We start from the raw sequence: 225,917 nt of genomic DNA on the forward strand, positions 1-225,917 counted from the left end.
GTGCGATGGCCATTCGGCCATGCGCACCGTCAGTCAGCGCGGGAAAGGTGAGGCTTTTCGGGAGTCAGTCCTTGATCAGGAAACGCGCCCGGTTCTTGCCGAGCCAGGCCGGCGCACGGCCGCGGCCACTCCAGGTTTCGCCGGTCTTCGGATTGAGATACTTCGGCGGCAGCGGACGCTTGGCCTTGACAGGCGCGGCCGTGGAACGGAAGCCGAGTTCCTCCGGCGTAATGTCGAATTCCTCGATCTTCGCGCGGATCGACGCGATGGCGTCGGTAATCGCCTTTTCGCGTTCCTTATCGATCTTCTGCTGAAGCTTTTCGAGTTGCGCTGTCAGTTGCCTGTAGGTCGCCATATGGATGGAGTTCCCTGAGTGTTATTTATGAAAAATAGGTGACTCGAAGCAAATAGAAAAGGCCCCGGCGCGATCGGGAAACTCCTCGGCCTGAGAAAACGGGATCAATAACCGCTTTTCTTCTTGCATGCGAAGAGAAGGCTCCTTACGCCGCCGTCGACCGACTGCTGCAGCACGTCGAATTCGCCATTGCAGGTGGCGCGTGCGTTGTCCGTGCAATTGCTCCACGAATCGCCGCTCGTGCATTGCACCAGCGTGGTCGGACGCCCATCCGAAGTAAACAGCGGGGCACTTCCGCCGCAACCCCCGAGCGCCGCCATGAGAGCCATCGCCCCGGCCTGTCGCATCAGCGCTCCAGGCCGTCGACAGACCGACGCAAGCATGTGTTTCATTGTTCTTTCCGTCAACCTTTTTTTAAATGTCGCGAGTATGCCATGTCATTCCGCACACACGTCAATTCGGCACCCGGTCGGGCCGCGCGCGCGTCTTGTACGGCACCGACCGGTGCGGATCGTCGGTGATGCGAACGAAAACCTGCTCGACGTCGGGCAGTGCCTCCAGCTCCCGCTGCAGCGCCGCACGATCGAACGACGCGCTCGCGCATCCTTCCACGTAGATGAACCGCCGCTGCACGGTGATCCACAGACTCGTGCCGCCCAGGCTTGCCGAGCCGGCGAAGTGCGCCTTCGCCGCGTCCGCGATCGGCGCGTCGTACATATACGAGTTCGGCTTCGTGCAGCGATGCGCGAGCCAGCAGGTCGTGCCGCGCTCGGCGCGGTAATGCGCGTCGTCCGCCATCTCCGCCTTGGTCATCCACGGCCCGAGCGGCACCGGGCATCCGGCGACGTCCTGCGACAGCGCGACGAACGGATCGTTGTACCAGTTGCGCCGCGCGGCCTGCTCGCCGGCCGCGTCCTGTTGCGCACGCGCGGATGCCGCCAGCACGGACGCCGCCAGCGTCACGGCCAGCCACCGCGCGATGCAGGTTCGCTTCATTGCCGCCTCCTCGTTCGGGCCGCGCCGGCACGCGCGGCACTACCAGTCGATGCCCAGCGCCGCCAGCTTCTTGTAGAACGTCGCGCGCCCGATGCCGACACGCGCGGCCGCGTCCACCACCCTGCCGTTGCAGGCGGCGAGCGCATCGGTCAGGAACTGGCGCTCCCAAGCGGCCAGCGCGTCGGCATACGAGACGGACGGCGCCGCGCCCGCGTCCGGCTCAGCCGGCGGCAACGCGGCCGCGCCCGGCGCGTGCGGCATGCCGTCGGGCTGCGCACGCGCGGGCCCGAGGAACGGCGCAAGCGCGCGCGCATCGATCACCGAACGATCGGACAGCATCAGCGCGCGCTCGAGCGTATTGCGCAGCTCGCGCACGTTGCCCGGCCACGGATACGCGCACAGCATCCGCAGCGCATCGTCGGTCAGTTCGCAGTGCGCAGCGCGCCCGTGCTGCGCGGCAAGCTCCTCGAGCGTCGCATAGACGAGCGCCGCGATGTCGGACGCACGCTCGCGCAGCGGCGGCGCATGAATCGTCAGCACATTGAGCCGGTAATAGAGATCGGCGCGGAAGCGGCCGGCGGCGACGAGCGCCGGCAGGTCGGCCGAGGTCGCCGCGATGATCCGCACGTCGGCGCGCACGATGCGGTTCGAGCCGACCGGTTCGAATTCCTTGTCCTGCAGCACGCGCAGCAGCTTGCCCTGCAGCGGCAGCGGCATGTCGCCGATCTCGTCGAGAAACAGCGTGCCGCGATCGGCCAGCTCGAACTTGCCGACACGCCCCTTGCGATCGGCGCCCGTGTACGCGCCGGGGGCCGCGCCGAAGAACTCGGTTTCGAGCAGCGTGTCGGGAATCGCGGCGACGTTCACGGTCACGAGCGGCTGGAGCGCGCGCGCGGACGCCGCATGGATCGCATGCGCGAGCAGCTCCTTGCCGGTGCCGGTCTCGCCGAGCAGCAACACCGGCGAATCGACCTGCGCGGCGCGGCGCGCCTGGCGCTTGGTCTCGAGGCTCGCCGCGCTGGTGCCGACGAAGCTCGCGAACGTGTACTTCGCGCGGCGCGCCTGCGCGAGCGAGCGCTGCGTCGCGATCAACTGCTGCTGCAGCTGCACGTAGCGGGAAAAGATCGGCGTCAGGGTCTTCAGCTGGTCGAACAGCGCGAAGCCGATCGCGCCGACCGTCTCGCCCGCCTCGTTCTTCAGCGGCAGGCGGGTCACGACGAGCGGCTCGCGGCCCGTCTCCATGATGTCGAGCAGGATCGGCTGCCCGGTCGACACGACCTCGCGCATCAGGCTGTGCGGAATCACGGCCTCGCAGTCGAGCCCGACCGCCTGCTGCGGATCGGCGAAACCGAAACGCGCCGCATAGCGCTCGTTCATCCATACGATGCGCGCGTCGTGATCGACGATCAGCGTGCCGGCGCTCGAATCCTCGAACGTCCTGAACAGCGATTCGGCGGCGCGCCGCAGCACGTCGCCGTAATCGACGGGCAAGCGCGCCCAGTCGTTCATCATCGTGTCGTCGTCTCCACGTATTTTTGTTGTCGAATGTCTCCGGAACGAGACGGATTATCTCATTCTGGAGACATCCCGCAATGCCTTGTCGGATCGCATTCCGTACGGTTTCCGGGGTCGTCCGTGCGGCCAACCTGTCTCCAGATCAAGACGATTTATGTAGAATCGCCTGAAGATTGGCCGGCGCGGGCCCGCCGGCCACCTCCGGATCCGCGTCCGGCGGCGCACGGCGGCCGGTGGCACGAAACCTGCACGAACCTGAGCCGGTCCACTGCGGCGGCTCGCCGCACGACCGAACAACAACCAAAGCCATTAGGAGACTCTCTTGTCTTTCGTGATCGTCCTCGCCGCGTTGGCGTTCCTGATGTTCGCCGCGTATCGCGGCTACAGCGTGATCCTGTTCGCGCCGATCGCCGCGCTCGGCGCGGTGCTCATGACCGATCCGGCCGCCGTCGCGCCGGTGTTCTCCGGCATCTTCATGGAGAAGATGGTCGGCTTCGTCAAACTGTATTTCCCGGTGTTCATGCTCGGTGCGGTGTTCGGCAAGGTGATCGAACTGTCCGGCTTCTCCGAGTCGATCGTCCACGCGGCGATCCGCTACATCGGCCGCTCGCGCGCGAATGCGGTGATCGTCGCGGTGTGCGCGCTGCTCACCTATGGCGGCGTGTCGCTGTTCGTCGTCGTGTTCGCGGTGTATCCGTTCGCGGCCGAACTCTACCGCCAGAGCAACATTCCGAAGCGGCTGATGCCCGGCGCGATCGCGCTCGGCGCGTTCTCGTTCACGATGGATTCGCTGCCCGGCACGCCGCAGATCCAGAACATCATCCCGACCACGTTCTTCAAGACGACCGCCTGGGCCGCCCCGGCACTCGGCACGATCGGTTCGGTGTTCATCATCGTCGTCGGCCTGTCGTATCTCGAATGGCGCCGCCGCGTCGCGATGGCGAAGGGCGAAGGCTACGGCACGTCGCTCGTCAACGAGCCGGAGCGCGTCGTGACCGATTCGCTGCCGAACCCTGTTCTCGCGATCCTGCCGCTGATCCTCGTCGGCGTGTCGAACTTCGCGCTCACGAAGCTGATTCCCGTCTGGTACGGCAGCACGTCGTACACGGTCACGCCCGACGTGCTGCCCGGCGTGCATACGCCGGTCACGACGTCGATCAAGACCGTCGTCGCGATCTGGTCGGTCGAGGCCGCGCTGCTGCTCGGCATCCTGCTCGTGATCGCCACGTCGTTCCGGCGCGTCAGCGAGCGCTTCGCGGCCGGCTCGAAAGCGGCGGTCGGCGGTGCGCTGCTCGCCGCGATGAACACCGCGTCGGAGTATGGCTTCGGCGGCGTGATCGCCGCGCTGCCGGGCTTCCTCGTCGTCGGCGATGCGCTGAAGAGCATTCCGAACCCGCTCGTCAACGCGGCCGTGTCGGTCAGCTCGCTCGCCGGCATCACCGGCTCGGCGTCCGGCGGCATGAGCATTGCGCTCGCCGCGATGTCGGACCTGTTCGTCAAGGGCGCGCAGGCGGCGAACATCCCGCTGGACGTGCTGCACCGGGTCGTCGCGATGGCGAGCGGCGGCATGGACACGCTGCCGCACAACGGCGCGGTGATCACGCTGCTCGCGGTCACGGGCCTCACGCACCGCGAGTCGTACCGCGACATCTTCGCGGTGACGCTCATCAAGACGCTGGCGGTGTTCTTCGTGATCGCGGTGTACTACGCGACGGGGCTCGTGTAAGCGCGACACCGCAACGCGCAGCCCTCCATCGCGCGAGGGCCGCTTCCCCGGGGCAGGCAAACCGATGCGTTTGGCCTGCCCCGTTCTTCATTCGGCGCGGAGACTGCCGGTGCGTGCGCCGTCGATCCCGGAAACCGGGCTACCTGCTCAACGCGGCTCGACCGCCGCCTTCGCGTACGACTCGCGCTCGATCTCCAGTATTTCCGCACACAGCTGCAAATGGGTTCCGGACGGCGCGCGGCAGCATTGCGCCAATACCGACAGCAACTGTTCCGACAGCGCACGCTTCACGTCGGCGGACCGTCCGCCGAGAATCGCGAGCTTCGCGTGGGCGAACGCGCGCGGCGCGTGCGCGGTGCCGACGGCGAACGTGTCGAAGCACGATGCGCGGCTCTTGATGTCGAGTTCGTCGAAATGGCCGGATGCGGCGAGCGCCTCGTTGAGCGCGACGAGCGTCGCGCGGGCGTCGAATCCGTCGAGGTTGCCGGAATATTCAAGCGTCAGATGGGGCATGGCGTCGTAGTGATGAGTGAAGTCGCCGCGCGCCGGAGCATCGATGCCGGGCCGGCGCGCGGAAGACGCCCATAGTACCTGCTGATGCGCCGCCGCCGCGCGCCGGCGGCGCATCCTTTCCGCTAGGTCTTCACCGGCTGGAGCAGCCGCTCGCACGCGGCCGCCTGCGGATCACCGGCCGGCAGCTTCCCGCACACATCGTCGAATTGCTTCACGACGGTCCGGACCGACGCATCGTGCGCGCCGCCGTTGCGCCAGCGCGTCAGTTGCGTGACCACCTTCGTCAGCGCCCGCAGGTTCGCACCGTAGAACGCGTCGCGGGTCTGCCCGGCCTGCGCCAGCACGCTGCCCGCGATCCCTTCGATCCGCGCCGCATCGTCCGGCCCGAGCTCGACCGCGTTCGCGAAATAGGTCGCGCCCCAGCGCAGCCGCGTCGCGGTGCCCGTCGCGCTCTCGTACGCCTTGCGGTACCAGTCGAGCGCCGCGGCCTTGTCGCCGCGCGCCTTTGCATTCGCCGCGAGCCCGGACATGAAGTAATACGGCGTTGCCGAATGCCCCAGTTCGGCCTTCAGCAACGTGTCGGACGCATCGAGCAGCCCGGCATCGGTCAGCGTATCGGCCGCCTCGCTGACGAGCGCCTGGCGCTCGTACACATTCGCCGCGCCCTGGATCGCCGCGGCCGTGCGCTGGCGCACCGCGCCGACGAGCGCCGGCGCATCGAGCGGCGTGCCCTTGCGGGCATCGCCGCGCGCAAGCAGCACGCGGCCGTGCAGCGCCATCAGGCGATCGATCGACGACAGCGTGCGATCGTCCGACAGCCGTGCGAGCGCCGCGTCATACGCATCGCGCAACTGCACGCGCCGGGCCGCATCCGTGCCGAGATACGCGACGACGCCCGCGGGCGCCGCGATCAGCACGTCGGCGTCGGCACGCGAGGTCGCGGCATCGCGCAGCACCGTGCGCAACGCATCGGCGCCGGCCGCCTTGTCGAGCGCACCGGCCTGCGCGGGCTCTCCGTTCGCGGCGACCACCACCGATTTCAGCTCGAGCCGCAGCGCATCGCCCTTCGCACCGGCGGCCTGCGCGCGTCGCGCGAGCGTCTGCAGTGTCTCGGCGACGCGGTCGCCGGGCACCGGCAGCGCGCCGTCGGTATCCCACGAATAGTCGGCCAGCATGCGCCACTCGTCGCGCGTCACCGTCGTGCCGCCGGACGCATCGCCCTTCAGCGCGTTCGCGAGCGTCTGCCGCACCGGATGCGCGGCGTTCATGCCGAGCGACAGCGCGCGCATGTAGCGGTCGAGATCGGCCTCGCCCGGCAGCCGCGTGACCTCGGTGCCGTCCGGGCGGAACAGGATCATCGTCGGATAGCCGCGCACCTTGAAGCGCTCGCCGAGCTTCTGCGCGCTCTCGGTGTCACCGTCGAGATACACCGGCACGAAGAACGACGAGCGCGAGCGGAATGCCTGCTGGCTGAACACCGTCGACTTCACCTGGTTGCAAGACGGGCACCACACCGCGCCCCAGTAGAGCAGCAGCGGTTTGCCGGTCCGTTTCGCCAGCGCGAACGCGGCGTCGACGTCGCCTTGCTGCCAGGCGATGCCGGGCGGCACATGCACGGGCTCGCGCGGCGTCTCGGCCGCGAATGCCGCGCTTGCCGCCGCAAGCAGCCATGCGGCGGTCAGGGTCCGGATAGAGGTTTGCATCGATGCGGTCTCCATGGATCGTTAAGGCCGCGCAACGCACGCTGCATGCGCCGCGGCCGTGAAACGCGAATCGCGCGCACGCAGCGCACGGCTCGCCGCAAACATTTGCGAATGCGTCCGGACAGCGAAATACGCGCCGTTTTCGCTCGACACCGTTCGCGGCACTCGCGAACGCGCGCGTATTCCGGCCGGCATTCGGCCAATCGTAGAACGATACGGATCGTGCATCCAGATGAAAACGAATCAATTTTCAATTGGATATGAAATGGAATTTCCTGACGCATTTCCACCCCGCCCCGCATTGCGCGACAACGCGATCGAATCTGGAACAATTACCGATTTTCATCCGCTTTTTATTGCCATTCAGGCCGAATTTCCGCGTTGCGCGCCGACCTGCGCACGAATTGGAAATTTGCAATATTCGCATTCACCGAAGCGTGTATAGTTGCGCCGTCGAAAATTCGCGCGCGCTTCTCCCGCCGGAATCGTTCCGGCCATGTCTGTCCATTCGCCGTATTCGCGTGCGCTTTAAAAAATCACCGAATCCAGGGCCAGGACTGTCATGACGCAGCCAGAGATCATCATTTCCACCGACGCGGTCGAACCCGGGCTGCGCAATGATTTCTGGCGCGAGGTCACGCTGCCCGTATTTGAAACGACACCGCTCGGCGACGGCGCGAACGCCACGCTGGCGGGCACCATCCAGAGCCGGCCGGTCGGCGGCCTGCTGATGGGCGAGACGACCTTCAACGCGCAGCAATACCGGCGCGACCGGCGCGTGATTGCGCAGGGCGGACTCGATGACTACGTGATCCAGGTCATCACCGCCGGATCGCTGCGCGGCATGTTCGGCCTGCGCAATGTCGCGGTCGAGCCCGGCGACATCTGCGTGATGGATCTCACGCGGACCTTCGACAGCCGCGTCGAGGCCGGCGCGACGCTGACGACGGCCGTGCCGCGCAAAGCGCTGGAGCGTGCGCTGGGGCGGCACGACCTGCACGGCGTCGTGCTGAAGGCCGGCCGGCCGCTGACGCAGCTGCTCGTCGATTTCCTGCACGGCTTGATGGCGGCATCGGCACGCCTGTCGGCGCGCGAATCGTTTGCCGCGCAGGACGCGATGACCGCGCTGCTGGCCGCGGGCCTCGCCGGAGAAGACGTCGCGGCGCGCGAAACCGCATCGGTGCTGGCGGACGTGCTGCGCGAGCGCATCATGGAATTCATCGACGCGAACCTGACGCGGCCGGAACTGAATCCCGACCTGCTGATGCGCCGGTTCCGGATCTCGCGCGCCCATCTGTACCGGACCTTCGCCGACGACGGCGGCGTGAGCCGCGTCATTCGCAACAAGCGCCTCGATGCGGCTTACGTCGCGCTGCGGCATCCGCGCGGCCGCGAACGGTCGATTGCGGAAATCGCCGCCGAATGCGGATTCACCAGCAACGCGCAGTTCCTGCGCGCATTCCGCGCGCACTTCGGCGTCACGCCCAGCGACGCGAAGCGGGCGCGCATGGAATCGGTATCAGCGCGCAGCGGCATGCTCACGTTGCACGATCATTTCGCGAGCTATCACGCGACGCCGGACGCCGCTTCGCGGGCATCGGCCTGAATCGCACCGACGCGGCGCCGTCATGCCGGCATCCGGCGGCGTGACGCCCCATGTAAAACGATTGCCGTGCGGATTTGGGACGTCACCCGGGTAAAAACGAGACAATTAGAGTCCTGCTGTTATTCAACTGAACCGGAAAGAATGCAACAATTTCGCACCGGATACACCCCGTGTTCGGTAATATTTGTGCCATTCTTGAGCCACCTCCGTGTGGCTTCTTTTTTTCCGTGTCCATTAGCCGCGTTTCCCCGAATCGCGTACGCCCCGGCGCCGTTCGCCTCACTCGCGCCTGCAATCCCGGCCGCCCGGCACGGCATGGCGCGCGAAGTGAATGTGCAGGCTCGACAGGTCATGGCCGGCCGCGAAGTGCGCCCGATGCTCGGTGCGGATCTCGCGCGCCGTGACGCCGAAGCGCTGACGCATCGCGCGCACCAGCATGTCGCTGCTCGAGAAGCCGTAGCGGAACGCGACTTCCTTGATCGTCTGCCCGGTCGAGCGCGGATCGACGAGCGCCCGATACGCAAGATCGAGACGCCGGTCGCGAATGAACCGTGCGACGCCGCCGTCCGCCTCGAACACCCGGTACAGGTGCGCGCGCGAAATGCGGAAATGCGCGATCAGCGCGTCGGGGCCCAGGTTGCGATCGGTGACATGCTGCGCGATGTACTGCACGATCCGCGTGCGCAGCGCGGCGCCATGCGCGCCGGGCCGCTTGCCGGCAGGCGACTCCGCCCCGGAGAGCGCGGCCGCGAGCAACGCCATCATCGCGTCCTGCACGGCGACGGACTGCGCCTGCGACACCTGCTCGTTCAGCGCATACATGCCCACCAGGTAATCGGCGAGCAAGCCCGTGATCGCCCGTTTCGCGCTCAGCACGACGCCGTGCAGGTCGCGCCCGCCCGACGCCTTCTCGAGCCCTTCGCGCGGCACGAAGACGGCGACGGCCTCGCCCGCATCCACGCGGCCGACCATCGGCTGGCCGAGATCGATGATGTAGATGTCGCCCGGCCCCGCGTGCACGTCGACGCCGTTGAAGTTGCCGGCGAACGAGCCCGAGCGCACCAGTTGCACGAGGTACTGGTCGAACCCGCTTTGCTGGATGGTCCGGCGATCGCGCCGGTATTGCTGCGCATTGAACGACGTCCGCCACATCAGCAGCTCGCCGAGCATCCGCGATGCCAGCGTGCCGGCCAGCCGCGCGTCCGCGTGCCCGGCGATCGGCGCCGTATCGACGATGGGCCGCGTGACCTGGCGCCAGTATTCGTCGCGCAGCGCCGGCTCGACACTGTCGGTCGATAAGAAGACTTCCCCGGAAGCCATGATCCCCTCGCATTCTTGATGGCTGTTGCGATGCTTGTTCTGATCATTCGTGAGCCGCGCCGTCGTCGACAGGCCAGCTTGCATGCGTCGCGCCCGGTTACCGCTGCCCTCCGCGAGACGATCCGCGGCGGGATTGTGCAGGCAAACCGGTGTCGATGCCCACTCGAAAGTCATGTCTGGATACGACATGCCCGGGTGGGCATGTCGTATCGTCGAGCCGCGCACTCAACGCAAGTGCGGCGTCACGAAACGGCTTGCGTCAGAACTGGTAGCCCGCGCCGACGACCGCGCCGAAGTCCGAGCGGGTGTTGCCCGTGACGGACGCCTTGACGACCCACTTGTCGTTCTGCGTCACGTACGAGTAACCCGCCGCGAAACCTTGCTGGCCGCGGTAGTTCGCCGTTGCCGCCGACACCATCGAACGCCCCGGCCCGGTCGGTTGCGGAAGGCCGGCAACCGCCAATGCCGACGCCACGCCGCCGAACATGTCCTTCTTGACGGTGTTCAGGTCGTTGTAAACCTGGCCGACGCGTTGATCCGTGTAGCTGCGCGCTGCCGCGACGTTGTCGTTCAACTGCTGCACGTTCACCGCATCGGTCGGCGCGGTGCCGGCCGCGACGTTGGTGACCTGCCGCTCGCTGCCCTTCGCGCCGACCGAGAACGAGTTGTCGCGATCCGCCACCGAGCCCTGGCCGACCGCGACGGCGTTCTTGCCGGTCGCGGTTGCCGTCGACCCGAACGAGCCCGCCTCCGCGCGCGTGATCCAGGTCGTATTCGCATCGGTGGCAGCCGCCCGAATCGCCTGATTGGCCGACACGTCCCGCAGCGCGCTGTTGAGCTGGCCGACGTTCACCGCGTCGTTGCTGTTGACGCCCGCCCCGACACCGGTCAGCACGCGATTCCCGCCGGCGCTGTTGGCGATGTTCACCGACGTGCCGCCCGTCCCCGCGCCGACCGTGATCTGGCCGTTCGGGTCCTGCTGCTGCACCAGGCCCGCCTTGCCGTTGGTCACGTTGGTCACGTTCTCCTGCAGGTTCGTGATGTCGGTCGTGTTCTTCGCGACCTGCTGGTTCGTCGCGTAGAGCTGCGAGCCGTTCACGGCGTCCGTGCTGGCTGCGCTGAGCGTGCCGGCCTGCACGTTGGTGATCTTCGTGCCGCCCGCGCCGCCGCCGAGCGTGATGATGCTCTTCGAGCTGTCGTCGTAGGTCACGGCCATCGCGCCGAGCTGGTTGATGCCGGACTGCACCGCCTTCAGCTGCTTCACGTTCACCGCGTCGGTATCGTCCACGCCGGCCGCCAGGTTCTTCAGCACGACCGGCGACGCCGCGTCGCCGCCGACGAGCGACACGGAATTCAGACGGCTGCCGTTCGCGTCCACGTCGTATTTCACGACGTTCTTCACGGCTTCACCGGCCTGGTTCGACACGTTCGTGATCTGCTGCTGGAGGTCGGACTTCACGCCGAACAGCTGGCCGCCGTTCACCGCGTCCTTGCTGCCTGCGGCCACGTTGCCGTCCGCGACGCCGGTGATCTTCGTGGCCACGCCGTCGCGCGCCGCGTTGTAGGCACCGGCGGCCGGATCGAATTGCAGCGCGTCACGCTGCAGGCCCGAGATGATCGTCGTGTTGTTGGCGATGTTCGTTTCCGCGTTGCCGAGGCGCGTTTCGTGGTTCTGGATCGTCGTCGCGTTGCTCGTCACGCGGCCGTCGAGATTGCCGAGCGCATCACCGACGTTGTTGAATGACGTGCCGCCGATGTCGTACTTCGGCGCATTGATCGAACCGTTCGTGTTCGCCGACGCGCCGCCGCCGAGCGCGGCCGCCGCGCTGTCGGTCGCATAGCGCAGTTGCGAGCCGTTCACCGCGTCGAGGCTGCCGGCCTGGACCCCGCCCTCCGCGACGTTCGTCACGCGCACCGGCGCGCCGCCGTTGCCGGCGCCGAGCGACACCTGGCGCTTGCTGCTGTCGTCGTACAGCACCGCGTTCGTCGCGCCGTTGTTCACGCCCGACGACACCGAGTCCTTCAGCTGCTTGACGTTCACCGCGTCGGTGTCGGCCTGGCCGGCCTTCACGTTGGCGATCGTCTGCGGCGAGGCCGTGCCGTGGCTCGCGTCGTACGCGCCGATGCCCGCGTTCCATTGCAGCGCGTCCTGCTTGAGCGCCGCGATGTCGGTCGTGTTCTGGCCGATGTTCGTCGTGTTCGTCGTCACGCGCTGGTCGACGTTGGTGATCTTGTCGCCCTGCACGTCGATTTGCGATTGCAGGCCGCCCGCCGCCTTCGACAGCTGGCCGACGTTCACCGCGTCGTTCGCGCTCACGCCGTCGGCGACGTTCGACAGCGCAACCGGCGCATGACCCGCGCCGCCGAGCGTCACCGAATTCTTGCCCGCCGCGTCGTACTTCACGTTCAGCTTGTCCGCGGCCTGAAGGTTCGACACGTTCGCGTTCGTGACCGACAGATTGCTCGTCAGCGACGACACGTTCGCCGTCAGATTGTCGACGCGCGACGTTTGCGTGGCGACGTTCCGGTTGGTCGCATACAGCTGCGCGCCGTTGACTGCTTGCGTGCTGTTCGCCGACAGGTCGCCCGCCGCAACGTTGTTGATCGTCACCGGGCCCGATGCGCCGCCGACCAGCGAGACGGAATTCGTGCGATTGCCCTGTGCATCCGTGTCGTACTGCACCGCGTTCTTCGTCACGCCGCCGATGTTGCCGTTGATCTGGTCCTGCACCGACTTCAGCTGCGCGCCGTTGATCGCGTCCGTGCTCGTTGCGGAAACGTCGCCCGCCGCCACGTTCGTGATCTTCTGCGCGCTGCCCGAGTTATGCGACGCGTCGTACGCACCGGCCGACTTCGACCATTGCAGCGCGTCCTGCTGCAGCGCGCCGATGTGGGTCGTGTTCTGCGTGACGCGGCCGTCGATCGACGTGATCGCGTCGCCTTGCTGCTTCACGTTCTGGTTCGTCGCGAACAGTTGCGAGCCGTTGACGGCGTCGGTCGAATCCGCCGCCAGCGCACCGGCCTTGACGTTCGTGAGCGTCGTGCCGTTCGCGCCGGCCAGCGTCACCGAGTCGAAGCCTTGTGCACCGTCGTACTTCACGTTGCGCGTGTCCGCCTGCTGCAGCGCCGTGATGTTCTGCGTGTGGGTCGTGACGATGTTGTTCGTCGTGTCGATCTGCGATTGCAGGCCGCCCGTCGCCTTCGACAGTTGACCGACGTTCACGGCATCGTTTTTCGCGACGCCGTCTGCGACGTTCGACAACGTGACCGGCGCGACCGCGTTCGCACCGCCGAGCGTCACCGAGTTTTTCGCCGTCGTATCGTATTTCACCGACAGCGCATCGGAGGCCTGCAGGTTCGAAATGTCGGTCGTGTTCTGCACGACGCCACCCTCGACCTTCGTCACCCGGCCATCGATGTTCGTGATGGCCGCCGCGTTCGTGCCGACTTGCTGGTTCGTTGCATACAGCTGCGAGCCATTGACGGCGTCGGTCGAATCCGCCGCCAGCGCACCGGCCTTGACGTTCGTGAGCGTCGTGCCGTTCGCGCCGGCCAGCGTCACCGAGTCGAAGCCTTGCGCACCGTCGTACTTCACGTTGCGCGTGTCCGCCTGCTGCAGCGCCGTGATGTTCTGCGTGTGGGTCGTGACGATGTTGTTCGTCGTGTCGATCTGCGATTGCAGGCCGCCCGTCGCCTTCGACAGTTGACCGACGTTCACGGCATCGTTTTTCGCGACGCCGTCTGCGACGTTCGCCAGCGCAACCGGTGCGCTCGCATTCGTACCGCCGAGCGTGACGCGCGTGTGAGCATCGCCGTCGTATTGCACCGCGTTTTTCGTGGCGCTGCCGATCTGGTTCGTGATCGACGTGCTCAGCTGGCTGATCTGGTTGTTGACCGTGTTCGTCACGTTCGACAGGCCGGTATTCAGCTGGCCGACGTTCGCCGCGTCCGTGTTTTGCACGCCGGCCGCGACGCCGCTGATCGTCGTGCCGTTCTTGCCGTCGAGCGCAATCGCCGCGTGCGAATCGTCCGTGAACTTCACGGCGTTCTTCGTCTTCGCGTCGATCGTCTGGTTCAGCGTGTTCGTCGCGTTCGTGATCGACGTGCTCAGCGTATTGTTGACGTTCGTCACGCGCGCGTCGACGTTGCCGATCGACGTGCTCAGGCCGCTGTTCACGTTTTTCAGTTGCTGCACGTTGACGGCGTCGGTGTCGGCCGCGCCCGCTGCAACGTTCTTCAGCTGGCGTTCCTTGCCGGTCGAACCGAACGACACCGCACCGCCCACCGGCGCAGCCGTGCCGCCGAACACCGGCGTGCCGCCGTTGTTCGCGCCGATGCTGTTCGAACCGATCGCGAGCTGATCGTCGCCGCTCGTCACCGCGCCCGCGCCGATCGCGACCGCGCGCTTGCCGGCCGCGCGGGTTTGCGTCTTGCTGTCGAAAGTTGCGCCGCCCGATACGCCGTCGGTCCCGCCGCCTTTTGCCGAGCCGATCGCCACCGCTTGGGAATCGACGGCATAGGCGGAGTGGCCAAGCGCGATCGAACGATCGCCGTGCGCGTCGGCAACGTTGCCGAGTGCGGTTGCGTAGTCACCGACCGCCGCCGATTGACGGCCGATCGCGACTGCGCTGTTGCCCGCCGCCATCGCGCTCGGCGCGATCGCGATGGCCGAATTGTTCAGCGCGCGCGCGTTGACGCCGACCGCGACCGAACCGCCCGTGCCGTCTCCGCTCGCATTCCTGTTCGCGTTCGCGCCGTCGCCGAGGGCGATGCCGGTGCAGTTCGCGCTGCCGCCGTTTTGCGCCCATCCCGGCTGGCTGCTGTTGTACGTGCCGGAATTGTCCGGATTGCCGCGATCCACGAAATTCGCGTCGCCGCAGCCAGTCGCATGCGCGGCACCCGCCCCCATGATGCCGATACCCGCAAACATCGCCGTCACAAGCATCGAAATTTGCTTCTTCTCCATTCTGCGTTTCCTCTTTTCAAGTTGTGTTGCATTGAACAGAAATCAGTACTGCGAATCGTCTTGAACTCTTGAACTGCACGACGGCGATCGCGGATCGCCTGGCGCGAGAAAATTCGCCGGAATGTCCGGGCGCGACGACGCATCCGCGCGACTGCGCAGACGATCGCCGGCCCACGGGCCGATTGCCGTGTTGTCAGCGCCGCTTGCGCGGCCTTACGGATTCACATTCGAGGGAGTCGCCAGGCGATGACGAAATGCTGGCAACGTCGCGGCACGACCGGCTATTTCACCGGACCGCTGCGTTACGTGAAGTCGTTCACACAAACGACGGATTCGGGTTCCGGCGCGGCTGAAACCGCGTTGACGACCTGCGCCACCCCGATGGCTTGCGGTCGAGCGCCGGATACGGACAGGATATTCCGCGGCATTTTGATGCTTTCCCGTAGCAAATTGGCTCTGTTTTCGCGAGCACGGCCCACGGGGTCGATTGCGATTGCAATCGCCCGCTCGATGCGAACCGGCTCCGAATTATTTAGGGATCGAACCAGCCGGATGATCGGCCTGGCGTCGTCACCAACGTTCCATGCGATTCATGACGCTTGGTCGTTCCCGGAGCCCACCCGCTTCGTGGATTTGCCGGAATTAAATCCGCTTACCCCGTCAAAAATCTGGAGCGGATTATATCCATCAATTTCGAGAAAAACCCTTCAGAAACCGCCAACTTGTGCCGATAAATTGTAAATCATCGTCAATTTAGCCGCTAATTTCGGCTATTTTCAGAAAAATCTTTCATTAGACAAATACGGGATAAATGATGCAATATCTCGTTATTCGATTTGTCTCATTTGATGCTTCAAAACGTCTCATTTAGCGTATTAAGCAAAAAATGTGATTTGAAAATTCGATTCAATCGAAAACAACTGCTTTCGAGCGCGCGTGGATACGCAGTACCCGCTCCGATTGAAGCCGGCACCGCGCAGCAGAAAAAGGTGGGGGAAGGAGAAAGGCGGGGGATCAGGTCAGGGGCGATTCGATCGCGTACCGTCAGACGGCCGGGTCGTGTGCCTGAGCCGCGCCATGTGGCAAGCACTGACGTACTCGCCGTCGCGCAGCGCGAAGTCCGGCGAGGTTCCCTCGATCCGGAATCCGTGCTTCTCGTACAGTGCGATCGCAGGCTGGTTGTCGGCGAACACCGTCAATTCGATCCGCGTGACGTTCAGCCAGTTTTCCGCCAGGTCGATCGCGGCGGCAAGCAGCCGGCTGCCGATGCCACGCCCGTGATGCGAGGCCTTGACCATCATCCCGAACCCCGCGACGTGGCTGCGGCGCGGATTCTGTTCCGGATGAAGCCCGAGGTGGCCGACCACTTCGCCGTCGAGTTCGGCGACGAGGCTGAAGCCCCGCTCGCGAGCCGCCTCGAGGCGCTTCTGCCATTTCTCCAGCGACGGAAACGGCGCCTGCAGCGTGTTCCTGTATACGTCGGGGTGCGCGACGATCTGCCGAATCGCGTCGATGTCGTGCGTCTCGCTGTGTCGGATCGTGATGTTATTCATATCGTGGCGAAGTGGCATGCGGACGCGCCCGCGTCGGGCGTCGCCCGGCATGCGAGGGAAAAACGTCGAGATTATCCGAATTGGCCGATCCGGACAGGGGCGCGCGCGGCCATTTCTGACGCAGTGCGTCATCGGCTGCGGGCAACACCTCGGCAGGCCGTCCGGGCCGCCCGGCCGGCGCCCAACCATCAGACGGATCGCCGGTACCGCCCTCATTTCGCAGCGCACGAAAATGTCCGTGTTTGACGCCGGTTCGCGTTAAACTCCGTCAAGCTGTTTGCTAAAACGACATCTTCGCCTTAATGGCACATACGACACGAGGATAGGTTCGATGCGCACTTCCGGCTCATCCGGGGCAATGACCCTGCTCACCGAACACGACCCGGCCGACGGCCGCGAACTGCGTTCGTTGCGACTCGAGGCGACGGGCGACGGCAAAAGCGTGCTGCTGATCGAAATCGACGAGCGTAAGCCCGGCATTCATCGCGAGATCCGCTACGAGATCACGCCCGCCGAGCTGATCGCCGCAATCCGCTCGCACGGCGCCGAACTGCCCGGCGAGAACCACGGCGCGGCGTCGCTCGCGCGCAGCTCCTCCTGATCCCGTCCGACCGGTGAGCCGCGCACGCCGCGCCGGCTCACCCTCGCATCCACGTCCCGCCGCTGTCTTGAAAATGGCCGATAATCGGCCCATCCAGCGCTTTCCGCGCGTTCCCCTTTTCGGACAGCCGTCATGCTCCGTGACCTCGTCGCCCAGTACGGGCCGCTTCTCGTCTTCGCCAACGTGCTGGCCGCCGCGGTCGGGTTGCCCGTGCCGGCGATGCCGACGCTCGTGCTGTTCGGCGCGATGGCGATGCTGCATCCGGAGATGATCGGCTCGCAGCTCGTCACGGTGCTCGCGCTGTCGGTGCTCGGCGCGCTGATCGGCGATACGGTCTGGTACGTCGCCGGGCGCCGCTACGGCGGCACGACGCTTAAGACGATCTGCCGACTGTCGCTATCGCGCGACAGTTGCGTGCGGAAAACCGAGCGGTTCTTCGGCCGCTACGGCGTGCGCGTGCTCGCCGTCGCGCGCTTCATTCCGGGGTTGTCGCTCGTGTCGGTGCCGATGGCGGGCGCGCTCGGCACGCGCTACCGAACGTTCGCCGGCTACGATGCGCTCGGCGCCGCGCTGTGGACGATCTGCGGGCTGCTCGTGGGGCTCGTGTTCTACCGGCAGATCGACTGGCTGTTCGCCGGCGCGAGCCGGCTCGGCCATGCGGTGCTGTTCGTGATCGCCGTGCTGCTCGGCATGTATGCGGCCGTGCGCTGGATGCGCCGCCGCGCGCTGATCCGCCAGCTCGCGAATGCGCGGATCGGCGTCGACGAGCTCGAAGCGCTGCTGCGCGACCCGATCGCGCCGGTGATCCTCGACGTGCGTTCCGAAGAACACCGCAAGCTCGACCCGTTCGCGATTCCCGGCGCGCAGTTCGCCGACGATCGTCACGTCGGCGACATCGTTGCGCGCTACCCGCTCACGCAGAAGTTCGTCGTGTACTGCTCGTGCCCGAACGAGGTGTCGGCCGCGCTGATGGCGAAGCGCCTGACCGACGCGGGCTTCCCCCATGCGCTCGCGCTGCGCGGCGGCCTCGACGCGTGGCGCGACACGGGCCGCCAGCTGACGTCGCTCGCCGGCGACACGCCCGCCGCGAACGACCCGGTCGGCGGGCTGCACAAGCCGGCCTGAGCGCCGGCTTCGCGCTGCGCGCCGCAACCGGCGCGCGCCGCTTCGTCGAACCTTCCGCTCAGAACGCCTTCACCGGCACGTTCACGACCAGACGGTATTCGCGGTTCGTCGCATCCGAAGAGTGCGTCGAGCCGACGTGCCACATCGCGATGAAGGTAACCTTCGTGTCCTTCAGCTTGCCGCTCTGGAACGTGTACGACGGGATGAAGCCGAACTCGTGGTGACGGCCCTGCACCGGCGCGCCGTTGACCCAGTAGATGCTCGACTTGGTCGGATCCTGCGACGCCATCTTGCCGCCGTCCGCCCCCCAGCCCGTCACGCCCCACACCATCGCCTTGAAGCCCGGCAGGCCCGCGTCCTTGCCGTAGAACGTGTAGCGCAGCTGCAGCGACTTTTCGTGCGGCGCGTTGTAGTCGACGTCCATCGAGTTCGCGAGGAAGATGCCGTTCGTCTCGTTCAGGTAGTCGAAGAACTGGTCGCCGAGCACCTCCTGGTAGCCGAGCAGCAGCTCGTGCGGGCCGTGCTGCGCGGCCAGCGACAGGCTGTACGCGTTGCTGTTGATCTCGCCCTGGCGCTTGTCGCCCGTGTCGTGCGTCGAGTAGATGTTCGCGAAGCCCGTCCACTTGACCGTCTTCGGGCTGCCGATGCTGTGCTTGATCGACGCGTAGTACTGGCGCCACACGTCGTCCGCCTGGTTCGCGTACAGCGCGACCTCGCCGTCCGGCGAGTAGTCCCACGTGCCGCCGGCGTAGGTCAGCCGGTCGATGCGCGTGCCGCCGTACTGGCTCGTCAGGTTGGTCAGCGTCGTGTGGCCGCGCGCGTCGGTCTTCGTGAAGCTGCCCGCCTCGAGCATCACGTTCTTGAATTCGTTGCTGACGAGCGTCGCGCCGAGGAACGTCGGCGGCAGTGCACGGTTGTCGTGCTGTTCCATGAACGGGTTGTCGACGGCCTGCAGACCGTACTTGACCACCGTGTTCGAGATCCGCGCCTTCACGTCGTAGATGCCCGGATACGCCCACGCGAGCTGGTTCGAGCCGCCGCCGCCCTTCGCGATGTGCACCATGTTGCCGCCGCCCTTGCCGCCGTCGAGCTTCAACGCCGCATACACCGATGCATCGACGCCGAAGCCGATCAGGCCTTGCGTGAAGCCCGACTCGTAGTTCGCCATCGCGCCCTGGACCCACGCATGGCGGTGCGGCCCGCCCTTGTTGTCGAGCACGTCCGCGTAGTTGCGGAACAGGAAGTTCAGATGGCTGTCGGCGATGAAGCCGTTCGACTTCGACTGCGCCGACGGCTCGTCCGGCGGCGTGACGGCCTGCGTGGCCTCGGCGTTGATGATCGCGTTCGGCGTCGAGGCCTGCGCGACCGTCGCACCCGGTGCGGCTTGCGCCACCGTCAGCGGCGCGGGAGCCGCGTCGTCCGCGTAAGCCATGCCCGTCAGCGAGACGCCGGCCAGTGCCGGGAGTCCCCACGCAAGCAGCATCTTCGATGTCGTTCCGATCGTCCTGTATTTAGTCATCGTGGTTCTCTTCTTGTGTTGATGTCGTCTGCGCCGGTCGCGATCCGCTCCCGGTCCCACCCCGGCGCGCCCGGCTAAGGACGCGCCTGTACCCGCGGCGCGAAGATCTTTCGCGCCGCACCTGCCCCTGTCGACCTGCCTGCTTGTTTATCCGGGTATGTCAGCCCGCGCCCGCGCGGATGCACGCGACGCGCGCGGGCGAGCCGTGCCGCACTTCCGGCCGCGGGATGTCCTGCGCGCACGCGTCGATCGCCTCCGGGCAGCGCGTGCGGAACGCGCAGCCCGACGGCGGATTGAGCGGCGACGGCATCTCGCCCGCCAGCAGCATCGGCCGCCGCGCGCGCTCGCGCGCCGGCTCCGGCGTCGGCGCCGCGTCGAGCAGCGCGCGCGTATACGGGTGCTGCGGCGCGCCGTACACGTCGTGCCGCGCGCCGAACTCCATCACGCGGCCGAGGTACATCACCAGCACGCGCTGGCTGATCGCCTTCACCACCGCGAGATCGTGCGCGACGAACAGATAGGACAACGACAGTTCGCGCTGCAGGTCGCGCAGCAGGTTGACGATCTGCGCCTGGATCGACACGTCGAGCGCCGACACCGGTTCGTCGCAGATCACGAGCTTCGGCTCGCCGATCAGCGCGCGCGCAATACCGACGCGCTGGCACTGCCCGCCGGAAAATTCATGGGGATAGCGCAGCAGATGATGCGCATTGAGGCCCACCCGCTCGAGCATCGACACCACGCGGCGCCGCACCTCGGTGCGGCCGATGCCCGGCTGATGCGTGACGAGCGGCTCGGCGACGATCTGCTCGATCGTCATGCGCGGGTCGAGCGACGCGAGCGGATCCTGGAAGATCATCTGCACTTCGCGCCGCATCGCGGTGCCGCGCAAATGGTTCGGCGCGACCGTCTGGCCGCGCCAGCTCACGCTGCCGGCCGTCATCGGCACGAGGCCGATCAGCGCGCGCGCGAGCGTCGACTTGCCGCAGCCGGATTCGCCGACGAGCCCGACCGTCTCGCCGCGCTTCACGTCGAACGACACGCCGTCGACCGCGCGCAGCGTTCCCTTCGGCGACCACGGATAGCCGCCGAGCGGCACGCGGAAATGTACTTTCAGATCCTGGACGGACAGCAGCGCGTCCGCCGATCCGCGTTGCGCCAGATCGATGTCGCTCATCGCAGCCCTCCGGTCAGTTCCGCCACCGGCCGGTGGCATGCACGCACCGCGCCGCCGGCGCCGTACGCTTCGAGCGCGGGACGCGCGTTGCCGCAGCGGCCCTCCGCATACGCGCAGCGTTTCGCGAACGCGCAGCCGGCGGGCGCGGTGCCCGGCATCGGCGGGTTGCCCGGAATCGCGACGAGCGGCGCATCGACGGCGTCGGTCAGGCGCGGCAGCGCGTTGAGCAGGCCGATCGTGTACGGATGCGACGGCGCCGCGAAGATCGAATCGGCCGGCGCGTATTCGACGGTGCGGCCCGCATACATGACCATCACGTCGTCGGCGAGGCCTGCGACCACGCCCATGTCGTGCGTGATCAGCACGATCGCGGTGCCGCGCTCGCGGTTCAGCTCGCGCAGCAGGTCGATGATCTGCGCCTGCACGGTCACGTCGAGCGCGGTGGTCGGCTCGTCGGCGATCAGGATTTCCGGCTCGGACAGCAGCGCCATCGCGATCATCACGCGCTGCCGCATGCCGCCCGAGAACTCGTGCGGATACATGCGGATGCGGCGGGCTGCGTCGGGAATGCGCACCGATTCGAGCGCCTCGATCGCGCGCCTGGTCGCCTCCTTGCGCGACAGCTTGCGATGCAGCTGCAGCGTTTCGGTCATCTGCCGCTCGATCGTCAGGAACGGGTTGAGCGACGTCATCGGATCCTGGAAGATCATCGCGATCCGGTCGCCGCGCACCGCGTTCAGCGCGCGCGTATTCATCGCGAGCAGGTTCTCGCCGCGATAGCGCGCCTCGCCGCTCGTCGTGCCGTTGCCGGCGAGCAGGCCGAGCAGCGCCATCACGGTCTGGCTCTTGCCCGAGCCCGATTCGCCGACGATGCCGAGCGTCTTGCCGGCTTCGAGGGAGAACGACACGCCGCTCACGGCGTCGATCGGCGGCGCATCCTTGCGCGTGAAGCGCACGCCGAGATTGTCGACTTCGAGTAGTGCAGTCATGTCAGCCTCCGCCGGGCCGCTACGCACTTCGATGGAAGCGCCTGGGGGAGACGGGGGGGCTGCGCCCCCCCGAGCGAACGAAGCGAGTGTGGGAGTCGTTTCATCTCAGCGATCCTTCGGGTCGAGCGCGTCACGCAGGCCGTCGCCGACGAAGTTCACGCAGTAGAGCGTCACGCACAGCATGACGGCCGGGGCCAGCAGCAGCCACGGCATCGATTCGAGTTTCTGCGCGCCGTCCTGGATCAGCACGCCCCAGCTCGTCATCGGCTCCTGCACGCCGAGGCCGAGGAACGACAGCACCGATTCGGTCAGCACGATGTTCGGCACCGACACGGTCGCGTACACGACGACCACGCCGAGCAGGTTCGGCACGACGTGGCGCAGCACGATCGACGCCGGCGACACGCCGATCGCGCGTGCCGCATCGACGAATTCGCGGTTGCGCAGCGACAGCGTCTGGCCGCGCACGACGCGCGCCATGTCGATCCACGAAAACGCGCTGATGGTCAGCACGACGAGCATGAACGAGCGGCCGAACAGGGTCATCATCAGGATCGCGATCAGCAGGTACGGGATCGCGTACATCATGTCGACGATGCGCATCATCACGGCGTCCACGCGGCCGCCCGCGAAGCCCGCGGTCGCGCCCCACGCGACGCCGAACAGGCCCGACACGAGCGTGCCGAGCAGGCCGACCTCGATCGACACGCGGCCGCCGATCAGCGTGCGCACGAGCAGGTCGCGGCCGAGCTCGTCGGTGCCGAACCAGTGCTGGTTCGCCCAGGTCGGCGCGAGGCTGATCGAGCCCCAGTCGCTGGCGGACGGATCGGCCGCGAGCAGCCACGGGCCGGCGAAGCACGCGAGCGTGATCAGCACGAGCAGCACGAGGCTCAGCACCGCCGCGCGGTTATGCAGGAAACGGGAGAGGGCCAGCGCGAGCGGCGAGCGCGAGCGCGGCGGCGCGTCGGCCTGCGCGGGCAGGCTGACGACGGGAGTAGTCGGAGTCATCGCTGTGCCTCGCTCAATAACGGATCCGCGGATCGAGCCACGCATACGCGAGGTCGACCAGCAGGTTGAACAGCACCGCGCAGACGGTCGTCAGCACGACGAGGCCGAGCACCAGCGTGTAGTCGCGGTTGATCGCGCCGTTCACGACGAGCTGCCCGAGCCCCGGCAGCGCGAACACCGATTCGGTGACGACCGCCGCCGTGATCGACGTGATGCAGACCGTGCCGAACAGCGACACGACCGGCATCAGCGCGGGCTTGAGCGCGTGGCGCAGCACGATCGTCGAGCCCGGCAGGCCCTTCGCGCGCGCGGTGCGGATGAAGTTGCTCGACAGCGTCTCGATCATCGAGCCGCGCATCACGCGGGCGAGCAGCGACACGTTGATGAAGGTGAGCAGCACGATCGGCAGCAGCCGGTACTGCCAGCCACCGTCGCCCCAGCCGCCCGCCGGCAGCCAGCCGTTGCCGGCCGACGTCTTCAGCAGGATCGCGAAGATCCACACGAGCACCGGGCCGAGCACGAACGGCGGCACGACGTTGCCGAAGTTGCCGAGCAGCATCACGAAGCGGTCGACGATGCTGTCGCGGCGCACCGCCGCGACGGTGCCGAGCAGCACGCCGAGCCCGATCGAGATCGGAATCGAGATGCCGCCCACGCCGATGCTCACCGGCAGCGCCTTCTTCACGAGATCGTTCACCGACCAGTCGACATAGCGGAACGACGGGCCGAGATCGCCGTGCACCAGCGCGTCCAGGTAGAGCAGGTACTGCTTCCACAGCGGCTCGTCGAGGTGGTACTTCGCGTTCAGGTTCGCGAGCGTCGCGGCGGACAACTGCTTTTCCGTATCGAACGGTCCGCCCGGCGTGAAATGCAGCAGCAGGTAGCAGACGGTGACGACCGCGAGGATCGTCGGCACCGCCCACAACGTGCGTCTCAAAGCGTAGGCCAGCATGATCGCTCCGCTCAGTGCTTGATCAGGTACATGTCCTGCGAAGCACGCATGTCGATCACGTTCTTCAGCGAGTAGCCGCCGACGTAAGGCTTGACAAGGCGGTCGGCCGAGTACTGGAACAGCGGCACCATCGGCGTGTCGTTCAGCGCGAGGTCGTGCGCCTGCGTGAGCAGCGCGGCGCGCGCCTTGTCGTCGAGCTTCTGGTTGCCTTCGTCGACGAGCGCGTCGGCCTGCTTGTTGCAGTAGCCGACGGTGTTCTGCGAGCTGCCGCAGCGCAGCAGGTCGAAGAACGTCATCGCGTCGTTGTAGTCGGCGAACCAGCCGTCGCGCGCGATCTGCACCTTGCCGTCATGCCGGTCCTTCATCAGCACCTTGAACTCGACGTTCTCGAGCTTCGTGTCGACGCCGAGCTTCGTGCGCCATTCCGACGCGGTGAACAGCGCGACCTTCTTGTGCAGGTCGTTGGTGTTGTACGTCAGCGTGAACGACAGCGGCTTCGCGTCCGAGTAGCCGGCCTGCTTCAGCAGGTTCTTCGCGTAGTCGACGCGCTTGGCCATCGGCCACGACGCCCATTCCGGCGTGAACGACTGCACGCCCTTCGTGCCGTTCGGCATCAGCCCGTACATCGGCTTCTCGCCGGCCTGCGTGAGCTTCGTGGTCAGCACGTCGCGATCGACGACCATCGACAGGGCCTGGCGCACGCGCTTGTCCTTCAGCGCCGGATCGCTGTTGTTCAGGTAGTAGTAGTACGTCGCGAGCTGCAGGCCCTGGCGCAGTTCGCCGCCGAACTGCTTGCTGACCTGCTGGAAGATGCCCGACGGAATCGAGTAGCTGTAGTCGATCTGGCCGGCCTGGTACATGCGCATCGCCGTTTCGTCGCTCTCGATCGGCAGGTACGTCACCTTGTTGATCACGACCTTCGGCGCGTTCCAGTACTTCGCGTCCTTCGTGATCACGATGCGGTTGTTCGGCTGCCAGTCGACGAGCTGGTACGCGCCGTTGCTGACGATGTTGCCCGGGCGCGTCCATGCGTCGCCGAACTTCGCCACCGTGTCCTTGTTCACCGGCGCGAGCGGCGCCATCGCGGTCAGTTCCGGGAAGAACGCGACCGGCACGTCGGTCGACACCTCGAGCGTGTACGGATCGACCGCGCGCACGCCGAGCGTCGACGGCGCGGCCTTGCCGGCGATGATCTGCTTCGAGCTCTTCACGAACTCGACGAGGATCGTGTACTTCGAGCCCGTCTTCGGATCGACGAGGCGCTGCCACGCATAGACGAAATCGGCCGCGGTCACCGGCTGGCCGTTGCTCCACTTCGCATCGCGGCGCAGCTTGAAGAGCCACGTTTGCGGCGTCTTGCGCTCCCACGACTGCGCGACGCCCGGCACGACCTGGCCGGCCGCGTCGATGCGCGCGAGCCCTTCGAACAGGTCGAGGCCGATCGTGTTGCCCGTCCACGACTCGATGTGCGCGGGATCGAGCGATTCGACTTCGGCGGGCACCTGACGCGTCAGGTCCTGCTGCGCGGCGAGCGCGACGTTCGACGGGACGGTAACGGCGGATGCGGTTTGCGTCGACAGGGCGAGCGCGGCCAGCACGGCCGACATGGCATGCAAGGATTTCATCGTGACAGTTCAGTGTGGTTGTGCGGTGCGTGTGGCGCGGCGGGACGCCGCGGTTACGCGAGGAACGCTGCAGAACGCAGCGATCGGGGAGGCCCGTGAATCTCGTATCTCATCTTAGTATTCCTTACGTTCCTTTCGACAGATAATCCGTCGCTGGAACGAAGGAATATCCGTGCGTTAGAACAGCCTCGGCGTACCGACCCAGACCACCACCGACTCCACCTTCGCGGTGTTGACCCAGCTGTGCGGGACCGTCGACTGATAGTGCGCGCTGTCGCCGGCCGACAGGACGAATGTCTTGCCTTCCAGTGTCAGCGACACTTCCCCTTCGATCACATACAGGAATTCCTCTCCTGCATGCGTCGTCACTTCAGACCGCTTCTGACCGGGCGGCATCCGCACGAGGATCGCCTCGAGCTGACGCCCTTCGGTCACGTTCGTCAGCCGCGCGAACAGGTTGGCCGAATCGGCAAACCCGAAGAAGCGCAGCTGCTCGCCGCGGCACACCGAGCGCTCCTCGCTCGGCGTGTCGACGAAATACTGCACCGTCACGCCGAGCGCCTGCGCGATGCCGGCCAACGACGTCAGCGATGGCGACGCGAGTCCGCGCTCGACTTGCGACAGAAACGGTTTCGAAATACCCGCGGCTGTCGCCGTTTCATCGAGCGTGCGTTTCAGTCGTTGTCGCAACGCGCGGATCTTGCTGCCCAGGGCGGCGGCAGCGTCGGCGGGCCGTGTGTTTTCAGTGGGGGGAACCATAGCAGGCCGAAAAGGGGTCGTCAAAAAATGTTTGATGGAAAATAACTAAGTTAGATCGATATAGCTTAGTCTTCGGGTTTACGGACATCCTGGGCGTTGCGCGTATAGGGCTAAACACCCCCCGGCCGAGGCCGGGAAACGCGCTATCTTGCCAGACTCGCCGCCTCCACAGGCAAGCTGCACGCGGCTCTCCGGGATTCTTCGGAGTCGCTTGACAAGAGCTTACAAAGACATGAAGAGACGAATGTTCCTGAAAGCTCCTGACACATCAGGGATTTCCCGGTGTGGCACGGACCTGACGCGTCGACCCTGTAAACGTTACCAGTCGCGCGCCGGCCGCGGCCCTTCGCCGCCCGGCGCGCGCGACGCCTGACCCCGGCAAGGGCCAGCCCGCCCGACTGCCGCCGCCGCCTTCGCGCGCCTACCCGGCCAATGCGTACAGGCGCCAGACCGACCCTCGGCGACGCGTGATCCGCGCCGCCCGCACTCACCGAGATTGATCATGCATTCACCTGTTTCACAAACCCGATCGTTTACGACGGTCTTCCTCATCGAGATGTGGGAGCGCTTCGGCTACTACGGGATGGCCGCGCTCCTCGTCCTCTTCATGGTCGACAAGCTCGGCTTCACCGACAGCCACGCGAACCTGACCTGGGGCGCGTTTACCGCGCTCGTCTACGCGTCGCCGTCGATCGGCGGCTGGATCGGCGACAAGGTGCTCGGCGCGCGCCGCACGATGATCATCGGCGCGGCCGTGCTGTGCGCCGGCTACCTGATGCTCGCGGTGCCGAACGACCAGCTCGTCTACATGTACACGTCGCTCGGCGTGATCGTGGTCGGCAACGGCCTGTTCAAGGCGAACGCCGCGAACCTCGTGCGCCGCATCTACGAAGGCGACGACGCGCGCATCGACAGCGCGTTCACGATCTACTACATGGCGGTCAACATCGGCTCGACCGTGTCGATGCTCGCGACGCCGTGGATCAAGGACCACTGGGGCTGGCACACCGCGTTCGCGGTCTGCTGCGGCGGCATGCTGCTCGCGATCCTCAACTTCGTGCTGATGCACCGCACGCTCGCGCACATCGGCTCGCAGCCCGACGACGAGCCGATCCGCTGGAAGCGCCTCGGTGCGGTCGCGGCCGGCGGCGCGGCGCTCGCGCTCGTCACGCTGTACGTGCTGCAGCACAAGCAGCTGGCGGTCGCGAGCGTGTGGACCGCGGCGTTCGCGATCCTTGCGATCTTCGCGTACATGATCGCGAAGTCGGAGCGCTCGGAGCGCGCCGGCCTGATCGCGGCGCTCGTGCTGATCGGCCAGGTGATCCTGTTCTTCATCTTCTACGTGCAGATGTCGACGTCGCTCACGCTGTTCGCGCTGCGCAACGTCGATCCGCGCTTCATCGTGTTCGGCACGACGCTGTTCACGTGGAGCGCCGCGCAGTTCCAGGCGCTCAACCCGATCTGGATCATGCTGCTGAGCCCGCTGCTCGTGCTCGTCTACAACCAGATCTCGAAGCGCGGCCACGATTTCCCGGTCGCCGCGAAATACGCGCTCGGCTTCGCCGTGGTCGCGCTCGGCTACCTCGTGTTCACGATCAGCGGCCGCTACGCGGTGGACGGCCGCGTGTCGTCGTGGTTCATGGTGTGGGGCTACGGCCTCTACTCGCTCGGCGAGCTGCTGGTGAGCGGCCTCGGCCTCGCGATGATCGCCCGCTACGTGCCGGCACGCATGAGCGGCTTCATGATGGGCGCGTACTTCGTCGCGACCGGCGTGTCGCAGTACCTGGGCAGCGTGGTCGCGAACTTCGCGCAGATGCCGTCGCACGACCTGCCGGCGACCGAATCGCTGCCGCTCTACCTGTCGCTGTTCGAGAAGCTCGGCTGGCTCGCGGCGATCGGCATGCTGCTCGCGCTGCTGCTGCTGCCGATGATGAACCGCCTGTCGCGCCAGCATCAGCGCTGCGTGGAAGAGCGCCGCGAAGAGGCGGCGCAGGCGCCGGTGGCCGCCGCGGCTCAGTAATATCCCTTGGCGTGCGGCATGCACGCCACATTCTCCTGCCGCGCGCGGATGCGCGTCCTACACTGGATTCAGGGAGCGCATCCGACGAGACGCGCGACAGGCAGGAGAAACAGATGAAAAGCAAGACGACGCGGCTCTTGAGGGTGCTGTCGGATATCCGGCATGCGCAGCGCTGCCGGGGGCTGCGCGCCGCGAAGGCGGCCGCCGAGGCGGACGCGGTGCTCGCGGAACGGGCCGACGACGCCGACGACGAGCACAGCGAAGCGGACACGGACGACGCGCCGCACCCGCCCCGCTCCCGTATCGGCTCACCTCACTAGGCGCGCACCCGCGCCGCACGGGCCGGGATTTCCGCGACGCCCTGCGCCCGCGACACCGCGCGGCTCAGGCAGCCGCACTGCGCCTTCGCGCCATCCACATTCCCGCACTCGCCAGCGCCATCATCAGGCCGAGCGCGCATGCGTCCGCGGCCAGCCCGACGCCGACCGCGTGCGGCAGGCGCGCGCCCTGCGCCGCCGGATGCAGCAGCGAAGCGTGCGCGACGCTCAGCGCGCGGGCAGCCGCCGCATCAGCATCGCGCTGTGCCACGCGGTGAGCGCGACCGCGACCCAGATCGGCCCGTAGGTCGCGAGCTTCGCGACGGTGAGCGTCTCGCCGAGCAGCAGCAGCGACACGGCGACGAGCAGCACCGGCTCGACGTAGCCGAGGATGCCGAACAGCACCATCGGCAGCATCCGGCTCGCCTTCAGGTAGCTCGCGAGCGCGAGCGTGCTGAGCGCGCCGAGCCCCGGCAGCAGCACCGCCCACAGCACCGGGCGGCTCGCCACCGGCGTCGCGCTCGCGGCGACCGTCACGAACGCGACCGGGCACAGCAGCGCCACCTCGAGCGCGAACGCGGCCAGCGAATCGGCGTTGATCCGGCGGCGCAGCACGAAATACGGCGGATAGCCGAGCGCGACGACGAGCGTCGGCCACGCGAACGCGCGCGTCGCCCACACCTCGTGCGCGACGCCGAGCGCGGCGCACGCGATCGCCGCCCATTGCAGCGGATCGAGCCGCTCGCGATAGTAGAAGCGGCCGACGAGCACCATCGTCAGCGGCAGCAGGAAATAGCCGAGCGACACTTCGAGCATCCGCCCGTGCAGCGGCGCCCACAGGAACAGCCACAGCTGCAGGCCGAGCAGCGCGGCGCTCGCGGGCAGCGCGATCCACAGGCGCCAGTCGCGCACGAGCCGCCCGAGCAGCGCGACGAACACGGGCCAGCGGCCGCGCAGCGCGATCAGCGCGAGCGCGCCCGGCGCGGTCCACAGGATCCGCCACGCGAAGATGTCGAGCCCCGTGAGCGGCGCGAGCAGCTTCGCATATGCGGACAGCAGCGCGAACAGCATCGACGCCGCCACCGACAGCGCGATGCCGCGCCCGGCCTCCGGATACCCCGTCATCGCGCGCTCACTGCTGCTGGAAGCGTTCGTAGCGCTTGTCGGTATGCCGTTCCTCGAACGTCACTTCGGTCACGCGCGCCGCCGGCGGCCCGTGCCGCAGCCACGCGAGCATCCGGTCGATCTGCGGGCCGGGACCCTGGATCATCGCCTCGACGCTGCCGTCCTCGAGGTTCGACACCCAGCCGCGCAGCTTCAGCGCGTGCGCCTCGCGCACCGTCGCATGGCGGAACCCGACGCCCTGCACGACGCCGCGCACCCGTACGTAGTAGGTCTCGATCCGTTCGTCATGTTCGTCGCGGCTCATCGTCGTCGCCCTCCAGTTGCTTCCGGTTGCATCCAAGCCCGGCATTGTAGTCGGGTCGGCGGCGGGCTGTCAGTGCCGGCGGGCGCGCCGCCCCGCCGTCGCCGCGCGCGCCGAACACGTACAATCTCGCACGACGCACAACTGCCGCGCGGCCCGCGCGCGGCCACAAGGACTTGCATGACTGATACCTCCCGCGATCTCGTTCTGGTCACCGGCGCATCCGGTTTCGTCGGCTCGGCCGTCGCGCGCATCGCGCAGCAGAAGGGCTATGCGGTGCGCGTGCTCGTGCGCCCGACCAGCCCGCGCACGAACGTCGCGGGCCTCGACGCCGAGATCGTCACCGGCGACATGCGCGACGAGGCGTCGATGCGCACCGCGCTGCGCGGCGTGCGCTACCTGCTGCACGTCGCGGCCGACTACCGCCTGTGGGCGCCCGACCCGCTCGAGATCGAGCGCGCGAACCTCGAGGGCGCGGTCGCGACGATGCGCGCGGCGCGCGCCGAGGGCGTCGAGCGGATCGTCTACACGAGCAGCGTCGCGACGCTGAAGGTCACGAGCGCCGGCCACGCGGCCGACGAGAACGCGCCGCTCACGCCCGAGCAGGCGATCGGCGTGTACAAGCGCAGCAAGGTGCTCGCCGAGCGCGCGGTCGAGCGGATGATCGCCGACGAAGGGCTGCCCGCGGTGATCGTCAACCCGTCGACGCCGATCGGCCCGCGCGACGTGAAGCCGACGCCCACCGGCCGCATCATCGTCGAGGCGGCGCTCGGCAAGATGCCCGCGTTCGTCGACACGGGCCTGAACCTCGTGCACGTCGACGACGTCGCGCACGGCCACTTCCTCGCGCTCGAGCACGGCCGGATCGGCGAGCGCTACATCCTCGGCGGCGAGAACCTGCCGCTGCAGCAGATGCTGGCCGACATCGCGCAGATGACGGGCCGCAAGGCGCCGACGCTCGCGCTGCCGCGCTGGCCGCTCTATCCGCTCGCGCTCGGCGCGGAAGCGGTCGCGAAGTTCACGAAGAAGGAGCCGTTCGTCACCGTGGATGCGCTGCGGATGTCGAAGAACAAGATGTACTTCACGTCCGCGAAGGCGGAGCGCGAACTCGGCTACCGCGCCCGGCCGTATCGCGACGGGCTGCGCGACGCGCTCGACTGGTTCCGCTCGGCGGGCTACCTGAAGTGACGTGACGCGGGCGGGAGGCGGCGGAACGCTGCGCTGCCGACGCCCGCGCGTTGTTCCCGCGCCACGTGCTGCGCCGCGTGCGTCGCCCCCCTTTTCCCCCGAAATTCAGGCGCGGCGCCCTCACAGGCGCGCGCGCCCAGACGCTGTGCCTGCACTTTGTTACACGTCGCGCGCGGACCGGCATCGGCGCAGCGGGTAAAATCGCGGGTCTTACGTAGAGAAAGCACGCATGAACCTGAACGATCAGATCGATGCGCTCATCGCCGGCGTCGATCAGCTCCTCCATGATCACCGCGCCGCCCAGCAGGCGGCACGCAGCGCCGACGCGTTCGCGCGCGCAGCCGCGGCCGAGGCTGAAACGGCCGCCCAACGTCATGCCGCAGCCGAGACCGAAGCGCAGGCTGCCGCCCAGCGCCATGCGCAGGCCGCCGCCGAGGCCGAAGCCGCGCTGAAGCGCCACACCGAAGCCACCGCCGAGGCGCAAGCCGCCGCGCAGCGCCACACCGAGGCCGCCGCGCAGGCCGACGCCGCCGTGCAGCGTCACGCGGAAGCGACCGCGCTGACGGAAGCCCTCGCGCAGCGCCACGCGGATGCCGAAGCCGCATCGCAACGCCATGCGGCCGCGATCGCCGAGGCCGAGGCCGCCGCGCAACGCCACCACGCCGCCGCCACCGAGGCGGACGCCGCCGCGCAGCGCCATGCCGCCGCGACCGCGGAAGCCGAAGCGGCCGCGCAGCGTCACGCAGCCGCGATCGCCGAAGCGCAAGCCGCGTCGCAGCGCCACGCCGACGCAGCCGCGCAGGCAGAGGCCGTCGCGCAGCGCCATGCCGAAGCCGTCGCCGAAGCCGAGGCCGCCGCGCAACGCCATGCCGAAGCAACCGCGCAGGCGGAGGCCATCACGCTGCGCCACACCCAGGCCGTCGCCGAAGCCGAAGCCGCCGCGCAACGCCACGCGGAAGCAACCGCGCAGGCGGAGGCCGTCACGCAGCGCCACACCGAAGCGATCGCGCAGGCCCAGGCCGCCGCGCAGCGCCACGCCGAGGCCACCGCGCAAGCCGAAGCGATCACGCAGCGCCACACCGAGGCACTCGCGGAAGCGGAAGCCGCCGCGCAGCGTCATGAGAAGGCCATCGCCGACGCCGAGGCGCTCGTCGAAGCCGTCGTCAACGGTGCGGTGTCGGTGGATACCGTGGAAGCCGGCGAAACGGTGGAAACGGTGGAAGCCGTCGAAGCGGTGGAAGCCGTCGAAGCCGTGGAAGCCGCGAACGCGCCGGAAGCCGTCGCCGCGCCGGCCGCTCACGGCCCCGCAGCAACCGAAGCAGCAGCCGAAACCGCAGCAGCAGCCGCGCAGCCGGAATCCGCGCCGGCGGCCGAGGTAGCGGCCGACGCGCCCGCCGTGCCCGCCGCATCAGCGAACAAACCGACGCTGCACGTCGCGCGCCCGTCGCAGAACGAGATCACGCTGACCGTCAACGGCGAATCGATCACGCTCCAGCCCGAGCAACTGGGCCAGCTGATCGAGGAACTCGCGCACGCGCGCGCGTCGATGGAGCCGGAGCCGCCGCCGGGCATCCCGGCCGGCTGGCGCTTCGTGTCGACGAAGAATCCGATGATGGCGGTGCAGAAGCAGGCAAACGGCGACCGCTTGCTGGTCGCGCGCCACACCGGCTACGGCTGGGTGCCGTTCACGTTCTCGCCGGACGTGGTGATCCAGATGTACATGATGCTCACCCAGCGATAAGCGCGGGGCTGGGCCATCGAGGGGCGGCATTGCGCCGCCCCTTTTTGTTTCCGGCCGGCCCGCGTCGCGGCCCCGGCCCGAATGCTCAGCGGTCGACCGGCGCCTGCACGCGCGCCTTCCACTGCCCGCCCTTGCCGCGCCAATAGCGCCACGCGGACGCGAAGGTCGCGCCCACATAGAACGCCGCGATGAGCGGCAGCGCGGGCGCCCACCACGGCGAGCGCCGGTAGTAGCGCAGCATCGGCGCATACGCGGTGCACATCGACGCCCACGCGAGCCACGCCGGCCATGCGCGCGCGCCGTACGCGAGCGCCGCGACGGGCGGCACCAGATAGATGATCGTCATGCCGAGCAGCGTGCCGGCCAGCAGCACCGGCGAATAGTGGAGCTGCGTGAACGCGGTGCGCGCGATCATGTTCCAGATGTCGCGCCAGCTGTCGTACGGGCGCAGCGACACGCTGCGATCGGCGAGGTCGAGCCGGATCGGGTGGCGGCCGTCGCCGCGATGCTTGATCTGCGCGGCGAGGCTGCAGTCGTCGATCAGCGCGTTGCGGATCGACTCGATGCCGCCGGCCTCCTCGAGCGCCGTGCGCTTCACGAGCATGCAGCCGCCCGCCGCGCCGGCCGTCTTGTTGCGCGGATTGTTGATCCACGAGAACGGGTAGAGCTTCGCGAAGAAGAACACGAACGCCGGGATCAGCGCCTTTTCCCAGAACGAATCGCAGCGCAGCCGCACCATCAGCGACACCAGGTCGCGCTGCTCGGCCTGCGCGCGCGTGACGAGCTGGGCGACGGCATCCGGCGGATGGCCGATGTCGGCGTCGGTCAGCAGCAGGTAGTCGGCCGGCAGGCCGAGCGTGCGCACCGCCGCAATTCCCTGCGACTGCGCCCACACCTTGCCCGACCAGCCCGCCGGCAGCGGCTTCGCGGCGAGCACGGTCAGGCGGTCGGCGCGGTTGATCGCGAGCGCCGCCGCGCGGGCCGCGTCGGCGGTGCCGTCGTCGCTGTGGTCGTCGACGATGATCAAGTGAAATGGGCCGTCGTATGCCTGTTCGAGCAGCGACGTCGCCGCGCGGGCGATCACGTCGGCTTCGTTGCGGGCCGGCACGACCGCGACGACGGCCGGCCAGCCGGCCTCCGCCGCCGCGCCGCGGGCTTCAGGCGGCAGCGGCCGCGCCGGCTGCGCGCGCCAGAAGCCGCCGCGCGCGGCCAGCAGGACGATCCAGATCACGAGCGACAGGCAGGACAGCAGGAAAGCGATCACCAGCATCATCGGCACGCCCCCCGTCGTGCGCCGCCCAGGCAGGCGCGCCGGCCGGCGGCGGCGGGCGCCGAAACGGCAATCGGGGTCGGATTGAAAACGCCGGGAACGGCGCGGAACGGGTCGTGGGAATCGACGGTCATCGCGAGGCCTTGAAAAATGCTCGACGTCAGGCAACCGCAAGGTTGCCGGCGAAACCGCCTAGTTTACTGGGTTCCGCGCGCGCGGGCGCCGACGCGCCCGTCCCGCGATTGCAACACGATTGAAACGGCACCGAAGCAAGGACTGGCCGATAGGGTTAAAATGCGCGATTAATTCGGGGTGCCGGGTCGTTCCTTCCTGCATTCATAACATCAAGTCGGGGCGATCGAGCTGGCATGCCGGCTCCCTCGAACCCCGCGTCTGTCGTCGGAGTTCGCTCAATATGCGAGTCATCCTTGCCCAGCCCCGCGGCTTTTGTGCGGGGGTTGTCCGTGCGATCGAGATTGTCGATCGCGCGCTGCAACAGCACGGCGCGCCGGTTTATGTGCGTCATGAGATTGTCCATAACCGGCACGTCGTCGAAAATCTGCGTAATAAAGGGGCGCGATTCGTTGAGGAACTCGACGAGGTGCCCCACGGCGCTGTCGCGATCTTCAGCGCGCACGGTGTCGCCCAGACGGTCGAGCGCGACGCGCAAGCGCGCGGGCTCGACGTGCTCGACGCCACCTGCCCGCTCGTCACGAAAGTGCACGTGCAGGGCCGCCAGTACGTCGCGGCGGGCCGCCGGCTGATCCTGATCGGCCATGCGGGCCATCCGGAAGTCGAGGGCACGATCGGCCAGATTCCGGGCGAGGTGACGCTCGTCCAGAGCGAGGCCGAGGTCGACACGCTGACGCTGCCGGTCGATACGCCGGTGGCCTACGTCACGCAGACGACGCTGTCGGTCGACGACACGCGCGGCATCATCGAGGCGTTGCAGCGCCGGTTCACCGACATCGTCGGGCCGGACACGCGCGACATCTGCTATGCGACGCAGAACCGCCAGGCGGCGGTGCGCGAGCTGAGCGCGGAGGTCGACGTGCTGCTCGTCGTCGGCGCGACCAACAGTTCGAACTCGAACCGCCTGCGCGAGATCGGCACCGAAAGCGGTGTGCCGAGCTACCTCGTCGCCGACGGCTCGGAAGTGAAGGCCGAATGGTTCGCGAACGCAACCACCGTCGGGCTGACCGCCGGGGCGTCCGCGCCCGAGGAGATGGTCGAAGATGTAATCGGCGCGCTGCGCGCGCTGGGGCCCGTCGAGGTCACGACGATGGCGGGCCGTGAGGAAAAAGTCGAATTCAAGCTGCCGGCGAAGCTCACGCAAGCTGTCGCCCGCGAAGTTTAAGGAGGACAACTCTTGTCTATTCCGCTGCTCCAACAAGCCCGTGTCGGCGCATACATCATGCGCCAGCACCTGTCCGGCAACAAACGCTATCCGCTCGCGCTGATGCTCGAGCCGCTGTTCCGCTGCAACCTCGCGTGCAACGGCTGCGGCAAGATCGACTATCCGGATCCGATCCTGAACCAGCGCCTGTCCGTCGAGGAATGCCTCGAGGCCGTCGACGAGTGCGGCGCGCCGATCGTGTCGATCGCCGGCGGCGAGCCGCTGCTCCACAAGGAGATGCCGGAAATCGTCAAGGGCATCATGAAGCGCAAGCGCTTCGTGTACCTCTGCACGAACGCGCTGCTGATGGAAAAGAAGATGGACGACTACGAGCCGAGCCCGTACTTCGTCTGGTCGGTCCACCTCGACGGCGACAAGGAGATGCACGATCACTCCGTGTCGCAGGACGGCGTCTATGACAAGGCCGTCGCGGCGATCAAGGAAGCGAAGCGCCGCGGCTTCCGCGTGAACATCAACTGCACGCTGTTCAACGATGCGATCCCCGAGCGCGTCGCGAAGTTCTTCGATACGCTCAAGCCGATCGGCGTCGACGGCATCACGGTGTCGCCGGGCTACGCATACGAGCGCGCACCGGATCAGCAGCACTTCCTGAACCGCGACAAGACGAAGAACCTGTTCCGCGAGATCCTGAAGCGCGGCGAAGGCGGCAAGCGCTGGTCGTTCAGCCAGTCGTCGCTGTTCCTCGACTTCCTGGCCGGCAACCAGACCTACAAGTGCACGCCGTGGGGCAACCCGGCGCGCACGGTGTTCGGCTGGCAGAAGCCGTGCTACCTGGTCGGCGAAGGTTACGTGAAGACCTTCAAGGAACTGATGGAAGACACGAACTGGGACAACTACGGCGTCGGCAACTACGAGAAGTGCGCGGACTGCATGGTCCACTGCGGCTTCGAGGCGACCGCCGTGCTCGACACGATCGCGCATCCGCTGAAGGCGTTCTCGGTGAACCGCAAGGGCATCAAGACCGACGGCCCGTTCGCGCCGGACATTCCGATCGACAAGCAGCGCCCGGCCGAGTACGTGTTCTCGCGCCACGTCGAGATCAAGCTCGATGAAATCCAGCGCGCCGGCAAGGGCAAGCTGCAAAAGCCGGCGAAGCCGGCCGCGGCGGCTTAAGCCCGCGACACGACGCGATGCGCACGGCGGCCCCCGCCGCGCGCATCGGCCCCGCCAGCGGGCCATGTGAAAAGGGTGCGACGGAACGAATCCGTCGCACCCTTTTCTCTTTTGCGGCGTCGGGCGCTCAGGCCGCTGCCATCGCGATGCCGCCTGCTTCGTGCTCGCGCATCCTCGCGACGGCCAGCGCCAGCGGCGCGCGCACGCCGCTCGCCGCGAACGCGCAGACATGGCGCCACAGGTCGGCAAGCCGCACGCGCGGCAGCGTCGCGACGCAGGTGTCGTGTGCGGTCAGCACCCGTTCGAGCGCCGCGCATTCGTCGTCGCGCAGCGCCCACGCCGCGCCGTCGGCCGCGCGTTGCGCACAGGCATCGAGCACGCGTTCGGCCTCGAGGCACAGCTCGACGCTCGCGGCCTGCTTGCGGACATCGTCGAGCGACACGAACAGCAGATACACGCTCGTGCGCAGGCGCAGCAGCAGTTCCTCGTGTCCGCAATTGCCGCGCAGCGCGACGAGCGCCATGTGGCATTTCAGCGAAATGTCGCGCACGTGCGCAGGTGGCAACGGCAGCAGCCATTCGCGGGTCAGCGGCCGGCGACCTTTGGTCTTCTTCGCAGGCTTCATCATTCAGGCTCGGCAGGAAGGTAGGCGGCCCGCGCGGCGCGCGGGCGCGGTGAGCGTCGCGCCATGCCGACGCGGCGCGGGCATGCGCATCAGAACGTGTTCTCGCCCTTCAGGTAGTACGCGGTCTTCACGAAGAACGCCTTGACCGGGTGTCCGCCCTGCGCGTCGCTTGCCGCCTGTGCTTGCATCGCGGCCTTCTCCTCGCGCGACCGGTCGGGCACCGGCGCATAGACACGCGCGAGCGCACGCTGCATCGCGAGCGGATAGTTCTGGTTGCCCTCGGTCGTCGCGCGATAGCCGACGCGCGTGAGTTGCGTGAGCTGCGCATCGGTCTCTGCGCGCGCCGCCGACCAGCTTTGCGGCGCGGCGCTCGCGGGCCACGTTGCGCCGGACGACTGCGCGAAACCAACGGCCGGCAGCGCAGCGAGCGCGGCGGACAGGGCAAGAGTGGGAACGAGGGATTTCATGGCGGCCTCCAGATGGTTGTTTCAGCAACGATCTGCATCAGCAGATTGCGTCGATACGTCGATGCGTCGATACGTCGATGCGTCGATGCGTCGATGCGTCGATGCGTCGAACCCATCGTAGACCGCATGCGATTCCGCTTGAATAGCCGGATCGGCAATTCAACTTTTCGGCTTTCGCAAAACCTCTCGCCATGCGCTGGCCGATCCGATTCGCGAAACGCGAATTTCGCCGCTCGATCAAATACCTGCTGCAATGCGCGACCAGCGCGTGCGAGCCGCCCAAACAAGCCTTTCGTTTTTGGAAATGCGTTGTTGACCGATACGAACGATACGCATGACGCACGCTCACCACCGGTAGCTGATATCCCCCGTCACGCTCAGGCGCGGCCCGTAGAAGCACCCGCCCGCCGAGAAGCACGACGACACGTAGGTCCGGTCGAACAGGTTGTTCACGTGCGCGGCCACGCGCCAGCCCTTCAACGCGGCGCGCTCGACGCCGAGATCGTATGACAGGGCGAGATCGACGAGCGTGACGGCCGGCACGTCGAACGTGTTGACGTTGTCGCCCGCGCTGCGCCCGATGTAGCGCACGCCGCCGCCGATGCTCAGCCCGCGCAGCCCTTGCCACGCGACATCGTAGTTCAGCCACAGCGACGCGAGATGGCGCGGCACCGCCGCCACGCGCTTGCCGACGACGGCCGGATTCGAATCGGCGCGCACGGTCGTGTCGAGATACGTATACGCGGCGATCACGTCGATGCGCTTGCCGAGCCGCGCGCGCCCTTCGAGCTCGATGCCGCGCGAACGCACCTCGCCCGACTGCACGTTGAAGAACGGATGCTCGGGATCGACGCTCAGCACGTTGCGCTGACGGATATCGAACGCGGCAATCGACGCCATCTGCTGCTGGTCCGGCGACTGGTAGCGCACGCCGGCCTCGACCTGGTCCGCCTTGGTGGGCATGAACGGCTGGCCGCCGAAGCGCGTGCCGAGCGTGGGTTCGAACGACGTCGAATAGCTCGCATATGGCGCGAAGCCGCTGTCGAACAGGTAGACCGCGCCCGCGCGCCACGTGAACGCGCGCTCGCTCTGCCGCGCCGACGCGCCGCTCAGCCGGTCGTCGGTCACCGTGCGCGCCCATTCCTCACGGCCGCCGAGCGTGAGCACCCAGCGATCCCAGCGGATCTGGTCCTGCAGGTAGACGCCGATCCGGTCCGGCGTCTGACGCGTCTGCTGCGCGAGCGGCGGCACCGTGAACGGCTGCCCGTAGTCCGGATGCCGCGTGTCGAGCGGCGGCGCCGCGCCGAACCCGGACGAACTCATCGTCGCGACCGCGTGCTCGTACGACAGCCCGGCGAGCACCGTGTGCTCGACCGGCCCGGTCGGCACGCGCACCTCCGCCTGGTTGTCGAGCGCGACGTGATTCACGTGCTCGCGCGACCACGACAACGAACGGTTCAGCACGCCCGGCGCGACGTACGGCGCGTTGAAGTTCACGGCCGCGCCCTTGAAGTCGACGTCGAGGTGCGTATAGCGCAGGTTCTGCCGCACCTTCCACGCCGGATTGAAGCGATGCTCGAACGCGTAACCGATCATCGCCTGCTTGCGGTCGTAGGTATCGAAATCGGGCAACCCCGGGAAGAACTGCGTCGGGATTTGCCCGGTCGGGCCCGGCCATCGCGTGCCGAGCGCCGGCAGCCAGCCGGCGAAGCCGTTGTACGGGTCGCGCTGATAGGACGTCAGCAGCGTCAGGCTCGTGTCGGCGTTCGGCCGCCACGTCAGCGACGGCGCGATCACGACGCGCTGCTGCTTCGAATAGTCCGTCTGCTCGTCCGCGCGCCGCGCGAGGCCGTCGATCCGATATGCCCACTGGCCATCCTGCGTGAGCGGCCCGCTGAAATCGAAGGCGACCTGTGCGCGATCGCGGTTGCCGGCCTGCACGGCCAGCAGCCGCTGCGCGTCGCGCGTCGGCCGCTTGCTGACCATGTCGACGATGCCGCCCGGGCTCGCCTGTCCGTACAGCACCGACGCAGGGCCGCGCAGCACGTCGACGCGCTCGAGCGTCGACGGATCGACCAAGCTGGCCGCCCAGTTCACGCCTTTCGGCAACGGCAGGCCATCGAGCATCTGCGGATTGATCGCCGCCGCCGCGAAGCCGCCGAACCCGCGCAGGAACACGCTCTCGAGCACGCCGCCGAGCCGCGAATCCGCATACGCGCCGGGCGTATAGCGCAGGCTGTCGCCGACGCTGTGCACGTCCTGCTGGTCCATCTGCGCGCGCGTGACGACCGACAGCCCCTGCGGCACCTCGACCAGCGGCGTGTCGGTCTTGGTGCCGGCGCGCGACACGTCGGCGGCAATCCCGTTTAGCGGGCCGATGCCGGTTTCGCGCCGGCCGTCGACCGCGATCGGCTTGAGCAGTTGCGCATCGGCGGCATCGGCCGCGCCCTGCGAGAAGGCGACGGCCGGTGCGGCGGCGGCGCACGCGAATGCCGCCGCCCCGTTCCGGATCCGCCGAAGCGCCGCGCGCGGCAGGATGAATCCCGGCCGCGCGCAGCGGCCGACGTGTCGTTGAACCATATGAGCAACCCGGAAACCAGCGATGAGCAGTGCAAAAGGGATGGGCCGCCAGGCCAGGGAAGGCCGCGCGCACCACGGCGGCCCAACCGATTCGAGAATGGGAATCATTCCTCTCGCGCGACGGGCGGTAAATGCCGCCGCCCGCAATCGTCCAATGCATCAAACGCACGCGTGCCGAGCCGCGCGCGAACGCTCGGCGCGCGGCGATGTTGCCGTCAGAATCCGCGCATTCCGTGAACTTGCCGCGCGTTGCGTCTATTCATGCAGGATTAACAATTTGTCACGATTGGATGTCGTTATTCTGAATGCCTAAATGAATGGTCGGATGATAGGATAGCGTCAATCCCAAGTTTCAAGTGACATACCTATGTCAAGCCTGCCCCCGGCCACACGACACTCCCTCGTCGATTCCGCGATCGAGATCCTCAAATCCAACATCACTTCCGGGATCTGGCGCGTCGGCCACCGGATCCCCACCGAACTCGATCTAGCCAAGCAACTGGCGGTGGGCCGCAATACGGTGCGCGAGGCGGTGCGCACGCTCGCGTATTCGGGCGTGCTCGAAGTGCGCCAGGGTGACGGCACCTACGTGCGGCGCAACGTCGATCCCGCGGAAACGATGCGCGACGTCGACCGCGCCGCGCGCGGCGACCATCTCGAACTGCAGTGCATGCTGGAAACGGAATGCGCGCGCTACGCGGCGCGCCGGCGCACCGACGAGGATCTCGCGATCCTGCACGCGTTGCTGAAGGCGCGCGGCGAGCGCGAAACGTGGGGCGACGTGAAGACGTTCGTCGAGCGCGACCGCGCGTTCCACATCGCCGTGGCCACGGCCTCGCACAATCATGCGCTCGAAGCGCTATACCGCTACTTCTCCGGCTCGATTCTCGCGAACGTCGAGGACGTGCTCGTCGAACTCGACGAGGCGGACATTCCCGAACCGGACATGAAGGCGCACCAGGCGGTGCTCGATGCGATCGAGCAGCGCGACGAGAACAAGGCGGTGCGCGCGACCCTCGCGATCCTCAAGCCGCAGATGACCTGGCTCGAAACGCGCGACCCGCTCGGCCGCTGAAGTCAGGGGCCGGGGCGGCGCATCGCACGCGCCGCCCCGGTAACGACACCATCATCCACCAACGCTACGCGGCGAGCGCCTCGATCACGTCGATCTGCCCGTCCGACGCATGCCGGATACCGGCCGGCCGCCAGCCGGCCGCGTCGAGCAGCGCGTGGTACTCGTCACGCGTGCGTTCGCGGCCGCTGCCCCAGCACATCATGTGGATGTCGTAGAGCTTCGCGTGGTGCGCGACGTCCGGCCCCGGCACGACGCGCTCGATCACGAACACGCGCGCGCCGTCCCGCGCGCCTTGCCGCGCGCGCTTCAGGATCGCGACGCATTCGTCGTCGTTCCAGTCGTGCAGGATCAGCTTCAGCAGATAGACGTCGGCAGCCGGCACCGCGTCGAACATGTTGCCGCCGACCTGCCGGCAGCGCGCGCTCACGCCCATGCGCGCGGCCCACGATTCGTTCTCGCCGCCGATCACTTCCGGCAGGTCGAACACGATGCCCGACAGTGCCGGGAACTGCGCGAGCAGGCTGCACAGCATGTGCCCCTGGCCGCCGCCGATGTCGCACACTTCGGCGCCCGGCGCGAACGCCGCATCGCGCAGCGCATCGACGACGCGTTCGGACTGCACCGTCGAGAAGCTCGACATCGCGCGCTTGAAGTCGGTCCGGTAGCGCACGTGATCCTTCGCGTAGTCGAACGCCATCGCGCCGAACTCGCGCACGAAGCCGTTCTGCCGGCCGTCGCGCACCATGTCCGGCAAGTGCGCCCAGATCGCGTAGTGCTCCGGGCCCTCCTGCAGCAGCACGAAATCGCGCAGCGTGCCCGGCGCGTCCGCGTGCAGCAGCGCGCCCGACGCGCTCGCGCGGAAGCCGCGCTGCGCGTCCTCGTCGAGCAGGCCGATCGACGCGAGCGCGCGCAACAGCCGGTACAGCAGCGGCGCGTCGACGTTCAGCGTCGCGGCGAGCGCGGCCGCCGGCACGTGCGCGTGCGCAGTCACCGCATCGAACACGCCGAGCCGCGTGCCCGCATACAGGATCCGGCTGCGCCAGCGGCCGAACAGCGTATCCACTATTACCTTTGCTGCCTGTTCCATGAATGCCCTCCTGATGCGTGGCGGATCGCGCGGGTGCGCCCGCTGCCCGGCGCGATGCGTGGCGCGCCGCACGATCGCCGTCGCGATGACGCAAGATTATTGTTCGTGCAGGAACTCGCGGATCGGATAGCCGACGTGGCGCTGCGCGTCGAGCGTATAGCCGAGGATGCGATCGCCGCGCTTGAGCTCCGTGATGTTGTGCACGCTGCCTTCCGGCCCGAGCACGCGCACGTGCCAGTCGTCCTGCGCGATGATGTTGATCGCGCGATTCGCGGCGTTCTTCGCCTCGATCAGCAGCAGCGGACGCGTCTCGACCTTCGCGCGCCCGACCACGACGCGCCGCGCCTTGCCCTTCACGTTGACGGCGAGAATCTCCGCGCCCGATTCGAGCTCCGCGAGATAGCGCGTGCGGTTGTCCGGCGCGACGACGTACGAGTGCAGCGCGGCCGCGTTCACGCGGAACGGGCGCGTCGGCATGTACGGCAGCGGGTGCGTCTCGCTGCTGATCAGGATCATCCCGGTCGAGTACGAGCCGACCAGGATGCCCTCGTCCTGCTCGAACCGCGAGCACGTATCGACGCACACGCGCTCGCCCGGCCCGAGGTGCGTGAGCCCGACGATCTCGATCTCCTCGAGCTGCAGATCCTCCACCGTGTCGCTGCAGATCGACACGAGCTGCGTCGCCTGCCCGACCTGCGTCGGCGTCAGCAGCACGCCTTCGGGGCCGCGCTGCAGCACGTTCAGCGTGACTTCCGCATCCTCGAGATCGGCGACGATCGTGATCAGCCCGCCGCTCGCGCGATCGGCGGCCGCGAGCAGGATCTCGAGCGGAATCTTGCTCGGGTCCTGCAGGAATTCGACGAGCAGCCAGGGCGTCGCCGTCGCCAGCTCGCACGCGCGCGTGAGCGACGCCTCGCCCGTCACTTCGATGAACACGCCGACCTCGACGCTCGCCGGCAGCGCGAAATCGACCGGCAAGCCGTCCTTCACGAGCACGATCTGCACGTGCTCGAGCAGCTCGGTGTCGACGGGCGGCCGCTCGACGACCGCCACCTTGCATGCGCTCGGCGGCAGCCGCCGCGCCTGCTCCAGATCCTTCACGACGAACGCGGACACGCCGACGTGCAATGCTTCTTCGGTGATTTCGTCCGCAAGTTCGCCGACTTTGCGAAGGTCAATCCAGGAAAGCTTCTTCAAGGCCAATCTCCTGCGAGTGGGAATACAACCGGGTTAATGACGGGGTGAAGCAACTTGACGATCGACGGCCACGACCAGCCGCGACGCGCGCGGCTGCATCCGGCAGTCGATCCAGCCGATGCCCGGCTCGACGCCGGCGAGCCGGCGGCCGGGGGCGAGCTCCGACAGCGCGACGCGCGCGCCGTCGTCGGCCGTGAGCAGCACGGGGCGATCGGCGCGCATCACGACGCTCGCGCGCGCGCCGGACGCGCTGCGCGCATGCAGCGCGACGAGCGGCGCCGCTTCGATCCGCACGCGGCCGACCACGACGGTGCGCAGCGCGCCGCCCGCGCCGACCGTCAGGATCCGCTCGCCGGAGCGCAGCAGCGCGAGCTTGCGCGTGCGTGCGCCGCCGCAGGACACGAACGACTCGGCCGAGCCCGCGCTGATCGCGAACGCGAGCGGCTGCGCGACGTCGTGCGGGCCGTCGGCGGCCTTGACGAGCAGCATGCTCGTCGCGGTCGCGCCGACCAGCACCGATTCGTCGTCGCCGAGCCGCGAGCAGCCGTCAACGATCGCGTGCGGGCCGGTGCCGAGCGGCTCGACGCTCAGTACCTCGAACTGTTCGATCGCCAACGATTCGAGCGGACGGGACGCGCCGCACGCGGCCAGCACGTCGCGCAGCGCGCTCGCGTCGCGCGGCGCGAACGCGATGTCGACCGGCGCGTGTTCGTACTTGCGCGCGAGATACGCGGCGGCATGCGGCTCGGCCAGCGACACGACGATCCGGCACGCGCGCGCGCCGGCATCGGCGAGGAAGCGTTCGAGCGGCACCGTCGTCGCGAGCGCGTAGTCGATCACGACGAACGCGTGACGCCGGATTGCGTCGCGCGCCGCGTCGAAATCGCGTGCGCCGTCGATCCGCACGCGGCGGCCCGCGAGCGGCGCGGCCGCGTCGTCGACCAGCTGCACGGCGCCGGCACGCGACACCACCGCGCGCGCGGGTGCGTCGGTCACGCTCGCGCTCGCTTCGTCCAGCACGAAACGGCGCACGCCGCTGCGCGCCGCGTCGGCCGCGACGGCGCCCGCCTGCGCGCCGAGCGCGCGCAGGTCGATCCATGGATACGCATTCATGGGAATCCTTCGTTGTCAGGGAAGCCCGGCATGCAGGCCGGATATGCGCCGGATGGCGGCCGGGTGCGGCCCGGCTCAGGCCACGAGATGCGCGGCTTGCCGCTCGACGCCGTGCACCGCGTCGGACAAGCGGCGGATCAGCGGCGCGACCTTCGGCGCGGTGAACACGTTGCGCCCGGCCGCGATGCCCATCGCGCCGGCCTTCATCACGCGCGTGGTGAACGCGACGAATTCGTCTTCCGGCAGCTTCGCGCCGCCCGCGACCAGCACCGGCAGCGACGAGCCGGCGATGATGTCGGCCATGCTCGCGGGGTCGCCGCTGTACGGCAGCTTGACGATGTCCGCGCCGAGATCGGCGGCGACGTTCGCCGCATGCTGGATCAGCTCGGCCTGCGGACGATCGCCGAGGCCCGGGCCGCGCGGATAGATCATCGCGAGCAGCGGCATCGACCAGCGCGCGCATTCGGCCGCGATGCGGCTCAGGTCGAGCAGCTGCTGCGTTTCCGTCTTCGAGCCGAGATTCACGTGCACGCTGACCGCGTCCGCGCCGCAGGCGAGCGCATCCTCGACGCTCGCGAACAGCGTCTTTGCGTTCGCATCGTCCGCATAGCGAGTGCTGCCGTTCAGGTGCACGACGAGCGCGAGATCGTTCAGCACGTCCGGCGACAGGAAGCGCGCGCGCCCCTTGTGGACGACGATCGCATCGCCGCCGTGCGCGGCGACGTCGCCGACGATGTCCCGCAATTGCTGCGGGTTCGCGATCGGGCCGTCGGCCAGCGAGTGGTCGAGCGGCACCATCAGACACTTGCCCGACGCGGCATGTACGACCCGCCGCATTCTGAGCGCCTTGCCAGAAACCGAAAGAAGAGAGTTCATCCGTGACTCCTCGCCAGATATGGAGAGGCCGGCTCGTCCGACTTCAGCCTGCCCTCGGGATGCCCGCTTGCGGGCGGAACTGAGCAACGCTTGCAGCAACGCTTGCATCGTGTAAGACTTGCATACGTCCAATCATCCTATGATTGGATCATCCTTGCAAGCAGATTGCGAGCGATCTTGTTTCCGATGAAACGGGGACGCAACAAATCGCGGCACCGCTTCCCCTTTGCAGACAACGGCAGCACATCAACCTGTGAGGTGTCTATGAAGTTCGGCGTGTCCTTCCTGCCCGATACCGGTCCGACCGATCGTTCCGCGGCCGACTACTACGCGGAGGCGCTGAGGCTCAGCGCGCTGGCCGATCGGCTCGGCTACGCCTACGTGAAGATGACCGAGCACTACCTGAAGCCGTACGGCGGCTACAGCCCGTCGCCGCTGATGTTCCTGGCCGCGGCGGCCGCGCAGACGCAGTCGATCCGGCTGATGACGGGCGGCATCCAGGCGTCGTTCCACCACCCGATCCAGCTCGCGGCCGAGGCCGCGCAGCTCGACGCGATTTCGAACGGCCGGCTCGAGCTCGGCTTCGCGCGCGCGTTCCTGCCGTACGAATTCGACGCGTTCGGCATCGACCTCGATTCGAGCAAGGCGCGCTTCCAGCAGACGATCGACGCCACCGTGCGGCTGCTGAAGGAGGAATCCGCGAGCGAGGACACGCCGTTCTTCCGCTACCGCGATGCGCATTCGCTGCCGCGCCCGACGCAGCAGCCGAGCCCGCCCGTGTGGGTCGCGGCGCTGCTCACGCCGTCGAGCTTCGAATGGATCGGCGAGCGCGGCTTCAACCTGCTGATGGCCGCGCCGCCGCGCCGCGCCGCGCTGTCGAAGACGCAGGAGATGGTCGCGCTGTATCGCGACACGTTCGAGCGGCATCACGGCCACACGGGCCGCAAGCCGCAGGTCGCGATCAGCATCCCGCTGATGATCGGCACCAGCGACGCGCACGCGCTGCAGCTCGCGGAGCCGCGGCTGCGCCATCACTGGCGCTACTTCGCCGATGCCGCGAAATCGTGGGAGCAGGTGCAGTCGTCCGCGTACCAGGGCTACAACGAGGCGATGAAGAACAAGATGAGCGGAATGGACACGGCCGACCTCGACGCGACCGCGGTGCTCGGCACGCCCGACACCGTGCGCGAGCGAATCCGCGCGCTCGAGGCGGACCTCGGCCTCGACGTGATCCTGTGGCACATCGACTACGGCGCGCAGCCGTTCGACCTGATGCGCAACAACCTCGAGGTGTTCGCCCGCGACGTGCTGCCGCGCCTGTGACGCCGCATCGATCAATCCAGGACGAGAGGCGAACCCGCTCATGACCACCACCACTTCACTCAGCGCGATCGTCGTCGGCGCGGGGCTCGGCGGGCTGGCCGCCGCGCTCGCGCTGCGCCGCGCCGGCCATCGCGTGACCGTGCTCGAACAGAGCAAGGCGTTCCGCGAAGTCGGCGCGGGCCTGCAGGTCGTGCCGAACGCGACCCGCGCGCTGCGCGCGCTCGGCGTGCTCGACCAGCGGCGGCTCGCGGCCGTCGCGCCCACCGCCACGATCCGCCGCCGCTGGCAGGACGGCAGCCTGCTCGGCACGTTCCCGCTCGGCGCGGGCGTCGAGGCGGCCTTCAACGCGCCTTACTGGAACGCGCACCGCGCCGACCTGCATGCGGTGCTGCTCGACGCCGCGCGCGATCCCGCCGGCGCGGGCCGGCCGGTCGACGTGCGCGGCGGCGTCGCGGTGCGCGGCCTCGACGCGCATGGCCCCGACGGCGCGACCGTGTTCGATGCGCACGGCGCGCGCTGGCGCGCCGATCTCGTCGTCGCGGCGGACGGCATCCATTCGATGCTGCGCCAGGCGCTGCTCGGCGACGACGCGCCGCACTACAGCGGCGACGACGCGTATCGCGCGCTGATTCCCGCCGCTGCGATCGACCCGCGCTCGAACGTGTTCGAGATCGTCGCGGAACCGCAGGTGACGATCTGGCTCGGCCCCGGCCGGCACGCGATCCATTACTGGGTGCGCGACCGCACGCTGCTGAACCTCGTCGTGATCGTGCCGGGCGACGGCAGCACGCGCGAATCGTGGAGCAGCAAGGGCGACCGCGCGACGCTCGAAGCGGAGCTCGACGGGTGGGACCCGCGGCTCGTCGGCCTGATCCGCTGCGCGTCGGACCTGAGCCGCTGGTCGCTGCACGATCGCCAGCCGCTCGCGCGCTGGGCGTGGGACAGCGTGTGCCTGCTCGGCGACGCGTGCCATCCGATGCTGCCGTACCAGTCGCAGGGCGCCGCGCAGGCGCTCGAGGACGCGGTCGTGCTCGGCCGCTGCGTGACGGGCCTCGCGTCGAAGGACGCGCTCGGCGATGCGCTGCGCGAGTACCAGCGGCTGCGCATCGATCGCAGTGCGCGCATCCAGCTCGCGTCCGCCGGCAACGGCGGCGTGTTCCACCTGCCCGACGGCCCCGAGCAGCGCGCGCGCGACGCCGAGCTGAAGTCGCGCCGCGCCGATTTCAAGTCGTACGACTGGACCTGGGCCGACGCGTACCAGATGTGACGCTTCGCCCCGGCGCCGCGCGGCAGCAGGCGCGGCGCCGGGGTCTCTCGCGATGGAACCGCATCATGCCGAATACCGTGGAACTTGCGCAGCAACTGAAACGGGCGATGCGCGGCGTCGCCGCGCCCGTGACGATCGTGACGACGGGCGGCGGCCCGGCCGGCGCGCCGTGCGCGATGACGGCCAGCTCGTTTACGTCGGTGTCGCTCGATCCGCCGACGGTGCTCGTCTGCATCAACCGGCAGGCCAGCATCCACGCATCGATCACCGGCCGCCGGCGCTTCTGCGTCAACGCGCTGCAGAGCTGCCACGCGCCGCTCGCGCTCGCGTGCAGCGTGTCCGGTTCCGACGCGCGCTTCGCGCACGGCGCGTGGCGCATCGACGCCGCGACGGGCCTGCCGTACCTGGAGAACGCGCAGACGTCGTTCTTCTGCGACACGCTCGAACAGTTCGAGGTGGGCTCGCATTCGATCCTGGTCGGCGAAGTGACGCGCGTCGCGATGTCGGACGACATCAACCCGCTGATGTACGTGAACGGTGCGTTCGCCGGCATTCGCGCGCTGGCGCCCGACGCGGCGCGTACGCCGTCGCATGCCGGCGCGCACGAATGAGCGCGCCGCCGCGCGTGTCGCATGCACCCGTGCGCCGCGCATGATGCGGCGCGCAATCGATGCGTGCGCCGCACTGACGCCAGGCGGTCGTGTCGCGCACTACCATTGCGCGGCATGCACTTGGAGAACTCGATGGCACCCGACCTGAATCTGCTGATTTCACTGGACGCGCTGCTCGAGGAAGGCAGCGTCGTCGGCGCGGCGCGGCGCATGAACCTCAGCCCGCCCGCGATGAGCCGCACGCTCGCGCGCATTCGCGAGACGGTCGGCGATCCGATCTTCGTGCAGGCCGGCCGCAAGATGGTGCCGACGCCGCGCGCGCTCGCGCTGCGCGGCGTCGTGCGCGAGGCGGTCGAGCGCGCGTCGCAGCTGCTCGCGCCGAGCGCCGAAGTCGACCTGCGCACGCTCGACAAGCAGTTCAGCGTGCGCGCGAACGACATCTTCGTCGGCATGCACAGCAGCCAGCTCCTCGAGGAAATGGCGCGCTGCATGCCGCGCGCGATGATGCGCTTCATGCCCGAGGAAGACGACCTCGACGACGACGCGCTGCGCAGCGGCAGCATCGACCTGTTCATCAGCGCGTCGCGCCGCCTGGGGCCGGAGATCCGCGTGCAGCCGCTGTTTACGACGACGTTCGTCGGGCTCGCGCGCAACCGTCACCCGATCTTCAACGACGACATCACGCCCGAGCGGTTCGCGCGCTGGCCGCACATCGGCGTGTCGCGGCGCGGCAAGACGTCCGGGCCGATCGACGCCGCGCTGGCCGAACGCGGGCTGCAGCGGCACGTGCTGCTCGTCGTGCCGACGCCGTACGCGGCGGTGTTCGCGCTGCAGGAGTCGGACCTGATCCTGCCGCTGCCCGAGCATCTCGCGCGCGGCGCCGTGCGGGCGGGGCTCGGCGTGCGTACCTTCGAGCTGCCGGTGCCGCTCGAAACCGTGCTGATCACGCAGGCGTGGCATCCGCGCTTCCAGAGCGACCCCGCGCATCAATGGCTGCGCCGGGTCGTGCGCGGGCTGTGCACGGGCCCGTCCGCGTTGCAGCCGGCGCAGGCATGACGCGCGCCCGATGCGTGCGCCGCACGCACGCATCGAATGCAAAGACATCACTGTTCTGAACGCAGGCGGCAACCGTAGACTGCCTCCGTCCTTCATCGTGGAGTGCCGGCAGTGCGTGACGCAGCAGACCAGACGGCGGCCGTTTCAATGTCGCCTGCGCGCCTGGGCCGGGCGGCGGCCGCCCTGCTCGCGCGCCTCGACATCTTCACGCCGCGCGGCGCGTATGTCGCGCGCTCGATCGCCGCCGCGGCGCTCGCGCTCGGCGTCGCCTACCTGCTGGAGCTGGAGACGCCGTACTCGGCCGCGTCCACCGTGCTGCTCGTGATCAACCCCGTGCAGGGCGCGGTGATCGGCAAGGGCGTGTGGCGCGTGGTCGGCACGCTCGCCGGGATGCTCGTCGCATTCGTGCTGATGGGCTGCTTCGCGCAGCAGCCGGTGCTGTTCATCCTCGGCTTCGGCTTCTGGCTCGGCCTGTGCGTCGCCGGCATGACGCTGCTGCGGCACTTCCGCGCGTCGGGCACGGTAGTGGCCGGCTATACGATCGGCCTCGCGACCTACGGCGCGATGCAGCGCCCCGCGCTGACCTTCGAGCACGTGGTCGGACGCGGCTCGACGGTCGTGATCGGCGTGCTGTGCCTGAGCCTCGTGTCGATGCTGTTCGCGACGCGCGATGTGCGCGCGCGGCTCGAAGCGCTGGTCGCGCGGCTCGCCGCCGCCGCCGCGCGCGCGATCGCGCGCCAGCGCGGCGGCATCGCGGCCGCGCCCGGCGACGACCAGCGGCTCGCGCTGCTGGCCGGCGTCTACGGCATCGACGATCTGCTCGCGCTCGGCAAGGCCGAATCGGAAGACCTCGCGCAGCGCGCGCGCGCGGTGCGGCACGGGATGGCGTCGCTGTTCGGCGCGCTCGCGGGCGGCACGCCGCCGCTGCCCGCCGACAGCCCCGGCGCCCGCGCGATCGCACTGCTGCAGCCGCGCCTCGAAGCCGCGTGGCAGGCCGCCGCCGACGCGCTCGAAAGCGGCCCGGGCGGCACCGTGCGCGCGCACGCGCTGCTCGGCGACGCGCGCCGGCACTTCAAGGCGGCGCTCGATGCGATCGCGCTCGACGATCCGCGCGACGAAGCGGCGCGCCTGATCGCGGGCGAGCGCCTGCTCGAACAGATCGACGACTTCCGCGCCGCGCTCGAAGGCCTTGCCGAGCTGCAGCGGCCACGGCCGCGCCACCGGCCCGCGCCGGTGCGCTTTCATCGCGACGTGCGCTCGGCCGTGGAGAACGGCGTGCGCTCGATGTGCGCGATCGTGATCACCGGCGCGTTCTGGATCGCGACCGCGTGGAACCAGGGCGACATGATGCTGCTCGTGGTCGCGCCGTACTGCGCGCTGCTCGCGACGGCCGGCAACCCGGCCGCCGGCGCGAAGGCGTTCATCCAGGGCACGGTCGCGGCGGTGCCCGCCGCGTTCGTCTGCGCGTTCGGCATCCTGCCGCGCATCGACGGCTTCCCGCTGCTCGTCGTCACGCTCGCGCTGTTCTGGCTGCCCGGCATCTACGCGACGAGCGTGCCGAAGACGGCGCTCGCGGGCCTTGCGTACCTCGTCGCGTTCAACACGCTGAACGCGGCGACCAATCCGTTCCGGCCCGACCTCGGCCTGTTCCTCAACCAGTCGGTCGCGTGGGTGCTCGCGACGTTCATCACGCTGCTCACGTTCCAGCTGATCCTGCCGCGCAACCTCGCCGCCGACACCGCACGGCTGCGCCGCACGATCCGCGACGACGCGCTCGCGCTGCTCGCAGGCCAGCGGCCGGCGGCGCCCGCGTGGCAGCAACGCCAGCAGCACCGGATCGCACAGCTCGGCGCACTGCTCGCGAGCCAGCCGGCCGCGATGATGCAGGCCACCGTCGAAGGCCTCGCCGCGCTGCACGTCGGCAAGGAGCTGCTGCGGATCCGCCGCTTCGTCGCGCACGACGGCCTGCCCGACGCGGCGCGGCAGTGCGCGCGCACCGCGCTCGCACGGCTCGCCGGCCGCGCGGCGCAGCCCGGGCGCGCGGCGTTGCATGCGCGCCGGGCCGCACGCGCGCTCGCCCGCCTCGCGGCCGCCCAGCCCGGCCGCGACGCCGAGCTGAAACGGCTGATGGCCGCGTTCGCCGACGTGTACGTGCTGCTGCATACGCACGCCGCGTATTTCACCCCCGCTCCGGAGGCCCTTCGCCGTGCTCAGTGAATTCGCCGTGGCGGGCATCTACCTGCCGCCGTTCTTCGTGTATGCGTGCGCAACCGTGCCGCTCTACATGGCCGTGCGCGCCGCGCTCGCCCGCGCGGGCCTGCTGCGCCGGGTCTGGCACCCGGCGCTGTTCGAGTTCGCGGTGTCGCTCGTGCTCGTCTCCGCGCTGATCCTTTTTCTTTAGCTCTTCGAATCGCGTCATGTCGCTCAAACCCCTGACCCGCTCCCTGCTGACGCTCGCCACCGTCGGCCTCGCGATCGCGCTGGTCGCCGCGCTGTGGCGCGCGTACGTGCTCGCCCCCTGGACCCGCGACGGCCGCGTCAGCGCGCACGTCGTGCGCATCGCGCCGGAAGTGTCGGGCACCGTGATCGACGTCGCGGTGGTCGACAACCAGCGTGTGTCGAAAGGCGACGTGCTGTACCGGATCGACCCGCAGCGCTTCGCGCTCGCGGTCGAGCAGGCCGAGGCGCAGGTCGCGTCGACCGCCGAGACGGTGCGCCAGAAGCAGGACGAGGCGCGCCGCCGCACCGGCCTCGACGAACTCGTGCCGAAGGAGGACATCCAGCGCTCGGGCCGCGCGGTGTCGATCGCGCAGGCCGACTACCGGAAGGCGCTGGCCGCGCTCGACGTCGCGAAGCTCGACCTCGCGCGCGCGACGCTGCGCGCGCCGGTCGACGGCTACGTCACGCAATTGCGCTTGCGGCACGGCGACTACGCGGTCGCGGGCCGGCCCGATATCTCGGTGCTCGATGCGCACAGCTTCTGGATCACCGGTTACTTCGAGGAGACCAAGCTGCGCCGCATCGCGTCGGGCGCGCCCGCGCAAATCAAGCTGATGGGCTTCGATCCGCTGCTGCGCGGCCACGTGACGAGCATCGGCCGCGGCATCGCCGACGAGAACGGCGCGCTCGACGAAACCGGCCTGCCGACCGTCAACCCGAACTTCACCTGGGTGCGGCTCGCGCAGCGCATTCCGGTGCGCATCGAGCTCGATCACGTGCCGGCGGGCGTGCTGCTCGCGGCCGGCATGACGTGCAGCGTCGAGATCGGCGAGCCGGGCCGCGCAACGACGCCGCGCGGCCGGCTCGCGTCGTGGCTGCATGCGTGGATGTGAGGCGGCTTCGATGCGACGTTTCTCCTTCCGCCCGCAACGTTTATCCGCCGCGCTCGGTTCCGCCGCGTGCGCGGCCGCCCTCACCGCGTGCACGATGGTCGGCCCCGACTATCGGCCGCCGCAGCCCGTGCATCCGCCCGGCTGGATCGAGCGCGGCGACGCCGCCGTACAGGCCGATCCCGCGCAATTGCAGGACTGGTGGCGCGGGTTCGGCGATCCGCTGCTCGACCGCCTGGTCGCGCAGGCGATCGACGGCAACCAGGATCTCGCGATCGCGCGCCAGCGGCTGCTGCAGGCGCGCGCCGAGCGCGACCAGGTGGCGAGCCGGCTCGGCCCGACCGTCTCGGCGGGCGGCACCGCGAACGCGCTGCGCTCGTCGCGCGCGCTCGACTGGCCGCCGGGCATCGGCCAGTCGCGCACCTACCGGCTCGGCGTCGACGCATCGTGGGAACTCGACATCTTCGGCGGCACGCGGCGCGCGATCGAATCCGCGGACGCGCAGGTCGACGCGATCGACGACGATCGTCACGCGATCCTCGTGAGCCTGCTCGCCGAGCTCGCCTCCGATTACGCGGCACTGCGCGCGACGCAGGCGCGGCTGCGGATCGCGACCGACAACGTCGCGAGCCTCGACGCGACGCGGCGGCTGACCGAGCGCTCGGAGCGGCACGGCCTCGGCACATCGTTCGAGGTCGCGCAGGCGCACGCGGAGCTCGAACTCGCGCAGGCCGCGCTGCCGCCGCTGCAGGCGAACGCCGCGCAGCTCATGCATGCGATCGGCGTGCTGACGGGCGGCTTTCCGGGCACGCTGCGCGATGCGCTGGCCGCGCCCGGCGCGACCTTGCCCGTCGCGCCGCAATTGCCGGTCACGCTGCCGTCGGACGTGATCCGCGAGCGGCCCGACATCCGCGCGGCCGAGCGGCGCTTCGCGGCCGCCACCGCGCAGATCGGCGTCGCGCGCGCCGAGCAGTTCCCGCATTTCGCGATTCCGCTGAGCGTCGGTACCACCGCGAGCCTCGTGCAGGACCTGTTCACGAGCGCGAGCGTCGCATGGTCGGTCGCGCTCGAAGGCACGCAGCTGCTGTACGACGGCGGCCGTGCGCAAGCCGGCGTCAGCGCCGCGCGGGCCGCGGCCGAAGCAGCGCGGCTCGCGTACGAGCAGCGCATCCGCGTCGCGTTTCGCGAAGTCGAGGACGCGCTGACCGACATCTACGCGGAGCGCGACCGGCAGACGGCGCTCGTCGCGGCGGTCGGCAGCAGCCAGGACGCGCAGTCGCGCGCGACGCGGCTCTACCGCAACGGCCTCAGCGAATACCTGTCGGTGCTGATCGCGCAGCGCGCGACCTACCGCGCCCGCGACGCGCTCGCGCTCAGCCAGCTCGCGCAGGTGCAGGGCGTAATCGCGCTGTACAAGGCGCTCGGCGCCGGCTGGCGCCACGATGCGCCGGTCGCGCCGGTCGCGCAGGCCGACGGCCCGCCACCGCCGCCGGCGCGGTGATGCGCATCGCGCCGGCCTTCCTTTCGTCACGCTTCACCGGAGCATTGCCATGACACTCGATCCGCAGGCATTCATCGTCCACGACATCAGCCGGTTTCCGTTCTGCGTGTTTCGCGCACAGGCCGCGACGCCCGGCTACGCGCCGCAGTGGGAGAAGGAGATCGACGCGCTGATGCGCGACGGCGCGCCGTTCGTCGTCGTGTACGTGTCGCTCGACGCCGACGAGACGCACGAGGACCGCAAGCATCGCGCGGTCTGGCTCAAGCAGAACAAGGCGGCGCTGGGCGCGGTGTGCAAGGCGTTGATCAGCGTCGAGCCCGATCCCGAGCGGCGCGCGTGGGTCGCCGCGCAGGGCGAGACGGCCGTGAAGGCGTTCGGGATTCCGCATGAAGCGGTGGCGTCGCTCGACGAAGCCGTCGCGCTCGCCGCGCGGTTGACCGGCACGGGCGACGCGGCGCCGCAGGCTCGCCCCGCATGATGCGCGCGGCCGCCCTGCGCGCGGACGCGGCGACGCCCGGCCACCGGCGGCGGCGCGAACGGACGCCCGCCGTGCGCCGCCGGCACCTGCCCGCGGCAGCCATGCGCCGGCGCATGCCCGCCGCGCGCGCGACGTTCATCATCTTCGCGCCGCAATCGTGGATGCACTGACGCGCCGGCGTCGGCGCAGCCGCGATGCATGACATGCGTCACTGCAGGCCGCGCCGCGCGGCGCGATAATGGCGCTCCGGCCGTCGCCGACGCGACGGCGCACCTCGTCATCGTCCAGCATGCAAGCACACGCCACTCCCCTCGACGTCGCCGCCATCGACAGCTGGCACGCGCACGTCTACTTCGACGCCGCGAGCCGCGATGCGGCCTGGGCATTCCGGCAGATCGTCGAGCAGCGGTTCGGCGCGATCATCGAACTCGGCCGCTTCCACGAGCGCCTGGTCGGGCCGCATCCGGCGTGGTCGTACCAGATCGCGTTCGATGCGAGCCGCTTCGACGAGATCGTGCCGTGGCTCGTGCTGAACCACGGCGCGCTCGACCTGTTCCTGCATCCGAACACCGGCGACGACCTGCGCGATCATCGCGATTCGGCGGTGTGGATCGGGAAGTCGTATGAATTGAACCTGGCGGCGCTGGCTGGCTGACGCTCGGACCGCGGTGAAACGTCGTCGAGCGGCCGCCCGCGTCACGCGACATACAGCGCAACGCTGACGAACTGGCACAGGCTGCCCGCCAGCACGAACAGGTGCCAGATGCCGTGCCCGTGGCGGATGCGCTCGTCGTTGATGAAGAAATAGATGCCGGCGCTGTAGATGATGCCACCCGCCACGAGCCACGCGGTGCCCACGGGCGGCAGCGCATGGATCAACGGGCCGACGGCAACGAGCGCAAGCCAGCCCATCAGCACGTACAGCGTCATCGACACGACGCGGGTGCGCCGCCCGAGCGTGAGTTCCTGCGCGATGCCGAACGCGGCGAGCCCCCAGCTCACGCCGAACAGCGACCAGCCCCACGGCCCGCGCAACGTGACGAGCGTGAACGGCGTGTAGCTGCCGGCAATCAGCAGGTAGATCGCCGAATGGTCGCACTTCTGCAGAATGGCTTTCAGGCGCGGATTGCGCACGCTGTGGTAAAGCGTCGAGATCGCGTAGAGCACGCAGAGCATCGCGCCATAGACGCTGAAACTCACCACCTTGTAAGCGTCGCCCGCGAGCGCCCCCCTCGTCACCAGGGTTGCCAGCCCCACCACCGACAGCACCGCGCCGACGAGATGGGTAATGCTGTTGAAACGCTCTCCGGCATGCACGACGTCGTCCTCCTGCGCGGGTTCATCGGGGCCAATAGTTCATATGATAGCGGCAGGAAAACGATGCCGAGCAGCGGGCAGATCAAGCGATCGAGATCCACGCGCAGGCGATCAACCGCCGGGACGGCAAGCTGCCGACCTACATGTCGCCGCAGACGCCGCTGCCGTTCCTCGGATTGTCCGCGCAAGGCGGCACGTCGAAGTAAGCACGCACGGCCGTCGCAATGAAAAAAAACGCCATGACTCGCGTCATGGCGTTTTTGCATCGACCGGGCGCTTCAGGCCGTCAACAGCACTTCCCGGCCCCCGACCCATACCTTGCATTCTGACGTTCGCGGAAAAACGCCTCGTACGTCATCGGTTCGCGGTCCGGATGGGTCTCGCGCATGTGCGCGACGTAGGTGTCGTAGTCGGGCACGCCGACCATCAGCCGCAACGCCTGCCCGAGGTAGCGGCCCGCGCTGCGCAGATCACTGCCGAGATCGGAAAACATCGCGGCGTCTCCTTAGCGTCCGCTGCCGAGCGCCTGCGCGGCCGGAATCGCCTCGTACGGCGTCTCGCGCACGGTCGGCTTCGCCTCGCGGCGGGCGCGCTGGATCGCGAGCACGCCGTACACCGCGATGCTGATCACCACGAAGATGAACAGCCCGGCCAGCGCCGCGTCGATGTAGTCGTTGAAGATGATCCGCTTCATCTGCGCGATCGACTTCGCCGGCGCGAGCACCTTGCCTTCGTCCACGGCCGCTTGCAGCTTCGCCGCGTGCGCGAGGAAGCTCACCTTCGGGTTCGCGTCGAACACCTTCTGCCAGCCGGCCGTCAGCGTGCAGATCAGCAGCCATGCCGTCGGCACGAGCGTGACCCATGCATAGCGCTCGCGCTTCATCTTGAACAGCACCACGGTGCCGAGCACCAGCGCGATCGCCGCGAGCATCTGGTTCGAGATGCCGAACAGCGGCCACAGCGTGTTGATGCCGCCGAGCGGATCGACGACGCCCTGGTACAGGAAGTAACCCCACGCGGCCACGCACAGCGCGGTGGCGACCAGGTTCGCCGGCAGCGACTCGGTGCGCTTGAGCGCCGGGTGGAACGTGCCGAGCAGGTCCTGCAGCATGAAGCGGCCCGCGCGCGTGCCCGCATCGACGGCCGTCAGGATGAACAGCGCCTCGAACAGGATCGCGAAGTGATACCAGAACGCCATCATCGCCTCGCCGCCGATCACCTGGTGCAGGATGTGCGCCATGCCGACCGCCAACGTCGGCGCGCCGCCCGCACGCGCGATGATCGTCGTCTCGCCGACGGCCTTCGCGGTTTGCGTCAGCATGTCCGGCGTCAGCATGAAGCCCCACTGCGTGACGGTGTTCGCGACCGCTTCCGGCGTGGTGCCGAGCACGGCGGCCGGCGCGTTCATCGCGAAGTAGATGCCCGGCTCGATCACGCACGCGGCCACCAGCGCCATGATCGCGACGAACGATTCCATCAGCATCGCGCCGTAGCCGATGAAGCGCGCGTTGGTTTCGTTATCGAGCAGCTTCGGCGTCGTGCCCGACGAGATCAGCGCGTGGAAGCCCGACACCGCGCCGCACGCGATCGTGATGAACAGGAACGGGAACAGGTTGCCCGACCACACGGGGCCCGTGCCGTCGACGAACTTCGTCAGCGCGGGCATCTTCAGTTCCGGCGCGACGATCAGGATGCCGATCGCGAGGCCGAGGATCGTGCCGATTTTCAGGAACGTCGACAGGTAGTCGCGCGGCGCGAGCAGCAGCCACACCGGCAGCACCGATGCGACGAAGCCGTAGCCGATCAGGATCCATGTGAGCTGCGTGCCGCTGAACGTGAACCACGCAGCGAGCGTCGGCGACGCGCTGACGTTCTGGCCGAACGCGATCGCCGCCATCAGCCCGACGAAGCCGATGATCGACACTTCGCCGATGCGGCCCGGGCGGATGTAGCGCGTGTAGACGCCCATGAACAGCGCGATCGGAATCGTCGCGGCGACGGTGAACGTGCCCCACGGCGAGTTGGTCAGCGCCTTCACGACGATCAGCGCGAGCACCGCGAGGATGATCACCATGATCAGGAACGCGCCGAACAGCGCGATCACACCGGGCACGGTGCCGAGCTCCATCTTGACGAGATCGCCGAGCGAGCGGCCGTCGCGGCGCGTCGAGATGAACAGCACCATGAAATCCTGCACCGCGCCGGCGAACACGACGCCCGCGAGGATCCACAGCATGCCGGGCGTGTAGCCCATTTGCGCGGCGAGCACCGGCCCGACGAGCGGCCCGGCGCCGGCGATCGCGGCGAAGTGATGGCCGAACAGCACGTACTTGTTGGTCGGCACGTAGTCGAGGCCGTCGTTGTGGCGCACGGCCGGCGTCATCCGTAGCCCGTCGAGCTGCATGACCTTGCTGGCGATGAAACGGCTGTAGAAGCGATATGCGATCAGATATACGCAGACGGCGGCGATCACGATCCAGAGGGCGCTGACGCGCTCGCCATGCGCGAGTGCGATCGTGCCGAATGCGAACGCGCCCAATAGCGCGACCGCAATCCAGATCAGGGTGCTGGAAGCCCGATTCATGTTGTCTCCTTTGTCGACCGGAGTTGGCGCTTTAGCGCTTACTCCGGTCCCATGCTTTGCGGTCGACCGGAGCCGGTGCATCCGCACTTACTCCGGTCCCGTGCTTGGCGGTTGACCGGAGTCGGCACATCAGCGCTTGCTGCGGTCCCACGCGACGAGGTTTAGTTGTCGACATCGCGCGGCTGGTCGACCGCGCGCCCAACGCGGCATTGCGCCGCGCACCGGCCTCGCAAAGGCAGATGTGGTGGGTTCGTAGTATTCGGGTTCGGGGCCGGGCTTACAAGCGGATAACTACGTATGCGGGGCTACGTAGAATTACGTAGAGCGGTGTAAATGCGGCGTGGCTGACGGCGCTCGGCGACAATGGCACCGACGAGCAACGACCGAATGCATGAGCCGAGCGTCATCGACGGCCGACGCCACCCAACCTGGAAGACCATGTCACGACTCACGCCGGACCGAGGCGCCGCCATGCCCATCCCGTTTCACAAGATGCACGCGAACGGCGACGACTTCGCGATCGTCGACCTGCGCGGCCAGGCCGACATCGTCGATCGAAATCTCGCCCGCGCGATGGGCGACCGGCATCGCGGGATCGGCTTCAACCAGCTTGCCGTGATGACGGACTGCGACGATGCCGCCGCCCGCGTCACCTTCTGGAACCCGGATGGTTCGACGCTCGACGCGTGCGGCAGCGCGACGCGAGGCGTCGCCTGGCGCGTGCTGCGCGAGACCGGTGCGGCGTCCGCCGTGCTCAGGACCGCGCGCGGGCTGCTGACGTGCTCGGCGGCAGCGAACGGGCTGATCACGGTCGACATGGGCCAGCCGCTCGTCGACTGGCGGCAGGTGCCGCTCGCCTGCGAGGCGGACACGCTGGCGCTCCCGCTGCCCGGCGCGCCGGCCGCATGCAACATGGGCAATCCGCATTGCACGTTCTTCGTCGACGACGTGCGCGCGACCGACGTGGCGGCGCTCGGGCCGGCCATCGAATCGCATCCGCTGTTTCCGCTGAAGACCAACGTTCACTTCGTGCAGGTGATCGATCCGGCGCGGATCCGTCTTCGCATCTGGGAGCGCGGCGGCGGCGTGCCGCTCGGCTCGGGATCGTGTTCGTGCGGCGCCGTGGTCAACGGCATCCGGCGCGGCCTGTTACGTGCGAGCGTCGCGGTCGAATGCGACGGCGGGGTCGTGACGGTCGGCTGGGACGGTCACGCGGGCGTGTTGCTGACGGGGCCGGTTGAAGCCGTCTACAGCGGCGTCTGGTCCGCCGAACCCGCGAGCGGTTTCAGGGAATAGAACCTAGAATTGAGCCATGCGCCGGCGCGCCCGGCGCGAAACCGCTTCGTCTTCCCCTTTCATCGAATGCAGCGGCCATGAACACTCACGATGCGTGCTTCATCCGCCCCGCGCTGGGCGCACTTTGCGTGGCTTCGCTGGCGGCGCTGTCCGCGTGCGGCGGCGAAGCCTGCTTCGGCTTCAATGACGGGTGCTTCAACCGGAACGGCCCCACGCAGACCGTCACCCTGTCGGGCACGGCCGCCACGGGCCCCGCGCTCGCCAGCGCGACGCTCGCCGTCAACTGCGCGCAGGGTTCGGGGTCCACGCTGACCGACGGCGGCGGACACTACAGCCTGACGCTCAACGCGACGCTGCCCTGCACGATCACCGCGACGTCCGGCGGCACGACGCTGCATTCGGTCGCGTTCGCCGGCGGCACCTTCAATACGACGCCGGAAACCGAGCTGATGCTCGTCTACCTCGCCGCGCAGCTCGGCACGAGCACGGCCCGCGTGATCGCGGACCTGCCGAACAACGCGCACTTCCAGCAGGTGCTGGAGAACCAGTCCAACGTGCAGGCCGCGCAGGCGGCGGTCGTCGCGAACCTGCAGCAGCGCTACGCGCTCACGCTGGCGGTGCCGGCGTTCCTGACGACGCCGTTCGTGGTCGGCCAGCCGGGCGTCGACAGCGACCTCGTCGCGCTCGCGGCGGCCGGCGCGATCGACGCCAACGGCATGCCCGCCCCGGCCGCCGTGTCGCTGCTGGCGCAGGCCGGCGCCGCCCATCCGTTGTGAGCGGCGCGGCCCGAGACGAAGCGCGCTACGGCTGAGCGCGGCGCCGCATGAGGCCGCAGCCGCGTCGCGTCAGGCCTGCGTCGAGACCAGGCCGCCCGTCGCGGCGCCCGACTTGCTGCGCATCAGTTCCGCCATCTTCGTGACCGCGGCTTGCAGCGCGGCGGATATCTGGCCGGCCTGCGAATTCAGCGCCTGCATTTCGGCCTGGGCCGCGGGGTCCTTCTGCGCGCGCTGCGACACCTGCTCGATCTGCTTTTGCAGCTCCGCGAGCTGCCGCTGCAGCTTCTCGATCAGCTCCTTCAGCACCTTGGCCGCCGGGTCTTCGCCCGACGCGCCCGGTCCGCCCACCTTTTCCCCGCTGTCGGCCTGGCCGGCCTTGTCCGTCTTGCCGGCCTTGTCCGTCTTGCCGGCCTTGTCCGCCGCCGCGGCCGAACCGTCGGCGGACGCGGGACGCGCGGCGTTCGCCGCCGTGCCGGCGGCGGCCGGCTGACTGGCCGATGCACCGGCGGTCTGGTTCGCCGTGGCTTGCGTCGTATTCGCGGCCAGCGAAGCATCGATCTGCATGATTTCTCCCGTAAATTTCGTGAACGAATGGTGATAGCGGAACGCGAGATTCCCTACAGTCTTATTACGGCATTCTTCACACAAAACTTGAAGCGTGCCCTGCGGATCGACGCCGGACTGCGCCGCGCACATGGACCTGTACGACGGCGAAGCGGTGAAGACGGCCATCGACAAGCCCGCACCGTTGTTCACGACCAGCCCATAAGCAGCACGAAACATACTGCGACGGCCGCAGCCCGAACCGTTGCCGCGGCCTGTTCGCGTTCGCGCGGCGTGCTTCGATGGGGAAAGGTGAGAGGATTCGGGAGTGCGAAGACGGTGCGTCGCGATGCGGTCGACAGCTCACGTTACGTGGCACATCGCTCGCGGCGGCCCTGCGGGATTTCGCGCGGCATGGACCGGCGAGGGTATGGCGCGAAGAATAAGCGGCCCGGTGCATCGCGCACCGGGCTCCCGCGTCACACGCGGATCAATGCTTTTCTTCGATCTGCTTCGGCTTCGGCGGCGACGGCACCTTCGCATACTGGAACGCCGGCGTCGCTTTCAGCGCGTCCTTCGTCGCGCCCGGCAGATAGATGTTGCCGCTACGCACGTCGAGCGACGCGATCGGCACCGCGACGTCGTGCGCCGCAACACCGAGGAAGCCGCCCGCCGACACGATCGCCGCCGACACCGAGCCGTCCGGTGCGACGATCAGGTCGCGAATCGTGCCGACCTTCTGGTTCTGGTCGTTGTACACGGGCTTGCCGAGCACGCTCTTCTTCACGCTCCAGCCTTCGAGCAGCGCCTGCGATTGTTCGACGGTGACGCTGAGCGGCTGCGCGCCCGCGATCTGCGCATGCGCGCTGATGCTCGACGCCAGGATGGCGGCTGCGACGAGGGTCTTGTGGAAAGTCATGCTGATGAACTCCGGTTCGTTTGTGTTTGGTTCCGGGAGCGAAGCGGCGCGCGCTTCGTCGAGGGCAGCAGCGGCCGGCCGCGCCGCCGCTGCGTGTGCGCGACGCGAGCCGGACTGGCCTCGGGGTGTCGCGCGACACTGGCGCCATGTTAGCGCCGCTCGCGCGGCGCTGCATCGGACACCATGCCGCAGCGGCACCGCGCGACGCACGAACCGGGCTGCGTTCAGCTTTCCTCGAGCAGCTTGCGGGATGCGAACAGTTCGGCATCGCTACGGATGCCGAGCTTGCGAAACGCCGACTGCTTCTGCGCGCTGATCGTCTTGCGGCTGCGGGAGAATTTCGACGCGATGTCGGACACGGACATGCCCGCGAGATAGCAGCGCAGCACCTCGTGCTCGCGCGGGCTGAGCCGCAGGTCGGCGGACAGGCCCGCATCGGCCGGCGCGGCGGCGTCGCCGTTCGCGGGCTTCGGCTCCGCCACGCGCGGGTCGGGCGTCTCGCTCGACGTGATCCGCTCGGCCAGTTCGGTGCTGATGTACGGGCGGCCGTTCGCGACGACGCGGATCGCATGCGCGAGCTCGCCCAGGTCCTCGCTCTTGCCGACGAAGCCGAGCGCGCCCGCGCGCATCGTCATGTTGACGGTCGCGGGCGTATCGCTGCTCGACATCATCAGGATCCTGCACGCCGGAAAGCGCGTGTTGACCAGCTTGACGAGATTAAGCCCGTCGATCTCGTCGGGCCCCAGCGTGTAGTCGAGCAGCACGACATCCGCGCGATTCGCTTCGAGCCAGCGGATCAGGTCGCGCGACTTTGCAAAGCTCGCCGCCACCGTGATGCCGGGCCTGTCGTTCAGATAACTGGTGATCCCGAGCTGGACGACGGCATGGTCGTCCAGGATCACGACGCGGATCGGCTGGTGCTCTGGCCTCATTGCTAACCCTTTGTTTATCGTGGTGCGGCTGTCGATGGTCGATTCCCGTTCTTGTCGCCGCACGCCATCAACGCTGCTGATTATCGGGATTAGCTTACCGGCTTTCTGGCTAATTTTTAACCCCACCGGCTAAATGCGGCGGGCGGCCGCGTTCGTCGGCGTCGCCGTTCCGCGTTGCATTGCGTGGCTTCACATGGCATCGTGTCGCGCTTACGCAACGTGCGACCGATAACACGGTGGAAGGACGCAAGCATGACGAGTTCGAAGCGTTGCGCCGTCCTGATCGGCATGATCGTCGGGTTGATGCCGGCGATCGACTGGGCAGCCGGCGCGCCCGAATTCACGCCGGAGGAAAAGGCGTGGATCGCCGAGCACCCCGTGGTGCGAACCCGCGCCGATCCGAACTGGCGGCCGTTCGAATTTCGCGAACACGGCAAGGCCGTCGGCGTCGTGCCGTCGTTTCTCGACGCCGTCTCGCGAATCAGCGGGCTGCGCTTCGAATACGTCGACGGCATATCGTGGCGCGGCTCGCCCGACGCACTGGCGTCCGGCAGGATCGACGTCGTCCCCGACGTGACGTGGCGCAGCAGGTTCGACGCACCGTGGCTCCGTCACCTCGACATCGCGTCCGATGCGGCGAAGCACGACGATTGGGCCTGGTCCCGTGACCACATCATCGTCAGCCGGCCCTACTTCGTCGGCACGGTTTTCGTCGTGGCGCCGGAGCACCCGAACCTGCTCGTCGACGCCCAGAACCTCGCCGGCCGACGCGTCGCGATCAAGGGCGGCGGCGCGCTGGAAGCCGCGATCCGCCACGGCGACATACCCGTGACCCTGCTGACCTACGACGACGAGAGCCAGGCGCTCGCGGCCGTCGCGAACGGCGAGGCCGATGCCGCCGTGGGCACCGACATGTCGATCCTGCCGCTGATGCGCAGGCAATTCCACGACAAGCTGTTCGTGGCGGGTGGTTTGCCGGACGGCCAGTATGCGCTGGCGATGGCGACGCGCCGCGACATGCCGGTGCTCGCGTCGATACTCGAGAAGTCGCTCGCGGCAATCCCTGCGCGCGAGGTCGATGAGATCACGCGTCAATGGATCGAGACGGCCGACTACGGCAAACCGTCGCTGCGCTCGATCCTCTACTACCGGCGCTGGCAGGTCACGGCGGCCGGAGCAGGCCTGCTCGCGCTGGCGGCGATCGCATTCGTTTCGTGGCGCTCGCGCGTCGCGGCGGTGCGCAGCGAGCGCGACAAGGCGATGTTCCTCGCATTCATCAGCCACGAGATCCGCACGCCGATGCACACGATCCTGTCGTCGGTGGAGCTGCTGCAGCGCTCGAACCTGGCGCCCAGGCAGGCGAGCCGCGCCGACGCGGCGATGGCCGCGTCGGAATCGCTGCTGACGCTGCTCGACGACATCCTCGAATACTCGCGCCTCGAATCGCACAACGTGACGCTCGCGCCCGAGCCGACGCATGTCCAGCCCTGGGTGCGGCGCAGCGCCGACATGGTGCGCTGGCGGGTCGACGAGAAGAAGCTGAGCTTCGCGCTCGAACTCGCGTGCCCACCCGACCTGTGCGTGCTGATCGACCCGGTGCGCACGCGGCAGATCGTGCTGAACCTGCTCGTCAACGCGATCAAGTTCACGTCGGCCGGCTCGGTTGCACTGCGCGTCGATTATCTCGAAGGCAAACCGGGCCGCGCCGGCTCGCTCGTGATCGAAGTTCGCGATACCGGAATCGGCATTCCGCCCGAACGCCAGCGCACCATCTTCGAGCCGTACCAGCGCGTCGAGCAGTCGCAAAACCGCCGCGTGAGCGGCAGCGGATTGGGGCTGTCGATCTGCCGCGAACTGGTCGGCCTGATGAAAGGCGTGGTGACCGTCAGCAGCAGCCCGGACAAGGGCACGATCTTCACGGTGCTCCTGCCGGTGCAACGCGCCGCGCAGGCGCCGGCGCCCCAACCGTCGCTGCCCGCGCAGGTGCCGGAGCCTGTCGAAGCCGACACCTCGCAGCCGAGCGCGAACGGCCCGACGATCCTGATCGTCGACGACCACGCAGCGGTTCAGCATGCGATCCAGCATCAACTCGACGCGCTCGCGTGCAACTCGGCCATTGCCGACACCGGCGAACAGGCGCTCGCGCTGTTCGAGCACACGGCGTTCGACATGGTGCTGCTGGATTGCGATCTGCCCGACATCGACGGCTACACGGTCGCGCGGCGCATGCGCGATGGCGAGCGACTGCGAAAGGGGGCGCGCACGCCCATCATCGCCATCTCGGCGTCGACGGGCGATGCGCATCGCGAGCGGTGTTTCGACAGCGGGATGGATGGCGTGCTCGGCAAACCGCTGCGGCTCGACGCGCTGCGCCAGATGATCGACCTGTGGTGTCCGGCCCGTGACGACGACGATACAGCGCGGCCGACGCAGGGCGCGCAACCGGCGCAATCCGACTTCCGCGCGATCTACCGGCAAAGCGTCGATGCCGATCTGGCGGCGCTCGGCGAGGCGTTGTCGAACGGCGATGTCGATCGCGCGCGTCACGCGGCGCACCGGATCAAGGGCGCCGCCGCGGTGGCCGGCCATACGACGACGAGTGAACTGGCGGCCGAGCTCGAGCGCCGGCTGCAGTTCGCGTCGGGCGCAATCTCACCCGGCATCGGCATGCTCGGCGACGAACTGCTGCGCCTGCATCGCGCCGACACGGCCGGGCCCGGCACGCCGCGATCCTAGCGATCGTTCGACGTATCCGCCGTGCCGTCCGCCGTCGTATACGTCGGGCACCATCGCACGACCGCCTGCCGGAGCGCTTCGAACCTCAGCGGCTTGCCGAGCACGCCGTCCATCCCGCTTTCCAGGCAACGCACCCGGTGCGCATCGCCGGACACCGCCGATATCGCGATGATCGGAACACGTCCCGCCTTCCGCGTGGCTTCTTCCTGCCGGATCATCCGCGCGAGCGCATAACCGTCGATATCGGGCAGATTGCAATCCAGCAGCACCATATCGACCTGCTCATGCGCGAGTTGCCGCAACGCCTGCTCGCCCGAGCCGGCGACGAGGCCGGCGCAGCCGAGTTCGTCGCATTGGTGCCGCAATGCGGCCTGCACGGCCTCGTGATCGTCGACGATCAGGATGCGCGGCGCGTCGCGGCGCGCGTGCGGCACTGCCGTACAGGCCGACGCGGGCGCCGTGGCGGCGCGCCGCGCTGGCGGCGCGGCCTCCGCCGCGGTCACCGGCAGTTGCACGGTAAACACCGTTTCGACATGCGGCGTGCTGTCGACCGTGATCGTGCCATGCATCAACTCGACGAGTTCGCGGCAGATCGCGAGCCCCAGCCCGCTGCCGCCCGCCCCCTGTCGCGAACGACAGTCCGCCTGCCAGTACGCGTCGAAGAGGTGCCTGAAGCGGTCGGGCGCGATGCCGACGCCGGTGTCGCGCACCTCGATGAGCAGCGTACCGTTTCGTCCCTGGGGAGCGGCGAAAAAATGGACACGCAGTGTGACGGCCCCGGCCGCCGTGAAATTGATCGCATTGACGAGCAGGTTCAGCACGATCTGGCGCACGCGCACGGGATCGATCACGACACGCGTCCCCCGCGGGCCCGCGACGTCGAGCGTCAGCGCGAGCGCCTTTCGTTCGGCCCGCCAGCGCACCATGTCGACGGTCTGCCGGGCCCATGACTCGAGCTCGACCGCGTGCGGCGACAGCGTGACCTTGCGCGACTCGAGGCGCGAGTGCTCGAGGATGTCGTCGAGCAGTGTCAGCAGCGTATCGGACGCGAACGCGGCCGCCTCCGCCCGCTCGGCCTGCTGCCCGGACAGCCCCGAGCGCTGCAGGAATTCGAGCGACGACAGGATCGTCTGCATCGGCGTGCGGATCTCGTGGCTGACGAACGCGAGAAACATCGCCTTCTCGCGCCTGCTGCGGATGGCGGCCGCGCGGGATTTCCACGACAGGTACGTGAGCATCGCGCACGTCACCAGCGTCACGACGATCGCGAGCACCACCGGCGCACGATAGTGCAGGATCGAGCGGATCGTCGGCTTGCCGTAGTCGCCCAGTTCCACCCAATCCCGTGTAATCGCGGCCGTCTCCTTCACGGGGATCGCCGCCAGCGACTTGTCGATGATCGACGCGAGAATCGGCAGGTCGGTGCGCGTGAGCATCGCCAGCGATACCGGGCGGTCGGCCAGCATGCCCGACATGTAGAGCTGGCCGAAAAACTGCCGGCGGACGATCGGCAGGATCGTGACGTCCACGCCGAGCGCGGCGTCGGCTTCGCCGTTGGCGACCGCGGCGAGCGCGAGCGCCTCGGTGTCGTACGTCAGCACGTCGAGCGGCACGCCGCTGTGCCGCGTGAAGTATTCGACCGCGCCGCGCCCCTTGATCGCGACGCGCCGGCCCTTGAGCCGCTGCAGGCTGAAGATCATCGCGGAATTGTTGCGCGTCACGGCGGTCAGCCGCCCGACGAGGTACGGCGAACTGATCAGCGCACCGGCGCCGATGCGCTCCGGGGCCAGTTCGCGCCATACGCCCGGCAGCAGGTCGACCTTGCCGCTGGCGAGCGCCGCGTATGCATGCCCCCACTCCGTGCCCGGCACGGTCTCGAACGTGAGCCCGGTCATCTTCGAAATCGCGCTCAGATAGCCCGCGACGAGCCCGCCGTGCTGGCGATTGCGCATGTACTCGATCGGATACCAGTTCGCCTCGACCGCGATGTGCACGACCGGGTGCGCCTTGATCCACCGCAGTTCCTCGTCGGTGAAGACCGGCTTCCAGCAGACGGTCGCGGCGCTCGCACCCAGCGACGCGCCGAGCAGCACGGCCACCAGTGCCCGACCAAGCCTGACCCGGATCGGGCCATGCGCCGAGAACCTTGCTTCCATGATCGATTTCACGGGCTGCCGCGCGCTACAGGCTCGCCGACGACGGCGTAAACGTGATCGTCAGCTTGTTGCTGTATTTGCCCGGACGCTTGAAGGCCGACTGGACTTCCGGCGTGACCAGCGTCAGCGGCGTCGGCGTGCAGATGACCGGCACCGAAATGCCCGGCAGCGATACCGAGCGGCCCGTGCTGTTGTTCACGCCCTGAAGCCGCACGGTCTCGCCGTTCGGCAGCGCGATCTTCTTGCCCGCATACGTGAGGCTCGCGTTGTAGTCGATGCGCGATGCGTAGGCGCCGCTCTTGTCCTTGTCGAGCAGCACCGAATAGCTGCCTTTGTCGCGCCGGTCGATCGACAGGCCGTCGCTCGCCGACACGTCGAACCACGTACTCTGCGCGTTGTAGCCGTCGTACAGGCACATGTCGACGTTCGACGTGCCCGACATCCGGCTGCCGTTCGGCAGCATCTTCAGCTTGAGGTCGACCGTGGGCGTCGCGCTCGTGAATTCCGGCAGATAGACCTGGATGTTGTTCTTGTCGATGACATCCAGCTTGATTGACGCCACGAAAGTGGCGATCTTCGGGTTGGTTCCCCCGACGTCCCATTGCCTCAGGTTCAGCCGCAGATTCGCCTTCCAGGTTCCGCCCGACGGGAGATTCTTCAGCTCCGTGGCGGGGATCTTGACGAAGAGATTTCGCCCATCCCAGCCTACGGTGCTGCAATTTGCCACGGTAGCGGACTGCGCCATCTCGATTGGCGTTCGCCCGGCCGATAAGCCTTCCGAAATGGCGTTGCCGTCGCAATCGAGGTGGCGACTGTATGCACTTTCTCCTTGAAGATTCAGCACGGCCGTGGCGCCGGTCTTTTCCTCCTTGAACGAAAGCGGGATCTTGGTCGAATTGCCCGACGCGATCCATACCGGCTCGGTCGGGCACGCACCTGTCGTCGTGGAGGTGGCCGATTCGCACGTCCACGAATTTCGCCCCCATTTCTTGAAATCCGCCGTGTCATAGCCGCCCGACGCGCTGTTGAATACCATGACGTCCGCCGTCGGCGCGCCACGATCCAGCGTGGCTTCCACGGTATCGTTGCGGTTGGCCGGCTGCTGGGAGGCCGCCGACGCATCAAGCGCGATCGCGCTCAACGCGACCGCCAGGACGATTGCCCGACGGCGAATTCGACTGATCTGAAGCATATGAATGGCTTTTCCTTGTGTACTCGAAATGACGAGCGGCACCTCGCGGCGCCCGTGCGTGCGCGTCATTGCGCCGTCTTGGTCACGTCCGTCGCCTGCTGCCGCATCGACATCACGTACCGCTGCTGCAGCAGTTTCTGCACGCGCGCGTGCTTGCGCAGCGCCTCCGGCAGCGCGTCCGGCCCGGCCACGTCGCAACGCACCTTGCCGACCACCATGAGCACGTCCTGCCGGCGCTTGACGTGCAGCGGGCAACGCATCAGCGACGGGCCATCCACGACGAACAGTTCGCTTTCCTTGTTGTCCAGCTCGGCAATGAAGCCGCCTTCGGCGTCGAGCGACGGCATCGAGCCGTTGAGGATCACGCTGTCCGACAGCGGCATGCCGCTCGCTGTGAAAGCCTGCCCGACATAGGTGTACGTCACCTTCGCATCGACGTTGCGCAGCGCGAGCTGCCCCGGCACCATGAACAGCGTGTGCTTGCCGAGCCCCTCGGTCACGCTCGTCGCGCCCACGGACGCGCGCGCGCCCGCGTCGCTCACTTCGGTCGTCACTGGCGTGAACGCGGTGACCGGCAGCAGCGCGCGCTGTCCGAATCCGACCTTGATCCGCGTGCTCGATGCGCTGCTCACCTCGGCTGCCATGCCGCTTGCATCGTCGCGCTTGCCGACCCGCACCGCGAAGCCCGCGAGCGGATCCGACTGCGACGCGGACGCACCGAGGAACACGCCCTGCCGGGCCAGCGCGAACGACGACGAGTAACTCGCCGTCACCGACGGATTGTTGCCGCCGCTGTCGCGGCTGTAGCTGTTCGCCACCGACGTGGTGACGTCACCGTAGCGCCCGTTCCAGCGGCCCTGCACGGTGCCCGTCAGGCTGTCGGTGCCGTAGCCCGACAACCCGAGCGCGAGTTCCCGGTAGGTGTCGCCCTGCCAGTTCCAGTTGCGGTCGAGCGTGTAGTTCGTCGTCGTGCTGCTGCGATCGGTGCGGACGTCGACGCCCGCCGACGTGTAGGCGGACGCGTGCCCGGCGCGCACCGCGGGTTCGGCCATCGACAGCGTCACGCCGACGTAGCCGCCATACTCGTTGCCGGCGCCAACGTCGGCGCTGCGATTGGCGTACGCGCCGACGCGCAGGTTCGCGCTGACCTTGCGCCACGTCACGGAGCGCGACAGCGACACCTGAAACGCGCGCGACACCTGGTCGCGCTGACGCGCGACGGGCGGCGCCCAGGGGCGGTCGGGCGCGTTGTCGCGCCAGTCCCGCGAGCGGCCGACGCTCTTGTTGTACGTGTACCCGAGCATCGCCGACCAGTTCCCGATCGGGAACGACACGGTCGCGTTCAGCATGTCGTAGCAGCCGATGTCGCGATACGACACCGCCGGAGCGCTGCACGCGCCACCGCGCATCTGGTAGCGATAGACGCTCCACGACACGCCGTCGGCGAACGAGATCTGTTGCGTATTGCCGCGAGAACCGTCGTTGCCGATGAAAAACGCCCCGCCGGCAGACAGCACGCCCAGCGGAAATGCATGGCGCCATTCGAGCGCCGTCTCGTTGAAGACATGCCGGCCCACGCTCGCGACGCCGCTCGTCAGCGCCATCTCGCGCAACAGCGGAATGCGCACGCCGGCCGCCGCGGCCACCCCGTCCGGCGCGCCCTGGTCGGCCGCGCGGCCGGCCTGCGCGAACCATTGCCGCGTGCGCGAATTGACGCCGCCGCCTGTCTTCGTGAACGGCGTCGTCTGCGTGCGCACCTGGACGCCGTTCTCGAAAATGCGCAGCAACAGCGGATACGTGCCTTCGGGAAAGTGCGACGTATCGAGCGAATTGACGCCGGCCTTCATGTAGAACGTGCCCAGCAGCTCGCTGCCGCGATACGCGTCGATACGCGAATCGCGCGGCAACAGCAGCGTGACCGGCGTGCCTTGCGTCGCGACCTCTGGATTCACATAGGCCAGCGTCGTGCCGACGCGCACGCCATCGAGCGTGCCGACCGGCAGCATCGAGAACCCGAAGTTGCCGCCGAGCGCGCTCGCGAGGTTGCGGTTGTCCATGCGGCCGGCCTGCGCGTAATGCTGCGAGCCGATGTCGTGGCGGTAATAGAGGTCCTGAAGCTGGACGTGGCTGTCCGCTGCCCGCGAATAGCTCGTGTGGGTAAAGCTCCAGTTACCGCCGATGAAGCTGCTCGGCGTGATGCCGAGTGCGCCCGTGCCCGACACGGCCAGGCTCTTGTAGCCTCGGCCGCCCGACAGGTTGATCGTCTGCTGGTGGATCAGCGCGTTTTCCGTCATCGACGACGGCTCGCGAAAACGCTGGTCGCGCTTCTCCGTGCTCAACCAGTCGTGCGACAGGAACAGCTCGATGCTGCCTTCGCTTTCATCGTAGATCACGGCCGCGCTGTCGGTCTCGACATACCCGCAGCCGTTCACGCCAGCCTGCCCGGCGCAGGCAAGGTTGCCGTTGCGCGCCATCGGCTTCGACAGCGCGTCGCCGATCGCCGACACGTCCGCCGCCGGATCGATTTGCTCGGCGAGCGCCCGCAGCAGGCGCGCGGGATCCTCGAAACGCACGGCTTCCGGCGTCACGAAGACGCGAAACAACCCGAGCGACTTGCCGAGAAACGTGATGTCGACACGTTCGTCGTGCCCCGCCACGATGTCCTCGAAACCCGGCGGTACGGCCGAAGCGGCGTGTGCGACGGACGCGAGATCCATCACACACACGGCGCTCAGGCACGCGACGACGGTCTTCTTGAGATCGAATGGAATCATGCGGGAACGGAAGAAGTGACACGAAAAAGCCGGGCGCGCCCTTCAAGGCGCGCCCGTCGATGCAGCGGTGGGCGTTAGCTGCCCGATGCCGCGCTCTGCGTGACGATCACGCTGACGAGACCTTGATAGCTGCCGGCAGCCGTGATGGCTCCAGCCGTCTTCTGTGCGATCGACAGCGGCAGCACGTTCGAGCCCTGCGCCAGTTCGCCGGTGAAGATCTCAGACGCCTTCAGCGTCGTCGCCGTGGTGCTCAGCGCGGTGGTGCCCAGCTTGACCGCCAGCGGAATCTCCTTGGCGCCCGGGCTCGTCTGGTTCTTCAGCGCCGGCTCGGCCGCAAGGCGGACCTGCAGATCCTTCGCCTTGTCGTTCGTGAAGATCTTCGTGTTCACTTCAGTCGCCTGGAGACCCGAGCCCGGCAGATACTGCATCTGCATGGTCGTCGGCAGCGCCGAGCCGTCGGCCGACAGCATCTCGAGCGTCGTGTCGACGTTGGCGGTGACGGTGATGTCCTTCTGCACGGCGTACGCCGACATCGACATCAGGGCCGCGGCAGCGATCGGAACGTATTTCAGCATCGTTAATCCTTCTGGTTGGTTGAGACAAAGGTGTGACCCGATCGGGTCTCGTTATGCGCGCTCGGCGCGTTCATCGCGGCGGTGGAATGCGCGGGCACGACCTTCTGCTGCACATCCGCCATTCCCTCCACTCGATATCGAATCCGCACGTAACGCGCGGGAGTCAGGCCCTCCAGCTTGAATGGCTGGTCCGGGTAGACACTGCGTTCAAATTTCATCCACCGGCATGACGACTCGTCCCGCTCGGACTCGCATGCGCCGGCCTCGAGCAAGCCGATCCGGACGTTGCCGGTGTTGGTCAGCGTGCCGTCCGACACGTCGAGATCGGCCATGGCCGCTTTCGGCAGCACACGGACGAGCGGCGCCCAGACGAGGCTGAACTTGACCTGGCCGGCTACGCCGTCCTTCGCGCCGGGTTCGTCGTCGGACGGCGGCGCCGCGGGCTGCAGGTAGACGCGATAGAGCACCTCCTTTTGCGGCGCGCTCAGCGGAATCACGCGCACGAGGCGCGTGCCGCCGGCCGGCAACGCGAACTTGGCCGGAGAGATCACGACCGCGTCGTCGCCGGAGCGCATGCCGCTCTCCTCGCGCTCGTGATCCGTCGCCGGGTCGATCACGCGCTTCACGATCGCCCTCACGTATTGCGTCGCTTCGGATTTCGAGTAGACGCGCAGCTGCGCGGCCGATTCGCGGCCGGAGCCGATCGAGACGGCCATCGGATAGACGATCATGTTCGCGTGGACGATCGGCGAGACGAGAGACAGCGCGATGGCGGCAAGCAACGTCATCCCCGGATGGTTGTTTTTTGGCAAGACGATTTGCATGACTTATTAATCAGAAATCCAATTCACATATCGATGGGCAACCCGGCCCACGTTCAAGCCGTGTTCCGGCGATCCTCCGAATGAACGGCGGGGATGCCCGAAAAGGCTCGGTCGGCTATACCGGCAATACCGCTCGATGCAGTTTCTGGAGAACGCCTTCATAGGCGGCCACCCGTTCATTCAGGCGACGGCGGAAGCGCTCGGCAATGGTTGCGAATCGGGTGCCGCGAGTGGCACACCGACTATTGCGACGCAACGCGGAAATAGGATTCTGTCCTATTGATGGGAGGTGAAATATAAGACTTGGCCTAAAAATGGCGACTTCTGCGTCGATCCGTCACGCTACTGTCGGCAAAGGCCCGAACGCCCGTCAGTCACGACACGATGCAGTCGCCGAAACGCATGCACATCGTGCAGAGTGCAAGGCCGTGCGGCATGTGGCGCGAAATCTCGTGCGGATTAGTAGGACGCGTCCTGTAGTTGTGTGTATTGTCGCTCGGCATCGGCCGCGCGCGACGCAGCCGTTGTTTCAAGTATTGCCGGCCGGAGATGTCCGGCATTTCGCCCGGGAAGCGAATGGGGACGAGCCAGCGCCGACCGGCGGTCGAGTCCGACCATCGGCCAGGGCGCGAGCGTCAGGGGTCTTGCCGCAAGAGAAAGCGGCAACCTGTCGTTCGGCAACGGGCCCGGCCTCCCGGCCCCGCCGCCATCGGGTTACGCGTTGCGCGAATACACCCGTCGATGCCGCACCGCCTCCGCGAGCACGTCGAGCACCGGCTCCGTCTGCGTCCAGCTCAGGCACGCATCGGTGATCGACACGCCGTACTTCAGCGGCACGCCCGGCTTGAGGTCCTGGCGGCCCGCCTCGAGATGGCTCTCGACCATCACGCCGACGATCCGGTGCTCGCCTTGCGACAGCTGCCGCGCGAGATCCTGCGCAACATCGATCTGCCGCTCGTGCGATTTGTTCGAGTTCGCGTGCGAGCAGTCGACCATCACCTGCTCGCGCAAGCCGGCCGCGCGCAGCACCGCGCAGCTCGCCTCGACGTGCGCGGCGTCGTAGTTCGGGCCGGTCTTGCCGCCGCGCAGGATCACGTGCGCGTCGTCGTTGCCGCGCGTCTCGAAGATCGCGGCCATGCCCATCTTCGTCATCCCCATGAACGCGTGGCTCGCGCGCGCGGCGACGATCGCGTCGGAGGCAACCTGCACGCCGCCGTCGGTGCCGTTCTTGAAGCCGATCGGGCAGCTCAGGCCCGACGCGAGCTGCCGGTGGCTCTGGCTCTCGGTCGTGCGCGCGCCGATCGCGCCCCATGCGATCAGGTCGGCGATGTACTGCGGGCTCAGCAGGTCGAGGAATTCGGTCGCGGCCGGCAGGCCGAGCGCGTTGACGTCCAGCAGCAGTTGCCGCGCGGCGCGCAGCCCCTCGTTGATGCGGAAGCTGCCGTCGAGCCGCGGATCGTTGATGTAGCCTTTCCAGCCCACCGTCGTGCGCGGCTTCTCGAAATAGACGCGCATCGTGATCAGCAGGTCGTCCTTCAGCGCGTCGGCGGCGGCCTTCAGGCGGTGCGCGTACTCGATCGCCTGGCCGTGATCGTGAATCGAGCACGGGCCGACGACGATCAGCAGCCGGTCGTCGCGGCCATGCAGGATGTCGCCGATCGCCTTGCGGGTGTCCTCGACGAGCGTCTGCGTGGCGAGCGGCACCGGCAGTTCGTCCTGCAGCAGCGCCGGGGAAATCAGCGGGCGCACGGCGCCGATGCGGACGTCGTCGATGCGCGTGGTGTCTTGCGTCGCGTCGGCGACGCCTACCTCGCGATCGTGTGAGGGATTGTCGAGGTTCTGCATGGAAATTCTCCGGGGGGACGTCTTGGAATGGTCAGCAGCCTCGATTATGGCACTCGGGCGGGGCGGCAGCGATCGCGGGCGGGGCGGCGGAAGGGCGCAGCGCAGAGACGGCGGCGGGGGCGGAATGCGGGACGGGCGATCCACCCGGGATCGCCCGTCAGCCTGTCGAATACACAAACAAGACAGCGCGCGATGAATCACGCGTTGGCGACCATTGCCGCGTCTAGTGCTGCGTCTCCGGCGCCAGCGAATTGCTCGGCAGGAGCGCAACCAGCGCGCAGTTGCTCGGCGCCGCCTTCTCGCCGAAGCGGTCGTAGAGCCACGGCAGCATCCCGGCCACCCACGGCACGATGGCCCCGGCGTGTTCAAGCGGATACTCGGTGTACACCACCGGCACGCCGCTCGCGCAGAACTTCTGCGCCAGCGCGCGCACGTCGTAGGCCAGCATCACGCCGTCGCCCACCTGGCTGCTGAACGTGCCGTCCAGCACGCCAGCCGTTCCCTGGCCGATAAACATCGGGATCGTCGGCGACGCGGCCAGCCCGGCATTCACCTTGTTCGCATACGTCACATACGCCGGAATGCTGTTGATGTCGTTCGCGTATTGCGGCTTGAACAGCGTTCCCCAATGCAATCCCGAGTACCGCGGCAGGATGTAGGCCAGCGACTGGTTCTGAATGTCCTTGAATACGGCGACGCCGGTGTCGCTGAGATAAGGCGTCAGGTCGAAGTCGTAGCCGCGCGACAGCCCGGCGAGCGCAGCCGCGGCGACGCCGCCCCAGACGATGCTGCCGTTGACGTAGCGCAGGTTGTGGGCGGGGTCGACCAGCACGCCCCCTTCCGCCGCGCCGACGAGTTGCCGGTTGACGTCCGGCGCGTAGCTCGGCGCCAGTTGCGCGGCCCAGTTCGTCGCGATCGCGCCGCCGGAATAGCCGATCATCGCCACCTTGCTGGACGGGGCCAGCCCGGTCGACGGCGTATTGAGCGCCGCGCGAATCGAATCGAGGGTCGTCATGCCGTATTCGGGACCGGCGGCGAAATCCGCCGCCTGGCCTTCCGTATCGGGCACGATGATGTTGTAGCCGAGCAGCAGCAGCGTCGACAGCGGGATGGATTCCGCGCTGTAGAGCAGGGTCCCCGCGTTGATGACCTTCGTGATGTCCCGATCCCCGGCGATCACCCGCGACGGCTCGTCGTAAGGGTTCAACGAATCGTAGGCCGACTGGTACGAGATGGCGCGGCCGTTGCCGGCCGGGCTGCGGATGACCGACGTCACGTTGACGACGGGCTGGTTGCGCGCGTTGTTGGTGCGATACAGCAATTGCTGCGCGGTCAGCGCGGTCGGGATGCCGGCCACGTGATAGGTGACGTTTCGCGTCTTGAGCACCGTGCCCGGCGGAATCGATGCAAGCGGCGTGGTGCCGGTATAGGTGTAGAACGAATCGGGCTCGGTCGGCGCGCCGGCGCTGGCCGGCGGTGCGGCAACGGCCAGCAGCATGGACACGGCGGCCGCAACAGTCATCAAACGTCTGGAGGACATCGGAGGTCGTCCTTGTGTGAGTTCGTTCGCGATGCGTCGTTTTAGTAGGAGTGCAAACCGGATCGATTGAAGCACAACAGGCGCGCGGCGGAGGGCGTTTTCGGTTGTTTGAAGGGAAACGTCTAAATACCGGGGCAATGATTCGAGTCGACAGGTCGGCGAAACGACGGCCGGCATCAAACGCCTTTTTGAAACGATCCCGGGTGTCTCACGACTCGCGAGGCCATGCGAACGCCCTGGCCGTTCGGCCGACTGCCCACGCGCGGCCGAAGTGCCGTACGATCACGGCTGCCCGGTACCGCGGCGCGCCGTCGTTCGATGCGGTCGCGCGGGTGCCCGCCGACCCATCCGACATGCCACGATGACCGTATCCGAACTGCTCCGCGCCATCCGCCAGCCCTATGCCGACCTGCTCGCGAAAGCGGCCGCGCAACCGGCCGCTTACGTCGAACCGGCCTACCGGCAGGCCGACGGCACGCTTGCCACCGAAGGGCCGCTGGCGCTGCCGTGCCGGGCCGACATCATTCCGACCGAAGGCGAATCGGCGGGCCGGCCCGTGATGATCGATTCGGTCACGCAACTGGAATTCGAGCCGTTCGCGTTCGAGCTCGATACGGCTGCCGTGTCGATCCGCCCGTTCGTGTGGGACTGGGCCGCGATCGAAGCCGACGGCCTCGACGAACGCGCGGCGATCGACGCATTCAAGGCCTGGTTCTTCGCGTGGTTCGACGCCGACGACGAAAACGCGCCGGGCGAGGACGGCCTGCACGGCATCGTCCACTACCTGTCCGAACCGGCGTGCACCGAACAGGGGTGGCGCGTCAACGCGGATCTCGGTTCGGCGCCCGAGACGGCCGTCGAGGATCTGCTGTTCCGGCTCGTCGATGCGGGCGCGACGCGGATCGTCGTCGCATGAAACTACCGGTTCCGATTGCGCTGCTGTTCGCGCTCCACGCAGGCGTCGCGGATGCCGCGCCGCGCATCGTCTACCAGGGCACGCTGCAAGGCGCCGGCGAAGTCGTGATGGAACTCGACAGCCGGCCGGCGGCGGACGGCACGATTTCGGGTCGCTATTTCTACGCGCAGTACGGCATCGACATCCCGCTGCAAGGCAAGCCCGCACAGCTCGTCGAGCCGCTTGCACGCAGGGATTTGCCGGACGACGCGCGCGCCGCGTCGAGATACGGCGATCACGCCGGCTTCGACCATGCCGCGGCAACCTGGCGCGGCACGCAGGACAACGGGGGTTATCGCGGCCGCTGGACCGACGCGCGCTCCGGCAAGACGCGCGCCTTCGCATTGCGCCGTGTCGCCGAATACGATCCCGACGCGGTGGCGCCCGGCGCCGTCGAAGCCGTCACCGATCTCATCGCGGGCGGCGTCGGCAGCGGCATCGCGCGCGGCGCGGAGATCGACATGAAGCACGCGCCTTACGCGGCGCTGAAGCTCGCCGGCCACGCGCAACCTGCCGGCCCCGAAATCGGCGACGGTGCGGTCGGCTACCGGATGTGGCGCGACCCGCGCACGCAGTTCATGTATCCGCGGCTCAGCCGCCATCCCGATCCGGCCGTGATGACGCGGGTCAACCGCCTGCTGGCGCAGCGGCACGGGCAGATGAACCTCGCCGCACTCGAATGCGCGTCGACGCGCTACACCGATGACGGGCCGGCGGCCGGCACGCTCGGCGGATATGACGACGAGCACGTGACGGTTACGTGGCTGTCACCTGCGGTACTCGGCATTGTGGAATCGGGCAGTACCTTTTGCGGCGGCGCGCACCCGGACAATCACTACGACCCCGTGACGTTCGACCTGCTGCACGGCACGTATCTCGACTGGAATCGCGTCATCGACGCTTCATCGCCGGGCGGGGACAGCGTGCCGGAAACGAGCCCTGCGCTGGTGCGCTTCATCACGCGGCTGCGTGACGAAGCCAAGCCGGGCATGCAGCCGACGAACGGCGAAGGCGATTCGATGTCGTGCGCCGACGTGTTCCCCGGCTATCTCGCGTTCGAGTTCGATGCGCCCGGCAAGCTGTCGTTCAGCGTGTCCGGCATCGGGCACGCGATGGGCGCCTGCCTCGGGCCGCAGCTCGATGCGCCGTTTGCAGCGCTGACGCCGATCCTGAAACCGGGCGGATCGCGCTATCTCGTGCCGGGCGTCAAGCTGCCATAAAGCGTCGCCGGCACGGTGTCAGGAAGCGCCGCCCGGCGGATCGACTTCGATCCCCAGTTCCGCCGCCATCCGCTCGACGAGCGACTGCAACCGCGCGACTTCGTCCGCGAGGCGCTTCTGCTCGGCCTTCAGCGCCTCGAACTCGGACGGCGGCACCGAATCGGCCCCGCCCGCCTCCTGCGCCGCGAAGTCGCTCACGCTCACCTCGCCGCACATCAGGTGCGTCCAGCGGTTCTCCCGCGCGCCGGCCGCACGCGGCAGCTTCACGACGAGCGAAGGCTCGCGCGTCGCCAGCTCCTCCAGGAACGCCTCGACCGACGAGATATCCGCGAAGCCATGCAGGCGCGCGGTGTTCAGGCGCAGTTCGGCGGCCGTCTGCGGGCCGCGCAGCAGCAGGATCGTCAGCAGCGCGACGGCCTGGCTCGGAATGCCGAGCACGCGGTTCACGTTGTGTTCGAAGCGCGGCACGCGGCTGCTGCTGCCTTCCATCACGAGGCTCAGATGCTTCAGCCCGTCGATCGCGGTCGTCACCTCGGCTTCGGTCACGTTCATCACCGGTGCGCGCGCGGTCTTCTGGTTGCAGCCGGCGGTGAGCGCATTCAGCGACAGCGGGTACGTGTCCGGCACCGCGTGCTGTTTCTCGACCAGCACGCCGAGAATGCGCGCTTCGAGCTGCGTCAGCTCGCGCAAGGGGCGGGGCGTAGGGGTATCCGGAGTGGTGTTCATGGTGGCGTCGCGGCGTGCTGCGGGTGAAAGGGAAGCGGATCGCCGCCCGGCAGCGCGCCGGGCGGGCGAGCCATATGATAGCCGGTGCCGCGCCGCCGGGGCGTGCGGTCGCATGTCGCGTTACGTCGGCGCCTCGGCGGCCGGCCGGTACCCGACGCGTAATGACCACGCGAAGCCTGCGATGCGCCGTATTCGTCCCAATCGCTGCAGCCGCCCAGCCGCCGCAGTCGCTGCAGGCGCCGCAGTCACCGCAGTCGCCGCAGTCGCCGCAGGCGCCGCAGTCGCCGCAGTCGCCGCAGTCGCCGCAGCCGCCGCAGTCGCCGCAGTCGCCGCAGTCACCGCAGCCGCCGCAGCCGCCGCAGCCGCCGCAGTCACCGCAGCCGCAATCGCAATCGCAATCGCAATCGCAGCCGCAATCGCAATCGCAATCGCAATCGCGGCGATTATTGCGCGCGTCGTGTCTTTCGCGATCCCGGCATGCGCAGGATTCGCCGCAGTCGCCGCGTTTGTTTCACCTGTCGAATTTGCCGCACCTGTCGAGCGCACAGTTCTGCCAGCTTGGAAGCGCCGCGCACGGTGACTACACTCTGTGCGCACGTTGATCATTCGCCACCTGACAGGAGAACGTTATGCCAGACAAGCAGTCCGTCGCACCGGAAAGCACCGCATTGCGCGTCGCACTGTGGCGGGCCATGCACACGGAGGTCGATGCGCCGCCGTACGTGCTCGAGGACGACATCGGCCTGCAATTGATCGCGCCGGACGACGACTGGCGCGATCGTCCCGACATGCACCCGCAGGGCACGCGCGGCTTTCGCGCATCGGTGATCGGCCGTGCGCGCTTCATCGAGGATCTGGTCGCCGAGCGCGCCGAACATGGCGTCGCGCAGTACGTGCTGCTCGGCGCGGGGCTCGACACCTTTGCGCAGCGCCGGCCGGGCCTCGCGTCGAGCCTGCAGGTGTTCGAGGCGGACCAGCCGGGCCCGCAGGCCTGGAAGCGGCAGCGCCTGATCTCGCTCGGCTTCGGCGTGCCGGATTGGCTGCATCTCGTGCCGGTCGATTTCGAGGCCAGCGATTCGTGGTTCGACAAGCTGGTGGCGGCGGGTTTCGCGACCGACCGGCCGGCGGTCGTCGCGTCCACCGGCGTGACGATGTACCTTAGCCTCGACGCGATCAAGGCGACGCTGCGGCAGATCGCATCGCTCGCGCGCGGCACGACGCTCGCGATGACGTTCCTGCTGCCCGTCGAACTCGTCGAGCCGGAGGATCGTCCGGTGTATCAGGCCGTCATCGATCGCGCGCGCGAAGCCGGCACGCCGTTCGTGAGCCTCTTCAGCCCGGAACAATTCGTCGCGCTCGCGCGCGAAGCGGGTTTCCGCGACGCGCATTGCGTGATGCCGGCCGATCTCGAGCAGCGCTATTTCAACGGACGAAGCGACGCGTTCCGGCCGATCGACGGCGAAGTGTTCCTCGTCGCGACCGTCTAAGCCGCGCGCCGGCGCCCGCGTTTGCGCGCGGCGGGCGCCGGCGCTACGATACGGCATCGCCGGGATCGTCACGACGCGTCGCGGCAGCCGCTTGCGGCGGCCCGCCGCCGCGATCGATCGTCCATCACGCCATCGCCGCCCGCACCGCCTTCCGCGCCGTGGCGCACCCTGCCTCGTTCAACCCCCATCCGCTTTTCATCGACATGGCCAATTCGTCCGCTTCTCCCACGACCGTTCGCGCAATCGTCACCGGCCACACGCGCGGCCTCGGCGCCGCGCTCGCCGCGCAACTGCTGCAGCGGGGCATCGCCGTGCTCGGGTTGTCGCGCAGCCGCCATCCGTCGCTCGGCTCGCCGGCCGGCGAGCGCTTCGCCGAAGTCGAGCTCGACCTGTCGAACCCGGCGCAACTCGAAGCCTGGCTCGCCGGCGACGCACTGGGCCGCTTCGTCGACGGCGCGTCCACGGTGCTGCTGTTCAACAACGCGGGCACCGTCGAGCCGATCGGCCCGCTCGATGCGCAGGATCCGGCCGCAATCGCGCGCGCGGTCGGCCTGAACGTCGCGACGCCGCTGATGCTGTCGAGCGCGCTCGCGAAGCTCGGCGCCGACACCACCGAGCGCCGCATCGTGCACCTGTCAAGCGGCGCGGCGCGCAACGCGTACGCGGGCTGGAGCATCTACTGCGCGACCAAGGCCGCGCTCGATCATCACGCGCGCGCCGTCGCGCTCGACGGCACGCGCGGGCTGCGCATCTGCAGCGTCGCGCCCGGCGTCGTGGATACGGGCATGCAGGCGACGATCCGCGCGACCGGCACGGAGCACTTCCCGATGCGCGAGAAGTTCGAGCAGCTGAAATCGAGCGGGGCGCTCGCGACGCCGGAAGCGGCCGCGCGGCAGCTGATCGACTACGCGCTGAGCGATGCGTTCGGCAGCGCGCCGACGGCGGACGTGCGGGAGCTGGCGGCCGGATAAGCCGCGCGCAGCCGCCCATCACCCTTCGAGCCGCTTCGTCCAGTCTTCGACCGTTCGTTCCGTGCGGCGCCGCTCGAGCATCTTGCGCCAGCCGGGCGGCAGCGTCTCGATGCCGCACAGCGCGTCGAGCGCCGCCATGTCGAGCGTGCGCCGGTACAACACGTCGAGCACCGCCGACAGCGGCCATTCCGGATGGGGCCGCGCGTGCAGCGCCAGCACCGCGCCCGGCTCCACCCACCCTTCCTCCAGCACGCGGTAATACCATCCGGTCCGTCCGCTTTGCTGCACGAGCGCGGCCATCCGCGGATGCTCGAAACGCGCATTGAGCTTCCAGCAGGGTTGCCGGGACTGCGATAGCTGAAGCACGGCGCCGCCCAACGTGAAGACGTCGCCGATGCAGACGTCGCGCTCGGTCATGCCCGACGTCGACAGGTTCTCGCCGAATGCCCCCGGTTGCGCGAGCACGTCGCGCGCGCCGATCTGCGTGGACCACCACGCATAATGGTCGAACGCGTAGTGATGGACCGCCTTGTCGGCGCCGCCATGATGCCGGCGGTCCGCCTGCTCGTCGCCCGCGAAGCCGAGCGCGCCCAGCCACAGGCGCGCCGGGGCAGGCCGCTTGGCGATCGCGCTCGCGTGGGGCGTACCGGCCAGCGGCCGGCACGCCCCGACGAGCACGGCCCCGATGCCCGCCCCGATCGCCGGATGCACGTCGCGGCTCACGCCGGCAGCGCAGCGAGCAGGCGCGCGAGTTCGCGCGTCCTGTCCTCGCCAAGCGGCAGCAGCGGCTTTCTCGGTTCGCCGGCGTCGAAGCCGCGCAGGCGCAATCCGGCCTTGACGGTAACCGGCAGGCCGCCGCTGACGACGAATTGCAGCAGCGGCAACTGCGCGTGGAAGACCTCCCGCGCCTGCGCCAGGTTGCCCGCCCGAACGGCCTCCACCAGCGCAAGCGGCAGGCGCGCGTTCAGGTTCGGCGCGGCCGTGCACCACCCGGCCGCGCCTGCCGCCAGTGCGGCGAGCGCCATCGGGTTGCTGCCGTTGTAGAACGGAATCGCCCCGTCGCTCAATTGCGCAAGGCGGTGCATCCGCATGATGTCGCCCGTGCTCTCCTTGACCATCGTGACGTTGTCGACGGTGCGGCAGATCGTGGCGATCAGCTCGGGCGACATGTCGACGCCGCTCGTCGCCGGGTTGTTGTAGAGCATGACCGGAATGCCGATCGCCTCGCCGATCGCGCGATAGTGGCCGACGATCTCGTCGTTGCTCAGTTTCCAGTACGACACCGGCAGCACCATCACCGCATCGGCGCCGGCCTGCTCGGCAAAGCGGGCGCGGCGCACCGCGCCTGCGGTGGTCAGGTCGGAGATGCCGACGACCGTCGGCACACGTTTGCGAACCGCACGAATCGACGCGTCGGCGACTGCGTCCCATTCGGCGTCGGACAGGTACGCGCTCTCGCCCGTGCTGCCGAGCGGCGCGATGCCGTGAACGCCATCGGCGATCAGACGCTCGATCAGCGCTTCAAGCGCTTTCAGGTCGACGCCGCCGTCGGCGGAAAAAGGGGTAACCGGGTAGGCAATGATGCCTTGCAGAAGGGTTGACACGATTTGCACTCCAGAATTAAAAACCAATGCGGATCGCTTGCAGCGACGGTTCAGGCGACGCAATCGGGATGCGTGCGAAGCGCGCGGCGGGCGTAATAGTCGAACGTCACGGCATCGCGCTTCGGCTTCGAGATCCAGTCGTGCGCTTCCCGCGCCAGCGCCGGCGGAACCGGCCGAATCGTGCCGGCCGACATCGCGAGCAATTGCAGCTTCGCGGCCCGTTCGATCAGCAACGCGAGCACGCAGGCTTCCTCGATCGTCGTGCCGACCACGAGCTGGCCGTGGTGCGACAGCAGAATCGACCGCTTGTCGCCGAGCGCCTTCGAAATGATTTCGCCTTCCTCGTTGCCGACGGGCACGCCGGGCCAGTCTTTCAGGAACGCGCAATCGTCGTAGAGCGGGCACGTATCCATGTGCGATACGACGAGCGGCTGCTCGAGCATCGACAGCGCCGCGACATGCGTCGGATGCGTATGGATGATGCAGTTCACGTCGGGGCGCTGGCGATAGATCCACGTATGAAACCGGTTGGCCGGGTTCGGAATGCCCTCGCCGTCGACGACCTCGAGATCCTCGTTCACCCGCAGCAGGTTCGCGGCCGATATCTCGTCGAAACCGAGCCCCAGCCGCTGCGTATAGTAGGTGCCGGCTTCATCCGCGCGGCAGGTGATCTGTCCGGCCAGGCCGGAATCGTGCCCCGCGTCGAACAGGATCCGGCACGTGAGCGCAAGCTTCTGCCGCACGGTCCAGCCGCTCTCGCCAATCTCGTTCTCGAGACGCCGCTCGGCGAGCGCAACGAGCGCCGCCTTCGGCAACTGCAATGTTTCTGCCATATGGCCTCCTCAATCGAAACGACGTGCGCCGTCATGCGCATCCGTTTGCGCGTTGCGTTTCGCGCATGCGCCCGGCGACACTGAGTCGATTATATGACACATTGTGTCATGCGTTACAATCGGTTTTTTAAAAGAAACCTGTGCCCATGACGATTCGCCTGAAGCTGTTGAGGAAGCAAAAGGGCTGGACGCTCGATGTGCTGGCCGATGAGACCGGCCTCACCAAGAGCTATCTGTCGAAGGTCGAGCGCGGCTTGAGCGTGCCGTCGATCGCCGTTGCGCTGAAGCTGTCGAAGGCGTTGAACGTCGATGTCGAGCAACTGTTCTCGGAACGCCACAATCGCGAGCTGATCACGGTGACGCGCGCGGACGAGCGCGCCGCGCCGGGCGGCAGGTCCGCCGGGCATGCGCACGCGTTCGAAAGCATCGCGGCCGGCGTCGCGCCGAAGAAGATGCTGCCGTTCATCGTCCGTCCGCCTCACGAATTCGCCGCGTCGACGTCCCGCGAGCACGACGGCGAGGAATTCCTGTTCGTGCACAAGGGGCGTGTCGAGATCGAGTTCCCGAACGAGACGCTGCAGCTCAAGGTGGGCGACTCGGTCTACTTCAATGCGCTGATTCCGCACCGCACGCGAAGCCTCGGCGCAACGCAGGCGGAGATTCTGGTCATCGTGAGTCACGAAGACTAGAATCGTCGCTTCTCCCGCCCAAGGACTCCCGATGGTCAAGAAGGCCGCCGCGCCGTTCCAGCAAATCAAGTCGCGCGTGCGCCGGAACATTGCGTCCGGCGACTGGCATCCGGGGGACCGCATCCCGTCCGAGCTCGAACTCGCCGCGCAGTTCGGCGTCGCGCGCATGACGGTGAACCGCGCGCTGCGCGAGCTGACCGACGAAGGGGCGCTTAAGCGCATCGCGGGCGTCGGCACCTTCGTCGCCGAGGAAAAGCCGCAGTCGAACCTGCTGATGATCGCGCATATCCGCGACGAGATCCGCGCGCGCGGCCATGAATACCGCTGCCGCGTGCTCAGCCGCGCGCGCGAGCCCGCGTCGTTCGACGTCGCGGCCGCGTTCGGCGTGCCGGTCAACGCGCCGGTGTTCCATGTGATCTGCGTGCACGAGGAAAACGGCCGGCCGATCCAGCTCGAGGATCGCTACGTGAACCCCGCCGCCGCGCCCGGCTTCATCGACCAGGATTTCGAGCACGAGCCGCCGTCCGAGTACCTGTACAACAACGTGTCGCACTACGAACTGGAGATCGAGCATGTGGTCGACGCGTCGCTGCCGACGCAGGAACAGGCGCAGCTGCTCGACATGCGCACCGGCGAGCCGTGCCTGACGCTCACGCGCCGCACCTGGACCGACGGCCTGCCCGTCACGCTCGTGCACTTCCTGCACCCGGGCAATCGCTACCGGCTCGGCTCGCGCTTCAAGCCGGGCGCGGGGCACAAGCAGGCCTGATCGGCCTCCCCGCGCGCGCCGTTCGGCCCGTGCGACAAAACGGCGCCTGCTCCGGCTCGGAACAGGCGCCGCTGCGTTTGCGCACCGCGCCGGCGGATCAGATCGCCGCCACCTGCCCCGCGTCGCGCGACCACACCACCGGGAACAGCGGATGCGCCATCGGCGCGCCGTCCGCGAGCGTGTCCGCGAGCCCGGGGAAATCCGGCGACGTCTTCCAGCGCCGCGGCGCATGGCGGATGTCGTCGCCGATGAAGCGGATCGAGAACGCGCGCCGGCGGTTCTGCGTGCCGCCCGACGCATGCAGCGTGAGCATCCGGAAGCACACCATGTCGCCCGGCTCCAGCGCCCAGTGGCGCAGCGGGAACGCGGCGCGATCCGCTTCGATGTCGGGCAGGTCCGCGAGGCTGCCTTCCGGAAACCACTTCGCCTCCTTGTCCATGAACGTGCGCGGCATCAGCCACGGCCCGCGGTGCGAACCGGCGACGAATTCCAGCGTCGATTCGAGCGGCACCGGGTCGACCGGAATCCACATGCTGACGTTGTCGTCGCCTTCGATGTTGTAGTACGGCTGATCCTGGTGCCACGGCGTGCGCTGCCGCGTGCCGGGCTCCTTGACGAGCAGGTGGTCGTGATGCAGCCGCACGGTGTCGCCGCCCATCAGCGCCGCCGCGACGGATGGCGCCGGCGAGCGCGCGATGAAATCGCGGTACGCGTCGTTGTGCTGCCAGTTGCAGAAATCCTCGAAGAACCAGCCGGGATCGTCGGGCCGGCTCGCGACCTTGGCGCGCGCGCTCGGGCGCGCGAGGTTGTCGTCGATGCCGGCCTTGAGCGTCGCAATCTCGTCCGGCGAAAAGATGCCCTTGATGCAAACCGCGCCGTCCGTGCGGAACGCGTCGATCAGCTCGGGCGTGACCGCGTGCGCGACGCGGTCTCGAATACTCGTGGTCATGGCTTGCCTGTCGGTCGGGTGAATCACGGATGGGTTGAAGGGGCGCATCGCGGCCGCTGTCACGGTTTCGCGCCGTAGATGTCGAAGTCGAAATACTTCGCGGCGATCTTCTGGTACGTGCCGTTCGCGCGAATCGCGACGATCGCCGCGTCGAGGCGCTGCTTCAGCTCGGCGTCGCCCTTGCGCAGCCCCATCGCAACGCCGTAGCCGGTGATGCGCACGTCCGTCACGTCAGAGCCCGCGAACGCGAAGCCCTTGCCGCGCGGCGTCTTTAGGAACGAATAGCCGGCCTGCGTCTTGTCCTGGAAGGTCGCGTCGAGGCGGCCGTTCACCAGATCCTGATACACCTGGTCCTGGTTCTGGTACGACACGATCGTCACGCCCTTCGGTGCCCATTCGGCCTTCGCATACGCCTCCTGCGTCGTGCCCTGGTCGATGCCGACCCGCTTGCCGGCGAGCGACGCCGCACTCGGCAGCAGCTTCGAGCCGGCCGGCGCGACCAGCGCGGCCGGCGACGCGTACAGCTTGCCGGTGAAATCGATCTGCTTGAGCCGCTCGTCGGTGGCCGTCATCGCGGACATGATCACGTCGAACTTGCGCGCGCGCAGCGCGGGAATGATGCCGTCGAAGCCCTGCTCGACCCACACGCATTTCGCGCGCAGCTGCTCGCAGATCGCATTGCGCAGGTCGATGTCGAAGCCGGCCAGCGAACCGTCCGGCTGCTTCGACTCGAACGGCGGATAGGTGGGATCGATGCCCCAGCGGATCGTCGCCGCGTCCTGGGCGAACGACATGAGCGGCGCGAACGCCAGCGCGGTGACGAGAAGCCTTGCGGTCCGGTTCATGGCAGATCCTCCTGAATCTCGACGCAGCGGGCGGCCGCCCGGGCGTCCGGTTGAAGCGGCGCGACGGCGGGCCGGCGCGGGGCGCGAACGACGGGGACTTCGGTGGAACTGCGATGCAGTCTAGACTGCTCAATTTTCGGGCGCAAGCGGCGAATTTACGTTCTGCTCGGCCAGTGAACGGAGCTTTGTTCACGAGATGACTCGATTGCAGCCTATACAGCAAACGACAGATGTGCAGCACCTTCTGCCCACGGCATGCTAAAAGTCGTCGCACGCATTGGAAAACGAAATACTCCACTTCACTGAAGTGCAAAAAATGAATAGACCCCTGTTCGACCTCGACCTGCTGCGGGCGATCGTGATGGTCGCCGATTGCGGCAGCTTCACGACCGCGTCCGCGCGGCTCCACTCGACGCAGTCGACGGTCAGCCAGAAGGTCCGGCGGCTGGAGGAGATCGCGGGGCACCGGCTGCTCGACCGCGGCACGCGCGACGTGCGGCCGACCGACGCGGGCGTCACGCTGCTCAGCTACGCGCGCCGGATGCTCGCGCTCAACGACGAGTTGCTCGAGGCGCTGTCGGGCGCGACCGTCGCGGTGACGATCCGGCTCGGCGTGCCGGACGATTTCGCGGCGGGCCGCACGACGCATGCGCTCGCCGCGTTCAAGCGCCAGCATCCGCAGGTGAAGCTGGAAGTGACCTGCGGGCTGAGCCGCGACGTCAGCGCCGCGTACGACCGCGGCGATCTCGATCTCGTGCTGATCAAGCAGCGACGCGACAGCCGCGAAGCGGTCGCGCGCTGGCCCGAGAAACTGAAATGGATCGACAGCGCGAAGCATCCGTCGATCGACCTCGACCCGGTGCCGATCGTCACGTTTCCGCCGCGCGGGCTGTATCGCGACGACATGATCAAGGCGATCGAGGAACGCGGCCGCCGCTGGCGGATCAGCTTCTCGACGTCGAGCCTGAGCGGCATCCAGGCCGCGGTCGCCGACGGGCTCGGCATCAGCGTGCTGCCCGCGCGCGCGGTCACGGCCGAACACGTCGTGCTGACCGCGAAGCAGGGCTTCGCGCCGATCGAGAACATGGACATCGCGATCCTGCATCGGCCCACCGCCGACCCGATGGTCGTCGAGCTGACCAAGGCGCTCGCCGCGATGCTGGAGCGCGAGCGGCGCTAGGTGTGGAGAGTCAATAGGTCGTTTCGCGGCGTGGGGACTCGGGACACGGGAGGTTGGCAGCCGATGCCGTGGTGAGGCGGTGCCAGTTGTAGAAGTGAATCCATGCAGGCAAGACCGCGCGAAGCGCCGCCTCATCGCGCGAACCGCAGCCCCGGCGTGAACTGCGCGCCCGCGTCGCTTTCTCCGCGCCGCACGACCCGGCGCTCCGCCGGCACGCTCGCGTCCGCCGCCGCCGCCGCCGCCGCTGCCGCTGCCGCGTTCGGCGCGCGCAGCGCAACGAACGTCGCGTCGCAGCCCGCTGCAAGCCCGTAGCGTTCCTGGCCGATCACGCGCGGCCAATCCAATGTTGCGGTGCCGCGCATCCGATTTCGCGATGCGATCGCCGCCCCCCGGACATGCCCGGAAATTCTTGCCGATGTGCCGCCCCGCGCGCCGCCGGCCGTCCAGGATTTACACGGCAACAGACTTTACACGTTGTTACCCGGCCGCCCCGGACGCCCATGCGGCCATTCCTTATACTCACGCCGAGTTCGCCACCCCGTCCGACGATCCCCACGGCGAACACGTTGCCGATGCAGGAAACCTCATGAAGCGCATGCCCTCCACGAAGACCATTCTGTTCGCCTCGCTCGTCGCCGTGGCGGCGCTCCCGCTCACGGCCTGCGTCGCACCGGGCTACGGCCCGTACGGCGCGCAGGGCTATCCGCAGCAGCAATACGCGACGCCCGGCTACGCGCAGCCGGCCTATTCGCAGCCGGGCTACGTGCAGCAGCAGCCCGCGTATCCGAACCAGGCGCCGTCGCCGTACGACTCGCAATACGGCAACCAGTACGGGAACAACCAATACGGGAACCAGAACCAGTACGGCAGCCAATACGGCACGCAGTACGGCACCATCGCGAACATCCGCCCGGTGAGCAGCGCGGTCGCGCCGGCGGGCATCGCCGGCACCGTGGTCGGTGCGCTGATCGGCGGCGTGCTCGGCAACCAGATCGGCGGTGGCCGGGGCCGCGACGCGGCAACCGTGATCGGCGCGCTCGGCGGCGCCGTCGCCGGCAACCAGATCGGCCAGCAGATGGGCGCGCAGCAGGCGCCGAGCGGCTACCGGATCGACGTGCAGGTCAACGACGGTTCGACGCGCTCGTTCGACGTGCCGACGCCGGGCGACCTGCGCCCGGGCGAGCGCGTGCGGATCGACGGCAACCAGCTGTCGCGGTATTGATCGCACGCCGGCGCCGCGCACGGCAGCGCGTGACCGGCGCCTGCGCGCGGCATGACCGCGCAGCGCACCACCCTCACGCGCGCTCGGCCTCGAGCGCGATCTGCGTGGACTGCGCGGCCGACTGCAGGCTCACTGAACGCCGGTAGATCACCGTCAGCACGGCGATCGTCACCGCACCGACGATCAGCGAGCCGCGCGTCTCCGGGTCGATGCCCAGCATCACGAACACGAACCCGACGAACCCGAGGCACACCCACGACGTGACGCGCGCATACGGCATGCGGAAGCGCGTCGTCACGCCGCGCGCGGCCATCACGCGGCGAAACCGCATGTGCGTCAGCACGATCATCGCCCACGTGACGAGCACCTCGAACGACAGCAGCGACATCAGCCAGCCGAACACGCGCGCGGGCACCACGTAGTTCAGCAGCACCCCCACCGACATGCACGCGATGGTCAGCGCGACCGCGCGCGACGGCGAGCCGCTCGCGCTCAGCCGCGCGAACGGCGCGGGCGCGAGACCGTTATCCGCGAGGCTCACGAGCATGCGCGCGGCGCTGAACACGACGCAGTTGAAGCTCGACAGCGCGGCCGTCACCACCACGAAGTTGACGATGCCCGCCGCCTGCCGCAGCCCGAGCGCCTCGAAGGTCGTCACGAACGGGCTGCCGTGCGCGCCGAGCCCGGTCCACGGATAGAGCGCCATGATGATGAACATCGCGCCGACGTAGAAGATCAGGATTCGCCACAGCACCGCGTTGATCGCGCGCGGGATCACCTTCTTCGGCTCGCGCGCCTCGCCGGCGGTGAGGCCGATCATCTCGACGCCCGCGAACGAATACGCAATGATCGGCAGCGCGCTCACGAGCCCGAGCACGCCATGCGGGAACACGCCGCCGTGCCGCCACAGGTTCGACAGGCCGACCGGCACGCCCTGGTGGCCGATCCCCGTGAACACGATCAGCGCGCCGCCCGCGATCATCAGCAGGATCGTCGCGACCTTGATCAGCGCGAACCAGAACTCGAGCTCGCCGTATGCTTTCACGTTGAGCATGTTGAAGCCGGCGATCGCGGCGATCGACGACACGACCCAGATCCATTGCGGCACGTCGGGAAACCAGAAGCCCATGTAGATGCCGACCGCGGTGGTCTCCGCGACGCCCACGCCGACCATCAGCAGCCAGTAGTTCCAGCCGACCAGGTAGCCCGCGAACGGCCCGAGGTATTCGAATGCGTACGCGCCGAACGAGCCCGCCACCGGCTGGTGCACGGCCATCTCGCCGAGCGCGCGCATGATCAGGAAGATCATCCCGCCGCCGATCAGGTAGGCCACCAGCACGCCCGGCCCGGCCGCCTTGATCGCGGACGCCGAGCCGAGGAACAGGCCGACGCCGAGCGCCATGCCGAGGGCCATGAACGAAATCTGGCGCGCGCTGAGGTCGCGCCGCATCGTGTTCTGTTGCATGTTGTCTCCAAACGTTGATCGTCACGGCCCGCCGGTTGGGTCGGCCGCTGGACAGGCGGCCCGGATCGTGTCCGGGGCGCGCCCTGCTGCATTGCGCGGCGCCGGGGTCAGCGGCCGCGCAGGAAACGCTCGACCCGGAACGGCGCCGGATCGACGAACGGGGGCGTGCCCATCATCAGGTCGGCCACCAGCCGGCCCGTCACCGGGCCGAGCGTGAAGCCGTGATGCGCATGACCGAAGGCAAACCACAAATCTCGATGGCGCGGCGCCGCGCCGATCACCGGCAGCATGTCCGGCGTGCACGGCCGGCGGCCGAGCCACGGCACGCCGTCGACGCGCGCGCCGAGCGGAAACAGCCGGCGCGCGACCGGCTCGACGGCCGCGAGCTGGGCCGGCGTCGCGGGCGTGTCGCGCAGGCCGAGTTCGGCGCCCGTCGTCAGGCGGATGCCGCGCGTCATCGGCGCGATCAGGAAACCGCTGTCCGCGTCGAGCACCGGCCGGTTCAGGCGCGCGCCCGGCTGCGCCGCGTAGTGCATGTGATAGCCGCGCTTGACCGCGAGCGGCAGCCGGTAGCCGAGCCGCTCGCACAGCAGGTCCGACCATGGGCCGAGCGCGACGACCGCCGCGTGCGCGTCGAGCGGGCCCTCGGCGGTGTCGACGCGCCAGCCGTGGCCCGGGTCGGGCGCGAGCGTCAGCGCGTCGCCGGTCACGATGCGCCCGCCGAGCCGCTCGAAGTGCCGCGCGTACGCGGTGACGAGCGCGTGCGGGTCGCGGATCGAATCGGAGCCCGTGTAGCGCAGCGCACCGATCAGTTCCTTGCTCAGGAACGGCTCCGCGTCGCGCAGGCCCGCGGCGTCGAGCGCGTCGAAGGTCACGCCGTATTCGGCGCGCCAGCGTTCGGCGTTGCGGGTTTCCGCATCGCGGGTCGCCGCGCGGCGGAACACCTTGAGCCAGCCGCCGTCGCGCAGCAGCACGCCCGCGCCCGCCGCGTCGATCAGCGCGCGGTGTTCGGTCACGCAGTGCTCGATGAGCGGCGCGTATGCGCGCGCGATGGCGGCGTGGCGCGCGGGGTGCGAATTGCGCCAGTAGCGATACAGGAACGGCGCGAGCTTCGGCATCGCCGCGGCGTGATAACGGACGTCGGGCGAGCGGTTGCACGCGTACTTGAGCAGCGTGCCGAAGCCGCGCGGAAACGCGTACGGGTACACGCCCTCGCGCTGGATCAGCCCGGCATTGCCGAACGAGGTTTCGTTGCCGGGCGCCTTGCGGTCGACGAGCGCGACCGACAGGCCGCGCTGCTGCAGGTGGACGGCAACGGACACGCCGATCATGCCGCCGCCGAGGACGAGCGTATCGAACTTCATCGGAAGGAACTCCTCGAGGCGCGTGGCGCCGGGCTCAGGCGAGCGCGGTCACGGCGATTTCGACGTCGAGGCCCGGCTTCATCAGCAGCGCCTGCACGCACGCGCGGGTCGGCGCGTGGCCGGCCGGCACCCACGCGTCCCACACCGCATTGAACGCATCGAAGTGCGCGGCGTCGCTGAGCCACACGTTCGCGGTGACGACGCGCGTCTTGTCGACGCCGGCCGCCGCGAGCAGCGCGTCGATGCGCGCGAGCACTTCGCCCGCCTGCACCGCGATCGACGCGCCGGCCGAGTCGGGCACCTGGCCGGCGAGATGGACGAAGCCGTTCGCGATCACGACCTGGCTCATGCGCGCGTTGGTCTGCAGACGCTGGATTTCACTGGACATCGAGGGCACCTTCGAGAAGCCGGCCGCGGCGGGCCGGCGGGATGACGGGGCACAGGGTGGCGGCGCGCGGCACCGGTTGCCGCAGAGATTCGCGCCGCCCGATGCTAGAGTGGCCGTCACGCCCACCCCGGCGATTTCGACGAAAATTATCATATACGAGAAAATTACATCTCGCATACGATAAAACCCGTAGCTACGCTGCACGCGCATCACGCCGAGTTTCCGATGTCCAAAGCCACCGCCCCCGTTCCGCCGGCGCCCGACGCCGAACCGCCGCGCCTCGATCACCGGACGGTCGGCGCGCGGCTGCGCGACGCGCGCAAATCGCGCGGCCTGACGCTCGCGCAGCTTTCCGAGCGCTCGGGCATCGCGGTATCGACGATCTCGAAGGCCGAGCGCGGCGACATCGCGCTCACCTACGACAAGTTCGCGGCGCTCACGCATGCGCTCGCGCTCGACTTCGACGCGATGTTCGGCCGCGCGGCGCCGGCCGGCGCGATGCAGCCGAGTTTCACGCCGGCCGGCCAGCAGGTGGTGTACGACACGCCGAACTACGCGTACGGGATGCTCGCGAACGACCTGACCGGCAAGCGGATGGTGCCCGTGCGCGGGCGCATTCACGCGCGCAAGCTGTCCGACTTCGCCGACTACATCCGGCACAGCGGCGAGGAGTTCGTGTTCGTGCTGAGCGGCGAGCTGGAGCTGCGCTTCGAGAACGGCCAGTCGTTCCGGCTCTCGGCCGGCGACAGCCTGTATTTCGACAGCTCGGTCGGGCACGTGTACCTGAGCCTCGGCGACACCGATGCCGAGGTGCTCGCGTGCTGCGTGGACGGCGAGGCCGAGCGGCCGCACGACGCGATCTGACGCGGGCGCGGCGTTGCGTGATCGTCGCGTCATCGCCGAGCCATCGCCGAGCCATCGCCGAGTCATCGCCGAGTCGTCGCCGAGCCATTGCCGAGCCATCGCCGAGCCATCGCCAAGTCATCGCCGAGTCGTCGCCGAGCCATCGCCAAGTCATCGCCGAGTCGTGGCCGAGCCATCGCCAAGTCATCGCCAAGCCATCGCCGAGCCATCGCCGAGTCATCGCCGAGCCATCGCCGAGCCATCGCCGAGTCATCGCCGAGCCATCACCGAGCCATCGCCGAGCCATCGCCGAGTCATCGCCGAGTCGTCGCCGCATCCTCGCGGCGGCTTCGATCGGCCATGCATGCGTTGCCGATTCCGTCTAGCATGGGCATGCCCTGCGGCGCGCCGCAGATTCCGACGATCCCCTGCCCCACGACCCGCATGATCACGATCCGCCTGCTCGACACCGCCGACGCCATCCTGTTCCAGTCCCTGCGCCTCCTTGCGGTCGCCACGTCGCCGACCTCGTTCCTGCCGACACGCGACGAAGAAGCCGCCCTGCCGATCGAGGAACGGGCCGCCCGCCTGCGCCCGACGCCCGCGCAGGCCGTGTTCGGCGCGTTCGACGGCGACGCGCTCGTCGGCATCACCGGCGTGCGCCGCGATGCGCGCGCGAAGGTCGCGCACAAGGCGACGATCTGGGGCGTGTTCGTCGATCCCGCCTATCGCGGGCGCGGCATCGCGCAGTCGCTGCTCGACGGCGCGACCGAACACGCGGCGCAGGCATGGCAGTGCCGCCAGCTGATGCTGTGCGTGAACGAAACCAACGCGACGGCCGAGCGGCTGTATGCGTCGCAAGGCTTCGTCCGGTTCGGCACGGAGCCGCGCTCGCTGTTCGTGGATGGCCGCTTCTACGACGAGCATCACATGGTGAAGACGCTGGCCTGATGCGTCGATACGGTCCTGCCTTCTCGCGTCGCAAGCCTCGCGCGCGCCGCTAGCGCCGGTCGGTGATCGTCGTGTTGACCGCCTGCCCGGCGATCACGACGTTCGACAGCACCATCCCGCTCACGTTGTACGCATAGACGGGCCCCGGCGACGTCGCCGTCGGCGTGCCCGACGCAACCGGCGTGCCGAAATCGCAGTCGCGGATCGTCACGCCGGCGATCGGCTGGACGGCCGGCGCGGGTGGCGCGGGTGGCGCGGGTGGCGCGGGTGGCGTGGTCGGCGTGGTCGGCGTGTTCGGCGTGGTCGGCGTGTTCGGCGTGTTCGGCGTGTTCGGCGTGTTCGGCGTGTTCGGCGTGGTCGGCGTGGTCGGCGTGGTCGGCGTGGTCGGCGTGGTCGGCGTGGTCGGCGCGGGCGGCGCGGGCGGCGCGGGCGGCGCGGGCGGCGCGGGCGGCGCGGGCGGCGCGGGCGGCGCGGGCGGCGCACCGTTGTAGTCGAACGCGACCGGCCCCTGCGCGACGATCGCCTGGAAGCACGACGCACTCACGCCGTTCAGCGTCACGTTGCTCGCCTTCAGGCCCGAGATCGTCACGTTCTGCACGAGCGGCGGGCGGGTGCGCACCGCGTCGTTCGCGGGCTGGTAATCGCAATCGAACGTGACGATGCCGCCCTGCGCGGCGGACGGGTTGCCGGCCGCCGCCGTCGCGACGCCCAGCGGCACGCTCGCGTTGATCGGGCTGCCCGCGAGTAGCGCGCTGCCGTAGCCGCCGCCCTTCAGGTTCACGCCGTTCGGCAGCGTCACGCCCTTCACGTGGAAATCCTTCACGTAGCCGCCGCGGTTCATGTTGGTCTTCACGCGGATCGCGATGTTCAGCGGATTGGTCTGCCAGTTCGCGTTCAGCATCGACAGGTTGGTCGCGTAGATCTGCTCGACGCCGCCGCCCATCTCGCTGCCGAGCGTGATGCCACCGTGGCCGCTGTTCATCGTGCAGTTGCGGATCAGGTGGCGCTTCGCGGGGCCGTATTCCGTGTCGCGATCCTTGCCCGACTTGATCGCGATACAGTCGTCGCCGGTGTTGAACGTGCAGCCCTCGCACAGCACGTCGGTGCAGGCGTCCGGATCGAAGCCGTCGTTGTTCGGGCCGATGCTGTCGGCCGTCACGCCGCGGATCACGACGTTGCGGCACGCGGCCGGATGGTGCTGCCAGAACGGCGTGTTCTGCGTCTGGTAGTTTTCCATCAGCACGTTCGTGCAGCCGATGAACTCGACCATGCACGGCCGCAGGTAATGGCCGAGCCCGAAGATGCGCTGCTCGACCGGCACGCCCGCCTCGGACAGCGCGGGCAGGTAGTTCTGGTCCTGCCGCCACGGCGTGACGGGCGACGTCAGCAGCGCGTACAGCGCATCGGGAATCGCCGGCGCGACGATGCGCAAGTCGACGTTGTTCGGGTTCGCCAGCGCCTGGCTCGGCACCGACGCGCCCGCGCCATATGCGCCCGACGAACCCTTGAAGGTCCACCAGCAGATGCTGCCGTTGCCGCTGCCGGAAAACGGCGTCATCGCCTGCCCGTTCAGCACCGACGTCGGGCCTTCGCCGGTCAGCGCGATGTTCGTCGCGTGGCGCGCGTAGACGGGCGCGCCGTAGTTCAGGCAGTCGTTCGCCTGCCAGCGGCTGTAGTACAGGCGGCCGTTCGCGCCGCAGTCGACGGGGCCGTCCTTCGCGTAGTCGGCCGGGTTCGGGCTGAAGTAGATCGTGCAGTTCGCGCCCAGGTGAAAATTCACGTCGCTCTGCAGCACGATCGGCCCCGCGCAATACCAGTTGCCGGGCGGCACGACCACGCGGCCGCCGCCTTCGCGATGGCACGCATCGATCGCCGCGAGGAATGCCGGGCGTGAATCGAATGCGCCGGATGCAACCGTCCGCTCCGAGCCGGGGCTCACCGGCGATTTCGCGGTGTTCGTGTATGGCGACGCCTGCGGGACCGTCGCGCAGGGGCGCGCGCCATAGCGTGTCACGTCGAAGTCGCGGCCATGGAACGCAAGCCGCGACACGTGCGCGAGCGACGCGGCGATGCGCGCGGCCGCGCCGTGCTCGCCCCAGATCGGATCGACCGCCGACATGCTCGACATGCTGCCTCCGGCAAACGCCCGGGTCGCCGCGAACGGCCCGCCGAGCACCGCGCCACCGGCCAGCGCGCCGGTCCAGCCGATGAACGCGCGACGCGACAACCGCGTGGACGGTTGGAACCGGGCGGATGAAGACGAACGGCGGCGGGCGGCGGCCATGGGCACTCCTCCAGTGTATTGGGCGATCGACGCGCCCGGGTGGCGCGCCTTATTCATATGTCGTCGTATCACATATGGCAATCTAGCCACCGCTGGAGCTTCTTCCGAATCTGTCGTTTAACCTTCTTTAATCTGGAAATCATCCGCTTATGTGTGCGCACACTCACATAGCGCGTCTGCGGCATCGACATACGTTGTCGTATGTTTATGCGCAAAAACTTTACGTCAGGCGGATACGCGGTCGAGCCCGAATCGACCACGCTCCCGGAATATGACAAGCTCGCGAAGGCGTCAATCCGACCAACCTGCCAGAGGAGTTCCAATTGCCTTCCCGCCACGGAGTCGACCTCACCCGCGCCCGCGCGTTGTTCGACCGCGAGCGCCGCGCGTTCACCGAAGCGATGCCGAAGTCCCGCGCGCTGTCCACCGAAGCGGCCGAGCATCTGCTGTTCGGCGTGCCGTTGCACTGGATGCAGGACTGGTCGACCCCGTTTTCGCTGTACGTGAAAGAGGCGCGCGGCGCGACGTTCACCGACGTCGACGGCCATCGCTACGTCGATTTCTGTCTCGGCGATACCGGCGCGATGTTCGGCCATGCGCCCGAGCCCGTCGCGCGTGCGCTCGCGCGGCAGGCGACGCGCGGCTACACCACGATGCTGCCGAGCGAGGACGCGGCGTGGGTCGCGCGCGAGCTTGCGCGCCGCTTCGCGCTGCCGGTCTGGCAGTTCGCGCTGAGCGCGAGCGACGCGAACCGCTTCGTGCTGCGCTGGGCGCGCGCGGCCACCGGCCGCAACACGATCGTCGTGTTCAACGGCTGCTATCACGGCACGGTCGACGATGTGTTCGTCGATCTCGTCGACGGCCGCCCCGTGCAGCGCGACAGCCTGCTCGGGCAGGCGCATGACCTGCTCGCGAACACGCGCGTGGTCGAGTTCAACGACCTGGCTGCGCTCGAGGCCGCGCTGCAGCAAGGCGACGTCGCGTGCGTGCTCGCCGAGCCCGCCATGACGAACATCGGCATGGTGCTGCCCGACCCCGGCTTCTGGCAGGCAGCGCGCGCGCTGACGCGCCGCTACGGCACGCTGCTCGTGATCGACGAGACGCACACGATCAGCAGCGGCCCGGGCGGCTATGCGGTCGCGCACGGGCTCGACCCCGACGCGCTGGTGGTCGGCAAGCCGATCGCCGGCGGCGTGCCATGCGCGGTCTACGGTTTCAGCGCGGCATTCGCGGAACGCGCGAAGCAGGCGAAGCTGAATGCGCCGCCCGGGCACTCGGGCATCGGCACGACGCTCACCGCGAACATGCTGGCGATGCACGCGATGCGCGCCACGCTGGAGGAAGTCGCGACCGACGCGGCGTATGCGCACATGTTCGAACTCGCCGCGCGGCTTGCGTCAGGGCTCGAACGGGCGATCGCGCAGCACCGGCTGCCGTGGTGCGTGACGCGCATCGGCGCGCGCACGGAATTCCAGTTCGCGCCGGCGCCGCCGCGCAACGGCACGCTCGCCGGGCAGCAGCTCGACAGCGAGCTCGAGCACATCGTGCATCTGTACCTGCTGAATCGCGGCGTGCTGATCACGCCATTCCACAACATGATGCTCGTATGCCCGGACACCACGGCGCAGGACGTCGACCGGCTGGTCACGCAGTTCGATGCGTGTCTTGGCGAACTGGTGTGAGGGCGGGCGAACAGGACCGCACAAAGACGGCGCAACGACATCGGCATCGAGCCCGCCAATGCGCCGCCAACGGATATCGCCGTTGCCAAGCCGTCAATCCAGACACGGTTTGCTGTCGGGCATCCATGCGTCGCTGATGTCGAAGGTGCATCGCGCGCGCGGCGCCGCGAACGCGGACACGCTGCGCCGGGCCGAATCGCTCGGCGAGCACGAGGCGATCATGCAGGCGCTCGCCGATCCGTCGCATGCGGCGCTGCCGCAGGTGCTGCGCAACCATTCGGAGAACACCGCGCGCGAAGTGCTTGCGATTCTCGAGCGCGCGCGTGGCGCGGACGCAGCGGGCAAGCGGCAGCCGGCCGACGCGTGACGGTGGCGCGCCTGGCACAGATGCAGCGCTACGCCGCCGGCAACGCGAGCCGCGCGATCTCCGCGAAATACCGCGCGCCGGTCGACAGGATCTCGTCGTTGAAATCGTAGGTCGCGTTGTGCAGCGGCACGCCGCCCGGCGCCGACGCTTCGCCGTTGCCGATGAAGATGAAGTTGCCCGGCACGACCTGCAGGAACGCGCCGAAATCCTCCGAGATCATCATCGGCTGGACGCTCGGGTCCACGCTTTCCGCTCCGGCGACGTTTGCAGCGGCCCGCACCGCGAGATCGACGTACTCCGGCGAATTCACCGTCGGCGCGAACTCGTGCGTGTACTCGAACGTGCAGTCCGCGCCGTGCGCGCGGCAGATGCCCTCGCTGATCTCGCGCATCCGCGTTTCCAGCAGCACCTGCACGTCGCGCGCATAGCTGCGCGTGTCACCCTTGATCGTCACCGTCGACGGAATCACGTTGCGCAGCCCGTCGGTGATGAACTCCGTGCACGAGATCACGGCCTGCAGCCCCGGGTCGAGATTGCGCGACACGATCGTCTGCAGCGCGAGCACGACCTGCGATGCGATCACGATCGGGTCGACGCCCATCTGCGGCCGCGCCGCATGCGTGCCGCGCCCGTTGATCCGGATCACGAAGTTGTCCTCGCTCGCCATGATGCCGCCCGCGCGCGTCGCGAACGTGCCCGCGCGCATGCCCGGCATGTTGTGCGCGCCGAAGATCGCGTCCACCGGAAAGCGCTCGAACAGGCCGTCGGCCATCATCGCCTTCGCGCCGCGGCCGTGTTCCTCGGCCGGCTGGAAAATGAAACGCACGGTGCCGTCGAAATCCTTGCGCTCGGCCAGCAACTGCGCCGCGCCGAGCACCATCGACATGTGGCCGTCGTGGCCGCATGCGTGCATCTTGCCGGGCGTGTGCGACGCATGCGCGCGGCCCGGCGCGCGCTCGGCGATGTTCAGCGCGTCCATGTCCGCGCGCACGCCGATCGCGCGCGTGCCCGCACCGACCGTCAGGTTCGCGACGAGCCCCGTTCCGCCGATGCCGCGATGCACGTCGAGCCCGAGCGTCGTCAGAATGTTCGCGACGTAATCGGACGTCTTCACTTCCTCGAAACCCGTTTCCGGATGCTGATGCAGGTGGTGTCGCCACGCCTTCAACTTGCCTTGCAGCGTACTTTCCATGTCGCGCTCCTCGTCGATCGGCATCGTCATTGCACGGCGTGCGCCGTGCGTTGCAGCCAGTCGCGCTGGCGGGCCAGCACCGCGTCGGCCGGCTCGCCGGCGCAGCGTTCGTAGACGGACGGCGCCGTCGCGCCCTCCGTGTTGATCGCGAGCACCCGCGCGTTCGCATCGAGCCCCGCCGCGCGCGCGGCGTCGCGATCGCGCATCAGCACGGCGAGCCCCGCGACGCCGGCCGCGCCCGATTCGCCGGCCACGAGCGGCACGTCGCGATCGCTGCCGGCCGCGAGCCGGCGCATCGCCTGCACCGCATCGTCGTCGTCGATCAGCATGAAGTGGTCGATGCACGGCTCGAGGAAATCCCACGCGAGCGGCGACGCCTCGCCGCACGCGAGCCCCGCCATCACCGAATCGACCGAGCCGGTCGCCTTCGTCGCGCGGCCCGCGAGCGCGCTCTGGTACAGGCAATCGGCCTGGCGCGGTTCGACGACGACGAAATGCGGCCGCCGCGCGCCGTCGCGCTCCCACAGATAGCTCGCGACGCCGGCGGCCAGCCCGCCCACGCCGCCTTGCAGGAACACATGCGTGAACGGCGGCTCGCCGTCCGCGCACGCCGCCTGCGCGACGGCCTCGGCCGCGATCACGCCGTACCCCTGCATCACGTCGCGCGGAATCGCCTCGTAGCCGTCGTACGACGTATCCGACACCACATGCCAGCCGTTCGCCTGCGCGAGCGCCGCGGCATGCAGCACGGATTCGTCGTAGTTGCCCGAGATCCGCACGATCTGCGCGCCCTGCGCGGCGATCGCGCGCTCGCGTTCCACGCCGACGTGCGCGTGCAGCACGATCACGCAGCGGCAGCCGATCGCGCGTGCGGCGGCGGCGAGCGCCTTGCCGTGATTGCCGTCGGTCGCGCTGATCACGGTCAGGCCCGCGAGCAGCGCTGCGTGGCGGCCTTCGAGCAGGTCTTTCGGGTCGAGGGTGTGCGACCGCCAGAGCCGCATCACCAGGCGCATCAGCGCAATCGGCGCGCCCAGCGCCTTGAAGCTGCCGAGCGGCGAGCGGCATGACTCGTCCTTCACCGCGAGCCGCGCGATGCCGAGCTGCGCGGCGGCGTCGGGCAGCTCGCGCAGCGGCGTCGGCGCGCGGCTGAGGAGGGGCCAGTGCGACAGCCACGCGCGGCTTTCGTCGGCCGATGCGATGTTCAGCACGCGCTTCAGCGCCTCGGGATAAGGGGCGCGCGATGCCCGGGGGTTGGCGATCAGCATGGGAGGTGGGCTCCGAAGGGACGGCGTCGGAAGGGGGCCGTCGGTGGGTTCGCATCGGGAAGGCGCCGCTTGCGCCCGCCCTCGATGAGCAAAATAATATTGCGCGGGGCGATCAACAAATTCTCCAAGTTGGCCGCCGTCACGCAAAAATTTCTCATTCTTTCGAGGTTCCACGCGCCAACATGACTACCCCACTCGATGCGTTCGATCGCAAGCTGCTGATGGAAGTCCAGCGCAACGCGCAAACGCCCCAGAACGAACTCGGCGCACGCGTGAACCTGTCGACCGCCGCGGTGAACCGGCGGCTGCGCCGTCTTGCCGACGACGGCGTGATCGATCGATATACGGCCGTCGTCGCGCCGGAGAAGGCCGGGTATGCGCTGACGATCGTCGTCAACGTCGAGGTGGAGAGCGAGCAGATCGATCTGCTCGATGCGATGAAGCGGACTTTCGAACAGTGTCCGCAGGTGCAGCAGTGCTATTACGTCACGGGGGAGTGGGATTTCGTGCTGATCCTCGTCGTGCGGGATATGGATCAGTACAACGCGCTCACGCGGCAGTTGTTCTTTGCGAACAACAATGTGAAGCGGTTCAAGACGCTCGTGAGCATGAGCCGGGTGAAGGTGGGGTTGGGGGTGCCGGTGGAGCTTGGCGAGTAAGGCGCGGTGAACCGCGGCGAGTGGATTTGACTGGCGGCGGTTGCTGCGCGAATTTCGATGGCGCGGCTTACAATTTCAGCCGACAACCATCCAATGGGAGCGAATCATGCCTGCTGACAAATTCGGCCGTTACTTGATCAGCGACACCTATCGGGAGCAGGTGAGCGCGGCCGTGAAGAAAGCCATTCGCAACCTTGAAGAACACGGCATCGCACCCGTTTATGTTGCCCGTAAGCCGAAGGACACCGAGGCAAACGCGGAATCGGGCGACGCTGCCAAGAACGCGACCGAGACCAAGCGATAAAACGCGACCGCCGCATGAGTAACCTGCGGCGGAGTTTCATGACCCGTTCGAACGACTGGGTCGCTACCCGGCAATACGCCGCCGGGTAGCGACAGGTGCCGCGATGCGATCACCCATCGGCACATCTCGTCCGCGCGAAGACCGCTCTGGCCTGGCGTCAACTACAACTAAAACTCCCCGCCGAATTCACCGCCCCCGCCCCGTTGTAACGCGCGACCTTCGGAAACGGACACAGCGGCCGCGTGCGCCCCGCGCCCCACGAAACCGGCACTTCCGCATTCGGCACCGCATTCGCCGCATCGCGCGCGGTGGCGACCACCGCTTCAGGCGGCTGCCCCTGTTCGACCCACGCGACCAGCGGCGTCAACATATCGAACTGATCCGCCGTCGGCCCACCCGAGCAATGGTTCATCCCCGGCACCGGATAGAACCGCGCGAAATCCGACGCATCGCCGCCATTCGCCTGCGCGAGCCGCACATACCAGTCACGCGTGTCGCTGAACGAAAACACCGGATCCCCCGTGCCGTGATAAACGAGCAGCTTCGCACCGCGCGACTTCAGCGCCGCGAGATTCGTCTCGTCGGGCGGCGTCATGAACGACCACGCGGATTCCGTGTACACGCCGTTCGTCGCGAAGATCGCCGGCGCGTCGTTGTCCATGTCGAAACCGAGCGCGAAGCCCGGCAGGTTCGCGAGCGTCGCGGCAGACTTCGGCGGCGTCATGAACGTGAACGCCATCGCGGCCGGGTCGAGCGTGATCGAATTCGACTGCTTCCAGCCCGCCCAGCCGCTGCCGGCAATGCCCGGATCGTACGGAAAGCTCGCATACAGCGCCGTGCCCGCGCTGTTGCGCGCCCCCGCGAACACGTTCGCGAGTGCCGTCTTCTGCGCGCTCGTCAAACACGCGCCGGTGCGCGCGCCGTTCGCGCAGGTCGGAATATCCGCGTCGATGCTGAAATGCGCCTGGCATGCGGCGACGTCCTGCACCATCCCGTCGGCTGCGCCATCGAGCGCATCGCACTTCTCCACGATCTTCGCGCCGACGAACCGCCGCTCCGCATCGGTGAAGCCGCTGCGAAGATCCGGCAGCCCGTTCGCGCCGGTCGCCGACGCGATCTTCGCGAACTGCTGCGCGCCGTACATCTCGCCGATCGCCGCCTTCGGCAGATGCACGCCCGGATCGCCCGCGATGATCCCGTCGTAGTCGGCCGCGTTGCGCGCCGCCGTGACCATCGCGTGCCGCCCGCCGTTCGAGCAGCCGCCGAAGTAGCTGCGGTCCGGCGCCTTGCCGTACGCGAGGCGGATCACCTGCTTCGCCATCGGCGTCAGCGCGTCGACGGCCGCGTAGCCGTAGTCGCGGCGCGCCTGCGGATCGAGACCGAACAGCGGGTTCTGCGCGGCGCTGTGCCCCGAATCCGAGCTGATCACCGCGAAGCCCTGGTTCAGCGCGTTCGTCAGCGGCCCGCCGCCGCCGATCTCGCCGGTCGCCTTCACCACGTTGCCGTCGAGCCCGCCGTTCGCCTGGTAGAAGAAGCGGCCATTCCACGCCTTCGGCAAGCGCATCTCGAAGCCGATCGCATAGGTGTTGCCGTCCACCGCGCTCACGCGCTCGTTCATCTTCCCCGCGATCACGCAATGCTCGGCGATCGGCTTGCCCGCCACCGTCAGCGCGCCCGCGGCCGCGGTCGTCACCGACGTGAACGACGTGTTCGCATACGCCAGCTTCGCGGCAAGCGCGTCGCAGGTCTGCGCCATCGCGGCGGGCGTCGCGGTAGTCATGTGAGCCGGCGACGCCGTGACCGAATCGTCGCCGCCGCAGCCGGCAAGCAATGCAGCGGACAGCGGCGCAATACAGAGGAATACAGATTTTCGAATCATGAATGGTGTCTCCCGTTCGCCGTGCCGGCAGTTCAGAACATGTGCTTGACGCCGACCATCGCGCCGAGCTGCCCCATGCCCGCGCCCGGCGTCGTGCCGGGGCCGCCGCCGCTCACTGCGTAGCGTGCGTGCGCGCTGTTCCACAGGTACGCGCTCTGCGCATAGACCGACGTGCGCTTGGTCAGCAGATAGGTCGCGCGCAGCGTCGCCATCGTCGCGCGCGTGTCGTGCGCGCGGTTGACGATCCGGTAGCCCTCGCCGTCGACGACGACATCCGGCCTGACCGCATACGACGCGCCGACGAAGAACAGGTCGGAATGCGCACCCGGCGAGGCCGGCGAGCCGGTCGACACGCGCCGCCCGATCCAGCCTGCGCCGAACCGCGCGCCCGCCGCCTGCGCGTACGCGCTGACGTGCACGCGTGCGTCCTTGCCCGCGCTGCTCGTGAATGCGGCCGGCGCGACGCCGTCGAAGAAGTTCGCGGCCGCGCCGGCGCCGCCGCGCTGCTCCTCGTAGGACGCCGCCGCGCCGAAATACGCGCTGTCGTACTTGAGCATCGCCGACCAGTTGCGGCATTCGGCGGCCTTGCCGGGCACCTGCCCCGCACACGTGCCCTGCCCCGGCGAGTTGCCGGTGCCCGCGCCGTCCCGGCCGAACGAATAAGCGGCGCCGAGCGTCACGCCGCGATAGGTGCCGATGTAGGTCACCGCGTTGTCCGCGCGGCCGTTCGGCACGTACGCATCGAGCGAGCCGAGCCCGTAGATGTCCGGGCCGATGATGTCCGCACCCTGCAGCGCGAGGTAGGTCATCGTGTACTGGCGGCCGAACGCGAGCGTGCCGAAGCCGCCCTTCAGCCCGACGAACGCCTGCCGTCCGAACAGCCGCCCGCCCTGCCCGAGATCGCCGCCGCGCACATTGAAGCCGCTTTCCAGCGTGAACACCGCCTGGTAGCCACCGCCGAGATCCTCGGCGCCGCGCAGCCCCCAGCGCGACGGCAGTTCGCCCGTCACGGCCGGCATGCGCACCACGTGATCGCCGGCGGCGTTCGCGTGCGACACGTATTCGATGCCCGTGTCGATGATGCCGTAGAGCGTCACGCTCGATTGCGCGTGCGCGCCCGGCGCGGCGAGGGCGCAGCATGCGCCGGCGGCCAGCAGGCCGCGCGTTGTCGTCGATTTCATGTTGAGGTGTCTCCAGACCTTGAGTAATCGCGCGCTCTGACGGCGCGCATGAAAAAATCGAACATCAGTCGCCCGCCCGCGGCCGCCGGATCAACAGCAGCGCGGCCGCGGCGGCCACCAGCGTGACGGGGATGCTCGCGCCGATCACGACCGACGCGCTGCGGCCCATCGCGAGCAGCTGCGCGGCGGCGAGCGGCCCCACGACGGAGCCGAGCCGGCCGACGGCCACCGCCGTGCCGACGCCGGTGCCGCGCATCGCGGTCGGGTAGTAGATCGCGGCGAGCGCGTACAGCACCGACTGGCCGCCGATCACGAACATGCCGGCCGCGAATGCGGCCGCCGCGAGCGACGCGAAGCCCGGCGCGGCCGCGAGCGCGGCGAGCGACAGCACGATCCCCGCGTACATGCCGCCGACCACGCGCTGCGCGCGCATCCGGTCCAGCGCCGCGCCGATGCCGAGCGCGCCGAGCCCGCCGCCGACGTTGAAGCAGATCTGCACGAGGCCGACATGCGCGCGGTCGAGCCCGCGCGCCGCCATCAGCGACGGCAGCCAGTTCAGCAGGAAATACAGGACGATCAGCGTGCAGAAGTAGCTGATCCACAGTGCGAGCGTGGAGAGCGTGCGGCCGCCGCCGAACAGCGTGTGCGCGACGCTCGCGCGGGCCGCGCCGGTGCCGGCGACGTCGAGGTACGCGCGCGATTCGGGCAGCATGCCGATCAGCAGCGGCACGAGCAGCAGCGGCCCCGCGCCGCCGACGTAGAAGATGTGGCGCCACTCGGTGTCGCCCGCGAGCAGCACGCCGATCAGCGACGCGACCACGCCGCCGAACGGAATCCCGCAATACATCGCGGCCACCGCGCTGCTGCGCGCACGCGGCTCGACCGCCTCGGACGACAACGCGATCAGGTTCGGCATCGCGCCGCCGAGCCCGATGCCGGTCAGCACGCGCACGGCCACCAGCATCGCGAAGCTCGACACCTGCGCGGTGGCGATCGACAGCAGCCCGAACAGCACGACCGATGCGATCAGCACGCGCTTGCGGCCGAACCGGTCGGCAAGGCGCCCGCCGAGCATCGCGCCGGGCAGCAGGCCGAACGTGCCCGCGCTGAACGCGAGCCCCATTTGCGACACCGTGAGCCCGAACTCGCGCGCCATGCGCGGCGCGGCGACGCCGACCGATTGCAGGTCGAGCCCTTCGAGCAGGGCGATCGCGAAGCACAGCGCGAGCGTGGTCGCGACGGCCGGCTTCTCGGCAACATAGGTGTTCATCTCGTCTCCTCTTCCGTCGACCGGCGTTTGCGCCGATCCCGCGCGAGCGCCGCCGGCCAGTGGCGAACGAACGCGCTGTCTCCTGGTTGAACGGCAGCTTTTATCAGGCTGCCTGATTCTCTGGCCGTAAAAAAGGCCGGCCGGTATGTCTGCCGGCCGGCCGACGCTTATGCGTGGATCACGTCGGGATCGGGGCGTGCCGGATCATGGAGCGCGTCGATCGCCGCCGCGCGATGCTGCTGCACGGCCGCCTGGTTCAGCGAGCCCTTGTCGGTCACTTCGCCGAGGTCCAGCGACGGCGGCGTCTCCATCACGCGAATGTGCGCAACGAACGTCGAGCTGCCCGTCGCGCCGCGATTGAGCCGTGCGAGCCAGTCGGCGAACGCCGCCCGCACCGCCGGCGCACGCAGCACGTCCGCCGCCGGCGCGTCGCGATCGAGCCCGGCCAGCACGCGGCAGGCGTCGAGACGCGGAAACACCAGCATGCCGATGTCGTCGCGGTTGAGCCCGGTCACGACCACATCCTGCACGTACGGCGCGCCGCTCGACACCGCCTGCGCGCGCAGCGGCCCGACGCTGACGAACGTGCCGGTGCTCAGCTTGAAATCCTCGGTCAGCCGCCCGTCGAACTGCAGGCCGAATTCCGGCCGCGCCGGGTCAGCGAATACCGCCGCGTCGCCGCTGCGGTAATAGCCTTCGTCGTCGAACACGTCGCGCGGGTCGACGTCCGCGTGCCAGTAGCCGCGCATCACGTTCGGCCCCTTGAAGCGCAGCTCGAGCTTGCCGCCGCACGGCGCGAGCTTCACGTCGCAGCCGGGCGCGGGCAGGCCGATGTAGCCCGAGCGCATCAGCGGGCCGGTCGTGAACAGGCATGACGGCGACGTTTCCGTCATCCCGAGGCCCGCCATGATCCGGATGCGCTCGCCGCAATGCGCTTCGGTCACGCGGTCGAGCCGGTCCCACGCGGCTTGCGAGAGCCCCGCGCCGCCGAAGAAATACAGCTTCACGCGCGAGAAGAACGTGTCGCGCAGCGCGGCGTCGCGTTCGAGCGCGGCGGTCAGTTCTTCCCAGCCCTTCGGCACGTTGAAGTAGATCGTCGGCGCGATCTCGCGCAGGTTGCGCACGGTCTCGTCGAAACGGCCCGGCACCGGGCGGCCGTCGTCGAGATACAGCGTGCCGCCGTTGTACAGCGCGATGCCGAGGTTGTGGCTGCCGCCGAACGTGTGATTCCACGGCAGCCAGTCGACCAGCACCGGCGGCTCGCGCGTCAGCTCCGGCATCGTCTGGCGCAGCATCTGCTGGTTGCTGCACAGCATCCGGTGCGTGGTCGGCACGGCCTTCGGCCGCTTCGTCGAACCGGACGTGAACAGGATCTTCGCGATATGGTCCGGGCCGATCGTCTCGTGGATCAGGTCGATCGTGCGCGGCGCGGTGCCGAGCAGGCGTTCGAACGGCACGGCGTCGCGCGTGTGCGCCGCACCAGCCGCACCGCCCTGCGCGACGATCAGCGTCGCATCGGCCGGCAGCGCCGCATCGAGCGCGCGCGCGAACGCGCCGGCATCGGCGACGAACACCGCGCCCGGCCGCAGCACGCCGAGCGTGTGGCGCAGCTTGCCGTAGTCGGTCGACACGAGCGAATACGCGGGTGAAATCGGCGCGTACGGCACGCCGGCGAGCATCGCCGCGAACATCAGCTGCAGGTGTTCGAGATCGTTGCCGGACAACACCGCGAGCGGCCGCTCGGCCGACAGCCCGAGATCGGCGAGGCCCTGCCCGAGCGCACGGGCGCGCTCGAGCATCTGCGCGTAGGTGATCTCGATCCAGCGGCCGTCTTCGCCGCGGCGCGCGGCGAGCACGCGGTCCGGATGCGCCTGTGCGCCGCGCACGAGGCAGTCGGTCAGGCGGTCGGGATACGCGCCGAGCGCTTCCCGCGCGTGCAGCCGCCAGGTGCCGTCGGCGTCGCGGCGGATCTCGGCGTCGCCCTGCGCGACCGCCACCGCGCGATAGCGCGCGCCACCGGCGTGACGATCCGTGTCCGTGACGGGCGAGGTCATCGATGCGTTCATCGTGTTCCTCTCAGATCGGGTAGTGACGCGGCGCGGTCTGCACGGTGACCCAGCGCAGCTCGGTGAATTCGCCGATCGACGCGCGGCTGCCGAAGCGGCCGTAGCCGCTCGCCTTCACGCCGCCGAACGGCATCTGCGCCTCGTCGTGCACGGTCGGGCCGTTGATGTGGCAGATCCCCGATTCGATCCGCCGCGCCGCCGCCATCGCGCGCGCAATGTCGCGGCTGAACACGCTCGCCGCGAGGCCGAACTCGCTGTCGTTCGCGAGCGCGACGGCATCGTCGTCGCTGTCCGCGCTCAGGATCGCGACGACCGGCGCGAACGATTCCTCGCGGTACAGCCGCATGTCGGGCGTCACGCCGTCGACGATCGCGGGCTGCATCACCGCGCCGTCGACCCGGCAGCCGAGCGGCAGGCGCGCGCCGTGCAGCCGCGCGTCCTCGACGAGCGACGCGGCGCGTGCGGCCGCGGCCGCGTCGACCATCGTGCCGAGCGCATGGCCCGCGCGCGGATCGCCGGCGACGAGCGTGCGCGCCTTCGCGGCAAGCCGTTCGACGAGCGCATCGGCGATCGATCGCGCGGCGATCACGCGCTCGGTCGACATGCAGATCTGCCCCTGGTTGAAGAACGCACCGAATGCGATCGCGTCGACCGCGGCGTCGAGATCCGCATCGTCGAGCACGAGCACCGGCGCCTTGCCGCCGAGTTCGAGCAGCACCGGTTTCAGGTGCGCGGCAGCATGGCGCGCGATGATGCGCCCGACGTGCGTCGAACCGGTGAAATTGATCCGCTTCACGTGCGGGTGCGCGATCAGCCGTTCGACGAGCGCGGGTGCGTCGGCCGCCGCGTGCGTGACGACGTTGACGACGCCCGCGCCGAGCCCCGCGTCGTGCAGCACCGCGCCGATCAGCGCATGCACGCCCGGGCATGCTTCGGACGCCTTCAGCACGACCGTGTTGCCGCACGCGAGCGGCATCGCAAGCGCACGCGTGCCGAGGATCACCGGCGCGTTCCACGGCGCGATGCCGAGCACGACGCCGCACGGCACGCGCATCGCGAGCGCGAGATTGCCGGGCACGTCGGACGGGATGATGTCGCCGTCGATCTGCGTGGTCATCGCGGCCGCCTCGCGCAGCATGTTCGCCGCGAGGGTCACGTTGAAGCCGATCCAGCCCGGCGTCGCGCCGGTTTCCGCGACGCCCGCCGCGACGAATGCGTCGATGCGCGCGTCCATCAGGTCGGCCGCCTTCAGCAGCCGGCGGCGGCGTTCGGTCGGCGCAAGCGCGGCCCACGCGGGGAACGCGCGGTGCGCGGCGTCGACCGCCGCGTCGACGTCGGCGTTGCCCGCGGCCGGCGCGCGCGACGCGAGCGCGCCCGTCGCCGGGTTGAGCCGGTCGAAGGTCCGGCCGTCGTGCGCCGCGCACCACTCGCCGCCGATCAGCATTTGTCTGTCGGTCATCGTTGTCTCCAGTCCCATGCCTCCATGGCAGTATCGGTCAGCGCTTGTAGGCCTGCAGGCCGGGCTTGATCGACTTGTCGTCGAGGAACTGCTTCAGCCCCTGTTCGCGGCCCCGCTCCGAATCACGCAATTGCGCCTGGTCGAGCTTCGCGTACAGGTAATCCTCGCACTGTTCCCACGTCAGTTCGCGCGAGCGCTTGAAGCCGTGCTTCGCGGCGCGCAGCACGACCGGGTTCTTGTCGATCAGGCGCGCGGCGAGCGCGATCGTCGCGTCGCGCAGCTCGGCGAGCGGCACGCTGCGGTTGACCAGGCCCATCTCCGCCGCGTCGACGCCGGTGAACGTGTCGCCCGTCATGATGTAGTGCAGCGCGCGGCGATGCCCGACGGTATCCGCCATCGCCTTGCTGACGAGGTTGCCGGGCGGGATGCCCCAGTTGATCTCCGACAGGCCGAACACCGCCTCGTCGGCCGCGATCGCCAGATCGCACGCGACGAGCGGCGAGAAGCCGCCGCCGAAGCACCAGCCGTTCACCATCGCGATGGTCGGCTTGCCGTACATCCGCAGGCGCCGCCACTGCCATTCCGACGCGTCGCGCCGCACTTTCTCCTGCAGCGCGTCCGGGCCACCGTCGATTTCCCGGAAGTATTCCTTCAGATCCATGCCGGCCGTCCACGCGGCGCCCGCGCCGGTCAGCACGAGCACCTTCGCGTCGTCGTCGAACTCGATCGCGTCGAGCACCTGCAGCATCTCCCGGTTGAGCGTCGGGCTCATCGCGTTGCGCTTTTCCGGACGGTTCAGCGTCACCCACGCGATGCCTGCCTCAACGTTGACCTCGACGGTCTGCCAGCGATTGTCGTACTTGCTCATATGTGTTCCTGTCGTTCGTTCCAGTGCCGATTCGGTGCGCAGCGCCCTTGCTGCGAACGGCTTCATTTAATATCAGGCTACCTGATATTGCAAGCGACAAAAACGCCGGTGTAAACCCGTATCGGCCGGCCTGCTACGGGCCTCCGTTTCGGGGGGACGACCGGCGGTTTGCTGGGGGTGGCGTCAGCCGCGCAGGTTGCGGGCGAACAGTTCGAGCGCGCGCTGCACGTGCGCGGCGTCGTCGGCGGGGAGTTCGCCGAGCATGCGGCTTTCGAGCGGGCGCAGCACGGTCTCGCACTCGCGCAGCATCGCCGCGCCTTCGCCGGTGAGCGTCAGCAGGATCACGCGGCCGTGCGACGGATCGGCTTCGCGCGTGACGAAGCCGCGGCTCGCCATCACGCTCATCACTTCGTTCGCCGATTGCGGCGTGATGAACGAACGCTCGGCGAGCTGCGCGTTCGACGACGCGCCGCGCGCCTCCAGCACCGACAGCGCCGTGTATTGCGCGAGCGTGATGCCGAGCGGCGCGAGCGCGTCGGTCATGTGTCGGCGCAGCAGCCGGTCGAGGCTGCCGATCACATAGGTCAGGCGCTGCGGCGAGCGGGCTTTGGGCTTGTCGCTCGCGGCGCGGGTGGCGTTCTTCGCGTTCTTCGAAATCGCGGGCTTGGTCGGTGCGGTGCTCATAAAGCGGGCAGGAGGGAATTGCGGGCCATCTTACCAGCACGCATGCAGCACGCGCATTCAGCCGCGCACCGCCCGCCCGAATGCGAACCTCGCCGTCGGCAAACCCGCGTACCGCGTCCGCGCGACGAACACGCCGCCTGCGTGCGCATCGTCGCTCAACCCGACACGCGCGCTCGTCACGTACAGCCGCCCTTCGCCATCGAGCGCCGCACAGCTCGGCTGCGCCGTCGGCACGGCGACGCGCTCCGTCTCGACGCCATCCGGCCCGTACCGCACCACCCGCCCACCGCCCCACTGCGCGTTCCACAGCCCGCCGTCACGATCGACCGCCGAGCCGTCCGGGTCCCCGTCCGCATCGGTCAGACGCGCGAACGACCGCACGTTCGCGACCTCACCGCCCGCGCGGTAATCGCACACGAAAATCTCGCGCACCAGCGAATCGCAGAAGTACATCTTCGAACCGTCCGGCGAGAACGCGATGCTGTTCGCGATCGCCGCGCGCGGCAACGCGAGCCGTTCGAGCGTGAGGTCCGCATTGAGCCGGTAAAACCCGCCCACCGCGCGCGGCGGGTCGCCGCCTTCGTCCTTCATCCCGAACACGAACGCGCCATGCGGATCGCAGCGCCCGTCGTTCAACCGGGTCGGCAGCTCGGGCTCGACATCGGCGATCCGCGTGAACGCACCGCTGCGCAGGTCGAAGAACGCGAGATGCGTCGCGAGCCCGACGAGCAGCACGCCGGGGTCGTGCGTCAGCGCGAAGCACGCCAGCCGTTCCGGCATCGGCCAGTGCGTGAGGTCCGAGCCGTCCGCGCGGCATCGCCAAAGCCGCGCGCCTTCGATGTCCGTCCAGTACAGCGCGTGCGTCGCATCGCACCAGGTCGCGCCTTCGCCGAGCGTGTTGCGGCTGTCGGCCAGCAGCGTCGCCGACGCGGCCGGATGAGTCTGTTGCATGCCGTCTCCCGATATCCGTCGTATTCGCGGGCGGCCGCGCTTTCGTCAGATCTTCATCGCGCGCCGCTGATTGCGACGATACTGGTCGAACAGCACCGCGAGCAACAGAATCCCGCCGCGTATCAGATATTGGTAAAACGTCGGCACGTTCAGCAGGCTCATCGCATCCTGCACCGCGCCCATGATCAGCACGCCGACGAGCACGCCGGAGATCGTCGCGACGCCGCCCGTCAGCGACACGCCGCCGAGCACGCACGCGGAGATCACGCCGAGCTCGAGGCCGACCGACGTCTTCGGGTCGCCGAGGCTCATCCGCGACGCGAGCATCACGCCGGCGAAACCGGTCACGAGCCCCTGCAGCACGAACACCGTGATCTTGATGCGCATCACCGGCAGCCCCGCGAGCAGCGCCGCCTCGCCGTTGCCGCCGACGGCCAGCACGTTCTTGCCGAACACCGTCTTGCGCAGCAGGAAGCCGAACACGACGAAGCCGACGAGGTTGCTCCAGATCGGATACGAGATGCCGAGAAACGCGCCCGAGCCGAGTTCGAAGAAGCGCTCCTCGGAGATCATCACCGCGTCGCCGTTCGACGTGATGAACGCGAGCCCGCGCACGACCTCCATCATCGCGAGCGTGACGATCAGCGAATTGATCCGCCAGCGCGCGATCAGCACACCGTTGACGAGCCCGACCGCGCCGCCCGCGAGCACGCCGGCCAGCGTGCCGAGCAGCACGCTGTGCGTCGCGGTGATCAGCGTCGACGCGACGACGCCCGAGAACGCGACGATCGACGCGACCGACAGGTCCACCTCACCGAGCGCGAGCACGAACATCATCGTCACCGCGATCGAGCCGATCAGCGTGACGGACAGCAGCAGGCCCTGAATGTTGCGGGGCGTGAGGAAATCCGGCACGGTCAGCGACAGCGTCGCGAACAGCACGACGAACACCATCACGATGCCGGAGCGGTTGATCAGTTGCCACGCGCCGCTGCGCGCGCGGGCCGCCGGCGCGACGGCGTCCGGGGACGAGGAAGTGCGTTGAGATTGCATGGTATCGCTCATGTCGTGTGCGTCATTCCTGTGTCAACAGCAAGCCCTAGCGCGGCAGCGCGAGCCTGATCAGCGCATCGGGGCTCGCCTGCGCCTTCGTCATGCAGCCCGCGATCCGTCCTTCCTTCATCACGATGATCCGGTCCGCCACGCCGATCACCTCGGCGAGATCGCTCGACACGAGGATCACCGTGCGGCCCGCTTCCGCGAGTTCGTAGAACAGGTTGTAGATTTCCGCGCGCGCCCCCACGTCGATGCCGCGCGTCGGCTCGTCCATCAGGAACACGTCGATGCGTTCGGCGAGCCAGCGCGCGAGCACCACCTTCTGCTGGTTGCCGCCCGACAGCGCGCCGATCGGCGTGTCGCCGTCGCGGGTCTTGATCGCGAGCCGCTCGATGTAGCGCTGCGCGAGTTCGCGCTCGCGCCGCGGCGCGAGCAGCATCCGCGCGGGGCTGAAATGCCGGCGCGCGCTGATGTTCAGGTTGTCGGCCACCGACGCGATCGCGACGATGCCTTCCTGCTTGCGGTCTTCCGGGCACAGCGCGATGCCCGCGCGCACCGCGTCGCGCGGGCTCGCGAACGCGACGCGCCGCCCGTTCAGCTCGACGTGGCCCGCGCTCGGCCGCGCCGCGCCGTACAGCAGCTTCATCAACTCCGAGCGCCCCGCGCCGACCAGCCCGAAGAAGCCGACGATCTCGCCGCGGCACACGCTGAACGACACGGGCTCGGACAGCCCGGGCCCGGCCAGCCCTTTCGCCTCGATCAGCACGTCGCCGGCCGCGCGCGGCCGGTAGCCGTACACGTCCGCGATCGGGCGGCCGACCATGCAGCCGATCAGCCGGTTGCGGTCGAGATCGGCGACCGTTTCGAAGGTCTCGATGCGGCGGCCGTCGCGAAACACAGTCACGCGGTCGCACAATTCGTAGACCTCCTCCATCCGGTGCGTGACGTAGATGATCGCGCGGCCATCCGCGCGCAGCGCGTGGATGATGCGGAACAGCTGCGCGGTCTCGCGCGCGGACAGCGAACTGGTCGGCTCGTCGAACGCGATCACGCGCGCGTCGCGCATCAGCGCCTTGCCGATCTCGATCATCTGCCGCTGCCCGATCGACAGGTGCTTGACCGGCGTGTCCGGGTCGAGCCGCTCGCCGAGCCGTTCGAGTTCGCGCATCGCGCGCGCCGCCAGCGTGCGCGCGTCGACCACGCCGAGCCGGTTCGGCAGCTGCCCGAGCATCAGGTTTTCCGCGACCGTCAGCTCGGGCACCAGGTGCAGCTCCTGATAGATGATCGCGATGCCCGCCTCCAGCGCCGCGCGCGTCGACGCGAAGCGCTGCGCGACGCCGTTCAGCGCCAGCGTGCCGGCCTGCGGCTGGTTCACGCCGGACAGCACCTTCAGCAGCGTCGACTTGCCCGCGCCGTTCTCGCCCATCAGCCCGTGCACTTCGCCCGCGCGCACCGCCAGCGACACCGCGTCGAGCGCGCGCACGCCCGGGAAGCTCACGGTGATGCCGTCGAGCGCGAGCAGCGCGTCGGCCGCGCGCCCCGGCGCCGCGGCGGCGTCCGTCTGCATGATCGTGTCGGTCGTCATCGCACCCTCGCCGGCCGTCGTCAGATGCCCAGCTCGGCGCGCACGGCCTGCCAGTTGCCGCGCGTCATCAGCTTGCCGCTCGTCTGCGTGTCGGCGGGCGGCACCTTGCCGTTGCGGATCCAGTCGACGAGGTTCTGCGCGCTGTCCTTGCCGTGGTTCGTCGAGCTGACCGCGATCGTGCCGTAGAAGCCGGTCGGCTCCTTCTTCTGGAATTCGGCGAACGCCTCGCCCGCGCCGTTGATGCCGACGCCGATCACGTCCGCGGACGGGATGTGCAGCTGCTCGGTCGCGCGCACCGCGCCGAGCACGGTCTCCTCGTTCAGCGCGAAGATCACCCACTTCTTCACGTTCGGATGCCGCGCGAGCACCGGCGCGGCGGCGCTGAAGCCGCCTTCGTCGTCGGTCGTCTTCTGCGGCGCGTCGAAGATGTTCTCCTTGCGGAAGCCGTTCGCGAGCAGCGCCTGCGTCGCGCCGTCGGTGCGCAGCTTCGCGGTCGGCAGCTCGTAGTTGGTCACGCGCAGCGCGCCGACTTCCTCCGGCTTCCAGCCGCGCTGCTTCATCTCGTCGGCGATCGCCTGGCCGACCTGGCCGCCGATCTTGGTCGCCGACATCCCGAGGTGCGGGACGTTCGCGAGCGGCTTGCCGGACGAATCGACGAGCTGGTCGTCGACGGTCACGAACTTCATGTTGTAGCGCTTCGCGCGCGCGGCGATCGCGGGCCCGAGCCGCACGTCGGGCGCGCAGATCACGAAGCCCTGCACGCCCTGCGCGCCGAGGTTGTCGATCGCGGCGAGCGTCTTCTCGCCGTCGGGCGTGCCGATCTTCACGACCGAGAAGCCCTGCTTCTGGCCCAGCGTGCCGGCCGCGCTCTGCTCGTTGATGAACCACGCCTGCTCGGGCATCTTGACGAGAAAGCCGATCTTCAGCGGCGCATCGGCGCGGACCGCGCCCGGCATGCCGAGCGGCGCGAGGCACAGCGCCGCGAGCGTGGCGCGCAGGGTCAGTCGACGGATCGTGCGGGTCGTGCGGGTCATGTCGTGTCTCCTTGTGTCAGGCCGTGGTCGACCGTGGTGTGTATATGTGTGCGAACGCGTGCCGTGCTGACGGCGATGCGGCGCGGTGCGGATGCGTCAGCGGCCGAATGCGTCCGTCTCGACGCGGCGGCCGAACAGGAACGCGTCGGCGACGAGGCGCAGCGGCCGCGCGTCGACGTCGCTTTCGCGGCCGGCGATCAGTTCGTGAAAGCGCGCGTACAGCGCCGGGTACTCGCGCTGCGGCGGCAATGCGACCGGCTCGCCCGCGATCGACAGCTGCGCGCCGCCGCCGCTGATCGCCAGCACGCCGTCGGCCGTATCGACCGCGATCTCCCATTGCTCGAGCGGCCCGTGACGCCAGTCGAATTCGGCGCGCACCGGCACGCCGCCGGTATCGACGCAATCGAGCTCGGCCGCGATCGGCGTCTGCACGTCGCGCGGCACGAACAGGCGCGCGGACGCGAGCACCAGTTCGCGCGGCAGGATCTGCGTGACGATCGACAGCGCGTTGATGCCCGGATCGAACACGCCGAGGCCGCCGGGCTCCCAGATCCATTGCTGGCCCGGATGCCAGCGCCGCACGTCCTCTTTCCAGCGCACCTGCACCGCGCGGATCGTGCGCGTCGCGAGCCACGCGCGCGCCGGCTCGACCGCGCTCGCATAGCGCGAATGCCAGGTCGCGAACAACGTGCAGCCGCGCGCATGCGCGAGCGCCTGCAACGCCGCCACTTCGCCGAGCGTCGCGCCCGGCGGCTTCTCGAGCATCACGTGCTTGCCCGCTTCGAGCGCGGCGCGCGCCTGCGCGTAGCGCACCTGCGGCGGCGCGCACAGCGAGACCGCATCGAGGCCGGGCTCGGCGGCGAGCAGCGCGTCGAGGTTCGGGTAGTTCCGCACGCCGTCGAGTTCCGCATGACGGCTCGCGCACGCGGCCAGCGCGAAGCCCGGCTCGGCGGCGATCGCGGGCAGATGCTGGTCGCGGGCGATCTTGCCGATGCCGACGATGCCCAGCGAATAGACGGAATCCATCGTGCGCTCCTTGTACGTGATCGGTCAGCGCGCCCAGCGCAGCACCAGCGGATCGAGCCGGCGCGCGAGCGCGACCAGCTCGGCGCGCGTGGCCGGATGCAGTTCGGGCAGCGGATGGCGCGGCCGCTCGCACGCGATCACGCCGCCTTCGCGCATCAGCGCCTTCGCGGCGAGCAGCCCCGCCTGGCGGTTCTCGTGATTGATCAGCGGCAGCCACTGCGCGTAGCGCGCATAAGCGTCGTCGATGCGCCCTTCGCGGTGCGCGACGAGGATCGGCCGCAGGCCGTCCGGATACGCGCCGCCCGTCATCGCGCCGGTCGCGCCCGCGTTCAGGTCGGCCAGCAGCGTGATCGCCTCCTCGCCGTCCCACGGCCCCTCGACCGCGTCGCCGCCGAGCCGGATCAGCTCGCGCAGCTTGCTCGCCGCGCCCGGCGTCTCGATCTTGAAGTACGCGACCTGCTCGATCTCGCGCGCCATCCGCGCGAGGAACGGCGCGGCGAGCACGGTGCCGCTCGCCGGCGCGTCCTGGATCATGATCGGGATGTCGAGCGCGTCCGACACGCGCGCGTAGAAGTCGAAGATCTGCGGCTCGGGCACGCGGAACGTCGCGCCGTGATACGGCGGCATCACCATCACCATCGACGCGCCGAGATCCTGCGCGCGGCGGCTGCGCGCCGCGCAGACGTCCGTGCCGTAGTGCGACGTCGTCACGATCACCGGCACGCGGCCGGCGACGTGCTCGAGGATCGTGCGCGTGAGCACGTCGCGCTCGTCGTCGGCGAGCGCGAACTGCTCGGAGAAGTTCGCGAGGATGCACAGCCCGTCCGAGCCCGCGTCGATCATGAAATCGACCGCGCGCTTCTGGCTCGCGAGATCGAGCGCGCCGGTGTCGGTGAACGTCGTCGGCACGACGGGGAAAATGCCGCGATAACGCGGCGAACGGCTGGATGTCATGGTTCGGATCCTGATCGGGTCGGCGCGCGTCAATGCGAATGGCCCGGCACCGCCGCGCCGCGCTGGCCGACCAGGAAATCGAGGTCGCAGCCTTCGTCGGCCTGCAGCACGTGATCGATGTACAGGCGCGCATAGCCGCCCTTGCCGAGCTGCCCGGCGACGCCCGGTGCGGCGGCCGGATCGACGTCCGACAGCCGGCGCTGCAGCTCGTCGTCGCCGATGTCCAGGTGCAGCGTGCCCGCGTCGCAGTCGAGCTCGATCCAGTCGCCGGTGCGCACCGCCGCGAGCGGGCCGCCCGCGGCCGCCTCCGGCGCGACGTGCAGCACGACCGTGCCGTACGCGGTGCCGCTCATCCGCGCGTCGGAAATCCGCACCATGTCCTTCACGCCCTGCCGCAGCAGCTTCGGCGGCAGCCCCATGTTGCCGACCTCGGCCATCCCCGGATAACCGCGCGGCCCGCAGTTCTTCAGCACCAGCACCGAGTTCGCGTCGACGTCGAGCGCTTCGTCGTCGATCGTGGCCTTGTAGTGGTCGAAGTTCTCGAACACCACCGCGCGGCCGCGATGCTTCAGCAGTTCGGGGCTCGCCGCCGACGGCTTGAGCACCGCGCCGCGCGGCGCGAGATTGCCGCGCAGGATGCGGATCCCGCCGTCCGCGAGCAGCGGCCGGTCGAGCGGGCGGATCACCTCGTCGTCGTGGTTCGGCGCGTTGCGCACGTTCTCCCACAGCGACTTGCCGTTCACGGTCAGCGCATCCGGATGCGGCAGCAGCCCGCCTTCGCCGAGCCGGCGCAGCACCGCGGGCAGGCCGCCCGCGTAATAGAACGCCTCCATCAGGAAGCGGCCCGACGGCTGCAAGTCGACGATCGTCGGCGTGTCGCGGCCGATGCGCATCCAGTCCTCGAGCTCGAGCGGCACGCCGATGCGCCCCGCGATCGCCTTCAGGTGGATCACCGCGTTGGTCGAGCCGCCGATCGCCGCGTTCGTGCGGATCGCGTTCTCGAACGCGGCGCGCGTGAGCACCTTCGACAGCGTCAAGCCTTCGAGCGCCATCTCGACGATGCGGATGCCCGACATGTGCGCGAGCACGTAGCGGCGCGAGTCGACGGCCGGAATCGCCGCGTTGTGCGGCAGCGTGACGCCGAGCGCCTCGGCGAGGCACGCCATCGTCGACGCGGTGCCCATCGTGTTGCAGGTGCCGGCCGAGCGCGACATGCCCGCTTCCGCGGACAGGAAATGATGCAGGTCGATCTCGCCGGCCTTCAGCGCCTCGTGCAGCTTCCACACCGCGGTGCCGGAGCCGATGTCCTTGCCGTCGAGCTTGCCGTTCAGCATCGGCCCGCCGGACACGACGATCGCCGGCACGTCGCAGCTCGCCGCGCCCATCAGCAGCGCGGGCGTGGTCTTGTCGCAGCCGGCGAGCAGCACGACCGCGTCGATCGGGTTGCCGCGGATCGCCTCCTCGACGTCCATCGACGCGAGATTGCGCGTCAGCATCGCCGACGGCCGCAGGTTCGATTCGCCGTTCGAGAACACCGGGAACTCGACCGGAAAGCCGCCCGCCTCGTGGATGCCGCGCTTCACGTGCTCCGCCAGCTTGCGGAAGTGCGCGTTGCACGGCGTGAGCTCCGACCACGTATTGCAGATGCCGACGATCGGCCGGCCGTCGAATTCGTGATCGGGGATGCCCTGGTTCTTCATCCAGCTCCGGTACATGAAGCCGTTCTTGTCCATCGTGCCGAACCATTGGGCGGAGCGCAGCCTGGGTTTTGTCGCCGACATCGCGGAGTCCTGTGAGAGACGAGATATCGGCGCAGTCTAGGAAGAATTTTGATAACTCGCTAATGACGTTTTAGGCGATTACGATATCGATTCCGATATCGATATAAACCCGTACGATGCCCGAAGCCAGCCCGTGGGGAATCCGCACCCGCCTGAAGACGCGCCAGCTGCTGCTGGTCGTCGCGCTCGCCGACGAAGGCAGTATCCACCGCGCGGCGGCCGCGCTGAACATGACGCAGCCGGCTGCGTCGAAGCTGCTGCGCGAGCTCGAGGACACGATCGGCGCGGTGCTGTTCGAACGCCTGCCGCGCGGGATGCGGCCGACGCTGTACGGCGACGCGCTGATCCGCCACGCGCGCGCGGCGCTCGGCAGCCTCGACCAGGCGCGCGAGGAACTGGCCGCGCTGAAGGCCGGGCGGCTCGGCCACGTCGCGCTCGGCGCGATCACGTCGCCGGGCCTGCGCGTGGTGCCGCCGGCGGTTGCCGCCGTCAAGGGGACGCATGCGGGCGTCCACATCTCCGTCGAGATCGACACGAGCAACGTGCTGCTCGAACGGCTCGCGCAGGACAAGCTCGACATCGTGCTCGGCCGGCTGTCCGCTGAACACGACAAGCTGCACCTGCGCTACGAGCCGCTGACCGGCGAACCGGTCGCCGCGGTCGTGCGGCCCGGGCATCCGCTGCTCGCGCACGCACCGCTCGCGCTCGCCGACGTGCAGCGCGCCGCGTGGGTCGTGCCGCCGGCCGGCAGCGTGCTGCGCCACCGCTTCGAGCTGATGTTCCAGCGCGCGAGCCTCGCGCCGCCGTCGAACGTCGTCGAAACCGCCGCGCTGCTGTTCATCACGCGCGTGCTGGAGCAGAGCGACATGATCGCGGTGCTCGCGGCCGACGTCGCGCGCTACTACGCAGGGCACGGCATCGTCGCGCTGCTGCCGCTGGAGATGGATTGCCGGATGGACGACTTCGGGCTCATCACGCGCACCGACCGGCTGTATTCGCCGGCGGCGTCGGTGATGGTCGATGCGATCCGGGTGGCGGCGCGGGAGGTTTACGGCGTGGTGCTGTGACGTTTTGCCGGCACGCGCCGGTGACGCGTGCCTTTGCATCCGCCAACATTTCAATTATTATCGAAATATGGAAACGAATTCTGTCGTCCGCGCCCTCGGCGCCCTGGCCCAGGAATCCCGGCTCGCGGTCTTTCGGCTTCTGGTGGAAGCGGGCCCCGACGGGTTGCCCGCAGGCCAGATCGCCGAACGCCTGGGCATTGCCCCGTCGTCGCTGTCCTTTCACATGAAGGAACTGACCCACGCGAACCTCGTCACGGTCGAGCAACGCGGGCGCTACATGATCTACTCCGCCAACTACGCGGCCATGAACGACCTGCTCGGCTACCTGACCGAAAACTGCTGCGGCGGCCAACCCTGCATGCCGGCCGATGCGGGCAGTTGCAAGCCCTCGAAGGCACGCGCGTCATGATGCACCCGCGCGCCCCCATCCCCGTCGCCCCACTGCGAAGCCATCGCCCATGACCACCCACGTCCTGATCCTCTGCACCCACAACTCGGCGCGCAGCGTGCTCGCGGAAGGCATGCTCAACCACTGGGCCGCGAAGCTCGGCAAGGATGTGCGCGCGTACAGCGCAGGCAGCGCGCCGAGCGGGCGGCTCAATCCGTTCGCGCTGGAGGCGCTGACGCGCGTGGGCATCGACGTCGACGGTTATCGCAGCAAGAGCTGGGATGAGTTCGTCGGCGACGGCGCGCCTGAAATGCGCATCGTCATCACGGTGTGCGACAGCGCGGCGGCGGAAACCTGCCCGTACTGGCCCGGCAGCCCGGTCAAGGTGCACTGGGGCTACGTCGACCCGTCAAACGCGCCGGGTGGCGACGAAGGCAAGCGCGCCGCGTTCGAACTCACCCGCCAGGCGATCGGCTATCGGATGCTGCAACTGCTGGCGCTTCCGCTCGATCGCCTCGACAACGCCGAGCTTCAGAAGGCCCTCACCAACATTTCGGAAAGCTGATCGTCTGCATCGCGTCACGCCGATCCCTCGTCACCGAGCCGCCCCATGAACACCTCGAACGTCGCCCCGCCGGGAAACGCCGTTGCAAAGCCCGCCATCAACTTCTTCGAACGCTACCTGTCCGTCTGGGTGGCGCTGTGCATCGTCGCCGGCATCGCGCTCGGCCAGGCGCTGCCCGGCCTGTTCCAGCAGATCGGCCGGATGGAATACGCGCAGGTCAACCTCCCGGTCGGGTTGCTGATCTGGGTGATGATCATCCCGATGCTCGTGAAGGTCGATTTCGGCGCGTTGCATGAAGTGCGCCAGCACGTCAAAGGGATCGGCGTCACGCTGGTCGTGAACTGGCTCGTCAAGCCGTTCTCGATGGCGTTTCTCGGCTGGCTGTTCATCAAGCAGATCTTCGCGCCGATGCTGCCCGCCGATCAGCTCGACAGCTATATCGCGGGCCTGATCCTGCTGGCCGCCGCGCCGTGCACGGCGATGGTGTTCGTCTGGAGCCGGCTGACGGGCGGCGATCCGCTGTTCACGCTGTCGCAGGTGGCGCTGAACGACAGCATCATGGTGATCGCATTCGCGCCGCTGGTCGGCCTGCTGCTGGGCATCTCCGCGATCACGGTGCCGTGGGCGACGCTGCTCACGTCGGTGCTGCTCTACATCGTCATTCCGGTGATCCTCGCGCAGATCTGGCGCAAGCTGCTGCTCGCGAAAGGACAGGCGGCGTTCGATGCCGCGATGGCGAAGATCGGCCCCTGGTCCATCGCCGCGCTGCTCGCCACGCTCGTGCTGCTGTTCGCGTTCCAGGGCGAAGCGATCCTGAAGCAGCCGCTGGTGATCGCGCTGCTCGCGGTGCCGATCCTGATCCAGGTGTTCTTCAACTCGGCGCTCGCGTACTGGCTCAACCGCGCCGTCGGCGAGAAGCACGACATCGCGTGCCCGTCGGCGCTCATTGGCGCATCCAATTTCTTCGAGCTGGCGGTCGCGGCCGCGATCAGCCTGTTCGGCTTTCATTCCGGCGCGGCGCTGGCCACCGTCGTCGGCGTGCTGATCGAGGTGCCGGTGATGCTGCTGGTGGTGCGCATCGTCAACCGGTCCAAGGGCTGGTACGAGCGGGCTTGAGCACACACGAGAACGATCCCATGACCGACCGCCTGAACGACCTGCCGCAACTCGACGCCACGCTGTTTCGCGTGCCGGACGCCGGTGAATTGCGGGCGGCGTCGCCGTCCACTCATCCGCCCCGTTTCCTGCTGCTGTACGGATCGCTGCGCGAGCGGTCGTTCAGCCGCCTGCTGATCGAGGAAGCCGCGCGCCTGCTCACGGCCATGGGCGCCGAGGTACGCGTGTTCAACCCGAGCGGCTTGCCGCTGCCCGACGACGCGCCGGAGCAGCACCCGAAGGTCGTCGAGCTTCGCGAACTCGTCCAATGGTCCGAGGGGATGGTGTGGTGCTCGCCGGAGCGGCACGGCGCGATGACCGGCATCATGAAAGCGCAGATCGACTGGATTCCGCTGTCGGTCGGCGCCGTTCGCCCGACCCAGGGGAAAACGCTCGCCGTCATGCAGGTGAGCGGCGGTTCGCAGTCGTTCAACGCGGTGAACCAGATGCGCGTGCTGGGCCGCTGGATGCGCATGCTGACCATCCCGAACCAGTCGTCGGTGGCGAAGGCCTTCACGGAATTCGACGAGGCCGGCCGAATGAAGCCGTCCGCGTATTTCGATCGCGTGGTGGACGTGATGGAGGAACTGGTCAAGTTCACGCTGCTGACCCGGGACATCGGCCCGTATCTGGTCGACCGGTACAGCGAGCGCAAGGAGAGTGCCGAAGCGCTGTCGAAGCGGGTGAATCAGACGGCGATCTGACGCCCTGCGAAACGATGCGGGCCGGGCGTGCCGCCCGCGCCTCGAACGGCGCACGCCATTGCCCGCTCACGTCCACCCTTCGAGCCTGAGCGTCGAGCGCACGAGCCGCTGCTCCTCCTGCTCGATCTCCCGCAGGTAATCGACGCACTGGCGGATATGCTCGCTCGCCGCCTTGCGCGCCTGCTCGGGCAGCCGGCCCGTGACCGCGTTGAACAGCCGCGCATGCTGGCGGTCGATCTGCTTCTTCATCGGCTCGCGGTGGTACAGGTTGTTCACCGACGCGAACACCGAGCTGAGCAGCAGATCGGTCAGCGACTGCAGCGTATTGACGAGCACCGGGTTGTGCGACGCCTCGCAGATCGCCAGATGAAACGCATGATCGAGCTTCGCGCGCGCGGCCGGATCGAGATCCTGCGCGTCGGCCGCGACCATCTCTTCATAGCGCCGCGTGATCAGGATGAAATCGGCCGGCGTGCCGCGCAGCGCCGCGAGCCGCGCCGCCTCGGCCTCGAGCATCCCGCGCACCTCGAACAGGTCGTACAGCGTGCGCGGCTGCGAGCCGAGCAGGTGCATCATCGGCGTGATCTCGCGCTGCGGGGTCAGGCTCGCGACGAACGAGCCCTTGCCGTGCGCCGTGTCGATGATGCCGCGCGCGGCCAGCAGCTTCATCCCCTCGCGCACCGCCGTGCGCGACACGCCGAGCTTCTCGGTGAGCCGCCGCTCGGACGGCAGCGCCTGCCCGGCCTTCAGCACGCCGTCGACGATCAGCTTCTCGATGCGCTCGGCGACGACGTCCGCCACGCGCCGCGCGCGGCCTTCACGATCCTGCGTTTCCATGCTGGTATGACCACTTTTCGGTGATGCGGTCGATTCTGCCATAAACCCTTGTACTGGTTAGGTTTCAAGGAAACAAAAGGCACCCCTTCACGGCCTTCGTCGAAAAACTGGTATGACCACGCCCAAGATGTCTGGACACACACGCGCCGACCCACAAGAATCCGTCCTTCCGGCGGACCGTGCACCACGCGTCCGTCAGCATGGCGGAGACACCCGATGAGCTTCATCTACGACGAACGGATCGACGGCGCGCTGCCGACGGTCGACCCCGGCACGCTCGCCGCCGCGTTGCGCGCGGCGGCGCCCGGCCTCGACGTGCTGCACGAGCGCGAGGCATTGAAGCCGTTCGAATGCGACGGCCTCGCCGCGTATCGCACGGTGCCGCTGCTGGTCGTGCTGCCGGCCACCGTCGACGAGGTGCGCGCGGTGCTGCGCGTCGCGGCCGCGCACGGCGTGCCGGTCGTCGCGCGCGGCGCGGGCACGGGGCTGTCGGGCGGCGCGATGCCGCTCGAGAAAGGCATCCTGCTCGTGATGGCGAAGTTCAACCGGATCCTGTCGATCGATGCCGACGCCGGCATCGCGCGCGTGCAGCCCGGCGTGCGCAATCTCGCGATCTCGCAGGCCGCGGCGCCCTACGGCCTCTACTACGCGCCCGATCCGTCGTCGCAGATCGCATGCTCGATCGGCGGCAACGTCGCGGAGAACGCGGGCGGCGTGCACTGCCTGAAATACGGGCTCACGGTGCACAACATCCTGAAGGTCGAGATCCTGACGATCGACGGCGAGCGGCTCACGCTCGGCGCCGACGCGCTCGATGCGCCGGGCTTCGACCTGCTCGCGCTGTTCACGGGCTCCGAGGGCATGCTCGGCATCGTCACCGAAGTGACCGTGAAGCTGCTGCCGAAGCCGTCGAGCGTGACGGTGCTGATGGCGAGCTTCGACGACGTCGGCCGGGCCGGCGGCGCGGTCGCGCGGATCATCGGCGCGGGCGTGATTCCCGGCGGCCTCGAGATGATGGACAACCTCGCGATCCGCGCGGCCGAGGATTTCATCCACGCGGGCTACCCGGTCGACGCCCAGGCGATCCTGCTGTGCGAACTCGACGGCGCGGCGAGCGATGTCGACGAGGATGCCGAACGCGTGGCCGCGCTGCTGCGCGACGCGGGCGCGGCGGAGATCCGCGTCGCGCGCGACGAGGCCGAGCGCCAGCGCTTGTGGGCCGGCCGCAAGAACGCGTTCCCGGCGGTCGGCCGCCTCTCGCCCGACTACTACTGCATGGACGGCACGATCCCGCGCCGCGAGCTGCCGCGCGTGCTCGAAGGAATCGCGGCGCTGTCCGCCGAATACGGGCTGCCGGTGGCGAACGTGTTCCATGCGGGCGACGGCAACATGCATCCGCTGATCCTGTTCGACGCGAACCGGCCCGGCGAGCTCGATCGCGCGGAGGCGCTCGGCGGGCGGATCCTCGAACTGTGCGTCGCGGTGGGCGGCAGCATCACCGGCGAGCACGGCGTCGGCCGCGAGAAGATCAACCAGATGTGCGTGCAGTTCAACGCCGACGAAATCACGTTCTTCCACGCGGTGAAGGCCGCGTTCGATCCGCGCGGGCTGCTGAACCCCGGCAAGAACATCCCGACGCTGCATCGCTGCGCCGAATTCGGCGCGATGCACGTGCACCACGGCCGGTTGCCGTTTCCCGAACTGGAGCGCTTCTGATGCGACGCGAAATCGAATCGATGGACGACTGCGCCGCCCTGCTCGCGCAGGTCGAAGCCGCGCTGCACGACCGGCAGCCGCTGCGGATCCGCGGCGGCGACACGAAGGCGTTCCTCGGCCGCCCGGTTGCCGCGCGCGAGATCGACACGCGCACGCATCGCGGCATCGTCGGCTACGACCCGACCGAGCTGGTGATCACCGCGCGCGCGGGCACGCCGCTCGCCGAGCTCGAAGCCGCGCTCGACGCGGCCGGCCAGATGCTGCCGTGCGAACCGCCCGCGTTCGGCGGCGCGGCGACGGTCGGCGGGATGTTCGCGGCGGCGCTGTCCGGGCCGCGCCGGCCGTGGGCCGGCGCGGTGCGCGACGTCGTGCTCGGCTGCCGCGTGATCACCGGCCACGCGAAGCACCTGCGCTTCGGCGGCGAGGTGATGAAGAACGTCGCGGGCTACGACGTGTCGCGCCTGCTCGCGGGCAGCTTCGGCTGTCTCGGCCTCGTCACCGAGGTGTCGCTGAAGGTGCTGCCGAAGCCGCGCGCGACCCGCCACCTCGCGCTTGCGCTCGATGCCGGCGACGCGCTGCAACGCGTCGCCGCGTGGCGCCGCGCGGGCCTGCCGCTCGCCGGCGCATGCCACGCCGACGGCGTGCTGCGCGTGCGCATCGAAGGCGGCACGGGCTCCGTGAACGCGGCGCGCGCGACGATCGGCGGCGACGACACCGACGACGCGTTCTGGGCGCGGCTGCGCGCATTCGCGCTGCCGTTCTTCGACGATCCGCGCCCGCTGTGGCGCGTGTCGGTGCCGGCCGCCGCACCGCCCGGCACGCTGCCGGGCGCCGCGCTGCTCGACTGGGGCGGTGCGCAGCGCTGGCTGAAGAGCGACGCCGCTCCCGCCGACGTGCAGCGCATCGCCGCGCAATGGGGCGGGCATGCGGCCTGCTTCACGCCGGGCGTGACGCCGACGCCGTTCCAGCCGCTGCCGCCCGCGCTGCTGCGCGTACACCGCGCGCTGAAGGCCAAGCTCGATCCGCACGCGATCTTCAACCCCGGGCGCCTGTACGCCGATTTCTGACAGACACGCCGATGCAAACCAATCTCAGCGAAGCAAGCCGCACGCATGCACGGGCCGACGAAGCGGAAGCGATCCTGCGCGCGTGCGTGCACTGCGGCTTCTGCAATGCGACCTGCCCGACCTACCAGGTGCTCGGCAACGAGCTCGACGGGCCGCGCGGCCGCATCTACCTGATCAAGCAGTTGCTCGAAGGCGAGCCCTGCGGCACGCGCACGCAGCAGCATCTCGACCGCTGCCTCACCTGCCGCAACTGTGAAACGACCTGCCCGTCGGGCGTGCGCTATCACACGCTGCTCGACATCGGCCGCGCCGAGGCCGAGAAACATGCCCGGCGCCCCGCGCGCGAACGCCTGCTGCGCGCGGGCCTGCGCCACGTCGTGCCGCGCCCGGCCACCTTCGCCGCGCTGCTGAAGGCCGGGCGGGCGCTGCGCCCGCTGCTGCCCGGCACGCTGCGCGGCAAGATTCCGGCCGCGCCGCCGGCCGCCGGCACGCGCCCGCCCGCGCGCCATGCGCGGCGGGTGCTGATGCTCGAAGGCTGCGTGCAGCCCGCGCTGTCGCCGAACACCAACGCGGCGGCCGCGCGCGTGCTCGACCGGCTCGGCATCAGCGTGACGCCCGCGCCGCAGGCCGGCTGCTGCGGCGCGACCGAATACCACCTGAACGCGCAGGACGCGGGCCTCGCCCGCGCGCGCCGCAACATCGACGCGTGGTGGCCCGCGATCGAGGCCGGCGCGGAGGCGATCGTGCTGACCGCGAGCGGCTGCGGCGCGTTCGTGAAGGAGTACGGCGACCTGCTGCGGTCCGACCCTGCCTATGCGGACAAGGCGCAGCGCGTGAGCGCGCTCGCGCGCGACCTCGCCGAGGTGATCGCGGCCGAGCCGCTCGATGCGCTGAATGCACACGATGCGCCCGGCGCGCGCCGCGTCGCGTTCCATTGCCCGTGCACGCTGCAGCACGCGCAGCGCCTCGGCGGCGCGGTCGAGGGCATCCTCGCGCGGCTCGGCTTCGATCTGACGAATGTCGCCGACGCGCACCTGTGCTGCGGCTCGGCCGGCACGTATTCGCTGACGCAGCCCGAACTCGCGGCCACGCTGCGCGACAACAAGCTCGACGCGCTCGAAGCGGCGCGGCCGGACCTGATTGTCACCGCCAACGTCGGCTGCCAGACTCACCTGAACGGCGCGGGCCGCACGCCCGTGCGTCACTGGATCGAGCTGGTCGACACCCCCATGTCAACTGATTGACGGAGCAAGCTGCCATGCAAACCAAATCCGTACTCGAACGCGCCGACGCCGACCGCATGCTGGCCGCCGCCCGCGCCGAAGCCGAACGTCACGGCTGGGCCGTCACGATCGCGATCGTCGACGACGGCGGCCACCCGCTCGCGCTCGTGCGCCTCGACGGCGCCTCGGCCGCGAGCGCGTACATCGCGCAGGAAAAGGCGCGCGCCGCCGCGCTCGGCCGGCGCGAGACCAAAGCGTATGAGGATATGATCAACGGCGGCCGCACCGCCTTCCTGAGCGTGCCGGTGTCGGGGCTGCTCGAAGGCGGCGTGCCGGTGACGGTCGGCGGCCAGATTGCGGGCGCGATCGGCGTGTCTGGCGTAAAGTCCGAGCAGGACGCGCAGATCGCCCGTGCCGGCGTACAAAGCGTCGCGGCCTGATCCGCGCGCGCCACATCTTTCCCCGGGAGGAATCACGATGATCGACCATGACGGACTGCAAGTCGCGCCAGCGCTGAGCCAGTTCATCGAAAACGAAGCGCTGCCGGGCACCGGCATCGACCAGGCAGCATTCTGGCGCGGCTTCTCCGCGCTGGTGCACGAGCTGGCGCCGCGCAACCGCGAACTGCTCGCGGAACGCGACCGCCTGCAGCAGGAACTCGACACGTGGCACCGCGCGCACCCCGGCCCGGTGCGCGACCACGCCGCGTATCGCGCGTTCCTTGAACGGATCGGCTACCTGGTGCCCGCACCGTCGAACGTCGCGGCAGCCACCGCGAACGTCGACAGCGAAATCGCCCAGCAAGCCGGCCCGCAGCTCGTCGTGCCGCTGTCGAACGCGCGCTATGCGCTGAACGCGGCGAACGCGCGCTGGGGCAGCCTGTACGACGCGCTGTACGGCACCGACGCGCTGCCGGAAGACAACGGCGCCGAGCGCACCGCGGCCTACAACCCGACGCGCGGCCAGCACGTGATCGACTACGCGCGCGGCGTGCTCGACAACGCGGCGCCGCTCGCGCGCGGCTCGCACCGCGACGCACTGCGCTATCGCGTGCAGGACGGCCAGCTCGCCGTCGATACCAACGCGGGCGTCACCACGCTCGCACAGCCCGCGCAGTTCGCCGGCTACCAGGGCGCGGCCGACGCGCCGTCGGCGATCCTGCTGAAGCACAACGGCCTGCACGTCGAGATCCAGATCGACGCATCGACGCCGATCGGCCGCGCCGATCCCGCGAACGTGAAGGACGTCGTGCTCGAAGCGGCGGTCAGCACGATCATCGACTGCGAGGATTCGGTCGCGGCGGTCGACGCCGACGACAAGGTGCAGCTCTACCGCAACTGGCTCGGCCTGATGCAGGGCACGCTCGTCGAGGACATGTCGAAAGGCGGCAAGACCTTCACGCGCCGCCTGAACGCGGACCGCGAATACACGACGCCCGCCGGCGGCACGCTGACGCTGCATGGCCGCTCGCTGCTGTTCATCCGCAACGTCGGCCACCTGATGACCAACGGCGCGGTGCTCGACCGCGACGGCAACGAGATCCCGGAAGGCATCCTCGACGGCGTCGTCACGACGCTGTGCGCGCTGCACGACCTGAAGGCGAAGCGCAACTCGCGCACCGGCTCGATCTACATCGTGAAGCCGAAGATGCACGGCCCGGCCGAAGTCGCGTTCGCCGACACGCTGTTCGCGCGTGTCGAGGATCTTTACGGCCTGCCGCGCCACACGCTGAAGATGGGCATCATGGACGAGGAGCGCCGCACCAGCGTGAACCTCGCCGCGTGCATCGCGGCGGCGGCCGCGCGCGTCGCGTTCATCAACACCGGCTTCCTCGATCGCACCGGCGACGAGATGCATTCGTCAATGGAAGCAGGCCCGATGATCCGCAAGGGCGACATGAAATCGTCCGCGTGGATCACCGCGTACGAGCGCAACAACGTGCTCGCCGGCCTCGCCGCGGGGCTGCGCGGCCGCGCGCAGATCGGCAAGGGCATGTGGGCGATGCCGGACCTGATGCACGCGATGCTCGAGCAGAAGATCGGCCATCCGCGCGCGGGCGCGAACACCGCGTGGGTGCCGTCGCCCACCGCGGCGACGCTGCACGCGCTGCACTATCACCTCGTCGACGTGCAGGCCGTCCAGCAGGAACTCGAGAAGATCCCGTACGCGAGCGAGCGCGACGCGCTGCTCGAAGGGCTGCTGACGATCCCGGTCGTCGAGCGCGCCGAATGGAGCGAGGACGAGATCCTGCGCGAGGTCGAGAACAATGCGCAGGGCATCCTCGGCTACGTCGTGCGCTGGGTCGAACAGGGCGTCGGCTGCTCGAAGGTGCCCGACATCAACAACGTCGGCCTGATGGAGGACCGCGCGACGCTGCGCATCTCGAGCCAGCACATCGCGAACTGGCTGCGCCACGGCGTGATCACCGAGGAATTCGTGCTCGGCGTGTTCAAGCGGATGGCGGGCGTCGTCGACGGGCAGAATGCCGGCGACGCGAACTACCGTCCGATGGCGCCCGACTTCGATTCGTCATACGCATTCAAGGCCGCGTGCGCGCTCGCGCTGCAAGGCACCGCGCAGCCGAGCGGCTACACGGAGCCGCTGCTGCACCAGTTCCGGCTCGCGTACAAGCAGCACCAGCGCGCCGGCTGACCCCGTCGCACGCGGGCACGGCCCGCGTGCTTCGACCCCGAACGGGCGGCTGCGGCCGCCCGTTTTTTTGCGGCGGCGCGCCAATCCTTCGTGCCGCGCGCCGCGCCGCAAATTGATGTGCATCAACCGTGCTCGACAATGCTGGCGCATGCGGATGCGCACGCTATACTGCGTGCGATGCGCGCCGGATACGGAGAACGAAACGATTCCGGTTCGGAGCGCATCGGACGATCGCGGCGGCCGCCACATTCATCCGTGACGCACGCCGATCACCCGTCAATCGCTTGTGCATGACCGGGAGACACGCATCCGGATGGGCCCGCCCCTCATCCGACCTGAAAGGCCGTACCGGATCGCCGCGAATATCGTCATACGAACAAACGCATCGGCCTGTCGCACGCGGCACCGATGCCTATCGATCTTCGGACCCATGGCAGACACCGACTACGCAGCGCCCAGCGAGCCCGGCCGCACGAGCCGGATTGCCGCGCACCTGCGCCGGTTGCTGATTCCGCACCTGATCTTCTACTCAGGGCTGCTGATCGCGTTGCTCCTGCTGCTGCTGTGCGGCATCGTGCTCTACCAGGCCCGCGTCGACGCGCGCGACCGTGCGCGCACCACGCTGCAGAACCTGGCACTGATGGCCTCCTGGGACATCGAACGCAACATCGAGATCTATTCGCTGTCGCTGCAGGCGGTGGTCGACGGGCAGAACCAGGCCGACATCGTCCGCCTGCCGATGCCGCTGCGCCGCCAGATGCTGTTCGACCGCGCGACCGCGGCCCGCTATCTCGGCGGCATCTATGCGATGGACGCGCAGGGCAACATCGTGGTGGACGGCGCGAGCGACGTGCCGCGCCCCGACAATTTCGGCAACGAGCCCTACTTCACCGTGCATCGCGACCACCCGAACGTCGGCCTGTACATCAGCGACCCGTATCGGTCGCGGCTGCGCAACGGCTCGCCGAGCATCGCGCTCAGCCGCCGCATCTCGCGGCCCGACGGCTCGTTCGGCGGCATCGCGGTGATGTCGATCCGGCTCGAGTATTTCCAGGACCTGTTCTCGCGCCTCGCGCTCGGCGAGCGCGGCTCGATGTCGCTGATCGGCACGAACGGCCTGATGCTGATGCGCAAGCCGTTCGATCCGAAGATCATCGGCCGCGACATCAGCAAGGCCAGCACGTTCAAGCATTTCATGACCGCGCGCGAAGGCAGCTTCGCCGACACCGCGTCGATCGACGGCGTGCGCCGCCTGTACGTGTTCCGGCACCTGAACAACCTGCCGCTCATCATCATGGTCGCCGAGGCCGAATCGGACATCTACGCCGCGTGGTACGACCGTGCGATTCCGGTCGGCTCCGCGATGGCGCTGCTCGCGCTCGGCTTCGTCGGCCTGTCGCTGCTGCTCGACGTGCAGCTGCGCAAGCGCCATCGCGCGGAAACCGAGCTGCAGGCGCTCGCGCGCACCGACGGCCTCACCGGCCTCGACAACCGCCGCATGCTCGACGTCACGCTCGCGCGCGAATGGCGCCGCGCCGCGCGCTCACAGCATGCGCTGTCGCTGCTGTTCGTCGACATCGACCATTTCAAGCGCTACAACGACACGCAGGGCCACCAGGCGGGCGATGACGCGCTCGCCGCGGTCGGGCGCTGCCTCGCCGGCTGCCTGCGCCGCCCGGGCGACTACGCGGCGCGCTACGGCGGCGAGGAATTCGTCGTGATCCTGCCGGACGTCGATTCGAGCGGCGCGGCGGCGATCGCCGAGACGATCCGCGCGAGCATCCACGACCTCGGCATCCGGCACGACGCGAGCGAATTCGGCCGCCTGACCGCGAGCATCGGCGTGACCACCTGCTTCCCGCAATGGGACGCCGGCGTCCAGGCCGCGCTGAAGCTCGCCGACGACGCGCTGTACCGGGCGAAGGAAAGCGGGCGCAACCAGGTGGTCGTGCAGGAAACGGTGGTGCGCTTCGAGCGGCAGCGGGCGTAGCCGGCGCGCGCGCGCAAAATCGCCGACAATACCGGCTCGCCGCCCCGGCGCGGGCCCGCGCGGCCGGCCCACACCATCATGAGACTCAAGGCAAAGATCTTCCTCCTGGCCATCGTGCCGTTCCTCGTCGCGATCGCCGGCATCGGCTTCGGGGTGCGTCAGCAGGCGACGTCGCTCGCGCGCACGCAGCACGCGACGATCCAGACCGCCTACCTGTCGAGCAAGGAAGTCGAACTCAAGCATTACGTCGACCTCGCGACGAGCGCGATCATGCCGCTCTACGACGCGAGCGGGCGCAATGCGCGCGACGACGCGCTGCTGCGCACGCAGGCGCTCGCGATGCTGCAGAAAATGGACTTCGGCCGCGACGGCTATTTCTTCGTCTACGACCTGCACGGCAATTCGCTGATGCATCCGCGCGAGCCCGAGCGGGTCGGCCACAACTTCTGGTCGATGCGCGACGCGCAAGGCGGCATGACGATCCAGCAGCTGATCAACGCCGCGTCGCACGGCGGCGGCTACGTGCGCTACACCTGGCAGCGTCCGTCGACCGGGCTGCCCGCGCCGAAGCTCGGCTACGTCGTCGCGCTCGAGCGCTGGGGCTGGATGGTCGGCACCGGCATCTATCTCGACGACGTCGACAACGCGCTGCAGCGGATCGACGCGCGCGCGTCCGCGAACATCGAGCGCACGATGAGCTGGCTCACCGCGATCGCGCTGGCGGGCGCGGCGGCGATCGCCGTCTGCGCGCTGGTGCTGAACGTGAGCGAGTCGCGCAGCGCGGACGCGAAGCTCAAGCAGCTCGCGCAGCGCGTCGTCGAATCGCAGGAACAGGAGCGCGCGCGGCTGTCGCGCGAGCTGCACGACGGCATCAGCCAGATGATGGTGTCGGCGAAGCTGATGCTCGAATCGGCGCTCGCGCGCTTCGAGCGCGGCGCGGCGCGCATGCCCGAGGCCGAGCAGGCGCTCGCGTCCGGCGTCGTGCGGCTCGGCGACACGCTGCGCGAAGTGCGGCGCATCTCGCACGCGCTGCGCCCGGCGATGCTCGACGATCTCGGCCTCGCGGCCGCGCTCGAGCAGCTGATCCGCGAGCACGGCGCGGAAAGCGGCATCGACATCGGCTACACGCAGGTCGCGCACAGCGGCGCGCGGCCGCTGCCCGCGGCCGTCAACACCGCGCTGTTCCGGATCGCGCAGGAAGCGCTCAGCAACATCGTGCATCATGCGCATGCGTCGCGCGCGGCCGTCACGCTCGACGTCGGCGCGCAATCCGTCACGCTGACCATCGCCGACAACGGCTGCGGCTTCGACGCCGAACGCTCGCAGGCCGACGCGCGCCGCGGCATCGGCCTGCGCAACATGCGCGAGCGCCTCGACGCGCTCGGCGGCATGCTGACGATCTCGTCGCAGGTCGGCCACACGATCGTGGCCGCGCGCGTGCCGCTGCGCAGCGCCGCCTGACCGCGCGCCCCATCACCGGAGACCTTTCGCCTTGACTGCCCCCGACACCGCCCGGCCCGCCGCCCGACTGCTGCTCGTCGACGATCATCCGCTCGTGCGCGACGGCTTGCGGATGCGGCTCGAAGCGGCCGAACTGTCCGTGGTCGGCGAGGCCGGCAACGCCGACGAGGCGCTCGCGCTCGCCGCGTCGCTCGAACCCGATCTCGCGCTGATGGACGTCGGCATGACCGGGATGAACGGCATCGCGCTCGCCGGCGTGTTCCACGAGCGCTTTCCGGGCATCCGCGTGCTGATGCTGTCGATGCACGACAACGTCGAATACGTGACCCAGGCCGTGCGCGCGGGCGCGAGCGGCTATCTGCTGAAGGACTCGCCGGCCAGCGAGATCGTCCGTGCGATTGGCGCGGTGCTGGCCGGCCAGACGTTCTTCAGCGAAGGCCTCGCCGCCCGGATGATCCACGCCAGCGCGACCGCGTTGCCGCTCGATCGGCTGACACCGCGCGAACGCGACATCCTCGATGCGCTGGCCGAGGGGCTGTCGAGCAAGCAGATCGCGCAGCAGACGGGGCTGTCGGTGCGCACCGTCGAGACCCACCGGCTCAACCTGAAGCGCAAGCTCGACATCGAAGGGCAGGCCGAGCTGATCAAGTTCGCGGTCGAGCATCGGCGGCACTGACGGCGGCGCACCAACGAAAAAGGGCGCCGAGGCGCCCTTCGTGCATCGCGAACCGCCGTTGCGGTCAGTTCGTGCGTGCGTTGTGCTTCTGCAGATAGGCGATCAGCCCGTCGATCCCGCCCGATGCGAGCTGGGTCTTGAACTGCCCCTGGTAAACCTGGATCAGCCACGCGCCCGACATGTCGATGTCGTAGATCTTCCAGTCGTTGCCGACCTTGCCGAGCCGGTAGCCGACCGACTGGCTGTCGCCCGGCGTCGTCACCGTCGACTGCACGAGCGCGTCGGCGCCCGACGCGCCGCCCGCCTTGAACGAGAACTTCGCGTCCTGGCTGCCGAGCTGCGCGAGCGACGCGGCATACGTGCGCGTCATCAGCAGCTTGAACTGCTTGTACAGCTCCTGCTGCTGTTGCGGGCTCGCCTGCTTCCACGCGTCGCCGACCGCGATGCGGGTCGTGCGCTCGAAGTTCGTCGCCGGCAGGAAGCGCGCCTCGACGACCTGCGTGACCTTCGCCATGTCGCCGCCGCGCGCGGCCGGGTCGGCCTTCATCGCGTTGACGGTGCCCTCGACCGCATTGCGGACGATGTCGACCGGCGCGCTCTGCGCGAAAGCGGAAATCGACACGGTGGCTGCGGCGAGAAAAGCAAACAGATGACGTTTCATACGGATATCGCACTCGGTAAGGAAAGACGGACGGCGCGGCGCGCCGCCCGGTCGACGCAAGTATAGCGGGCCTCGTGCCCGCCTGCCGCCCGGTGACCGACTGTTACCTTTGACGCCGATTGTCACAGGCCCGCCCGGCGCGGGCCGCCGATTCCGCCGCTGCGGGCAAATCTCCTTTCGGCCCCAAAACGCCCGGCGTCACGACCGACGCCGCGCCGCGCCGGTATACTTGGCTACTTTGCCTTTTCGAGCCCCACCCCACCGCCTCATGGTGACTTCTCTCATCGTCCGACTCGTCGCTTTGTCGGTGCGACGCCCGGTCTGGGTCGTCGTGCTGTCGCTCGTCATCGCCGCCGTCAGCGGCGTCTACGTGGCGCACCACTTCAAGATCAACACTGACATCAGCAAGCTCGTCGACGCCGATCCCAAATGGGCCGCGCTCGGCAAGGCCGTCGACCACGCATTCCCGCAACGCAACGGCACGATCCTCGCGGTCGTCGAGGCGCCCGCGCCCGAATTCGCGACCGCCGCCGCGCATGCGCTGACGGCGGCGCTGCAGAAGCAGGCCGAGGCCGGCCGCATCGGCCAGGTCGCCGAGCCGGGCGGCGGCCCGTTCTTCGAGCACAACGGGCTGCTGTTCCTGTCGCCGCAGGACGTGGCGAGCACCGCGTCGCAGCTCGCGAGCGCGCGGCCGCTCGTCAACGAGCTGGCGAAGAACCCGAGCCTGACCGGGCTCGCCACCACGCTGTCGACGACGCTCGGCCAGCCGCTGCTGACGGGCCAGGTGAAGCTGCCGGCGATGGCCAAGCTGCTGTCGCGCAGCGCCGCGACGATCGACGACGTGCTGGCCGGCAAGCCCGCCGCGTTCTCGTGGCGCGCGCTCGTCGACAACGACGCCGCGCGTCAGCCCGCGCGCGCGTTCGTCACGGTGCAGCCGGTGGTCGACTACGGCGCGCTGAAGGCCGGCGCGGAAGCGAGCCAGACGATCCGCGACACCGCGCGCGCGCTCGATCTCGACAAGCGTTACGGCGCCGTCGTGCGGCTGACCGGCGAACAGCCGCTCGCCGACGACGAATTCGCGTCGGTGCAGGACGGCGCGGCGCTCAACGGCGCCCTCACGCTGCTCGCCGTGCTCGTCATCCTGTGGCTCGCGCTGCGCTCGAAGCGAATGATCGGCTCGGTGATCGTCACGCTGTTCGTCGGCCTCGCCGTCACCGCCGCGCTCGGCCTGATGATGGTCGGCTCGCTGAACATGATCTCGGTCGCGTTCATGGTGCTGTTCGTCGGCCTCGGCGTCGATTTCTCGATCCAGTACGGCGTGAAGTATCGCGAGGAGCGCTTCCGCGACCCGCGCATCGACCACGCGCTGATCGGCGCCGCGCACTCGATGGGCATGCCGCTCGCGCTCGCGACCACGGCGGTCGCGGCGAGTTTCTTCTCGTTCATCCCCACCGCGTATCGCGGCGTGTCCGAGCTCGGCCTGATCGCGGGCGTCGGCATGTTCGTCGCGCTGCTGACCACCGTCACGACGCTGCCCGCGCTGCTGCGCCTGTTCGCGCCGCCGGGCGAATCGCAGGCGCCGGGCTTTCCGCTCCTCGCGCCGGTCGACGATTTCCTCGACCGGCACCGCAAGCCGATCCTGATCGGCACGCTCGCGGTCGTGATCGGCGCGCTGCCGCTGCTCAAGTTCCTGCATTTCGACTTCAACCCGCTGCACCTGAAGGATCCGCACAGCGAATCGATGGCGACGCTGCTCGCGCTGAAGGATTCGCCGGAGGCGTCGGTCAACGACGTCACGCTGCTCGCGCCGTCGCTCGCGCAGGCCGACGCCGCCGCGAAGCGCCTCGACGCGCTGCCCGAAGTCGGCCGCACGGTGACGCTGTCGACCTTCATCCCGGCCGATCAGCCTGCCAAGCGTGCGTCGATCGCCGCCGCCGCGAGCGAGCTGATGCCCGCGCTGACCCAGCCGGCCGCGCCGGATGCGACCGACGCGCAGCGCGTCGCCGCGCTCAAGCGCGTGTCGGCCCTGCTGGGCTATGCGGCCGAGGATCACCCGGGCCCGGGCGCGGCCGCCGCGCAGCACCTGTCGGCGTCGCTCGCGAAGCTCGCGGCCGCCGATGCCGCGGCGCGCGAGCGCGCCGAGCGCGCGTTCGGCGGCACGCTGCGCGTCGCGCTCGGCCAGCTCGCGGCGCTGCTCCAGCCGCAGGAGATCACGCGCGACACGCTGCCGCCGCCGCTCGTGCGCGACTGGGTCGCGCCGGACGGCCATGCGCTCGTGCAGATCTCGCCGAAGGTGCCGAAGGGCGTCGATCCGGGCGACGACACGATGCTGCGCCGCTTCGTGACGGCCGTGAAGACCGCCGAGCCGAACGCGACCGGCGGGCCGATCTCGATCCTGCATTCGGCCGATACGATCATCAACGCGTTCCTGCATGCGGCGCTGTGGTCGATCGTGTCGATCACGATCCTGCTGTGGGTCACGCTGCGGCGCTTCGGCGACGTGCTGCGCACGCTGGTGCCGCTGCTCGTCTCCGGCGTCGTGACGCTCGAGCTGTGCGTCGTGCTCGGCATGCCGCTCAACTTCGCGAACATCATCGCGCTGCCGCTGATGCTCGGCGTCGGCGTCGCGTTCAAGGTGTACTTCGTGATGGCATGGCGCGCCGGGCAAACCGGCCTGCTGCACTCGAGCCTCACGCACGCGGTGCTGTTCAGCGCCGCGACGACGGCCACCGCATTCGGCAGCCTGTGGCTGTCGCATCACCCGGGCACGTCGAGCATGGGCAAGCTGCTCGCGCTCGCGCTGACGTGCACGCTGATCGGCGCCGTGGTGTTCCAGCCGGTACTCATGGGCAAACCGCGCGCCAAGCGCGCGACGAACCAATCGCAAGGAATCAATGAATAAGGTGCGAATCATGGCGGCGACCGTCGCCGCCGGCGCAATGCTGAGCGGCTGCGCAACCGGCCCCAACCGCAATCCGTCCGACCCGCTCGAGCCGATGAACCGCGCGGTGTACAAGTTCAACGACACCGTCGACCAGAACATCGCGGTGCCGATCGCGAAGGGTTACCAGAAGATCACGCCGACGCCGGTGCGCACGGCCGTCAGCAACTTCTTCTCGAACCTCGGCGACCTCGGCAACTTCGCGAACAACCTGCTGCAGCTGCGCATCACCGATGCGACGCAGGACCTGATGCGGGTCGCGATGAACTCGCTGTTCGGCGTGGCCGGCCTGATCGACATCGCGACGCCCGCCGGGCTGCCGAAGCATCACCAGGATTTCGGCCTGACGATGGCGCGCTGGGGCATGCCGTCGGGCCCGTATCTCGTGCTGCCGGTGTTCGGGCCGAGCACGTTCCGCGACGGCGTCGGCCGCGCGGTCGACGTGCGCTTCAACCTGCTCAACTACATCGAGCCGGCCGCGCGCAACCCGATGTACGTGATGCAGTTCGTCAGCGCGCGTTCGGACCTGCTCGGCGCGACCGACCTGCTGAAGCAGGCGGCGCTCGACCCGTACTCGTTCGTGCGGGATGCCTACCTGCAGCAGCGCAAGTCGCTGACCTACAAGAGCGAAGCCGCGCCGAGCGCGCTGCCGAACTACGGCGATCCGGGCGAGTCGGGAGATTCGGGCGGTAGTGCCGCGCCGGGGCTGCCGAATTACGAGGATCCGGGCCAGTCGGGCGGGGCGCCCGCCAATGCGCCGGCGGCGCCGGGGCTGCCGCGGTATGACGATCCGGATGCGGACAACGCGATGCCGGCGAGCGCGCCGGCGGCGGCACCCGCGCCTGCGGCGCCGGCCAGCAGCCCCGCCGCGAAATAACATCACGCGGACCGGAAGGCGATCAGGAGCGCTGCGCAATGCAGCGCTCTTTTTTTGTCCGCGCGTCGACCGTGCCGTCACGCCGACGGACACGGTTTCGCTCGTAGAGGATCAGGTACGCGACCGTGACGAACGACGGTCGCAGGAAACAACGGGACAGGGCAGAAAAAAGAGCGCTCGCAGGCGCTCAACCGATCCGCAGCGCCCCCGCGCGCCCGAACGCATGCCGCGCCTGGATCAGCGTCGTGCGCGCCGCGCGCGCATCGCCCGCGACCTGCAGCAGCGGGCCGAGCTGGGAAGGTTGCTTGAGGAGTTCGCGCAGGATCGGCAGGATCGCGGTGCTGCCGTCGTCGCGCAGCCCGGCCGTCGCCGCGCGCGGCAGCGTGCGCCACGCCGGATCGACGATCGCGCGGCACACCGCGAACGGCACGCCGCGCGCCGCCGCGAAGGCCGCCGCGATGTGCGACTCCATGTCGACGGCCAGCGCGCCCTTCGTGCGATACAGCGACGCCTTGTCCGCTTCGCTGACGACCGGCGCGCCGACGGCCGCCATCGTGCCGCGCGTCACGCGCGACCACACCGGCGTGTCGTGCAGCGCGGCGACGAGCCGCGTGCTCCAGCCCGCATCCGTCTGCACGCGGCCGAACGGCCCGTCGATCGCGTCGGCGATCACCAGTGCGCCGGGCGCCAGATCGGGCGCGAGCCCGCCCGCGGTGCCGAAGCTGACGATCCCCGCGCAGCCGCGCGCGGTCGCTTCGGTCAGCGCGCGCTCGAGACGATCGGCGCGCGCGGCGAACACCGCCTCGACGCCGTCGCCGCGCGCGATGCGCGCCTCGAACGCCATCCCCGTCACCGCGATGACGGGCAGCGTGCCGTTGTGCTTCGATGCCGTCACGCGTTACATCCCGACCGTCACGCGCGTCGCGTTGTCGCGCTTCAGGTTGCGGTAGCGCGCGAGCGCCCACAGCGGGAAGAACTTGCGATAGCCGTGGTAGCGCAGGTAGAACACGCGCGGGAAGCCGGTCGCCGTGAAGCGCGCCTCGTCCCACAGGCCATGTTCCTGCTGCTCGGCGATCAGGTAGTCGATGCCGCGCGCGACCGCCGGGTTGTTCACCTCGCCGGCCGCCATCAGGCCGAGCAGCGCCCACGCCGTCTGCGACGCGGTGCTCGGCGCCTGCTCGTAGCCGCGATAGTCGAGCTTGTAGCTGTCGCCGTCCTCGCCCCAGCCGCCGTCCTTGTTCTGCACCGACAGCAGCCATTGCGCGCCGCGCTTCATGCGCGGATCCTCCGGCCCGAGGCCCGCCGCGTTCAGCGAGCACAGCGCCGTCCACGTGCCGTACACGAAGTTCATCCCCCAGCGGCCATACCAGCTGCCGTCCGGCTCCTGCTCCTTCAGCATGTAGTCGAGCGAGCGGCGCGCGGCTTCGCTGTTCGCGGCCGTCTCGCCGAGCTGCGACAGCATCGACAGGCAGCGGCCCGACACGTCCGCCGTCGGCGGATCGAGCAGCGCGCCGTGATCGGAGAACGGGATGTTGTTCAGGTAATACTGCGTGTTTTCCGGCTCGAACGCGCCCCAGCCGCCGTCGCTGCTCTGCATGCCGACGACCCATTCGCGCGCGCGCGCGATCGAATCGCGATACATGTCCGAATGCCGCAGCTTCTCGACGCGATCCATCGCCATCACGACCACGGCCGTATCGTCGACGTCGGGGTAGTGGGGGTTCGCGTACTGGAATGCCCAGCCGCCCGGCCGCACGTTCGGGCGGCGCGAGATCCAGTCGCCGCGCACGTCGAGAATCTGCAGCGGACGCAGCCATTCGAGGCCGCGCACCACGGCGTCCTCCGCGCGCGGGTCGCCCGTCTCGAGCAGCGCATGCGACGCGAGCGACGTATCCCACACCGGCGACAGGCACGGCTGGCAGTACGCTTCGTCGTCATGCACGACGAGCAGTTTCTCGACCGACTCGCGCGCGATCGCGCGGTTCGGGTGATCTTCCGCGTAGCCGAGCGCGTCGTACATCATCACCGCGTTGGCCATCGCCGGATAGATCGCGCCGAGGCCGTCCTCGCCATTCAGGCGCTCGTCGACGAACGCGACCGCCTGCCGGATCGCGCGTTCGCGCGTATAGCTCGGGAACAGCCCGTCGACCGCGCGCAGCGCGTGATCGACGACGCGGAAGAACGCGAACCAGCCCGCGCTCTGGTGCCCCTGGCGCGGCAGCAGGCCGGCGTTCACCGGCGGGTCGATGAACAGCTCGTCGATGCGCACGCCGCGCGGGTTCTTCGCGATCGGCCGCTTCGCGTTCAGCACGAGCAGCGGCACGATCACCGTGCGCGCCCAGTACGACACCTTCGACAGGTGGAACGGGAACCACTGCGGCAGCAGCATGATCTCGACCGGCATCATCGGCACCGCGCGCCACGGAATCGCCCCGTACAGCGCGAGCTGGATGCGCGTGAACACGTTCGACATCTCGGCGCCGCCCATCGCGTGGATCGCGCGGCGCGCACGCTGCATGTGCTCGGCGTTCTCGTCGTCGCCGATCACCTTCAGCGCGAAGTACGCCTTCACGCTCGCGCTGATGTTCGGCGCGCCGTCGGTGAACAGCGGCCAGCCGCCGTCCGGCTGCTGGATGCGGCGCAGGTAGCGGCCGATCTTCTGTTCGAGCTCGAGGTTCGGCGTTTCGCCGAGGTAATGGACGAGCAGGATGTATTCGGCCGGAATCGTCGAATCCGCTTCGAGTTCGTAGACCCAGTGCCCGTCGGGCTGCTGCGCGGCGAGCAACGCGTCGGTCGCGCGCTGCACGGCGGTATCGAGTTCGGCCGGCACCGTGCCGGCGGACAGGGTTGGCATATCGGTGAGATCGTTCATCGGTCCCTCTCTTATTGTGTCTGGAGCACGTCCGCGGCCTTCTGGCCGGAGCGGATCGCGCCCTCGATCGTGGCGGGCAGGCCGGTGGCAATCCAGTCGCCCGCCAGCACGAGATTGGTCCAGCGCGTACGCGCGGCCGGACGTTTCATTTCCTGCGACGGCACCGCCGCAAAGCCCGCGCGCGGCTCGATGACGAGCTGCCACGCAGGCATGGCTTCCGCGTGCGCGCCGGTCACACGCGCGACGTCCTGCCAGATGGTTCGCGCGAGCGTCTCGCGCGGCATGTCGAGCCAGCGATGCGCATCGTGGATCGTCGCCGCGAGCTGGCCTTCGGCGGCCCGCACCGCATCGACGGCGCCGTTGACGACTGTCGTATACGCGGGGTCGCCCGCCGGCACGTCGGCCGCGAAATAGGCGGTGACGGTCGCGCTGTACGCATCCGGCGCGCTCAGGTCGGGCACGAGCGGCTGCGCGACGTCGGGCGGCACCGCCAGCACGAGCGCGTCGCCCGGTGCGAGATCGACCCGCTCGCCGTCGATCACCAGCGCGTCGACCGCATGGCCGTTCGCGCCGAACTCGAGCGCGTCGAGCCGCGAGCGCAGGCGGATCGTCGCGCCGCCGTGCTGCAGCATCCGCAGCGCCGGCTCGACGAACGCGCTGCCGAGCCCGTGGCGCGCGCCGAGCGGGCGGCATGCGGGCCCGCCCGCGGCGAACGTGTCGCACATAAGCGCACGCGCGAGCTCAGCGGTGGCATGACGCGGCTCGACGTTCAGCGCGCCGAGCAGATACGGCCGCAGCCAACGATCCCACAGCACGCCGTCGCAGCGCATCGTCTGTGCGAGCGAGCGGCCCGTGCGCGCACCCATCAGCGGCGCAAGCGACAGATAGTCCAGCGGCGTCGTGCCCGGCGCCCGCGACGCGGCGTCGAACAGCCACGACGGCCAGCGGCCGCTGCCGAAGCGCAGCGTCCAGCGCTGCTGCGACGCGAGGTCGACCACGGGGAATTCCGGCAGCGCCGGCCCCGCGAGCTGGTCGGTCGCGCCGATCGCCCGCAGATAGCGCTGCGTCGCCGCCTGTCCCGCGAACACCCGATGCAGCCCGCTGTCGACCGTCGCGTTCAGCGTACCGTCGAACCACGAGCGGCAGCGCCCGCCCGCCTGCGCGTGCGCATCGTGCAGCACGATGCGGCGCCCGCGACGTTGCAGCTCGACGGCGGCCGACAGCCCCGCGAGTCCTGCCCCGATCACGTGGACGGTTCTGGGCATCGGGCTCAGAACAGCGCGTACCGCGCGGCGATCATCAGCATGCGCGCCTTCGGCTTGCGGATCGGCGCGCGCGGCGCGGCGAAGCCGCGTGCGACCGCCGCCTCGAGAATGCAGCGATAGGCGCCGGACATGATGCGCGGCGCCTTCACCTGCGCACGCGGGCACGTGTCCATCACCGCGTCCGCCTGGCGGAAATGCTCGAGCGCGCGCTCGACGAGCGTCGCGCACACGCGCGGCAGCGCCGCTTCGCGCGCGATCGTCGCCGGGTCGGTGATCGCGATGCCCTCGCGCGCGAGCAGTTCGCGCGGCAGGTAGCAGCGGTGGATCGCCGCGTCGTCGTCGATGTCGCGCAGGATGTTGGTCAGCTGCAGCGCGCGGCCGAGATGGTGCGACAGCGCGATCCCCTCGGCTTCCGGCATCCCGAAAATCCTCACCGACAGGCGGCCGGCCGCGCTCGCGACGCGGTCGCAGTACAGGTCGAGCGTCGGCTCGTCGGGCGCGCAGATGTCTTCGGCGGCATCCATCGCCATGCCGTCGATCATCGCGTGGAAATCGGCGCGCTGCAGGTTGAACGCGTGGATCTCGCGCGTGAGCGCGACGAGATGGCGCGGCGGCTGGCCGGCAAAGCACGCGTCGATGTCCGCGCGCCAGCGCGCGAGGCCCGCGGCGCGCTCGGCGCGCGGCAGGTCGCTGTCGGCGATGTCGTCGACCGCGCGGCAGAACGCGTACACCTGGAACATCGCGTCGCGTTGCGTCGCCGGCAGGATGCGCATCGCAAGATAAAAGGAACTGCCCGATGTGACGGCAGCGGCGTCGGTTTCTTGTTCGTCCACGACGGGATTGGAAACGGCCAAGACGAGCTCCACGGAGACGCCCACGCGGGGCGATTGAAGAAGCCATGCCCGGCTGGGATGGTAAGGGCGTCAAATGCGTGCGAGATGTGCGAACGTTCGACGCAGACAGGCACAAATTACCGGCCGGAAGCCGGAATTGGGCGAAAGTATAGCAATCTTTGAAGGTCGATGGCTGCGCACGGCCGCATCGCGTGGCCCCGCGCCCATGCGCGCGCCGGTGGGCCGCGAAGGCCCGCCGCGCATGGGCTGCGCGCCGCTAGCCGTAGACGATGTCGCGCTGCAGGTCGAGCGCGATGAGCCCCATTTCGCGCGTCAGCTGGAGCATCGCGCGTCGCTCCAGGCGCGAGCCCATGAAGCTCGTCACGCGGCCGTCCGGCTCCGCGGTGAACTGGAACACCGCGCCGCCCGAGCCGAACCACGCGCCCGGCACGTCGTCGGATTCGTGCCAGTCGATCTGCGCGAACACGCGCGCGATGCCGGCGCGCACCGCGTCGCCCGCGCCGATCGGCGGCGCGACGTCGCCCAGGTCGTCGAGGGAATAGGGGCCGGGCTTGTCCGGTTTCCGGTAGAAAAGATAGTCGACGTTCATGGGGCGCGATCGGATCAAAGTGCAAAGTTAGCGCGATCTGCTGCGAATTTAAATCAGATCGGGACGAATTGTGGCCTGCGCGACACATCGGGGGACACATGGCTCCCGGCTGCGCGTGCTTCCGGCCGGCCACCGCCGCTTGGGCCCGCGCCCGTTCGTCTAAGATGACGCTTTATCCCAATAACGCATACCGACCTCATGGAGACGACCGTGACCGCCGCGTCCCCCGCATCCCCGCAGTCCGCCCACCCCGTATTCGTGCTCGTGCACGGCGCATGGCACGGCGCGTGGTGCTTCGAGCACGTGATGACCGCGCTGGCCGAGCGCGGCCACCTCGCGATCGCGCGCGACCTGCCCGCGCACGGGATCCACGCCCGCTTTCCCGCGTCGTACTTCAAGCGTCCGCTCGACCGGGAGGCGTTCGGCACCGAGCCGTCGCCGGTCGCGAACACGACGCTCGACGATTATGCGTCGCAGGTGATGCAGGCGATCGACGACGCGTATGCGCTCGGCCACGGCAAGGTCGTGCTGGTCGGACACAGCATGGGCGGCATCGCGATCACGGCGGCCGCCGAGCGGATGCCCGAGAAGATCGCGAAGGTCGTCTACCTGGCGGCGTTCATGCCCGCGTCGGGCGTGCCGGGCCTCGACTACGTGCGCGCGCCGGAAAACCAGGGCGAGATGCTCGGCAAGCTGATGCTCGCGAGCCCGCGCGCCGCGGGCGCGCTGCGCATCGATCCGCGCAGCGACGACGACGCGTATCGCGAGACGGCCAGGCGCGCGCTGTGCGACGACGTCCCGCAGGCGGAATACGAGGCGATCGCGAACCTGATGAGCTGCGACGTGCCGGCCGCGCCGTTCGCGACGGCCGTGCCGACGACCCCCGCAGGCTGGGGCGCGATCGACCGCCACTACATCAAATGCCTGCAGGACCACGTGATCCTGCCCGCGCTGCAGCAGCGCTTCATCGACGAAGCCGACGCGTTCACGCCGGACAACCCGACGCACGTGCATCAGCTCGACAGCAGCCACTCGCCGTTCGTGTCGCAGCCGGCGGTGCTGGCCGGCGTGCTGGCGGACATCGCGAAGAGCTGAGGCCCGCGCTACGCGTACGCGACCGACCGGTCGCGGCCGAGCCGCTTCGCGCGATACAGCGCGGCGTCGGCCTCGTTGACGAGCACCTCGCAGGTCTGCGCGCCCGCATGCGCGCTCGCGCCGCCGACACTCGCCGTGACCGGCACGCGCACGCCCTCCGCGTCGACCGGCGCGCCGCCGATCGCGCAGCGCACCTTCTCCGCGACGAGCATCGCTTCGGCGAGATCGGTGCACGGCAGCAGCAGCGCGAACTCCTCGCCGCCGAAACGGCAGAACGTGTCCTGCGCGCGCACGATGCCCGCGACGCGCTGCGCCATCTCGCGCAGCACCGCGTCGCCCACCGCGTGGCCGAACCGGTCGTTGATCGTCTTGAAGTGGTCGAGATCGAACAGCAGCACCGACAGGTCGCCGCCGTAGCGCTGCCAGCGCGCGAATTCGTCGCGCAGCCGCGACTCGAAGAAACGCCGGTTCGCGATGCCGGTGAGGCCATCGCAGTTCGCGTGCTCGCGCAGCTTCGCGACGGCTTCCTCGCGTTCGCGCTGCATCACGCTCACATGCGTGACGTCCGAGATCGTCACGCACACGGCCTCGACCTCGCGCCCGCGCGTGAGCGGCATGAACGTGCAGTCCTGCTGCATGAAGTCGACGCCGCCGGTGATCGGCCGGTCGTGCTCGAAGCGGAACAGGTAGGGCCGCTGCTCCCATGAGCTGAACGCGAAGCTGCCGAGCTGGAACACGCTCTCGAGCTTGCGCGCGAGCCACGCGCGCGGCAGGTCCGGAAAGCAGTCGAACAGGTTGCGGCCGATCACGTCGTCGGCAGGGACGCCGCTGTGGTCCTGCATGAAGCGGTTCCACATCAGCACGTTCATCGCGCGGTCGAGCACGAACAGGCCGAAGCCGACCCGTTCGATCACGAGGTCGCTCAGCGAAGCGGGGCGGGCAGTCATAGTGCGGACAGCAACGCGTCGAGCGCGTCGCCCATCAAACGAATCGAGTCTTCGGCCATCAGCATCACGAAATGGGCGCGGAAGCCGTCGTCCTCGAGGCCGAAATTCACTTCCAGCAGCAGCGCGACGCTCCACGCGAGCACCGTGGGCTGGAACACGTCGTCGAACGACACGTTCGCCCCCAGCAGCCCCGGCGGAAAGAACACCGGCGTGCGGCCGAGCTCGTCGAGGATCGATGCGACGCATGCGCCCATCAGCACGTTCGCGACGTCGAACACGAGTTCGTCCTGGCTCGACGTGTCGCCGCGCGCGCCGGCAGTATCGTCGTCATCGTGTGCGCGGGCGCCCGGCGCACCGTCGCCGAAGGTGTGATCGACGAGCGACGCAAGCCGGGTGACGCTCGACGTGCGGCAAAGCACGAGCGCCTCGCCCTTGATGTCGGAACGAAAACCCTGGCGCACGGCCGTCACGTTCTCGTGAATGCCCGTCATGTCGCGCAGCGCGTTGCCGGCATCGGCCGCCTGCACGACGCGCACGCGCGGCACCGACAGCTCGATGAAGCGGCCGAGCAGCGACGCGAGCCGCGCAGCGGCACGGCCCATCGCGAGGTTGGCGATTTCCTGCAACGCGTCGCGTTGCTCCGCCGTGAACACCGAGTCAGGCATACAACCCATACTCCTTGAGAATGGGCAGCAACGCCTCCGACGTCACGGGCTTCGCGACGAACGCGATCGCACCCAGCTCGCGCACGCGCTCGCGCGCCTGCGGCTGGATATCAGCGGATACCACGATCACGAACGTGTTCAGATCTTCGTGGCGCAGTGTTTCGAGAACCTGGTAGCCGTTCATGTCCGGCATCGTCAGGTCGAGAAACATCACGGAAGCCTTGCCGTCACGATAGAGCGCAAGTGCCTCGCGGCCGTTCGCCGCATACGCGATGTCGACGTCCCAGTCCCCCGGTAAGGCCTTTGTCAGCAGCTTGCGAGCGAGCAGCGAATCGTCGGCAATCACAATCGGCAAAGGCATGGCGGCGGAGCGGAATACGGAATGGTCTCTCTCGCGTTAACGACCGTGCGCCGCGTTTCTTTAGGCGCCGAGTGAACGGACGCAAGCTTGCGCCGCCGGGCGGCCACGCAGCGCACGCCGCGGCAAACTTGCACGCGACGGGCTGCGCGCCGGCATCGGCGCGCGCGTATCTGTCATGGAAAGCAAGGCGCGATTCTGTGAGTAAAACCGGGGCGGTGCAACTCGTCATTTTTGCTTTTTCAAACAAAATCGATCCGATCGCGCCCCATTCGGAAAACAGCCGCGACCATTTTTGCGATAAGCACGCAAAATTTTTCCTTGTGTACGTTTGCGCTGCCGGATTCGTCGCGTTTTCAATCTGACAACTTCCTTGGTCGGATTCGTCTGGATTATGCGGGTGCGCGGCGCGGAACGCGGATGCAACTCGTTTATGATGGCAGGCACCTCCAGCCTGCGCTTCGCCCTTTCCCATCCATGACGTCCGACCGGCCTGCCGATTCCCGCGACCCCGCATCCGCCGACGACTGGCAGGACGACGGGACCTACGCGTCCGGCGCGCCCGAGCACGATTTCGCCGTGCGGCGCGTGACGCTGATCGTGCTGCTGATCGCCGCGATCGTGCTGCCGTGCATCTACGTGTCGGTCATGGCGTACAACGACCTGAATGCACGCGAAGCCGCCGCGAGCGACGTGACGATGCGCACCGTGCGCGTGGCGGAGGAACACGCGCTCAAGGTGTTCGACCTCAGCGAGACGCTCGACGCGCGCATCGTCGATCTCGTGCAGGACATGGACGACGCGTCGGTGCGCAAGGACGAATCCGACATCCACGACGCGCTCAACACGATCGGCGGCGGCTACCCGCAGGTCGCGGCCGTGTCGATCTTCGGCGCGAGCGGGATGCTGCTCGCGAACAGCCTCTACTTTCCCGCGCCGTATGCGTCGATCGCGAACCGCGACGACTTCGTCGGCATTCGCGACGGCAAGGTGATCGAACACATCTCGCGCCTGATGATGGGGCCGCTGAAGCTCGAGAACATTCCCGTGTTCAACACGGGGGTCGCGCGTCGCCACAGCGACGGCTCGTTCGCCGGGATGGTGTCGATCGCGCTGAAGTCGTCGTATTTCAATGCGTTCTACCGCGACCTGCTCGGCGGCGCGAAGACGCCGATGACGATGTCGCTCACGCGCACCGACGGCGCCGTGCTCGCGTCGTACCCGCCGCTGCCGGCCGCCGCGCAGGGCGATCACCCGCTTCCGCTGACCGGCGAGCGCAGCGGGCGCACGGGCCTCGCGCGCGTGGGCCACGGCGCGGGCAGCGAGATCGTCGCGTACCGGCAGGTGGGCAGCTATCCGGTCTACGTATCGTGCGCCTACCGCACGTCGGCGATCTGGCGTGAATGGTACGAACACCTGAGCGTGCTGTTCGCGTCGATGTTCGTGCCGTCGTTCGCGCTGTGGTGCGTGATCTGGCTGTCGCTCAAGCGGCTGAAGGCGGAAGAGCAGGCATGGGACCGCTGGCAGGCGGAAGCGTCGATGCGGCGCTCGATCGAATCGGCCTACCGCCAGTCGCGCAAGATGCAGGCGCTCGGCAACCTCGTCGGCAGCGTCGCGCACGACTTCAACAACCTGCTGATGATCATCTCGAGCAACGTGCAGATCGCGCGGCACCGCGGCGTGCAGCACCTCGACACCGAACTCGGCGCGATCGAGCGGGCGCTGAAGAACGGGCAGTCGCTGACGCGCCAGCTGCTCGGCGTCGCGCGCAAGCAGCCGCTGCACAGCGAGACGATCGACGTCGGGCAATGGCTCGGCACCTGCCGCGAACTGATGAAGACGTCGCTCGGCTCGAAGTCGTCGCTGATCGCGGCGGTCGAGCCCGGCGTGTGGCCGATTCGCGTGGACACCGCGGAGCTCGAACTCGCGGTCATCAACCTTGCGGTCAACGCGCGCGACGCGATGCCGACCGGCGGCCGCTTCACGGTCGGCGTGCGCAACGTGACGCTGCGCCGCGAGGACGGCTTTCCGCTGATCGGCGATTTCGTGCAGATCTCGCTCGACGACACCGGCTCGGGGATGGCGCCCGAGGTGCTCGCGCGCGCGTTCGAGCCGCTGTTCACGACGAAGGCGCAGGGGATGGGCACGGGCCTCGGGCTGCCGCAGGTGTTCGCGTTCTGCGAGCGCTCGGGCGGCCTCGCGACGATCGACAGCGCCGTGGGCGCCGGCACGTCGGTGCGGCTCTATCTGCCGCGGGCGAGCGCGCAGGACCTGGTCGTCGCGCGTGCGCCGGCCCCGGTCGCGCCGGCGCACGGCGCCCGGCCGCCGGCTGGCCTGCACGTGCTGCTCGTCGAGGACAACAGCGAAGTCGCCGCGGGCACGGAAGCGCTGATCACGCTGCTGGGGCACCGCGTGACCTACGCGGCGACCGCCGACGACGCGCTGCGGCTCATCGAAGGCGCGCCGGCGGGAGACGGCTTCGATCTCGTGATTTCGGACATTCACATGCCCGGCCAGATGAACGGCATCGATCTCGCCGAGACGCTCGGGCGGCGGCCGGACAAACTGCCCGTCATCCTGGTGACGGGTTATGCGGAGGAGCTCGACCGCACGCGCGGGGTCAACGTGCGCGTGCTGTCGAAGCCGTTCGATATCGCGCTGCTCGACGAGATCCTGCTGGGCATTCGCGACGCGCGGGATGCACGCGATGTGCGGCACGCCGGCGCGCATCACGCGCCGTGAGCGAGCGCCGCTGCGGCGGCGATATCGTCGGGTTCAGGCCGCCTTGTTCAGGCGCACCCACGCGGCGTAACGATCGACGAACCCTTGCAGGAACTTGCGCGTGTCTTCGTTGACGATCTTGCCGTCATCGTCGATGCGGGTCGGGTCGTGCTTGATGAACATTTCCGGCTGGCCGAGCGTCGCGACGTCGAGATACGCGAGCACGTTGCGCAGATGCTGCTGCGACAGCGCCGTGCCGGTCGCGCCCGGCGACGTGCCGAGCACCGCGCCCGGCTTGCCCGCCCACGAATTGGCGCCCCACGGGCGCGAGCCCCAGTCGAGCGCGTTTTTCAGCACGCCCGGAATCGACCGGTTGTATTCCGGCGTGACGAACAGCAGCGCGTCGGCCGCTTCGATCGACTGCTTGAAACGCTTGGCGACTTCCGGGAAATCCGCGTCGTAATCCTGGGAGTAGAGCGGCAGTTCGCCGATCTCGACGAACTCGAACGAGAGATCGGCCGGCGCAAGCGAAATCACTGCGTGCGCGAGCGCACGGTTCCAGGATCCGCGGCGCAGGCTGCCGACGACGACCGCAACACGATATGCCATGACTGTCTCCTTCCGATGGGTGGGGAATCGATACGATTGCTTCGGGACAGGCAGCAAAGGTCTGTTTATAGGCAGGCCAGCCCGTGAACCGTCCCACGGGGCCATCCGGCCGACTTTCCACAAGGTTTTCCACAGAAATTGTGGATAACTTTGCCGGAATGCCCCGCCGTTACACATGCCCGGTCGCGCGATGGCGGGTGCGCGACGCGAGCCTGTCGGCAAGCATAGCGCAGCGCATGGCCGCGTTCGTGAAAATCGTGGCAGAACGTGCGTTGCGGGCCGGCGCCCCGCCCAGTAAGCTGCTGGCACCGTGGCTCGCGCGACCGGCAGCGAGTGCGGCGCCTACCGGAGAGATGCCTGACGATGCCGCCTGTGTATGACGATCCCGCGTATCTTGCGCAGTTGCGGCACGACCTGCTGCGTTTCGCGCGCCTGCAGCTGCGCGACGCCGATGCGGCCGAGGACGCGGTGCAGGAAGCGCTGACGGCCGCCTGGACGCACGCGTCGGAGTTCGCCGGTTTGTCCGCGCACAAGACCTGGGTGTTCGGCATCCTGCGCAACAAGCTGATCGACGTGCTGCGCGCGCGGCAGCGGATGGTGAGCCTGTCCGCGCTCGACGCCGAACTCGACGGCGAATCCGTGCTCGACCGTGAACTCTTCAAGGAAAACGGCCACTGGGCCGCGCACGCGAAACCGCGGCCATGGCCGCGGCCGGAAACGCTGCTGCAGCAGCAGCAATTCTGGATGCTGTTCGAAACCTGCCTGGACCATCTGCCGGAGCAGATCGGGCGCGTGTTCATGATGCGCGAGTTTCTCGATGTCGAAATCGACGACATCTGCACCGAATTGACGTTGACGACGAACCATTGCAGCGTGCTGCTGTACCGCGCGCGTACGCGCCTGCGCACCTGCCTGAGCGAAAAGGGGCTGACGACCGAAGATGCTACCGGGGAAATGTAAGGATGTGACGCGCCTGCTGTCGGATGCGCTCGACCGGCATCTGACGGTGCACGAGCGCGTGCAGGTGCGCGTGCATCTGCCGACCTGCAGCGGCTGCAGGCAGTACCGCGAACAGATTGCGTTGCTGCGGGCGGCGGCAAAGGCCGCGGGCGGGCGGGGGGATGTCGGGTGATGACAGGCCGAAGCGCGGGTGCGGCCGATCGGGTCGCACCTCCGCCGCACATCGATCATCCGGCGCAATAATAAAAATACGCGGAATTCGGCTTATTCGAACAACCCACGCACCGCTTCCGGCGGGCGGCCGATCGCGGCCTTGTTCTTGTATACGACGATGGGGCGCTGCAGCAGGATCGGATGAGCGGCAATCGCCTCGTAGGCTTGCGCGTCGGTCAAATCCTCGCGGGCCAGGCCGAGGGTCTTGTACGGCTCTTCGTTGTCGCGAAGCATGTCACGCACCGGGCGCGCGAGCTGGCGATGCAGCGCCTCCAGTTCCTGAACCGTCGGCGGCGTCTTCAGGTACTCGACGATATTCACGGGCGCGCCGCTCGGATTCAGCGACTCGATAAGCGTCAGCGTCTCGCGAGATTTCGAGCATCGGGGGTTGTGGTAGATCGTGATCATCGTTCCGGCCTGCGTAGTTGGGTCTCGTATTGTAGCCAGTCCGGGCGGGGGGTTGAGCCGGCATGAGGGCAGGGGCGGGGTCGTTGCGATTGCTCGTGAAGGCAGCGTGTGGTTGGGCTGGCTTCGTTGCCGGATAGACTCTGCAATGAAGCTCGTCGGCTATTCTTGACGCTCGCTGCGCAGTTCGGTTTATGCGCATAAATTCGCATCAGAGTCGAGAGCGTCTGAGTCAATGAATCGATCATCCGGGGCGCAGTGCCTCCGGCGGAAGGGCGCTCGTCGACGTCACCTCACGGCGCGGCGCAGTAGCCTGAAGGACTGGCACGCTGCAATTGACGTACCGACAACAGGCAGGTTTATGCGCATAAATCGCGTGAGCGTTGGCGTACTCAATGGGGTGCATTGGGTGCTCAGGTTTCAGTAGCGGCAGGCGCTTCGCGTCGGCCCTTGGTGGCTGCGCCCGCGGCTCGAACGGTTGACGCCACGCGACCGAAGCGTCGCGCCCCACGTTCATTCACGCGCCTTTGTGTCGGCAGATTGGCGGCGTGACAGGCGCCCGCGCCCGGTAGGGGAGTGTGCTTCGGGCATCGGCACATCTTGCGGCATCGTCGCCGACGCCACGCTCCACGCTCCACGCTTCGCGCTTCGCGCTTCGCGCTGAACCGCTGGCAGTTTATGCGCATAAGGCCTGTCCTCATGAGTGCCGTATCGGCCGACCGAACGTAATCGCATCTGGCTGGGTACGCGCATCGGCTACTGATGTGGGCCCCGAATCGTGAGGTGAATGATCATCTCGCCGCGACCGCAGCATCGAACATCCGGTGGTTTATGCGCATAAGCCCTATCGCGCCGCGCATGCCATTACCTCTGCACGCGGACCATGCGCCGGCAAGCCTGCCACGCTGCAGGACCTCCTGCGAATTGCCGCCACGTCTCCGGCGCGATCGCCAATGCATTGGCCGGTTTATGCGCATAAACACCTCGAGGCTGGGCACTTCATCGCACCGTAGATCTTTCGCCACCGCCAACGAAGCGCATCGCCTGATCACGAGCAAGCCGACTCCTTGCACTGGCCATGCGGACACGCACCGAACTCTTGCAAGCATCGTCGTGCGCGTGCTTGGCCCGTCATGCGCCATCGACCGTTGCGAGCCGATTCCTTGTACCGATCATGCGCATACGGATCACACCGAACTCTTGCAATCGTCGTCGCGTGCTCGCTCGGCTCGCGCACCATCGACCGTCGCCACACTCCCGTTTATGCGCATAAACCGCTCGTCCAAACGGCCAACGCGTAGTTGATGAACAACAATTTCATTGAAATATAAATATCGTCCGGTAGAATTCCAACGACCAAAAACAGGAGTGAAAATTGGCCGCGGAAATCATTGCAGTCACTCAACAAAAAGGCGGCGTCGGCAAGAGCACGATCGCCATGCACCTTGGCGCTGCATTTCACGAAAAAGGGAAGCGCGTCCTCGTCGTCGACGCCGACGGTCAAAACACACTGATCCACTGGTCCAGCGCCTCGGGCGACAGCGAAACCGGCATCCCCTTCCCGGTCGTGAACCTTGCCGAAGCGGGTGGCCAGATCCACCGTGAGATCAAGAAGTTCATCAACGACTACGACGTGATCGTCGTGGACTGCCCGCCGTCGATCACCGAGAAAGTGTCCGGCGTCGTCCTGCTGGCCGCATCGATCGCGGTCATTCCAACGTCGTCGTCGCCCGCCGATTACTGGTCGAGCGTCGGGCTGGTCAAGCTGATCCAGCAAGCGCAGGTCATGAACGAAGATCTTCGCGCCGTATTCCTGCTGAACAAGACCGAAGAAAAGCGCATGCTGACCCGCGAGCTGAAGCGGGCCCTCGAAGAGCTCGGCTTCCCGCTGCTCAAGACGCAAATTCCGACGCGGGAAGCGTACAAGCAGGCGATGGCGCTCGGTCAAACCGTCCTGCAGATGAACGATCGCGGCGCGAAGCTCGCCGCCGCGGAAATACGCGCATGCGCCGACGAGATCGTCGCGATGCTGCCCTGACTTTATGCGCACAAAGGACTCGCATGAAACCTTCCCAATTCGCCAAAGGATTCCAAGCGCGACCGGATATGACGACGAGTGAAAAGCGCACGGCCCTCGATCGGCTGAACGCGATCGACGGCCTCGTCAAATCGGAAACGCCTGCACCCGCCACCGCAAAACCCGCGAAGAAAGACACCGTCGCCTCGCCGGCGCCGGACTTCACGCTCGACCCGTCGACCGACGAGTCGCCGCACTATCGTGCGTGGCGCCTCGAGAATCGCTATGCGCCCGGCCAGGTGATCGAGCTGTCGCTGAAGACCATCAAGCACAGCCCGTTCAACCCGCGGCACTTCTATCTGAAGTCGTCGATTGCCGAACTCGCGGTCAACCTTGCGAAGCAAGGCCAGCAGCAGGCGATTCACGTGATCCCCGACTATGACAATCCGGGCACGTATTTCGTCAGCGACGGCGGCCGCCGCGTGCGCGCGCTGAAGGAGGCGAACAAGGAGACGGTGAAGGCGATCGTGATCGATCTGCCGATCGGCATCCAGAGCTACAAGCTCGGCTACGACCTCAACGTCCAGCGCGATTCACAGACCGTGTTCGACAACGCCGTCGTGTGGCGACGCTTCCTCGACGACAAGCACTTCCAGAGTCAAAAGGAACTGGCCGAACATCTCGGGCTCGACGAATCGACGATCGCGGTCGCACTGTCGATCGGCAAGCTGCCGGAATCGATCATGCAGGAAATGGTCGCGCGCCCCGATCGCTTCGGTTCGAACATGGCCTATCAGGTCGGGCGCTATCACAGCGCCCGCGGCACGGATGCGACGCTGCGGCTGATCAACAAGATCGTCTCGGACGACCTGAGCACGCGCCAGGTGTCCGACATCGTGAAAGGCCGGGCCGCGGCCCAGGAATCCCCGAAGCCCGCCAGCCGCCAGCGCTATGCGCAACGGCTCGAGATCAAGCTCGGCGGCACGTCGGTCGGCGATCTGAAGTCCTATGGGGACGACCGCATCGAGCTGCGTTTGCGCGGGCTGCCGAAGGAAAAGCGTGACGCGATCCTCGAGCAACTCGAGCGGATGCTGCTGTCGGATCAAGCGTGATGAGCGGCGGGCGCCCGGCGATGCCGGCGCCCCCGCAGCAGGACAGGCGGCTCAGGCCGCCCGGGATTGATTCAGCGTAAAGGCGAGCAGGTCGCCGTCGGTCGGCTCGCCCCAGGTCTTCTGGGCCAGCCAGTCGAAGAAGGCCGTCTCGGCCAGCTTGGAATCGAGGCCGCGTTTGCGCCAATCGTCGCGCATGTGCGAGCCCATCGTCGGCAGTGCCTCCGATTCGAACGATTCGCGCGCCACTTCGCGCTCCGCGTCGCCCTGCTCGTCGTACAGCGCCTTCGCTTCCTTGCGCCGATACGCCGCGTATTCGCTCAGCAGACGCGCCTTCAGATCGTCCGGCTGGGCCGCTGGCGCCTTGCCCGACGTCGCACTGCCAGGCAGCGCCTCGACGGCTTCCACCGGCGGCGCATAGCCCTTCTTCAGCGCATCCTTGAACAATGCCGCGGCGCTTCGCACCGGCGGCAGCGTCGTGCTGCGCATCCGCTGCTCCGTCATCTGCAGCGCAGCGCGAATGCGGTTCTCTTCGCTGTCCGCGTACAGCGTCTGCGCTTCCTTCAACGGAATGCCGATCTTCACCATCCGGTCGACCAGCGTGCTGTCGAACACGTTCGGGTGCTCGTCGAGCGCCAGCATCGGCTGCTTGCGCTCGGTCACGCGGAACTGGATCTCCGCGACCCGCCGCCCCTCGCGATGCTCGATCAGCTCAACGAAGATATTGGTGACCGCGTTGACTTCCGCGATCGCGGGGCGCAGGTAGTCGCGTTTGAAGTACTTGTATTCGCGTTTCGCCTCGTCGCCGGCTTCGGTGTCCGGCGTGCCCGACAGGATGGGCCGCCACCATTCCCACGGCTCACGCATCGTCAGGTGGCTCGGGTTCGTCAGGTAACGCACGCAGATCTCGTACAGCGCGAGGCCCGCGCTGCTGCGCAGCTGGCTCTGGAACTGCAGGCTGAGGCGAGCGTACTGGACCGGGTCCAGCAGTTTCTTCTTGATCTTCGGCGCGAACGAGAATTCGACCCACACGCGGCGCGTGGCCGGATCTTCGAGAATTTCCGCGTCCGCGATCAACGTCGAGATCCCCCACTTGCGGCCGGGCTTCTGGCTCGACGTGCCCGTGCTCCATTCGACCTGCACCGACACCATGCGGCGCAGGTGTTCCTTCACGAGCGCGGTGTCGTTCGAATCGAATGCGGAGTTGGCGACGATGTCCGACAACAGCGCGCGATAGGTATCGCCCGAGTCGTCGGCCTGCTGCGCGACGGCCAGCAGGACGTTGAACAGCTTGCGGGTCAGGAGGGTGATCTTGCCGCTTTTCGGCTGAATGGCGATCGCCTCGACGGCCTTTCGCAATTCGGCTGAACTGGCACTCACCACATCCACATCGGTTTTCTTGGCGCGCTTCGTGGCCATGCGTCGGGTCGGAGGAGAAGTTTTCCGGAAGGATAGCGCCTGCGGTGAAGTGCGTCCAGAACGACATGCTCACCATAGCCGGTGAAGCGGGCTCACGAAATGGCGCTCACCCCAACCCGCTCCCGCAAAGGCTCACCGGTCCAGAATCGCCGTGCAGCGGACTCACCTTTACGCGCCGCGGGAGACGCGGATTCACAGTTTTTTGCCTGTGCATACTCCGGGCGCCAAGCCTTCCCGTATCGGCTCACCTGTGATCCTGTCGCAAATTTACGACTGGGATTCTGTGACCGCTGCACAGTGCCTCGATCCCATGCGCAACCGGCCTGTATGCATGTACAGGCGCGGGCGGCCGAGGAATTTGCATCAGGCTCGGCATCCGGAAAGACGTTGTATCCCAAGGCTCGCACAGCCCGTTTCCGCGCCACCGGCACGTGTTTCAGCAGCGTCGGGGGCACGTATCGACAACCGGGGCGCGCATTGTACAGTGCGCCATTGACGCACGCTCCCGAAAAATCTCACCTTCGCGCTGTGCGATTCCAACGATCGGACATCGACGGATCCCCGACGCGCGCGGGATCCGCCCCTTTGCACCTCCTGTAAACCCTCACCTTATCGACAGAAGCGCCGCGAAAACAGACGGAGAAGGCGCTCCCGAAAAGCCTCACCGTAACCTCCGCGGTTTCAAAAATCCCAATGTCCTCCGATACTTAAGCGCGAAATGTGAATGCACCGGCCTGTGGCGCACTCCCCGAAAAACCTCACCTTTCGCGTGCAGGCATTCGTACGACAATCGCGTGTCAGGTCCTGAAAAACCTCACCTGTGCCGAAAAAAGGCTTGCACAGACAGTCTCACCATCCAGTATTGGCGGGCTTTTCAGCCGAAGTGGATACCCACTCCCCCCGTAAAATCTCACCTGTGACCATTTTGCGGGCAAATTATGTTCCCGAAAACGCTCACCTGTGGCGACACAGCCCGCTTGTCCGGCAGGTCCCGAAAAGCCTCACCTGAAGCTGTTCGAGCCAGGATTGCCGCCATTTCGCTCCCGAAAAGCCTCACCTTTTGGGGTCCACAGGGCTGGAAACGCCCTTTTGTGGTGCAAAATCCCTTCTGTGTCCCGGAAATCCTCACATCAAATCGGCCTGGAGTCCCGTGGAATCTCACCTTTCACCAAAACTGCCTAAAAGAAGGGCAGAATCGACGGCAAATAGCGGTCCCGAAAAGCTTCACCTATGTCTGCACAGGCAGAAAACTGTGCATTCAGGCACAGCGGGCGTTCCGCGGCTGTGAGGCCCCGAAAACCCTCACCTTTGGAAAATCGACCTATTCACTGTGATCCCGAATCCGCTCACGACCTTTCCCGCAAGGGCTCACGCAGCTCCCCGAACCCCATCACGTCGGCTCCCGCAGAAGGTCACCTTGGTTCCTGTAAAGCTTCACCTTGTCGGCCGGAAACCCTTGGTACATAAGGCTGTGCCGTGGCGTTAACGTTTTTAACTAAGGGTTCAAGGGTGTTTACTTCTATTACTCTCAATACGTCCCTGGCGGAGTTTTCCACAGACACCCCTACCCCAACACCGATCTTCTCCTCGACACAGATCGGACACCGATCGCCATGTGAAACAACCCCTGTTTTTTGTGACCTGCGTGAAAACATCGCTGGAACAATCACTTAGCTCGGTTTCTTAGCTTTGTTTCACGGAATCGGTGGCCTGCTTCAGCTATGAAGGACCACAGCACGGCTTTCTGTGACTGTCGACGCAAATTCGCAACGTTCCCCAAAAATTGGTATCGAATAGTACGTATTTCGTTATGATTGCGACATTCGAACGCCTGAGAAAAACACCATGACCCTCGACGAAATGCGTCAAGTCATCCGGGATGAACTGGAATCGTTGCGAGCCGGCGGCGCCCGCCGGCAGGAATTGTCGCTGCATGCCTGCAAGCGGTTGTTTTTCGATCTGGGCATCCGTCCATCCGCGGCGAATGTCCGCGATCTCACCCAGACCGGCAGCGCGAGCGACATTCCGAAGGACATCGACCACTTCTGGGAACGGATCCGCTCCGCATCGAAAGTTCGTCTGGAAGGCGCCGCGATTCCGAAAGCCGTCGAGGAAAAAGCCGGTGCGCTGCTGGGCGCTCTCTATGAAGAAGCGCTGAAAGTTGCGCGCGACAGTCTCGACGTCGACCGCGAGCAGGTGCGCACCGATGTCGCACAAGCCGAGCAGGCATTGCGCGACGCACACATTCGTCAGGAAACGCTCGAAACGGCCCTCGCGCGCAGCGAAGCCCGCAACGAACAACTTCAGGCGCGGGTGACCGAACTCGAAGTGCAGCTGGCCTCGCAGGCGACACACGGTTCGGCAAACGAAGCGACGCTGCTCACCTCAGTCAGCCGTCTGGAAAAGGAATTGGTCGCGGCGACCGGCCGGGTAGACGCAGAACAGACACAGAACGCCGCGTTGCGCGACCGCATCGATATGCTGCAAGCCGAGTTGCAGCAACGCACCGAGCATTACGCGCAACAAATCAAGGATGCGGTGGCCGAAGCCGAACGGCGCGTCAAGCCGATGCTGGTCGAGCTGGACTCGTTGCGCAGCATGGCGTCGACCTATCAGTCCGGGTTGCGCGACGTGCAACGCAAGGAATTCGACTTCCTGCAACAACTGAGTGCCGCCAAGGCTCGCGCGGACCGCCTCGAAGAGCAGCTTCGCAGTCAGAGCGACGAACTGGACGCCACGACGCGTGAAAGGAACACATTGCGCGCGAATCGCGGGGTGAATCCGGAAATCGCCGGCTTGATCCGGCGCCTGGCCGATAGCGGCAAGCTTGATGCCGATGCGTTTTCCGTGATCGGCACTGCGCTGGACCAGGATATTCCGGTTCCGAGCCAGTGTCCGCACTGCGACGGCGAACCCGAGCTGTCGCATACCGGTGAAGGTTTCGAAGTGTCGTGCCCGGAGTGCGAACACGCGTCGGGATCCTGGCCGTCCCGCTTCGAGGCAGTCGCCCGTTTCGCGCAAAACTGACCGGAATCGTCGCCTATCCGGCCACAGGTGAGGAGATTCGGGAAGCCAAAGGTGAGATTTTGCGGGGGCGTCGAAAGGGTGAGCCCCCGCCGCGCAAGGCACTCACGTATTGCAGGACGCGCGCCGCGCGATCACGAACCGTGAGATTCCGGGGCTGCGTCGACTTCACCCTCGACCAGTGCGTCGCGCCAGTTCTTCCAGGCCCGATGCAGACGATTCGACGAAATCGGCTGCATGAAGCCGAGCCACCGGCCGACCCGCTCGAGCGGCACATCGTTTTCGAACAATTCCGCGGCGTAGGTATTGCGCAGTGTCTGCGGGCTGGCCCGGGCGGTGCGCGATGTCGCGAGGTCCGCCGCTTCGACGATGGCATCGACGGCACGCAACATCGTCGCCTTGTGCATCGGGCGCCCGGTGTGCGATGCGGGAAAGACGAGGTCGCCCGGAATATCCTGGCGCTTGCGTTCCACGAGCCACGCATCGAACAGCGCAATGGCGAACGACGCCAGATGTGTTTCCCGTGCGAAGTCGGGATGCGTCGACGGAATCTGCAGCGACGTGCCGCCCGCATTAATGCAACTAATCGTGAGTACCCGGGCTTCGCCGGTTTTCACGCCGGCGCCGAGAAATGCGGCGACGAGCGCGCGACCGCGTCGCTCTTTCCATTGCGCGGCGCCCGATACACCGATCGGCGAAAACAGATACGCCAGCAACCTGGCGCGTTCGGACGGCGTGAGAAAGCCGGTGGGTTCGTTGTCGCGCGCCTTGCGCCAGATCGCTTCGCCATCCTGAGCGATGAAGCGAGCCGGGTTGGTCGACGCGAATTCGCTGCGGCGGATGTGGTCGAGCACGCGCTCGATCAGCCGCAAATAGCGCATCCGCTGCGTTTTCTTGATCGGCAGCTCGCCGACGAAATGCGCGATCGACGCCGTATCGACCGTTGCGAGATTCTTTTGATGCACGCGAAGCCAGGTCAGAAAGGCTCCCCATTGCGCACGATAGACGTCAGCGGACGACCGGCGATAGTCCTGCATGGCAAGCCATGCGTCGAACGCGGCTTCGGGAGAGGCGATCCAGTCTGACGCACCGCGGTCGAACAGATCCTTTTCTTCCGCTGGCTGGGGCATGGGCGTGGACGAAGGAAGGGACATGTCATTTATTCCGTTAGTTGCATATATGGTAGCCCTTTCCGCGGAATCCTTGGGGGCTCCCCGCCTATCCGGCCTCATTCGCCGGCACGGCGATCAGTCGCCCCAGGCTTGGCTTAGACGGGCGACGTGCACGGATGGTTGTGCGCCGCGTTTGTTTGCCGCGGCCTCGTACGCGATGACCGCGAACGAGAACACAGCCGGCAGCGCGTTGGACTGCCCGAAGTCGATCGGGTCGTCCGTTTCGGGAAAAGTCATGTCCGACGGCCGTTCGAACAGCTGCCGCATGCCGGCGTCGTGCCGGCTGGCGAAGCCGAGATCCGCGAGCGCTTCGGCTTCGATGGCATGCAGCAGGCGCCACGTAAGCGGCACCTGCTGGCGGATATAGCGTTCGGCAATATGCCGAACGATCTTCTCGAGGTCGTGCGCAGCAGCCTTGAAGCTGAGCGCGGCCAGATCTTGTTCTTCGGTCATCGCAGGCTCCTGTCGACCACGGGCAGCGCGTCGGCGCGCCCTGGGCCCTTGCAAAGCGGAATGTCCGTATACTGTACAAACATACAGTATTTTTCGCAACTGGCCATTCGGATGACTGGACGGCCCCTCAGCGATGAATCACGATCAGCAACGCTCTTGCTTCGCCCTTGCCGGGGTTGCGGATCGCGTGCGGCGTATCGGCCGGGTAGCGTGCGGTGTCGCCGTTCTTCAGGCGGCGCACGCTGCCCGCGGCTTCGATTTCCATCGCGCCCTGCAACACCGTCAGGTGTTCGCGCGTGCCCGGCTCGTGCGCGTTCGACACGAGCGCGCCGCCGCCCGGCAGCGTCAGCTCGTACCACTCGAACCTGCCGGCGAGGTCGATCGGGCCCCACACGCGCAGCTGGTACTGGCCGTCGTGCCCGGCGAGCGTCGGGATGTCGTGCGGGCCGTCGACGCGGATCGTTTCCGGCGCCTTCGGTTGCGAGAACAGTTCGTCGAGCGTGATGCCGAGCGCGTTCGTCAGCCGCCACGCAACCGCGATCGTCGGGTTGGCCTTGTCGCGCTCGATCTCGGAGAGCATCGATTTCGATACGCCGGCCGCGCGCGACAGGTCGTCGAGCGTGAGCTTGCGTTCGTTGCGCAGGCGCTGGATCTGTTCGCCGACGCGCGGCGGTGTCGCGGCGGCGGGTGCGGCTGCCGCGCTTGCGGACGCGCGCCGGGACCCGGAGGAACTTGCCATTTGAATTCCGTTCGCTTAGAGTTGTTCGGTATTTCGAATTTTAGTTCGGAATAACGGAAAAGAGCGGTCAACCGAACGACCGACTATAACAGTAGCAGGCCGCTGCGCCGCCGCCACGAGCGGGTGCCGGCGGGTTGCGATTCCTGTCAGGAGCTTTGCGATGCGTGATGCCTTTCTCGCCCAGGTGCGCGGGACCCTCGACCAGATCCGCGCGGACGGTTTCTACAAGACCGAGCGCGAGATCGCAAGCCCGCAGGCGGCGGCCGTGCGGCTCGCCGGTGGCGCCGGCGTATTGAATTTCTGCGCGAACAACTACCTGGGTCTCGCGAACGATCCGCGCCTCGTGGCCGCGGCGAAGGCCGGCCTCGACCAGGACGGGTTCGGGATGGCATCGGTGCGCTTCATCTGCGGCACGCAAACCGTGCACAAGCAGCTCGAAAGCGCGATCGCCGCTTTCCTCGGCACCGACGACAGCATTCTCTATTCGAGCTGCTTCGACGCGAACGGCGGCCTGTTCGAGACGCTGCTCGACGAAAGCGACGCGGTGATTAGCGACGAGCTGAACCACGCGAGCATCATCGACGGCATTCGTCTGTGCAAGGCGAAGCGCTACCGCTACCGGAACAACGACCTGGCCGATCTCGAGGCGAAGCTCAAGGAAGCCGATGCGGCCGGCGCGCGCCACAAGCTGATCGCGACCGACGGCGTGTTCTCGATGGACGGCATCATCGCCGACCTGAAGGGCATCTGCGATCTCGCCGACCGCTACGGCGCACTCGTGATGGTCGACGATTCGCATGCGGTCGGCTTCATCGGCGAGCACGGGCGCGGCACGCCCGAATACTGCGGCGTCGAGGGGCGCGTCGACATCATCACCGGCACGCTCGGCAAGGCGCTGGGCGGCGCGTCCGGCGGCTATGTCGCGGCGCGGCGCGAGGTCGTCGAGCTGTTGCGCCAGCGCTCGCGCCCGTACCTGTTCTCGAACACGCTCACGCCGAGCATTGCCGCGGCCTCGCTCGAAGTGCTCGAGCTGCTCGGCAGCGACGAGGGCGCGAAACTGCGCGAACGCGTGCGCGAGAACGGCGCGCGCTTCCGCCAGCAGATGACCGAAGCCGGCTTCACGCTCGTGCCGGGCGAGCACCCGATCATCCCGGTGATGCTCGGCGATGCGCAGCTCGCGACGAACATGGCCGATGCGCTGCTCGGCGAAGGCGTCTATGTGATCGGCTTCTCGTTCCCGGTCGTGCCGCGCGGGCGCGCGCGCATCCGCACGCAGATGAGCGCCGCGCATACGCCCGAACAGATCGACCAGGCCGTCGCGGCGTTCGTGCGCGTCGGCAAGTCGCTCGGCATCGTCTGACGGAGGCCGCCCATGAAAGCACTCGCAAAGCTCGAACGCGGCCCCGGCCTGTCGCTCACGCGCGTGAAGCGCCCCGAAGTCGGACACAACGACGTACTGATCAAGATCCGCCGCACGGCGATCTGCGGCACCGACATCCATATCTGGAAGTGGGACGACTGGGCGCAGAAGACGATTCCGGTGCCGATGCACGTCGGTCACGAATACGTCGGCGAGATCGTCGAGATGGGGCAGGAAGTGCGCGGCTTCGCGATCGGCGACCGCGTGTCCGGCGAAGGGCACATCACGTGCGGATTCTGCCGGAACTGTCGCGCGGGGCGCCGGCACCTGTGCCGCAACACGATCGGCGTCGGCGTCAACCGCGAGGGCGCGTTCGCCGAATATCTGGCGATTCCCGCGTTCAACGCGTTCAAGATTCCGCCGGAGATCTCCGACGATCTCGCATCGATCTTCGACCCGTTCGGCAACGCGACGCACACGGCACTGTCGTTCAACCTCGTCGGCGAGGACGTGCTGATCACGGGCGCCGGCCCGATCGGGATCATGGCGGTCGCGATCGCGAAGCACGTCGGCGCGCGCAACGTCGTCATCACCGACATCAACGACTATCGGCTCGAGCTCGCGCGCAAGATGGGCGCGACGCGTGCGGTCAACGTCGCGCGCGAATCGCTGCGCGACGTGATGACCGATCTGCACATGACCGAAGGTTTCGACGTCGGGCTCGAGATGTCCGGCGTGCCGAGCGCGTTCACGAGCATGCTCGAGGCGATGAATCACGGCGGCAAGGTGGCGCTGCTCGGCATTCCGCCCGCGCAGACGGCGATCGACTGGAACCAGGTGATCTTCAAGGGCCTCGAGATCAAGGGCATCTACGGCCGCGAGATGTTCGAGACCTGGTACAAGATGGTCGCGATGCTGCAAAGCGGCCTCGACCTGTCGCCGATCATCACGCACCGCTTCGGTGTCGACGATTACGAGAAGGGCTTTGCGGCGATGCTGTCCGGCGAAAGCGGCAAGGTGATTCTCGACTGGACGGTCTGACCGCGAGCCGGCCGCCGCGGTGCGTCGTCGCGGCCGGCGGACGCGTTCCGGGAAGCGTCAGCGGCCGGGTCAATTGCCGGCCATCATCGCAAGGTGCTCGGCGATCGGGCCGAGCGCGAGCGCCGGCAGGAACGTCACCAGCGTGACCAGCACCACGGTCGAGACCAGCATGCAGAAGAACAGCGGCCCGTGCGTCGGCAACGTGCCGGCGCCGGGCGCACGCCGCTTCTTTCGCGCGAGCGATCCCGCGATCGCGAGCACCGGCACGATGACCGTGAAGCGCCCGAACCACATCGCGATGGCCAGCGACGTGTTGTAGAAGAGCGTGTTCGCCGACAGGCCCGCGAATGCGCTGCCGTTGTTGTTCGCGGCCGACGAGAACGCGTAGAGCATCTCGCTGAAGCCGTGCGCACCCGGATTGCCGAGCCCGGCGACGCCCGCCGGCGTCACCGCCGCGATCGCGGTGCCGGCCAGCACGATCAGCGGCGTGGCGAGAATCGCGATCGACACCATCTTCATTTCGTACACGTCGATCTTCTTGCCGGCATATTCGGGTGCGCGCCCGATCATCAGCCCGGCGACGAACACCGCGAGCAGCACCACCATCAGCATGCCGTACAGGCCCGAACCGGGGCCGCCGAAGACGACTTCACCCGACTGCATAAGCGCCATCGTCACGAGGCCGCCGAGCGGCGTGAACGAATCGTGCATCGCGTTGACGGCGCCGTCGCCGCTGCTCGTCGAGACGGTCGCATACAGCGCCGACGAAACGATGCCGAAGCGCGTCTCCTTGCCTTCCATGTTGCCGCCCGGCTGGCTTGCCGATGCAACGGCGTCGATGCCCGGCGCGGTCAACGCCGGGCCGGCCGTCTGCTCGGCCCGGATCGTTGCGGCGGCGGCCGCGACGAACAGCATCAGCATCGCGGCGTAGATGGTCCAGCCCTGCCGAGGGTCCTGAATCATCGTGCCGAACGTATGGCACAGCGCGGCCGGAATCAGCAGGATCGCGATCATCTGCAGGAAGTTCGCGAACGGCGTCGGGTTCTCGTACGGATGCGCGGAGTTGGCGTTGAAGAAGCCGCCGCCATCACCGCTCAGCAGCTTGATCGATTCCTGCGATGCGACGGGCCCCATCGGCAGTGTCTGCCGGTTCGCGGCCGGCGCCGACCGGTGCGGCTGCACGATCGCGACGTCGCGATCGGGCGCAAAACCCTGCACCACGCCTTGCCCGATGAATGCCGCCGCGAACAACGCGGACAGCGGAACCAGCACGTAGAGCGTCACGCGCGTCAGGTCGGTCCAGACATTGCCGATCGTGTCGCTGCCGCGGCGCGTAAGGCCGCGAATCAGCGCAAGCAAGACGACGATCCCGCTCGCGGCCGACAGGAAACCCTGCACGCCGATGCCGAGCATCTGCGTCAGGTTGCTGAGCGTCGTCTCGCCCGCATACGCCTGCCAGCTCGTATTCGTCGCGAAGCTCACCGTCGTGTTGAACGCGAGCCCCGGCTCCACGTTCGGCAGATGCTGCGGATTGAGCGGCAGCCAGGCCTGGATGCGTTGCAGCAGGTAGAGCGCGGCCGCGCCGAGCGCATTGAATGCGACCAGCGCGATCGCATAGTGCGTCCAGTGCATGTCGTCGTCGGGTGCGACACCCGCGAGACGGTAGATCGCATGCTCGATCGCGGCAAGGTGCCGCAACGGGCCCGGCAGGTCGCCGCGGGCGATGCGGGCGACGTACTGCCCGAGCGGTTTGGCCAGAAAGGTGAGAACAAACAGGAGCACGCCGACCTGTGTCCAGGCATTGCCGATCACACCGCCTCCCAGACCGGCGTTGCCGGCCAGCATCGAATGGATAGGTTCATTTCATTGGATGCCGGGCCGATTCGCCGGCAAGCGATCAAGCGCGGCGCGCGCCGTCAGCGCAGCGGCTTGTTCTCGATCCAGTGCGGATCGAGCTGCAGGTTGAGGCACACGAGCCAGTGCTTCGGACAGCGCGGCGCGATGCGCACCGGCGCGTCGTCGGAGCCGCCGAACGCGATGAAGCCGTGCTCGAGCGCATGACGGTACGCACGCAGCGCGTCGGCCTGCAGCCAGTAGCTGACGAGCGCGCACGACGCGAAGCGGAACAGCAGCAGCGTGGCAGCCTCGGGCGCAAACCCCGCCGAGACGAGCACGAAGTCGAACGCAAGCGTCAGCAGGTGCGCACCGGCGGTCGTGACGAGCGCCAGCTTCGCGAGGCCGCGCAGCCGCAGCGCGGCGCGAAGGCGTGCGTTGCGCAGCGCGCGCCGCGCGGCTTCGTCCGGCTCGACGCGTGCGTCGCGGCTCGGGAGCGGGTCGCGTTTCATGATGTAGCCGCTTGCCGGCGGACGGGCTGGATCGCGATTGCGCCGCTTATCGGGGTGGCGCCAAGCGTCGCGCCGACCGGCTTGCACAGCACGGCGCTGTCATAGCCGCGGCCCGCGAAGCGCATCACGTCGATCGGACGAAATCCTTCACCGACGCAGAATTCAACGAGCCGCGCCGCCTCCTGCGGCACGTCGAGTGCGAGATGGCTGGCGCCGCGCGACGCGGCCCACCGCTCGGCGAACGCGAGCAGCGAGCGGCCGATGCCGCGCGCCTGCCAGACCGGATCGACGGCAAGCTCGCGGATCGTCGCGACGCGGCGGCTGCGATACGGGTCGCACGGGGCGTCGGGATCGGACATGCGCATCGTGATCGTCGCGACCAGATGGCCCTTGCTGAGCGCGACGAAGCATTCGCCGGCAAGCGTGGACGCGCGCGTCCCGGCGGCGGAGCGGTCGACGGCCGGGTACGGGAAACCCAGCGCGCCAAGGGGCGCGAACGCGCGCTGGAGCACGCCGGTCAGCGACTCGTACGAGTCGGTGCGCGGGTCGAAGCGCCTCAGCACGACGCGATCGTCAAGCTGTTTCGCGTAAGCGGCATAGGTGCGGGTGCGACGTGCGGGTGCGGAATGCGGCATGACATCCTCAGGCCCAACTGGGTGCACGCAGTGTAGTGAGTCGCGAATGTCGGCATCAAGAAAAAATGTCGTAAAGATCGCGGCCCGGCCACGATCCGCCGACCATTCAAGGTAGAACGAACGTTCTGCATCCTGCTTGACATGGGAGAATGATCGTTCTACTGTAAACCCATCCGATCCAGTTCCAGCCAACCGACCATGACCACACACGCACCTCAGCCCGGAGAACCGGGCGCGCGCGACCGCCTGCTCGACGCGGCCGAAGCGCTGATCTATTCCGGCGGGATCCATGCAACCGGCGTCGACGCGATCGTGAAGCGTTCCGGCGCCGCGCGGAAGAGCTTTTATTCGCATTTCGAATCGAAGGAAGCGCTGGTCGTCGCGGCGCTCGAGCGGCGCGACGAGCGCTGGATGCGCTGGTTCGTCGACGCGACGCTTGCGCGCGGCAAGACGCCGCGTACGCAATTGCTCGGCATGTTCGACGTGCTGCGCGACTGGTTCCAGCAGCCCGATTTCCACGGCTGCGCGTTCCTGAATGCGTCCGGCGAGATCGCGGACGCCGACGATCCGGTGCGGATCGTCGCGCGGGCGCACAAGGCGCGCCTGCTGGCGTTCGTGCGCGAACGGCTCGACGCGCTGGCCGACGACACCGGTGTCGAGCGCCGCATGCTCGCGCGCGTCGCACGCCAGTGGCTCGTGCTGATCGACGGCGCGATCGGCGTGGCGCTCGTGAGCGGCGACGCGACGGCCGCGCGCGATGCGCGCGCCACGGCCGAACTATTGCTCGACGCCGTGTCGCGGCCGTCGAAGTAGCAAGCTGGCCGCGGCTTCGCGCGGCCCAATCCTGACTGGAGAAAAAACGATGTCTGAATCAGCCGAAGTTCGTCCGCCCGTTCCGCCCTTTTCGCTCGAAACGGCGGTGCAGAAAGTCCGCGCCGCGGAGGATGGGTGGAACACGCGCGATCCGCACCGTGTGTCGCTCGCTTATACGCCGCAAAGCCGCTGGCGCAACCGCGCGGAGTTCGCGAACGGCCGCGACGAAATCGTCGCATTGTTGCAGCGGAAATGGACGCGCGAGCTCGACTACCGGCTGATCAAGGAGCTGTGGGCGTTCGGCGGCAACCGCATCGCGGTGCGGTTCGCGTACGAATGGCACGACGACGCCGGCAACTGGTTCCGCTCGTACGGCAACGAGAACTGGGAGTTCGACGACAACGGCCTGATGGCGCGTCGTTTCGCGTGCATCAATGACATGCCGATCCGCGAAGCCGATCGCCTGTTTCACTGGCCGCTCGGCCGCCGTCCGGACGATCATCCGGGCCTCTCCGATCTCGGACTGTAATCGTCGCGTGTCGGTTGAAGGTGAGGAAATGCGGGGGCCGATGCGTCGAAGGTGAGAATCTTCGGGAGCCGGCGAACATGCACTCGGAAAGACCGCGTCGGCGGGCCATCGAAACGTCGTGATGTACGAACGCCCGCACGATTGCATCGTGCGGGCGTTCGAATTCATGGCGCGATCGCATCACGTTGCCGGGGGCGGTCTGCATTGCATCGGTGATCGACGGTCAGCAGCGTCGCTCACTGATTGACGCATGCCTCATGCGTTGGTGCACTGTCGCACGTCGTGCGCCTCACCAATCGAATGCATAACGAAACAAGCGCGACGACTGTGCCGAAATGCGGTGCGGTGCGTAGTGACCAGAGCGAATACTCACCCGTTCGGCTCGATCGGCGCGCAATCAAGTGCGTATCCGCACATCACGTTTCTCACCGATCGATTCCGATGAACCATCAACGACGTGCCGATCGCGCGGCATCCACAAGTGCGCATCGACACGCCGTTCAACTCACCCGTTATCCCGCGATCCGAGCCGCGATCGCCTCGCCCACTGCCTGCGTGCCGGCGCTGCCGCCGAGATCGCGCGTATGCGGCCCAGCGCGCAGCACATCCTCGATCGCGGTGACGATCGCGTCGTGCGCGTCGCGTTCGCGGCCCGCGCCGTTGCCGAGGAAATCGAGCATCATCGCCGCCGACCAGATCATCGCGATCGGGTTCGCGATGTACTGGCCCGCGATGTCGGGCGCCGAGCCGTGCACGGGCTCGAACAGCGACGGAAACGTGCGATCGGGGTTGAGGTTCGCCGACGGTGCGATGCCGATCGTGCCGGTGCATGCGGGGCCGAGGTCCGACAGGATGTCGCCGAACAGGTTCGATGCGACGACGACGTCGAAGCGGTCGGGCTGCAGCACGAAGCGCGCGCACAGGATGTCGATGTGCTGCTTGTCCCAGGCGACTTCCGGATAGCGTTCGGCCATCTCGGCCGCGCGCGCGTCCCACCACGGCATGCTGATCGCGATGCCGTTGCTCTTCGTTGCGACGGTCAGGCGCTTCGCGCGCCGCTGCGCGAGTTCGAATGCGAACTTCAGCACGCGCTCGGTGCCGTGCCGCGTGAAGATCGACTGCTGCATGACCACTTCGCGCTCGGTGCCTTCGAACATCGTGCCGCCGACCGACGAGTATTCGCCTTCGGTGTTCTCGCGCACGATCATGAAATCGATGTCGCCGGCGCGGCGGCCCGCGAGCGGCGACGGCACGCCGTCGAACAGGCGCGCGGGCCGCAGGTTGATGTACTGGTCGAACTCGCGGCGGAACTTCAGCAGCGACCCCCACAGCGAGATGTGATCGGGCACCGTCGCCGGCCAGCCGACCGCGCCGAACAGGATCGCGTCCATGCCGGCGAGCTGCGCCTTCCAGTCGTCCGGCATCATCTTGCCGTGCTGCGCGTAGTAGTCGCAGCTCGCCCAGTCGATGTGCGTGAAGTCGAACCGGATGCCGAAACGGGCCGTTACGGCGCCGAGCGCGCGCAGGCCCTCGGGCATCACTTCGCGGCCGATGCCGTCACCGGGGATGATGGCGATTTTGTATGTCCTGTCGCTCATGCGAGTGCTCCTCCAAGTCTGATCGGGCCGTCGCACACGATGTGCGCGGCAGCGGACGAGCTCATTCTATTTATTTCCACGGAGATTAAAATCGCCGGGAAGTGAATCGACTTTCCACGAATCGTGAATAAATTACCGAACCTGGATGACCTGCGCGTGTTCAGCGCCGTCGTCCGCCTGACGAGTTTCAGCGCGGCGGCCGAGCAGCTCGGCGTGTCGCCCGCGTATGTCAGCAAGCGCGTCGCGCTGCTGGAAGCGCAGCTCGGCACGCGGCTGCTGCATCGCTCGACGCGCCGCGTCGCGGTGACTGAAGCCGGCGAGCGTGTGCTCGCCCGCGCCGAGAAGATCCTCGACGATGTCGATCATCTCGTCGAGGACGTGTCGGCCACGCGTTCGGTGCCGCGCGGCACGCTGCGCATCTCGAGCAGTTTCGGCTTCGGCCGGCACATCGTCGCGCCCGCGCTGCTCGAGTTCACCGCGCGCTATCCGCAACTGAACGTGCGGCTCGATCTGTTCGACCGGCTCGTCGACGTCGCGGGCGAAGGGTTCGACATCGACGTGCGGATCGGCGACGAGATCGCCGATCACCTGATCGCGCGCCGGCTGGCCGCGAACCATCGCGTGCTGTGCGCGTCGCCCGACTATCTCGCCCGGCGCGGCACGCCGCGTTCGCTCGCGGAGCTTTCGTCGCACGAGTGCCTTGCGATCAAGGAACGCGACCATCCGCTCGGCGTGTGGCGGCTGAACGTGCGCGGCGAGACGGCGACGGTGAAGGTCGGCGGCGCGCTGTCGACGAATCACGGCGAGGTTGCCGTGCAATGGGCGCTCGCGGGGCGCGGGATCGTGCTGCGTTCGATCTGGGAAGCGGCACCGCTGATCGCGAGCGGCGCGTTGCGCCGCGTGCTGCCGGAGGCGATGCAGCCGGCGAACATCTGGGCCGTCTATCCGGAGCGTGTCGCGACATCGGCGAAGGTGCGCGTGTGCGTCGATTTCCTGGCGGAGGCGTTTGCCGGCCTGAGCGACGCGGCGAATGACAGCACGGGTTGATCCGGGCTATCGGTGAGCTTTTACGGGATCATGATCCGATCGCGACATCGGTGCGTCCGCACAGCATCGGCGTCCGCATCACAGCCGGTTGTCCTTTGCCAGCCTCAGCACCCGCGCCCAACGCTGCGCGTCGCGTTTGTCCATCATCGGCAGCGTCCATTCGCCGCGCGCGGCGTCGCGCACCTGCACGACGAGATGCCAGCGGCCGCCGATCGGCGCGGCCGCGCAGCCGTCGAGCTGCGACAGCGTATAGCGGCCGTCGGCGCCGTCGTGCGACAGCCACAGCAGCCCCTGCGTCGCGGACACGCGCAGCTCGCCCCACGCGCGATGCACGACGTGGGTCCAGCCTTGTTCCTTCGTATTGGGGGCGATGTCGCGGCGGCGCCTGAGCCACCACGCGGCCAGCGCGACCACGAGCGCGGCGGCGAGTACGGCCGCCGACACGGCGACCGGCTGGCCGAACTGCGCGGCAATGACGTGATAGGTGTGAACCGCGCCCCAGACGAGAGCGATGAGCGCGAACAGTGCAATGAAAATCGGCATGTCGAATCGAGAAATGGAACGGGCCGGTGCAGGCACCGCGCCGGCCCGTCGTGCGCGACGTTACCGCTTGCGGTGAATGTCGTGCGTCACGAAGCCCGCGTCGTTCATGGGCAACGCGAGGCCGTCCTTGACGGCGAGCGTCTTGCGGATGTCGTCGAGACCGGCGGACCAGTGGTCGCGCATCGTCGACAGACCGAACTGATAGTCCTTGTAGTGATGCTCGTACGCCTTCTGCTGGTAGATCAGGTGCTGGATGTTGTACTTCTTCCCGCACGACAGCGCCTCCGCCTCGATGCACCACGGATCGCTCTTGCGCTGTTCTTCCGGCACCTGGTCGAGCACCTGGCGCAGCAAGTTGCGATACCGCTGCTCGCGTTGCAGCGTATCGGTGACGAAACGCGTGCGGCTCGAGTACTGGACGTCCTTCGTGCGCTCGGCGACGTCGGCCATCGAGCGCGGCAGCGGCCCGCGCGCGCTCCACAGGTCGACCTGGAACGCGAGCGTGTCGCGGCGCGGCCGCGCATGCAGCACTTCCATCAGCGGCGTGTTCGACACGACGCCGCCGTCCCAGTAGTACTCGCCTTCGATCTCGACCGGCGGGAACGCGGGCGGCAGCGCGCCGGACGCCATGAAGTGCTCCGGCTCGAGGCGCGTGCGCGTGTTGTCGAAGTAGACGAAGTTGCCGGTGCCGACATTGACCGCGCCGACCGACACGCGTGTCTCGCCGGCGTTGATGCGGTCGAAATCGCACAGCTTCACCAGCGTCGAGCGCAGCGCGGACGTGTCGTACCAGCTGATCTTGTCCGGATGGTCGGACACGCCCGGAAGCGGCGGCGGGAAGCGCGGCACGAAGAAGCCCTGCTGGCCCTGCATCATCGCGCTCGCGGCCTGCGATGCGGTGAAGAACGTGCGAACCTGGTCGATGCTGTTGAACAGCGCGAGTTCGAACGCGGCAGGCATCGCCGGAAAGAACGCGGGCTGGCAGATCGTTTCCCAGAACTGACGCAGCCGCTCGACGCGATGCTCGGGCGCATTGCCCGCGATCAGCGCGGTGTTGAGCGCGCCGATCGAGATGCCCGCGATCCAGTCGAGCGGAATGCCCGCCTCGTGCAAGCCTTCGAACACGCCGGCCTGATAGGCGCCGAGCGCGCCGCCGCCCTGCAGGACAAGGGCGATCGTCTCGTAGGGGAGCGCGCGCGCGGGGGCCGGCGCGCCGGCCTCGTGATGCAGGTCCGCCGCATCGACGGCCTGCCTTTCTGTGCGGGCATGTGGCTTCATCTTGCTTTTTTGCTCCGAGAATCCCCGCCATTTCCCCCTGGGGACTCCCTTCGGGGCACATGGCGGGGAGGAAGGGCGTGCTCTTGACAGGCAGCTTCTTCCACGGGTTAGGCTGGCCGGCAGGTATCGCGGGACCGCGAGTAAGAGAGCGGACATGCAGTGGCTGTGGTGTCGAGCATGATCGCGATACCAACGCTGCGTTGAACATTCTCCGATGCGGACGTGCATCGCCGGCTGTGGGAATCCTCCGCCTTCAGGCGGAGGCGGACATCACTGCATGAACCAGCCGTGGCTGACGACGAACGACTGGCCGGTCAGCGCGGCGCTCGGGAACGCGGACAGGAACAGCACCGTCTGCGCGACGTCCTCGACGGTCGTGAACACGCCGTCGACGGTGTTGCCGAGCATCACCTTCTTCACCACGTCCTCTTCGCTGATGCCGAGCTCCTTCGCCTGCTCCGGAATCTGCTTGTCCACCAGCGGCGTGCGCACGAAGCCCGGACACACGACGTGCGAGCGCACGTTGTGCTTCGCGCCTTCCTTCGCCAGCACGCGCGCGAGGCCCAGCAGCCCGTGCTTCGCCGTCACGTACGCGGACTTCAGCGGCGACGCTTCGTGCGAGTGCACCGAGCCCATGTAGATCACGACGCCGCCGCGATCGTCCTTGTACATGTGCTTGAGCGCGGCCTTCGTCGTCAGGAACGCGCCGTCGACGTGGATCGCCTGCATCTTCTTCCAGTCGGAGAACGCGTAGTTCTCGATCGGGTTCACGATCTGGATGCCCGCGTTCGACACGAGGATATCGACCGAGCCGAACGTTTCGGCCACCTTGTCGATGCCGCTGTTGACGGCTTCCTCGCTGGTCACGTCCATCGCGACGCCGATCGCCTTGCCGCCTGCCTGCTTGATCTCTTCCGCGACGGCGTTCGCGCCCTCCTGGTTCAGGTCGGCGATCGCGACCGCCGCGCCCGCCTTTGCCAGTACCAGCGCGATTTCCTTGCCGATGCCGCTTGCGGCGCCGGTGACGACTGCGGTCTTGCCATTCAGAGTGCTCATGTTCGAATTTCCGAAGTGAAAGGTGGTGGAAAGAGACAGCGGGCGTTACTGAGCCAGGTAATCGTAGACGACTTCGCCGAGCCCAAGTGTCAAATCTGCGACGATGTGCCGGGCCTCGACGATCTCGAGCACCGGCAGGTCGGCGACCGGCGCGAGCGCATGCGGCGACAGCTCGAGCGATGCCGGGCCGGTCCAGGCGCCCTTCATCACGATGTCCTGCATGTAGTAGCGCACCAGCTCGCAGACGCGCGCCGTGCCGTCGACGTGCGGGATGATCTTCAGCAGGAAATTGGGGCCGGCGAGGCGCTTCGTCTGCTCGGCGATGTCGAGCTCCTTGTGCTTGTAGCCCATCGTGCCGGTCGCGACGCGCACCTTGCCGTAGTCGAGCGTGCCGAGGAGGTGGTCGGTGTTCACGTGCAGCGTCGGCGAGGCGAGCTTCTTCGGGAAGCCCCACAGCTCGCGGCCGCCGGCGATCGGCGGATGGTCGTCGAGGTACATCGCGAGCGTGTAGCCGCCCGGCTGGCCGTTGTATTCGACGGGGATCACCTGGCCGCTCTCGGTGTAGTCGCCGAAGCCGGTGGAGTCGGCCATGCGAATGAATTCGTAATGAACGAGCGGTTCCGTGATCTGCAGGGGTTCGGGCACGATTTCACGCAGGCGGACCGGATCGGTGCGATACGTGATGATCAGAAACTCGCGATCGACGAAACGGTAAGGGCCCATCGGGAAGGCGGGGCTCGTCAACGGCATTGCAAACGCTTTCGATCGGACATCGCTGGTTTTCATGCGGACTCCTTGTTGTTGATCGCTTCGTGAATGAGTGCCCGTTATCGTATGCCTGCATGCCGTCGTTGTGCGATGCCGCAACTGGAATAAATTGTTGCAGGATTCGCTAGGTTGACCCGGCAAATATTGATTCGAACAACGCAAATAGCCCGGTGGACGCGCAGCGTATTGATCGTCGCAGGCCTCGATGATGATCAAAGGTGAGCTTTTACGGGGGATTGGGTGAGGTTTTACGGGAAACGCTCCACCCGAAATATTTCAATTGTGTGAACTTGTGTTGCAATGCACGTTCTAAGCGCGTCCCGGCGGCCGATCGAACGGGTATTTGCCCGCGGTGTCGCGACCCGCCGGACACCATAAGCATCGCTTAAGCGAGCCGCCCTTAGCATCGTGCATGACCGGATGGCCGGTCTTGCCCCTCCGCTCCACGTACCCCGATTCATGCAGAACCTCAATCTCACCCTGTTTTCCGCCATCAACGCCGGCACGGCGCCGCAAGCGGGCGTCGCGAAGCTCGCGATCTTCGCCGCCAACTGGCTCGTCTATGCGATTCCCGCGACGCTGCTGCTGACCTGGCTGTTCGGCGCGCGCCCGACGCGCCGCCAGGCCATCGAAGCCGGTCTCGGCGCATGCATCGCGCTCGCGCTCGCGCAGGTGCTGTCGCACTTCTGGTTCTCGCCGCGGCCGTTCATGGCCGGCGTCGGCACGCAACTGATTCCGCATGCGCCGGACGGTTCGTTTCCGAGCGATCACATGACGTTCGCGTGGAGCATCGCGGTCGGCATGCTGCTGGGCGGCGCGACGCGCATGACCGGTTTCGTGATGGCGGCGATGGCCGCCGCGATCGCGTGGGGGCGGATCTATGCCGGCGTGCATTGGCCGTTCGACATGGCGGGCGGCGTGCTGGTCGGCACCGCCGGCGCGCTGGCCGCGCACCTCTATGCGCGGCCCGTCACGGCGATGCTCGAGCGCATCGGCGAGGCGGTGCACGCAGTCGTGATGGGGCGCTTGCACGCGCCGTAAGGAAGGATCGAGCCGGGCGCGCTCAGCCCGGCGCCCTGGCCGCTTCGGCGGCCGCGGCAGGGGCGGCGCCGCCGTGCAGCTCGGCCGAGTCTGCCGGCGGCTGTGTCGCGTCCCGCTCGAGCGCGCTCTCCTTGAGGATCGCGCACATCGCGATGAACAGCGCGAGTGCGACGGCCGCGAGGCCGCAATAGCCGGCGATTTTCAGGTGGCGAAGGAAAGGCGAAGCGTGGCTTTCTTTTGTCATGACCGGGCGCTCCTGGTGCGGGCGGCGTGGATTGCCTGACAGTGGTATCGCAGACGTAGGTATATACCAGCCGTCCCGCCGATGCCAAGGAGTCCTCGCGTTGCCCGCGCCGGAATGCCGGGCGCCGTGCGCGTCAGTCGTCGAGCGATTCGTGCACGGCGCTCGCGCCGCGCTTCCAGTAGGCCGCCGCGCGAATCCGCGCCTTGTCGATGCCCCGTTCGCTGGTCAGATGCTGCCGCACCGCGCGCATCGCGAGCGCCTCGCCGGCCGCCCATACATAGCCTTCGCCGGCCGGCAGCGGCAGGTCGCGCACGGCATCCAGCAGCGCGTCGCCGTCGGCGGCGGCTTCATCGCGGAAGCGCCAGATTTCATGCACTTCCGCACGCGTATCGAACGCGATCCGTGCGCTGCGATCCGCAACTTCCAGTACGACCGCCGCGCGCGCGCCGGCGGGCAATTCCTTCAGGCGCCGGGCCACGGCCGGCAGCGCCGTGTCGTCGCCGATCAACAGGTGCCAGTCGAAACCGGTCGGCACGACGAACGAACCGCGCGGGCCGCCAATGCCGAGCCACTGGCCGACGCGCGCCTGCGCGGCCCACTGCGATGCCGGCCCCGGGTGATTCAGCACGAATTCCAGATCCAGTTCGCACGCCGGCCGATCGAAGCGGCGCGGCGTGAAATCGCGCGCGACCGGCTTCGGTTCGCCTTCCGGGAACACCGGGCCGTTCGGCCCCATGGACGGCAGCGCGGGCCGCTCGACGCCGGGCGGCGGCAGGAACACTTTCACGTGATCGTCGAACGACGCCGATTCGAAATCCGCGAGATCGGGGCCGCCCAGCGTGACGCGCAGCAGGTGCGGCGTGACGGCGTGCACGCGCACGACTTGCAGCAGGCGGAACTTGAGGGTGTGGCGCACACGGGTGACGGTGCGTTCTAGCGTGTTCTGCATCGATGGGTTCTCCAGTATCGACCCGTGCCGGCGCATCGGCGCGAGCTCGGGTTCCATGCAAAGCCGGGGCCGGCGCGGGTTACTCGCCGGGGCGGCCCTCGATTTCGGCGGTGGCGCGCCGCAGGATCGCCGCGATGCGCCGCTGCTCGTCGGCGGTCGCGCCGCTCTTGTGCAGCAGCGCGTGCTTCAGCGCGACGCGTGCTTCGACGAACTCCGGCAGCCAGCCGCCTTGCGGTTCGTCCGATGCGTCGCCGGCCGATTCGCCCGCGAACGCGCGGCGCATGAATTCCATCCTTCGCGCGAGGTGCGTGAGCCGCGCGAACAGCGTGTCGACGCGTTCGCGTTGCGCGTCGAGGTGCGCGCGTCCGGCGTCGGTGAGCGCATAGCGCTTGCGGTTGCCTTCCGCCTGCGACGCCACGAAGCCGACTTCCTCGAGATAGGTGAGCGCCGGGTAGACCATCCCCGGGCTCGGGCTGTAGAAGCCGTTCGAGCGCGTGTCGAGCGCCTTGATCAGCTCGTAGCCGTGGCTCGGCTGGTCGGCGACGAGTGCCAGCAGCAGCAGTTGCAGATCGTCGGAACTGAACTGGCGGCCGCGCGGCATCGCGTCGTCGCCGCCGAATCCCCCGAAGCCGCCGGGGCCGCCGGGGCCGCCGAAGGGGCCGCCGCCGAACGGGTCACGGCCGCGGCGGTGGCGGCCGATCACGTGCCAGAAACCGGTGAACCATGAGGGGGCGGAATGCGCACCGTACCCGTCGCATCGGGCGTGGCCGCGGAAATGGTTGTGTCGCATGATCGAGTCCTATATATCGGAAAACATATCTAAAGATATATATCGAAAGATAGGAAGTCAATGGGATTTATTTGGGGCGGGATGGTGGATGCGCGGTGTAGTACATTGACCTTTTATGCCTGTCTTCTCACGCCCGCGGAATTTCGTATCTAATTTAAAACGTTGGCGCCCGAATGGTGCTGGCGCGGAGGCCGGCCAATCATCGTGAGGGAAGCTGGGTGAGCATTAAAGGTATTCTGTTCGATGCATACGGCACGCTTTGCGACATTCGCGACAAGCGGCGGCCGTTTGCGAAGCTGGTTCAAGCGAGCCCGGATCGCCGACGTGCGCGCGATCTCGTCATGACGCGACCGTTCGATCTGCGTGAAGCCGCACGCGAATTTGACGTGGATGGTGTGGATCTGGATGTGCTGGAAGACGATCTGGCTGCCGAACTCGCCAGTATCGAACTCTTCGAGGAAGTATCCGAAGTGCTCAAGCATCTGCGTGCCGGCGGCCTTCGGCTCGGCGTGGTTTCCAATCTGGCCCAGCCCTATGCCGAGCCGCTGCTGCGACTATTGCCGTTCGACCTCGACGCCTATGCATGGTCGTTTTCGGTGGGCTCCCTGAAGCCGGATTCGGCCATATTCACCGCGGCATTGGACATGCTCGATTTGTCGCCCGACGAGGTCTTGATGGTTGGCGATACTTTCGACGCAGACTACGAAGGCGCCCGGAAATCCGGCATGCATTGCATTTGGATCGCGAGGGTGTGTCCGAGCGGCCAGTGCCGACGATCATGACGTTGCGCAAGCTGACCGACTATGCGCCGGGATAGCCTGGGTTAGCGTCAGTGCTCGCACGCACCCCGGATCACGCCATCAACCCCCGCCAGCGAACCATGCTGTGGTTCGTCGCTGCGCAACCGGCTACGTCGGCATAACGGCCGACGACGTCAAAGCGGCACCGGCCGCACGCTTACACGTTCGGCGCAACGCAACGGGCACGGCCCGCATGCGTATCTGAAGGATCTCCTCCCCACACGACTGCCGGCTCACCGGCTTACCGGGCCAACGGCATTGCTGCCTCCGCGCCGGCAGCAGGCCGGCCCCGTCATGTCGCCCGAAGCATCGGGACGGATTCGCTGCGCGTCTTTCTTACAAATAGCCTTAAGTTTGATACTATGGCGCGACTATTCGTATGCTGAATGTATTTATTCTGTATGGGTCGAATTGAGGGAGCGACGCGGGGATGATGGTGCTGGCGCCTGGCGCGAACACGGCTTTGGGAGCGCCTCGATGCTCCTGGACGCTGGAATGCGCGAACACCTCGGCCTTCGGGGACTATGCTGCAGTCGCTCTACTCCCGGTTGACGACAAGCGTCAGCCCAAGGGAGATCCCGCCCTGTTCCAGGTCGAACAAGCCTGGATGGAATGGAGCGGCAGCCAGGAGAAAATCGGCTGCCGACTGGACCTTTCCGCCCTTCCGGCCGGCGCCGACCGTGTGTGCGTCGTCGTGTACACCTTCTCGGCCCTCGGCCCGGTAAGCGAGCTCCGCTCCATTCGCCTGCAGGTCGACAACCAGGTCGAATTCAGCCTGAACCTCGCCGAAAACGGCGAATCGGCGATCATCATCGGCGAGTTCTACTGCCGCAACCAGCAATGGAAGTTCCGCGCGCTGGCCGAAGGCTCCGCCTACGGGCTCTCGGCCCTCGGCCGCAGGATCGGGCTGGCCATCGACGACGCCCATCCTGAGCGGCGCTCACGTTCCGCCGATGCATGCCGCGCCGCCAGCGGCACCGGCTTCGCCATCAGCGCGACGCACGTCCTCACCTGTGCGCATGTGATCGAGGACATGCAGGAAATCCACATCGCTTCCCTCGAGGGCCGACACCGCGCGGAGCCTGTGGTGGTGGACCGCCGGAACGACCTGGCGCTGCTGCGCGTGCAGGGGGCGCCGGTCTTCAAGCAGGTCTCCTTCCGGGACGGCACGGGCTGCGACCTCGGCGAGCAGGTGGTCGCCATGGGTTTCCCGCTGGCCGGCCTGACCGGCGGGGGCGTGCAGGTCACGCAGGGCGGCGTGTCCGCGCTGTTCGGCCTGCACAACGACGCGAGCCTGCTGCAGTTCACGGCCCCGATCCAGCCCGGGTCGAGCGGCAGTCCGCTGTTCGATACGTCCGGCGCGGTGGTGGGGATGGTCACCTCGACGGTCCCGGATGCCCAGAACATGAATTTCGCGGTGAAGGCCGGCCTCGCGCTTGCGTTCCTGGATGCGTGCGGCGTGATCGCCTCCCGAACCCCGTCGGGCCAGACCTTCACCACCGCCCAGATATCCCGTGAGGCCCAGCCGAGTCTATGGCGCGTCGAGGCGCGCAACCCATAGAAGCACGTCGACTTGAATCCCGAGGAAGCGGCGTCGGGGTTGCCCCCTCGCGCCACGCTAGGAAGCAGTTATGGAAAGCCATGTCGTACCCGTGTCCCTCCGCGCACAGCTCATGCGGGGCCTGCTCGAAGTCAACGTCGACGACGCCGTCCTGCCGCCGTCCGACCTGTTCGGCTTCGCGGAGCGCCGTAACCCGAAGCGGGCCTTCCTGTTCGTGTCGAAGGTGCTGGGCCGGCACATACCGGTGTGCCCGTCCGTCATGTCCGCCAGCTTCGAGGGCCTGGCGGCGGAGATCCCGGCGGACTTGCCCGGCCCGGTGCTCGTGATCGGCATGGCGGAAACCGCCGTCGGGCTCGGCGCCGGCGTGCACCGCGCGCTCGGCGCAACCCGGCCCGATACCGTCTACCTGGTCAGCACCCGTCATCCGCTCGGCACCGAACTCTTCGCGCGATTCGAGGAGGAGCATAGCCACGCCAGCGCCCATCTGATCCACCTGCCGGTCGACCCCGAGGTTCGGGAGATGATGCTGCAGGCCAGGTCGCTGGTGCTGGTGGACGATGAAGCGTCCACCGGCAAGACCTTCGTGAACCTGCATCGCGCGCTGGTGGATGCCGGGCTGACGAAAATCGAGCGGGTCGTCACCTGCGTGCTGACCGACTGGTCCGCGGGGGCCGTTGGAAAAGCCATCGGCGAATCGGCCACGTCGGTCTCGCTGATGCAGGGTTCCTACCGGTTCCATGAAGACCCGGGCGCGCCGCTGCCGGACATGCCGGACGTGGGCGCGGTGTCCGTCGGCGAATGGCGGCTCTCGCCCCTGAACGACTGGGGGCGCCTGGGCGTGCGCAACGTGGAAGACACCCTCGCGCCGGATCTTCAGGTCGCGCCGGGCGAGAAGATCATCGTGATCGGCACCGGCGAATTCGTGTGGCGGCCGTTCCTGCTGGCGGAGCGCCTGAAGCGCGCGGGGGCGGACGTCCACTTCAGCGCCACCACCCGTTCCCCCATCGCGCTCGGCCATGCCATCGAGCATGTGCTGTCCTTCCCGGACAACTACGGCCTTGGCATCCCGAACTTCCTCTACAACGTGAAGCCCGGCCAGTTCGACCGGGTACTGGTCTGCACCGAAACGCCCGCGCAGGCGCTGCCCGCAGCGCTGGTCGAGGCTCTCGGCGCGGAGGTCATCGTCGATGGGCAGTAAGCGTCCGCTGGTGCTCGTCGATCTCGACGACACCCTGTTCCAGACCGCGCGCAAGATGCCGGACGGCACGCCGCGCATTCCGGCGACCGTGGATGTCCAAGGCGAGCCCAACGGCTACATGACCCCGGTGCAGCAGGCCTTCATCGGCTGGCTGCTGGCGTCGGCCGACGTCGTTCCCGTCACCGCGCGCAGCGTCGAGGCCTACCGCCGCGTGAAGCTGCCGTTCACGCACGGCGCGGTCTGCTCGCACGGGGGCGTGATCCTGCACGCGGACGGCACGCTCGACCAGGGCTGGCACGGCCGGATGGCGGAAGCCCTCGAGACCTTCCAGGATCGCCTGCCGGCGCTGTGCGACGCCACGCTGCAGATCGGCGCGGCGCTGGGCGTCTCGCTTCGCGGCTGGGTTGCGGCGGAGCATGGGCTGCGCCACTACGTGGTGACCAAGCACAACGAATCCGACGACGCCGCGCTCGCCGCCGTGCTTGCCGAAGTCCAGGCCCGCAGGCTGCTGGAAGGCATGCACATCCACGCGAACGGCAACAACCTCGCCTTCCTGCCCGACGGGCTGGCCAAGCGCGTGGCCGCACAGGAATGGCTGCGCCGCGACCGCGAGCTCAACGGCGAACGGCCGGTGCTGGGCCTGGGCGACAGCATCACCGACCTCGGTTTCATGGATCTCTGCCACATGTGGGCCACGCCGGCCCGGAGCCAGCTGGCGAAGGCCGCGGAGGGGCTGATCCATGCGTGATCCGTTCGCATCCCTCATCACCGCCGGCAGTGGCAGCTATGCCGCGGGCGATGTGCATGTCCTCCTGCAACCGATGCACATGCAAGCGACGGACGTGCTGGAGAAGGAGCGCCTGATCCAGACGAACCGCAAGCACTACTCGGAGATGATCAGCACGGAGCACGCGCCCACCGGGCTGCACAAGCACCTCTACGCGCGTGCGCTGGCGCAGAACGGCGCGCGCATGGCCGCCGACGTGCAATCGCTGGCGCTGGCGTTGAATGCGGCCTGCACGGGCCCGGGCATCGCGCTCGTTTCCTTCGTTCGCGCCGGGCTGCCGCTGGGCGTCCTGCTGCGCCGCGCACTGGCCGCGATGGGGCGCGACGTCCGCCACTATGGCGTCAGCATCATCCGCGACCGCGGCATCGACACGGTCGCCCTCGAAGCGATCATCCGTCTGCACGGCGCCGCGAACATCGTGTTCGTGGATGGCTGGACCGGCAAAGGCGCGATTGCCGGCGAGCTCGAGCGGACGCTCGGCGCCGACGAACGCTTCCCGGGTTCGCCACGCCTCGTCGTGCTGGCCGACCCGTGCGGCCGCGCCTGGCTGGCCGCCTCGGCCGAGGACTGGGTGATTCCGTCCGGCGTTCTCGGCGCCACCGTATCGGGCCTGATATCGCGTTCGATCTGGCCGGCACAAGGCGGCCTGCATGGCTGCGTGATCTACGACCACCTGCACGCGCACGACGTCACCCGCGCATTCATCGAGCAGATCGAGACCGAGCGCGGCGCGTTGGGCGAGGTGCCGCAGGCCGCGCCGTGGAGCGCCGATCAGCGCCGCACGCTTCAGGCCGAAGCGGACAGCGTGGTGCATGCGCTGGCGGCGCGCTTCGAGATCGCCAACCTGAACCGCGTGAAGCCCGGCATCGCCGAGGCAACGCGCGCCGTCCTTCGCCGCGTGCCGGACCACGTGCTGGTTCGCGATCGCGGCGACGGCGACGTGCAGCTGCTGATGCATCTCGCCGAGCGCGCCGGCGTGGGCGTCGAAGAGACTGGATCGGACCTGGGCCCGTATCGCGCAGTGACCATCATCCGGGGCGTGGACCGATGAAAGTCATTTCGCCGTTCGCGCTCGGCGCGACCCTGTACATGCCGGCCACCCGCGGCGACATGCTGGACATGGTCTTCGGCAGCAAGCTCCCCGAGCTGCGCTCGCTCGTGGTGTGCCTGGAGGACGCCGTGGCGGAGATCGACGTCGAGCACGCACTGGTGAACCTGCAGGCGCTTCTCACGCGGATCGACGCGCGCGGCGGGCGCCCCGTGGACGGCCCGCTGCTGTTCGTCCGGCCCCGCGACGCGGAGATGGGCGCGGTGCTGAACGACTGGCCGTTGATGAAGCACGTGGACGGTTTCGTGGTGCCGAAGCTGACCTTGAACAGCCTGCGCCGCTGGGAGCGGGCGGTCGACAACCCGGACCTGCTCCTCATGCCCACGCTCGAGACGGCCGACGTCTACAACCCGGGGGCGATGGTGGAGCTGGGCCAGGCGCTGAAAGCCAGCCTGAACGAACGCATCCTCGCGCTGCGGATCGGCGGCAACGACCTCATGGGATGCCTCGGGCTGCGCCGCCATCCGGCCAGGACGCTGTACGACACCCCGATGAGTTACGTGATCCCGATGCTGGCCGGCGTGATGGGCGCGCAGGGTTTCTCGCTGACTGCGCCGGTATTCGAGCAGCTCGCCACGCCGGCGCTGCTGACCGCCGAACTGGAGCTGGATATCGCCCACGGCCTGGTGGGCAAGACAGCCATTCACCCGCGCCAGATCAGCCTCATCCAGGACACGCTGCGCGTCAGCCTGGAGGATCTCAACACCGCCAGGCTGATCGTCGACCGGGATGCGCGGGCCGTGTTCAAGCACAACGACGCGATGTGCGAACCGGCCACGCATCACAAGTGGGCGACCCACATCCTCGAGCGCGCCAAATGGCTTGGGGTGAAGCCCGCCGAAGCCGCCGGCGGCGAGCCCAACATCCGCCTGGCGGAGGTCAGCTGATGCGCATCGGGACGCGCGATCGGGCGGTACCCGCAGTTCAAGAATACCGGGAGCGAGAGGCGAACCCTGGCCGCTCAATCCCGACGGAACACTGAAGATCAACAAGGAGCGAAATCATGGCACTCACCCTGAGCAAGAACCAGAGCATCTCGCTGGAGAAAACGGCCGGCACCGGCTTGAGCAACGTCAGCCTGGGCCTGGGCTGGGACCCCGTGAAGACCGGCGGCTTCCTCTCCAAGCTGCTGGGCGGCGGCAACGACTCGATCGACCTCGATGCATCGTGCATCGTCCTCGATGGCGAGTTCGCGCCGATCGATGTCGTGTGGTTCCGCCAGCTTGCGTCGAAGGACGGTTCGATCGAACACTCCGGCGACAACCTGACCGGTGACGGCGACGGCGACGACGAAACCATCTCCGTGGACCTGCAGCGCCTGCCTGCCCTGGCGAAGCATCTGGTCTTCACCGTGAACAGCTTCCGCGGCCAGACCTTCGACCAGGTCGAAAACGCCTACTGCCGCATCGTGAACGAATCCGGCAACAAGGAACTCGCGCGCTTCAACCTCGCGGAGAAAGGCCGCCATACCGGCGTGGTGATGGCCAGCCTGAGCCGCGGGAGCAGCGGCTGGGAGTTCAAGGCGATCGGCCAGTCGACCAACGGCCGCACCGCGGAAGACCTCGTCAACCTGGCCATTCAGGCGGTGCGCGCATGACCACGCTGCTTCCTGGCGGCAACGCGCCGGTCGCCACCGGCCAACTTCGCGTCGACATCACCTACGCGCCGATTCCGGGCGCCGATATCGACATCTCCGCATTCGCGCTGACCGCGACGGGCAAGGTCCGTGGCGACGGCGACATGTGCTTCTACGGGCAGACCGGCATCCTGGGCGGCGCGGTCGAGCTGACCGGCAGCGCCGCAGGCCGCGCCACGTTCACGCTGGACCTCGGCCGCGTCGACCCCGCGATCGAGAAGGTTGCGTTGACCGCGACCATCTACGAGAACAAGGCTGCGTTCGACCGCGTGTCGACACTGGCGCTGGCCGTCACCGGCGGCATCGAGGCGCAGATTCCGACGCAGGGCATGACCGAGACGGCGCTGATCCTCGGCGAGTTCTATCTCCGCCAGGGTGCGTGGAAGTTCCGCTGCGTCGGTCAAGGCTTCGCGGGCGGGCTGGAGCCGCTGGCGAAGCACTTCGGCGTCGACGTTGCCGCGCCGGCACCGGCGTCTGCGCCGACGCCCGCACCGGCTGCGGCGCCCGCACCGGCACCCGTTCCCCCGGCCCCGCCGAAGCCGACGGTCAGCCTGAGCAAGGTCACGCTCGACAAGACCCGCTCCAGCATCAGCCTCGACAAGCCCGCGGCCGGCTTCGGCGAGATCAAGGTGAACCTGAACTGGAACCGCGGCAGCAGCAGCGGCGGCGGCCTGCTGGGCGGCCTGTTCGGCAAGGGCAATAGCAATGCGGTCGACCTCGACGTCGGCTGCCTGTTCGAACTGCAGGATGGCTACAAGGGCGTCGTCCAGGCGCTCGGCAACAGCTTCGGCGACCTGAACGACGAGCCCTACATCCAGCTCATGGGTGACGACCGCACCGGCTCCGTCGCGGGCGGCGAGTGGCTGCACATCAACGGCCGGCAGTGGAGCCAGATCAAGCGGATTCTGGTGTTCGCCTTCATCTACGACGGCGCCCCCAACTGGAAGGCGACCGACGGCGTGGTGACCATTTTCGTGCCCGGCCAGCCCGAGATCGAGGTGCGGCTGAACGAGGAGGGCGGCCGCCACGGCATGTGCGCGATCGCGCTGCTTGAAAACGCGGGCGGCGCCGTCAAGGTCACCCGCCGCATCGATTTCCACCGTGGGCATGACGATATGGACCGTGCCTACGGATGGGGGATGCGCTGGCGCGCCGGCTCCAAATAACGACCTGTCCGGCGGGGCCGAGGGGCTCCGCCCAACGAGGAGGAAACCATGCTCGAGTGGCTGAAAACCAACGCGGCGAAAGCGCGCGAAACCTTGACGACGGAAGTCGCCAAGTTCAAGAACCGGACCTTCATGGAAGCGGTGGCCAATGGCTGCGCGCTCATCGCCGCGGCCGACGGCGTGATCCAGTCGGAGGAGAAGATGAAGATGGTCGGCTTCATCAACAACTCCCCGGAGCTCAAGGTCTTCAACCTGAACGATGTGATCAAGGTCTTCACCGATGCCTGCGCGAAGTTCGAATTCGACTTCCAGATCGGCCAGGCCGAAGCCCTGAAGGCCATCAACAAGATCAAGGGCAAGGACGGCGAAGCGCGCCTGCTGGTGCGGGTGTGCATCGCCATCGGCGGCTCGGACGGCAACTTCGACGACAAGGAAAAGGCTGCCTGCCGCCTGATCTGCCGGGAGCTGGGCCTGAACCCGGCGGACTTCGAACTCTGAGCATTGAACCGGAAGCGGCGCACCGCATCCACCGCGGCATCGGCCGAAAAATAGTTATCCGTAGCAACCACAAGGAGCTGTACTCATGGCACTGACTCTTCAAAAAGGCGGCAACCTCTCCCTGTCCAAAGAGGCTCCGGGCCTGACCAGGATCCTGGTCGGCCTGGGCTGGGACCCGCGCGCCACCGACGGCACCGAGTTCGACCTGGACGCCAGCGCCTTCCTGCTGGGCGCCGGCGGCAAAGTGCGCGGCGAAGCCGACTTCATCTTCTACAACCAGCTCAAGAGCCCGGACGGCTCCGTCGAGCACACCGGCGACAACCGCACCGGCGCCGGTGACGGCGACGACGAAGTCATCAAGGTCGACCTGAGCCGCGTGCCGGCCGATATCGAGAAGATCGCCTTCACCGTCACCATTCACGACGCCGATGCGCGCAAGCAGAACTTCGGGCAGGTTGGCAACTCGTTCATCCGCATCGTCAACGAGACCAACAGCGCCGAAATCGTGCGCTACGACCTCGCCGAAGACGCGTCGATCGAAACCGCGATGATCTTCGCCGAGCTGTATCGCCACAACAACGAATGGAAGTTCCGCGCTGTCGGCCAGGGTTACGCGGGCGGCCTGCGCGCGCTGGCCAACGGCTACGGCATGAACTTCTGATCGCTTAACTCAACTGAACAAGGAATCGCACCATGGCTGTGAGTCTGTCCAAAGGCGGTAACGTCTCCCTGACGAAAGAGGCCCCGGGCCTGAGCGAAGTGCTGGTGGGCCTCGGCTGGGATCCGCGCGTCACCGACGGCACGGAGTTCGACCTCGACGCGTCGATCTTCGTCACCGGCGAGAGCGGCAAGGTCCTGAGCGACGCCGGTTTCATCTTCTACAACAACAAGAAGTCCGCCGACGGCTCCGTCGAGCACCTGGGCGACAACCGCTCGGGCCAGGGCGACGGCGATGACGAGCAAGTCGTCGTCAAGCTGACCGGCCTCGCGGCCGACGTGAAGAAGCTCGTGTTCGCGGTGACGATCCACGAAGCCGAAAGCCGCAAGCAGTCGTTCGGGCAAGTCTCGAACGCGTTCATCCGCGTGGTGAACAAGGCCGACGGCAAGGAAATCGCCCGCTACGACCTGTCCGAAGATGCGTCGACCGAGACGGCGATGATCTTCGGCGAGCTGTACCGTCACAACGACGAGTTCAAGTTCAAGGCGATCGGCCAGGGTTTCGCCGGCGGCCTGAAGCCGCTGGCCGAAGCGCACGGCGTGAACATCGGCTGACGACAGCGGATGGAGCAAGCCCCGGTGGCCGGGGCTGAGGGGGCCGAGTTCCGCATTGCGCGGGGCTCGGCCCTTTTTGCATCTAGTTGCCCGCGTTGCGCCGATACAGGCTGAGCGCGACGGCCAACCCCGCCAGCATGCCGGCGCAGCCGCGATCGAGCCACTGCAGCGCGCGCCCGAGCAGCGCTTTCATCGCGTGATGGCCGCCGATCGCGTACACGCTCGTCAGCGCGATGTCGATCAGCGCGGTCAGGATCGCGAGCGTGACGTATTGCGGCGTGACGTCGGCCCGAGCCTGGATGAATGGCGGCAGGAAGGCCGAGAAGAACAGCAGGCCCTTGGGATGCGAGAGTGCGACCAGGACTCACCGCAACTGCACGGCCGCGAGAAACAGCACCATGCTGCCGATCGCGGCATCGAGCACGCGCCATGCCGTCGCACGGCGGAACCACGGAGCGAGCAGCCGCGCGCCGTACCCGAGGCCGAGGAACCACACGACGCTGACCGCCATCGCGCCGATCGCGAACGCGAGCCGCGCGCCTTCCGGCTCGCGTGCGCCGGCCGTGCCGATCAGCAGGAACGTGTCGAGATACACGTGCGGGTTGAGCCACGTGAACGCGAGCGTCATCAGCACGATCGAGAGCCCGCTCTGCGGCGGCGGCGCGACGGCATCGCCGCGCACGTCGAGCGTCGCGTGCCCCGGCTTCAACGCGCGCCGCAGCGCGCTCAAGCCGAACCATGCGAGGTACGCGAGGCCGACGTACAGCACCGCATGGACGAACGTCGGATAGCGTTCGACGAGCACCGATGCGCCGCCGACGCCCGCGCCGATCAGGATCATGTCGGACAGCGCGCAGAGCAGCACGATCTTGCCGACATGCGCGCGCATGATGCCCTGGCGCAGCACGAATGCGTTTTGTGCGCCGATGGTGACGATGAGGGACGCGCACAATGCGGCGCCGTGGGAAAAAGCGAGCCAGTTCATGATGGATGCCAGCAGTAGACGGATGAATCGAGTGGCGCTAGTCTGCGGTGTTCACGAGGCTAAGAAAAGCTAAATCCTCTAATGCTGATTAAGGAAATCTGATGCTCGACTACGCATTGCTCGATGCCCTCGCGGCGGTGATCCGGCACGGCTCGTTCGAACGCGCGGCGAAGGCGCTGAACGTCACGCCGTCGGCGGTGTCGCAGCGGGTGAAGCTGCTCGAGGAGCGCGTCGGCAGCGTGCTCGTGAAGCGCGGGCAGCCGTGTGTCGCGACGGCGTCGGGCGCGCTGCTGTGCCGTCATACCGAACGCGTGCAACTGCTCGAAGCCGAGTTGTCGGGGCGGCTGCCCGCCCTGCCGGGGGCGCTGTCGGCCGACTGGCCGAGGCTGCGCGTCGCGGTAAACGACGACAGCGTCGCGACGTGGTTCATCGACGCGGTCGCGCCGTTCTGCGCGGAGCGCGAGACGCTGCTCGACCTCGTGATCGACGACCAGGACTACACGGCGTCGCGAATCCGGGACGGCAGCGTGCAGGGCGCGGTGACTGCACAGGCGGAGCCGATCCAGGGCTGCCGTTCGACGCGGCTCGGGCGCATCCGGTATCGCGCCGTGTGTTCGCCCGAATTTCACGCGCGCTATTTCGGCGCGGGCGTGACCCGCGACGCGCTGCGTCGCGCGCCATGCGTGATGTTCAATTCGAAGGACGGGTTGCAGGCGCGCTTCATCCGGCGCGTGACGCGCGCGGATCTCGAGCCGCCGCAGCACTGGATACCGCACGTCGCCGGGTATTTGCGCGCATGCGAAACGGGGCTGGGATGGGGGATGTGTCCGGACCGGATGGTCGATCGCCAGCTGGCGGCGGGAGAACTGGTCGACATGTCGGCGGGGCGGACCGTCGACATCGACTTGTACTGGCAGAGCTGGCGCCTGTCGATCGGCTGGCTCGACGATTTCAGCGCGATGCTGAAGGCGCGCGCGGCGCAGTTTCTGGATTGATCGTTGCACGACGCGCGATGCGTCACGCAACGTGGCCGGACACGCGCGCCGGTTTCGGCGTCAGATTTGACGCAGGCCGTCGAAATCGACGATGTGCACGTGGCGGCCGTGCATTTCGATCAGGCCGCGCTTCTGGAACTTCGACAGCGTGCGGCTGACCGTTTCGAGCGTCATGCCGAGGAAGCTGCCGATGTCTTCGCGCGTCATCCGCAGGTTGAATTCGGTCGGCGAATAGCCGCGCTTCAGGTAGCGCGACGAAATGTCGAGCAGGAACGCGGCGACCCGTTCCTCGGCGTTCAGCGAACCGAGCAGCATCGCCTGCGACGTCTCGCGCATGATCTGCTCGCTCATCAGCTTGTGCATGCGCAGCTGCATCGAGCCGGCTTCGGAGCACAGCGACTTGAGCGCGCTGTACGGAATCACGCAGACGGAGCTGTCTTCGAGCGCGACCGCGGTGCGCGGATGCGCGTCGTCGCAAATGCCGTCGAGGCCGAGCGCTTCGCCGGCGAGGTGCAGGCCGGTGACCTGCTCGCGGCCGTCGTGGCGCGTCGCGACCGTCTTCAGCGAACCGGAGCGCACGGCATACAGGTTGTCGAAGGCATCGCCCTCGCGGAACAGCGCTTCACCGCGCTTGACTGCGCGTGCGACGCAGATGACCGACTCGAGGCGGCTGAGCGCTTCGGGTGCCAGGCCCTGCGGCATGCACAAATGCCGCATCGCGCACGACGAGCAGTGCGCTGCCTGGCGGGGAGCCCAGCTGCCTGCGTGGGGCGCGGCGGCTTGGCGTGTGGCGACGGGCGTCAGCATGATCGTTTACTCCGGCGTTAAATCGACCAGATCATTGTCCCACCGCAACTTGCCGCTGTCGGGTGACAAAACGTCGCGATTCGCCGCACCCGCCGCGCGATGCTCAGCCTGGCTGTGTGTCGGCGTGCGCGGCCGCCGGAATCAGCAGCACGGGCAGCGACGCATGCCGCACGCATTGCTCGGCGATGCTGCCGAGCACGAGCCGGCGGAAGCCGCGGCGGCCGTGCGTGCCGAGCACGAGCAAGTCGGCGCCGAACGCGCTCGCGGCTTCGAGGATCAGCGACGAGACGTCCGCAATCGACGACGCTTCGCCGAGCTTGGTTTCGCCCTTCACGCCGACGGCCTGCATGCTTTGCGTGAATTCCTTCGCGAGATCGTTGCCCTGCTCGAGGAGCTGGTCGCGCAGCAACGAAGGATCGTAGCCGGGCACGTTGTAGTAGATCGCGGCGTTCTCGACGACGTAGAACGGCTGCAACTCCGCGCCGTGCGATTGCGCGAGTGAGAGCGCGGCATCGAACGCGTGGCGGGAAGTGTCGCTGCCGTCGACGGCAACCAGAATACGCTTGTACATAGTGTCTCCGAGATGCGGGTGGAAAGGGAGCTGGCCGGATGGCCAGTTGAACGGTGCGCTGCTGCGAGGCAGAGTAGACGAATGTCGGCGACCTTGCAGCGCGGTGGCGCTCCGCTCGCAATCCGGTTCGCGGCCCGTCGGCCCGGTGCCTGCGCAACGAGCGGGCCGGCCAGGCGCCTGCATCGTCATTGAAGCGCAATCGGCGGCGAGGGTCGTGACACCGATCAAACGATGTGCGGATCAGGCGTGTGCGGGCGCACGGGCCGCCGGCTGGTTTCGGCATCGGGTTCGATGCTCGACGATGCAGAACGTCTGCTTGCGCGGACACCGCCGTCATCGCGGCTCATGTCCGCGTGCGATGACTGTGTGTGCTTCACCATGGTGCGTCGATCGGGTCGGCCATCTGCGATCGAAGGCGAAGCCGGCGCGACGTGCGATGCGTTCGAGACGTGCCGCGCGCCGCTTCGCAAACGACCAAACGACAGCTTAAAACGCTTGAGCTAACGCGGCGCCGGCGTCAGTTCGATCACCCGCTCAGGCCGGCGTGCGTGGCCGGGCCAGTGCCCGCCTCCATGCATCCGGTGCACCGCGCCGAGCGTTTCGCCGCCGACCGGCAGCGGCGCGTCGAAGCCTTTCTCGATCATCACGTAGCCCGCGCGCAGCGCGAGCGCAAGATGGTTGCCGTCCGGCCTGCTGTCGTATCCGGCGAAGCCATCGCCGGATTCGGGCATGGCGTTGTCGAGCGACGCATTGCTCGTCGTGACCTGATCGGGCGAGATCGGTTCGCCGCGCGCGAGGCGCGCCGCTTCGCGGTTCTTGCCGTCGGTGTCGACGGTGCTGTCGTGGGTATCGTCGTTGTACAGCTCGATGCTGCGCGGATGTGCGGCGCGCATTTGTGCAGACGATTCCATCGCGAATCTCCTGGCGGCGAAGCGCTCCGGATCGAAGCAAGTCCCGTTCCGGGCACGACGGGAAAAGGCGAGCGGGCGGCCGCCGCAGCCGTGTCGCGCGCGCTGATTTGTCATGATTTATTTCAGCTAGAAGATGCGTTTTCTACAGAGTATGATTCTTTTCCGATGAGGCGGCGACAGGGGACGAAGGATGGCCGCTTCCGCCCATACCAGGGCGCCGCAACACCCTTAACACACGGGTAGTTAACAAGAAAGCAAGGGACTTGAGGTGGCGGACTCATGCAAGCGAATACTGCCTTCACACATCGCGGATATCTGTTGAATTGCGCGCCTGCGCGCGCCAGTGACGGTTCGTTCAAGCCTTACGTCGTGATCTTGCGATCGAGCGACGGGGAGCTTGTCGCCAACCGTTTCTTTCCATCGGAGCTTCAGTTCCATGACGAAGGTTCGGCGATCGCGCATGCCCGCGACTGGGCGGTGCGCTGGATCGACGCGAGCAGCGTCACGATCTGACGCCGGCGGCCGCGGCCGACGTTGGCCATCGGGCCGACCCTCCGGGGGCGGCTCGCGGGCGAAAAACGCGGTAATCTAACCAAACCGTCACTTTTATTTGCGGCCGTGCGCAGTCAGCGCGGGGCTGCCGCTTTGCATATGTCGAAATCGCCTGCCCGTCACTGGGGCCTCGAAGAAATCGTTGCCGGCTTGCGCGAGTCGCGCGAGGAACTGCATCGCACCCGCCATCCGCGCGGCATCCGTGAACTGCCGTCCCGGGATGCGATATGCAAGATCGTCACCGGCCTGCGCGCGTCGATGTTCCCGACACATTACGGTGCGCCGGACCTGACCGACGAAAGCGTCGACTATTACGTCGGCCATACGCTGGAGAGCACACTGCGCGTGCTGTCCGAGCAGATCCGCCGCGCGTTGACGTTCCTGCCCGAGCATGTGGATACACCGCCTGCCGAACTCGAGGAACGCGCGTTCGACATCGCGCGCGAATTCGGCAAGCAGTTGCCGGCGATTCGCGCGCTGCTCGTCAGCGACATCCAGGCTGCCTACGCAGGCGACCCGGCCGCGCAGCACATCACGGAAATCCTGCTGTGCTACCCGGGCGTGCTGGCGATGATGCACCACCGGCTCGCGCATGCGCTGCATCGTCTCGGCGTGCCGCTGCTCGCGCGCTTCATCAACGAGATCGCACATTCGGCCACCGGCATCGACATCCACCCGGGCGCGCAAATCGGGCCGAGCTTCTTCATCGATCACGGCACCGGCGTGGTGATCGGCGAGACGGCGATCATCGGCGAGCGCGTGCGCGTCTACCAGGCCGTCACGCTCGGCGCGAAGAGCTTCCCGGCCGACGGCGACGGCGCGCTCGTGAAGGGCAATGCGCGTCACCCGATCGTCGAGGACGACGTGGTGATCTACGCGGGCGCGACGATTCTCGGCCGCGTGACGATCGGGCGCGGCTCGGTGATCGGCGGCAACGTGTGGCTCACGCACAGCGTGCCGCCGGGCACCAGCGTCGCGCAGAGCAAGGCGCGCGAAGGCGATCGGGCCGAGCGGCCGTAACGGCGTGGGAAGGGCGGCGCGGGCCGGCGTCGAACGGTGCGCAGCCCGTGCGACGCCGGTCTCTCGATGGTGTTTGCGTCAGGGCTTGCCGGCCGGCGAACGGTGCTTGTACAGCACGTCCTGATCGACGCGGATCAGGTTCTGTCCCGCGTCGACGACGAAATCCACGCCGTTGTACGCGCTGCCCGTCAGCAGCAGGATCGCGCGCGCGACGTCATCGGGCCCGGCGATGCGCGCGAGCGGCGTCGACGCGCGGCTCGCGTGTTCGAAATCGGCCTGGGTCTGGTCGTCGCTCGGCAGCATCAGGCCCGGGAACACCGCGTTCACGCGCAGCACCGGCGCGGCCGACAGCGCGAGCATCTGCGTCAGGTTGCCGAGCGCGGCCTTCGCGACCGTGTAGCTGAAGTGGTCGCGATGGAAGTTTTCCTTGATCTTCTGGTCGATCACATTCACGACCACGCCCTGCGTGCCGGCTGCGCGCGCCCGTTCGTAGAATGCGCGCGTGAGCAGGATCGGCGCGCGGCAATTGACGGCCCAGGCCTGGTCGAACGCGGCGAGGTCGAAGCCCGGGAAGTGGTCCTGCCAGAACACCGATGCGTTGTTGATCAGCACGTCGAGGCGGCCGAAGCGCGCGTAGACGTCGCCGATCAGCGCGTCGACCTGCGCGGCGTCCGACAGGTCCGCCCGTAGCGCCGCCGAATCGGTCCCGCGCGCGGCGATCGCATCGGCGGCCGCGTGTGCCGCGTCGGCCGACCGGTCGAAGTGGATCGCGGTGCGGTAGCCCTGCGCAGCGAAAAACTCGGCGAATGCGCGCCCGGCCCGGCGCGCGGCGCCGGTCACGAGCACCACGGGCGCATCCGCCGCTTGCTTCGTCGACGTCATTTACGTATTCGTCAGGTTCACGGAGGACGGGTTCGCGACGATCGACAGGAATTCGCGTCGCGTCGATGGATCGGTGCGGAACGTGCCGAGCATGCGCGACGTGACCATCTCGACGCCCGGCTTGTGAATGCCGCGCGTCGAGATGCACTGGTGCGCGGCTTCGAGGATCACGCCGACGCCTTTCGGCTGCAGCACGTCGAACAGCGTGTCGGCGATCTGCACGGTCATCTTTTCCTGGATCTGCAGGCGCTTCGCGAACGCATCGACGAGCCGCGCGAGCTTCGAGATGCCGACGACTCGGTGATTCGGCAGATACGCGACGTGCGCGCGGCCGATGATCGGCACCATGTGATGCTCGCAGTAGCTCTCGAAGCGGATGTCCTTCAGCACGATCATCTCGTCGTAGCCGTCGACCTCGCTGAACGTGCGCGCGAGGATGTCGCGCGGTTCGATCGCATAGCCGGCGAAGAACTCCTCGTACGCGCGCACGACGCGCGCGGGCGTGTCGACGAGGCCTTCGCGCGCCGGATCGTCGCCGGCCCAGCGCAGCAGCACGCGGACAGCTTCCTCGGCCTCCGAACGGCTCGGCCGGGATGCGGCCGGTTCGGGCCGCGAGGATTTTTTACCCATGTATTCGCTCCATCGAGGACGGCCGCCTGCGGCGGCGCAATGGGGAGCATTGTTTCATGCTTTCGGCGCTCGTGCGTCACGAGGCGGCGCCGCGCCCGCTCACTTCGGCCACTCGTCCTGCTCGTCGTTGAACAGCGACGCGACGACGCCGCGCAGCCACGCGGTGCGCGGATCGTTGTGGAACTTGCGATGCCAGTGCTGCTTCAGGTCGAAGCGCGGCAGCGACAGCGGCGGCTCGACCGGCGTGATGAACGCGTGCTCGGCCGCATACGCGTAGCCGATCGCGTGCGGCACCGTCGCGATCAGGTCGGTGCGGCTCAGGATGAACGGCAGGCTCATGAAGTGCGGCGTCTCGAGCACCGCGCGGCGATGCATCCGCTGCTTCGCGAGGTATTTCTCGAGCACTTCCTGGCTGCGTCCTTCCGCGCGCACCACCGCATGGCCGCACGCGAGAAACTGCTCGACCGTGAACGGCCGCGCCCGTTCGAGCGGATGGCCGCGCCGCATCAGGCACACGAAGCGGTGCGTGAACAGCCGCTGCTGGAAGAAGTTGTTGCCGTCGAGATCGGGGAAGTAGCCGACCGCGAGATCGAGCGAACCGGCTTCGAGGCCGCGCCCGACTTCATCGTGCGAGAGCGACACCGAGCGCAGGTTCGCATGCGGCGCGCGCGCCGAGAACGCCTGCAGCAGCTTCGGCAGGAACACGATCTCGCCGACGTCCGACAGCGCGATCGAGAACGTATACGTGCTCGCCGCCGGATCGAAATCGTGCGGCGCGACGAGGCCGCGCTCGATCTGCGCGAGCGCGTCGCGCGCGGCGGGCAGCAGCGCCTGCGCGCGCGGCGTCGGCTCCATGCCGCGCGACGTGCGCACGAACAGCGGGTCGCCGAAGTATTCGCGCAGGCGGCCGAGCGCGGCGCTCACGCGCGGCTGGCTCACGCCGAGCAGGTCGCCGGCGCGGCTCACGTTGCGCGCGTCGTCGAGCGCGACGAGGTAGGGAATCAGGTTCAGATCGAGCGTTTCCATCACGACACCAATATTCGCGAAACGTATACAACTTATCTCCTGAATCGCGTTGCCGCATAGTCGGGAAAGCGCTGAAATTCGTTTCACTATTCGAATCAATGTTCAGCTTTGCATGGGACCGGGGTAAGCGCTGAAGCGCTAACTCCGGTCGACAAGGAGACAAACATGCGTACCCAAGTCGCGATCATCGGCGCCGGTCCGTCCGGCCTTCTGCTTTCCCATTTGCTGCGCCTGCAAGGCGTCGATTCCATCCTCGTCGAAGCGCGTTCGCGGGAGTACTGCGAGAACCGCATTCGCGCCGGCGTGCTGGAGCAGGGCACCGTCGACACGCTGAACGAAGCCGGCCTCGGCGACCGGATGCGCCGCGAAGGGCTCGAACATCACGGCATCGAGCTGCTGTTCGGCGGCCAGCGCCACCGCATCGACCTGACCGGGCTCACCGGCGGGCGCGCGATCACCGTCTACAGCCAGCACGAAGTGGTGCGCGACCTGATCGCGGCCGGCGTCGAGCATGGCCATCAAATGCACTTCGAAGTGAGCGACGTCGCGGTGCACGACGTCGACGGCGACCAGCCGTTCGTCACGTTCAAGCACGCGGACGGCCGCGCGGAGCGCATCGACTGCGACTACATCGCCGGCTGCGACGGCTTTCACGGCATCGCGCGGCAGGCCATTCCCGCCGAACGGCAGCGCACGTTCGAGCGCGTCTACCCGTATGCGTGGCTCGGCATCCTCGCCGATGCGGCGCCGTCGCTCGACGAGCTCGTGTATGCACACCACGAACGCGGCTTCGCGCTGTTCTCGATGCGCTCGCCCACCGTCACGCGGCTCTACCTGCAATGCAAGCCGGACGAGAACCTCGACGAATGGTCCGATGCGCGGATCTGGGACGAGATGCATACGCGTTTCTCGAACGACACGGGCTGGACGCCGGCCGAGGGCCGCATCACGCAGAAGAGCGTGACGCCGATGCGCAGCTTCGTGTCCGAGACGATGCAGTACGGCCGCCTGTTCCTCGCGGGCGACGCCGCGCACATCGTGCCGCCGACGGGCGCGAAGGGGATGAACCTCGCGGTGGCCGACGTCCGCGTGCTGGCCCGCGCGCTCGGCGCGCGCTACCGCCGCGGCGACACGGCGCGGCTCGACGCGTATTCGGCGACCTGCCTCGAACGCGTGTGGCGCGCCGAGCATTTCTCGTACTTCATGACGAACATGCTGCACCCGTCCGCGGACGACACGCCGTTCGTCAATCGCCTGAAAGTGGCCGAACTGAAGTACGTGACGCGCTCCCGGGCCGCCGCGCAGGCGCTCGCCGAGAACTACGTCGGGCTGCCGTTCGACGACGACGCAGCCCCCGAGGGAACCCGCCTTGACAACGCGCTGTGCACGACTCTATGATCGGCCATCGTTCGCTAATCGAATCTAGGTTCGCTTAGCGAACATTCGCCGGGTCCGGATACGGGTCCGGCGCGGCACGCGAGACGCGCGTGTTCCCTCGACAGGCCGCGCATCGTGCCGCGGGTACGTATCAGGAAGAGACATGGTCAACAAGATTTTCGAATCGCTTCAGTCGGCGGTCGCCGACGTTCACGACGGCGCGACGATCATGATCGGCGGCTTCGGCACGGCCGGCATGCCGTCCGAGCTGATCGACGCGCTGATCGAGCAGGGCGCGCGCGATCTGACGATCGTCAACAACAACGCGGGCAACGGCGAGATCGGCCTTGCGGCGCTGCTGAAGGCGAAGCGCGTGCGCAAGATCATCTGTTCGTTTCCGCGCCAGAGCGATTCGCAGGTGTTCGACGCGCTGTACCGTGCGGGCGAGCTCGAGCTGGAGCTCGTGCCGCAGGGCAACCTCGCGGAGCGCATCCGCGCGGCGGGCGCGGGCATCGGCGGCTTCTTCACGCCGACCGGCTTCGGCACGAAGCTGGCCGAAGGCAAGGAGACGCGCGTGATCGACGGCAAGCAGTATGTGTTCGAGACGCCCATCCACGCCGATTTCGCGCTCGTGAAGGCGTACAAGGGCGATCGCTGGGGCAACCTCGTGTATCGCAAGACCGCGCGCAACTTCGGGCCGATCATGGCCAGCGCCGCGAAGGTCGCGATCGTCCAGGTGTCGGAAGTCGTGCCGCTTGGCGCGCTGAACCCGGAACACATCGTGACGCCGGGCATCTTCGTGCAGCGCGTCGTCGAAGTGCCGCAGGCCACGCATGCGGCCGAGCTGGCCGCCGAACGTGCCGCATCCCAAGCCGCCTGACCGCCGGAGGAAAATCCAGATGAAACGACTGACCCGCGATGAAATGGCCAAGCGCGTCGCCCAGGACATTCCCGAAGGCGCGTACGTGAACCTCGGCATCGGCGTGCCGACGCTGGTGGCGAACCACCTCGACCCGAGCAAGGAAATCTTCCTGCACAGCGAGAACGGCCTGCTCGGCATGGGCCCGGCGCCCGCGCCCGGCGAGGAAGACGACGAGCTGATCAACGCCGGCAAGCAGCACGTGACGCTGCTCACCGGCGGCGCCTATTTCCACCATGCCGATTCGTTCGCGATGATGCGCGGCGGCCATCTCGACTACTGCGTGCTCGGCGCGTTCCAGGTGTCCGCGAGCGGCGACCTCGCGAACTGGCACACCGGCGCGCCCGACGCGATTCCGGCCGTCGGCGGCGCGATGGATCTCGCGATCGGCGCGAAGCAGGTGTTCGTGATGATGGAGCACCTGACCAAGCAGGGCGAGAGCAAGATCGTCGCGCAGTGTTCGTATCCGGTCACGGGCGTGCAGTGCGTGAGCCGCATCTATACGGACCTGGCCGTGCTCGACGTGACGCGCGACGGCCTCGCGGTGACCGAGATCTTCACCGACCTGTCGTTCGACGCGTTGCAGAAGCTGACCGGCGTGCCGCTGATCGATGCAACGCAGAGGGTTGCCGCCTGAACCGGGCGCAGCCGGCGTGCGCACCGAAGCGCACGCCGGCGCGCTTCGGTGGACAATAAGCGCACCCTGTTTCCCGACCTGACGCCATGCTCGAAGACAGCGCCCGCCTGACCTCCCTCATCTGCGGCACCGAGCCGCTCAACCGGATCTGGTCGCCCCGTGCGACCGTCCAGCGCATGCTCGACGTCGAGGCGGCGCTCGCGCGTGCGCTCGCCGCGCAGCAGGTGATTCCCGCCGCCGCCGTCGCGCCGATCGAGCGCGCGTGCCGGGCCGACCAGCTCGATGCCGACGCGCTCGCGCGCGACGCCGCGCTCGGCGGCAACCTCGCGATTCCGCTCGTCAAGCAGCTGACCGCGCGCGTGAAAGCCGACGACCCCGAGGCCGCGAAGTTCGTGCACTGGGGCGCGACGAGCCAGGACATCATCGATACCGCCACCGTGCTGCAATTGCGCGACACGCTCGACGTGCTCGAACCGATGCTCGACACGGCCTGCGCATCGCTCGCCGCGCTGGCGCGCGCGCATCGCGCGACGCCGACGATCGGCCGCACGTGGCTGCAGCAGGCGCTGCCGATCACGCTCGGCCTGAAGTTCGCGCAATGGCTCGATGCGCTGTTGCGCCACCGCGCACGGTTCGCCGAATTGCGCGCGCGGGCGCTGGTGCTGCAGTTCGGCGGCGCGGCGGGTACCCTCGCGAGCCTGCGCGAGCACGCGCGCGGCGTGTCTGCGGCGCTCGCCGGCGACCTGACGCTCGCGCTGCCCGCGGTGCCGTGGCATACGCAGCGCGACCGCATCGCGGAGGCCGCGTCGTGCTTCGGCATGCTGACCGGCACGCTCGGCAAGATCGCGCGCGACGTGTCGCTGCAGATGCAGACCGAAGTCGGCGAGCTCGGCGAACCGGCCGCGGCCGGCAAGGGCGGCTCGTCGACGATGCCGCACAAGCGCAACCCGGTCGGCTGCGCGGCCGTGCTGACCGCCGCGGTGCGCGCGCCGGGCCTCGTCGCGACGGTGTTCGCGGGGATGGTCCAGGAGCACGAGCGCGCGCTCGGCGGCTGGCAGGCCGAATGGGACGCGCTGCCGGACCTCGCGCGCCTGACCGGCGGCGCGCTCGCGCAGATCGCGCAGATCGTCGCGGGCCTCGACGTCGACACCGAACGCCTGGCCGCCAATCTCGGCCTGACGCGCGGCCTGATCCTCGGCGAAGCGGTGATGCTCGCGCTCGGCGACAAGATCGGCCGGCTCGATGCGCACCACGTCGTCGAGCACGCGTCGAAGGAAGCGGTGCGCACCGGCGCGACGCTGTTCGACGTGCTCGCCGCCGACGCTACCGTCTCCGCCCATCTGTCGCGCGACGCGCTGGCGCGTCTGCTCGATCCCGCTCATTACGTCGGCGAGGCGCAGGCCTTCGTCGATGCCGTGCTCGCGGCCTATGCGAGCCCGAACCCGCAAGGAGAACACTGATGCCTTTCGCCACTGTCAACGGCGTGCAACTGCATTACCGGATCGACCGCGCCGCGCGCGACGACGCGCCGTGGCTCGTCTTCTCGAACTCGCTCGGCGCCGACCTGCAGATGTGGGCGCCGCAGATCCGCCCGCTCGCGCAGCATTTCAACATCCTGCGCTACGACACGCGCGGCCACGGCCATTCCGCCGCGCCGGCCGGCTCGTACACGATCGACCAGCTCGCGGGCGACGTGATCGGCCTGCTCGATCACGTCGGCATCGCGCGCGCGCATTTCTGCGGGATCTCGATGGGCGGCCTGACGGGCGCGGCGCTCGCCGCGCGCTTCCCGTCGCGGATCGGCCGCGCGGTGCTCGCGAACACCGCCGCGAAGATCGGTTCGCCGGAAGTGTGGGCGCCGCGCGCGCAAAAGGCGCGCACCGAGGGGATGCCGGCACTCGCCGATGCGGTGCTGCCGCGCTGGTTCACGAACGCGTTCTTCGAGCGCGAGCCGCGCCTCGTCGACGCGATCCGCGACACGTTCGTGCATACCGACAAGGATGGCTACGCAGCGAACTGCGACGCGCTGAATGCCGCGGACATGCGCGAGGAAGTGAAGGGCATCGCGCTGCCAGTGCTCGTCGTGACGGGCGCGCACGACCTGTCGACGCCGCCGGACCAGGGCCGCGCGCTCGCGGCGGCGATTCCGGGCGCCAAGCATGTCGAATTCGACGCCGCGCACATCTCGAACATCGAATGCACCGACGGCTTCAACCGTGCGCTGCTCGATTTCCTGACCGCCTGAGCCGAGGAGCCCGCGATGGACGACCAGCAACGTTACGAAGCCGGGATGAAGGTGCGCCGCGCGGTGCTCGGCGACGCGCACGTCGACCGCTCGATCGAGAACCGCACCGAAGTGACCGAGGAGTTCCAGAACCTGATCACGCGCTATGCGTGGGGCGAGATCTGGACGCGTGAAGGGCTGCCGCGCCACACGCGCAGCCTGCTGACGATCGCGATGATGGTTGCGCTGAACCGCGGTGAGGAACTGGCGCTGCATCTGCGTGCCGCGCGCAACAACGGCGTGACGCGCGACGAGATCAAGGAAGTGCTGCTGCAGACCGCGATCTATTGCGGCGTGCCGGCGGCGAACTCGGCGTTTCATCTCGCGGACCGGATCTTCAAGGAACAGGACGGGGCCGCCTAGGACGGCCGGTCAGGCGGGGCTGCCTGAGGCGGCTGCCTGAGGCGGCTCGCGTCGGCGGGCCGTCGACAACACCCGCGCCGGCAGAGCATCGGCGCGCAGCGCATCGTCGAAGGTGCGCAATAAAGGAACGGCGCGGCAGAGAGACCGCGCCGATTACATATCATGCATGCGACCCGAGAAAGCGCCGAAGCGCCGACTCCGGTCGACAGGAGACAGGCGATGAATCGCACCCCGGTCGTCAACGTACAGACCTTCATCAACGAGCAGCCGTTCGGCGGCTTTCAGTGGCTCATCTTTGCGATGTGTTTCGTGATCGTCCTGCTGGACGGTTTCGATACCGCCGCGATCGGTTTCATTGCCCCGTCATTGCTGACCGAATGGCATCTGACCAAGCCGGATCTCGCGCCGGTGCTCAGCGCCGCGCTGTTCGGCCTCGCGTGCGGCGCGCTCGTGTCGGGCCCGCTGTCCGATCGTCTCGGCCGCCGTGCGCTGCTGCTCGGCTCGGTGTTCCTGTTCGGCGCCGCGTGCCTCGCATCCGCGTTCTCGTCGGGCATCGGGCAGCTCACGGTGCTGCGCTTCGTCACCGGCGTCGGCTTGGGCGCCGCGATGCCGAATGCGGTCACGATGATGGGCGAGTTCTGCCCCGACAAGCGCCGCGCGACCGTGATCAACCTGATGTTCTGCGGCTTTCCGCTTGGCGCGGCGTTCGGCGGTTTCCTCGCCGCATGGATGATTCCGCACTTCGGCTGGCGCAGCGTGCTGGTGCTCGGCGGCGTGACGCCGCTGGTGCTCGGCGTGCTGCTGCTCGTCAAGATGCCGGAGTCGGTGCGCTTCATGGTCGCGAACAGCCGGCCCGTCGACCGGATCCGCGCGACGCTCGCGCGCATTTCGCGCGATGCGCTGAACGCCGGCGCGTTCGTGCTGACCGAGGCCGCGCCGCAGACGGGCAGCAAGGGCGTCGGCGTCGTGCTGTCGCGCTCGTACGTCGTCGGCTCGGTGATGCTGTGGATCGCGTACTTCATGGGCCTCGTGATCTTCTACGCGTCGATCAACTGGATGCCGATCCTGCTGAAGGATGCCGGCCTCACCCCGAAGAGCGCGACGCTGATCTCCGCGCTGTTCCCGCTCGGCGGCGTCGGGGCCGTGCTGTGCGGCGTGCTGATGGACCGCTTCAACGCGAACCGCGTGATCGCCGTGTGCTATGCGCTGACGGCTGTCAGCGTGGCTGCGATCGGGCAGGCGGTCGGCAACGTCGGGCTGCTGGTGCTGGTCGTGTTCATTGCCGGCGTGCTGATGAACACCGCGCAATCGTCGATGCCCGCGCTCGCGGCGGCGTTCTATCCGACCGAAGGGCGCGGCACCGGCGTCGCATGGATGCTCGGCGTCGGGCGCTTCGGCGGGATCGCGGGGTCGTTCCTCGTCGCCGAGCTGACGCGCCGGCACTTCACGTTCGCGGGCGTGTTCGCGACGATCGCCGTGGCCGGCGTGCTGTCGTGCGTCGCACTGCTGATCAAGCAGTCGGCGCGGCCGTACGAGGTCGCGCCGTCGACGGGCAACGCGGAGTCGCTCGGGCACTGAGCGGGATCAGGCGGGCGGCGCGCGATGGCGCGCCGTCGTCACTCCTCCGTGTCGTGTTCCTTGACGAAGCGGCGCAGATACGCGCGCAGCGCCGCTTCCCGGCTGCGATGATCGGCGGCGTTCGGGGAGCCCATCTCTTCTTCCTCGCCGAACAGCGTCGGCGGCGCCGCATACGTGCCGACTTCGATGTCTTCGCGCAATATCCGGATGTCGTGCGTCAGTTGGTGGTATTCGGCGATCCAGTGCATCCCTTCGATGTGTTCGCCCGTTCTCAGCAGCGGCTTCATCGGCGTTCTCCCGACAAGAGCGGCTCGACCTTCCTGCCGGTTTCGCGCGCCCGGAATCCAAGCGTACGCCTGCATGCGGCGAATCTCAACGGGCGCGCCGGCGCGCTCACTGCGGCAGCAGATGCGCGACGAGCGGATACAGGGACAGGATCAACAGCACCGCCATCGTGACGTTGAACATGCGCAGCGCGCGGGGATTCGACAGGAAGTGCCGCAGGCCCTGGCCGAACGCGGCCCACAGGCTGATGCACGGGAACCCGATCAGGATGAACACGACGGCCATCCACGCGGCGTTCATTCCGTAGTCGGCGGACAGCTGGACCGTCGTCGCGGCGGTCAGCACCATCATCCATGCCTTCGGATTGACCCACTGGAACGCGGCGGCTTCGACGAACGTCATCGGGCGCGCCTTGCCGCCGTGCGCCTTGACCTCGCCGGACGTGCCGATCCGCCACGCGAGATACAGCAGGTAGACGACGCTTGCGGCTTCCAGGATCGTGTACAGCACGGGTACACGTTTGAATACTTCGCCGAGACCGAAACCGACGCACAGCATCAGGATCGCGACGCCGATGCTGATGCCGAACAGGTGCGGCATCGTGCGGCGGAACCCGAAGTTGACGCCGGACGCGAGCAGCATCGTGTTGTTCGGGCCGGGCGTGATCGACGTGACGAGCGCAAACAGCATGCCGGCGGGCAGCGCGCTCAGGGTGAGGAATTCCATCGCGGTGTTCTCCATCGGTGAGGCGGGTGATGGAGGCAGTTTAGCGACAGTTGACGGTACAGTACCGGTACAGTTTGGAGGACGAATGCCGGTACGGGGTGGGTGATGTGGGCTCTCGGGGGTTGTTGTTACGTGTTTGTCTCGCAGAAAAGATGTCCGCGGTCTCAATATGTTGTCTTTGAATAAAAGGCGACATTTCACAGATTACGACGGAATCCGACCTTCGGGGTTCCGTTCAAAATATTGGTGGGAATCAGGTTACACTCGATCACGGCCCCTAGGGAGCGGCCGTCGCGAGGCTCTCAGCATTGCCTCGGGCGTGGCCATCAGATCACCAGTCTGTCGTTGCAGTGATTGAGCGAGCGTTTTGGCACTTCTGAAATTTTCCGCTTCGCTGTGAGCCGCGTCCGATGTTGTTCGGCCAGTTGTCACGTGAACCAAACTCAATAGAGCGTCGCAGTTATAGCAAGCTGGGAAATCGTCCCCGGCTTCGCCGAGCGTATTGGTCGTTAGTCTTAGTGTAAAGATGACAGTGTCCGCTGGGCTCATATTGTTATTCAAGGACCAGTTAAATGCCTGAACCTCTGCATGTAGTGCAGGGATTCCATAAAAATTGGAGAGCATGCCTCCATTGCGACTTTCAGTCTCCGCGATGTGTAGGCGTGTAATTTTTTCAATGCCTTTGTGAAGATGGGTGGTGCCGTAAGCTTCTTTTATGCTTGACATTAATGTGTCTTTGTTTGTAACAGAAAAATTTGCCCCTTGTAGCTCTATGCCGTCAAACGATTCTTTTTGACTTAAGCTTCCTTTAAGATTAACGAATCCACTTTTGTATGCTTGGCTTTTGAAATTGAATGCGGCTGCAAATGCATTGTATGTTTTTAAATCGTTGTTTCTTGGTTTTAGCTCGATATCTCTTTCTAGTTTTTTTCGTGGCTTTAGTTTGTTAAATTCAGTGGTATTATTTTGGGCCTTCTTCAAGAAGGCTTGCGCTTCTTGGGAAACACGCTCGTAAGCGTCCCGAACGCCTCTGCGTGCCATTACTGCAGTGTTCACGCGATGACGATCCGGTGCTTCCGCCAAGTCGAGCCAATCGGCGACTCCGTAAAGCCCCGCCACATCCGCTAGCGTCACCGGATTATTCCGCACCATACGATAGAGGTTGAGCCCATCAATAGTTCCGGCGGGGTCGGGGTTGAGCCAGCGGCCGAGCCAGGGCTGGTAGTAGCGCAAGCCGTAGTAGTACAGCCCGGTGGCATCGCGCTCCTTGCCCGAGTAGCGGTAGTGTTTCAACTGCACTTCGGCGGCATTCTCGCCGATGACGTAGCTGGTCCCGCCATAGGGAAAATATTCCTCGTAGGTGATGACGAGGCCCGTCGCGTCCAATTCGAACACGGCCGACCCCAGGTAGTTTTCCAGCTGATAGCGGACCTGCGGCGACGGCACGCCGGACGGAGGCGCGCCGATCGTCCAGTTCAGGCGCTCGGCGAGGCAGCGCTCGCCGTCCATGACGCGGATCGTGCGATATGCGTCGTCCACCGTGCCATTGGTGGCATGGCGCCGGATTTCCATGCCGTCGATGTAAAGCGTCTCGTCGACGTTTTCCGTTGTGCCGCCATTGCCGTAGCGCCGGGTGATCTTGCGGATGCGCTGGCCCTGGGAATCATAGACGTAAAGTTCGATATCCGAAGGACTGCTGTCGCGTTCGACGAGCGTCACGCTGACGAGCAGATTGTCGTAGCGCCAGGTGACGGCCTGCTTGCCCGCCATGGCGATCTGATTGCCGTTGGCGTCGAAAAGCGTATCTACCCGAGCCGGATCGGTGGTCAGGGCCGCTGCCACCGCGCGGTTGCTGGTAGGCGAGACTGTCATGTCGGAAGTCGCCGGCACGCTGCCCTGATGGGCGATCTGGTAAAGATTGCCCGAGGTGTCGTAGCGATAGCGCCGCGTATAGTTCTGCAACGCTTGGCCATCGTTCAGCGCGGGCAGCGAAACGAAGCGATCGCTGTCGCCGGCCGACAAGGCCGGATGCTCGCGTCCGGTCGCCGTGATCAGGCGATAGACCGCATCGTAGGCATAGGTACTGACCGGATCGACCTGCTGGTTGGCATGGAACACCGTGGATTGCGCGTCGTCCGCGACGGCGGTGATATTGCCGACCGGGTCATAGTAATAGCGCAGCGACTGCAAGGTCGCGCCGTCGCTTTGCCGGACCGAAACGACGGTCGCCAGGAATTGCGTGGTCGGTTCGTAGGTGTACCGCGTAACGACGCCGTTGCCATAGACGATCTGCCGGCGCTGGCCGTTGGCGTCGTAGGTGATGCTGTCCGCATAGGTCTCCGAAGCGGTTGAATCCGATGGCGTCAGGCTGACGGCGTCGACATGGCCGGCGATGTCGTAAACATAGGTCACCAGATCGGGACTGGCGGCGTCCGCACGCTCGACCGCCTGGGTGCGAATCCGCCCCAGCGCGTCGTAGGTCCGGCGGGTCAGGTAGATGTCGACCGGATCGAGCTTGCTCCAGTCGGGGATTGCGTCCGTGCCCTGGAGCAATTGCCGCTTCTGGTCCAGCAGCTCGCCGCCGATCGTATAGGCGTCGAATGTCATCACGCCGGCGGCGTCGGAAATCTGATAGATCTGCTCCCGCAGGTTGTGCCCCGCATCGCCGCTGACGCTTTCACCATAGATCGTCTTCCGGGCCACATAGGGCGCGCCGCTCGCTTCCTGCACGGTCAGCTCCAGCGGGCGCTGAAGCGCGTCGTAGGTGGTGGTCTGGATCGTGCCTTTGGCGTCGCGGCCATAAGCCGGATTGCCGGCGGCATTGTTCAGCAGCCACCTGACGCCGCTGTCCACGCTCGTGCTGGCCAGCTTCTGGCCGTCGAGGCCATAGACCACGGTCAGGTTTTCCAGCCCCGCGGCGCGCATCCGGTCGTCGGCGCTGGCGACCAGCCGATTCATCGCATCGAAGACATTGCGGGTCGTCAGGCCGGAAGGGGGGAGCGACGGCGCCGGCGGCTGCAGGGTCTGGGTAATCCGTACCGCGTTGCCGGACGGATCGAACTGGCGGATCGTCGGCGTGTCGTTGAACAGGGTGGCCTGTTGCAATGCCGCGCGTTCCAGCGCATCCAGCAACGGATTGTCGATATTCGCCTGGTAGTAGCGTGATTCCACGACCGTGTCGTCGGCGTCATAGAGCCGCTCCTCCCAAGGCGAGAATTCGACCTTGGTGAAGAACCCCTTGGGCGTGTCGACGCGGATCTCGCGGTCCAGCGGATCGTAGTGGATCAGCGGGCTGACCCCGAAGCGGTTCATTTCGGCATTGTCGATGTAGGCCCAGCCGTCGGCGAAGAACGGGTCGTATTGCTTGATCGGATTGCCCTTGTTGTTGTAGACGACTCGGCCGGAAACCAGCCAGCGATTGTCGCTTTCGACCTGCGTCACCGAACCGTCGGGATTGACGCGGTAGCAGTCGCCCGGGTCGACGTAGTCGATTTTCTGGATGGCCCGCCCCAGGCCGTCAGAATACGCGGCGACGTACCGGGTGCGATCGGACGTGCCATATGTTTCGGCAGCCAGCGCGACCGAATGCACCGGTGTCGGCGTGACGAGCGCGACGATGCGGGCCTGCACCGCAGCCGCCGTCTGCGCTGGAATGCCCGGCAGAACCATCGGGCTGTCATCGCCTAAGGTGCGAAAGCGGTGCAGGACGGCGCCACTGCGAGCGATGTAGAAGCCGTCGATCAACGCTTGCCAGAGCGCGTCGGAATTCACGCCCAATCCGGCGAGATCCGACGGAGCGATCCGTCCGCACCAGGAGAACAGCTCGTAAGCCGAGAAGGAGGCGGTTCCCTGGAGATAGACCTGCGGCGTCGCCATGGCCGCAGCCATGTCGAAGGCCGGGGCCGTATGCGCGAGCGTCAGCGGCGCAAAGCCGACGGGCCCGGTGATCTCCGTGCCCTGCACCGAGGTTGCCCACACCCAGCCCAGCGCGTTGCACAACGCCTGGGTCACGGTGCCGTTCGGGTCGGTCATCTGCCAAGGGCCGACGGTCTGGTAGTCGATGCCGGTGACATGGTTGACGTTGCCCAGCGGATCCTGATTGCGCACGACGAGCAGGTCGTAAGGATCGTAGAGGACGGCGGTCACGCCGCCGAACGGATCGACCGTGTCACCGGGCAGGTAGTAATCGTCGGCGCCGAGGAAGGTTTGCAGCAGTCCGGGATTCCACCACAGGCCGTCCGACTGGAGATACTGGCAGGTTCCGGCCAGCAGGGTCGCGAGCTGATCGGGCGCAAGCGCGCCCGCGAAGGCTGCGTTGAGGTCCGTCGGCGTGCCCAGTGCGTTCTCGATACGGCACAACAGGCCTTGGCCTGTCGCCTGGCCCAGCGGCAGCGGCTGCTTCGCCGCCGGATCCCAGTAGTACCGACGCTGGCGGCCCAGCAATTTCAATTTGCCGGCCGGGGCGAGCAATGCGGCGTCGACCTGGGCCGAGATTTCGTCGAAGGTAAAGATCTCGCCTGCAGGCGGCACCGGCGCAACCAGCCACCCATCCGACTCGTCGATATCCAAACCGAGGAGACGCAGATCGGGGCCGGTCAGGTCGGCCACGCGATGGGTCTGGACCGTTATCCGCAACTGCACCTGTTCGGGAAGGCGGTCGGCCGCCGATGCGCGGCGGGCATAAGCGATCGAGCAGGCGCGCGTCGTCGCCCCGTAGGCGTCGACTGCCAGGGTGACATCGTGGGTGACGCGCGGGTCGGTCAGGTTGCGTTCGTAGTGCAGCGTCAAGGTTTCGAGCGGATAGATGAAGAAGGCGCCGTAGCCGTCTTCGGCGACTGCCTGGTCCTGGCGCACGCCATAGGTTGTTTCGGTAACCTGATAAGGGACATTCGACTGCGCCGAGCCGTCCAGGCCATAGACCTCCTCGCGCAGCACCATGCCCTTCAACGCATAGTGCGCTTGTCGCATCGTGTCGCCGTCGGGATCAGTATCCGAATAGGTGAAGCGTGCCGGCGGCAGGCGCGACGCCAAGGGGTCGCCGTGAAAATAGTCGACGTCGAACTCGTTGCACGGACTGGCACCGCCGCCCCAGGCGCCCGTGTGGTACCAGCTCCGGGTCAATGACGGCGGCGCGTACCCGTCAGGGGCGGCGTCCTTCGTGTTTGCCAGGTAGTCGTCGAGGCCGAGGCTGTCGATGCAGTCGACCTGGCCGAAGCCGCAAAATTCGCGCTCGACGGGGTCGTAATAGCCGTGGCGATAGTCGTAGCGGGACACGAGGCGAGTGCCCGAGACTGCATCCAGGACCTCGACCTCGTCGACCACCTGCACCGGGAACGGCAGCTCGGTGGCCCATGGCATGCCGGCCTGCCGATCGCGCAACGCGTGGTAGGTCGATGCCCGATACGAGAGATGAGTCACCAGACCTGTATTGTCATCCGCCATATTCAGCAGATAGGGCTTGGTTCTGCAACCGAAATCGTAGGCGATATACAGTCTGGGGCCGTCCGCCGGCGCATAGACCAGAGCGGTCGTGCCATTGCCGCGCACATCGGCGAATTCAACCTGGGCAGCCGGCTGCCAGCCGCCCGGCAACGGGATGGATACCGCGTCGGCGAAGCTGTTGCCGCTTTGATTGACGTAAAGGTCGATGTGGCCGTGATGAAGATAGAGCAGGTCTGTCGTGCCCGAGCCATCGATATCGGCCAGGAAGAGCCGGCTGGCATCGAAATCGTCGCCGAAATGCGGTGCATTGCCCAACGCGATCTTCCGGCCGAACTTGCCGTAACCGAGATTGGGCCAGACCTCGACCGAACCATTCGTGATCCTGACCAGATGTTCTCGGCCGCTGCCGAAGATATCGGTCATCCGCACCAGGACCGTGGCGGATTCCTCGCCGCTCATCGGCATGTCGCCGGCCCGCGGCAGGACGAGGGCGGGGCGATACCCTTGCGCACCGCGCGAAGGATAGACGCTGACGGTTTCCGGGTCGAGGCGCAGAAGGTCGGTCAGCCCGTCGCCCGTCATGTCGGCAGTCATCGTGTCGGGCTGGAACAGATCGGTGGGCACGGCCGGCAGGGACAGGAAGGGCGCCCACGAGCCATCGGCCTGCGCCTGGGAGAATCGGGTGCCGTCCGGCGCCGCCGCAACCAAGGCCGGACGGCCGCACCCCGTGATGTCGATCAGCGCGGTGTCATCGGCGAGCCCCAGGCCTGGAAAACGCGCCGGAGCACAGGGTGGAGCATAGCAAATGACTTCGTCGGAGACATCGGGGCCGGCCTGCGGATTGGGCTGCGGGCCCAGCGGCGCCAGGAAGAGAACCGTGCTTTGCAGCCGGAAAAGAATGCCGGGAATGCCTTCGCCGTAAAGATCCGCCAGTTGAAACGGCCCGGGCGGGGTGACTCCGGGCACCGGCCGACCGAAACCATCCACCATCGGTTCGAACTGGCCGGTCGAGGGGGCAAAGGGGGTGTAGCCAAGCTCCAGCGGTGGCAATGCCTGTGTCGTATAGGCGTCGCCGTTCAGACGACAGCCCAGCGCTTCGATCATGCGCAGTTGCGTCAGCACCGGCGATTCGCTGTAGCTGAAGCGTGTCATGTGAACCAGTACCGGCTCAGGGCCCAGCTCCGCGAAGCGATGGAACATCAGCACGTGGCGGCACAGGCGGTAGGTGCGTATTTCAAAGCCGGCGTTGTAGATCGAGAAAGGATCGGCACGCGCCGCCCACAGCGCACCGGCCGGCGGCCGGTACGGGTCGGGTGGCAGAGGGTCCAGCGAATATTCGCCATAGTCGAAGACGATTTCGAAGTGCCACGAGGCCTGGTCGAGGTCGTTCAACGCATGGACCGGCCGGTCATTGCCATAGAGAATTCGGTCCGGATACTTGTTGGCATTGGGCGCGCGTCCGTGTTCGTAGATCGCGGGCGGGACGTTGTCGTCGTTCTCGGGCCGATAGCGGTACGCGACGGCATCGCCGCGCGCCATCAGCTCCGCGTCGATCAGCCAGGAGAAGATATGCGTGGGCGCCGACGGATCGGCGATCCTCGATGCATCGTCGCGGCCGAAGAAGGTCTGGCTGTTGTCGCCTCCGAGCACGCGCCAGAAGCTTTTCTGGCTCACCGGGTCGATCCAGTGCTCGATGGCCGCGAACGTCGATTCGACGCGGGGCCGATAGGTGAACACGTCATGGCCGTCGCGATGGCCGACGGGAACCAAAGCGTCGCACACGAGCGGCGTGCCGTCGGGCAGCAGGAAGGTATCCGTACCGTCATAGCGCGGTTGGCCGCTGCTGGTCTGACGGGTGATCGCCGGCAGGCCGATATCGAAGCCGAGCCCGTAGAGGCCGTTGCCGCTGCCGGATCGATATTGCAGGGTGACGTCGGGCGCGCCGCCGCGGCAACTCGTGACGGGAATGGGAACGGAGAATGCCGCGGCGCCCGTGAAGCCGCCATTCTGGAAATTGGCGCCGATGCCCTGAATCGCGCCGCCGCCTTTGGGCAATGCGACGCGGGCTGCCTTGATCCGGGCGCCGTCACCAGCCGGCGCGCCGCCGTCGCCGAATGCGGGCACCTCGGTCTGCGGCGCGACCGGCTCCGGAATCATACGGGTGCCTCCGACAGCGGACTGCCCCAGCGGCTGAAGCCGGGGCGGTTCGGATCCTGGCCGGGACAGCGCTCATCGGCCAGCCGGGCCTTGTTTTGCGTGACGCAGCCGCACAGCCCGCAGATCTTGCGATTGGCCGCGCCGCCGGTCAGGGCCGCGGCGATTTGATAGGCGACCTTCCGTTCCGGCTTCGTATGATGCGGACAGGCGTCGCACGCGGCCAGCCGTGCCGTATAGAGGGCATCGTCGGCCGTCTTGAAGCCGCTGCGGCCCCAGGCGACGAAGGATTTGGCCGCCTTGATCAGCAGGGCGGCGCTGCTCTGGTCCTGGGGCGTCTCATCGGGAAGTTGCTGTGCCGTGCGCTGGCAGACCTCGGGATGGTCCAGCAGATGGTCGCGGAAGGCTGGCGCGCGCCGGGCGGCGAACAACGTCGTCGCGTAGGTCGGATTGTCGATCACGGCGGCGAAGACCTGTCGCGAGACGGGACGGCCGAGGCCCAGGTAATGGCCCAGGCTTTCGCAGCCTTCTTCGACGCTGGTCAATGTCTGGAAGTCGGGTGGAATGGTCGTATCGGTCATGGCGAGATTTACCGGGAAGCAGAGGTTCACTCCGCTCCCCATACCGGAGCATGGGGAGCGGCTCCTTACGTTGCGTTACGGCGTGTGGAAGCCGCTGCTGACGTAGTTCGGATCCAGCGTGTTGCCCTCGCTCGATTTGACGTTGGAGGCCGTGACGGTATAGGCGGTCTTCGGGGCAAAGCCGCCCGTGATGGTCACCTTGTTGCTTGCCTGGCCGTTGCTGATCTTGAGGATCTGGTCCATGTGCGGATGGAAGAAGTAGTTATCCTTGTCTTCTGCCGAGGCCATGTCGATCGGCGCGCTGAAGGTCAGCGTGACGCCCGAGTCATCGGTCGAGGACGTTGCGGACAGCAGCCTCAAGTCGGCTGCCGGCGGGCCGCCGGCGCACACCGGCAGCGGATTGAAACCGATCGCCTGGCGATAGGTCGTGATCCGGCAGTCGAGATTCGTCGGATGGCACCCGGGGGTCGGTTGATCGGCCCTGGTCGGAATCAGCTTGAAGGTGGCTTCGACCTGGCTGATCGCATCGAAGATCACGTCCGGATAAAGCCGATTGAATACGGTCTGCAGCGGCGCGGGCGCGTAGTAGTCCGCCTCGGGCTTGCAGACGAAACCGGTCGGTTGTTGCGCCTGATTCGGGAAGCGGCTGACCAGGTAGCCCAGTACCAGCGAAAGGCCCTGCCATTCCAGCGGTACGGCGCGCACGAGACCGCCCTGCACCAGGACGTATTTGGTCGTGCCCAGATAGAAGGCGTAACCGTTGGCCTCGCGTGCCGACGCGTCGAAGACGAAATGGATATCCGGGAAAAACGCGTGGAAGAGCTTCATCAGCCAAAGGCAATCGCCGGCGCGCTGCGGGTTCCGCGTGACCGGATGGAGGCCCCCGATCCTCAATTCATCGGCCTGAATCTCGGTGAGGAAGCCACCTGTCATCGCAGCCGGCGGGACCGCCAGGGTCGCACTGTGATCGCCGTGCAGGGTGACCGCGCCGCCTTGGGCATTCGGCTGCCGAATCACCTGATGGGCGCCGGTCGCCGTCGCCAGGAATTGCGCGAAGTCATGGCGCGGCCGCGCAGCCAGCGTCACCGCGGCATTGGCGTCGGCGGCCTGGTCGTGCCCGCGCGTGGTCACCGCCGGATAAACACCCGGCGCGGTCGCCAGCCCCTGCTTGACCAGATCGTCATAGAACGTCTGCACGGCGAAATCGCCCGACAGGATGCCGTCCGTATCGATCAGGTGGCCGTCGAGATTGATCGGCTTGCCGATCGAGGTCGCGATGTTCCACACGCCGCCGGTATAGGATTTGATCTCCAGTCTGGTGACGGCGGCGGTCGTGCCGTCGGCCAGCAGAAGGCCGGTGCCGACCGACAGCATCTGGGCCTGAATCAGCTTGCGCGTGTCCGCCAGGAGGAACGTGTGATTCAACGTCACGGTGACCGTGCGTTCGTCCGCGCCGATCTTGAACGATACATAGGCCATTTCGGGCTGCACGCTGATGGCCGAGGTGCCGTCCGAAAACGCGACGCTGCGTTGCTGCGATGCGCCGGTCGGATCGAAGGCCAGGACGGGGTCCTGTAGCGCGAGCGTTTGAATGGCCTTCGTCTGCGTGGCCGACACCGCAACCGGCGTGTCGAAGGCCAGGCACGAGCAGGTGCAATTGCAGCAGTACCCGGTGTTCGGGTCACAGACGAGGACGAGGTGGTTGACCTGCCAACCCTCCTTTTTGCAGGTTTCGTTGATTTGCTGGGAGTTGGCGCTGCAATGCTGTGCTGAGCAAGTCGGTGTTGCCATGCGACCCTCCGAAGTTGACGTTAGAGTGGTGAGACGGGCCGTCCGCAAGCGCATCGCTCAGGGGCGGCGGGCACTGTAGGTCGGCAGAAGGCCGATCGACAGAACTTTGGCGAGGTCGATCAGACCGGTCACCGCATCGGCCAGGCCTGGCGGGACGCCGCTTTTGGCCACGATCAGCGACCAGGGTTGATCGACCCAGTCGTTGATGCTCTGGCCGGTCAGGCTGGCGGCGCCGTTCACGGCATCGAAGGTCAGCGACAAGCTGGTCGCGCTGTTGCCCGTGCCGATCCGAAGCGTCGCCGTCAAGGGGCCGCCCATCGATACGCCTTGCGCCAACTGCAGGAGGGCGTCGATCTCGGTGATCTGATTCAAGTTCAGATTGGCCGGGAACCAGTCCTGCGCCATCACGATGTCGCAGGACTGCTGGGTCGCGCCCGCCGGGGGGTGGGTAAAGCCGAACCACGCGGTCGGAAAATTGGCCGCCAGGTTGAACGCGCGCTGGCCCTGGAAAGGAATGCTGTTTATCTTGTTGCGCACCTGGGATGCGAAGACCGCGCCTCCGTCCTGCGCGGTATAGCGCAGGCGGATGACGACGTCGGTCAAGGTCGAATAGTCGATGCGATTGGTGTCGAGCGGCATTTCCAGGCGCCACGACGAGATGGCGCCGGTGCCCTCGAACGGCATGTACCGTTCGTCGTTCAGTTCGTCCTGGAACGTGCCGGTATCGCTCAGCCCGGTGGACAGCGCGACCTTTTGACTGGCTCGCCAATTGGCACGCAGCACGCTGGTATCGGGCGTCGCCGATCCCAGGCCCAGCAGATAGTCCGCGCCGTTGATATCCGGCTTCAGGAGGATCTGGCTGCCGGTCTGCATCAGGATTGCCTTGATGTTCTGGTTAGGGCCGAGGATCGCCGGTATGGTCACCGCGACCGATTTGATCTGCCGGGCGTACTGGCCGGGATAATCCAGATCGAACAAATATTCGCTGAACCGGATATCGCACGTGCCGGTGCGCTGGAATCGCAGGAAGGCTTCCGGATCGAGTGCGAGCAGTGAAATCGTCTTCTCGATTTCAAGGCGCCGATTGTTGCCGCGGTAATAGCTCGACGTCATCTGGGCGAGGCTGGCGGACAGCTGCTCGCCGGCGAGCAGGCCCTTGCGCAGCCCGTCCCAATAGTCGAAGGTGATGAACTGGTCAACCGTATTGGTTTCGAACTGATAGCACTGCTGGGCCGACACGGCCAGTTCGAGCGCCATCCGATAGGCCTGGCCGTAGATCGTGCTGAGCCGCGAAATCATCCATTGGTAAAGCTCGGCATTGGTGAATTTGCGGCGCAGGAAATCGTCGACCTCGACCGCATTGTCCTGATTGCGCCGGTGAATGGACAGTTGATGTTGGGCGATCTGCAATTGCAGATTGGCCGCACGGATCTGGCTGTCCAGCACCTCGACGTCGAAACTGGCCTGGATCAACTGCTGTTGCCAATCCTGGTCGCGCCGCTCGAAGCCGCCGACGGTCTGGCTGACCTCGCCGACGCCTTTGGTGGTCTGGGCCAGGATGTCGAACACCGTGGCGGCCGCGTGCAGGCTGCTGCCGATTTCCCGGCCGCCATAGGTCATGGCGAAAGGCGAGCCGACATCCGGCACCAGGAAGGCGCCCGAGGCAAAGGCTTCCAGCACGCCGCTCGTCGTGCCGAAAACGGTCGACAGGATCTGCATGGCGATCTGCAGGCGCTCGACCGGCAGCAGGCCGGTATCGATCAGTGATTGATAGAAGTCGCGCCGGGACGTCGCGGCTTTGTGCGACACGGTCAACCCGGCAATCTGTTCCTGGTTTTCCGAAATCTGCAATTCCAGCGACTTGGTGGTCAGGTTCAGGATCTGGACCGTCTGAATCGCGTTCAGCCGCGCCAACGCTTCGGCATCCTTCTTTTCCAGGGCGGACAGGAGGAGATTGCCGAGCTGGCTGAGCTGGGCGGAAAAGTCGCCGGCCATCCGCGCGATAGTGGAGAAGCGATAAGGCGGCGCACCGGACTGCAACTGCTCGGCGACGCGCGCGCCCATGCCGGCGGCTGCGGCGCGCACCAGCGCCATGGGATCGATCGGCGGCTCGAACAGCGCCAGTTGCCGCACGACACCCTGGATGTTCATGCAATGCCGGATCTTGTAGAGGCGGTCTTCGACCAGATCCCAGTATTTCATCAATGCGCTGTTTTCCGGCGCGCAGAAATAGGCATCGAGTTCGTTGACCGGAACGTAGCGATCGGCCTGGTCCAGTTGCACCGAGCCCTTCGACGTCGGCGGTGCCACGTTCTCCATGTCGATCAGGAATTGCGGGATATCGGTGCCGTATTTCGCCTGGATCTGATTGAAGGTCGAGGGTGGTTGCTGGGTGCAGACACCGACATCGACCGGTCGCGGTCCCAATATGTCGCGCGCCAGGACATAGAGGAGGGTCGCCTGGGTGATCGATTCCCAGCTGTCCTTGGTGAATTCGAAATCGCCCCATTCCAGCAGAATGTCGATGTAGCGCATGACGATCGCCTTTTGATAGGCACTGCCACGCAAGCGGGCGATCACGTGCGGCTGGAACGGGTAGTTGTTGTAGGCCCTGATCTGGGCCGTGTCGGTCAGGATCGACTTCAGGGATTCGACGTCGAAGGTGCGGAACGGTATCAGGCGCCAGAAGCGCTTGGACTGGTCGCTGACCGTCGGATCGGAATTGATCGGCACGGTGGGGTTGAAGATGTATTCCAGCCAGCTCCGTGCTTCCGGATAGCGCTGATTGGCCCGCAGCTGGTTGGCGATCAGCCACGGGCAGTAGAGGAACATCTCCCAGAAGTACAGGCCGTAGGGGCCCTTGTAATCGATCGTGTCGCCGGCGAGGTAGGCGGGAGGATCGATATTCGGCGGCTGCTGGCCGTCATCGTAGAAGCGCGTGAACGGATAGATCGGAATGATCGGGGTGGCCTGGGTCTGCGGCTGAAGCAGTTGGGGCACGCCGCCGACGAACAGCGCCTTGTTGAGGCGGGCGGTCGCGCCGGTCGACAGCCGCTCGGCAGACCAGACGATGTTGTTGAAGTTGCCGGGCGTGTCGGTGTATCTGGTCGAGATCAGATTGGTCTGATTGGTTTCGCCTCCCGCATTGACGTTGGCGTAATCCTCCAGAAGCTTGATCCCCGGCTCGGTCGACCGGATCATGAAGGTCTCGTCGCCGTTGTCCCAGATGAACCAGAACGGCTGATTGATGGTCGGCGCGGTGAAGCCCGCGCGGTCGTTGACGTTGTAGAGAAGCGTCAGGTAATTGACGGGCGTCCAGGGGTAGTCGGCGCCCTGGCCGACGGCATTCATGAGGAACACGTTGCTGAAGTCGGCGATTGTCATGACCGAACTACCGGCCGGCACGACCGTGCGCGGGACGATGGGCACATAGGGCTTGGGCGCGCCGGGCGCCATGTCGTAGATGCCGTCGATCACGTAGGTCGGCGACACATCCAGCCCTTGCAGCAGCAGCCGGCCCTGATTGACGTAAGTCGAACCACGCAGGCCCTGATTGGTGGCCTTGACCGCGTACAGGCTCGACTCATAGATGTTGGTGGCCAGCGCGTAGGCGTCGGGATTGGTAATGACGCTCGGGTCGGGCTGCGTCGGATCATTGGGCGAGCCGCCCGGCAAGTCATAGAACTGGCCGTAATTGACGAGGATCGTATCCTGGGCGCCGTTCTTGCCTTTGATCAGGAAGGGCACGGCCGTCTGCCATTGGACCTGGCTGACGTTGAAGTTCGCCGGGTTGATTTGGGCCGTTTTGTAGTTGCCCTGCATCGGGGCAAAGTTGATCGTGAAATGATCCAGCGTCTGCGGCAACATCCATTTGCCGCTTTGGTTGATGAAACTGTATTTCAGCGTGGCGCCGGTATCGAGCGAGTTGGTCGCGCCGCCCCCCTGGATCTGCGAGGCCGAGGTCGCGTTCTGCTCGACCCAGAACAGGAACATCCGGTCGTACGCATAGAGCGGCGCGGCGCGCGGCGTCGGCATCGTCAGATCGATTTTCTCGAAGGCCGTCCAGCTGGTGTCGTCGATCTTGCGCTGCGCGTAGTAGTCGTAAGGCTCGGTCGCGGTGCGTGAAAGCAGGTAAAGCGTCGGGGTCATCGCGCCCAGTGCATCGGGATCCGGCATCACGCCGCTATAGGAGCCGACACGCTTCAGCGCGGTCAGCGCGCTGAACGATTCGAAGTACTCGACGTAGGTGTCGTTGACCGTCTCGGGCGTGATGTCATTGGAGGTCAGGGTGTCCTCGGCCGTCTGGAACTGCTGCGTTTTGTCGGGACGCAGGCCGGGCTCGAGGTAGTTTTCCGGATAGAGAAAGACCTTTCGATTGGCTTCCCATAACCGGTAGGCGCTGAGCCATGTCCACCAGACTTCCGGAATGGCCACGTCGGTAATGCCGGGCTCCAGCATCATGCGGGCGCGCTGCATGTAGAGCTGTACCGACTGGATGGCTTGCGCGATATAGGAAATATCGGCGCAGCCGCACATTTCGACGTCGATCAGCAGGTACGTGTAAAGGCTTTCCGAATCGGTGATCACCGGGTATTTCTTGCCGAGACTGAAAACCGCATACGGCATCAGCGCATCGCGTTTAGCCTCGTTGACCGCATTTTCGATCGGCCGATAGGCGGCTTCCCATTGCGGTCCGCCGTAGCGCGCCTTCAGCGAGCCAATCGTCGCGGTAGCGGCATGGTTGTATTCCGTCCAGGCGACGTTGTCGACTTGGGCCGGCAAGGCATTGAGCCGTGCCAGGGTCAGCGCGCCGTGGATATCCAGGCCGAGGCTCGAAGCGGTCTTGAAACACGCCGCCATTCCCGCCAGGCCCATCACCGTGTTGTAGCTGGATGCGGTGCCGAACAGGGCCGTGCGCAATTCGCAGATCTGGTCGATCGGCCAACCGGTCATGAGCGACAGGTCCTTGACCTTGGGATCGCTCGCGCAATCGCCCTGGTCAGGCGCGGCGAAATAGGCCGGCAGGCGCCCGTCGTTGTCGTTGAAGTCCTGCCGCAGCTGCCGATAGGTCCAGAGCGCACGAATATTGGCGAGGCTGAGGGTGGTCAAATCGGCAATGCCGAAAGGCACGGGACATTGGACGACGAAGGTGACGTCGTCGGCGGTCAAGGCCAGTTGTTGAAATAGCGTGACGAGGCGCGTCATCAACGCCATGAAGTCCTGCAGCTTGACCGGCGGTGAATTGCCATCAGGCGGCGTCAGGAAGGCCGCCACGTAGTTGTCCAGTTTGACCGCGGCGGCGACGGCCGGCCCCAGTGCGAGCATCGTGCCCGTGTCGGACCCCAGCGCGACGCCCAATTGCTCGGACAGGTGAAAGCGCTGGATGCCGCGATTGGGATACTCGACCGTGGGGGCGCCGCCGAAGTTCAGCAGCACGTCCACGACATGGTTCAGCCGGTCCCGGGTGGCCAGGAGAATCGCGCGCACGTCGGCGATCATCGCCAGGCGGTCGGGGAGGCCGGTGAACAGGTAGGCCAGATTCGTCGAGGACGAGAATCCGGCGCTGAGCACGCCCTGCTGGTTCAACACCTGGTGCGTGATCAGGTCGCCGTAAGCGCTCTGGGATTGGGTGGCGGAAATCAGCGGCGTGATGAAGGAGTCGCCGTGCAGCGGGTCGATGAACGCGATCGCGGCAAAATCCACCGCCTTGTCCAGCACCGCGCCATGAACGGTCAGGAAGCCGGCCTCGGAGGCGGAGAGCTGGAGGAAGTAGGATTGCGACTGGTCGGCGGTGATGTCCTGGTTGATGAAGCCATCGCCGAGAACCAGCCAGTTTTGTGCCGTCTGCCACAGGGCGGCCAGGAAGTTCGGCAGGTCGGCGGAGAGGAACGCGGGCGAGAAGTTTTTCGATACCCTGCCGGTCATGCCGTAGTCCAGCGCATGGATGCTGAGACGCGAATGCTTCAACCATGCGGCCCAACCTGCCGCGCTGATGGTCGTATCGAGGTCGGCGGTTGCGCCGATATTCAGCAACTGCAGCAGGGTCAGGTATTCAGTTACCGTCAACCCGGTCTGGCGCGCCAGCTTGGCATAGGCGTACAGCAGCGTCATGTTTGGCACGGTCAGCGGAATGGCCGTGGTGCCGGCGGTCAAGGCCCCCGAGGCGATCAGCCAGTTCAGCGCCGCCTGACCGATGGCGGTCAGGTCGTTGTCGACGACGTTGAGGCCCGAACGCAGGCGCGACCGGACACCCGCCACCTCCGGCCCCGTTCCCGCGTCGGCCGCCGGCGTCCAATTGGCGACGCTGTCCTGGTAAAGGGGGTTGCCGGCGTACAGCGGGTGGTAGATCGGCAATGCGTCGGATGGCGTATCCGCGGTGGGGATCACCACCATCGCGGCATTGCTCTGGGCCTGGGTGAACGCCGAGCCAACCGTCAACGTCGTATTGGTGGGGATGGTCGATACCACCCGTACCTCGCCATTGACGCGCACGCGCATGCCGGGGGATATCTGCGTGGTGAAGCTGGTTTCGGAGCCGGTTACTGTCGTGCCGGCGGCGGCGATCGTCACGGAGCCCTTGGCCGTGAAAGCCGGCATCGATCCTGCCGGCGTACCCAGGACCGACGGCGCGTTGAACAACTGGTCGAACGGATCGAGCGGCCGCCTCGGGTCACCGACGCCGATCGTCTTCAGTGGCTGGAAGAGGGCGCTGGCTTCCAGCAGCGTGCAGGACAGGCTCTCGGCCAGTTGTTGCGTCCGGCCAATCCTCGAAATGGCCGCAGCGTCGATTTTGCCTTGGCCGACCGTCTGGATCATCCAGTCGAGATCGGCTGAGGCAATGCCGCTGGCGTTGGCAAGGCGGATGAAACGGTTTAGCCTGTCGAGCGCTGACAGGTCCATGTTGGCGATACGAGAAACCGGGTGGTTCGGGTCGGTTTGATCGACCGTGAGCGCGAGGCAGGTCTGCGCAGTTTTGCCCTGGTTGACGAACAATTGCACCGCGATGCCGGCAGCTATTTCGGCATCCGACAGATTCTGCGACAACAACCGGGACAGCGCCTCATAGGTCATGCCCGTGCGCTGGCAGAAGACCAGCGACGTGCCGAGATCGGTCGGCGGGGACAATAGCTTTCCATCCGCAATGCCGTAATAGGGGCCGATATCCGTGGGGGTCGTCAGGACGGTGGTGACGATCTTCTGCGTGGTCGGGCTGAGGCCGATCGCCTCCCGGCCGATCGCTTCGGGCCCAGGCAAGTTCGATGCGGGCGGCGTCTCGTTTCTGGCCGCGAAGACGTCATAGAGCCGCAGCAGCGTCGTACCCAACGCCGCGCTGTAGAGCCGGGTCTGGGTCAACGGCAGGATGGTAGGAAGCGCGAACGGATAGACCTGGGAGGTGAACGCGCGGAACACGTCCGGCCATTGGGTCGCGCCCGCGATATTGGCCTCCAGCGTCTCATTGACGATCTGAAGGTAGGGCACGACCTGCCGGGTCATTTCCGGCGTCAGCGGAATGTTGCCGATATCGGGCCGGCGCTGCGCCAGGTGGCAGCCGTCAGGAATGCCGGGGTTGTAGGTCGCGGTATCGAGGTACTGATAGACCACGCGCAGCAGGTCGACGAGATAAGCTGCCGGACTGAAGATCGATTGGTCCGGATCGCAATTGCAATAGTCCAGTGAACCGAAAAAATCCTGATAACTGGGGATGCCCTCGACATAGTCGAGCATGTCGTTGCCGACCGTGTTCATGGCGCCGGCGCGATAGGCAGCCGAGCCAACCGAATAACGCAGGGCGAAAGCGGCGTTCTGTGCGCGAATCTTTGCCTGGACCGCGCTGCGATGCAGGGTGCGGGCATCATCCTCGGTCAGGCCCAAGTGCCACATGTGCTCGACGATGAATTGCTGCTCGGAATTCTGAGCGATCTTGTGTGCCGAGGTCAGCCCCGCGGCGACCAACCGGTCGGCCAACTTGCTGTCGTTAGTGATTCGCAAGAGTCGCTGATACGTCTTCAGCATCTCTATCTCATGCGTTGCCAGCGTGTCCAGGCCAGGGGTTTCTTCCGCAGGGTGCCGGAAGAAATCATGCGCTACGAGATTGAAATCCGGATTGCTGTTTACGACTGCGGAAAATCTTCCATCGGCAATATCGTTTAGATAAACCACAATAAACCCCTGTATTGGCTAACAGGCTGTTGAAAAGCCGCCCGCAGTTGTCGTCCGGGTGGAAACCGCAAGCCCGGATCGCCGATTCGCTGATGCGGATCGGCACGGCAAATTCCGGTATGGGACTGCTACCAATCGCCAGCGAGCTCTGTGACTCGGTGGCCAGAAACGAGACGCTTGAAGCTCAAGTCGCATTCGATGTGGCGAGATATTCCGTTCACTTGAACGACGCCACAGTGTTCTGCGTATTGCCAATGCTGCCAACGAGGATGTATCTGAAGACGAGCTGTTTTTCGGTAGATCGTGGTGCGCCGTCGATTGCAGCAACGGGCTTGTTCAGCCTGGCTGATTTGTCGAACGTACTGCCGATGCTTGGTCTTGGCGGGATTCTAGGGAAGGGCTTCTGGCACGATTTTCTCCTGAGTCCTTCTAATGCAATTGGCGAGACTTCGGAATTTTTCTGATTTTCTTGTGCGTCGAATGAAAATAAACTGGTCTCTGAGAAACGCCAACTGTAAAAATTGATAGGTAAACGGTCTGACTGGTATTTCCCATGTGATTTTTTGGTGAAATCGAAACGAATTCTATAATTGTGCATTTTTGCATCTTT

201 protein-coding genes and 2 pseudogenes (1 of these 203 only partly in view) are annotated in these 225,917 nt (G+C 67.5%); 95 read left to right on the forward strand and 108 right to left on the reverse strand.

Annotated features, from left to right (window positions below; genetic code table 11):
* On the forward strand, positions 1-51 hold the final stretch of the coding sequence (locus tag HWY45_RS07785) for a hypothetical protein (protein WP_150999072.1). 369 nt of this gene lie to the left of the window's left edge; the window shows 51 of its 420 coding nt (coding positions 370-420); the start codon falls outside the window, past its left edge; the stop codon is at positions 49-51.
* Positions 52-64: 13 nt separating this feature from the next.
* Here HWY45_RS07785 and HWY45_RS07790 read toward each other — a convergent pair whose 3' ends face one another.
* The 4 genes from HWY45_RS07790 to HWY45_RS07805 form a co-directional block, all read right to left on the reverse strand.
* Entirely contained in the window at positions 65-355 is a 291-nt protein-coding gene (locus tag HWY45_RS07790; protein WP_017331042.1) for an H-NS histone family protein, read from the reverse strand.
* A 104-nt stretch (positions 356-459) separates the two neighbouring features.
* Positions 460-747 carry a hypothetical protein gene (locus tag HWY45_RS07795; protein ID WP_230942023.1) on the reverse strand — a complete coding sequence of 96 codons (288 nt, stop codon included), beginning with the start codon at positions 745-747 and terminating at the stop codon, positions 460-462.
* 61 nt (positions 748-808) lie between these two features.
* On the reverse strand, positions 809-1,351 hold the full coding sequence (locus tag HWY45_RS07800) for a BON domain-containing protein (RefSeq protein ID WP_059565109.1): 543 nt from the start codon (positions 1,349-1,351) through the stop codon (positions 809-811).
* Positions 1,352-1,390: 39 nt separating this feature from the next.
* Positions 1,391-2,863, reverse strand: coding sequence for a sigma-54 interaction domain-containing protein (locus tag HWY45_RS07805; RefSeq protein ID WP_059565108.1), 1,473 nt, complete (start codon positions 2,861-2,863; stop codon positions 1,391-1,393).
* A gap of 325 nt (positions 2,864-3,188) precedes the next feature.
* Here HWY45_RS07805 and HWY45_RS07810 point away from each other — a divergent pair, with 325 nt between their 5' ends.
* Positions 3,189-4,592 carry a GntP family permease gene (locus tag HWY45_RS07810; RefSeq protein ID WP_059565107.1) on the forward strand — a complete coding sequence of 468 codons (1,404 nt, stop codon included), beginning with the start codon at positions 3,189-3,191 and terminating at the stop codon, positions 4,590-4,592.
* A 147-nt stretch (positions 4,593-4,739) separates the two neighbouring features.
* On the opposite strand, the gene HWY45_RS07815 is transcribed toward HWY45_RS07810, so the two are convergent.
* Positions 4,740-5,219 (reverse strand): 5-carboxymethyl-2-hydroxymuconate Delta-isomerase, encoded by a 480-nt coding sequence (locus tag HWY45_RS07815; protein ID WP_230946784.1) that lies wholly within the window; start codon positions 5,217-5,219, stop codon positions 4,740-4,742.
* Positions 5,220-5,227: 8 nt separating this feature from the next.
* Positions 5,228-6,808, reverse strand: coding sequence for a thioredoxin family protein (locus HWY45_RS07820; RefSeq protein ID WP_059879585.1), 1,581 nt, complete (start codon positions 6,806-6,808; stop codon positions 5,228-5,230).
* A gap of 58 nt (positions 6,809-6,866) precedes the next feature.
* On the opposite strand from HWY45_RS07820, the gene HWY45_RS07825 reads away from it, so the two are divergent.
* On the forward strand, positions 6,867-7,253 hold the full coding sequence (locus tag HWY45_RS07825) for a hypothetical protein (protein ID WP_150999070.1): 387 nt from the start codon (positions 6,867-6,869) through the stop codon (positions 7,251-7,253).
* A 117-nt stretch (positions 7,254-7,370) separates the two neighbouring features.
* Positions 7,371-8,414, forward strand: coding sequence for a helix-turn-helix domain-containing protein (locus tag HWY45_RS07830; RefSeq protein WP_059879342.1), 1,044 nt, complete (start codon positions 7,371-7,373; stop codon positions 8,412-8,414).
* Between the two features lie 279 nt (positions 8,415-8,693).
* On the opposite strand, the gene HWY45_RS07835 is transcribed toward HWY45_RS07830, so the two are convergent.
* Together HWY45_RS07835 and HWY45_RS07840 are read right to left on the reverse strand one after the other, a co-directional pair.
* On the reverse strand, positions 8,694-9,734 hold the full coding sequence (locus HWY45_RS07835; protein ID WP_059879583.1) for a helix-turn-helix domain-containing protein: 1,041 nt from the start codon (positions 9,732-9,734) through the stop codon (positions 8,694-8,696).
* 259 nt (positions 9,735-9,993) lie between these two features.
* A complete protein-coding gene (locus HWY45_RS07840) occupies positions 9,994-14,700 on the reverse strand; it encodes a YadA-like family protein (RefSeq protein ID WP_059879339.1) in 4,707 nt (1,568 codons plus the stop codon).
* A gap of 246 nt (positions 14,701-14,946) precedes the next feature.
* Between HWY45_RS07840 and HWY45_RS07845 the strand changes: the two genes are divergently transcribed.
* Positions 14,947-15,441, forward strand: a complete 495-nt coding sequence (locus HWY45_RS07845) for a hypothetical protein (RefSeq protein WP_150999067.1) — start codon at positions 14,947-14,949, stop codon at positions 15,439-15,441.
* Between the two features lie 278 nt (positions 15,442-15,719).
* On the opposite strand, the gene HWY45_RS07850 is transcribed toward HWY45_RS07845, so the two are convergent.
* Complete coding sequence (locus tag HWY45_RS07850; protein ID WP_059879336.1) at positions 15,720-16,253, reverse strand: GNAT family N-acetyltransferase; 534 nt, start codon at positions 16,251-16,253, stop codon at positions 15,720-15,722.
* A 331-nt stretch (positions 16,254-16,584) separates the two neighbouring features.
* Between HWY45_RS07850 and HWY45_RS07855 the strand changes: the two genes are divergently transcribed.
* Complete coding sequence (locus HWY45_RS07855) at positions 16,585-16,854, forward strand: hypothetical protein (protein WP_059565102.1); 270 nt, start codon at positions 16,585-16,587, stop codon at positions 16,852-16,854.
* Positions 16,855-16,986: 132 nt separating this feature from the next.
* A complete protein-coding gene (locus tag HWY45_RS07860) occupies positions 16,987-17,979 on the forward strand; it encodes a DedA family protein/thiosulfate sulfurtransferase GlpE (RefSeq protein WP_059565101.1) in 993 nt (330 codons plus the stop codon).
* A 58-nt stretch (positions 17,980-18,037) separates the two neighbouring features.
* On the opposite strand, the gene HWY45_RS07865 is transcribed toward HWY45_RS07860, so the two are convergent.
* From HWY45_RS07865 to HWY45_RS07895, 7 genes are all read right to left on the reverse strand, one after another.
* On the reverse strand, positions 18,038-19,498 hold the full coding sequence (locus HWY45_RS07865; protein ID WP_081059847.1) for an OprD family porin: 1,461 nt from the start codon (positions 19,496-19,498) through the stop codon (positions 18,038-18,040).
* Positions 19,499-19,658: 160 nt separating this feature from the next.
* Complete coding sequence (locus HWY45_RS07870) at positions 19,659-20,675, reverse strand: ABC transporter ATP-binding protein (protein WP_059879330.1); 1,017 nt, start codon at positions 20,673-20,675, stop codon at positions 19,659-19,661.
* Positions 20,672-21,664, reverse strand: coding sequence for an ABC transporter ATP-binding protein (locus HWY45_RS07875; protein WP_059879327.1), 993 nt, complete (start codon positions 21,662-21,664; stop codon positions 20,672-20,674). Before HWY45_RS07875 ends, HWY45_RS07870 begins: the two co-directional genes overlap by 4 nt.
* A 105-nt stretch (positions 21,665-21,769) precedes the next feature.
* A complete protein-coding gene (locus HWY45_RS07880) occupies positions 21,770-22,672 on the reverse strand; it encodes an ABC transporter permease (protein ID WP_059879324.1) in 903 nt (300 codons plus the stop codon).
* 13 nt (positions 22,673-22,685) lie between these two features.
* Positions 22,686-23,624 carry an ABC transporter permease subunit gene (locus tag HWY45_RS07885; protein ID WP_059879321.1) on the reverse strand — a complete coding sequence of 313 codons (939 nt, stop codon included), beginning with the start codon at positions 23,622-23,624 and terminating at the stop codon, positions 22,686-22,688.
* 11 nt (positions 23,625-23,635) lie between these two features.
* Positions 23,636-25,249 carry a peptide ABC transporter substrate-binding protein gene (locus tag HWY45_RS07890; protein ID WP_059879319.1) on the reverse strand — a complete coding sequence of 538 codons (1,614 nt, stop codon included), beginning with the start codon at positions 25,247-25,249 and terminating at the stop codon, positions 23,636-23,638.
* A gap of 177 nt (positions 25,250-25,426) precedes the next feature.
* A complete protein-coding gene (locus HWY45_RS07895; RefSeq protein WP_059879316.1) occupies positions 25,427-26,008 on the reverse strand; it encodes a cupin domain-containing protein in 582 nt (193 codons plus the stop codon).
* Positions 26,009-26,510: 502 nt separating this feature from the next.
* Between HWY45_RS07895 and HWY45_RS07900 the strand changes: the two genes are divergently transcribed.
* Both HWY45_RS07900 and HWY45_RS07905 read left to right on the forward strand, forming a co-directional pair.
* Positions 26,511-28,028: a peptide MFS transporter gene (locus HWY45_RS07900; protein ID WP_175038355.1), complete on the forward strand. Its 1,518-nt coding sequence runs from the start codon at positions 26,511-26,513 to the stop codon at positions 28,026-28,028.
* Positions 28,029-28,141: 113 nt separating this feature from the next.
* Entirely contained in the window at positions 28,142-28,348 is a 207-nt protein-coding gene (locus HWY45_RS07905; RefSeq protein WP_059879314.1) for a hypothetical protein, read from the forward strand.
* A 64-nt stretch (positions 28,349-28,412) separates the two neighbouring features.
* Here HWY45_RS07905 and HWY45_RS07910 read toward each other — a convergent pair.
* From HWY45_RS07910 to HWY45_RS07920, 3 genes and pseudogenes are all read right to left on the reverse strand, one after another.
* Positions 28,413-28,589, reverse strand: a pseudogene (locus HWY45_RS07910) (OpgC domain-containing protein); the annotation flags it as partial.
* On the reverse strand, positions 28,574-29,470 hold the full coding sequence (gene rarD, locus HWY45_RS07915; protein WP_059879309.1) for an EamA family transporter RarD: 897 nt from the start codon (positions 29,468-29,470) through the stop codon (positions 28,574-28,576). The pseudogene HWY45_RS07910 and the gene rarD, both read right to left, overlap by 16 nt.
* 7 nt (positions 29,471-29,477) lie before the next feature.
* Positions 29,478-29,774 carry an acylphosphatase gene (locus HWY45_RS07920; protein WP_059879305.1) on the reverse strand — a complete coding sequence of 99 codons (297 nt, stop codon included), beginning with the start codon at positions 29,772-29,774 and terminating at the stop codon, positions 29,478-29,480.
* A 177-nt stretch (positions 29,775-29,951) separates the two neighbouring features.
* On the opposite strand from HWY45_RS07920, the gene hpnA reads away from it, so the two are divergent.
* Complete coding sequence (hpnA, locus tag HWY45_RS07925) at positions 29,952-30,959, forward strand: hopanoid-associated sugar epimerase (protein ID WP_059879302.1); 1,008 nt, start codon at positions 29,952-29,954, stop codon at positions 30,957-30,959.
* A 229-nt stretch (positions 30,960-31,188) separates the two neighbouring features.
* Positions 31,189-32,700, forward strand: coding sequence for a hypothetical protein (locus tag HWY45_RS07930; protein WP_059879299.1), 1,512 nt, complete (start codon positions 31,189-31,191; stop codon positions 32,698-32,700).
* A gap of 85 nt (positions 32,701-32,785) precedes the next feature.
* On the opposite strand, the gene HWY45_RS07935 is transcribed toward HWY45_RS07930, so the two are convergent.
* On the reverse strand, positions 32,786-33,973 hold the full coding sequence (locus HWY45_RS07935; RefSeq protein WP_059565088.1) for a glycosyltransferase: 1,188 nt from the start codon (positions 33,971-33,973) through the stop codon (positions 32,786-32,788).
* Positions 33,974-34,385: 412 nt separating this feature from the next.
* On the opposite strand from HWY45_RS07935, the gene ispH reads away from it, so the two are divergent.
* The gene (ispH, locus tag HWY45_RS07940) at positions 34,386-35,327 is read left to right on the forward strand and encodes a 4-hydroxy-3-methylbut-2-enyl diphosphate reductase (RefSeq protein WP_059565087.1); all 942 of its coding nucleotides are present in this window, start codon (positions 34,386-34,388) and stop codon (positions 35,325-35,327) included.
* Between the two features lie 12 nt (positions 35,328-35,339).
* Positions 35,340-36,500: an adenosyl-hopene transferase HpnH gene (gene hpnH / locus HWY45_RS07945; protein WP_059565086.1), complete on the forward strand. Its 1,161-nt coding sequence runs from the start codon at positions 35,340-35,342 to the stop codon at positions 36,498-36,500.
* 127 nt (positions 36,501-36,627) lie between these two features.
* Here the strand turns inward: hpnH and HWY45_RS07950 are convergent, their stop codons facing one another.
* The 3 genes from HWY45_RS07950 to HWY45_RS07960 form a co-directional block, all read right to left on the reverse strand.
* Positions 36,628-37,125: a hypothetical protein gene (locus HWY45_RS07950; RefSeq protein WP_059879580.1), complete on the reverse strand. Its 498-nt coding sequence runs from the start codon at positions 37,123-37,125 to the stop codon at positions 36,628-36,630.
* A gap of 89 nt (positions 37,126-37,214) precedes the next feature.
* Complete coding sequence (locus tag HWY45_RS07955; protein ID WP_059879296.1) at positions 37,215-37,592, reverse strand: hypothetical protein; 378 nt, start codon at positions 37,590-37,592, stop codon at positions 37,215-37,217.
* Between the two features lie 345 nt (positions 37,593-37,937).
* Positions 37,938-40,172, reverse strand: coding sequence for a TonB-dependent siderophore receptor (locus HWY45_RS07960; RefSeq protein WP_230946781.1), 2,235 nt, complete (start codon positions 40,170-40,172; stop codon positions 37,938-37,940).
* 22 nt (positions 40,173-40,194) lie between these two features.
* Between HWY45_RS07960 and HWY45_RS07965 the strand changes: the two genes are divergently transcribed.
* A complete protein-coding gene (locus tag HWY45_RS07965) occupies positions 40,195-40,485 on the forward strand; it encodes a hypothetical protein (RefSeq protein ID WP_124596452.1) in 291 nt (96 codons plus the stop codon).
* A gap of 54 nt (positions 40,486-40,539) precedes the next feature.
* Entirely contained in the window at positions 40,540-41,247 is a 708-nt protein-coding gene (locus tag HWY45_RS07970) for a FadR/GntR family transcriptional regulator (RefSeq protein ID WP_059879294.1), read from the forward strand.
* A gap of 64 nt (positions 41,248-41,311) precedes the next feature.
* On the opposite strand, the gene HWY45_RS07975 is transcribed toward HWY45_RS07970, so the two are convergent.
* The 4 genes from HWY45_RS07975 to HWY45_RS07990 all read right to left on the reverse strand — a co-directional run bounded on the left by HWY45_RS07975 (position 41,312) and on the right by HWY45_RS07990 (position 45,520).
* Positions 41,312-42,334 (reverse strand): methyltransferase, encoded by a 1,023-nt coding sequence (locus HWY45_RS07975; protein ID WP_059879291.1) that lies wholly within the window; start codon positions 42,332-42,334, stop codon positions 41,312-41,314.
* Between the two features lie 96 nt (positions 42,335-42,430).
* Positions 42,431-43,531, reverse strand: coding sequence for a 3-dehydroquinate synthase II family protein (locus HWY45_RS07980; protein WP_059879288.1), 1,101 nt, complete (start codon positions 43,529-43,531; stop codon positions 42,431-42,433).
* A gap of 33 nt (positions 43,532-43,564) precedes the next feature.
* Complete coding sequence (locus tag HWY45_RS07985; RefSeq protein ID WP_059879284.1) at positions 43,565-44,644, reverse strand: 3-dehydroquinate synthase II domain-containing protein; 1,080 nt, start codon at positions 44,642-44,644, stop codon at positions 43,565-43,567.
* 75 nt (positions 44,645-44,719) lie between these two features.
* Positions 44,720-45,520: a class I fructose-bisphosphate aldolase family protein gene (locus HWY45_RS07990; RefSeq protein WP_081059848.1), complete on the reverse strand. Its 801-nt coding sequence runs from the start codon at positions 45,518-45,520 to the stop codon at positions 44,720-44,722.
* A 276-nt stretch (positions 45,521-45,796) separates the two neighbouring features.
* Here HWY45_RS07990 and HWY45_RS07995 point away from each other — a divergent pair, with 276 nt between their 5' ends.
* The 11 genes from HWY45_RS07995 to HWY45_RS08045 all read left to right on the forward strand — a co-directional run bounded on the left by HWY45_RS07995 (position 45,797) and on the right by HWY45_RS08045 (position 55,740).
* Positions 45,797-46,843: an LLM class flavin-dependent oxidoreductase gene (locus HWY45_RS07995; RefSeq protein ID WP_230942513.1), complete on the forward strand. Its 1,047-nt coding sequence runs from the start codon at positions 45,797-45,799 to the stop codon at positions 46,841-46,843.
* Between the two features lie 40 nt (positions 46,844-46,883).
* Complete coding sequence (locus HWY45_RS08000) at positions 46,884-48,110, forward strand: FAD-dependent monooxygenase (RefSeq protein WP_059879273.1); 1,227 nt, start codon at positions 46,884-46,886, stop codon at positions 48,108-48,110.
* A gap of 65 nt (positions 48,111-48,175) precedes the next feature.
* Positions 48,176-48,721, forward strand: coding sequence for a flavin reductase family protein (locus HWY45_RS08005; RefSeq protein ID WP_059879572.1), 546 nt, complete (start codon positions 48,176-48,178; stop codon positions 48,719-48,721).
* Positions 48,722-48,853: 132 nt separating this feature from the next.
* The gene (locus tag HWY45_RS08010) at positions 48,854-49,777 is read left to right on the forward strand and encodes a LysR family transcriptional regulator (protein ID WP_059879271.1); all 924 of its coding nucleotides are present in this window, start codon (positions 48,854-48,856) and stop codon (positions 49,775-49,777) included.
* Positions 49,778-49,924: 147 nt separating this feature from the next.
* The gene (locus HWY45_RS08015; RefSeq protein ID WP_230950986.1) at positions 49,925-51,994 is read left to right on the forward strand and encodes an FUSC family protein; all 2,070 of its coding nucleotides are present in this window, start codon (positions 49,925-49,927) and stop codon (positions 51,992-51,994) included.
* Positions 51,984-52,178: a DUF1656 domain-containing protein gene (locus tag HWY45_RS08020; protein ID WP_017330999.1), complete on the forward strand. Its 195-nt coding sequence runs from the start codon at positions 51,984-51,986 to the stop codon at positions 52,176-52,178. The genes HWY45_RS08015 and HWY45_RS08020 overlap by 11 nt, the downstream gene beginning before the upstream one ends.
* Positions 52,179-52,194: 16 nt before the next feature.
* Positions 52,195-53,109 (forward strand): HlyD family secretion protein, encoded by a 915-nt coding sequence (locus HWY45_RS08025; RefSeq protein ID WP_059565082.1) that lies wholly within the window; start codon positions 52,195-52,197, stop codon positions 53,107-53,109.
* 10 nt (positions 53,110-53,119) lie between these two features.
* The gene (locus HWY45_RS08030; protein WP_059879265.1) at positions 53,120-54,607 is read left to right on the forward strand and encodes an efflux transporter outer membrane subunit; all 1,488 of its coding nucleotides are present in this window, start codon (positions 53,120-53,122) and stop codon (positions 54,605-54,607) included.
* A gap of 49 nt (positions 54,608-54,656) precedes the next feature.
* Positions 54,657-55,085, forward strand: coding sequence for a hypothetical protein (locus tag HWY45_RS08035; RefSeq protein WP_059565080.1), 429 nt, complete (start codon positions 54,657-54,659; stop codon positions 55,083-55,085).
* A complete protein-coding gene (locus HWY45_RS08040; RefSeq protein ID WP_155628698.1) occupies positions 55,082-55,255 on the forward strand; it encodes a hypothetical protein in 174 nt (57 codons plus the stop codon). Before HWY45_RS08035 ends, HWY45_RS08040 begins: the two co-directional genes overlap by 4 nt.
* A gap of 119 nt (positions 55,256-55,374) precedes the next feature.
* Positions 55,375-55,740 carry a DOPA 4,5-dioxygenase family protein gene (locus HWY45_RS08045; RefSeq protein ID WP_059565079.1) on the forward strand — a complete coding sequence of 122 codons (366 nt, stop codon included), beginning with the start codon at positions 55,375-55,377 and terminating at the stop codon, positions 55,738-55,740.
* Between the two features lie 41 nt (positions 55,741-55,781).
* On the opposite strand, the gene trhA is transcribed toward HWY45_RS08045, so the two are convergent.
* From trhA to HWY45_RS08060, 3 genes are all read right to left on the reverse strand, one after another.
* Entirely contained in the window at positions 55,782-56,402 is a 621-nt protein-coding gene (gene trhA, locus HWY45_RS08050; RefSeq protein ID WP_059801203.1) for a PAQR family membrane homeostasis protein TrhA, read from the reverse strand.
* Positions 56,403-56,688: 286 nt separating this feature from the next.
* Positions 56,689-56,895 carry a YbdD/YjiX family protein gene (locus tag HWY45_RS08055; RefSeq protein ID WP_059565077.1) on the reverse strand — a complete coding sequence of 69 codons (207 nt, stop codon included), beginning with the start codon at positions 56,893-56,895 and terminating at the stop codon, positions 56,689-56,691.
* A gap of 12 nt (positions 56,896-56,907) precedes the next feature.
* The gene (locus tag HWY45_RS08060; protein ID WP_059565076.1) at positions 56,908-58,986 is read right to left on the reverse strand and encodes a carbon starvation CstA family protein; all 2,079 of its coding nucleotides are present in this window, start codon (positions 58,984-58,986) and stop codon (positions 56,908-56,910) included.
* 471 nt (positions 58,987-59,457) lie between these two features.
* On the opposite strand from HWY45_RS08060, the gene dapF reads away from it, so the two are divergent.
* Both dapF and HWY45_RS08070 read left to right on the forward strand, forming a co-directional pair.
* Positions 59,458-60,282, forward strand: a complete 825-nt coding sequence (gene dapF / locus HWY45_RS08065) for a diaminopimelate epimerase (RefSeq protein WP_059879261.1) — start codon at positions 59,458-59,460, stop codon at positions 60,280-60,282.
* A 77-nt stretch (positions 60,283-60,359) separates the two neighbouring features.
* Entirely contained in the window at positions 60,360-61,058 is a 699-nt protein-coding gene (locus HWY45_RS08070; RefSeq protein ID WP_059879258.1) for a hypothetical protein, read from the forward strand.
* A gap of 69 nt (positions 61,059-61,127) precedes the next feature.
* Here HWY45_RS08070 and HWY45_RS08075 read toward each other — a convergent pair whose 3' ends face one another.
* The 3 genes from HWY45_RS08075 to cblR form a co-directional block, all read right to left on the reverse strand.
* Complete coding sequence (locus HWY45_RS08075) at positions 61,128-61,622, reverse strand: hypothetical protein (protein WP_059879256.1); 495 nt, start codon at positions 61,620-61,622, stop codon at positions 61,128-61,130.
* Positions 61,623-62,091: 469 nt separating this feature from the next.
* Complete coding sequence (locus HWY45_RS08080; RefSeq protein WP_059879253.1) at positions 62,092-62,520, reverse strand: PRC-barrel domain-containing protein; 429 nt, start codon at positions 62,518-62,520, stop codon at positions 62,092-62,094.
* Positions 62,521-62,744: 224 nt separating this feature from the next.
* The gene (gene cblR, locus HWY45_RS08085) at positions 62,745-63,452 is read right to left on the reverse strand and encodes a cable pilus system response regulator transcription factor CblR (RefSeq protein ID WP_059879249.1); all 708 of its coding nucleotides are present in this window, start codon (positions 63,450-63,452) and stop codon (positions 62,745-62,747) included.
* Between the two features lie 252 nt (positions 63,453-63,704).
* Here cblR and HWY45_RS08090 point away from each other — a divergent pair, with 252 nt between their 5' ends.
* On the forward strand, positions 63,705-66,188 hold the full coding sequence (locus HWY45_RS08090; RefSeq protein ID WP_059879246.1) for an ATP-binding protein: 2,484 nt from the start codon (positions 63,705-63,707) through the stop codon (positions 66,186-66,188).
* On the opposite strand, the gene HWY45_RS08095 is transcribed toward HWY45_RS08090, so the two are convergent.
* The 7 genes from HWY45_RS08095 to HWY45_RS08125 all read right to left on the reverse strand — a co-directional run bounded on the left by HWY45_RS08095 (position 66,185) and on the right by HWY45_RS08125 (position 77,094).
* Entirely contained in the window at positions 66,185-68,344 is a 2,160-nt protein-coding gene (locus HWY45_RS08095) for an ATP-binding protein (protein ID WP_059879242.1), read from the reverse strand. The genes HWY45_RS08090 and HWY45_RS08095 overlap by 4 nt on opposite strands.
* Positions 68,345-68,369: 25 nt before the next feature.
* Positions 68,370-69,605, reverse strand: a complete 1,236-nt coding sequence (locus HWY45_RS08100; protein WP_279607675.1) for a CfaE/CblD family pilus tip adhesin — start codon at positions 69,603-69,605, stop codon at positions 68,370-68,372.
* Positions 69,602-72,310, reverse strand: coding sequence for a cable pilus usher protein CblC (cblC, locus tag HWY45_RS08105; protein ID WP_059879236.1), 2,709 nt, complete (start codon positions 72,308-72,310; stop codon positions 69,602-69,604). Before cblC ends, HWY45_RS08100 begins: the two co-directional genes overlap by 4 nt.
* Before the next feature lie 74 nt (positions 72,311-72,384).
* The gene (gene cblA, locus HWY45_RS08110; RefSeq protein ID WP_059879233.1) at positions 72,385-72,885 is read right to left on the reverse strand and encodes a cable pilus major pilin CblA; all 501 of its coding nucleotides are present in this window, start codon (positions 72,883-72,885) and stop codon (positions 72,385-72,387) included.
* A gap of 2 nt (positions 72,886-72,887) precedes the next feature.
* On the reverse strand, positions 72,888-73,709 hold the full coding sequence (locus tag HWY45_RS08115) for a fimbrial protein TcfA (protein ID WP_059879231.1): 822 nt from the start codon (positions 73,707-73,709) through the stop codon (positions 72,888-72,890).
* Positions 73,710-74,423: 714 nt separating this feature from the next.
* The gene (locus tag HWY45_RS08120) at positions 74,424-75,554 is read right to left on the reverse strand and encodes a 3-deoxy-7-phosphoheptulonate synthase (protein ID WP_059801196.1); all 1,131 of its coding nucleotides are present in this window, start codon (positions 75,552-75,554) and stop codon (positions 74,424-74,426) included.
* Positions 75,555-75,777: 223 nt separating this feature from the next.
* Complete coding sequence (locus tag HWY45_RS08125; RefSeq protein ID WP_059879228.1) at positions 75,778-77,094, reverse strand: lipase family protein; 1,317 nt, start codon at positions 77,092-77,094, stop codon at positions 75,778-75,780.
* A 361-nt stretch (positions 77,095-77,455) separates the two neighbouring features.
* Here HWY45_RS08125 and HWY45_RS08130 point away from each other — a divergent pair, with 361 nt between their 5' ends.
* On the forward strand, positions 77,456-78,010 hold the full coding sequence (locus tag HWY45_RS08130) for a hypothetical protein (RefSeq protein ID WP_059879226.1): 555 nt from the start codon (positions 77,456-77,458) through the stop codon (positions 78,008-78,010).
* Positions 78,007-79,269: a hypothetical protein gene (locus tag HWY45_RS08135; protein WP_059879223.1), complete on the forward strand. Its 1,263-nt coding sequence runs from the start codon at positions 78,007-78,009 to the stop codon at positions 79,267-79,269. Before HWY45_RS08130 ends, HWY45_RS08135 begins: the two co-directional genes overlap by 4 nt.
* A gap of 18 nt (positions 79,270-79,287) precedes the next feature.
* On the opposite strand, the gene HWY45_RS08140 is transcribed toward HWY45_RS08135, so the two are convergent.
* A complete protein-coding gene (locus tag HWY45_RS08140; RefSeq protein WP_059879220.1) occupies positions 79,288-79,995 on the reverse strand; it encodes a YceH family protein in 708 nt (235 codons plus the stop codon).
* A 629-nt stretch (positions 79,996-80,624) separates the two neighbouring features.
* Here HWY45_RS08140 and HWY45_RS08145 point away from each other — a divergent pair.
* Positions 80,625-81,482: a class I SAM-dependent methyltransferase gene (locus HWY45_RS08145; RefSeq protein WP_059879216.1), complete on the forward strand. Its 858-nt coding sequence runs from the start codon at positions 80,625-80,627 to the stop codon at positions 81,480-81,482.
* 203 nt (positions 81,483-81,685) lie between these two features.
* The gene (locus HWY45_RS08150) at positions 81,686-82,453 is read left to right on the forward strand and encodes an SDR family oxidoreductase (protein ID WP_059879212.1); all 768 of its coding nucleotides are present in this window, start codon (positions 81,686-81,688) and stop codon (positions 82,451-82,453) included.
* Between the two features lie 18 nt (positions 82,454-82,471).
* On the opposite strand, the gene HWY45_RS08155 is transcribed toward HWY45_RS08150, so the two are convergent.
* From HWY45_RS08155 to HWY45_RS08165, 3 genes are read right to left on the reverse strand one after another with little or no spacing between them, the layout of a single operon-like run.
* A complete protein-coding gene (locus HWY45_RS08155; protein WP_059801185.1) occupies positions 82,472-83,176 on the reverse strand; it encodes an MOSC domain-containing protein in 705 nt (234 codons plus the stop codon).
* Positions 83,173-84,057, reverse strand: a complete 885-nt coding sequence (locus HWY45_RS08160; RefSeq protein WP_059879569.1) for a dihydrodipicolinate synthase family protein — start codon at positions 84,055-84,057, stop codon at positions 83,173-83,175. Before HWY45_RS08160 ends, HWY45_RS08155 begins: the two co-directional genes overlap by 4 nt.
* 50 nt (positions 84,058-84,107) lie before the next feature.
* Positions 84,108-84,890, reverse strand: coding sequence for an aldolase (locus HWY45_RS08165; RefSeq protein ID WP_059879208.1), 783 nt, complete (start codon positions 84,888-84,890; stop codon positions 84,108-84,110).
* Positions 84,891-85,036: 146 nt separating this feature from the next.
* Here HWY45_RS08165 and HWY45_RS08170 point away from each other — a divergent pair, with 146 nt between their 5' ends.
* Together HWY45_RS08170 and hutC are read left to right on the forward strand one after the other, a co-directional pair.
* A complete protein-coding gene (locus HWY45_RS08170) occupies positions 85,037-85,579 on the forward strand; it encodes a helix-turn-helix domain-containing protein (protein WP_059565055.1) in 543 nt (180 codons plus the stop codon).
* 31 nt (positions 85,580-85,610) lie between these two features.
* Positions 85,611-86,348, forward strand: coding sequence for a histidine utilization repressor (gene hutC / locus HWY45_RS08175; protein ID WP_059879206.1), 738 nt, complete (start codon positions 85,611-85,613; stop codon positions 86,346-86,348).
* Between the two features lie 97 nt (positions 86,349-86,445).
* On the opposite strand, the gene HWY45_RS08180 is transcribed toward hutC, so the two are convergent.
* Together HWY45_RS08180 and HWY45_RS08185 are read right to left on the reverse strand one after the other, a co-directional pair.
* Positions 86,446-87,297 (reverse strand): phytanoyl-CoA dioxygenase family protein, encoded by an 852-nt coding sequence (locus HWY45_RS08180; RefSeq protein WP_059879204.1) that lies wholly within the window; start codon positions 87,295-87,297, stop codon positions 86,446-86,448.
* 59 nt (positions 87,298-87,356) lie between these two features.
* On the reverse strand, positions 87,357-88,142 hold the full coding sequence (locus tag HWY45_RS08185; protein ID WP_059879202.1) for an ABC transporter substrate-binding protein: 786 nt from the start codon (positions 88,140-88,142) through the stop codon (positions 87,357-87,359).
* 316 nt (positions 88,143-88,458) lie between these two features.
* Here HWY45_RS08185 and HWY45_RS08190 point away from each other — a divergent pair, with 316 nt between their 5' ends.
* Positions 88,459-89,322 (forward strand): LysR family transcriptional regulator, encoded by an 864-nt coding sequence (locus HWY45_RS08190; protein ID WP_059879199.1) that lies wholly within the window; start codon positions 88,459-88,461, stop codon positions 89,320-89,322.
* Between the two features lie 131 nt (positions 89,323-89,453).
* Here HWY45_RS08190 and HWY45_RS08195 read toward each other — a convergent pair whose 3' ends face one another.
* Positions 89,454-89,651: a hypothetical protein gene (locus HWY45_RS08195; protein WP_230942396.1), complete on the reverse strand. Its 198-nt coding sequence runs from the start codon at positions 89,649-89,651 to the stop codon at positions 89,454-89,456.
* Between the two features lie 257 nt (positions 89,652-89,908).
* Between HWY45_RS08195 and HWY45_RS08200 the strand changes: the two genes are divergently transcribed.
* Positions 89,909-90,544 (forward strand): outer membrane lipoprotein, encoded by a 636-nt coding sequence (locus HWY45_RS08200; RefSeq protein ID WP_059801175.1) that lies wholly within the window; start codon positions 89,909-89,911, stop codon positions 90,542-90,544.
* Between the two features lie 73 nt (positions 90,545-90,617).
* On the opposite strand, the gene HWY45_RS08205 is transcribed toward HWY45_RS08200, so the two are convergent.
* From HWY45_RS08205 to HWY45_RS08215, 3 genes are all read right to left on the reverse strand, one after another.
* Entirely contained in the window at positions 90,618-92,009 is a 1,392-nt protein-coding gene (locus tag HWY45_RS08205) for an amino acid permease (protein ID WP_059801173.1), read from the reverse strand.
* Positions 92,010-92,116: 107 nt separating this feature from the next.
* On the reverse strand, positions 92,117-93,373 hold the full coding sequence (locus HWY45_RS08210) for an NAD(P)/FAD-dependent oxidoreductase (protein ID WP_059879192.1): 1,257 nt from the start codon (positions 93,371-93,373) through the stop codon (positions 92,117-92,119).
* 34 nt (positions 93,374-93,407) lie between these two features.
* Positions 93,408-93,761: a RidA family protein gene (locus HWY45_RS08215; protein ID WP_059801168.1), complete on the reverse strand. Its 354-nt coding sequence runs from the start codon at positions 93,759-93,761 to the stop codon at positions 93,408-93,410.
* 225 nt (positions 93,762-93,986) lie between these two features.
* On the opposite strand from HWY45_RS08215, the gene HWY45_RS08220 reads away from it, so the two are divergent.
* The gene (locus tag HWY45_RS08220) at positions 93,987-94,625 is read left to right on the forward strand and encodes a helix-turn-helix domain-containing protein (protein ID WP_059565045.1); all 639 of its coding nucleotides are present in this window, start codon (positions 93,987-93,989) and stop codon (positions 94,623-94,625) included.
* 423 nt (positions 94,626-95,048) lie between these two features.
* Positions 95,049-95,555: a GNAT family N-acetyltransferase gene (locus tag HWY45_RS08225; RefSeq protein ID WP_059565153.1), complete on the forward strand. Its 507-nt coding sequence runs from the start codon at positions 95,049-95,051 to the stop codon at positions 95,553-95,555.
* 49 nt (positions 95,556-95,604) lie between these two features.
* On the opposite strand, the gene HWY45_RS08235 is transcribed toward HWY45_RS08225, so the two are convergent.
* Positions 95,605-97,839 carry a glycoside hydrolase family 28 protein gene (locus HWY45_RS08235; RefSeq protein ID WP_414143602.1) on the reverse strand — a complete coding sequence of 745 codons (2,235 nt, stop codon included), beginning with the start codon at positions 97,837-97,839 and terminating at the stop codon, positions 95,605-95,607.
* A gap of 323 nt (positions 97,840-98,162) precedes the next feature.
* Between HWY45_RS08235 and HWY45_RS08240 the strand changes: the two genes are divergently transcribed.
* Together HWY45_RS08240 and HWY45_RS08245 are read left to right on the forward strand one after the other, a co-directional pair.
* Complete coding sequence (locus tag HWY45_RS08240; RefSeq protein ID WP_059879189.1) at positions 98,163-99,521, forward strand: aspartate aminotransferase family protein; 1,359 nt, start codon at positions 98,163-98,165, stop codon at positions 99,519-99,521.
* Positions 99,522-99,603: 82 nt separating this feature from the next.
* Complete coding sequence (locus HWY45_RS08245) at positions 99,604-99,888, forward strand: GntR family transcriptional regulator (protein WP_175038422.1); 285 nt, start codon at positions 99,604-99,606, stop codon at positions 99,886-99,888.
* A gap of 28 nt (positions 99,889-99,916) precedes the next feature.
* On the opposite strand, the gene HWY45_RS08250 is transcribed toward HWY45_RS08245, so the two are convergent.
* Positions 99,917-101,080 carry a M20 aminoacylase family protein gene (locus tag HWY45_RS08250; RefSeq protein ID WP_059879566.1) on the reverse strand — a complete coding sequence of 388 codons (1,164 nt, stop codon included), beginning with the start codon at positions 101,078-101,080 and terminating at the stop codon, positions 99,917-99,919.
* Positions 101,081-101,106: 26 nt separating this feature from the next.
* Complete coding sequence (locus tag HWY45_RS08255; RefSeq protein WP_059879185.1) at positions 101,107-102,345, reverse strand: diaminopropionate ammonia-lyase; 1,239 nt, start codon at positions 102,343-102,345, stop codon at positions 101,107-101,109.
* Positions 102,346-102,527: 182 nt separating this feature from the next.
* Between HWY45_RS08255 and HWY45_RS08260 the strand changes: the two genes are divergently transcribed.
* Positions 102,528-103,004: an Lrp/AsnC family transcriptional regulator gene (locus tag HWY45_RS08260; protein ID WP_059879180.1), complete on the forward strand. Its 477-nt coding sequence runs from the start codon at positions 102,528-102,530 to the stop codon at positions 103,002-103,004.
* 106 nt (positions 103,005-103,110) lie between these two features.
* Positions 103,111-103,308, forward strand: coding sequence for a hypothetical protein (locus tag HWY45_RS08265; protein WP_059879177.1), 198 nt, complete (start codon positions 103,111-103,113; stop codon positions 103,306-103,308).
* Between the two features lie 157 nt (positions 103,309-103,465).
* On the opposite strand, the gene HWY45_RS08270 is transcribed toward HWY45_RS08265, so the two are convergent.
* The 14 genes from HWY45_RS08270 to HWY45_RS08335 all read right to left on the reverse strand — a co-directional run bounded on the left by HWY45_RS08270 (position 103,466) and on the right by HWY45_RS08335 (position 121,102).
* On the reverse strand, positions 103,466-105,187 hold the full coding sequence (locus tag HWY45_RS08270) for a tannase/feruloyl esterase family alpha/beta hydrolase (protein ID WP_059879175.1): 1,722 nt from the start codon (positions 105,185-105,187) through the stop codon (positions 103,466-103,468).
* Between the two features lie 32 nt (positions 105,188-105,219).
* Entirely contained in the window at positions 105,220-106,368 is a 1,149-nt protein-coding gene (locus HWY45_RS08275; protein WP_059879172.1) for a porin, read from the reverse strand.
* Between the two features lie 64 nt (positions 106,369-106,432).
* Positions 106,433-107,638, reverse strand: a complete 1,206-nt coding sequence (gene mhpT / locus HWY45_RS08280) for a 3-(3-hydroxy-phenyl)propionate transporter MhpT (RefSeq protein WP_059879170.1) — start codon at positions 107,636-107,638, stop codon at positions 106,433-106,435.
* A gap of 167 nt (positions 107,639-107,805) precedes the next feature.
* Positions 107,806-109,704, reverse strand: a complete 1,899-nt coding sequence (locus HWY45_RS08285; protein WP_059879167.1) for a feruloyl-CoA synthase — start codon at positions 109,702-109,704, stop codon at positions 107,806-107,808.
* Positions 109,705-109,714: 10 nt separating this feature from the next.
* Positions 109,715-111,163 (reverse strand): aldehyde dehydrogenase, encoded by a 1,449-nt coding sequence (locus tag HWY45_RS08290; protein WP_059879162.1) that lies wholly within the window; start codon positions 111,161-111,163, stop codon positions 109,715-109,717.
* Positions 111,164-111,200: 37 nt separating this feature from the next.
* Positions 111,201-112,031 (reverse strand): p-hydroxycinnamoyl CoA hydratase/lyase, encoded by an 831-nt coding sequence (locus HWY45_RS08295; protein ID WP_059565034.1) that lies wholly within the window; start codon positions 112,029-112,031, stop codon positions 111,201-111,203.
* Positions 112,032-112,214: 183 nt separating this feature from the next.
* Entirely contained in the window at positions 112,215-112,715 is a 501-nt protein-coding gene (locus tag HWY45_RS08300) for a MarR family winged helix-turn-helix transcriptional regulator (RefSeq protein ID WP_059879159.1), read from the reverse strand.
* A 57-nt stretch (positions 112,716-112,772) separates the two neighbouring features.
* On the reverse strand, positions 112,773-113,666 hold the full coding sequence (locus HWY45_RS08305) for an SMP-30/gluconolactonase/LRE family protein (protein ID WP_059879155.1): 894 nt from the start codon (positions 113,664-113,666) through the stop codon (positions 112,773-112,775).
* 45 nt (positions 113,667-113,711) lie between these two features.
* Positions 113,712-114,731, reverse strand: coding sequence for an L-arabinose ABC transporter permease AraH (araH, locus tag HWY45_RS08310; protein WP_059879152.1), 1,020 nt, complete (start codon positions 114,729-114,731; stop codon positions 113,712-113,714).
* A gap of 34 nt (positions 114,732-114,765) precedes the next feature.
* Positions 114,766-116,307 carry an L-arabinose ABC transporter ATP-binding protein AraG gene (gene araG, locus HWY45_RS08315; RefSeq protein ID WP_059879149.1) on the reverse strand — a complete coding sequence of 514 codons (1,542 nt, stop codon included), beginning with the start codon at positions 116,305-116,307 and terminating at the stop codon, positions 114,766-114,768.
* 20 nt (positions 116,308-116,327) lie between these two features.
* Positions 116,328-117,341: an arabinose ABC transporter substrate-binding protein gene (locus HWY45_RS08320; RefSeq protein ID WP_059879146.1), complete on the reverse strand. Its 1,014-nt coding sequence runs from the start codon at positions 117,339-117,341 to the stop codon at positions 116,328-116,330.
* A gap of 96 nt (positions 117,342-117,437) precedes the next feature.
* A complete protein-coding gene (locus HWY45_RS08325; RefSeq protein WP_059879143.1) occupies positions 117,438-118,367 on the reverse strand; it encodes a Gfo/Idh/MocA family protein in 930 nt (309 codons plus the stop codon).
* 24 nt (positions 118,368-118,391) lie between these two features.
* Positions 118,392-119,321 (reverse strand): dihydrodipicolinate synthase family protein, encoded by a 930-nt coding sequence (locus HWY45_RS08330; RefSeq protein WP_059810801.1) that lies wholly within the window; start codon positions 119,319-119,321, stop codon positions 118,392-118,394.
* Between the two features lie 29 nt (positions 119,322-119,350).
* Positions 119,351-121,102 (reverse strand): IlvD/Edd family dehydratase, encoded by a 1,752-nt coding sequence (locus HWY45_RS08335; RefSeq protein WP_059879140.1) that lies wholly within the window; start codon positions 121,100-121,102, stop codon positions 119,351-119,353.
* Between the two features lie 116 nt (positions 121,103-121,218).
* Here HWY45_RS08335 and HWY45_RS08340 point away from each other — a divergent pair, with 116 nt between their 5' ends.
* From HWY45_RS08340 to arsH, 5 genes are all read left to right on the forward strand, one after another.
* Entirely contained in the window at positions 121,219-122,169 is a 951-nt protein-coding gene (locus HWY45_RS08340) for a LysR substrate-binding domain-containing protein (RefSeq protein WP_059879137.1), read from the forward strand.
* 67 nt (positions 122,170-122,236) lie between these two features.
* On the forward strand, positions 122,237-122,578 hold the full coding sequence (locus HWY45_RS08345) for an ArsR/SmtB family transcription factor (protein ID WP_059565024.1): 342 nt from the start codon (positions 122,237-122,239) through the stop codon (positions 122,576-122,578).
* A 49-nt stretch (positions 122,579-122,627) separates the two neighbouring features.
* Positions 122,628-123,122, forward strand: coding sequence for an arsenate reductase ArsC (locus HWY45_RS08350; protein WP_059879136.1), 495 nt, complete (start codon positions 122,628-122,630; stop codon positions 123,120-123,122).
* Between the two features lie 45 nt (positions 123,123-123,167).
* On the forward strand, positions 123,168-124,238 hold the full coding sequence (gene arsB / locus HWY45_RS08355; protein WP_059879133.1) for an ACR3 family arsenite efflux transporter: 1,071 nt from the start codon (positions 123,168-123,170) through the stop codon (positions 124,236-124,238).
* Between the two features lie 20 nt (positions 124,239-124,258).
* On the forward strand, positions 124,259-124,981 hold the full coding sequence (gene arsH, locus HWY45_RS08360; protein ID WP_059879130.1) for an arsenical resistance protein ArsH: 723 nt from the start codon (positions 124,259-124,261) through the stop codon (positions 124,979-124,981).
* A gap of 66 nt (positions 124,982-125,047) precedes the next feature.
* Here arsH and glcC read toward each other — a convergent pair whose 3' ends face one another.
* On the reverse strand, positions 125,048-125,818 hold the full coding sequence (glcC, locus tag HWY45_RS08365; RefSeq protein ID WP_059565020.1) for a transcriptional regulator GlcC: 771 nt from the start codon (positions 125,816-125,818) through the stop codon (positions 125,048-125,050).
* A 216-nt stretch (positions 125,819-126,034) separates the two neighbouring features.
* Between glcC and glcD the strand changes: the two genes are divergently transcribed.
* The 8 genes from glcD (at position 126,035) to HWY45_RS08405 (ending at position 136,603) form a co-directional block, all read left to right on the forward strand.
* Positions 126,035-127,534, forward strand: coding sequence for a glycolate oxidase subunit GlcD (gene glcD / locus HWY45_RS08370; protein WP_059879127.1), 1,500 nt, complete (start codon positions 126,035-126,037; stop codon positions 127,532-127,534).
* On the forward strand, positions 127,534-128,601 hold the full coding sequence (glcE, locus tag HWY45_RS08375; RefSeq protein WP_059879124.1) for a glycolate oxidase subunit GlcE: 1,068 nt from the start codon (positions 127,534-127,536) through the stop codon (positions 128,599-128,601). Before glcD ends, glcE begins: the two co-directional genes overlap by 1 nt.
* Before the next feature lie 11 nt (positions 128,602-128,612).
* Positions 128,613-129,845, forward strand: a complete 1,233-nt coding sequence (glcF, locus tag HWY45_RS08380; protein ID WP_059879122.1) for a glycolate oxidase subunit GlcF — start codon at positions 128,613-128,615, stop codon at positions 129,843-129,845.
* 14 nt (positions 129,846-129,859) lie between these two features.
* Positions 129,860-130,264, forward strand: coding sequence for a GlcG/HbpS family heme-binding protein (locus HWY45_RS08385; protein WP_059565016.1), 405 nt, complete (start codon positions 129,860-129,862; stop codon positions 130,262-130,264).
* A 37-nt stretch (positions 130,265-130,301) separates the two neighbouring features.
* Positions 130,302-132,476: a malate synthase G gene (locus HWY45_RS08390; RefSeq protein ID WP_059879119.1), complete on the forward strand. Its 2,175-nt coding sequence runs from the start codon at positions 130,302-130,304 to the stop codon at positions 132,474-132,476.
* 430 nt (positions 132,477-132,906) lie between these two features.
* Entirely contained in the window at positions 132,907-134,466 is a 1,560-nt protein-coding gene (locus HWY45_RS08395) for a sensor domain-containing diguanylate cyclase (RefSeq protein WP_059565014.1), read from the forward strand.
* A 78-nt stretch (positions 134,467-134,544) separates the two neighbouring features.
* On the forward strand, positions 134,545-135,927 hold the full coding sequence (locus HWY45_RS08400; RefSeq protein ID WP_059879116.1) for a cache domain-containing protein: 1,383 nt from the start codon (positions 134,545-134,547) through the stop codon (positions 135,925-135,927).
* Between the two features lie 31 nt (positions 135,928-135,958).
* Complete coding sequence (locus HWY45_RS08405; protein ID WP_059879113.1) at positions 135,959-136,603, forward strand: response regulator; 645 nt, start codon at positions 135,959-135,961, stop codon at positions 136,601-136,603.
* 64 nt (positions 136,604-136,667) lie between these two features.
* Here HWY45_RS08405 and HWY45_RS08410 read toward each other — a convergent pair whose 3' ends face one another.
* Positions 136,668-137,264, reverse strand: coding sequence for an MlaC/ttg2D family ABC transporter substrate-binding protein (locus HWY45_RS08410; protein ID WP_059565011.1), 597 nt, complete (start codon positions 137,262-137,264; stop codon positions 136,668-136,670).
* 268 nt (positions 137,265-137,532) lie between these two features.
* Here HWY45_RS08410 and hpnN point away from each other — a divergent pair, with 268 nt between their 5' ends.
* Both hpnN and HWY45_RS08420 read left to right on the forward strand, forming a co-directional pair.
* On the forward strand, positions 137,533-140,166 hold the full coding sequence (hpnN, locus tag HWY45_RS08415; RefSeq protein ID WP_059879111.1) for a hopanoid transporter HpnN: 2,634 nt from the start codon (positions 137,533-137,535) through the stop codon (positions 140,164-140,166).
* The gene (locus HWY45_RS08420; RefSeq protein WP_059879109.1) at positions 140,159-141,082 is read left to right on the forward strand and encodes an MlaA family lipoprotein; all 924 of its coding nucleotides are present in this window, start codon (positions 140,159-140,161) and stop codon (positions 141,080-141,082) included. Before hpnN ends, HWY45_RS08420 begins: the two co-directional genes overlap by 8 nt.
* Positions 141,083-141,269: 187 nt before the next feature.
* Here HWY45_RS08420 and HWY45_RS08425 read toward each other — a convergent pair whose 3' ends face one another.
* From HWY45_RS08425 to HWY45_RS08445, 5 genes are all read right to left on the reverse strand, one after another.
* Entirely contained in the window at positions 141,270-141,926 is a 657-nt protein-coding gene (locus tag HWY45_RS08425) for a phosphorylase (RefSeq protein WP_059810811.1), read from the reverse strand.
* A gap of 54 nt (positions 141,927-141,980) precedes the next feature.
* Complete coding sequence (gene shc / locus HWY45_RS08430; protein WP_059879105.1) at positions 141,981-143,954, reverse strand: squalene--hopene cyclase; 1,974 nt, start codon at positions 143,952-143,954, stop codon at positions 141,981-141,983.
* Positions 143,955-143,965: 11 nt separating this feature from the next.
* Positions 143,966-145,219, reverse strand: coding sequence for a hydroxysqualene dehydroxylase HpnE (gene hpnE, locus HWY45_RS08435; RefSeq protein ID WP_059879101.1), 1,254 nt, complete (start codon positions 145,217-145,219; stop codon positions 143,966-143,968).
* 5 nt (positions 145,220-145,224) lie between these two features.
* The gene (gene hpnD, locus HWY45_RS08440; RefSeq protein WP_059565005.1) at positions 145,225-146,073 is read right to left on the reverse strand and encodes a presqualene diphosphate synthase HpnD; all 849 of its coding nucleotides are present in this window, start codon (positions 146,071-146,073) and stop codon (positions 145,225-145,227) included.
* Between the two features lie 256 nt (positions 146,074-146,329).
* Positions 146,330-146,662: a hypothetical protein gene (locus HWY45_RS08445; RefSeq protein WP_059565004.1), complete on the reverse strand. Its 333-nt coding sequence runs from the start codon at positions 146,660-146,662 to the stop codon at positions 146,330-146,332.
* 198 nt (positions 146,663-146,860) lie between these two features.
* Between HWY45_RS08445 and HWY45_RS08450 the strand changes: the two genes are divergently transcribed.
* A complete protein-coding gene (locus HWY45_RS08450) occupies positions 146,861-147,757 on the forward strand; it encodes an alpha/beta fold hydrolase (protein WP_059565150.1) in 897 nt (298 codons plus the stop codon).
* An 8-nt stretch (positions 147,758-147,765) separates the two neighbouring features.
* Here HWY45_RS08450 and HWY45_RS08455 read toward each other — a convergent pair whose 3' ends face one another.
* From HWY45_RS08455 to HWY45_RS08465, 3 genes are read right to left on the reverse strand one after another with little or no spacing between them, the layout of a single operon-like run.
* Positions 147,766-148,704, reverse strand: coding sequence for a sensor domain-containing diguanylate cyclase (locus HWY45_RS08455; RefSeq protein WP_059565003.1), 939 nt, complete (start codon positions 148,702-148,704; stop codon positions 147,766-147,768).
* A complete protein-coding gene (locus tag HWY45_RS08460) occupies positions 148,701-149,369 on the reverse strand; it encodes a chemotaxis protein CheC (protein WP_059810784.1) in 669 nt (222 codons plus the stop codon). Before HWY45_RS08460 ends, HWY45_RS08455 begins: the two co-directional genes overlap by 4 nt.
* Positions 149,362-149,730, reverse strand: coding sequence for a response regulator (locus HWY45_RS08465; protein WP_026044369.1), 369 nt, complete (start codon positions 149,728-149,730; stop codon positions 149,362-149,364). Before HWY45_RS08465 ends, HWY45_RS08460 begins: the two co-directional genes overlap by 8 nt.
* A gap of 71 nt (positions 149,731-149,801) precedes the next feature.
* Here HWY45_RS08465 and HWY45_RS08470 point away from each other — a divergent pair, with 71 nt between their 5' ends.
* On the forward strand, positions 149,802-150,092 hold the full coding sequence (locus HWY45_RS08470) for a hypothetical protein (protein ID WP_155628747.1): 291 nt from the start codon (positions 149,802-149,804) through the stop codon (positions 150,090-150,092).
* Between the two features lie 112 nt (positions 150,093-150,204).
* The gene (locus HWY45_RS08475) at positions 150,205-152,469 is read left to right on the forward strand and encodes a hybrid sensor histidine kinase/response regulator (RefSeq protein ID WP_059879098.1); all 2,265 of its coding nucleotides are present in this window, start codon (positions 150,205-150,207) and stop codon (positions 152,467-152,469) included.
* A 33-nt stretch (positions 152,470-152,502) separates the two neighbouring features.
* Here HWY45_RS08475 and HWY45_RS08480 read toward each other — a convergent pair whose 3' ends face one another.
* The gene (locus tag HWY45_RS08480; protein ID WP_059810782.1) at positions 152,503-153,057 is read right to left on the reverse strand and encodes an NADPH-dependent FMN reductase; all 555 of its coding nucleotides are present in this window, start codon (positions 153,055-153,057) and stop codon (positions 152,503-152,505) included.
* 363 nt (positions 153,058-153,420) lie between these two features.
* Between HWY45_RS08480 and HWY45_RS08485 the strand changes: the two genes are divergently transcribed.
* Both HWY45_RS08485 and HWY45_RS08490 read left to right on the forward strand, forming a co-directional pair.
* Positions 153,421-154,017: an RNA polymerase factor sigma-70 gene (locus HWY45_RS08485; protein WP_059564999.1), complete on the forward strand. Its 597-nt coding sequence runs from the start codon at positions 153,421-153,423 to the stop codon at positions 154,015-154,017.
* A complete protein-coding gene (locus HWY45_RS08490; protein ID WP_059879095.1) occupies positions 153,998-154,189 on the forward strand; it encodes a zf-HC2 domain-containing protein in 192 nt (63 codons plus the stop codon). The genes HWY45_RS08485 and HWY45_RS08490 overlap by 20 nt, the downstream gene beginning before the upstream one ends.
* 92 nt (positions 154,190-154,281) lie before the next feature.
* Here the strand turns inward: HWY45_RS08490 and arsC are convergent, their stop codons facing one another.
* Positions 154,282-154,638 carry an arsenate reductase (glutaredoxin) gene (arsC, locus tag HWY45_RS08495; protein ID WP_059879092.1) on the reverse strand — a complete coding sequence of 119 codons (357 nt, stop codon included), beginning with the start codon at positions 154,636-154,638 and terminating at the stop codon, positions 154,282-154,284.
* Positions 154,639-156,010: 1,372 nt separating this feature from the next.
* On the opposite strand from arsC, the gene parA reads away from it, so the two are divergent.
* Positions 156,011-156,673 carry a ParA family partition ATPase gene (gene parA, locus HWY45_RS08500; protein WP_059564996.1) on the forward strand — a complete coding sequence of 221 codons (663 nt, stop codon included), beginning with the start codon at positions 156,011-156,013 and terminating at the stop codon, positions 156,671-156,673.
* A 23-nt stretch (positions 156,674-156,696) separates the two neighbouring features.
* Positions 156,697-157,764 carry a ParB/RepB/Spo0J family partition protein gene (locus tag HWY45_RS08505; protein ID WP_059810779.1) on the forward strand — a complete coding sequence of 356 codons (1,068 nt, stop codon included), beginning with the start codon at positions 156,697-156,699 and terminating at the stop codon, positions 157,762-157,764.
* 51 nt (positions 157,765-157,815) lie between these two features.
* On the opposite strand, the gene HWY45_RS08510 is transcribed toward HWY45_RS08505, so the two are convergent.
* Positions 157,816-159,180: a replication initiation protein gene (locus tag HWY45_RS08510; protein WP_059564994.1), complete on the reverse strand. Its 1,365-nt coding sequence runs from the start codon at positions 159,178-159,180 to the stop codon at positions 157,816-157,818.
* A 1,845-nt stretch (positions 159,181-161,025) separates the two neighbouring features.
* On the opposite strand from HWY45_RS08510, the gene HWY45_RS08515 reads away from it, so the two are divergent.
* Positions 161,026-162,207, forward strand: a complete 1,182-nt coding sequence (locus tag HWY45_RS08515) for a DNA-binding protein (protein WP_059879088.1) — start codon at positions 161,026-161,028, stop codon at positions 162,205-162,207.
* A gap of 131 nt (positions 162,208-162,338) precedes the next feature.
* On the opposite strand, the gene HWY45_RS08520 is transcribed toward HWY45_RS08515, so the two are convergent.
* The 3 genes from HWY45_RS08520 to HWY45_RS08530 form a co-directional block, all read right to left on the reverse strand.
* A complete protein-coding gene (locus tag HWY45_RS08520) occupies positions 162,339-163,358 on the reverse strand; it encodes a tyrosine-type recombinase/integrase (protein ID WP_059879085.1) in 1,020 nt (339 codons plus the stop codon).
* A 93-nt stretch (positions 163,359-163,451) separates the two neighbouring features.
* Positions 163,452-163,829, reverse strand: coding sequence for a DUF2471 family protein (locus HWY45_RS08525; protein WP_059879082.1), 378 nt, complete (start codon positions 163,827-163,829; stop codon positions 163,452-163,454).
* A gap of 127 nt (positions 163,830-163,956) precedes the next feature.
* Positions 163,957-164,568 carry a helix-turn-helix domain-containing protein gene (locus HWY45_RS08530; RefSeq protein WP_059879078.1) on the reverse strand — a complete coding sequence of 204 codons (612 nt, stop codon included), beginning with the start codon at positions 164,566-164,568 and terminating at the stop codon, positions 163,957-163,959.
* 160 nt (positions 164,569-164,728) lie between these two features.
* On the opposite strand from HWY45_RS08530, the gene HWY45_RS08535 reads away from it, so the two are divergent.
* Complete coding sequence (locus HWY45_RS08535) at positions 164,729-165,928, forward strand: glycine C-acetyltransferase (RefSeq protein ID WP_059564989.1); 1,200 nt, start codon at positions 164,729-164,731, stop codon at positions 165,926-165,928.
* A gap of 12 nt (positions 165,929-165,940) precedes the next feature.
* Positions 165,941-166,969 carry an L-threonine 3-dehydrogenase gene (gene tdh / locus HWY45_RS08540; RefSeq protein WP_059564988.1) on the forward strand — a complete coding sequence of 343 codons (1,029 nt, stop codon included), beginning with the start codon at positions 165,941-165,943 and terminating at the stop codon, positions 166,967-166,969.
* Between the two features lie 69 nt (positions 166,970-167,038).
* On the opposite strand, the gene kdpA is transcribed toward tdh, so the two are convergent.
* The 3 genes from kdpA to HWY45_RS08555 form a co-directional block, all read right to left on the reverse strand.
* Positions 167,039-168,781, reverse strand: coding sequence for a potassium-transporting ATPase subunit KdpA (gene kdpA, locus HWY45_RS08545; RefSeq protein ID WP_150998729.1), 1,743 nt, complete (start codon positions 168,779-168,781; stop codon positions 167,039-167,041).
* Positions 168,782-168,885: 104 nt separating this feature from the next.
* The gene (locus HWY45_RS08550) at positions 168,886-169,314 is read right to left on the reverse strand and encodes a hypothetical protein (protein WP_059879072.1); all 429 of its coding nucleotides are present in this window, start codon (positions 169,312-169,314) and stop codon (positions 168,886-168,888) included.
* Positions 169,311-169,949 carry a GNAT family N-acetyltransferase gene (locus tag HWY45_RS08555; protein WP_059810773.1) on the reverse strand — a complete coding sequence of 213 codons (639 nt, stop codon included), beginning with the start codon at positions 169,947-169,949 and terminating at the stop codon, positions 169,311-169,313. Before HWY45_RS08555 ends, HWY45_RS08550 begins: the two co-directional genes overlap by 4 nt.
* Before the next feature lie 198 nt (positions 169,950-170,147).
* Between HWY45_RS08555 and HWY45_RS08560 the strand changes: the two genes are divergently transcribed.
* Both HWY45_RS08560 and HWY45_RS08565 read left to right on the forward strand, forming a co-directional pair.
* The gene (locus tag HWY45_RS08560; RefSeq protein ID WP_059879069.1) at positions 170,148-170,762 is read left to right on the forward strand and encodes a TetR/AcrR family transcriptional regulator; all 615 of its coding nucleotides are present in this window, start codon (positions 170,148-170,150) and stop codon (positions 170,760-170,762) included.
* Positions 170,763-170,811: 49 nt separating this feature from the next.
* On the forward strand, positions 170,812-171,291 hold the full coding sequence (locus tag HWY45_RS08565; RefSeq protein WP_059564983.1) for a nuclear transport factor 2 family protein: 480 nt from the start codon (positions 170,812-170,814) through the stop codon (positions 171,289-171,291).
* 512 nt (positions 171,292-171,803) lie between these two features.
* Here HWY45_RS08565 and HWY45_RS08570 read toward each other — a convergent pair.
* The gene (locus tag HWY45_RS08570) at positions 171,804-172,889 is read right to left on the reverse strand and encodes a tartrate dehydrogenase (RefSeq protein ID WP_059879068.1); all 1,086 of its coding nucleotides are present in this window, start codon (positions 172,887-172,889) and stop codon (positions 171,804-171,806) included.
* Between the two features lie 123 nt (positions 172,890-173,012).
* Here HWY45_RS08570 and HWY45_RS08575 point away from each other — a divergent pair, with 123 nt between their 5' ends.
* The gene (locus HWY45_RS08575; protein WP_059879065.1) at positions 173,013-173,936 is read left to right on the forward strand and encodes a LysR substrate-binding domain-containing protein; all 924 of its coding nucleotides are present in this window, start codon (positions 173,013-173,015) and stop codon (positions 173,934-173,936) included.
* Between the two features lie 78 nt (positions 173,937-174,014).
* Here the strand turns inward: HWY45_RS08575 and HWY45_RS08580 are convergent, their stop codons facing one another.
* Together HWY45_RS08580 and HWY45_RS08585 are read right to left on the reverse strand one after the other, a co-directional pair.
* On the reverse strand, positions 174,015-174,479 hold the full coding sequence (locus HWY45_RS08580; RefSeq protein ID WP_059879061.1) for a hypothetical protein: 465 nt from the start codon (positions 174,477-174,479) through the stop codon (positions 174,015-174,017).
* Between the two features lie 60 nt (positions 174,480-174,539).
* On the reverse strand, positions 174,540-175,757 hold the full coding sequence (locus HWY45_RS08585) for a patatin-like phospholipase family protein (RefSeq protein ID WP_059810771.1): 1,218 nt from the start codon (positions 175,755-175,757) through the stop codon (positions 174,540-174,542).
* A 116-nt stretch (positions 175,758-175,873) separates the two neighbouring features.
* Here HWY45_RS08585 and HWY45_RS08590 point away from each other — a divergent pair.
* Positions 175,874-176,038, forward strand: a pseudogene (locus HWY45_RS08590) (zinc ribbon domain-containing protein); the annotation flags it as partial.
* Here HWY45_RS08590 and HWY45_RS08595 read toward each other — a convergent pair.
* Both HWY45_RS08595 and HWY45_RS08600 read right to left on the reverse strand, forming a co-directional pair.
* On the reverse strand, positions 176,028-176,813 hold the full coding sequence (locus tag HWY45_RS08595) for a 3-hydroxybutyrate dehydrogenase (RefSeq protein WP_069236607.1): 786 nt from the start codon (positions 176,811-176,813) through the stop codon (positions 176,028-176,030). The pseudogene HWY45_RS08590 and the gene HWY45_RS08595 sit on opposite strands and share 11 nt — an antisense overlap.
* 45 nt (positions 176,814-176,858) lie before the next feature.
* Positions 176,859-177,599: an acetoacetate decarboxylase gene (locus HWY45_RS08600; RefSeq protein ID WP_059564703.1), complete on the reverse strand. Its 741-nt coding sequence runs from the start codon at positions 177,597-177,599 to the stop codon at positions 176,859-176,861.
* Between the two features lie 441 nt (positions 177,600-178,040).
* Here HWY45_RS08600 and HWY45_RS08605 point away from each other — a divergent pair, with 441 nt between their 5' ends.
* On the forward strand, positions 178,041-178,622 hold the full coding sequence (locus tag HWY45_RS08605) for an undecaprenyl-diphosphatase (protein ID WP_059882533.1): 582 nt from the start codon (positions 178,041-178,043) through the stop codon (positions 178,620-178,622).
* A gap of 22 nt (positions 178,623-178,644) precedes the next feature.
* Here HWY45_RS08605 and HWY45_RS08610 read toward each other — a convergent pair whose 3' ends face one another.
* The 3 genes from HWY45_RS08610 to HWY45_RS08620 form a co-directional block, all read right to left on the reverse strand.
* Positions 178,645-178,866 (reverse strand): hypothetical protein, encoded by a 222-nt coding sequence (locus tag HWY45_RS08610; RefSeq protein WP_059564701.1) that lies wholly within the window; start codon positions 178,864-178,866, stop codon positions 178,645-178,647.
* A 133-nt stretch (positions 178,867-178,999) separates the two neighbouring features.
* Positions 179,000-179,815: a siderophore-interacting protein gene (locus HWY45_RS08615; RefSeq protein ID WP_059882552.1), complete on the reverse strand. Its 816-nt coding sequence runs from the start codon at positions 179,813-179,815 to the stop codon at positions 179,000-179,002.
* 79 nt (positions 179,816-179,894) lie between these two features.
* Positions 179,895-180,605, reverse strand: a complete 711-nt coding sequence (locus tag HWY45_RS08620) for a PadR family transcriptional regulator (protein ID WP_059882531.1) — start codon at positions 180,603-180,605, stop codon at positions 179,895-179,897.
* Positions 180,606-180,778: 173 nt separating this feature from the next.
* Between HWY45_RS08620 and HWY45_RS08625 the strand changes: the two genes are divergently transcribed.
* The 11 genes from HWY45_RS08625 (at position 180,779) to HWY45_RS08675 (ending at position 190,631) form a co-directional block, all read left to right on the forward strand.
* A complete protein-coding gene (locus HWY45_RS08625; RefSeq protein ID WP_230946987.1) occupies positions 180,779-181,387 on the forward strand; it encodes an HAD family hydrolase in 609 nt (202 codons plus the stop codon).
* A 448-nt stretch (positions 181,388-181,835) separates the two neighbouring features.
* Positions 181,836-182,966 carry a trypsin-like peptidase domain-containing protein gene (locus HWY45_RS08630; RefSeq protein ID WP_059882529.1) on the forward strand — a complete coding sequence of 377 codons (1,131 nt, stop codon included), beginning with the start codon at positions 181,836-181,838 and terminating at the stop codon, positions 182,964-182,966.
* A gap of 70 nt (positions 182,967-183,036) precedes the next feature.
* Complete coding sequence (locus tag HWY45_RS08635) at positions 183,037-184,164, forward strand: phosphoribosyltransferase domain-containing protein (protein WP_059882527.1); 1,128 nt, start codon at positions 183,037-183,039, stop codon at positions 184,162-184,164.
* Complete coding sequence (locus HWY45_RS08640) at positions 184,154-184,912, forward strand: HAD family hydrolase (protein WP_059882525.1); 759 nt, start codon at positions 184,154-184,156, stop codon at positions 184,910-184,912. The genes HWY45_RS08635 and HWY45_RS08640 overlap by 11 nt, the downstream gene beginning before the upstream one ends.
* Positions 184,905-186,002 (forward strand): cysteine protease StiP domain-containing protein, encoded by a 1,098-nt coding sequence (locus tag HWY45_RS08645; protein ID WP_059882523.1) that lies wholly within the window; start codon positions 184,905-184,907, stop codon positions 186,000-186,002. The genes HWY45_RS08640 and HWY45_RS08645 overlap by 8 nt, the downstream gene beginning before the upstream one ends.
* On the forward strand, positions 185,999-186,946 hold the full coding sequence (locus HWY45_RS08650; RefSeq protein ID WP_059882521.1) for an HpcH/HpaI aldolase/citrate lyase family protein: 948 nt from the start codon (positions 185,999-186,001) through the stop codon (positions 186,944-186,946). The genes HWY45_RS08645 and HWY45_RS08650 overlap by 4 nt, the downstream gene beginning before the upstream one ends.
* A 116-nt stretch (positions 186,947-187,062) precedes the next feature.
* Entirely contained in the window at positions 187,063-187,656 is a 594-nt protein-coding gene (locus tag HWY45_RS08655) for a TerD family protein (protein ID WP_059564249.1), read from the forward strand.
* Positions 187,653-188,861 carry a TerD family protein gene (locus tag HWY45_RS08660; protein WP_059882519.1) on the forward strand — a complete coding sequence of 403 codons (1,209 nt, stop codon included), beginning with the start codon at positions 187,653-187,655 and terminating at the stop codon, positions 188,859-188,861. Before HWY45_RS08655 ends, HWY45_RS08660 begins: the two co-directional genes overlap by 4 nt.
* Before the next feature lie 48 nt (positions 188,862-188,909).
* Positions 188,910-189,359, forward strand: coding sequence for a tellurite resistance TerB family protein (locus tag HWY45_RS08665; RefSeq protein ID WP_059882517.1), 450 nt, complete (start codon positions 188,910-188,912; stop codon positions 189,357-189,359).
* Between the two features lie 85 nt (positions 189,360-189,444).
* Positions 189,445-190,020 (forward strand): TerD family protein, encoded by a 576-nt coding sequence (locus HWY45_RS08670; protein ID WP_059564252.1) that lies wholly within the window; start codon positions 189,445-189,447, stop codon positions 190,018-190,020.
* 32 nt (positions 190,021-190,052) lie between these two features.
* Positions 190,053-190,631, forward strand: coding sequence for a TerD family protein (locus tag HWY45_RS08675; RefSeq protein WP_059564253.1), 579 nt, complete (start codon positions 190,053-190,055; stop codon positions 190,629-190,631).
* Between the two features lie 82 nt (positions 190,632-190,713).
* Here the strand turns inward: HWY45_RS08675 and HWY45_RS37290 are convergent, their stop codons facing one another.
* The gene (locus tag HWY45_RS37290) at positions 190,714-190,992 is read right to left on the reverse strand and encodes a LysE family translocator (protein ID WP_302478824.1); all 279 of its coding nucleotides are present in this window, start codon (positions 190,990-190,992) and stop codon (positions 190,714-190,716) included.
* A gap of 3 nt (positions 190,993-190,995) precedes the next feature.
* Entirely contained in the window at positions 190,996-191,616 is a 621-nt protein-coding gene (locus HWY45_RS08680; protein WP_059564254.1) for a LysE/ArgO family amino acid transporter, read from the reverse strand.
* A gap of 101 nt (positions 191,617-191,717) precedes the next feature.
* Between HWY45_RS08680 and HWY45_RS08685 the strand changes: the two genes are divergently transcribed.
* Complete coding sequence (locus HWY45_RS08685) at positions 191,718-192,611, forward strand: LysR family transcriptional regulator ArgP (protein ID WP_059882515.1); 894 nt, start codon at positions 191,718-191,720, stop codon at positions 192,609-192,611.
* A gap of 60 nt (positions 192,612-192,671) precedes the next feature.
* Here the strand turns inward: HWY45_RS08685 and fnr are convergent, their stop codons facing one another.
* From fnr to HWY45_RS08700, 3 genes are all read right to left on the reverse strand, one after another.
* Positions 192,672-193,418 carry a fumarate/nitrate reduction transcriptional regulator Fnr gene (gene fnr / locus HWY45_RS08690; RefSeq protein WP_059564256.1) on the reverse strand — a complete coding sequence of 249 codons (747 nt, stop codon included), beginning with the start codon at positions 193,416-193,418 and terminating at the stop codon, positions 192,672-192,674.
* A 103-nt stretch (positions 193,419-193,521) separates the two neighbouring features.
* A complete protein-coding gene (locus HWY45_RS08695) occupies positions 193,522-193,989 on the reverse strand; it encodes a universal stress protein (protein ID WP_059882513.1) in 468 nt (155 codons plus the stop codon).
* A 500-nt stretch (positions 193,990-194,489) separates the two neighbouring features.
* A complete protein-coding gene (locus tag HWY45_RS08700; RefSeq protein WP_059882512.1) occupies positions 194,490-194,900 on the reverse strand; it encodes a DUF3005 domain-containing protein in 411 nt (136 codons plus the stop codon).
* Positions 194,901-195,179: 279 nt separating this feature from the next.
* On the opposite strand from HWY45_RS08700, the gene HWY45_RS08705 reads away from it, so the two are divergent.
* The gene (locus HWY45_RS08705) at positions 195,180-195,413 is read left to right on the forward strand and encodes a hypothetical protein (RefSeq protein ID WP_081059750.1); all 234 of its coding nucleotides are present in this window, start codon (positions 195,180-195,182) and stop codon (positions 195,411-195,413) included.
* 138 nt (positions 195,414-195,551) lie between these two features.
* Positions 195,552-196,472 carry a serine O-acetyltransferase EpsC gene (epsC, locus tag HWY45_RS08710; RefSeq protein ID WP_059564259.1) on the forward strand — a complete coding sequence of 307 codons (921 nt, stop codon included), beginning with the start codon at positions 195,552-195,554 and terminating at the stop codon, positions 196,470-196,472.
* Between the two features lie 78 nt (positions 196,473-196,550).
* Here epsC and HWY45_RS08715 read toward each other — a convergent pair whose 3' ends face one another.
* The 3 genes from HWY45_RS08715 to HWY45_RS08725 form a co-directional block, all read right to left on the reverse strand.
* Entirely contained in the window at positions 196,551-197,354 is an 804-nt protein-coding gene (locus HWY45_RS08715; protein ID WP_059882510.1) for an SDR family oxidoreductase, read from the reverse strand.
* Positions 197,355-197,984 (reverse strand): GTP cyclohydrolase I FolE, encoded by a 630-nt coding sequence (gene folE / locus HWY45_RS08720; RefSeq protein WP_026044351.1) that lies wholly within the window; start codon positions 197,982-197,984, stop codon positions 197,355-197,357. It abuts the gene before it with no gap.
* Between the two features lie 99 nt (positions 197,985-198,083).
* Positions 198,084-199,010 (reverse strand): LysR family transcriptional regulator, encoded by a 927-nt coding sequence (locus HWY45_RS08725; RefSeq protein WP_059882508.1) that lies wholly within the window; start codon positions 199,008-199,010, stop codon positions 198,084-198,086.
* A gap of 165 nt (positions 199,011-199,175) precedes the next feature.
* Here HWY45_RS08725 and pobA point away from each other — a divergent pair, with 165 nt between their 5' ends.
* From pobA to HWY45_RS08760, 7 genes are all read left to right on the forward strand, one after another.
* Positions 199,176-200,408, forward strand: coding sequence for a 4-hydroxybenzoate 3-monooxygenase (gene pobA, locus HWY45_RS08730; protein ID WP_059882506.1), 1,233 nt, complete (start codon positions 199,176-199,178; stop codon positions 200,406-200,408).
* 142 nt (positions 200,409-200,550) lie between these two features.
* On the forward strand, positions 200,551-201,267 hold the full coding sequence (locus HWY45_RS08735; RefSeq protein ID WP_059564263.1) for a 3-oxoacid CoA-transferase subunit A: 717 nt from the start codon (positions 200,551-200,553) through the stop codon (positions 201,265-201,267).
* 19 nt (positions 201,268-201,286) lie between these two features.
* Positions 201,287-201,943, forward strand: a complete 657-nt coding sequence (locus HWY45_RS08740; RefSeq protein ID WP_059803014.1) for a CoA transferase subunit B — start codon at positions 201,287-201,289, stop codon at positions 201,941-201,943.
* Positions 201,944-202,029: 86 nt separating this feature from the next.
* Positions 202,030-203,403, forward strand: a complete 1,374-nt coding sequence (locus HWY45_RS08745) for a 3-carboxy-cis,cis-muconate cycloisomerase (RefSeq protein ID WP_059882504.1) — start codon at positions 202,030-202,032, stop codon at positions 203,401-203,403.
* Complete coding sequence (pcaD, locus tag HWY45_RS08750) at positions 203,403-204,188, forward strand: 3-oxoadipate enol-lactonase (protein WP_059882502.1); 786 nt, start codon at positions 203,403-203,405, stop codon at positions 204,186-204,188. The genes HWY45_RS08745 and pcaD overlap by 1 nt, the downstream gene beginning before the upstream one ends.
* 15 nt (positions 204,189-204,203) lie before the next feature.
* Entirely contained in the window at positions 204,204-204,590 is a 387-nt protein-coding gene (pcaC, locus tag HWY45_RS08755) for a 4-carboxymuconolactone decarboxylase (RefSeq protein ID WP_017330845.1), read from the forward strand.
* A 219-nt stretch (positions 204,591-204,809) separates the two neighbouring features.
* Positions 204,810-206,168 (forward strand): MFS transporter, encoded by a 1,359-nt coding sequence (locus HWY45_RS08760; protein ID WP_059803023.1) that lies wholly within the window; start codon positions 204,810-204,812, stop codon positions 206,166-206,168.
* Positions 206,169-206,206: 38 nt separating this feature from the next.
* On the opposite strand, the gene HWY45_RS08765 is transcribed toward HWY45_RS08760, so the two are convergent.
* The 6 genes from HWY45_RS08765 to HWY45_RS08790 form a co-directional block, all read right to left on the reverse strand.
* Entirely contained in the window at positions 206,207-206,455 is a 249-nt protein-coding gene (locus tag HWY45_RS08765; RefSeq protein ID WP_059564268.1) for a hypothetical protein, read from the reverse strand.
* Between the two features lie 106 nt (positions 206,456-206,561).
* Complete coding sequence (locus HWY45_RS08770) at positions 206,562-207,179, reverse strand: LysE family translocator (RefSeq protein ID WP_059882550.1); 618 nt, start codon at positions 207,177-207,179, stop codon at positions 206,562-206,564.
* Positions 207,180-207,437: 258 nt separating this feature from the next.
* Complete coding sequence (locus HWY45_RS08775) at positions 207,438-214,778, reverse strand: SpvB/TcaC N-terminal domain-containing protein (RefSeq protein WP_059882500.1); 7,341 nt, start codon at positions 214,776-214,778, stop codon at positions 207,438-207,440.
* A complete protein-coding gene (locus HWY45_RS08780) occupies positions 214,775-215,356 on the reverse strand; it encodes a hypothetical protein (protein WP_196483074.1) in 582 nt (193 codons plus the stop codon). Before HWY45_RS08780 ends, HWY45_RS08775 begins: the two co-directional genes overlap by 4 nt.
* A 75-nt stretch (positions 215,357-215,431) precedes the next feature.
* Positions 215,432-217,147, reverse strand: a complete 1,716-nt coding sequence (locus tag HWY45_RS08785) for an Ig-like domain-containing domain (RefSeq protein WP_059882496.1) — start codon at positions 217,145-217,147, stop codon at positions 215,432-215,434.
* Between the two features lie 57 nt (positions 217,148-217,204).
* A complete protein-coding gene (locus HWY45_RS08790) occupies positions 217,205-225,160 on the reverse strand; it encodes a Tc toxin subunit A-related protein (protein WP_196483073.1) in 7,956 nt (2,651 codons plus the stop codon).
* A gap of 176 nt (positions 225,161-225,336) precedes the next feature.
* On the opposite strand from HWY45_RS08790, the gene HWY45_RS08795 reads away from it, so the two are divergent.
* Entirely contained in the window at positions 225,337-225,771 is a 435-nt protein-coding gene (locus tag HWY45_RS08795; protein WP_150998722.1) for a hypothetical protein, read from the forward strand.
* Positions 225,772-225,917: the final 146 nt, after the last annotated feature.

It is taken from the genome of Burkholderia stagnalis, from assembly GCF_902830275.1.
Classification (GTDB): Bacteria; Pseudomonadota; Gammaproteobacteria; order Burkholderiales; family Burkholderiaceae; genus Burkholderia; species Burkholderia stagnalis.

What these genes read in the sequence shown, in the direction of transcription:
- HWY45_RS07905 (WP_059879314.1), top strand. Translation starts at nt 28,142, where the DNA reads ATGAAAAGCAAGACGACGCGGCTCTTGAGGGTGCTGTCGGATATCCGG.
- HWY45_RS07880 (WP_059879324.1), bottom strand. Translation starts at nt 22,672, where the DNA reads ATGACTCCGACTACTCCCGTCGTCAGCCTGCCCGCGCAGGCCGACGCG.
- HWY45_RS08225 (WP_059565153.1), top strand. Translation starts at nt 95,049, where the DNA reads ATGATCACGATCCGCCTGCTCGACACCGCCGACGCCATCCTGTTCCAG.
- HWY45_RS07890 (WP_059879319.1), bottom strand. Translation starts at nt 25,249, where the DNA reads ATGAAATCCTTGCATGCCATGTCGGCCGTGCTGGCCGCGCTCGCCCTG.
- hpnN (WP_059879111.1), top strand. Translation starts at nt 137,533, where the DNA reads ATGGTGACTTCTCTCATCGTCCGACTCGTCGCTTTGTCGGTGCGACGC.
- HWY45_RS07895 (WP_059879316.1), bottom strand. Translation starts at nt 26,008, where the DNA reads ATGGTTCCCCCCACTGAAAACACACGGCCCGCCGACGCTGCCGCCGCC.
- HWY45_RS08285 (WP_059879167.1), bottom strand. Translation starts at nt 109,704, where the DNA reads ATGAACGCATCGATGACCTCGCCCGTCACGGACACGGATCGTCACGCC.
- HWY45_RS07900 (WP_175038355.1), top strand. Translation starts at nt 26,511, where the DNA reads ATGCATTCACCTGTTTCACAAACCCGATCGTTTACGACGGTCTTCCTC.
- arsH (WP_059879130.1), top strand. Translation starts at nt 124,259, where the DNA reads ATGACCGACCGCCTGAACGACCTGCCGCAACTCGACGCCACGCTGTTT.
- HWY45_RS08340 (WP_059879137.1), top strand. Translation starts at nt 121,219, where the DNA reads ATGCCCGAAGCCAGCCCGTGGGGAATCCGCACCCGCCTGAAGACGCGC.
- HWY45_RS08140 (WP_059879220.1), bottom strand. Translation starts at nt 79,995, where the DNA reads ATGAACACCACTCCGGATACCCCTACGCCCCGCCCCTTGCGCGAGCTG.
- HWY45_RS08665 (WP_059882517.1), top strand. Translation starts at nt 188,910, where the DNA reads ATGCTCGAGTGGCTGAAAACCAACGCGGCGAAAGCGCGCGAAACCTTG.
- HWY45_RS08660 (WP_059882519.1), top strand. Translation starts at nt 187,653, where the DNA reads ATGACCACGCTGCTTCCTGGCGGCAACGCGCCGGTCGCCACCGGCCAA.
- HWY45_RS07935 (WP_059565088.1), bottom strand. Translation starts at nt 33,973, where the DNA reads ATGATGCTGGTGATCGCTTTCCTGCTGTCCTGCCTGTCGCTCGTGATC.
- HWY45_RS08625 (WP_230946987.1), top strand. Translation starts at nt 180,779, where the DNA reads ATGGTGCTGGCGCGGAGGCCGGCCAATCATCGTGAGGGAAGCTGGGTG.
- rarD (WP_059879309.1), bottom strand. Translation starts at nt 29,470, where the DNA reads ATGACGGGGTATCCGGAGGCCGGGCGCGGCATCGCGCTGTCGGTGGCG.
- HWY45_RS07815 (WP_230946784.1), bottom strand. Translation starts at nt 5,219, where the DNA reads ATGCGCCGCCGGCGCGCGGCGGCGGCGCATCAGCAGGTACTATGGGCG.
- HWY45_RS07830 (WP_059879342.1), top strand. Translation starts at nt 7,371, where the DNA reads ATGACGCAGCCAGAGATCATCATTTCCACCGACGCGGTCGAACCCGGG.
- HWY45_RS08120 (WP_059801196.1), bottom strand. Translation starts at nt 75,554, where the DNA reads ATGCAGAACCTCGACAATCCCTCACACGATCGCGAGGTAGGCGTCGCC.
- mhpT (WP_059879170.1), bottom strand. Translation starts at nt 107,638, where the DNA reads ATGAACACCTATGTTGCCGAGAAGCCGGCCGTCGCGACCACGCTCGCG.
- HWY45_RS08605 (WP_059882533.1), top strand. Translation starts at nt 178,041, where the DNA reads ATGCAGAACCTCAATCTCACCCTGTTTTCCGCCATCAACGCCGGCACG.
- HWY45_RS08150 (WP_059879212.1), top strand. Translation starts at nt 81,686, where the DNA reads ATGGCCAATTCGTCCGCTTCTCCCACGACCGTTCGCGCAATCGTCACC.
- HWY45_RS08300 (WP_059879159.1), bottom strand. Translation starts at nt 112,715, where the DNA reads ATGAGCACCGCACCGACCAAGCCCGCGATTTCGAAGAACGCGAAGAAC.
- HWY45_RS07850 (WP_059879336.1), bottom strand. Translation starts at nt 16,253, where the DNA reads ATGAATAACATCACGATCCGACACAGCGAGACGCACGACATCGACGCG.
- HWY45_RS07975 (WP_059879291.1), bottom strand. Translation starts at nt 42,334, where the DNA reads ATGGAACAGGCAGCAAAGGTAATAGTGGATACGCTGTTCGGCCGCTGG.
- HWY45_RS08680 (WP_059564254.1), bottom strand. Translation starts at nt 191,616, where the DNA reads ATGAACTGGCTCGCTTTTTCCCACGGCGCCGCATTGTGCGCGTCCCTC.
- HWY45_RS08445 (WP_059565004.1), bottom strand. Translation starts at nt 146,662, where the DNA reads ATGAACGTCGACTATCTTTTCTACCGGAAACCGGACAAGCCCGGCCCC.
- HWY45_RS07865 (WP_081059847.1), bottom strand. Translation starts at nt 19,498, where the DNA reads ATGACTAAATACAGGACGATCGGAACGACATCGAAGATGCTGCTTGCG.
- HWY45_RS08390 (WP_059879119.1), top strand. Translation starts at nt 130,302, where the DNA reads ATGATCGACCATGACGGACTGCAAGTCGCGCCAGCGCTGAGCCAGTTC.
- HWY45_RS08290 (WP_059879162.1), bottom strand. Translation starts at nt 111,163, where the DNA reads ATGACCGACAGACAAATGCTGATCGGCGGCGAGTGGTGCGCGGCGCAC.
- HWY45_RS07930 (WP_059879299.1), top strand. Translation starts at nt 31,189, where the DNA reads ATGAACCTGAACGATCAGATCGATGCGCTCATCGCCGGCGTCGATCAG.
- HWY45_RS07845 (WP_150999067.1), top strand. Translation starts at nt 14,947, where the DNA reads ATGACGAAATGCTGGCAACGTCGCGGCACGACCGGCTATTTCACCGGA.
- HWY45_RS08095 (WP_059879242.1), bottom strand. Translation starts at nt 68,344, where the DNA reads ATGGAAGCAAGGTTCTCGGCGCATGGCCCGATCCGGGTCAGGCTTGGT.
- HWY45_RS07790 (WP_017331042.1), bottom strand. Translation starts at nt 355, where the DNA reads ATGGCGACCTACAGGCAACTGACAGCGCAACTCGAAAAGCTTCAGCAG.
- HWY45_RS08465 (WP_026044369.1), bottom strand. Translation starts at nt 149,730, where the DNA reads ATGCCTTTGCCGATTGTGATTGCCGACGATTCGCTGCTCGCTCGCAAG.
- HWY45_RS08180 (WP_059879204.1), bottom strand. Translation starts at nt 87,297, where the DNA reads ATGACCACGAGTATTCGAGACCGCGTCGCGCACGCGGTCACGCCCGAG.
- HWY45_RS08080 (WP_059879253.1), bottom strand. Translation starts at nt 62,520, where the DNA reads ATGACTTTCCACAAGACCCTCGTCGCAGCCGCCATCCTGGCGTCGAGC.
- hpnE (WP_059879101.1), bottom strand. Translation starts at nt 145,219, where the DNA reads ATGCCCAGAACCGTCCACGTGATCGGGGCAGGACTCGCGGGGCTGTCG.
- HWY45_RS08600 (WP_059564703.1), bottom strand. Translation starts at nt 177,599, where the DNA reads ATGAAAACCAGCGATGTCCGATCGAAAGCGTTTGCAATGCCGTTGACG.
- HWY45_RS08785 (WP_059882496.1), bottom strand. Translation starts at nt 217,147, where the DNA reads ATGGCAACACCGACTTGCTCAGCACAGCATTGCAGCGCCAACTCCCAG.
- HWY45_RS08570 (WP_059879068.1), bottom strand. Translation starts at nt 172,889, where the DNA reads ATGAGCGACAGGACATACAAAATCGCCATCATCCCCGGTGACGGCATC.
- HWY45_RS08480 (WP_059810782.1), bottom strand. Translation starts at nt 153,057, where the DNA reads ATGGCATATCGTGTTGCGGTCGTCGTCGGCAGCCTGCGCCGCGGATCC.
- HWY45_RS08525 (WP_059879082.1), bottom strand. Translation starts at nt 163,829, where the DNA reads ATGACCGAAGAACAAGATCTGGCCGCGCTCAGCTTCAAGGCTGCTGCG.
- HWY45_RS07875 (WP_059879327.1), bottom strand. Translation starts at nt 21,664, where the DNA reads ATGACTGCACTACTCGAAGTCGACAATCTCGGCGTGCGCTTCACGCGC.
- glcF (WP_059879122.1), top strand. Translation starts at nt 128,613, where the DNA reads ATGCAAACCAATCTCAGCGAAGCAAGCCGCACGCATGCACGGGCCGAC.
- HWY45_RS08695 (WP_059882513.1), bottom strand. Translation starts at nt 193,989, where the DNA reads ATGTACAAGCGTATTCTGGTTGCCGTCGACGGCAGCGACACTTCCCGC.
- HWY45_RS08330 (WP_059810801.1), bottom strand. Translation starts at nt 119,321, where the DNA reads ATGACATCCAGCCGTTCGCCGCGTTATCGCGGCATTTTCCCCGTCGTG.
- HWY45_RS08530 (WP_059879078.1), bottom strand. Translation starts at nt 164,568, where the DNA reads ATGGCAAGTTCCTCCGGGTCCCGGCGCGCGTCCGCAAGCGCGGCAGCC.
- glcC (WP_059565020.1), bottom strand. Translation starts at nt 125,818, where the DNA reads ATGGAAACGCAGGATCGTGAAGGCCGCGCGCGGCGCGTGGCGGACGTC.
- pcaC (WP_017330845.1), top strand. Translation starts at nt 204,204, where the DNA reads ATGGACGACCAGCAACGTTACGAAGCCGGGATGAAGGTGCGCCGCGCG.
- HWY45_RS07870 (WP_059879330.1), bottom strand. Translation starts at nt 20,675, where the DNA reads ATGAGCGACATCGATCTGGCGCAACGCGGATCGGCGGACGCGCTGCTG.
- HWY45_RS08455 (WP_059565003.1), bottom strand. Translation starts at nt 148,704, where the DNA reads ATGACTGCCCGCCCCGCTTCGCTGAGCGACCTCGTGATCGAACGGGTC.
- HWY45_RS07885 (WP_059879321.1), bottom strand. Translation starts at nt 23,624, where the DNA reads ATGCTGGCCTACGCTTTGAGACGCACGTTGTGGGCGGTGCCGACGATC.
- HWY45_RS08765 (WP_059564268.1), bottom strand. Translation starts at nt 206,455, where the DNA reads ATGAAGCCGCTGCTGAGAACGGGCGAACACATCGAAGGGATGCACTGG.
- HWY45_RS08000 (WP_059879273.1), top strand. Translation starts at nt 46,884, where the DNA reads ATGACCACCACCACTTCACTCAGCGCGATCGTCGTCGGCGCGGGGCTC.
- HWY45_RS08595 (WP_069236607.1), bottom strand. Translation starts at nt 176,813, where the DNA reads ATGAGCACTCTGAATGGCAAGACCGCAGTCGTCACCGGCGCCGCAAGC.
- araG (WP_059879149.1), bottom strand. Translation starts at nt 116,307, where the DNA reads ATGACGACCGACACGATCATGCAGACGGACGCCGCCGCGGCGCCGGGG.
- HWY45_RS08515 (WP_059879088.1), top strand. Translation starts at nt 161,026, where the DNA reads ATGACCCTCGACGAAATGCGTCAAGTCATCCGGGATGAACTGGAATCG.
- HWY45_RS08565 (WP_059564983.1), top strand. Translation starts at nt 170,812, where the DNA reads ATGTCTGAATCAGCCGAAGTTCGTCCGCCCGTTCCGCCCTTTTCGCTC.
- HWY45_RS08425 (WP_059810811.1), bottom strand. Translation starts at nt 141,926, where the DNA reads ATGGCGTTCGAGGCGCGCATCGCGCGCGGCGACGGCGTCGAGGCGGTG.
- epsC (WP_059564259.1), top strand. Translation starts at nt 195,552, where the DNA reads ATGTCGAAATCGCCTGCCCGTCACTGGGGCCTCGAAGAAATCGTTGCC.
- cblC (WP_059879236.1), bottom strand. Translation starts at nt 72,310, where the DNA reads ATGATTCCATTCGATCTCAAGAAGACCGTCGTCGCGTGCCTGAGCGCC.
- HWY45_RS08700 (WP_059882512.1), bottom strand. Translation starts at nt 194,900, where the DNA reads ATGGAATCGTCTGCACAAATGCGCGCCGCACATCCGCGCAGCATCGAG.
- HWY45_RS08475 (WP_059879098.1), top strand. Translation starts at nt 150,205, where the DNA reads ATGACGTCCGACCGGCCTGCCGATTCCCGCGACCCCGCATCCGCCGAC.
- glcE (WP_059879124.1), top strand. Translation starts at nt 127,534, where the DNA reads ATGCGACGCGAAATCGAATCGATGGACGACTGCGCCGCCCTGCTCGCG.
- HWY45_RS08395 (WP_059565014.1), top strand. Translation starts at nt 132,907, where the DNA reads ATGGCAGACACCGACTACGCAGCGCCCAGCGAGCCCGGCCGCACGAGC.
- HWY45_RS08450 (WP_059565150.1), top strand. Translation starts at nt 146,861, where the DNA reads ATGGAGACGACCGTGACCGCCGCGTCCCCCGCATCCCCGCAGTCCGCC.
- HWY45_RS08270 (WP_059879175.1), bottom strand. Translation starts at nt 105,187, where the DNA reads ATGATTCGAAAATCTGTATTCCTCTGTATTGCGCCGCTGTCCGCTGCA.
- HWY45_RS08345 (WP_059565024.1), top strand. Translation starts at nt 122,237, where the DNA reads ATGGAAACGAATTCTGTCGTCCGCGCCCTCGGCGCCCTGGCCCAGGAA.
- HWY45_RS08135 (WP_059879223.1), top strand. Translation starts at nt 78,007, where the DNA reads ATGAAACTACCGGTTCCGATTGCGCTGCTGTTCGCGCTCCACGCAGGC.
- HWY45_RS07835 (WP_059879583.1), bottom strand. Translation starts at nt 9,734, where the DNA reads ATGGCTTCCGGGGAAGTCTTCTTATCGACCGACAGTGTCGAGCCGGCG.
- HWY45_RS07820 (WP_059879585.1), bottom strand. Translation starts at nt 6,808, where the DNA reads ATGCAAACCTCTATCCGGACCCTGACCGCCGCATGGCTGCTTGCGGCG.
- HWY45_RS08070 (WP_059879258.1), top strand. Translation starts at nt 60,360, where the DNA reads ATGAACACTCACGATGCGTGCTTCATCCGCCCCGCGCTGGGCGCACTT.
- HWY45_RS08030 (WP_059879265.1), top strand. Translation starts at nt 53,120, where the DNA reads ATGCGACGTTTCTCCTTCCGCCCGCAACGTTTATCCGCCGCGCTCGGT.
- HWY45_RS08780 (WP_196483074.1), bottom strand. Translation starts at nt 215,356, where the DNA reads ATGACCGATACGACCATTCCACCCGACTTCCAGACATTGACCAGCGTC.
- fnr (WP_059564256.1), bottom strand. Translation starts at nt 193,418, where the DNA reads ATGCTGACGCCCGTCGCCACACGCCAAGCCGCCGCGCCCCACGCAGGC.
- HWY45_RS08510 (WP_059564994.1), bottom strand. Translation starts at nt 159,180, where the DNA reads ATGGCCACGAAGCGCGCCAAGAAAACCGATGTGGATGTGGTGAGTGCC.
- HWY45_RS08325 (WP_059879143.1), bottom strand. Translation starts at nt 118,367, where the DNA reads ATGGATTCCGTCTATTCGCTGGGCATCGTCGGCATCGGCAAGATCGCC.
- HWY45_RS08655 (WP_059564249.1), top strand. Translation starts at nt 187,063, where the DNA reads ATGGCACTCACCCTGAGCAAGAACCAGAGCATCTCGCTGGAGAAAACG.
- HWY45_RS07855 (WP_059565102.1), top strand. Translation starts at nt 16,585, where the DNA reads ATGCGCACTTCCGGCTCATCCGGGGCAATGACCCTGCTCACCGAACAC.
- HWY45_RS08045 (WP_059565079.1), top strand. Translation starts at nt 55,375, where the DNA reads ATGCAAGCACACGCCACTCCCCTCGACGTCGCCGCCATCGACAGCTGG.
- HWY45_RS07955 (WP_059879296.1), bottom strand. Translation starts at nt 37,592, where the DNA reads ATGAAATCCCTCGTTCCCACTCTTGCCCTGTCCGCCGCGCTCGCTGCG.
- ispH (WP_059565087.1), top strand. Translation starts at nt 34,386, where the DNA reads ATGCGAGTCATCCTTGCCCAGCCCCGCGGCTTTTGTGCGGGGGTTGTC.
- HWY45_RS07920 (WP_059879305.1), bottom strand. Translation starts at nt 29,774, where the DNA reads ATGAGCCGCGACGAACATGACGAACGGATCGAGACCTACTACGTACGG.
- HWY45_RS08295 (WP_059565034.1), bottom strand. Translation starts at nt 112,031, where the DNA reads ATGAGCAAGTACGACAATCGCTGGCAGACCGTCGAGGTCAACGTTGAG.
- HWY45_RS07805 (WP_059565108.1), bottom strand. Translation starts at nt 2,863, where the DNA reads ATGATGAACGACTGGGCGCGCTTGCCCGTCGATTACGGCGACGTGCTG.
- HWY45_RS08335 (WP_059879140.1), bottom strand. Translation starts at nt 121,102, where the DNA reads ATGTCGGCGACAAAACCCAGGCTGCGCTCCGCCCAATGGTTCGGCACG.
- HWY45_RS08505 (WP_059810779.1), top strand. Translation starts at nt 156,697, where the DNA reads ATGAAACCTTCCCAATTCGCCAAAGGATTCCAAGCGCGACCGGATATG.
- HWY45_RS08630 (WP_059882529.1), top strand. Translation starts at nt 181,836, where the DNA reads ATGATGGTGCTGGCGCCTGGCGCGAACACGGCTTTGGGAGCGCCTCGA.
- shc (WP_059879105.1), bottom strand. Translation starts at nt 143,954, where the DNA reads ATGAACGATCTCACCGATATGCCAACCCTGTCCGCCGGCACGGTGCCG.
- HWY45_RS08215 (WP_059801168.1), bottom strand. Translation starts at nt 93,761, where the DNA reads ATGTCCAGTGAAATCCAGCGTCTGCAGACCAACGCGCGCATGAGCCAG.
- HWY45_RS08645 (WP_059882523.1), top strand. Translation starts at nt 184,905, where the DNA reads ATGCGTGATCCGTTCGCATCCCTCATCACCGCCGGCAGTGGCAGCTAT.
- HWY45_RS08490 (WP_059879095.1), top strand. Translation starts at nt 153,998, where the DNA reads ATGCTACCGGGGAAATGTAAGGATGTGACGCGCCTGCTGTCGGATGCG.
- HWY45_RS08350 (WP_059879136.1), top strand. Translation starts at nt 122,628, where the DNA reads ATGACCACCCACGTCCTGATCCTCTGCACCCACAACTCGGCGCGCAGC.
- hpnA (WP_059879302.1), top strand. Translation starts at nt 29,952, where the DNA reads ATGACTGATACCTCCCGCGATCTCGTTCTGGTCACCGGCGCATCCGGT.
- HWY45_RS08210 (WP_059879192.1), bottom strand. Translation starts at nt 93,373, where the DNA reads ATGAAGTTCGATACGCTCGTCCTCGGCGGCGGCATGATCGGCGTGTCC.
- HWY45_RS08190 (WP_059879199.1), top strand. Translation starts at nt 88,459, where the DNA reads ATGAATAGACCCCTGTTCGACCTCGACCTGCTGCGGGCGATCGTGATG.
- dapF (WP_059879261.1), top strand. Translation starts at nt 59,458, where the DNA reads ATGCCCATCCCGTTTCACAAGATGCACGCGAACGGCGACGACTTCGCG.
- HWY45_RS08555 (WP_059810773.1), bottom strand. Translation starts at nt 169,949, where the DNA reads ATGCCGCATTCCGCACCCGCACGTCGCACCCGCACCTATGCCGCTTAC.
- HWY45_RS08740 (WP_059803014.1), top strand. Translation starts at nt 201,287, where the DNA reads ATGAAACGACTGACCCGCGATGAAATGGCCAAGCGCGTCGCCCAGGAC.
- HWY45_RS08100 (WP_279607675.1), bottom strand. Translation starts at nt 69,605, where the DNA reads ATGACGCGCACGCACGGGCGCCGCGAGGTGCCGCTCGTCATTTCGAGT.
- HWY45_RS08075 (WP_059879256.1), bottom strand. Translation starts at nt 61,622, where the DNA reads ATGCAGATCGATGCTTCGCTGGCCGCGAATACGACGCAAGCCACGGCG.
- HWY45_RS08535 (WP_059564989.1), top strand. Translation starts at nt 164,729, where the DNA reads ATGCGTGATGCCTTTCTCGCCCAGGTGCGCGGGACCCTCGACCAGATC.
- HWY45_RS08670 (WP_059564252.1), top strand. Translation starts at nt 189,445, where the DNA reads ATGGCACTGACTCTTCAAAAAGGCGGCAACCTCTCCCTGTCCAAAGAG.
- HWY45_RS08090 (WP_059879246.1), top strand. Translation starts at nt 63,705, where the DNA reads ATGACGAGTTCGAAGCGTTGCGCCGTCCTGATCGGCATGATCGTCGGG.
- HWY45_RS08400 (WP_059879116.1), top strand. Translation starts at nt 134,545, where the DNA reads ATGAGACTCAAGGCAAAGATCTTCCTCCTGGCCATCGTGCCGTTCCTC.
- HWY45_RS08305 (WP_059879155.1), bottom strand. Translation starts at nt 113,666, where the DNA reads ATGCAACAGACTCATCCGGCCGCGTCGGCGACGCTGCTGGCCGACAGC.
- pobA (WP_059882506.1), top strand. Translation starts at nt 199,176, where the DNA reads ATGCGTACCCAAGTCGCGATCATCGGCGCCGGTCCGTCCGGCCTTCTG.
- HWY45_RS08650 (WP_059882521.1), top strand. Translation starts at nt 185,999, where the DNA reads ATGAAAGTCATTTCGCCGTTCGCGCTCGGCGCGACCCTGTACATGCCG.
- HWY45_RS07970 (WP_059879294.1), top strand. Translation starts at nt 40,540, where the DNA reads ATGTCAAGCCTGCCCCCGGCCACACGACACTCCCTCGTCGATTCCGCG.
- HWY45_RS08165 (WP_059879208.1), bottom strand. Translation starts at nt 84,890, where the DNA reads ATGGCAGAAACATTGCAGTTGCCGAAGGCGGCGCTCGTTGCGCTCGCC.
- HWY45_RS08790 (WP_196483073.1), bottom strand. Translation starts at nt 225,160, where the DNA reads ATGCTGAAGACGTATCAGCGACTCTTGCGAATCACTAACGACAGCAAG.
- HWY45_RS08675 (WP_059564253.1), top strand. Translation starts at nt 190,053, where the DNA reads ATGGCTGTGAGTCTGTCCAAAGGCGGTAACGTCTCCCTGACGAAAGAG.
- folE (WP_026044351.1), bottom strand. Translation starts at nt 197,984, where the DNA reads ATGGGTAAAAAATCCTCGCGGCCCGAACCGGCCGCATCCCGGCCGAGC.
- HWY45_RS08250 (WP_059879566.1), bottom strand. Translation starts at nt 101,080, where the DNA reads ATGGAAAGTACGCTGCAAGGCAAGTTGAAGGCGTGGCGACACCACCTG.
- HWY45_RS08060 (WP_059565076.1), bottom strand. Translation starts at nt 58,986, where the DNA reads ATGAATCGGGCTTCCAGCACCCTGATCTGGATTGCGGTCGCGCTATTG.
- arsC (WP_059879092.1), bottom strand. Translation starts at nt 154,638, where the DNA reads ATGATCACGATCTACCACAACCCCCGATGCTCGAAATCTCGCGAGACG.
- HWY45_RS08145 (WP_059879216.1), top strand. Translation starts at nt 80,625, where the DNA reads ATGCCAGACAAGCAGTCCGTCGCACCGGAAAGCACCGCATTGCGCGTC.
- HWY45_RS08200 (WP_059801175.1), top strand. Translation starts at nt 89,909, where the DNA reads ATGAAGCGCATGCCCTCCACGAAGACCATTCTGTTCGCCTCGCTCGTC.
- HWY45_RS08010 (WP_059879271.1), top strand. Translation starts at nt 48,854, where the DNA reads ATGGCACCCGACCTGAATCTGCTGATTTCACTGGACGCGCTGCTCGAG.
- HWY45_RS08580 (WP_059879061.1), bottom strand. Translation starts at nt 174,479, where the DNA reads ATGCCGATTTTCATTGCACTGTTCGCGCTCATCGCTCTCGTCTGGGGC.
- glcD (WP_059879127.1), top strand. Translation starts at nt 126,035, where the DNA reads ATGAGCTTCATCTACGACGAACGGATCGACGGCGCGCTGCCGACGGTC.
- HWY45_RS07795 (WP_230942023.1), bottom strand. Translation starts at nt 747, where the DNA reads ATGAAACACATGCTTGCGTCGGTCTGTCGACGGCCTGGAGCGCTGATG.
- HWY45_RS08025 (WP_059565082.1), top strand. Translation starts at nt 52,195, where the DNA reads ATGTCGCTCAAACCCCTGACCCGCTCCCTGCTGACGCTCGCCACCGTC.
- HWY45_RS08055 (WP_059565077.1), bottom strand. Translation starts at nt 56,895, where the DNA reads ATGTTTTCCGATCTCGGCAGTGATCTGCGCAGCGCGGGCCGCTACCTC.
- HWY45_RS08610 (WP_059564701.1), bottom strand. Translation starts at nt 178,866, where the DNA reads ATGACAAAAGAAAGCCACGCTTCGCCTTTCCTTCGCCACCTGAAAATC.
- HWY45_RS07985 (WP_059879284.1), bottom strand. Translation starts at nt 44,644, where the DNA reads ATGAATGCGTATCCATGGATCGACCTGCGCGCGCTCGGCGCGCAGGCG.
- HWY45_RS08420 (WP_059879109.1), top strand. Translation starts at nt 140,159, where the DNA reads ATGAATAAGGTGCGAATCATGGCGGCGACCGTCGCCGCCGGCGCAATG.
- HWY45_RS08170 (WP_059565055.1), top strand. Translation starts at nt 85,037, where the DNA reads ATGACGATTCGCCTGAAGCTGTTGAGGAAGCAAAAGGGCTGGACGCTC.
- HWY45_RS08745 (WP_059882504.1), top strand. Translation starts at nt 202,030, where the DNA reads ATGCTCGAAGACAGCGCCCGCCTGACCTCCCTCATCTGCGGCACCGAG.
- cblR (WP_059879249.1), bottom strand. Translation starts at nt 63,452, where the DNA reads ATGAGGCCAGAGCACCAGCCGATCCGCGTCGTGATCCTGGACGACCAT.
- HWY45_RS08385 (WP_059565016.1), top strand. Translation starts at nt 129,860, where the DNA reads ATGCAAACCAAATCCGTACTCGAACGCGCCGACGCCGACCGCATGCTG.
- HWY45_RS08560 (WP_059879069.1), top strand. Translation starts at nt 170,148, where the DNA reads ATGACCACACACGCACCTCAGCCCGGAGAACCGGGCGCGCGCGACCGC.
- HWY45_RS08550 (WP_059879072.1), bottom strand. Translation starts at nt 169,314, where the DNA reads ATGAAACGCGACCCGCTCCCGAGCCGCGACGCACGCGTCGAGCCGGAC.
- pcaD (WP_059882502.1), top strand. Translation starts at nt 203,403, where the DNA reads ATGCCTTTCGCCACTGTCAACGGCGTGCAACTGCATTACCGGATCGAC.
- HWY45_RS08115 (WP_059879231.1), bottom strand. Translation starts at nt 73,709, where the DNA reads ATGCAAATCGTCTTGCCAAAAAACAACCATCCGGGGATGACGTTGCTT.
- HWY45_RS08615 (WP_059882552.1), bottom strand. Translation starts at nt 179,815, where the DNA reads ATGCAGAACACGCTAGAACGCACCGTCACCCGTGTGCGCCACACCCTC.
- HWY45_RS08640 (WP_059882525.1), top strand. Translation starts at nt 184,154, where the DNA reads ATGGGCAGTAAGCGTCCGCTGGTGCTCGTCGATCTCGACGACACCCTG.
- HWY45_RS08235 (WP_414143602.1), bottom strand. Translation starts at nt 97,839, where the DNA reads ATGGCCGCCGCCCGCCGCCGTTCGTCTTCATCCGCCCGGTTCCAACCG.
- HWY45_RS08620 (WP_059882531.1), bottom strand. Translation starts at nt 180,605, where the DNA reads ATGCGACACAACCATTTCCGCGGCCACGCCCGATGCGACGGGTACGGT.
- arsB (WP_059879133.1), top strand. Translation starts at nt 123,168, where the DNA reads ATGAACACCTCGAACGTCGCCCCGCCGGGAAACGCCGTTGCAAAGCCC.
- HWY45_RS08005 (WP_059879572.1), top strand. Translation starts at nt 48,176, where the DNA reads ATGCCGAATACCGTGGAACTTGCGCAGCAACTGAAACGGGCGATGCGC.
- HWY45_RS08485 (WP_059564999.1), top strand. Translation starts at nt 153,421, where the DNA reads ATGCCGCCTGTGTATGACGATCCCGCGTATCTTGCGCAGTTGCGGCAC.
- araH (WP_059879152.1), bottom strand. Translation starts at nt 114,731, where the DNA reads ATGAGCGATACCATGCAATCTCAACGCACTTCCTCGTCCCCGGACGCC.
- HWY45_RS08185 (WP_059879202.1), bottom strand. Translation starts at nt 88,142, where the DNA reads ATGAACCGGACCGCAAGGCTTCTCGTCACCGCGCTGGCGTTCGCGCCG.
- HWY45_RS08775 (WP_059882500.1), bottom strand. Translation starts at nt 214,778, where the DNA reads ATGATTCCGGAGCCGGTCGCGCCGCAGACCGAGGTGCCCGCATTCGGC.
- HWY45_RS08040 (WP_155628698.1), top strand. Translation starts at nt 55,082, where the DNA reads ATGATGCGCGCGGCCGCCCTGCGCGCGGACGCGGCGACGCCCGGCCAC.
- HWY45_RS08585 (WP_059810771.1), bottom strand. Translation starts at nt 175,757, where the DNA reads ATGAAGCCACATGCCCGCACAGAAAGGCAGGCCGTCGATGCGGCGGAC.
- hutC (WP_059879206.1), top strand. Translation starts at nt 85,611, where the DNA reads ATGGTCAAGAAGGCCGCCGCGCCGTTCCAGCAAATCAAGTCGCGCGTG.
- HWY45_RS08520 (WP_059879085.1), bottom strand. Translation starts at nt 163,358, where the DNA reads ATGTCCCTTCCTTCGTCCACGCCCATGCCCCAGCCAGCGGAAGAAAAG.
- HWY45_RS08275 (WP_059879172.1), bottom strand. Translation starts at nt 106,368, where the DNA reads ATGAAATCGACGACAACGCGCGGCCTGCTGGCCGCCGGCGCATGCTGC.
- HWY45_RS08265 (WP_059879177.1), top strand. Translation starts at nt 103,111, where the DNA reads ATGCCTGCTGACAAATTCGGCCGTTACTTGATCAGCGACACCTATCGG.
- HWY45_RS08705 (WP_081059750.1), top strand. Translation starts at nt 195,180, where the DNA reads ATGCAAGCGAATACTGCCTTCACACATCGCGGATATCTGTTGAATTGC.
- HWY45_RS08635 (WP_059882527.1), top strand. Translation starts at nt 183,037, where the DNA reads ATGGAAAGCCATGTCGTACCCGTGTCCCTCCGCGCACAGCTCATGCGG.
- HWY45_RS07965 (WP_124596452.1), top strand. Translation starts at nt 40,195, where the DNA reads ATGAGCAGTGCAAAAGGGATGGGCCGCCAGGCCAGGGAAGGCCGCGCG.
- HWY45_RS08760 (WP_059803023.1), top strand. Translation starts at nt 204,810, where the DNA reads ATGAATCGCACCCCGGTCGTCAACGTACAGACCTTCATCAACGAGCAG.
- HWY45_RS08725 (WP_059882508.1), bottom strand. Translation starts at nt 199,010, where the DNA reads ATGGAAACGCTCGATCTGAACCTGATTCCCTACCTCGTCGCGCTCGAC.
- HWY45_RS08320 (WP_059879146.1), bottom strand. Translation starts at nt 117,341, where the DNA reads ATGACCCGCACGACCCGCACGATCCGTCGACTGACCCTGCGCGCCACG.
- HWY45_RS08220 (WP_059565045.1), top strand. Translation starts at nt 93,987, where the DNA reads ATGTCCAAAGCCACCGCCCCCGTTCCGCCGGCGCCCGACGCCGAACCG.
- HWY45_RS08460 (WP_059810784.1), bottom strand. Translation starts at nt 149,369, where the DNA reads ATGCCTGACTCGGTGTTCACGGCGGAGCAACGCGACGCGTTGCAGGAA.
- HWY45_RS08035 (WP_059565080.1), top strand. Translation starts at nt 54,657, where the DNA reads ATGACACTCGATCCGCAGGCATTCATCGTCCACGACATCAGCCGGTTT.
- HWY45_RS08770 (WP_059882550.1), bottom strand. Translation starts at nt 207,179, where the DNA reads ATGGAATTCCTCACCCTGAGCGCGCTGCCCGCCGGCATGCTGTTTGCG.
- HWY45_RS08410 (WP_059565011.1), bottom strand. Translation starts at nt 137,264, where the DNA reads ATGAAACGTCATCTGTTTGCTTTTCTCGCCGCAGCCACCGTGTCGATT.
- HWY45_RS07950 (WP_059879580.1), bottom strand. Translation starts at nt 37,125, where the DNA reads ATGAAGCCTGCGAAGAAGACCAAAGGTCGCCGGCCGCTGACCCGCGAA.
- cblA (WP_059879233.1), bottom strand. Translation starts at nt 72,885, where the DNA reads ATGCTGAAATACGTTCCGATCGCTGCCGCGGCCCTGATGTCGATGTCG.
- HWY45_RS07960 (WP_230946781.1), bottom strand. Translation starts at nt 40,172, where the DNA reads ATGGTTCAACGACACGTCGGCCGCTGCGCGCGGCCGGGATTCATCCTG.
- HWY45_RS08715 (WP_059882510.1), bottom strand. Translation starts at nt 197,354, where the DNA reads ATGACGTCGACGAAGCAAGCGGCGGATGCGCCCGTGGTGCTCGTGACC.
- HWY45_RS08735 (WP_059564263.1), top strand. Translation starts at nt 200,551, where the DNA reads ATGGTCAACAAGATTTTCGAATCGCTTCAGTCGGCGGTCGCCGACGTT.
- HWY45_RS08205 (WP_059801173.1), bottom strand. Translation starts at nt 92,009, where the DNA reads ATGCAACAGAACACGATGCGGCGCGACCTCAGCGCGCGCCAGATTTCG.
- HWY45_RS08260 (WP_059879180.1), top strand. Translation starts at nt 102,528, where the DNA reads ATGACTACCCCACTCGATGCGTTCGATCGCAAGCTGCTGATGGAAGTC.
- HWY45_RS08685 (WP_059882515.1), top strand. Translation starts at nt 191,718, where the DNA reads ATGCTCGACTACGCATTGCTCGATGCCCTCGCGGCGGTGATCCGGCAC.
- HWY45_RS07800 (WP_059565109.1), bottom strand. Translation starts at nt 1,351, where the DNA reads ATGAAGCGAACCTGCATCGCGCGGTGGCTGGCCGTGACGCTGGCGGCG.
- HWY45_RS07840 (WP_059879339.1), bottom strand. Translation starts at nt 14,700, where the DNA reads ATGGAGAAGAAGCAAATTTCGATGCTTGTGACGGCGATGTTTGCGGGT.
- HWY45_RS08125 (WP_059879228.1), bottom strand. Translation starts at nt 77,094, where the DNA reads ATGTCCTCCAGACGTTTGATGACTGTTGCGGCCGCCGTGTCCATGCTG.
- HWY45_RS08130 (WP_059879226.1), top strand. Translation starts at nt 77,456, where the DNA reads ATGACCGTATCCGAACTGCTCCGCGCCATCCGCCAGCCCTATGCCGAC.
- HWY45_RS07990 (WP_081059848.1), bottom strand. Translation starts at nt 45,520, where the DNA reads ATGAACTCTCTTCTTTCGGTTTCTGGCAAGGCGCTCAGAATGCGGCGG.
- HWY45_RS07860 (WP_059565101.1), top strand. Translation starts at nt 16,987, where the DNA reads ATGCTCCGTGACCTCGTCGCCCAGTACGGGCCGCTTCTCGTCTTCGCC.
- HWY45_RS08015 (WP_230950986.1), top strand. Translation starts at nt 49,925, where the DNA reads ATGTCGCCTGCGCGCCTGGGCCGGGCGGCGGCCGCCCTGCTCGCGCGC.
- tdh (WP_059564988.1), top strand. Translation starts at nt 165,941, where the DNA reads ATGAAAGCACTCGCAAAGCTCGAACGCGGCCCCGGCCTGTCGCTCACG.
- HWY45_RS08255 (WP_059879185.1), bottom strand. Translation starts at nt 102,345, where the DNA reads ATGCTGATCGCCAACCCCCGGGCATCGCGCGCCCCTTATCCCGAGGCG.